Annotated in this window: 199 protein-coding genes, 1 tRNA gene, 1 pseudogene and 2 riboswitches (1 of these 203 only partly in view); of the genes and pseudogenes, 78 read left to right on the top strand and 123 right to left on the bottom strand. The window is 53.4% G+C overall.

Annotation, left to right across the window (positions count from 1 at the left end; translation table 11 throughout):
- The 7 genes in view from METLU_RS0115265 to gshB are tightly spaced (at most 40 nt apart) and all read right to left on the bottom strand, a layout consistent with a single transcriptional unit that may run on beyond the window.
- Nucleotides 1-1006, bottom strand: partial view of a dihydroorotase gene (locus METLU_RS0115265; RefSeq protein ID WP_027158972.1) — the 5' portion only. The gene continues 296 nt to the left of window position 1, outside the view; only the first 1006 of its 1302 coding nucleotides appear in the window; it begins with the start codon at nt 1004-1006; its stop codon lies beyond the left edge, outside the window.
- Nucleotides 1003-1968: an aspartate carbamoyltransferase catalytic subunit gene (locus METLU_RS0115260; RefSeq protein WP_027158971.1), complete on the bottom strand. Its 966-nt coding sequence runs from the start codon at nt 1966-1968 to the stop codon at nt 1003-1005. The genes METLU_RS0115265 and METLU_RS0115260 overlap by 4 nt, the downstream gene beginning before the upstream one ends.
- A 5-nt stretch (nt 1969-1973) precedes the next feature.
- Entirely contained in the window at nt 1974-2492 is a 519-nt protein-coding gene (pyrR, locus tag METLU_RS0115255) for a bifunctional pyr operon transcriptional regulator/uracil phosphoribosyltransferase PyrR (protein ID WP_027158970.1), read from the bottom strand.
- A gap of 6 nt (nt 2493-2498) precedes the next feature.
- The gene (gene ruvX / locus METLU_RS0115250; protein ID WP_027158969.1) at nt 2499-2951 is read right to left on the bottom strand and encodes a Holliday junction resolvase RuvX; all 453 of its coding nucleotides are present in this window, start codon (nt 2949-2951) and stop codon (nt 2499-2501) included.
- The gene (locus METLU_RS0115245; protein ID WP_027158968.1) at nt 2944-3507 is read right to left on the bottom strand and encodes a YqgE/AlgH family protein; all 564 of its coding nucleotides are present in this window, start codon (nt 3505-3507) and stop codon (nt 2944-2946) included. Before METLU_RS0115245 ends, ruvX begins: the two co-directional genes overlap by 8 nt.
- Before the next feature lie 40 nt (nt 3508-3547).
- Complete coding sequence (locus METLU_RS0115240) at nt 3548-4414, bottom strand: energy transducer TonB (RefSeq protein WP_231383623.1); 867 nt, start codon at nt 4412-4414, stop codon at nt 3548-3550.
- Between the two features lie 11 nt (nt 4415-4425).
- Complete coding sequence (gene gshB / locus METLU_RS0115235; protein ID WP_027158966.1) at nt 4426-5376, bottom strand: glutathione synthase; 951 nt, start codon at nt 5374-5376, stop codon at nt 4426-4428.
- 144 nt (nt 5377-5520) lie between these two features.
- Here gshB and rpmB point away from each other — a divergent pair, with 144 nt between their 5' ends.
- Together rpmB and rpmG are read left to right on the top strand one after the other, a co-directional pair.
- A complete protein-coding gene (gene rpmB / locus METLU_RS0115230) occupies nt 5521-5757 on the top strand; it encodes a 50S ribosomal protein L28 (RefSeq protein WP_027158965.1) in 237 nt (78 codons plus the stop codon).
- 11 nt (nt 5758-5768) lie between these two features.
- On the top strand, nt 5769-5924 hold the full coding sequence (gene rpmG, locus METLU_RS0115225) for a 50S ribosomal protein L33 (RefSeq protein WP_005370539.1): 156 nt from the start codon (nt 5769-5771) through the stop codon (nt 5922-5924).
- Nucleotides 5925-5997: 73 nt separating this feature from the next.
- Here rpmG and METLU_RS0115220 read toward each other — a convergent pair whose 3' ends face one another.
- Nucleotides 5998-7395, bottom strand: a complete 1398-nt coding sequence (locus tag METLU_RS0115220) for a cyclic nucleotide-binding domain-containing protein (RefSeq protein WP_036243184.1) — start codon at nt 7393-7395, stop codon at nt 5998-6000.
- 252 nt (nt 7396-7647) lie between these two features.
- Between METLU_RS0115220 and METLU_RS0115215 the strand changes: the two genes are divergently transcribed.
- The 7 genes from METLU_RS0115215 to METLU_RS0115185 all read left to right on the top strand — a co-directional run bounded on the left by METLU_RS0115215 (nt 7648) and on the right by METLU_RS0115185 (nt 16981).
- The gene (locus METLU_RS0115215; protein ID WP_027158963.1) at nt 7648-9012 is read left to right on the top strand and encodes a DegQ family serine endoprotease; all 1365 of its coding nucleotides are present in this window, start codon (nt 7648-7650) and stop codon (nt 9010-9012) included.
- Nucleotides 9013-9124: 112 nt separating this feature from the next.
- Entirely contained in the window at nt 9125-9646 is a 522-nt protein-coding gene (moaB, locus tag METLU_RS0115210) for a molybdenum cofactor biosynthesis protein B (RefSeq protein ID WP_027158962.1), read from the top strand.
- A gap of 1 nt (nt 9647) precedes the next feature.
- Nucleotides 9648-10022: a DUF423 domain-containing protein gene (locus METLU_RS0115205; RefSeq protein ID WP_027158961.1), complete on the top strand. Its 375-nt coding sequence runs from the start codon at nt 9648-9650 to the stop codon at nt 10020-10022.
- 31 nt (nt 10023-10053) lie between these two features.
- Complete coding sequence (pepN, locus tag METLU_RS0115200) at nt 10054-12705, top strand: aminopeptidase N (protein WP_027158960.1); 2652 nt, start codon at nt 10054-10056, stop codon at nt 12703-12705.
- Nucleotides 12706-12781: 76 nt separating this feature from the next.
- A complete protein-coding gene (locus METLU_RS0115195) occupies nt 12782-13273 on the top strand; it encodes a PaaI family thioesterase (RefSeq protein ID WP_027158959.1) in 492 nt (163 codons plus the stop codon).
- A gap of 128 nt (nt 13274-13401) precedes the next feature.
- Complete coding sequence (locus METLU_RS0115190; RefSeq protein ID WP_036243858.1) at nt 13402-16059, top strand: UPF0182 family protein; 2658 nt, start codon at nt 13402-13404, stop codon at nt 16057-16059.
- A gap of 97 nt (nt 16060-16156) precedes the next feature.
- Complete coding sequence (locus METLU_RS0115185) at nt 16157-16981, top strand: nucleoside phosphorylase-I family protein (protein WP_027158957.1); 825 nt, start codon at nt 16157-16159, stop codon at nt 16979-16981.
- A gap of 72 nt (nt 16982-17053) precedes the next feature.
- Here METLU_RS0115185 and METLU_RS0115180 read toward each other — a convergent pair whose 3' ends face one another.
- The 7 genes from METLU_RS0115180 to METLU_RS0115150 all read right to left on the bottom strand — a co-directional run bounded on the left by METLU_RS0115180 (nt 17054) and on the right by METLU_RS0115150 (nt 22980).
- Nucleotides 17054-17413 (bottom strand): SirB2 family protein, encoded by a 360-nt coding sequence (locus METLU_RS0115180; RefSeq protein WP_331271273.1) that lies wholly within the window; start codon nt 17411-17413, stop codon nt 17054-17056.
- 151 nt (nt 17414-17564) lie between these two features.
- Nucleotides 17565-17978, bottom strand: coding sequence for a c-type cytochrome (locus METLU_RS0115175; protein ID WP_027158955.1), 414 nt, complete (start codon nt 17976-17978; stop codon nt 17565-17567).
- Between the two features lie 21 nt (nt 17979-17999).
- The gene (locus METLU_RS0115170) at nt 18000-19076 is read right to left on the bottom strand and encodes a metallophosphoesterase (protein ID WP_027158954.1); all 1077 of its coding nucleotides are present in this window, start codon (nt 19074-19076) and stop codon (nt 18000-18002) included.
- Between the two features lie 12 nt (nt 19077-19088).
- Nucleotides 19089-20216: a cytochrome-c peroxidase gene (locus METLU_RS0115165; protein WP_027158953.1), complete on the bottom strand. Its 1128-nt coding sequence runs from the start codon at nt 20214-20216 to the stop codon at nt 19089-19091.
- 182 nt (nt 20217-20398) lie between these two features.
- Nucleotides 20399-20734 carry a Spy/CpxP family protein refolding chaperone gene (locus METLU_RS0115160; RefSeq protein WP_027158952.1) on the bottom strand — a complete coding sequence of 112 codons (336 nt, stop codon included), beginning with the start codon at nt 20732-20734 and terminating at the stop codon, nt 20399-20401.
- A gap of 120 nt (nt 20735-20854) precedes the next feature.
- Nucleotides 20855-21541, bottom strand: coding sequence for a response regulator (locus METLU_RS0115155; protein WP_036243183.1), 687 nt, complete (start codon nt 21539-21541; stop codon nt 20855-20857).
- Nucleotides 21538-22980, bottom strand: coding sequence for an ATP-binding protein (locus METLU_RS0115150; protein ID WP_027158950.1), 1443 nt, complete (start codon nt 22978-22980; stop codon nt 21538-21540). The genes METLU_RS0115155 and METLU_RS0115150 overlap by 4 nt, the downstream gene beginning before the upstream one ends.
- Before the next feature lie 77 nt (nt 22981-23057).
- Between METLU_RS0115150 and METLU_RS0115145 the strand changes: the two genes are divergently transcribed.
- The 4 genes from METLU_RS0115145 (at nt 23058) to METLU_RS26830 (ending at nt 26241) form a co-directional block, all read left to right on the top strand.
- The gene (locus METLU_RS0115145; RefSeq protein ID WP_027158949.1) at nt 23058-23645 is read left to right on the top strand and encodes a DUF4405 domain-containing protein; all 588 of its coding nucleotides are present in this window, start codon (nt 23058-23060) and stop codon (nt 23643-23645) included.
- 132 nt (nt 23646-23777) lie between these two features.
- A complete protein-coding gene (locus METLU_RS0115140; RefSeq protein WP_027158948.1) occupies nt 23778-24953 on the top strand; it encodes a M20 aminoacylase family protein in 1176 nt (391 codons plus the stop codon).
- Nucleotides 24954-25133: 180 nt separating this feature from the next.
- Nucleotides 25134-25625 (top strand): hypothetical protein, encoded by a 492-nt coding sequence (locus METLU_RS0115135; protein ID WP_027158947.1) that lies wholly within the window; start codon nt 25134-25136, stop codon nt 25623-25625.
- Between the two features lie 103 nt (nt 25626-25728).
- The gene (locus tag METLU_RS26830) at nt 25729-26241 is read left to right on the top strand and encodes a DUF6680 family protein (protein WP_051299937.1); all 513 of its coding nucleotides are present in this window, start codon (nt 25729-25731) and stop codon (nt 26239-26241) included.
- Nucleotides 26242-26446: 205 nt separating this feature from the next.
- On the opposite strand, the gene ribA is transcribed toward METLU_RS26830, so the two are convergent.
- Entirely contained in the window at nt 26447-27064 is a 618-nt protein-coding gene (gene ribA / locus METLU_RS25520; protein ID WP_081679231.1) for a GTP cyclohydrolase II, read from the bottom strand.
- Between the two features lie 284 nt (nt 27065-27348).
- On the opposite strand from ribA, the gene METLU_RS0115120 reads away from it, so the two are divergent.
- On the top strand, nt 27349-27879 hold the full coding sequence (locus tag METLU_RS0115120; protein WP_027158946.1) for a gamma-glutamylcyclotransferase family protein: 531 nt from the start codon (nt 27349-27351) through the stop codon (nt 27877-27879).
- A gap of 116 nt (nt 27880-27995) precedes the next feature.
- Here the strand turns inward: METLU_RS0115120 and METLU_RS0115115 are convergent, their stop codons facing one another.
- The 10 genes from METLU_RS0115115 to can all read right to left on the bottom strand — a co-directional run bounded on the left by METLU_RS0115115 (nt 27996) and on the right by can (nt 42807).
- Nucleotides 27996-28613, bottom strand: coding sequence for a class I SAM-dependent methyltransferase (locus METLU_RS0115115; RefSeq protein WP_027158945.1), 618 nt, complete (start codon nt 28611-28613; stop codon nt 27996-27998).
- A gap of 43 nt (nt 28614-28656) precedes the next feature.
- Nucleotides 28657-30234 carry a complex I subunit 4 family protein gene (locus METLU_RS25515; protein ID WP_036243181.1) on the bottom strand — a complete coding sequence of 526 codons (1578 nt, stop codon included), beginning with the start codon at nt 30232-30234 and terminating at the stop codon, nt 28657-28659.
- Entirely contained in the window at nt 30227-31816 is a 1590-nt protein-coding gene (locus METLU_RS0115105) for a complex I subunit 4 family protein (RefSeq protein WP_027158944.1), read from the bottom strand. Before METLU_RS0115105 ends, METLU_RS25515 begins: the two co-directional genes overlap by 8 nt.
- 7 nt (nt 31817-31823) lie before the next feature.
- Nucleotides 31824-33386, bottom strand: coding sequence for an NADH-quinone oxidoreductase subunit 5 family protein (locus METLU_RS0115100; protein ID WP_027158943.1), 1563 nt, complete (start codon nt 33384-33386; stop codon nt 31824-31826).
- Nucleotides 33387-33390: 4 nt separating this feature from the next.
- On the bottom strand, nt 33391-36669 hold the full coding sequence (locus tag METLU_RS0115095; RefSeq protein ID WP_027158942.1) for a DUF2309 domain-containing protein: 3279 nt from the start codon (nt 36667-36669) through the stop codon (nt 33391-33393).
- 23 nt (nt 36670-36692) lie between these two features.
- Entirely contained in the window at nt 36693-38159 is a 1467-nt protein-coding gene (locus METLU_RS0115090) for a complex I subunit 4 family protein (RefSeq protein WP_027158941.1), read from the bottom strand.
- Between the two features lie 245 nt (nt 38160-38404).
- Nucleotides 38405-38917: a hypothetical protein gene (locus METLU_RS26825; RefSeq protein ID WP_051299935.1), complete on the bottom strand. Its 513-nt coding sequence runs from the start codon at nt 38915-38917 to the stop codon at nt 38405-38407.
- A 250-nt stretch (nt 38918-39167) separates the two neighbouring features.
- Nucleotides 39168-40853 (bottom strand): SulP family inorganic anion transporter, encoded by a 1686-nt coding sequence (locus tag METLU_RS0115080; RefSeq protein ID WP_027158940.1) that lies wholly within the window; start codon nt 40851-40853, stop codon nt 39168-39170.
- 95 nt (nt 40854-40948) lie between these two features.
- A complete protein-coding gene (locus METLU_RS0115075; RefSeq protein ID WP_027158939.1) occupies nt 40949-41827 on the bottom strand; it encodes a universal stress protein in 879 nt (292 codons plus the stop codon).
- Nucleotides 41828-42120: 293 nt separating this feature from the next.
- Nucleotides 42121-42807 (bottom strand): carbonate dehydratase, encoded by a 687-nt coding sequence (gene can, locus METLU_RS0115070; RefSeq protein ID WP_027158938.1) that lies wholly within the window; start codon nt 42805-42807, stop codon nt 42121-42123.
- A gap of 163 nt (nt 42808-42970) precedes the next feature.
- Between can and METLU_RS0115065 the strand changes: the two genes are divergently transcribed.
- The 3 genes from METLU_RS0115065 (at nt 42971) to METLU_RS0115050 (ending at nt 45546) form a co-directional block, all read left to right on the top strand.
- On the top strand, nt 42971-43642 hold the full coding sequence (locus METLU_RS0115065) for a response regulator (protein ID WP_027158937.1): 672 nt from the start codon (nt 42971-42973) through the stop codon (nt 43640-43642).
- Nucleotides 43635-45008 carry a sensor histidine kinase N-terminal domain-containing protein gene (locus METLU_RS0115060; protein ID WP_027158936.1) on the top strand — a complete coding sequence of 458 codons (1374 nt, stop codon included), beginning with the start codon at nt 43635-43637 and terminating at the stop codon, nt 45006-45008. The genes METLU_RS0115065 and METLU_RS0115060 overlap by 8 nt, the downstream gene beginning before the upstream one ends.
- Before the next feature lie 133 nt (nt 45009-45141).
- Entirely contained in the window at nt 45142-45546 is a 405-nt protein-coding gene (locus METLU_RS0115050) for a hypothetical protein (protein ID WP_027158935.1), read from the top strand.
- Between the two features lie 24 nt (nt 45547-45570).
- On the opposite strand, the gene METLU_RS0115045 is transcribed toward METLU_RS0115050, so the two are convergent.
- The 3 genes from METLU_RS0115045 to METLU_RS0115035 form a co-directional block, all read right to left on the bottom strand.
- On the bottom strand, nt 45571-46857 hold the full coding sequence (locus METLU_RS0115045; RefSeq protein ID WP_027158934.1) for a lipopolysaccharide biosynthesis protein: 1287 nt from the start codon (nt 46855-46857) through the stop codon (nt 45571-45573).
- 81 nt (nt 46858-46938) lie between these two features.
- Nucleotides 46939-48402 (bottom strand): hypothetical protein, encoded by a 1464-nt coding sequence (locus tag METLU_RS0115040; protein WP_231383622.1) that lies wholly within the window; start codon nt 48400-48402, stop codon nt 46939-46941.
- Between the two features lie 233 nt (nt 48403-48635).
- Entirely contained in the window at nt 48636-50099 is a 1464-nt protein-coding gene (locus METLU_RS0115035) for an OprO/OprP family phosphate-selective porin (RefSeq protein WP_027158932.1), read from the bottom strand.
- A 370-nt stretch (nt 50100-50469) separates the two neighbouring features.
- Between METLU_RS0115035 and METLU_RS0115030 the strand changes: the two genes are divergently transcribed.
- From METLU_RS0115030 to zwf, 5 genes are all read left to right on the top strand, one after another.
- Nucleotides 50470-51858, top strand: coding sequence for a hypothetical protein (locus METLU_RS0115030; RefSeq protein WP_051299934.1), 1389 nt, complete (start codon nt 50470-50472; stop codon nt 51856-51858).
- Nucleotides 51859-51976: 118 nt separating this feature from the next.
- Entirely contained in the window at nt 51977-52531 is a 555-nt protein-coding gene (locus METLU_RS0115025) for an FMN-binding protein (protein WP_027158930.1), read from the top strand.
- The gene (locus METLU_RS0115020; RefSeq protein ID WP_027158929.1) at nt 52531-53043 is read left to right on the top strand and encodes a hypothetical protein; all 513 of its coding nucleotides are present in this window, start codon (nt 52531-52533) and stop codon (nt 53041-53043) included. Before METLU_RS0115025 ends, METLU_RS0115020 begins: the two co-directional genes overlap by 1 nt.
- 116 nt (nt 53044-53159) lie before the next feature.
- Nucleotides 53160-54605 (top strand): decarboxylating NADP(+)-dependent phosphogluconate dehydrogenase, encoded by a 1446-nt coding sequence (gene gnd, locus METLU_RS0115015; RefSeq protein WP_027158928.1) that lies wholly within the window; start codon nt 53160-53162, stop codon nt 54603-54605.
- 18 nt (nt 54606-54623) lie between these two features.
- Nucleotides 54624-56108, top strand: coding sequence for a glucose-6-phosphate dehydrogenase (gene zwf / locus METLU_RS0115010; protein ID WP_027158927.1), 1485 nt, complete (start codon nt 54624-54626; stop codon nt 56106-56108).
- Between the two features lie 125 nt (nt 56109-56233).
- On the opposite strand, the gene METLU_RS0115005 is transcribed toward zwf, so the two are convergent.
- From METLU_RS0115005 to METLU_RS0114990, 4 genes are all read right to left on the bottom strand, one after another.
- Nucleotides 56234-56677, bottom strand: a complete 444-nt coding sequence (locus METLU_RS0115005; RefSeq protein ID WP_036243174.1) for a DUF4383 domain-containing protein — start codon at nt 56675-56677, stop codon at nt 56234-56236.
- A 210-nt stretch (nt 56678-56887) separates the two neighbouring features.
- On the bottom strand, nt 56888-57562 hold the full coding sequence (gene mtnC / locus METLU_RS0115000) for an acireductone synthase (protein WP_027158925.1): 675 nt from the start codon (nt 57560-57562) through the stop codon (nt 56888-56890).
- Nucleotides 57559-58122, bottom strand: a complete 564-nt coding sequence (locus tag METLU_RS0114995; protein ID WP_027158924.1) for a 1,2-dihydroxy-3-keto-5-methylthiopentene dioxygenase — start codon at nt 58120-58122, stop codon at nt 57559-57561. The genes mtnC and METLU_RS0114995 overlap by 4 nt, the downstream gene beginning before the upstream one ends.
- Nucleotides 58119-58739, bottom strand: a complete 621-nt coding sequence (locus METLU_RS0114990; RefSeq protein WP_027158923.1) for a methylthioribulose 1-phosphate dehydratase — start codon at nt 58737-58739, stop codon at nt 58119-58121. Before METLU_RS0114990 ends, METLU_RS0114995 begins: the two co-directional genes overlap by 4 nt.
- 273 nt (nt 58740-59012) lie before the next feature.
- Here METLU_RS0114990 and METLU_RS0114985 point away from each other — a divergent pair, with 273 nt between their 5' ends.
- The 4 genes from METLU_RS0114985 to METLU_RS25505 all read left to right on the top strand — a co-directional run bounded on the left by METLU_RS0114985 (nt 59013) and on the right by METLU_RS25505 (nt 64754).
- Complete coding sequence (locus tag METLU_RS0114985) at nt 59013-60242, top strand: NADP-dependent isocitrate dehydrogenase (protein ID WP_027158922.1); 1230 nt, start codon at nt 59013-59015, stop codon at nt 60240-60242.
- A gap of 85 nt (nt 60243-60327) precedes the next feature.
- Nucleotides 60328-61467, top strand: a complete 1140-nt coding sequence (locus METLU_RS0114980) for an efflux RND transporter periplasmic adaptor subunit (protein ID WP_027158921.1) — start codon at nt 60328-60330, stop codon at nt 61465-61467.
- A complete protein-coding gene (locus METLU_RS0114975; protein WP_027158920.1) occupies nt 61464-62126 on the top strand; it encodes an ABC transporter ATP-binding protein in 663 nt (220 codons plus the stop codon). Before METLU_RS0114980 ends, METLU_RS0114975 begins: the two co-directional genes overlap by 4 nt.
- A 375-nt stretch (nt 62127-62501) precedes the next feature.
- On the top strand, nt 62502-64754 hold the full coding sequence (locus METLU_RS25505; protein WP_051299931.1) for an autotransporter outer membrane beta-barrel domain-containing protein: 2253 nt from the start codon (nt 62502-62504) through the stop codon (nt 64752-64754).
- A gap of 610 nt (nt 64755-65364) precedes the next feature.
- On the opposite strand, the gene METLU_RS0114965 is transcribed toward METLU_RS25505, so the two are convergent.
- From METLU_RS0114965 to METLU_RS26820, 4 genes are read right to left on the bottom strand one after another with little or no spacing between them, the layout of a single operon-like run.
- The gene (locus tag METLU_RS0114965) at nt 65365-67656 is read right to left on the bottom strand and encodes a hypothetical protein (RefSeq protein ID WP_155920579.1); all 2292 of its coding nucleotides are present in this window, start codon (nt 67654-67656) and stop codon (nt 65365-65367) included.
- A gap of 5 nt (nt 67657-67661) precedes the next feature.
- A complete protein-coding gene (locus tag METLU_RS0114960) occupies nt 67662-68900 on the bottom strand; it encodes a hypothetical protein (RefSeq protein ID WP_027158918.1) in 1239 nt (412 codons plus the stop codon).
- Between the two features lie 27 nt (nt 68901-68927).
- Nucleotides 68928-69653: a PilW family protein gene (locus METLU_RS0114955; protein WP_027158917.1), complete on the bottom strand. Its 726-nt coding sequence runs from the start codon at nt 69651-69653 to the stop codon at nt 68928-68930.
- A gap of 19 nt (nt 69654-69672) precedes the next feature.
- On the bottom strand, nt 69673-70140 hold the full coding sequence (locus METLU_RS26820; RefSeq protein ID WP_155920577.1) for a GspH/FimT family pseudopilin: 468 nt from the start codon (nt 70138-70140) through the stop codon (nt 69673-69675).
- Between the two features lie 177 nt (nt 70141-70317).
- Here METLU_RS26820 and METLU_RS0114945 point away from each other — a divergent pair, with 177 nt between their 5' ends.
- Together METLU_RS0114945 and METLU_RS0114940 are read left to right on the top strand one after the other, a co-directional pair.
- Nucleotides 70318-70722: a type IV pilin protein gene (locus METLU_RS0114945; protein WP_027158916.1), complete on the top strand. Its 405-nt coding sequence runs from the start codon at nt 70318-70320 to the stop codon at nt 70720-70722.
- Nucleotides 70694-71194: a YchJ family protein gene (locus tag METLU_RS0114940; RefSeq protein ID WP_027158915.1), complete on the top strand. Its 501-nt coding sequence runs from the start codon at nt 70694-70696 to the stop codon at nt 71192-71194. The genes METLU_RS0114945 and METLU_RS0114940 overlap by 29 nt, the downstream gene beginning before the upstream one ends.
- Before the next feature lie 92 nt (nt 71195-71286).
- Here the strand turns inward: METLU_RS0114940 and METLU_RS0114935 are convergent, their stop codons facing one another.
- On the bottom strand, nt 71287-72144 hold the full coding sequence (locus METLU_RS0114935; protein WP_027158914.1) for an NAD(P)-dependent oxidoreductase: 858 nt from the start codon (nt 72142-72144) through the stop codon (nt 71287-71289).
- A gap of 1 nt (nt 72145) precedes the next feature.
- Complete coding sequence (gene speA, locus METLU_RS0114930) at nt 72146-73984, bottom strand: biosynthetic arginine decarboxylase (protein ID WP_027158913.1); 1839 nt, start codon at nt 73982-73984, stop codon at nt 72146-72148.
- A gap of 78 nt (nt 73985-74062) precedes the next feature.
- On the opposite strand from speA, the gene speE reads away from it, so the two are divergent.
- From speE to METLU_RS0114890, 7 genes are all read left to right on the top strand, one after another.
- A complete protein-coding gene (gene speE, locus METLU_RS0114925; protein ID WP_407939115.1) occupies nt 74063-74917 on the top strand; it encodes a polyamine aminopropyltransferase in 855 nt (284 codons plus the stop codon).
- Nucleotides 74918-74922: 5 nt separating this feature from the next.
- Nucleotides 74923-75501, top strand: a complete 579-nt coding sequence (locus METLU_RS0114920; protein WP_027158911.1) for a MarR family winged helix-turn-helix transcriptional regulator — start codon at nt 74923-74925, stop codon at nt 75499-75501.
- A gap of 58 nt (nt 75502-75559) precedes the next feature.
- Nucleotides 75560-75820 carry a ubiquinone biosynthesis accessory factor UbiK gene (gene ubiK / locus METLU_RS0114915; RefSeq protein WP_027158910.1) on the top strand — a complete coding sequence of 87 codons (261 nt, stop codon included), beginning with the start codon at nt 75560-75562 and terminating at the stop codon, nt 75818-75820.
- Between the two features lie 65 nt (nt 75821-75885).
- Nucleotides 75886-77397 carry a YifB family Mg chelatase-like AAA ATPase gene (locus METLU_RS0114910; RefSeq protein WP_027158909.1) on the top strand — a complete coding sequence of 504 codons (1512 nt, stop codon included), beginning with the start codon at nt 75886-75888 and terminating at the stop codon, nt 77395-77397.
- A gap of 187 nt (nt 77398-77584) precedes the next feature.
- On the top strand, nt 77585-78154 hold the full coding sequence (locus METLU_RS0114905) for a retropepsin-like aspartic protease family protein (protein ID WP_027158908.1): 570 nt from the start codon (nt 77585-77587) through the stop codon (nt 78152-78154).
- Nucleotides 78155-78320: 166 nt separating this feature from the next.
- Complete coding sequence (gene rep / locus METLU_RS0114895) at nt 78321-80372, top strand: DNA helicase Rep (RefSeq protein WP_027158907.1); 2052 nt, start codon at nt 78321-78323, stop codon at nt 80370-80372.
- 33 nt (nt 80373-80405) lie between these two features.
- Nucleotides 80406-80482, top strand: a tRNA-Arg gene (locus METLU_RS0114890).
- Nucleotides 80483-80637: 155 nt separating this feature from the next.
- On the opposite strand, the gene METLU_RS0114885 is transcribed toward METLU_RS0114890, so the two are convergent.
- From METLU_RS0114885 to METLU_RS0114850, 8 genes are all read right to left on the bottom strand, one after another.
- Nucleotides 80638-82596, bottom strand: a complete 1959-nt coding sequence (locus tag METLU_RS0114885) for a CHAT domain-containing protein (protein WP_027158906.1) — start codon at nt 82594-82596, stop codon at nt 80638-80640.
- 1 nt (nt 82597) lies between these two features.
- A complete protein-coding gene (locus METLU_RS0114880; protein WP_027158905.1) occupies nt 82598-84085 on the bottom strand; it encodes a metallophosphoesterase in 1488 nt (495 codons plus the stop codon).
- 163 nt (nt 84086-84248) lie between these two features.
- The gene (locus tag METLU_RS0114875) at nt 84249-85973 is read right to left on the bottom strand and encodes a GMC oxidoreductase (RefSeq protein WP_027158904.1); all 1725 of its coding nucleotides are present in this window, start codon (nt 85971-85973) and stop codon (nt 84249-84251) included.
- A gap of 163 nt (nt 85974-86136) precedes the next feature.
- Nucleotides 86137-87717, bottom strand: coding sequence for a patatin-like phospholipase family protein (locus METLU_RS25495; RefSeq protein WP_036243166.1), 1581 nt, complete (start codon nt 87715-87717; stop codon nt 86137-86139).
- A gap of 37 nt (nt 87718-87754) precedes the next feature.
- Nucleotides 87755-88618 (bottom strand): acetoacetate decarboxylase family protein, encoded by an 864-nt coding sequence (locus METLU_RS0114865; RefSeq protein ID WP_196806549.1) that lies wholly within the window; start codon nt 88616-88618, stop codon nt 87755-87757.
- Nucleotides 88619-88689: 71 nt separating this feature from the next.
- A complete protein-coding gene (locus tag METLU_RS0114860) occupies nt 88690-89742 on the bottom strand; it encodes an alpha/beta hydrolase family protein (protein ID WP_027158902.1) in 1053 nt (350 codons plus the stop codon).
- Nucleotides 89743-90713: 971 nt separating this feature from the next.
- Complete coding sequence (locus tag METLU_RS0114855) at nt 90714-92303, bottom strand: Ig-like domain-containing protein (RefSeq protein ID WP_027158901.1); 1590 nt, start codon at nt 92301-92303, stop codon at nt 90714-90716.
- 185 nt (nt 92304-92488) lie between these two features.
- On the bottom strand, nt 92489-93004 hold the full coding sequence (locus METLU_RS0114850; protein WP_027158900.1) for a DUF2380 domain-containing protein: 516 nt from the start codon (nt 93002-93004) through the stop codon (nt 92489-92491).
- A gap of 224 nt (nt 93005-93228) precedes the next feature.
- On the opposite strand from METLU_RS0114850, the gene METLU_RS0114845 reads away from it, so the two are divergent.
- Together METLU_RS0114845 and METLU_RS0114840 are read left to right on the top strand one after the other, a co-directional pair.
- Entirely contained in the window at nt 93229-94590 is a 1362-nt protein-coding gene (locus METLU_RS0114845) for an ATP-binding protein (RefSeq protein ID WP_027158899.1), read from the top strand.
- Entirely contained in the window at nt 94587-95276 is a 690-nt protein-coding gene (locus METLU_RS0114840; protein WP_027158898.1) for a response regulator, read from the top strand. The genes METLU_RS0114845 and METLU_RS0114840 overlap by 4 nt, the downstream gene beginning before the upstream one ends.
- Nucleotides 95277-95345: 69 nt before the next feature.
- On the opposite strand, the gene METLU_RS0114835 is transcribed toward METLU_RS0114840, so the two are convergent.
- From METLU_RS0114835 to METLU_RS28705, 3 genes are all read right to left on the bottom strand, one after another.
- Nucleotides 95346-95906 carry a VPLPA-CTERM sorting domain-containing protein gene (locus tag METLU_RS0114835; protein ID WP_155920573.1) on the bottom strand — a complete coding sequence of 187 codons (561 nt, stop codon included), beginning with the start codon at nt 95904-95906 and terminating at the stop codon, nt 95346-95348.
- A gap of 833 nt (nt 95907-96739) precedes the next feature.
- Nucleotides 96740-97315 (bottom strand): VPLPA-CTERM sorting domain-containing protein, encoded by a 576-nt coding sequence (locus METLU_RS28710; RefSeq protein ID WP_027158896.1) that lies wholly within the window; start codon nt 97313-97315, stop codon nt 96740-96742.
- A 535-nt stretch (nt 97316-97850) separates the two neighbouring features.
- Entirely contained in the window at nt 97851-98423 is a 573-nt protein-coding gene (locus tag METLU_RS28705; RefSeq protein WP_027158895.1) for a hypothetical protein, read from the bottom strand.
- A gap of 32 nt (nt 98424-98455) precedes the next feature.
- Nucleotides 98456-98537, bottom strand: a riboswitch (cyclic di-GMP riboswitch).
- A gap of 91 nt (nt 98538-98628) precedes the next feature.
- A riboswitch (cyclic di-GMP riboswitch) is annotated at nt 98629-98712 on the bottom strand.
- Between the two features lie 269 nt (nt 98713-98981).
- Between METLU_RS28705 and METLU_RS0114815 the strand changes: the two genes are divergently transcribed.
- Entirely contained in the window at nt 98982-100040 is a 1059-nt protein-coding gene (locus tag METLU_RS0114815; RefSeq protein WP_027158894.1) for a winged helix-turn-helix domain-containing protein, read from the top strand.
- A gap of 1 nt (nt 100041) precedes the next feature.
- On the opposite strand, the gene METLU_RS25490 is transcribed toward METLU_RS0114815, so the two are convergent.
- Nucleotides 100042-100608, bottom strand: coding sequence for a hypothetical protein (locus METLU_RS25490; RefSeq protein WP_196806548.1), 567 nt, complete (start codon nt 100606-100608; stop codon nt 100042-100044).
- A 283-nt stretch (nt 100609-100891) separates the two neighbouring features.
- On the opposite strand from METLU_RS25490, the gene METLU_RS25485 reads away from it, so the two are divergent.
- Complete coding sequence (locus tag METLU_RS25485) at nt 100892-101791, top strand: helix-turn-helix domain-containing protein (protein ID WP_196806547.1); 900 nt, start codon at nt 100892-100894, stop codon at nt 101789-101791.
- Between the two features lie 12 nt (nt 101792-101803).
- On the opposite strand, the gene leuA is transcribed toward METLU_RS25485, so the two are convergent.
- Entirely contained in the window at nt 101804-103456 is a 1653-nt protein-coding gene (leuA, locus tag METLU_RS0114800; RefSeq protein ID WP_027158893.1) for a 2-isopropylmalate synthase, read from the bottom strand.
- A gap of 181 nt (nt 103457-103637) precedes the next feature.
- Between leuA and METLU_RS0114795 the strand changes: the two genes are divergently transcribed.
- The 3 genes from METLU_RS0114795 (at nt 103638) to METLU_RS0114785 (ending at nt 105413) form a co-directional block, all read left to right on the top strand.
- The gene (locus METLU_RS0114795) at nt 103638-104108 is read left to right on the top strand and encodes an Lrp/AsnC family transcriptional regulator (protein ID WP_027158892.1); all 471 of its coding nucleotides are present in this window, start codon (nt 103638-103640) and stop codon (nt 104106-104108) included.
- Between the two features lie 151 nt (nt 104109-104259).
- Nucleotides 104260-104730: a VOC family protein gene (locus METLU_RS0114790; RefSeq protein WP_027158891.1), complete on the top strand. Its 471-nt coding sequence runs from the start codon at nt 104260-104262 to the stop codon at nt 104728-104730.
- A 125-nt stretch (nt 104731-104855) separates the two neighbouring features.
- Nucleotides 104856-105413, top strand: a complete 558-nt coding sequence (locus tag METLU_RS0114785) for a hypothetical protein (RefSeq protein WP_036243162.1) — start codon at nt 104856-104858, stop codon at nt 105411-105413.
- 691 nt (nt 105414-106104) lie between these two features.
- Here the strand turns inward: METLU_RS0114785 and METLU_RS0114780 are convergent.
- From METLU_RS0114780 to METLU_RS0114735, 10 genes are all read right to left on the bottom strand, one after another.
- Nucleotides 106105-107304, bottom strand: a complete 1200-nt coding sequence (locus METLU_RS0114780) for a PepSY-associated TM helix domain-containing protein (protein ID WP_036243160.1) — start codon at nt 107302-107304, stop codon at nt 106105-106107.
- A gap of 133 nt (nt 107305-107437) precedes the next feature.
- Entirely contained in the window at nt 107438-109909 is a 2472-nt protein-coding gene (locus METLU_RS0114775; RefSeq protein WP_051299929.1) for a TonB-dependent siderophore receptor, read from the bottom strand.
- A 263-nt stretch (nt 109910-110172) separates the two neighbouring features.
- The gene (locus METLU_RS0114770; protein ID WP_027158887.1) at nt 110173-111135 is read right to left on the bottom strand and encodes a FecR family protein; all 963 of its coding nucleotides are present in this window, start codon (nt 111133-111135) and stop codon (nt 110173-110175) included.
- A gap of 72 nt (nt 111136-111207) precedes the next feature.
- Complete coding sequence (locus METLU_RS0114765; RefSeq protein WP_027158886.1) at nt 111208-111741, bottom strand: RNA polymerase sigma factor; 534 nt, start codon at nt 111739-111741, stop codon at nt 111208-111210.
- A 293-nt stretch (nt 111742-112034) separates the two neighbouring features.
- Complete coding sequence (locus METLU_RS0114760) at nt 112035-112445, bottom strand: ExbD/TolR family protein (protein ID WP_027158885.1); 411 nt, start codon at nt 112443-112445, stop codon at nt 112035-112037.
- Between the two features lie 2 nt (nt 112446-112447).
- Nucleotides 112448-113113 carry a MotA/TolQ/ExbB proton channel family protein gene (locus METLU_RS0114755; protein WP_027158884.1) on the bottom strand — a complete coding sequence of 222 codons (666 nt, stop codon included), beginning with the start codon at nt 113111-113113 and terminating at the stop codon, nt 112448-112450.
- Nucleotides 113114-113128: 15 nt separating this feature from the next.
- Nucleotides 113129-113947 carry an energy transducer TonB gene (locus METLU_RS25480; protein WP_051299928.1) on the bottom strand — a complete coding sequence of 273 codons (819 nt, stop codon included), beginning with the start codon at nt 113945-113947 and terminating at the stop codon, nt 113129-113131.
- Between the two features lie 272 nt (nt 113948-114219).
- Nucleotides 114220-114492, bottom strand: coding sequence for a hypothetical protein (locus METLU_RS0114745; RefSeq protein WP_027158883.1), 273 nt, complete (start codon nt 114490-114492; stop codon nt 114220-114222).
- Nucleotides 114493-114834: 342 nt separating this feature from the next.
- Nucleotides 114835-115812: a FecR family protein gene (locus METLU_RS0114740; RefSeq protein ID WP_027158882.1), complete on the bottom strand. Its 978-nt coding sequence runs from the start codon at nt 115810-115812 to the stop codon at nt 114835-114837.
- Nucleotides 115813-115994: 182 nt separating this feature from the next.
- Nucleotides 115995-118388, bottom strand: a complete 2394-nt coding sequence (locus METLU_RS0114735) for a penicillin acylase family protein (protein WP_027158881.1) — start codon at nt 118386-118388, stop codon at nt 115995-115997.
- Nucleotides 118389-119039: 651 nt separating this feature from the next.
- Between METLU_RS0114735 and METLU_RS0114730 the strand changes: the two genes are divergently transcribed.
- Entirely contained in the window at nt 119040-119816 is a 777-nt protein-coding gene (locus METLU_RS0114730) for an RNA polymerase sigma factor (protein WP_331271272.1), read from the top strand.
- Nucleotides 119817-119893: 77 nt separating this feature from the next.
- On the opposite strand, the gene METLU_RS0114725 is transcribed toward METLU_RS0114730, so the two are convergent.
- The 7 genes from METLU_RS0114725 to METLU_RS0114695 form a co-directional block, all read right to left on the bottom strand.
- Nucleotides 119894-120727, bottom strand: coding sequence for a DJ-1/PfpI family protein (locus METLU_RS0114725; protein WP_036243156.1), 834 nt, complete (start codon nt 120725-120727; stop codon nt 119894-119896).
- Between the two features lie 80 nt (nt 120728-120807).
- On the bottom strand, nt 120808-123216 hold the full coding sequence (locus METLU_RS25475; RefSeq protein WP_196806546.1) for a TonB-dependent siderophore receptor: 2409 nt from the start codon (nt 123214-123216) through the stop codon (nt 120808-120810).
- Nucleotides 123217-123492: 276 nt separating this feature from the next.
- Nucleotides 123493-124476 (bottom strand): FecR family protein, encoded by a 984-nt coding sequence (locus METLU_RS0114715; protein WP_027158878.1) that lies wholly within the window; start codon nt 124474-124476, stop codon nt 123493-123495.
- 119 nt (nt 124477-124595) lie between these two features.
- On the bottom strand, nt 124596-125096 hold the full coding sequence (locus METLU_RS0114710; protein WP_036243153.1) for an RNA polymerase sigma factor: 501 nt from the start codon (nt 125094-125096) through the stop codon (nt 124596-124598).
- Between the two features lie 714 nt (nt 125097-125810).
- Entirely contained in the window at nt 125811-126506 is a 696-nt protein-coding gene (locus METLU_RS0114705) for a 4'-phosphopantetheinyl transferase family protein (protein WP_027158876.1), read from the bottom strand.
- Nucleotides 126496-126726, bottom strand: coding sequence for a hypothetical protein (locus METLU_RS0114700; protein WP_027158875.1), 231 nt, complete (start codon nt 126724-126726; stop codon nt 126496-126498). The genes METLU_RS0114705 and METLU_RS0114700 overlap by 11 nt, the downstream gene beginning before the upstream one ends.
- Before the next feature lie 47 nt (nt 126727-126773).
- Nucleotides 126774-128021 (bottom strand): PepSY-associated TM helix domain-containing protein, encoded by a 1248-nt coding sequence (locus tag METLU_RS0114695; RefSeq protein WP_081679112.1) that lies wholly within the window; start codon nt 128019-128021, stop codon nt 126774-126776.
- Between the two features lie 320 nt (nt 128022-128341).
- Here METLU_RS0114695 and METLU_RS0114690 point away from each other — a divergent pair, with 320 nt between their 5' ends.
- Nucleotides 128342-128800 carry a hypothetical protein gene (locus METLU_RS0114690; RefSeq protein ID WP_027158873.1) on the top strand — a complete coding sequence of 153 codons (459 nt, stop codon included), beginning with the start codon at nt 128342-128344 and terminating at the stop codon, nt 128798-128800.
- A gap of 202 nt (nt 128801-129002) precedes the next feature.
- Here the strand turns inward: METLU_RS0114690 and METLU_RS25470 are convergent, their stop codons facing one another.
- Nucleotides 129003-131510, bottom strand: a complete 2508-nt coding sequence (locus METLU_RS25470) for a TonB-dependent siderophore receptor (RefSeq protein ID WP_027158872.1) — start codon at nt 131508-131510, stop codon at nt 129003-129005.
- A 365-nt stretch (nt 131511-131875) separates the two neighbouring features.
- On the opposite strand from METLU_RS25470, the gene METLU_RS0114680 reads away from it, so the two are divergent.
- Together METLU_RS0114680 and METLU_RS0114675 are read left to right on the top strand one after the other, a co-directional pair.
- Entirely contained in the window at nt 131876-134065 is a 2190-nt protein-coding gene (locus METLU_RS0114680; protein WP_231383621.1) for a glycoside hydrolase family 3 N-terminal domain-containing protein, read from the top strand.
- A 74-nt stretch (nt 134066-134139) separates the two neighbouring features.
- A complete protein-coding gene (locus METLU_RS0114675) occupies nt 134140-135441 on the top strand; it encodes a sugar MFS transporter (RefSeq protein WP_081679111.1) in 1302 nt (433 codons plus the stop codon).
- Between the two features lie 78 nt (nt 135442-135519).
- Here the strand turns inward: METLU_RS0114675 and METLU_RS0114670 are convergent, their stop codons facing one another.
- Nucleotides 135520-136158 (bottom strand): hypothetical protein, encoded by a 639-nt coding sequence (locus tag METLU_RS0114670; protein ID WP_155920571.1) that lies wholly within the window; start codon nt 136156-136158, stop codon nt 135520-135522.
- Between the two features lie 58 nt (nt 136159-136216).
- Nucleotides 136217-137497: a S8 family serine peptidase gene (locus tag METLU_RS26815; protein WP_051299926.1), complete on the bottom strand. Its 1281-nt coding sequence runs from the start codon at nt 137495-137497 to the stop codon at nt 136217-136219.
- Between the two features lie 628 nt (nt 137498-138125).
- On the opposite strand from METLU_RS26815, the gene METLU_RS0114660 reads away from it, so the two are divergent.
- The 4 genes from METLU_RS0114660 to METLU_RS0114635 all read left to right on the top strand — a co-directional run bounded on the left by METLU_RS0114660 (nt 138126) and on the right by METLU_RS0114635 (nt 141640).
- Complete coding sequence (locus METLU_RS0114660) at nt 138126-139178, top strand: acyltransferase family protein (protein WP_027158868.1); 1053 nt, start codon at nt 138126-138128, stop codon at nt 139176-139178.
- Between the two features lie 263 nt (nt 139179-139441).
- Nucleotides 139442-139969, top strand: coding sequence for a hypothetical protein (locus METLU_RS25460; protein ID WP_051299925.1), 528 nt, complete (start codon nt 139442-139444; stop codon nt 139967-139969).
- Between the two features lie 238 nt (nt 139970-140207).
- A complete protein-coding gene (locus METLU_RS0114640) occupies nt 140208-140879 on the top strand; it encodes a class I SAM-dependent methyltransferase (protein WP_231383620.1) in 672 nt (223 codons plus the stop codon).
- Nucleotides 140880-140956: 77 nt separating this feature from the next.
- Nucleotides 140957-141640 (top strand): type 1 glutamine amidotransferase domain-containing protein, encoded by a 684-nt coding sequence (locus METLU_RS0114635; RefSeq protein WP_027158865.1) that lies wholly within the window; start codon nt 140957-140959, stop codon nt 141638-141640.
- Nucleotides 141641-141648: 8 nt separating this feature from the next.
- Here the strand turns inward: METLU_RS0114635 and METLU_RS0114630 are convergent, their stop codons facing one another.
- The 3 genes from METLU_RS0114630 to METLU_RS29000 all read right to left on the bottom strand — a co-directional run bounded on the left by METLU_RS0114630 (nt 141649) and on the right by METLU_RS29000 (nt 145471).
- Entirely contained in the window at nt 141649-143382 is a 1734-nt protein-coding gene (locus METLU_RS0114630; RefSeq protein WP_231383619.1) for a hypothetical protein, read from the bottom strand.
- A gap of 45 nt (nt 143383-143427) precedes the next feature.
- Nucleotides 143428-145002: an alkaline phosphatase gene (locus METLU_RS0114625; RefSeq protein ID WP_027158863.1), complete on the bottom strand. Its 1575-nt coding sequence runs from the start codon at nt 145000-145002 to the stop codon at nt 143428-143430.
- A 346-nt stretch (nt 145003-145348) separates the two neighbouring features.
- Nucleotides 145349-145471, bottom strand: coding sequence for a hypothetical protein (locus tag METLU_RS29000; RefSeq protein ID WP_269209266.1), 123 nt, complete (start codon nt 145469-145471; stop codon nt 145349-145351).
- A 394-nt stretch (nt 145472-145865) separates the two neighbouring features.
- On the opposite strand from METLU_RS29000, the gene METLU_RS0114615 reads away from it, so the two are divergent.
- Complete coding sequence (locus METLU_RS0114615; RefSeq protein WP_027158862.1) at nt 145866-146471, top strand: VPLPA-CTERM sorting domain-containing protein; 606 nt, start codon at nt 145866-145868, stop codon at nt 146469-146471.
- A 111-nt stretch (nt 146472-146582) separates the two neighbouring features.
- Here the strand turns inward: METLU_RS0114615 and METLU_RS0114610 are convergent, their stop codons facing one another.
- The 6 genes from METLU_RS0114610 to METLU_RS0114585 all read right to left on the bottom strand — a co-directional run bounded on the left by METLU_RS0114610 (nt 146583) and on the right by METLU_RS0114585 (nt 151362).
- Entirely contained in the window at nt 146583-147347 is a 765-nt protein-coding gene (locus tag METLU_RS0114610) for an alpha/beta fold hydrolase (RefSeq protein ID WP_027158861.1), read from the bottom strand.
- Entirely contained in the window at nt 147340-148356 is a 1017-nt protein-coding gene (locus METLU_RS0114605; protein WP_027158860.1) for a M14 family zinc carboxypeptidase, read from the bottom strand. The genes METLU_RS0114610 and METLU_RS0114605 overlap by 8 nt, the downstream gene beginning before the upstream one ends.
- Nucleotides 148356-149156: a lysophospholipid acyltransferase family protein gene (locus METLU_RS0114600; RefSeq protein WP_027158859.1), complete on the bottom strand. Its 801-nt coding sequence runs from the start codon at nt 149154-149156 to the stop codon at nt 148356-148358. Before METLU_RS0114600 ends, METLU_RS0114605 begins: the two co-directional genes overlap by 1 nt.
- Entirely contained in the window at nt 149128-149919 is a 792-nt protein-coding gene (locus tag METLU_RS0114595) for a GNAT family N-acetyltransferase (protein WP_027158858.1), read from the bottom strand. Before METLU_RS0114595 ends, METLU_RS0114600 begins: the two co-directional genes overlap by 29 nt.
- 388 nt (nt 149920-150307) lie before the next feature.
- Nucleotides 150308-150562, bottom strand: a complete 255-nt coding sequence (locus METLU_RS25455) for a hypothetical protein (RefSeq protein ID WP_231383617.1) — start codon at nt 150560-150562, stop codon at nt 150308-150310.
- 2 nt (nt 150563-150564) lie between these two features.
- Nucleotides 150565-151362: a UDP-2,3-diacylglucosamine diphosphatase gene (locus METLU_RS0114585; RefSeq protein WP_036243833.1), complete on the bottom strand. Its 798-nt coding sequence runs from the start codon at nt 151360-151362 to the stop codon at nt 150565-150567.
- Nucleotides 151363-151841: 479 nt separating this feature from the next.
- Between METLU_RS0114585 and METLU_RS0114575 the strand changes: the two genes are divergently transcribed.
- On the top strand, nt 151842-152876 hold the full coding sequence (locus METLU_RS0114575; RefSeq protein ID WP_027158856.1) for a cytochrome-c peroxidase: 1035 nt from the start codon (nt 151842-151844) through the stop codon (nt 152874-152876).
- Between the two features lie 246 nt (nt 152877-153122).
- A complete protein-coding gene (locus tag METLU_RS0114565; protein ID WP_081679110.1) occupies nt 153123-153908 on the top strand; it encodes a GIN domain-containing protein in 786 nt (261 codons plus the stop codon).
- A gap of 21 nt (nt 153909-153929) precedes the next feature.
- Here the strand turns inward: METLU_RS0114565 and METLU_RS0114560 are convergent, their stop codons facing one another.
- On the bottom strand, nt 153930-154118 hold the full coding sequence (locus METLU_RS0114560; RefSeq protein ID WP_036243828.1) for a (2Fe-2S)-binding protein: 189 nt from the start codon (nt 154116-154118) through the stop codon (nt 153930-153932).
- 330 nt (nt 154119-154448) lie between these two features.
- Here METLU_RS0114560 and METLU_RS0114555 point away from each other — a divergent pair, with 330 nt between their 5' ends.
- On the top strand, nt 154449-155087 hold the full coding sequence (locus METLU_RS0114555) for a hypothetical protein (protein ID WP_155920569.1): 639 nt from the start codon (nt 154449-154451) through the stop codon (nt 155085-155087).
- 261 nt (nt 155088-155348) lie between these two features.
- On the opposite strand, the gene METLU_RS0114550 is transcribed toward METLU_RS0114555, so the two are convergent.
- The 5 genes from METLU_RS0114550 to METLU_RS25445 all read right to left on the bottom strand — a co-directional run bounded on the left by METLU_RS0114550 (nt 155349) and on the right by METLU_RS25445 (nt 158608).
- Nucleotides 155349-155936, bottom strand: coding sequence for a Tll0287-like domain-containing protein (locus METLU_RS0114550; protein ID WP_027158852.1), 588 nt, complete (start codon nt 155934-155936; stop codon nt 155349-155351).
- 81 nt (nt 155937-156017) lie between these two features.
- Nucleotides 156018-157028 carry a bile acid:sodium symporter family protein gene (locus tag METLU_RS25450; RefSeq protein ID WP_231383616.1) on the bottom strand — a complete coding sequence of 337 codons (1011 nt, stop codon included), beginning with the start codon at nt 157026-157028 and terminating at the stop codon, nt 156018-156020.
- 40 nt (nt 157029-157068) lie between these two features.
- Nucleotides 157069-157464: a GFA family protein gene (locus METLU_RS0114540; RefSeq protein WP_027158851.1), complete on the bottom strand. Its 396-nt coding sequence runs from the start codon at nt 157462-157464 to the stop codon at nt 157069-157071.
- Nucleotides 157465-157520: 56 nt separating this feature from the next.
- The gene (locus METLU_RS0114535) at nt 157521-157979 is read right to left on the bottom strand and encodes a GNAT family N-acetyltransferase (protein WP_027158850.1); all 459 of its coding nucleotides are present in this window, start codon (nt 157977-157979) and stop codon (nt 157521-157523) included.
- A gap of 47 nt (nt 157980-158026) precedes the next feature.
- Nucleotides 158027-158608, bottom strand: a complete 582-nt coding sequence (locus METLU_RS25445; RefSeq protein ID WP_051299924.1) for an NADPH-dependent FMN reductase — start codon at nt 158606-158608, stop codon at nt 158027-158029.
- A 421-nt stretch (nt 158609-159029) separates the two neighbouring features.
- Here METLU_RS25445 and METLU_RS27410 point away from each other — a divergent pair, with 421 nt between their 5' ends.
- Together METLU_RS27410 and METLU_RS0114525 are read left to right on the top strand one after the other, a co-directional pair.
- Nucleotides 159030-159431, top strand: coding sequence for a GFA family protein (locus METLU_RS27410; RefSeq protein ID WP_081679109.1), 402 nt, complete (start codon nt 159030-159032; stop codon nt 159429-159431).
- Nucleotides 159432-160149: 718 nt separating this feature from the next.
- A complete protein-coding gene (locus METLU_RS0114525; protein ID WP_196806544.1) occupies nt 160150-161442 on the top strand; it encodes a GNAT family N-acetyltransferase in 1293 nt (430 codons plus the stop codon).
- 266 nt (nt 161443-161708) lie between these two features.
- On the opposite strand, the gene METLU_RS0114520 is transcribed toward METLU_RS0114525, so the two are convergent.
- From METLU_RS0114520 to METLU_RS26805, 5 genes are read right to left on the bottom strand one after another with little or no spacing between them, the layout of a single operon-like run.
- Nucleotides 161709-165074 (bottom strand): hybrid sensor histidine kinase/response regulator, encoded by a 3366-nt coding sequence (locus METLU_RS0114520; protein WP_027158848.1) that lies wholly within the window; start codon nt 165072-165074, stop codon nt 161709-161711.
- Between the two features lie 16 nt (nt 165075-165090).
- Nucleotides 165091-166899: a methyl-accepting chemotaxis protein gene (locus tag METLU_RS25440; RefSeq protein ID WP_081679108.1), complete on the bottom strand. Its 1809-nt coding sequence runs from the start codon at nt 166897-166899 to the stop codon at nt 165091-165093.
- A 29-nt stretch (nt 166900-166928) separates the two neighbouring features.
- Nucleotides 166929-167444 carry a chemotaxis protein CheW gene (locus METLU_RS26810; protein WP_051299922.1) on the bottom strand — a complete coding sequence of 172 codons (516 nt, stop codon included), beginning with the start codon at nt 167442-167444 and terminating at the stop codon, nt 166929-166931.
- On the bottom strand, nt 167441-167812 hold the full coding sequence (locus tag METLU_RS0114505) for a response regulator (protein WP_027158847.1): 372 nt from the start codon (nt 167810-167812) through the stop codon (nt 167441-167443). The genes METLU_RS26810 and METLU_RS0114505 overlap by 4 nt, the downstream gene beginning before the upstream one ends.
- 12 nt (nt 167813-167824) lie before the next feature.
- Nucleotides 167825-168628, bottom strand: a complete 804-nt coding sequence (locus METLU_RS26805; RefSeq protein ID WP_051299921.1) for a response regulator — start codon at nt 168626-168628, stop codon at nt 167825-167827.
- A gap of 498 nt (nt 168629-169126) precedes the next feature.
- Here METLU_RS26805 and METLU_RS0114495 point away from each other — a divergent pair, with 498 nt between their 5' ends.
- Complete coding sequence (locus tag METLU_RS0114495; protein ID WP_027158846.1) at nt 169127-170359, top strand: MFS transporter; 1233 nt, start codon at nt 169127-169129, stop codon at nt 170357-170359.
- On the opposite strand, the gene METLU_RS0114490 is transcribed toward METLU_RS0114495, so the two are convergent.
- Nucleotides 170360-170752 carry a diacylglycerol kinase gene (locus METLU_RS0114490; protein WP_036243148.1) on the bottom strand — a complete coding sequence of 131 codons (393 nt, stop codon included), beginning with the start codon at nt 170750-170752 and terminating at the stop codon, nt 170360-170362. It abuts the gene before it with no gap.
- 3 nt (nt 170753-170755) lie between these two features.
- The gene (locus METLU_RS26800; protein WP_051299920.1) at nt 170756-171382 is read right to left on the bottom strand and encodes a phosphatase PAP2 family protein; all 627 of its coding nucleotides are present in this window, start codon (nt 171380-171382) and stop codon (nt 170756-170758) included.
- Between the two features lie 505 nt (nt 171383-171887).
- Between METLU_RS26800 and METLU_RS0114480 the strand changes: the two genes are divergently transcribed.
- From METLU_RS0114480 to METLU_RS0114445, 6 genes are all read left to right on the top strand, one after another.
- On the top strand, nt 171888-172340 hold the full coding sequence (locus tag METLU_RS0114480; protein WP_027158844.1) for a DUF4112 domain-containing protein: 453 nt from the start codon (nt 171888-171890) through the stop codon (nt 172338-172340).
- 178 nt (nt 172341-172518) lie between these two features.
- The gene (locus METLU_RS0114475) at nt 172519-173421 is read left to right on the top strand and encodes a cation diffusion facilitator family transporter (protein ID WP_027158843.1); all 903 of its coding nucleotides are present in this window, start codon (nt 172519-172521) and stop codon (nt 173419-173421) included.
- Nucleotides 173422-173707: 286 nt separating this feature from the next.
- Complete coding sequence (wecB, locus tag METLU_RS0114465; protein WP_027158841.1) at nt 173708-174919, top strand: non-hydrolyzing UDP-N-acetylglucosamine 2-epimerase; 1212 nt, start codon at nt 173708-173710, stop codon at nt 174917-174919.
- A gap of 21 nt (nt 174920-174940) precedes the next feature.
- On the top strand, nt 174941-176407 hold the full coding sequence (locus tag METLU_RS25420) for a glycosyl transferase family protein (protein ID WP_036243815.1): 1467 nt from the start codon (nt 174941-174943) through the stop codon (nt 176405-176407).
- A 394-nt stretch (nt 176408-176801) separates the two neighbouring features.
- A complete protein-coding gene (locus METLU_RS0114450) occupies nt 176802-180197 on the top strand; it encodes a tetratricopeptide repeat protein (protein ID WP_027158839.1) in 3396 nt (1131 codons plus the stop codon).
- A gap of 54 nt (nt 180198-180251) precedes the next feature.
- Nucleotides 180252-181277, top strand: coding sequence for a DUF4434 domain-containing protein (locus METLU_RS0114445; protein ID WP_196806543.1), 1026 nt, complete (start codon nt 180252-180254; stop codon nt 181275-181277).
- Nucleotides 181278-181292: 15 nt separating this feature from the next.
- Here METLU_RS0114445 and glmM read toward each other — a convergent pair whose 3' ends face one another.
- Entirely contained in the window at nt 181293-182669 is a 1377-nt protein-coding gene (glmM, locus tag METLU_RS0114440) for a phosphoglucosamine mutase (RefSeq protein ID WP_027158837.1), read from the bottom strand.
- Nucleotides 182670-183518: 849 nt separating this feature from the next.
- Between glmM and METLU_RS0114430 the strand changes: the two genes are divergently transcribed.
- Together METLU_RS0114430 and METLU_RS26795 are read left to right on the top strand one after the other, a co-directional pair.
- Complete coding sequence (locus METLU_RS0114430; protein ID WP_027158835.1) at nt 183519-184673, top strand: SIS domain-containing protein; 1155 nt, start codon at nt 183519-183521, stop codon at nt 184671-184673.
- A gap of 125 nt (nt 184674-184798) precedes the next feature.
- Nucleotides 184799-185632, top strand: coding sequence for a CBS domain-containing protein (locus tag METLU_RS26795; protein ID WP_051299919.1), 834 nt, complete (start codon nt 184799-184801; stop codon nt 185630-185632).
- A gap of 513 nt (nt 185633-186145) precedes the next feature.
- Here the strand turns inward: METLU_RS26795 and METLU_RS0114410 are convergent.
- The 6 genes and pseudogenes from METLU_RS0114410 to METLU_RS0114390 all read right to left on the bottom strand — a co-directional run bounded on the left by METLU_RS0114410 (nt 186146) and on the right by METLU_RS0114390 (nt 191743).
- Nucleotides 186146-187110: pseudogene (locus METLU_RS0114410) on the bottom strand (IS110 family RNA-guided transposase).
- Between the two features lie 308 nt (nt 187111-187418).
- The gene (locus tag METLU_RS0114405; protein WP_027158831.1) at nt 187419-187823 is read right to left on the bottom strand and encodes a cupin domain-containing protein; all 405 of its coding nucleotides are present in this window, start codon (nt 187821-187823) and stop codon (nt 187419-187421) included.
- Nucleotides 187824-187865: 42 nt separating this feature from the next.
- The gene (locus METLU_RS0114400; protein ID WP_027158830.1) at nt 187866-189449 is read right to left on the bottom strand and encodes a sigma 54-interacting transcriptional regulator; all 1584 of its coding nucleotides are present in this window, start codon (nt 189447-189449) and stop codon (nt 187866-187868) included.
- 57 nt (nt 189450-189506) lie between these two features.
- Nucleotides 189507-189749: an FmdB family zinc ribbon protein gene (locus METLU_RS29185; RefSeq protein WP_081679107.1), complete on the bottom strand. Its 243-nt coding sequence runs from the start codon at nt 189747-189749 to the stop codon at nt 189507-189509.
- A 91-nt stretch (nt 189750-189840) separates the two neighbouring features.
- A complete protein-coding gene (locus METLU_RS0114395; RefSeq protein ID WP_027158829.1) occupies nt 189841-190494 on the bottom strand; it encodes a beta-class carbonic anhydrase in 654 nt (217 codons plus the stop codon).
- Between the two features lie 604 nt (nt 190495-191098).
- Complete coding sequence (locus METLU_RS0114390) at nt 191099-191743, bottom strand: zinc ribbon domain-containing protein (RefSeq protein ID WP_027158828.1); 645 nt, start codon at nt 191741-191743, stop codon at nt 191099-191101.
- Nucleotides 191744-192350: 607 nt separating this feature from the next.
- On the opposite strand from METLU_RS0114390, the gene METLU_RS0114385 reads away from it, so the two are divergent.
- The gene (locus METLU_RS0114385) at nt 192351-193181 is read left to right on the top strand and encodes a helix-turn-helix domain-containing protein (RefSeq protein WP_027158827.1); all 831 of its coding nucleotides are present in this window, start codon (nt 192351-192353) and stop codon (nt 193179-193181) included.
- A gap of 140 nt (nt 193182-193321) precedes the next feature.
- Nucleotides 193322-193747, top strand: a complete 426-nt coding sequence (locus METLU_RS0114380) for an SRPBCC family protein (protein WP_027158826.1) — start codon at nt 193322-193324, stop codon at nt 193745-193747.
- A 453-nt stretch (nt 193748-194200) separates the two neighbouring features.
- On the opposite strand, the gene METLU_RS0114375 is transcribed toward METLU_RS0114380, so the two are convergent.
- The 15 genes from METLU_RS0114375 to METLU_RS28995 all read right to left on the bottom strand — a co-directional run bounded on the left by METLU_RS0114375 (nt 194201) and on the right by METLU_RS28995 (nt 207451).
- Nucleotides 194201-194656, bottom strand: coding sequence for a tellurite resistance TerB family protein (locus METLU_RS0114375; protein ID WP_027158825.1), 456 nt, complete (start codon nt 194654-194656; stop codon nt 194201-194203).
- Between the two features lie 28 nt (nt 194657-194684).
- Nucleotides 194685-195881 carry a TerD family protein gene (locus METLU_RS0114370; protein ID WP_027158824.1) on the bottom strand — a complete coding sequence of 399 codons (1197 nt, stop codon included), beginning with the start codon at nt 195879-195881 and terminating at the stop codon, nt 194685-194687.
- Nucleotides 195882-195907: 26 nt separating this feature from the next.
- A complete protein-coding gene (locus tag METLU_RS0114365) occupies nt 195908-196876 on the bottom strand; it encodes an HpcH/HpaI aldolase/citrate lyase family protein (protein WP_027158823.1) in 969 nt (322 codons plus the stop codon).
- On the bottom strand, nt 196873-197988 hold the full coding sequence (locus METLU_RS0114360) for a cysteine protease StiP family protein (protein ID WP_027158822.1): 1116 nt from the start codon (nt 197986-197988) through the stop codon (nt 196873-196875). The genes METLU_RS0114365 and METLU_RS0114360 overlap by 4 nt, the downstream gene beginning before the upstream one ends.
- Nucleotides 197978-198733, bottom strand: coding sequence for an HAD family hydrolase (locus METLU_RS0114355; RefSeq protein ID WP_036243143.1), 756 nt, complete (start codon nt 198731-198733; stop codon nt 197978-197980). Before METLU_RS0114355 ends, METLU_RS0114360 begins: the two co-directional genes overlap by 11 nt.
- The gene (locus METLU_RS25415; RefSeq protein WP_231383615.1) at nt 198705-199928 is read right to left on the bottom strand and encodes a phosphoribosyltransferase domain-containing protein; all 1224 of its coding nucleotides are present in this window, start codon (nt 199926-199928) and stop codon (nt 198705-198707) included. The genes METLU_RS0114355 and METLU_RS25415 overlap by 29 nt, the downstream gene beginning before the upstream one ends.
- Nucleotides 199925-200959, bottom strand: coding sequence for an ATP-grasp domain-containing protein (locus tag METLU_RS0114345; RefSeq protein WP_027158820.1), 1035 nt, complete (start codon nt 200957-200959; stop codon nt 199925-199927). Before METLU_RS0114345 ends, METLU_RS25415 begins: the two co-directional genes overlap by 4 nt.
- 11 nt (nt 200960-200970) lie before the next feature.
- Nucleotides 200971-201552: a TerD family protein gene (locus tag METLU_RS0114340; RefSeq protein ID WP_027158819.1), complete on the bottom strand. Its 582-nt coding sequence runs from the start codon at nt 201550-201552 to the stop codon at nt 200971-200973.
- Between the two features lie 171 nt (nt 201553-201723).
- Nucleotides 201724-202299, bottom strand: a complete 576-nt coding sequence (locus METLU_RS0114335) for a TerD family protein (RefSeq protein ID WP_027158818.1) — start codon at nt 202297-202299, stop codon at nt 201724-201726.
- Between the two features lie 62 nt (nt 202300-202361).
- Complete coding sequence (locus METLU_RS0114330; protein ID WP_027158817.1) at nt 202362-202937, bottom strand: TerD family protein; 576 nt, start codon at nt 202935-202937, stop codon at nt 202362-202364.
- Nucleotides 202938-202958: 21 nt separating this feature from the next.
- On the bottom strand, nt 202959-203984 hold the full coding sequence (locus tag METLU_RS0114325; protein ID WP_027158816.1) for a DUF475 domain-containing protein: 1026 nt from the start codon (nt 203982-203984) through the stop codon (nt 202959-202961).
- 36 nt (nt 203985-204020) lie between these two features.
- Nucleotides 204021-204215, bottom strand: coding sequence for a phosphatidylglycerophosphatase A (locus METLU_RS29180; protein WP_407939114.1), 195 nt, complete (start codon nt 204213-204215; stop codon nt 204021-204023).
- Nucleotides 204216-204710: 495 nt separating this feature from the next.
- Nucleotides 204711-205799, bottom strand: coding sequence for an alkene reductase (locus METLU_RS0114315; RefSeq protein ID WP_027158815.1), 1089 nt, complete (start codon nt 205797-205799; stop codon nt 204711-204713).
- Between the two features lie 137 nt (nt 205800-205936).
- On the bottom strand, nt 205937-206290 hold the full coding sequence (locus METLU_RS0114310) for a hypothetical protein (RefSeq protein ID WP_027158814.1): 354 nt from the start codon (nt 206288-206290) through the stop codon (nt 205937-205939).
- 654 nt (nt 206291-206944) lie between these two features.
- On the bottom strand, nt 206945-207451 hold the full coding sequence (locus tag METLU_RS28995) for a septal ring lytic transglycosylase RlpA family protein (RefSeq protein WP_027158812.1): 507 nt from the start codon (nt 207449-207451) through the stop codon (nt 206945-206947).
- A 378-nt stretch (nt 207452-207829) separates the two neighbouring features.
- Between METLU_RS28995 and METLU_RS0114295 the strand changes: the two genes are divergently transcribed.
- Nucleotides 207830-208504 carry a fructose-6-phosphate aldolase gene (locus METLU_RS0114295; protein ID WP_027158811.1) on the top strand — a complete coding sequence of 225 codons (675 nt, stop codon included), beginning with the start codon at nt 207830-207832 and terminating at the stop codon, nt 208502-208504.
- Nucleotides 208505-208598: 94 nt separating this feature from the next.
- A complete protein-coding gene (locus tag METLU_RS0114290; RefSeq protein WP_027158810.1) occupies nt 208599-209465 on the top strand; it encodes an aldo/keto reductase family protein in 867 nt (288 codons plus the stop codon).
- A gap of 61 nt (nt 209466-209526) precedes the next feature.
- On the opposite strand, the gene METLU_RS0114285 is transcribed toward METLU_RS0114290, so the two are convergent.
- On the bottom strand, nt 209527-209814 hold the full coding sequence (locus tag METLU_RS0114285) for a Rho-binding antiterminator (protein ID WP_027158809.1): 288 nt from the start codon (nt 209812-209814) through the stop codon (nt 209527-209529).
- Between the two features lie 298 nt (nt 209815-210112).
- Here METLU_RS0114285 and METLU_RS0114280 point away from each other — a divergent pair, with 298 nt between their 5' ends.
- Genes METLU_RS0114280 through METLU_RS0114270 form a run of 3 tightly spaced genes read left to right on the top strand, consistent with a single transcriptional unit; the run spans nt 210113 to nt 215617 of the window.
- The gene (locus tag METLU_RS0114280) at nt 210113-213775 is read left to right on the top strand and encodes an ATP-binding protein (RefSeq protein ID WP_027158808.1); all 3663 of its coding nucleotides are present in this window, start codon (nt 210113-210115) and stop codon (nt 213773-213775) included.
- A complete protein-coding gene (locus METLU_RS0114275) occupies nt 213768-214394 on the top strand; it encodes a condensin complex protein MksE (protein WP_027158807.1) in 627 nt (208 codons plus the stop codon). Before METLU_RS0114280 ends, METLU_RS0114275 begins: the two co-directional genes overlap by 8 nt.
- Nucleotides 214391-215617 (top strand): hypothetical protein, encoded by a 1227-nt coding sequence (locus tag METLU_RS0114270; protein ID WP_027158806.1) that lies wholly within the window; start codon nt 214391-214393, stop codon nt 215615-215617. The genes METLU_RS0114275 and METLU_RS0114270 overlap by 4 nt, the downstream gene beginning before the upstream one ends.
- A 100-nt stretch (nt 215618-215717) precedes the next feature.
- Here the strand turns inward: METLU_RS0114270 and METLU_RS0114265 are convergent, their stop codons facing one another.
- On the bottom strand, nt 215718-216617 hold the full coding sequence (locus tag METLU_RS0114265) for a LysR substrate-binding domain-containing protein (protein WP_027158805.1): 900 nt from the start codon (nt 216615-216617) through the stop codon (nt 215718-215720).
- A gap of 290 nt (nt 216618-216907) precedes the next feature.
- On the opposite strand from METLU_RS0114265, the gene METLU_RS0114260 reads away from it, so the two are divergent.
- The 5 genes from METLU_RS0114260 (at nt 216908) to METLU_RS27980 (ending at nt 220330) form a co-directional block, all read left to right on the top strand.
- A complete protein-coding gene (locus tag METLU_RS0114260; protein ID WP_027158804.1) occupies nt 216908-217786 on the top strand; it encodes an EAL domain-containing protein in 879 nt (292 codons plus the stop codon).
- Between the two features lie 102 nt (nt 217787-217888).
- The gene (locus tag METLU_RS27985; protein WP_155920567.1) at nt 217889-218110 is read left to right on the top strand and encodes a hypothetical protein; all 222 of its coding nucleotides are present in this window, start codon (nt 217889-217891) and stop codon (nt 218108-218110) included.
- A 63-nt stretch (nt 218111-218173) separates the two neighbouring features.
- Nucleotides 218174-218308 (top strand): class II glutamine amidotransferase, encoded by a 135-nt coding sequence (locus METLU_RS28695; protein ID WP_231383614.1) that lies wholly within the window; start codon nt 218174-218176, stop codon nt 218306-218308.
- A gap of 418 nt (nt 218309-218726) precedes the next feature.
- The gene (locus tag METLU_RS0114245) at nt 218727-219833 is read left to right on the top strand and encodes a sigma-54 interaction domain-containing protein (RefSeq protein WP_051299918.1); all 1107 of its coding nucleotides are present in this window, start codon (nt 218727-218729) and stop codon (nt 219831-219833) included.
- A gap of 320 nt (nt 219834-220153) precedes the next feature.
- Nucleotides 220154-220330 (top strand): hypothetical protein, encoded by a 177-nt coding sequence (locus METLU_RS27980; RefSeq protein WP_155920565.1) that lies wholly within the window; start codon nt 220154-220156, stop codon nt 220328-220330.
- 170 nt (nt 220331-220500) lie between these two features.
- Here the strand turns inward: METLU_RS27980 and METLU_RS25410 are convergent, their stop codons facing one another.
- Complete coding sequence (locus METLU_RS25410; protein ID WP_036243139.1) at nt 220501-221289, bottom strand: YsnF/AvaK domain-containing protein; 789 nt, start codon at nt 221287-221289, stop codon at nt 220501-220503.
- Between the two features lie 39 nt (nt 221290-221328).
- Nucleotides 221329-221817, bottom strand: coding sequence for a YsnF/AvaK domain-containing protein (locus tag METLU_RS0114230; RefSeq protein ID WP_027158801.1), 489 nt, complete (start codon nt 221815-221817; stop codon nt 221329-221331).
- A 1125-nt stretch (nt 221818-222942) separates the two neighbouring features.
- Between METLU_RS0114230 and METLU_RS0114220 the strand changes: the two genes are divergently transcribed.
- The gene (locus METLU_RS0114220) at nt 222943-225642 is read left to right on the top strand and encodes a cation-transporting P-type ATPase (protein WP_027158799.1); all 2700 of its coding nucleotides are present in this window, start codon (nt 222943-222945) and stop codon (nt 225640-225642) included.
- Here the strand turns inward: METLU_RS0114220 and METLU_RS26790 are convergent.
- The 3 genes from METLU_RS26790 to METLU_RS0114205 are packed head-to-tail and all read right to left on the bottom strand — an operon-like array spanning nt 225623 to nt 230546.
- Nucleotides 225623-226180: a transposase gene (locus METLU_RS26790; protein WP_051299917.1), complete on the bottom strand. Its 558-nt coding sequence runs from the start codon at nt 226178-226180 to the stop codon at nt 225623-225625. The genes METLU_RS0114220 and METLU_RS26790 overlap by 20 nt on opposite strands.
- A gap of 2 nt (nt 226181-226182) precedes the next feature.
- A complete protein-coding gene (locus METLU_RS0114210) occupies nt 226183-227274 on the bottom strand; it encodes an efflux RND transporter periplasmic adaptor subunit (RefSeq protein ID WP_027158798.1) in 1092 nt (363 codons plus the stop codon).
- The gene (locus METLU_RS0114205) at nt 227271-230546 is read right to left on the bottom strand and encodes an efflux RND transporter permease subunit (RefSeq protein ID WP_231383613.1); all 3276 of its coding nucleotides are present in this window, start codon (nt 230544-230546) and stop codon (nt 227271-227273) included. Before METLU_RS0114205 ends, METLU_RS0114210 begins: the two co-directional genes overlap by 4 nt.
- Nucleotides 230547-230686: the final 140 nt, after the last annotated feature.

Genomic DNA, 230686 nt, shown 5'->3' with positions numbered 1-230686 from the left:
AAGGCAGCAGCGTTTCCAGCGTCGACATGCCCGGCTCGGTTTCCGGAAACGCGCCGAGCTTGGCGTCGATATCATGCGGCTGGTGGTCGGAGCAGATGCTGTTGATCGTGCCGCCGGCCAGGCCTTGCCGCAGATACTCCTTATCCTCTTCGGTGCGCAGCGGCGGCAGGACATGATAGGCGCTGTCGAACGGCGCGATGTCGTTTTCGGTCAGATGCAGCTGATGCATGGCCACGTCGGCGCTAACATCGAGACCGTATTTCTTCGCCTGATGGATTCTGATGACCGAACGCTTGCCGCTGAGCTGACCGAAATGCACGCGGCAGCCGGTCAGTTCGGCCAGCTCCAGGCATTGCGCCAGGGCGATGGTTTCGGCCGCTTCCGGTATGCTCGGCAACCCGTAACGTGTCGCGAACGCGCCCTCATGTGCGCAACCATTATTGCCCAGCCAATAATCGTTGGGCCGGAACATCAGCAGCAGGTCATGACTGGCTGCGTATTCCATGGCGCGGCGCAGAATCAGCAGATTCCTGACTGGCTGATTGGCATTGCCGACCGCGATGCAGCCGGACTGTTTCAGCGCCAGCATGTTGCTCAGTTCGGTGCCCTCCAGTTTCTGGCTCAGCGCTGCAATCGGATAGATTTGCGCATAGCCGGCTTTTTCGGCGATGTCCTTGACCAGTTCGGCGACGGCCGGCGTATCGATGACCGGCACGGTATCGGGCTGAAGGCATAGGGTCGTCACACCGGCACTGGCAGCGGCCACCGTTTCGCTGGCGAAAGTCGCCTTGCGGCTTTGCCCCGGCTCGCGCAGGCGCGTGCTCAGGTCTATGAAGCCAGGGCAAATGATCTGATTGCGAGCATCAATAATCCGGTCGGGCTTGAAGCCGTCCGGTTCGTTGAGCACGGAGACGATCTTGCCGTTAGCGATATAGACGGAACCGATATGGTCAATTTTGTTGGCGGGATCGATGATGCGTCCCTGACTGATTTGTATGCGGCTCATGATAAGCCCCCCTGTCTTTGCATGGCCATGGACATGACCGCCATGCGCACGGCGATGCCGTTGCTGACCTGCTTCAGAATCACGGACTGCGGGCCGTCGGCCACTTTGGAATCAATTTCAACGCCGCGATTGATCGGCCCGGGATGCATGACGATAGCGTCGGGCTTGGCGATTTTCAGCTTGTCTTCGGTCAGTCCGAAGCATTTGAAATACTCGCTTTCGCTGGGCAACAGCGCCGAGGTCATGCGTTCTTTCTGCAGGCGCAGCATGATGATGACATCGATATCTTTCAGGCCTTCGTTTAAGTTATGCGACACGGTCACGCCGAGCGTCTCCACATGCGCGGGCAGCAGCGTTTTGGGGGCGATGACGCGGACTTCGGCCGCGCCCAGGGTGTTCAATGCCAGAATCTGCGAGCGCGCGACCCGTGAATGCAGAATATCGCCGATAATCGCCACGCGCAGATGTGAGAAATCCTGTTTGATCTGGCGTATCGTGAACATGTCCAGCATGGCCTGGGTCGGATGCGCGTGCTGGCCGTCGCCGGCATTGATCACGCTGATGTGCGGCGCCGTGTGCTGGGCGATAAAGTGGGCCGCGCCGCTGATGGCATGGCGCACGACAAACATATCCACGAACATCGATTCCAGGTTGCGAATGGTGTCGAGCAGGCTTTCGCCTTTCGAGGTCGCTGATGTGGCGATGTTCATGCTCAGAACGTCGGCGGACAGGCGCGTGGCAGCCAGTTCGAATGTCGTGCGCGTGCGCGTGCTGTTTTCAAAGAACAGATTGACGATGGTCTTGCCGCGCAGCAGCGGGACTTTTTTGACTTGTTGCTCGGACATGCCGGCAAAGGACTCGGCGGTGTCGAGAATTTCCGTCAGCAGGCTTTTGTCCAGCCCTTCAATGGTCAGGAAGTGCTTGAGCTTTCCTTCCGAGTTTAACTGTAGATTATCAGCCATAAATATTATGCGGCTTCCTCAATCGTTTGCACATGAATCGCCAGAGGTTCGGGGCCGGTCAGTTTGATGCGCTCATTGGCATTGAGCGTAATAACGGCGCCGGCGCAATCGGGGCTGAGCGGAATCTGCCGGCCGTCGCGCTCTATCAGCACGGCCAGAACCACCTGGTTAGGCCGGCCGTAGTCGAAAATTTCATTCAGCGCGGCGCGGATCGTGCGTCCGGTATAAAACACATCATCGACCAGGATAATATCGCGGCCTTCGATATTGGGCGGAAGCTGGCTGGGCTTGATGTTCGGGTTGACGCCGATTTGCGAAAAATCATCGCGATAAAACGAGATGTCCAGCAGCCCCAGCGGCTCGCTCAACTGCAGGCGCTGGTGCATGTGTTCGGCAACCCAAACGCCGCCGGTACGAATACCGATCATCAAGGGATTCTCAAGCCGACGTTCGACAATAACGCTTTTCAGCTCGGCTTCCAGTTTATTCAGTAATGTGGGAATTTCCAGATTGTGCGTAGTCATGTTTTACTATTTATGGTCATTAAGCCAGGTTTGCAGGATAAGCTGGGCGGCCAGTTGATCCTGCACTTCCCAGAGCTTGGCCGCATTGACGCCGACTTCATCGAACAGCATCTGTTTGGCTTCGAATGTCGACAAGCTTTCATCCTGTTGGTAAACAGGCAGGTGGTAACGCCCTTCCAACTGCCGGCAAAATTTTAGCATGCGCGGCGTGACAGGATTATCTGAGCCATCGGCCTGCCTGGAAACGCCGACCACGAGCCCGGCGGGCCGCCATTGCTGTATCAGTTTGCCGATGACATCCCAATTGGGCGTTTGGTTGATGGAGCGGATGGTTTGCAGTGGACTTGCCGTCCCTGTGGTCGTTTGCCCGACGGCGACTCCGATCTTCTTATTGCCGAAATCAAAGCCCAGATAGGTGTCGGACGCCGCTTTCGCTAACAGCGGGTCTTGTTTAGCCATGCCCAGCCGGTGTCGTCAACAAATTGATATTGATGCCGATCTGGCTGGCTGCGGCGCTCCAGCGCTGCTCAATCGGCGTATCGAATAAAACGGCTTTGCCGCAAGGCGTATTCAGCCAGGCGTTGTTTATCATTTCGCTTTCCAGCTGGCCTTCCCCCCAGCCTGCATAGCCTAAAGCGACCAGGTACTGTTCAGGGCCTTCGCCAACTGCGATGGCTTCCAGTATGTCGCGCGAAGTTGTCAGGGAAATGGAGTCGGACACCGCCATGCTCGAATCCCAGTCGCCACAGGGGCTATGGATCACAAAACCGCGCTCCAGCTGTACCGGACCTCCGATGAAAACAGGTGCATCAACCGCTGCCTCGGACGTGACGCGGATTTGCATCTGCTTAAAAATCTCGTCCAGTTTCATATCCGCTGGCCGGTTGATGACGATCCCCAAAGCGCCCTCTTCATTATGCTGACACAAGTAGGTCACGGTATGAAAAAAGTTGGGATCCGCCAAATTGGGCATGGCGATAATGAATTGATTGGTTAAATAAGTTACTCCGTTCATGAACCGTAGTATCAGGGGTTATGGTTGGCTCTGCAAATATTTATTGCGAAGTCATGCCGGATTCATCGGAAAACTTCCAGACTCTGGGAATCACCAATACTTTGGTCTCTTTGAGCACTTCCGCCGGCAATGGCGGAAAAGGCGCACTCATTTTGACAATGTTTTTGGCAGCCTCATCAAGTGCGGGATTGCCCGAGGATCTGTTGATGCGTATGCTGAAGATACTGCCGTCGGCGCTGATACCGACATCCATCGTCAATGTCGCCGAGAAGTTTTTCTTGGCCGCGACTTCCGGGTAGTTGAGATTGCCGGTCCGTTCCACTTTGCTTTCCCAGTCCTTCATGTATTGCATGCCGATCGCTTTGTGGGCGCTCAATTGGTTGACAAATTTTATCCCTGCATTATCTGCGCTTTCCTGTTTAAGCCTTATTTCGGCGCCTAATTGAGCAATCTGTTGTTGCAGGGCTTCGGCCGACAAATGCGGACGCGGTTGCTGTTCATGTTTGCCATCCTCCGGTTTGCTGACTGCAACCACTTTTTGTTCGGCGATCTTTTGCACGACGACTTTTTCCACCGCCTTGGGCTTGCTTTTGACCTCTGTTGTCTTTTTGGCGACCGGCTGGGCTTCGTTCGCCCCCTGGCTGGGCAATTGCTGCTTGGGCGGCTCCGGCTTCCGGGTTTCTTCACCGGCACCTATCTGATTTTCCTGCGCCAGAAACTTTGCCTCTTTGGGAGCCTTTTTCGCCGGCGCGTTGACCAGAACGATATCGATGGACCGGTGGACTTTCTCCGGTTTCGGCATGCTGAAGTTAATCCCTAAAATAAGCACGATATGCACGACAGACGCCGAAAACAGCGTAATCAATAATGAATCATTATTCGACAGGGATGGAGGAGGATCGAACATGGCTACAGCATTCATCGTTGAATATTACTTTCAATATGGTCCATCAACAGACCGGAAATATTAAGCCCAAACTGCCGGTCCAGTTCCTGCACGCAAGTTGGGCTGGTGACATTGATTTCAGTCAGCGTATCGCCGATCACATCGATGCCGGCAAAAACGAGGCCTTTTTCCCGCAGGGTCGGCCCGACCTGGTTGGCAATCCACAAGTCCCTGTCCGTCAATTTGCGCCCTTCGGCAGTGCCGCCGGCCGCCAGATTGCCGCGCGTCTCGCCCTGGGCGGGGATGCGCGCCAGCGCGTAAGGCACGGCCTCGCCGTTAACCAGCAGAATACGCTTATCGCCGTCTTTGATTTCCGGCAGATATTTCTGCGCCATCACATAGCGGCTGTTGTATTGTGTCATGGTTTCCAGAATCACGCTGAGATTGGGGTCATTCTGACGCAAATGAAAAATTGAAGTCCCGCCCATACCGTCCAGCGGCTTTAGAATGATTTCTCCGTGTTCCTGCAGGAAATGCCGGATTCTGGCAGGCTCCCTCGCCACCAAGGTCGGCGCGCAGCATTGCGGAAACCAGGCCGTAAACAGCTTCTCATTGGCATCGCGCAGCGACTGCGGCTTGTTGACGACATAAACCCCCATGCTTTCCGCGCGTTCCAGGAGATAAGTCGCATAGATGTATTCCTGATCGAAAGGCGGATCTTTGCGCATCAGGATCACGTCCAGCATATCCAGAGCAATATCCTGCTCCGCCAGGAACTGATACCACTGTTTTTCGTCGCGCTGAACGGTCAGCGTCCGCGTCCTGGCATAGGCTCTGCCGTCTCTCAGGTACAGATCGTTGAGTTCCATATAATGCAGTTCCCAGCCTCTAGACTGGGCTTCAAGCAACATGGCAAAACTGGTGTCTTTTTTTATGTTGATATGGCCGATGGAATCCATGACCATGCCGAGCTTAATAGGCATGAGGGTCCTGTTGTGATTACTTGAAAAACGAATAGTGGATGGTTTTATGGGTGTCATTTTATCGATTGTTGTTTACCTTGAAAAGATTTTTTGGTATAAAGCTCGGCTAACTTTTGAATTTAAAGGCACACTAAGAGGTTAATCATGTCCAGAGTATGTCAAGTAACAGGCAAACGCCCCGTTACCGGAAATAACGTATCGCACGCCAACAATAAAACCAAAAGACGCTTCAGCCCGAACTTGCAACACCACAGATTCTGGGTGGAAAGCGAAAACCGCTGGGTTCGTCTCAGAGTTTCTGCTAAAGGCATGCGTGTCATCGATAAAAAAGGCATTGACGCTGTTCTGGCTGATTTGCGTAAACGCGGCGAAAATTCTTAAGGGGATAGAAAATGCGCGATAAAATCAAACTGGTTTCTACTGAAGGCACTGGCCACTTCTATACCACGACTAAAAACAAACGTACAATGCCTGAAAAAATGGAGATCAAAAAATTTGATCCCGTTGTTCGCAAGCACGTTATCTACAAAGAAGCCAAAATCAAGTAATAGTTGGTTTGCCAACTTCTTTTAAGTCGCCTGGCTGACCACAGTTGGCTCCAACTGTGGTTTTGCTAGCTTCCTAGAGGACGCCCTGATCACCTTTAGCTTTATCCAGCATCTGCGTCAGCTTTTCCATCTGCTTTTGCAGGATACGGTATTGCCTTAAAACCTCCTCCTTCCCAACCTCCAGTTTCAGGCATTTATCGTTGAGCTGAAGATTTGCTCTTCTGAGCGCTTCATTCTCCGACTTCATAAGCCTGAGTTGATCTTCCAGAGCACCACTGTCTGCCGCGGATAATATCTGATCAGACTGTTCCTGCTTATCTTGCGGATGAGGCTCGTCTACGGAACTGATCAGCGTCTCAATACCATCATCTATAACGAAATGTGCTGTTTCATGTTCCGATTCCGGCACTTTTTTCACTTCGGGCTTCGCTGCAGCGCCATTCATGCCGCCTTTCAAAATCAGGGCATTAAACCTGTGCCTGAGCAATAAAAAAGCAGCCGCCTCACTGACCTTGCCATTGTCGCAAACCACAACGACAGGCTGTTCGCGGTTGAGGGTTTTAAGCTGCATTCTTAATGAGAAAAAGGGGGCATTGATGGTGCCAGGCAAATGTCCGGCTTTATAGTCATCCTGGGAACGAACATCCAGCAGGATTGCGCCCTGGCTCAAGACTTCCTGCATCTGCGCCTGATCAATAAATTTCAGCGAAGGCTCTTTGATCAAGGACGAAAAGTGCTGCTCATCCAGACGCAGCAAAACCATATTCGTCAGTGCTGTTATGGTAACGTTTCTTGGCGCGCCGGAAAGCAGCGCATCTTCTCCGAAAGCCTCGCCTTTGCCTAGTTGCGCCAGTTTAATATCTCTCGCATTGGGCGAAGGCTTGCGCGATACCAGGCAGTAACCGCTTTTTATCAGATAATAGTAATCACCAACATCACCCTGACTGATAATGGTTTCGCCTTCGTCAACACAGACCTCTTCCAGCGTGATCAGGATTTTTTGCAGATTGGCAGGCGGCAGGCGCTGAAAAACAGGTGATTTCAATAATGCTGTCATCCAATCATTTGGATCATCTTCAGGTTCTTCAATGACCATATAACTATTGTCCTCTTTGTAGTCCAAGGGCGTCGGATTATTAACGGTATCGGCATCCAGTCGCAGAAAACGCACGACGCCATTCGCGACGGCATCGATTTTCCTCGGGATCTGGTGAGCCAACGCGAATCTGGCGGCTTCGCTCTCGGCGGCAATCACTTCTATGATGAGCCCTTCCGCCTGAAGCGTAACTTCACCGCTTAATAGATAAATGAGACGCGGATCCGTGTCTCCTTTTTTAAATAATGTCCCGCCCCGAGTTCCTTCGATGACCGTATTTTCGCATAAGGCATTGAATTGAGCGCCCGGCAATGTGCCCAATGGAATCAGCTTGCGAATAATCAGTCCATCTTCGGAATTGACATCTATAGCCATCAGAATATCTTTAAGCGGGATTCATATTGAAGAATAGTCCATTTTTCACGTTTGACTTGCCAGTCCTGATTCTAACAGGTACACGCTTTCCAAAAAATGAACCGATTCTCAAAATCAGAAAAAGCACTTCCCATTTTTCGCCAAAACATTCATCAGTTAATTTATTATGAATGAACAACTCAGCCTTGTATTAAACATTTTTGAACCCATATTGTCTATGGCACACGATTAACCCATTCCCGGAAATTCATGATGAATAATAAATTAGTAAAACAGTTGTTATTAATGACTCTTTTGCCCGTTTACCTTACAGCACCCTCGGTCACGCATGCCGTATTGCCGGCTTACGCGGAAGGACAAGCATTGCCGTCATTGGCGCCGATGCTTGAGCGCAGCATGCCGGCCGTGGTCAATATCTCTACGTCGACCAATATCCAGATCAGGGAAAACCCGCTAATGCAGGATCCGTTTTTCCGCCATTTTTTTCAATTGCCCAATCAGCCACCACGGCAGCAGCAAAAGAACAGCCTGGGTTCCGGCGTTATCATCGACAGCGAACACGGCTTCGTGCTCACCAATAATCACGTCATCGACAAAGCCGATAAAATCATGGTGACCCTGAACGACGGCCGTCAACTCAATGCCGAACTAATAGGCACCGACCCGGAGGCCGATGTCGCCGTTATCCAGATTCCGGCCGATAATCTAACCGAGCTGCCCATTGCCGATTCCAGCCTGCTCAAAGTCGGCGATTTCGTCGTGGCTATCGGCAATCCGTTCGGCCTGGGACAAACCGTCACGTCAGGCATTATCAGCGCCTTGGGCCGATCAGGCCTGGGCATAGAAGGTTATGAGGACTTCATCCAGACCGATGCTTCCATCAACCCCGGCAATTCAGGCGGCGCACTGGTTAATCTGCGCGGCGAATTTGTCGGCATGAATACAGCCATTCTGGCGCCCACTGGCGGCAACGTCGGCATCGGCTTTGCCATCCCGGCCAATATGGTCATGACGATCAAGGAATCTCTGGTCAAACACGGCGAAGTCAGACGCGGCTTGCTGGGCGTGACAACCCAGGATCTTAGCGCCGAACTGGTCAAGGCGTTTAATCTTGAAAGCAAAAACGGCGCCGTGATCAGCCGGGTCGAAAACAACTCACCGGCCGCCAGAGCCGGCCTGGAACCGGGTGACATTATCGTGTCCGTGAACGACCGAGCTGTTAAAAACAGCCATGACATTCGCAATATCATAGGCCTGATGCAGATCGGCGACAAAGTGGACATACAATACTTCCGCGGCAGTGAGAAAAGGGAAACGACAGCCACGATCGGCAAGCCGCAACGGCCGCAACTGGCCGGCAACAAGCTGCATCCGACACTGCAGGGCACTGTGTTAAGCGCCACGCAAAAAGATCAGGTTGAAGGGGTTTTAATCGAAAAAATCGACACGTCATCAAAAGCGTGGCGCGCAGGCTTGCGCCCCGGCGATGTGATTGTGACGGCAAACCGCTATCGCATTCATAATCTTGACGAATTGGCCCAAGTGGTCAGCCCGAACGGTCCTCTGCTGATCAATATTCAGCGCGGAGCGGAAGCTTTCTTTCTTGTATTGCAGTAATATAAGGTTAAACCCTCATCGAGGGCGGCCGGTTGGCCGCCCTTTTTTGCCATGCACAAAATGAATCGTGCATTGCCTGAGCGATCGACTGGTCGCCCTTATTTTCTAGATTATGACGACTGAAAAACAATTTATCCCGTTAAATATTGCCGTACTGGTGGTTTCGGACACCCGTACCGATAGCAACGATATTTCCGGCAAAACCCTGGTGGAACGTGCTCAGGATGCAGGACACCAGGTCATCGAAAAGAAAATAGTGCCCGATAATATTTACCAGATCCGGGCCGCTGTTTCGGCATGGATTGCCGACGAAGGCATTAACGCCATCCTGACCACGGGCGGCACCGGCGTGACGGGCCGGGACGGCACCCCGGAAGCGGTCGGGCCTTTACTGGACAAGGTGCTGGACGGTTTCGGCGAAATCTTCAGGATGCTGTCGTATAAGGATATTAAAACCTCGACGATTCAATCCAGGGCAATCGCCGGCGTCGCCAATGCGACCTATGTTTTTTGCCTGCCGGGCTCATCAGGCGCATGCCGCACAGCCTGGGATGACTTAATCAAGGAGCAGCTCGATTACCGGACCCGTCCGTGCAATCTCGTCCAGCTCATGCCCAGACTGATGGAAAAATAATATGAACTCGCTATTTTTATGTCTTGGCGCAATCAGCGCCTTTTTAGGCGTCAGCATGGGCGCGTTTGGCGCGCACGCCTTAAAAACCGTCCTGAGCTCCGACATGCTCGAGGTCTACAAAACCGCAGTCAGCTACCAGATGTGGCACGCGCTGGGGCTGATCGCTATCGCCTTCATACCGCAGGCGTCCGAGTCGGCACTGGTGCACTGGGCCGGCTGGCTCATGTTCGCCGGCACACTGCTGTTTTCCGGCAGCCTTTACCTGCTGACCATCTTCAATCTGAAATGGTTGGGCATGATTACGCCGATAGGCGGCGTTGCTTTTTTAAGCGCATGGTTACTTATCGCCATTTTTGCTGTCAAAACCCAATCCTGACTTTAATCAACAAATATTCCCGAATAACACTATGCGTGATGCCAATCCACAAACCATCTATTTAAAAGATTACACTGCTCCTGAATATCTGATCCACAGCGTTGAATTAAACTTCACGCTCGACGACGAAAACACCCAGGTCATCTCCCGGCTTACCATGAGCCGTAACCCGGCTAGCCAGTCCTCCGCCAAATCCCTGACTTTATCGGGTGAAAACCTGAGACTGCTGCGCGTCAATCTGAATGACGGTGATAATTTAACCGCGGCCGACTACCAGCAGACAGCCGACGCCCTGATCATCAATGAAGTACCACAGCATCAACGCTTTGTGCTGACCATCGAGAACCTGATTAATCCCAAAGCCAATACTGCGCTGGAAGGCCTATACCTTTCCAACGGCATGCTGTGCACGCAATGCGAAGCGGAAGGCTTCAGGAAAATCACCTACTATCTCGACCGTCCCGATGTCATGGCGCGGTTCACAACCACCATCATCGCCGACAAAAGCCGTTATCCGGTGCTGTTGTCGAACGGCAATAGGGTCGGCCATGGGGAATTATCCGAAAATCGCCATTGGGTCACCTGGGAAGATCCGTTCGACAAACCCTGCTATTTGTTCGCGCTGGTCGCAGGCCGGCTGCATTGCGTCGAAGGCCGCTTTACCACGCAATCGGGCCGGGACATCAGCCTGCAAGTCTTTGTCGAACAGCATGACCTGGATAAATGCGATCACGCGCTGGAATCGCTGAAAAACGCGATGCGCTGGGACGAAGAAGTCTACGGCCGCGAGTACGATCTGGACTTATACATGATCGTCGCGGTCAGCCACTTCAACATGGGCGCGATGGAAAACAAGGGTCTCAACGTGTTCAACACCAAATATGTGCTGGCGCGCCCCGACACGGCCACCGACGCCGATTACGAGCATATCGAAGGCGTCATCGGCCATGAATATTTTCACAACTGGACCGGCAACCGCATCACCTGCAGGGACTGGTTCCAGCTCAGCCTGAAGGAAGGCTTCACGGTGTTCCGCGACCAGGAATTTACCGGCGACCGGACCTCCAAGGCCGTCAAGCGCATCGAGGATGTCAACATGCTGCGCACGCGCCAGTTTGCCGAGGATGCGGGCCCGTTGGCGCATCCGATTCGTCCTGACTCCTATATAGAAATCAACAATTTCTATACCCTGACCGTGTATGAAAAAGGCGCCGAAGTCGTGCGTATGATTCACACCCTCCTGGGTGCGGAAGGTTTCAGAAAAGGCAGCGATTTGTATTTTGAACGCCATGACGGCCAGGCCGTGACCTGCGATGATTTCGTCAGCGCCATGGAGGATGCCAATGGCATTGATCTGGCCCAGTTCCGGCGCTGGTATTCCCAGGCCGGCACGCCGGTATTGTCGGTACGGCAGCACTATGAGCCGGCCGAGCAAAAGCTGACGTTGACTATCGCTCAAAGCTCTCCGCCGACACCGGGCCAGCCGGTAAAAAAACCACTGCATATTCCTGTCAAAGTCGGTCTGATCAATCGGGATGGCTCTGTTGCGCCGTGCCGACTGAAAGGCAGCGATCAAAGCAGCGATGAACTGATTTTATCTGTTACCGAAGCAGAACAGTCGTTCACATTCGAGGGTCTGGCGCAGCAACCTGTCGTCTCGATGCTGAGAGGTTTCTCAGCGCCCGTCAAGCTGGCTATGGACTATAGCCTTGAAGAGCTGGCATTTTTATTAAGCCACGACAGCGACACCTTCAACCGCTGGGAAGCCGGGCAGCAACTGGCAGGCATCACTATTGCCAGACTCATTGAAGACAGCCAAAACGGCCGTGACCTGCGCCTTGACCCGATTATCGTCGAGGCTTTCAGACGGGTGCTGGAGCAGCCCTGGGATGATTTGTCCTATTTTTCCCTGTTGCTGGACCTTCCGTCGGAAACTTATCTGGCCGAACAAATGCAAGTGGTCGATGTGGAGACCATCCACAAGGCGCGGGAATTTGTCAAGCGGACGCTGGCGCAGCAGTTGCAGGCACAGTTCCAGACGCTATACCAGGCCAATCATCGCGACGAGTCGGGCCAATTCGATGCCGGCGCCATAGGCCGCCGACGCATCAAAAACACCTGCCTGGGCTATTTGAGCAAGCTTGAAAATGCCGACATTCAAAACTGGACCGAGCAGCAGTTCAAGACCGCCCGTAACATGACCGACCAGATGGCCGCGTTAGCAGCCATTGTTAACAACCCGCATCCGGCCACTGAACAGTGTCTCGCGGATTTTTACCGGCAATGGCAGGACGAGGCGCTGGTGATCGATAAATGGTTCGCGCTGCAGGCATCCAGCCCCATGCCCGGCACCTTTGCCACGGTTCAGGCCTTGATGGCCCATGACGCCTTCGATCTGAAAAATCCGAACCGCGTCAGGTCCCTGATCGGCGCCTTCAGCCAGGCCAATCCTCTGCATTTCCATGCCGCCAACGGCCAGGGCTATCGATTCCTTGCCGATCAGATCATCGCGCTAAATACAATAAACCCGCAGGTGGCATCACGCATGCTAGGCGCCTTAACGCAATGGCGGCGCTTTGACGGAAGCCGTCAGGCGCTCATGAAAGCCCAGATCGAAAGAATCATGAGCACCGAAGCCATTTCCAAGGATGTTTATGAAGTAGCCAGCAAAAGCCTGGCTTAAACGCTTCCACGGCAAAGACGCGAGTTGTCTGACTCGTGTCTTTGCCGACTAGCACATCCTTTCCAAAACTCCCGTCATGAACCTGCGCCGCCTCATCTGGAACAGCCGCTGGCTGACCGACAAGCAACGCATAGAATGGTATCCGGGCTTCTGGCTGATGCGCCTGAAAGTGCTGGAAATCTCGCCGTGCTGGCGTACGGTGAGAATTCTGCTGCGGCACAGCTGGATCGCCACCAATGCAGGCGGCAGTCTGTTTGGCGGCTTTCAGGCCTGCCTGGCCGATCCGATTGCCGCCATGTCCTGCGCCAAGCTGTTTCCCGGCTATTCCGTCTGGACCCGTTCCCTGCATCTGGACTTCAGACATGAAGGCCGCACCGACCTGGAACTGCGCTTCAGCCTGTCAGCCGATCAGGAGCATCAAATCCGCCAGGAACTCGAACGCAAAGGCCGCAGCACGCCTGAATTTACTTACGCTTTTTATCAGAGCGACGGGGCTTTATGCACCGAAATCAGAGCCCGCATCGCCATCAGACCCAAAGGCTACAAGGCGCCGAAAAGCAGGCAATAAATACACGCCTGAATCGCTACGAACCCGTATTGGGTGCTAGAATAAAGCCATTCATGCAGGCATGGATACTATCCAATGTCTGCAAATCAAGCATCGTCAAAAGCATAATCAATAAAAAAGAGGACACTATGCGGAACTGGAAGCTTTTACTCGCCTCACTAGGAGTGGCATTGGTCGTCATCGGCATTCTGTATGCCGCCTTTTATTTCATCTTTCTCGATCTGATCGTCGATTTCTGGTGGTTCCGGGAATTAAAATTCGAGGCCTACTTCTGGTTAAGACTGCTCTACAGGTTCTTTTTGTCCGGCGGCGTCACGCTGGCTTTCTTTTCAATTTTCTTTTTCCACTTCTGGATTGCTTCGCGCTATCTGGGCCTGAATCCGCCCGATGATATCTTTAACAACATAGACAAAAGCCGGCGCTTCCAGCGCTTTGCGGATATGTTCATGAGCGGTTCGTTAAGAATCTATACGCTGATCTCACTGCTGTTGGCTATTCTTATCGCGATACCGTTCTATCAGCAGTGGGAAACCGCGCTGCTGTATTTTTTCGGCAGCGATTCAGGCGTGAACGAACCGGTCTACGGCAATGACGTCAGCTTTTACATGCTGTCCTATCCGATTTATATTCTGATTCAGAAGGAACTGCTGCTAACGGCTGCTTTACTGTTCATCTCGGTGGGAGTGCTGTATTGGCTGGAGAACGTTTTTGTGCCGCATCAGAGTAAGGAATTTCCGTTGGGCGCCAAGATTCATTTAGGCGTTCTGATGGGTTTCATCGTGCTGTTCGTTATCTGGGGCTTCCTACTGGAGCGATTCTCGCTGCTTTATACCGACACGCACGAACCGGTGTTTTATGGCCCCGGCTTTGTGGAAATCCGCTATAGGCTGCCGTTTATCTGGCTCGGCATCATAACCTTCCTGGCCACCGCCATTACGGCCAGCCTGTTTATTTTCTCGGAAAAGCACCGCATCAAAACACCGTTTTTCATCTCGGCGGGCGCTTTTCTGCTGGTTATATTGTTTCCGAAAATTGAAGCGATTCCGGCTGCCTTGCAAAAATTCATTGTCAATCCGAATCCGGTCAGGACTGAAAGAACGTTCATGCAGAACAATATCGATGCAACGCTGGACGCCTATGATTTAAAACACATCGATGTTGTTGAGCTGCCGATCAAACTCGATGCGACTGAAGACATTCAGACCTGGAGCACGCAGAAATTCTTCGAGAACATTCCGGTCTGGGACCGCGAACTGCTGATAGACGCCTACCGTCAATTGCAGGGCATCAGACCTTATTACAGCTTTCCGTACGTCGATGAAGACCGCTATTTCATCCTTGACCACACCCGGCAGGTCAATCTCGGCGCGCGCGAGATCAATACCTCAAAGCTGCCCCCTGAAGCACAGAGCTGGGAAAACATTCATTTGCGCTACACGCACGGCTACGGCGCCGTCGTTTCGCCGGCCGCACAGGATGCCGCCAAACCGTTGGTCTGGTATATGCGTGATTTGAATATGCATTCGCCGGTCGGCTTAAGCGTTGCATACCCGGATATTTATTATGGACAGGAAGACTATACCTATGCCATCGTGCCTAACAGGTTGAATATCGTCGGCATTTCTGGCTCCCTGACTGACCCGGGCGTGGAAGCGGAATATAGAGGTAAAGGCGGCATCCCGATTCCGTCACTGTTCAGAAAGGCATTATTTGCCTTTTATTTCAAAGACGAAAAAATATTTTTCTCCACCAATATCACCAATCAGAGCAAAATTCTGATGCGCCGCAATGTGCCAGAGCGTATCACCAAGCTGACGCCGTTCCTGCATCTGGACAAAGACCCTTATCTGGTTATAGGCAAGGACCGGTTTTTCTGGATACAGGATGCCTATACCTTATCCAATCGATATCCGGTTTCCAAACCGGCAGCCGAAGATTTTCTCGACGGTGCGCAGAACTTCAACTATATCCGCAATTCGGTCAAAGTCGTTGTCGACGCCTTTGACGGCGAGGTGACGTATTATATTTCCGACCCGTCGGATGCCCTCATTAGGGCATACAACAGCGCCTATCCGAGCCTGTTTAAAAACATCGACGAAATGCCAACCGTATTACGCACCCATTTGCGTTATCCGCGCGATCTCTACTATGCGCAGATGAAAATTTTTGCCAAATATCACCAGCGCAGTCCCGAGCTGTTCTACGAGCAAGCCGAGACCTGGCAGTTCGCCAATGTCCGTGAAGAGCAGGTATTGCCGTACTATCAGACCATGGATTTCGGTCACTGCAATCATAAGGAAGAATTTGTCATGATCAATCCGATGACGCCTATCAACAGAACCAATCTGAGCATGATCGGCGTTGCCAGCATACTCGATACAATCGGTTGCGGTCTGGACTATAAACCCAGCATTACCGTCTACAGATTTCTGAAGGACGTCCAGGTCAACGGTCCGGCACAGGTTGAGGCCTTGATTAGCCAAAACCCTGAAATTGCCGCTCAATTCACGTTATGGGATCAGCGTGGCTCAAGGATTGCCTTGGGCCGCATGGTGATCCTGCCAATGGGCAACACCGTGCTGTATGTACAGCCCGTGTACATGCTGTCCACCAGAAACCACATACCCGAACTGGCCCGCGTCATCGTTTCAATCGGTAACCATACCGTCATGGATACGACCTTATGGGGCGCCTTCAGCCGTCTGAAGAATCTCTACTATAAGGAAGCCAGCGAAGTCGGCGGAACCGGCACGGCCAAACCTTCGGAAGCGCCGGAAAAACAGTAGAAGCTCAAGCCAACTCTCAATCCAGGAAGGGCTTTGGCTAAAGCCCTTCCTGACCTGACGGCCATCCGTCGTTAGCCGCTCAAAGACCTTCCGTTGTATGAATCAAGCCAACGAATACAAAACTTTCATCTATACCGCTCTGCCCTGCGAGGCTAAACCGCTGGTCGCTCACTTCAAGCTGAAGAAAGATACAACTGTTGAGCCGTTTGCCGTTTATTTAAACCGGAACATCTGCCTGACCGTGACCGGCCCCGGCAAAAGCGCCATGTCAGCCGGCATCGCTTATACGCAAGCCCTGTTTGCTTCGGTAGAACACCCGGTTATGCTCAATGTCGGGATCGCCGGACATAAAGACCACGACTTGGGCATGTTGTTCTTAATCGATAAAATCATCGATCTCGACAGCGGGAGGAACCATTATCCGTCGTTGGTCTGCCATCCGCCTTGCGCCACCGACAGCCTTCAAACCGCCTCAATACCTCAAGTTCAATACGATCAGCCGCACCTGTACGACATGGAAGCCTCGGCCTTTTATGAAACGGCGGCACGCTTTTCCTGCGGCGAATTGATCCAGTGCCTGAAAGTGATATCGGACAACCGACAGACACCGGCGGAAAATATTGAGGCCAAACAGGTTTCGGCCCTGATCGCGGCCCATGTTCCGGCGATCGAAGCCTTGCTGGCCGAAATGGCTGCCCTGGCCAAGCTGATCACGCCGCCCGAGCCGCGCCAGTTCAAACAACTGGTTCAACAATACCACTTTACCGCCAGCGAACGCGTCCAGTTAAAAAATCTGTTATGCCGCTGGGACGTATTGACGGATCATCGGGAACCGGCATTTGACGAGTCCGGCCTAAAACGCGGCAAGGATGTTTTACGCTGGCTGGATCAGCAGATCAGTCAAATAGATTTTTGTTTATAACCGATGCCATGCAGCCAATTTACACATTCGTCAAACGCGCTGTAGGGTCGAACCCTCCGTGCACAACATCAGTTATAAAAAGAACCACGCATCCTTAGTCACCGCGACCACGCCAATATAGGCAAAGCAGGCCAGCGCCCCGGCAAAAGCCAGCCAGCGGGTAGTGCCCTGATTGTGCATCACCACGATGCCTAATCCGATATAACCCAGCAGGCCTATTATTTTGCCGATAATCCAGCCGTGCTCCGCCGACAGCCATGATCCCTGAAAAACCAGCGCGATACCGCTGAACAGCAATAGCGTATCGATGACATGCGGCGCGATCTTGAAAGCTTTCTGCTTCAGCATTTCATGCTTGAATTCCGACAGCGCGACTCTGCCGACAAAACTGAAAAGCGACAGCGCCACAAAGGCAAGGTGAATAGTTTTCATTATAATGTCCTCGGGTAATGGGAGCTGCCGCTCCGCTTGAATCTGTGCAATAGGACATTGTAAGCGATGAGGTCCAGACAAAATAGCCGAATTTTGCTAGGGAATTTCCCCCGACGGCAGCAACCGGACAACGCTGCCGCCGCAGGATGAATCAATGCTTGCCAGGTTCCAGCTTGACGCCGCGCCGCTCATGCGTCATATACGCCTGCAGGGCCGTCATTTTCGGGTCGTCGGCAGCGAGCGGCTGACCTTCCAGCGGGTTCCTGATGCACCAGTTGATCATTTCCCAAACCGGCACGACTTTGCCGAGCTGTTGCTGAAATTTCGGATAGGTTTCAGGATGCGTATTGGCGGCGTTGGGATGACACTGCACACAGGCCACGCCGTTGTTGCCCAGCCCGGAATCGGTCCACAATGCGCGTCCTTTATTTACAACGCTCATAAACTGCTTCTGCCAGCGCTGCAGGTCGGCATCGGTGAATTCATCGGCGCGTGATGATCCCGTCGCGGCCAGAACCAGCAAAGCAAAACCTAATAGCCTTGTTTTTTTCTGATCATGAGACATAGTTCGCTCCTGTGCTCGGGGTTAATAGTGACTTTGTGGCGGAATGCGCATGGTTTCATGCGGGTAATCGATATCCTCGGGGCGATTGGCTTCCCTGTGATAGCGCACGCTGCGGCCGCGGTTGCTATAGAGCAGATACTCCATGTCCACATTGCCGTTGACTAAATTGATCAATTGCCAGCCGGTGCCGTCGCGTTCGAAGAACGGATCGGCACGGTTCATCGGCACGATCAGCTTCGGCAGGTATTGCTCGGCATGGGCATAGGATGGCGGATACGGCCAGGGCCAGGCCGTCGCCATGACCGAGTTGAAACTGATATGGCCGATTTGATTGTACTGGACTTGATGAACGTGGCCGTAGATCACGGACACCTTGTTGAACGACTGCAGCAGCGCCTGGACTTGCTCGGCATCTTCGGTCCAGAAATTCCAGCCTCTGAAAATTTTCTGCAGCGGCGAATGTGAGAACACCACGATCGGCGTATTATTATCGATCATGGACAGATCTTTTTTCAGCCACAGCAACTGTTCGGCGCCGACCATGAATGGCGAGCCCTTCGGGTTGTCGAGCATGGCCATTTCAAGCATGCGCTGTTCGTTGGTCGGCCAGCGGTTATGCGTCCATTCGTCATAGGTCAGGATGCTGTTGAGCACGATGAAGTGCACGCCTTTATGGTCGAAGCTGTAGTATTGCGGCCCGAACAGTTTCTCCCAGTATTCGCCCAGATCCAGGTAATAATCATGCTCGCCCATGACGTAATGGACCTTGTACTGCAGCGCCGACATAATTTCGGCGCCGTGGTCCAGTTCAGGCTTGTTGCCAAGCTGGGCCAGATCGCCGCCGAAAACCACAAAATCCGGCTTGGGCACTAACAGATTGGTTTCGGCAACGGCGCGGATCAGGCCGCGATCCCAGTTTCTGACGAAGCGGTTGTCCTTGATATGCTGGATATGGGCATCGGAAATATAGGCGAAACTGAAGTTCTGGCTGCTTTCGGCGAAAGCCAGCTCGACCAGACTGACAGGCAGCATACTTCCCAGGGCTAAAGCGCCGGCGCCTTTCATAAACTGCCGGCGGCTGCGATTGATCGTATTCATAAAAGCTCTCCTTCAGTTAGCCGCTTGAGCCGGGGCGGATTTGGCGAATTTCGAACTGGTCAGCGCCTCCATGAAAGCCACCAGGTCGTCCATTTGCTCGTCGGTCAGATTCAACGGCCGTATGCCGCCGCTCAGAAAATCATTGACCCGTTCGCGAGGCTGTGACGCACCACCATTGTTGTAGTGAATGACCACGTCTTTCAGCGTTTTGAGGCTGCCGTCGTGCATGTAGGGCGCCGTCAGATCGACATTGCGCAACGTCGGGGTCTTGAACGCGCCGATTTGATCAAGTGCGTCAGTCACGGCGAATCGGCCCAGTTCGGACGATTTCTTATCGCTGAGCACCATTTTATCGACATCGCCGCCTTTGTATTTGGCCTCCAGAAAAGCTTTAGTCAAACGCGGCACATCCTCCTGGATATGATTGATGCCGACGCCGATATTGTGAAAGCGGTTGTCCGTGAACAGCGCGTGATCCTGTTCGATGGTGTGGCACGATACACAGCGTGCTTGTCCGATAAACAGGTTGAATCCTCGCACCTGGGCTTCGTTCATAGCGCCGGTTTCATCTTTGAACCAGTAGCGGTCGAAAGCCGAGTTTCCAGCCACCAGCGTGCGCTCGAAACTAGCGATCGCCTTGGCGACATGCTGCAGGTTGAGCTGTTCAGGACTGACACCGAAGACGGACTGAAAGGCCGACCGGTACTCAGGATCGGTGCGAACCACTTCGAGGATGGGCTCATGATTGGCGAGGCCGCCTTCCACCGGATTGACCGGCGGCTGCTTGGACTGGTTTTCCAGATCCGGCTCGCGGCCGTCCCAGAACTGCTCTTTATAATAGGCGGCATTCAATACGGTCGGCGCATTGCGTGTGCCGACCAGACCATGATGGCCAACCGAGAATTGCAAACCATCGGTAAACGCCAGATTATCATTGTGGCAGTTGGCGCAACTGACGGTACCGTCGATAGAAAAGCGCTTGTCGTGAAACAGCTTGTCGCCGAGCTGAATTTTGGCCGGAGTCTGTGGATTATCGGCCGGAATAGGCACTGGCGGCAAACCCAGCATATTGTCGTCGGCGGACTGCGCGTGGATGAGCGATGCCGTCATACTCAACACGAGCAATAATAAATATTGCATAAGAGCCTCCTGTTATGTCATGGAAAAGATCTGTCTACAGACCAAAATGAAATAACTGGTTGAGAATATAGGCCGTTTGCGATGATTAGTAAAACAAGACTTGCCGGCAATGAGCAGTTTTTGAGATCGGGCAGCCTGATCCATCCCTGGATCAGGACAGGGTTATCGTATCCGTGCGGACATTAATCCTGTTTTTCGGTTCCTTTCTTGCCTTTCCATTTTTCGTGATGGCGCTTTTTCATTTCATCCATCTTTGTCATTTGCTCAGGCGTCAGGATTTCCTTCAGACGCGTACGGGTTTCTTCATGAATGGTTTTATATTTCTCGTGCTGTTCCTTGAATAACGCATCCATTTTAGTTTTTTGCTCTTCATTTAAATTCAGTTCCTTGGTCATGCGCTCCATTTTTTTGCCATGGCGATACTCTCCTTCACCACCCTCTGTATCGGTGCCCGGCAGCGCCGCCGCTGTCAAGGGAAGAGCCAATGCCATTGCAATCAGGATGATTTTCTTGTTCATAGTTATTCTCTCATTGTTGTAGGGTTGTGGTGTCCGAACAGTTTCTTGCTGTTCTTGGGTATTACTTTAGCGATAAAAAGCGCAAACAATTCGCAGCGATTGTGTAAAAAATAAGGAAGTTTAATCGCCGTTTCTATTGGGCGCCTCATAGCGATAGCCGGCGCCGTAAACCGAATGGATCAATTCCTGCCCGGGCAGCAGATCGGCCAGCTTTTTGCGCAATTTTTTAATATGACTATCAATGGTCCGGTCGGAGACAATGCGCTGATCCTGATACATAAGATCCATGAGCCTGGAGCGAGAAAAGATGCGTCCCGGTTGCTGATACAACGTTTGCAGCAACTGGAATTCGACTGCCGTCAATTCGGTTTCCAGTTTGCCGACAGAGATTCTGAAACTCTGTGGGTCCAGCTTCAACATACTAGAGACCGGCTCTGTCGCCAAAGGTTGCATCCTTCGCAATACGGCTTTGACGCGCGCAGTCATCTCGCGCGGGCTGAACGGCTTGCAGATATAATCATCGGCCCCGAGTTCCAGCCCCAGCAGGCGGTCGACTTCCTCTATGCGCGCGGTCACCATGATGATCGGCACAGTGCTGAAGCGGCGGATATCCCGGCACAGATCCAGACCGTCCCGGCCCGGCAACATCAGATCCAGCAGTATCAAATCCGCCGGGTTTTCTTCCAGCCACGGCACGACATCCAGCCCATCGGCCAGGCAAACCGTTTCAAAGCCGGCGCTATGCAGATAATCGGCTTCCAGGCGCGCCAGTTTTTCTTCGTCTTCTACAATCAGGATGCGTTTCATGATTCAATCGGTAATTCAATATGAATGGCGAGACCGCCGAGATGCGAGACTTGCGCCGTTATCGTACCGTTATGCGCCTGCACGATATTACTGCAAATAGCCAGCCCCAGCCCCGCGCCGCCATGATGACGGCTGCGCGAGCTTTCCACTCGATAGAAACGGTCAAACAAGTGCGGCAGTTCCTGTGCCGGCACACCCGGTGCGCTATCGGCAAAAACCATGATCAGCCTGTTCGTCTGCTGGAACACAGCAATATCCAGCTGACCGCCGCGGTCGGTATAATTGAGGCTGTTGTTCAGCAGATTCCGGTAGAGCTGCGACAGGCGGTCCGGGTCAGCATGAATCTTAATGGCCGTTGCCAGCTTGTTCGTCAGTTGAACGCTGAACTGCTTGCTGGCGAATTCAGGCGCCAGCGCGGCAAGATCCTGTTTTAAAACGACGACCGGATCAATCTGGATTTTACGGTAACTTAACGCGCCCTGATCGGACAGCGATAATTGATACAGGTCGTCAGTCAGACGATGCAGCCGCATGACGTCGTTCATCAGCGAATCGACAGCGGCTTGCGTCAACGGTCGTATGCCGTCCTGCAATGCTTCCAGCTCACCGCGCAAAACCGCCAGCGGCGTGCGCAACTCGTGCGAAATATCGGCCACCCAGCGCCGCCGCGTCTGCTCCGATTGCTCCAGCGCCGCCGCCATTTCGTTAAAGTCCCGCGCCAACTGGCCCAGTTCATCACCGGACTCGACTGGCAGACGCGTATCGTAGCTGCCCACGGCCAGCGCCTTGGCTGCGGCCGTAATACGCTTGAGCGGGCGTCCCAAGGTGTAAGCCAACAGCAAGGCCAAGCCTGCCGATAACAGGACCATGAATACGGCGATCCAGATGAATGACTGGGACTGGCGCTCCATAAACTGGAGTTCAAGCGGTTGATTGACCGGCTTGCCCGGCAGCACTCCCAGAAAACCGACTGTTTGTGCCTGATGACGAATCGGATGCAAAGTCAGTTGCCGCAACGATTCCCGGCGGCCAAAGATGATCGACTTATCGGCACGCAACAGCATCACACTCAATTCCAGCGGCTTGAAGCGCCAGTTGGCATGGGATTCGGGCAACGCAGGCGGCCAGACGTCTGGCGGCTCAGTCAGCGCCTGCTTGAACCACGGCGTCGGCCGATAGTGCCGATGCTCGTGGGCCTGCCACAACAGGTCCATCCATTTTCGCTTGTTGCCGGTCAGTGCGTGCCAGCCCTGATCCCCGGCATAGTATTCGCTCAGGCCCTCGATCAGCGTGCTGATGCGTTCCTGCTGACGTGTTTCAATGAAATCGTTAAACCCGCGATCCAGCGACCAGCGCATGAACAGATACATGCCCGAAACGACAAAGCTCGTCGTCAGCAAAAATGTCAAAAAGAGTTTGAACCGGATTGATTTATGCACAAAGATACCCGTTAAGCCGTTACGGTATTATTGTCACCGAATGTGCAAGAATTATGAACCGCCACACAGAGGTCTCAATGAAAGCCACGTTAAATTTTATAGTTGATGTCATTGCGTTTACAGGGTTTCTTTTTCTGACCACGACCGGCGTGTTGATGCGCTATCTCCTGCCGCCGGGCAGCGGCCGTTTTGCCAGCCTGTGGGGCTTGAACCGGCATGAATGGGGAACGATACATTTCTGGATATCCGTGGCTTTCTTGAGCGTGCTTGCCGTTCACCTGCTGCTGCACTGGCGCTGGATTGTTCATACGCTTACCGGCCGCCCGAGCGAAAACTCAGGGCTTAGAGCCGGTCTCGGCATCGTTGGCCTGCTGGCGTTGATTGCACTGTCTCTGGCGCCGGTCATAACCCCTGTCGAAGTGTCCGAAAGCGCCCTGACCAGAGGCAAGGACATCCAGATCAGAGGGTCCATGACGCTGGCGGAACTGGAGCAGGAAACGGGAGTACCGGCCGCGCATATTCTTGAGATGCTGAATCTGCCGAGTTCGATTAGTAAAGACCAACGCATCGGCGTGCTAAAAAGAACTTACGGTTTTGAAATGGGCGATATCCGGCGCATCATACGCGACTATGGAAGCAAGCCCGCCAGTCCTCCTGAACAGTAGGCCCGACCTTGCAGGTTACCGAATTTATTAGGCTCTCAGGCAACTTTCTGGATATGATGGATTCAATACGGCAAGGGGCTATCCGGCCGGCCACAGACTTGTATGAACAACATTTTTAGATAAGCCGATATTATGTCCATACCCAGCGAGATACAACAACTCCACGCCGAAATGCGCCAATGGCGCCGGCATCTGCACCAGTTTCCGGAAACCGCGTTTGAAGAAACCGCAACGGCCGAGTTCATCGCCGGCAAACTGTCCGGTTTCGGCCTGGACGTGCACCAGGGCCTGGGCAAAACCGGCGTGGTCGCCACCTTGTCGACCGGCGACGGCGCCGGGAAAATCGCCCTGCGTGCCGACATGGACGCGCTGTTCATACAGGAGCGGAACACGTTTGATCACAAGTCCCGTCATGACGGCAAAATGCATGCCTGCGGCCATGACGGGCATAGTGCCATGCTATTGGGGGCGGCCAGTTATTTAGCCCGCCATCGCGATTTTGACGGCACCGTGTATTTCATCTTCCAGCCGGCCGAAGAAGGTCGCGCCGGCGCCAAACAAATGATTCTGGATGGCCTGTTCGAAAAATTTCCGGCTGATTGCGTGTTCGGCCTGCATAATTTCCCCGATATACCGCTCGGCCATTTTGCCGTCAAATCAGGGCCGATGATGGCTTCGTTCGATTGTTTCGAGATCATTCTGACGGGCCAGGCCACCCATGCCGCGATGCCTCATCTAGGCAACGATGCCATCGTCGCGGCTGCCCAACTGATCACTGCCTTGCAGACGATCGTCAGCAGAACCGTCGATCCGGCTGAACAGGCCGTCGTCAGCATTACCCAGATTCACGCCGGCCAGACCTGGAACGCGTTGCCGGAATCAGTCGTGCTGCGCGGCACGTTCCGTTGTTTCAGCGACAGCGCGCAAAAAACCATTGCCGACAAAATCAGTCAACTGACCCATGCCCTCTGCCAGGGCTTCAATGTAACGGCTGAGATTAAACTCAATCCGGAAAATCCAGGCTATCCGATCACGTTCAACACGGAAGAAGAAACACGGATGGCGTTAAACGCCGCCATTGCGATAGTCGGCGAGGATTGCATCAACCGACAACCGACTCCGAGCATGGGCTCTGAAGACTTTGCCTTTATGCTGCAGGAAAAGCCAGGCTGTTATCTGTGGCTAGGCAACGGCTCGTCCGAAAACGGCTGTCTGCTGCATAATCCGCACTATGATTTTAACGATGCGATCCTGCCGATAGGCGCGGCTTATTGGGTCAAACTGGTCGAAACGGCATTGCCGAAATAGTGTTGGGCGGCCTGGAAGGCCGATCAGATAGCTAACATTAATATCCAGTCGATCAGTTCGCGATCGATGCGCATCACTGCGTTCAGCGCATCCTACGAGCTATTCTTGACAGTCAAGCAGGAAAAGATGTAATTTGGCCGGCCTGTTTAATGGCTTATTAGCAACCTTGGAGACAGTACCTTGCTCGAAGACATGAAAAGGATCAAGCAGAACGCCAAAGGCGTCCTCGATCTCGACGAGCGACTAATGCGAGCTGTGTTTGAACCTGCCGGTGTTTTTGAGGAATCAGCGTTGCCTTGGGAAAGCCTAGATAGATCGTGTTCCGCCGATGATCTTATTGCGCTGCTCTTGCCCTTGTCAGAGTATTACCAAGAGATCAACCCGCCTTTGTCCGCGGCTCTCTGGGGAATCTGGAACGCGAGCCGGTCCTTTCGTCGCCAACGATCACTGCTATCAATGCTCTTCCAACGGAAGAGCATTGACGCAAGTGTTTTCGTGGAGATCAGGGGGCTGGTGGCAACTGCGGCACTTCAGTTCTCGGATGGAACTGCATCAACAGTTGTCACTTCCGATGCCTTCACGAACTACTCCGAGTACCAAAAGAGAGCAGAGGCGGCGCTTGAGACTTTGACATTGCTGGCCAAGCAGACACCTAATGGCAGTTGCTCCTAACACGATGCTCAAGCCGCTGCCCAAAAGCGGCGCGGCTCTTTCCAGCTTCTGGAGAGGGTTCAGCTTAGTTAAGCGTTAGCGTTCAATGATTCCGGAGAAAACAATGACAATTGCTGACTGGCTGATGATTTCAGCCGTTTTGCTAGGCCCAATCATCGCGGTTCAGCTTACGCGCTACCTCGACAATAAAAAGGAGGAACGCGAGCGCAAGTTGCAAGTGTTCAAGACGCTAATGGCAACACGTGCGTATACCGTCTCATGGGACCACGTAGTTGCGCTAAATCGGATTGATCTCGAGTTCGACAAAAACAACAAGAAGGAAAAAGCCGTCATTGAAGCCTGGAAGGCATATCTCGATTTGCTCGGTGATAAATCCATAGCTCCTGATCAGTGGACTTTGAAGCGCGTTGATCTCCTCGTAGAGTTGTTGCACAAAATGGCGCAAGTACTCGACTACGATTTTGACAAAACACACATTAAGAACTCATCGTATTCTCCCATGGCACACGGGAATATCGAGGACGAACAAAAAGCACTCCGCACGAGTTTACTACAGGTTCTTGATGGAAAACGCACGATTCCAATGGCAGTAGTAAGTTGGCCACAGGAAAAATGAACGCTAACAACATTAAGCGAACAATTTGTGACCCATAACAGCCGCTCGAAAATGTACTATGACCGGCAGAAGGTGGCACATAGCAGATATTTCTTTCTATTTTTTAAATAATGCCAGTATATGCCTGAAATTGATTTCACTTATATCAGACCAAATCCCAGACTTCTACAAATTGATTAACTAACATTAATATCCAGTCGATCAGTTACTTCTTACCGTCATGTTTCGACATGGACAGCATATGTGCCATTTTTTTTACTTTGGTTTTCAGATACTCCAGATTGTCATCATGCGCTGCGACTTCAATCGGAACGCGACCTGCAACGTTAATGCCGAGCTTCTTTAGCTCATTAATCTTTTTTGGATTATTGGTGATCAGCTCGATCGATTTTACCTTCAGCTCATTCAGCATGAGTGCCGCGATGCTGTATTCCCGTTCATCGGCAAGATGGCCCAGGTGTATGTTGGCATCGACCGTATCCATGCCCTGATCCTGCAGGTTGTAAGCCTGCAGTTTTTTCAGCAAGCCGATGCCGCGGCCTTCCTGGCGCAGATAAATCAAGACACCAAAACCGGCTTTATCAATCAACTCCAGCGCCATATCGAGCTGTTCACCGCAATCACAGCGCCGTGAACCCAGGACATCGCCGGTAAAACACTCGGAATGAATACGAACGAGTACGTTTTCCTTATCCGCAACGCTGCCTTTAACGAGGGCGACATGCTCTTTTTTATCGATATTATTACTGTAATAATGCAGGATAAATTCGCCGTGCCGGGTCGGAATACGGGTTTGTACTAAGTTGTCTAGTTTTAATTTCACGTAGATAGCTAATTTAGATAACAATTTATATTTTACCCAATTCAGTTGCTATTGAGCTAAAAAGTTTTGCCGGCTATCATGCCTTGCCGTATTTTTCAGCCTTTAATACAGCGCATTTAAAGGATTTCATCTGCACAACCAGGGTTACAGTCCTGTTCAATATATTACAATATTATAAAACTCTTAATTTTAATTTTGAATTTGCCCATAAAAAGCCAATGCTTTTTCCCGATTTGATCTCTGGCGCTAACTTTAACAATATTTAATCCGATCAGCTCAGCAATATGTCCAAAGTTTATAAAATATTCGCTTACGGCAGTTTAATTAACCAACAGTCATTGACGCGAACCGTACCCGAGGCGCGCAAGATCATGCCCGTAAAAACGCGTGGCTTGAAACGGGTTTTCAACCTGGCTTCAACTTACCGCTATGATGACCAACACCAGGCCGCCGTCTGCGTCCTGAATGCCGAAACCGCTGAGCCGGAACAGGCCATGAACGGCACGTGCTTTGAAATGGATGAGCACTCATTGGATCGGTTGCTGGAACGTGAAAAAGGTTACGATTTCTGCCGGATTACCGCCTGGCATTATCATGATGAAAGCGATAGCTTTGACGCCTATTACTTTAAGGCCCGCGACTTCGAGCCTTACCGTTATTTATCGGCGTCAAAGGCTCAGGCCCATTATCTAAACCTGTGCCTTAGCGGCTGTGCTGTTTTCGGACAATCTTTTGTCGATGATTTTATCAGCAGCACATCGTTCTGGGATATCGATGAAGCCGGACAAAAGGCCATCTGGCAGGGACATTTCTGATGCGCTCGGCCCTGGGATCGTCTCTAAAACGACCATTATCCTGAGAGGCTGGGGCGGAAATATTTACTGACTTAAAATCCTGAAGCATCAATTCAAGGGCGGCCGCGTCCTGACCGTTACTTTCTGGCTTCAATCAATTTAATGATATCGCTGCTGTCCTCATCGACCCGCACAGAACTAAAAGGGCAGGCTTGCACGTTTTTAACGGTCTGCCTGTTGATATTGGCTCCGACCAGACCGACCACGATCGGGTTAAGCAGATTCATGGCATCGGCTATCATGGGCTTTGAACTCAGGACGTGCTCCAGCAATAAAACCTGACCGCCCGGTTTACAGACGCGGTAAAGTTCTCTCAAACCCTTTATCGGCGACGGCACCGAGCAAAAAACGAACGAGGCGATAACGGTATCGAAACTGTTATTGGCAAAGGACAAGCACTGGACATCCATCAAGTCCAATTCCACCTTGACCTGCTTTCTATCGCGTTTGCGCCTTGCCTCGTTCAGCATTTTTTCACTGAAATCGATACCGGTTATGCGAGCATCCTTCGGGTAGTAATCAAAGTTCTTGCCCGTGCCTACGCCCACTTCCAGAACATGATGGCCATTCACCTTGTCCCATAGCCTTTTGCGCCAGCTTTTGAAAAACAGGCCCTCCATGACTGCCTCCATACCGTCAAAATACGGAGCGATCCGGTTATAACGTCTTTTAATATCGGCACTGTTCGGCTTCATGGCAGGCTCATTTAAGATAAATTAAAGATTGTAACCGATTCTGCTATTTCATAGGCCCGGATATAAGCGCTGTTTTATGCGGTTCTTGATTTTGCAGGATATAGTCATCGTTAATGTTGAACGATGAACTGGTCAGCCGGCTCAACCAAGCCTCCGCGGTCGACTTATTGGTATTCAATATCAGATTAGGGAAGAATCCGAACAGCAATACCAACAGGGCCGGCACGCATAATAAGCCCAGTTCGCGTTTTCGCAAATCCTGCAACTGGCTGACGCTGACATGCACTACGGGGCCGTAAAACGCGCGGCGTATAAAAGACAACATATAGGACGCGCCCAGGATCGCACCCATCAAGGCGGCAATGCCAAGGCTGGGATGCGCATTCAGCGCGCCAATGATCAACAGCAATTCCGCGGGAAAACCGCTGGCTCCGGGCACGCCGATGCTGGCGATGGCAAATAAAAAGAAAAAAGCGGTCAATCGCGGCATGACCTTCGCCAAACCGCCCAGATGAATGACTTCAGTAGTCCCCAGGCGATGCTGGATAAAGCCCGCTATCAGCATCAAGCAGCTGGCAATCAGGGTAAAATTAAGCAATTGAAAAACCGCGCCTTGAATCCCCTGCATGTTCAGCGTAGCGATTCCGACGATCACGAGGCCGACATGACTGACACTGGCGTACGCCAGCAAACGGCGCAGATTGGTCTGCTGCAAAGCGATCATGGCGCCGTAAACCAGCGTGATGGCGCCCAAAATGCCCAATACCCAGGCGTATTCAACCGAAGCGGCAGGCGTCAGCGGCATGGTATAGCGCAGCAGACCGAACGCGCCCAGTTTCAGGCCGGTCAGCAAGGCAGTCATGTGCGCAGGCGCTTCCATGGCCGTCGTCGGCAGCCAGGTATGAAAAGGCACTAACGGCGCCTTAACGGCAAAGCCTGTCAGCAGCAATAGAAAAATAATGGTCTGCCAATTGCCAGGAATCGGCGTATCCAGCAGGATAGGCAGGCTGAAAATTAAATTCTGCGGCACGCTGCCGTGCATTTGAGCCGCATGGTTAACCGCCAGCATGATAATGGCAAACAATAACGGCACGCCTCCAAACAGCATGAACAGCGTGTATTTCATCGCTGCGCCGCGTCGTTGAGGGCCTATGCCCCACAAACCGATCAGAAAGAAAATGGGCGGCAATGTCAGTTCCCAGAACAAAAAGAACAACACCATGTCCAGCGCCACAAACACACCCATCGTGACGCCTTCCAAAGCCAGCAATAATGCAAAGTGGAAACGCGGCAAATATTGCACCGAATTCCATGAAGCGGCAATCGCCACCAGCGTCAGCAGCGCCGACATCGGTAAAAACAACACGGAAATGCCATCGATGCCGACCAGATACTCAATATTCAGACTCGGCAGCCAGGTATGGCGCTCGATCAGCTGAAAACCGCTGTCGTCCGCATTAAACAGGTACACGACGAATAGCGTTGCAACCAGCTCAAGCCCTGCAGCCGATAGCGCGATTTTCTTCGCCAGATTGCTATCGTTGGCAGTACCGGTAGCAAGCGCGCCCAGCAAAGGCAGCGCCATCACCAGACTTAATAGGGGGAAACCGGTTTCACTCATGTTGCTCACTCTTTGTATTGGCATTGCCGCTTTCGGCTGGCTCTATCAGCACCTCGGCCGCTTGTTGCTCACTGTGCATGGGATAAGATTGGCTCATAACGGCCACATCGTCGTCTATAAAATTCAGAATAGGCGTCGTATCAAAACCGGTGCCGATCAGCAGTGCACAGATCGTGATCGTGATAATGCGTTCCTTAGTGACCGGGTGATGGATGCTGCGGTAGGGCTGTATAGAACGTTTAGTGCTGGTCATGAACATGCGTTGAAACGTCCAGAGCAGGAAAGCCGCAGCCAGCACGTTACCGCTCAAAATGGCAACAGCCACCAGCCAGCCGCGTTCCTGAATCGTGCCTTCAATGAGCAAATGCGCCGCATCGAAGCCAGGCGTGCCGGGCATGACCATCGTACTCAAAGCGGCAATCAAAAACAGCAGAGCGATCGTGGCATTGGTATCGAACAGCCCGCCCAGGCGAGGAATAAAGGCTGTGCGCGTCCGCTCGTAAATCAGGCCGACGCTGAACAGCATGCCGGCCGTCGCCAAACCGTAAGCCAGCGACAACAGGATGCTGCCTTCCAGTCCCTGCGTATTGAAGCAGAAGATGCCGATCACCAGCATGCCGGTATGGCTGATAACGGCAAAGGCCAATAACCGGCGGATATTGATTTGCATAAGCGCCAGCAATGCGCCGTAAAAAATGCTGATCAGGCCCAGCGTGACGACGAAATCGGACCATTCTTCGGCGACGCCCGGAACCAGCGGCAGGATAAAGCGGATGACGGCATAAATCCCCAGCTTCAGCCCGACTACAAAAATAGCGACGCTGGCCACAGTGCCCTGTTCGGCCAGCGCCGGCAGCCAGCCGTGAAACGGAAACAGCGGCATGCGAATGGCAAAACCGTAGAACAGCAGAATGAAAATCAGAATTTCATCGTGTAAATAGGCGTTATTCTGCTTGATCGTGAGCCAGTCGAAAGTCAGCGGGTGCTCCGAATCGATCAGGCCAAATCCCAGCAGCAAAAAGCCGACCAGCGTCATCAGCAAACCGCAGCCCCAATACTGGAGCAAACTGGCAACAATCCACGGCCGTTTATGTCCCGTGCCGGCATGCATCGTCAATAACGACACAGGCAGCAGTTCCAGCAGTGTCCACAGCCAGAACTGCATCGCATTCAGCGCCGAAAAGGCGCCTATCAATATGGCTTCATAACCCAGCAGGCAAGCGATGAACTGCCGGTCAATGACATGCCGATTAATGACCGAATAGATCAGTGTCAGCAGCGTTAATACGGCTGTCAACGGAATAAACAGTACGTTCATGCCATCAACGCCGACGCTATAGCTGAAGCCGAACAGCCGCACCTGCTCGACCAGCTGAATCCCTGCTCTTTCAGCATCATAGAGTATCAGCAGATAGATGCTCAGCAATAAATTCAGGACTGTGCCGGCAAAGCCAAAGCGCAGAGCAATAACGGTTGAACGCGAAAGCGCGGCCGCGGCCATGGCCGACAACGGCACTAAAGTCAGTGTGCTTAATAACGGGAATGCTGCCGATTCCGACCAGAAAGTTACATTGATATCCATCGGGTCCTCAAAATGCAATCAGCAAAGTTATAAAGATGAACAACACCAGATAGCGCGGGCTGAATAACAGCTGCTCAACCTTATTGGCCGCATAGCCCAACTGGCGACCGTATCTGATGGCATTTTTGCCGATACCGCGCAGTACGAAGCTGTCTTCGAACCAGTGCGTGACGGCGGCGGCCCACTCGGTGATCTTGCCGGCCAGGCCACTGCCTTGCGCGAAACTGTCGACGTCATTATCGAGCCGGGCGCCGATTTTTTGCTCTTCCAGTTGCGCCAGCGTCGATATCGCGCGAATGGCCGGAGCGGATACGCCGAATGTACGGTCAACGATATGATCGTCAAAATAAGTCAGATCGTGAGCCAGACGGCGTATCGGCTTTACCAGGGTCCAGTCGGTAATCTGATCCAGCCAGAAGCGCTGCAACGAGACAACATAGGCCCAGCGCAGCCTGGCAATAGCCGGAGCAACCGGCCTGATCGGGTTGCCCTGTACATTGTGCATGAGCGATGGCGAGGTCAGGAACTGATAGCCGCGAACCACGGCATGGGCGCAAAGATGCCAGCTGGCCAGCTGCCAAAAGCCCAGGCCGCATTCCAGAAACATCAAACCTAATTGACCCGTTGTGGCAAAAATCAGTGAACTCTTGACGTCGGTTTGCGTCAGGCCGACGACAAAACCATAAACCGCCGTCAACAAACCCACGACCGCGACCAACGCCATAGCCAACGGCGCCTGTTCGAAAACCGGCTGCAGCAGAATCATAAGATAGACACCGGCATGCACCATCACTGCCCCATAAAACACGGCGCTGGACGGCGTAGGCCCTTCCATCGCGCGCGCCAGCCAGGGCGCAAACGGCAGCTGTGCCGATTTTGCAAAAGCCGCGATAGCAAAACATAGTGCGATCGAAGTGGCCTGTCCGGAAGATAACTGAGTCGGCAAGGACGTCAATTTGGCCCAGTTAACGCTGTCGGTCCAGGCATAACAAAGGGTGATGCCCAATATAAACGCGGCATCGCCGATACGGTTAGTCACGAAGACCCGCGTCGCATTCTGGGCGGCAACGGGCCGATCATAAAAATAGGCAATCAAAAAATAGGAACAGAGCCCCGCAATTTCCCAACCGATAAACGTGCCGACTGCATTGCCCGATAACACCAGCAACAGCATGCCTGCGGAAAACAGACTCAGGATAAAGAAGAACCGGTGAAAACCCGCCTCCCTGTGCATGTAATTGACCGAAAAGCGCATGATGATGAACAACAGCACAGCAAACAGCGCCGCCACCACGACGCTAAAGCCCGTGGTGATAAAATTCACGCGGATATTCAGCGTGTCACTGCCCAGCCATTGTCCGACACTGAATGAGCCGGTATTTTTGCCCGTCATATCGCCGGTCAGCAGCGCCAAAGCCAGCAGGACCGACAGAATAATGGCCCAATTCGCGATATCGGCCGTCGTGTTTTCACTGGCTTCGCCTTCCAGCCAGCCGAACAGGTGACCGACACCAATCACTGCCGCGGCAATGAACGGCAGTAAAGGAATTAAAATAACGATTAAATCCACGCGCTTAAACTCCCCACAGTTCAGGCTGTTTGATCAAGACGGGCGCTACCGGCTCGGTTTGATCCCGGTAACAATCCGGCGAGCTCGCGCAAACCGGCAGTTCTATGGCTTCGGCCTGCCACGGCACAAACCCGGTCCCGCGCTCGAAGATGAAAATATCGCCGCTATCCGGATCTTTCGCGCTCAGGAGCACCCAACCGCCGCCTATCAATTCGCGCAGGCTCTCCTGACGGGCATAGATTTGCTCCAGAATCGCTGTTTTAGCTTCTACCAGAAGCTGCAGGCGCATCGGCTCGTGAATTTCTATCATCTGCCGAGGCAGTCCTGTGCGCAAGTCACTGGCCGCACCTTCCATGACGCCGAAAAAGCCGGTGACATTATGCGGCACTTTGGAACCGCAGCCAAAACGCTCGTTATTGACGGTGGAAAAATAGTATTCCAGATTAATGCCTGCCCCGACCGGGCCGACGGCCAGCAAGATGCCTTCCAGCACTTTCCCGTCCGGGTCCTGGGTCGGATCGTAGGAAATCAGAAACACCCGCCGGTCGAAGAATGCCCCTTGCGTCAGCGACCTGCGTCCGACCACGGCCGCGGCATTGGTGGCATGTCCCAGCTCTGGCCGGGCCTGAGAAAAATCCGCCGAGCGCCCGACCATATGCGCCAGAGCCTCTTCCGGCGTCGGATTGCGCGGCGCGGAAGCCAATCTCCGACAGCGCTCATGCGCCGACAGCTGCTGTGCATGGCGGAGCTCCCTCTGAAGTTTTTTCAACGCGGGTTGTCGCTCCGCCGGCACGTCTTTGAGGTCATACCAAATGATATCTTCATTGCCGGTGTTGTGTTCTGCCCCGATAAACCAGGTATCGACCGGAATATCGATGCCGCGTTCGGCCAGCAGTTTGCGTATCTCGGGGCGATTGGCCATGGCCGCGAACACGCGCGCGTTAGGTCCGCCGTGACGGCCGCTGCAGGCGCCGCAGTCATAAGCGGCCAGATGCGGGTTGTTCTGGCTGATAGAACCGTGCCCCATCATTACCACCAACTCCGAGAAACCGTAAGTCAAGCCGGTATTGCGCAAAAAAGCCGTGATGCGGTCGGTCTGTTCATTATCGGTAAAACCCAGCTTGGGCTGCTCTGGCGTTGCCGCCGTCGCATTATCCGTTGACGTAAACAACAGCTCGGTTTCGACATCGGACGATAATAGCCGGCCGATTCCGGCAACCAGGTTTTGCTGCTGCTTGGGCAACAGCGATTTAGCGACTAGGCCTGCGAAAGTAACCGGCGCGACTGCATCAATAATCGGCTGCGACACCAGCAGATTGCGGCGCAGCCCCTGATGCAGCAGATTAGTCGCCCGCAGAACCCACCGCCGGCCTTTGTTATATCTCGACAACGCTTTTTCGCTGCCGGCTCTGGGCACTTCCCGAACTTCATGGGCAGGCGTAACCACTACCGGGCATAGCGGCGAGACCTTGATATCATCCAGGCCTTTATAGTTCATCGGCACGCCGAAAAATCCGGCGGCGCCCAGCGTTTCAATGGCGGGGTTAAATTCTTCCAGATGCCTGCGGAAGCCTTCCTCGCGATCATCCATGCAGAAGATCACTTGCGAGTCGGGGCGCTTATTGCGCCAGGCCCAGCGGCCGCGGTTATGGTTCGCATTCAAGGCATGGAAAAAGCTTTCCCGATAGTGACGTTCATAAGCCTGAAGCCAGACTTTACCTCGCTTGGTCACGTTAAACTCATCCAGCACGGACAGCATCAGCCGCAGATCTTTCTTTTTCAACGCTTGTATGTCGGCCGCATTGAGCCCCAGGTGCTGGCATAGGCGGAACAAGCGCCAGCCGCTGCAATAAATGGTATGGTTGCGCTCCGCCTGCTGCATCGCAAGAGGACTGCTGCGCCAGATACCGATCATGTCGGCAAGCTGCTGCCAGTCGCCGCGCGAATAGCGTTCCGAACCGGCAAGAAACATTAATGACTCAGCCTGATCTGTCAGATATTCCGGCAAATCACCCCGGTATACCTGGCTGCGCACGATAAACTCGGACAGGTTTTTACTGAAATAGGATTTGATGCTGCTCAATTTGGCTTCGATCAGCCACGTTTCGCGGCAGATCTGGTTCAGCCAGAGTCTGTCCAGCGTCAGCCGGATCGCCAGATAATCGGCGAGTCTGGGCTTGGCGTCATTCAAGGCATGGTAATGCGGATGGTGCTGGCGCCAGTTGATCAATCCCGACCAGCCGGGGATTTCCAGCGACAGCCGGCGCAGATAGCCGTTCCATTTCGCTTGCGGAATTTCCAGATGCGTCAGCTGCACGATGATCGCATCAACGGCATCCTCCGGCAGCTCGGCCATAATCTGCTGCCAATCGGGCAACTCGTGCAAAAACGGATTGGCGTCATAGGCGGCCGTTGCGCGCCAGGCGCCATACAGACCCAGTTGACTACGTTCTGGAATGGTCCATGGCGCCAGTCCTTCATCCAGACCGGAAGCGCAAATGCGGATCAGTTGCGGGCGCACGGAATCGAGGACGTCTCTGCCGGTCAAGGTCATGATGAAGCCGCGCAGGCTCATGCTATCGCCCAGCTGCGCCAACAGATCATCCAGAGACTGGCGCGCCAGTAGCTGCATTTGTTGATGCAATGAGGCGTGATTATCGCCTTTTCTGCTGTAGCGGACCTGCGCCAGCCAATCCTCGGCCTGTTCCATGGATAATTCGAGCAAGTCCTCGGGATGCAGGCTTGCCTGTTCCATATCGAGCCTGGCCAGAATGCTTTCCCACAATGGCCTGATGCCGCTCGCCGATAACTGGCTGCGCACCGGCTCGGGCACATCGGCCTGCACAGCCTCCAAGGCGGCCATTTCCTCTATCTGCCAGTTCAATTGGCTGACCGTGATGGACGGCAAATCAAACAACAACGCAATGCGATAGATGTCCTTGCGCTTGATGATTTTATCTTCCGTATGACAGATGATCTGCTCGGACTGTAATCCGTAATCGGCATCCAGCGCAGCCGTGATCTCGCTGTCGTCTATACGCCCTGCCCTGTAATAATCCCGGCTGCGCGCTTCGGGCAGGTAACCGCTAGTTCCGGTCAGGGCTTCGAAGGCGGCCAGCGCCTCTTCAAACGGCAGGTGCTGGAAACCGTGCAGCGTATTGTGATGCACGAAATCAAGAATGGGCGCCTGTCCGGGCAGCACATGATCAAAATGATCCAGAGCTGCCGTTATTTGCGCGCGCAACTGGTCTATATCGCGGGACTTTAATGGTGATACTTGCATGCTTAAAAAACTCGCTTTATGCCCTAATGGCTATGACTGATCTGGCTGTTCATTTCAAAGAGGGTTGCCGATGACAGATCGATCAGCGGCTCAGGCAGCAGACCGAACACCACGATACAGGTTACCAGTATGCCGGCAGCAACTAATTCCGAAGGACGCAAGTCTTCGATCTGCTGCATCTGTGGTTTTACCGGTCCGGTGAACAGCATGCCGATGGTGCGCGTCGCGTAAGCGGCGCTGATCAGTATACTCAGACTGAAAAACACCATTAATGCGCCCCATTGCTGAAAGCCGCCGATCAAGGTATGCAATTCGGCCACAAAGCCGACCGAGCCGGGCAGTCCCATCGCCGCCAGCAAGGTAATCGTCGTAAACAACGCGAAACGCGGCATCACCTGAACCAGAGAGCTGTAATCCTGTATGTTGCGGGTATGCGTGCGCTCATATAACAGCCCCACCAGCAGGAACATGGACCCGGCGATCAGGCCATGCGCGGTCATTTGCATGATGGCGCCGAGAAATCCCGCTTCGTTCAGGGTGGCAATGCCCAATAACACAACACCCATATGACTGACCGATGAATAAGCGACCATCGCTTTCAGGTCGCGTTGCCGCCAGGCCAGCAATCCGCCGTACAGCATGCCGAACACCGCCAGGAAAACCAGCAGCGGTTGCAGTGCCTGCGCGGCTGTCGGCAGCATGACAACCGCCCGCAGCAAGCCGTAGGCACCCATTTTCAGCAAAATGCCGGACAACAGGATACTGACCGGGCTGGGCGCCTCGACATGGGCCAGCGGCAGCCAGCCGTGCAGCGGAAAAATAGGCATCTTGACGCCGAAGCCGATCAAAAAGCCGAGCAAAACCCAGACCTGCTGATCTTTCGGCATGTTTTCCGATACATGCACCATCGCACTCATCAAGGACGCGTGTTCCGGCACATACTCATAAACCGCGATCAGGCTGATCAGCATGAAAATTGAACCGCCCATCGTATACAGTACAAAATTCAGGCTGGCTGCGTGGCGCCGTTTGCCGCCCCAGCGATCGATCAGGAAAAACAACGGAATCAAAGTCACTTCCCAGAAGATATAAAAGATCGCCCAGTCCTGAGCCAGAAACACGCCCAGCATGCCGAACTCAAGCAGCAGCATGCAGATATAATAACCTTTGACGCGACTGGTAATATTGAAAGAAGCCAGCAGTGCGATGGACGTCAGCAAGGTCGCCAACACCAGCATCGGCATGGAAAGTCCGTCCAGACCTAACGCATAAGCGCTGCCCAGCTTGGGATTCAGAGGAAAATATTCGTAAAACTGCAAACCGGCATCATGCCCGTCATACTGAACGGCCAGCCAGCAACTCAGCAGCAAAACGAAAGTGGTGAACAAATTACCGAGACCACGGATGATCCGAGTGTTCTGACCCGGCGTCAATGCCAGCAAAAATGCGCCAATGGCCGGTGTCCAGAGCAGTATGCTGAGAATCCCCATGTTTATTACTTATCCTGTGTGGAGTATCGGATACTCTGATGTTATCTCTATTACAAATGAACAATTATATGTTCAAGCCATCTCTATCTAAAAACACTATGCTCTTGCTTTTACTAATAAAAATACATATGCGCTTATAGATCTTGATGTTATGAAACCTTAACTGAAGTTTTATGCCAATTTTATGCCAATATGGTTAATATTGAATCAAAATAATTTCGATAGCATTGTTTTTTCCTTAAGCCTCAAATAAACATCCAGAAGCACAGACCGGCAACACCAGCCGAGCAAGTCGTTATCAATTTTGCTTTCTGAACGGAAGAGCACTCCCGCCAGTAACAGCTCATGTACGTCATGTAATGCGTCCGCGTAGCCTGCAGATAGTTGTAAAACCGAGGCAACACGCGCCACAGACGATAGAGTCCGAACAGAACAACGGACAAGAGCAGATAAAACACGATAATCTGGCTCTGATGGCGCGTCGTATGGAAAACATGCTCAATCAGCTCTTCAAGCCCAAGCTCGATCCATTCGAAAGCGATATGGAGGAACGTAAGCAGTGAGTGCAGCAACACATCATAAGTACTGATCACGATGACGATCAGGACAGCCTGCACGATAATTTTTCGATGAGCTTTTAACGTCATGCGCATCCTCAGGATTTCGTAAACATCGGAATAAATCCGCATTTTGCCGGCTTCGATGTCGCACATGCCGAAACGATGCCCAAAATAGCCTGACAGTCGATTCGCCGCCATCTTTACAGCCTTTCCTGTTTAACCCCTGTTCGAGGACCGCCCTTAATCAGGGGTCTGCATAACACTCTCGATACCGGGTCATTGTATTTTTGCAACCTTTCAGGAACCTTTCAGAGCCTGGGCCGGATTTAATCCTGCTTGAGATCGGGCCAGATCCGGAACGGGCAATGGCCGTGCATTCCTGATCAATACAAGACAGCCTTTTCCATGCTATGCGACAGGCTTATTTTCAAGCCTGTCGCAGTCCCGGTTAACCGGCCGCTTTTGAATCCATCACGGCTCGCAGTTGCCCTTTTTTCAAGGCATCGGGGGCTTTTGAATCAAGCTTGGTTTGATTTTTTTCCTTACTCTTGGCCTTGATCGGAACCGCATTCGAATCGGACGCAGTTTGAATTTTCCCTTTGCCTTCCAGATTCCTGGCTTCTACCGTGATATTGCTGTCCTGGGCGCTCAGCATGAAATCATGAATGGTTTCGAGAATATCATGATCGATAAATTGCGTTTTAGAGCCATCAATCAGAACCGTGCTGTTCTCCTCGATCTGATTGAAATACTGTCTGAGCCGGGCACGATTCAGGAACGTAACGTCCTTGTTCAAGCTCAGGACATAATGATCATCGGTCTGGACCATTGAAATGGCGGCATGGTAATTCGCCCGGATCACATAATACAGGCCGACCGCGATACCGACCCCGATGCCTTTTAACAGATCGGTCAGCAAAATCGCCACGATCGTCACGACGAACGGTATCAACTGACTCCAGCCTTTATGGAAAAACTCGACAAAGATTTTCGGCTTGGCAAGCTTATAACCGGTTTGCAGCAATATCGCCGCCAGGCAGGATAACGGAATATTGTTGAGGAAGCGCGCGAGAAACATCACGCTGAGCAGCAGGAACAAGCCATGCACGAAACTGGCTACCTTGGTGTGGCCGCCGGCATTGATGTTGGCGGCGCTGCGTACGATCACGGCCGTGATGGGGATGCCGCCAATCAATCCGCTGACCATATTGCCGATACCCTGGGCTTTCAATTCACGGTTGGTCGGCGCTACACGCTTGAGCGGGTCCATTTTGTCGGCCGCTTCGAGACTTAGCAGAGTTTCCAGGCTGGCGATGATGGCTATCGTGAGGGCAACCGTATAAACTTCCGGCTTAGCCAGAAAACTGAAATCGGGGAAGGTAAAGAGTTGAAGAAAATCCGCCGGCTTGTCAGTGACCGGCAGCGCGACCAGATGTTGGCTGGAGATCGCCCATTCCGGCGCCATGCGCAAGGTTGCCAGATTGTAGGCAATGCCCCAGGCAACGACAAGCAATGCACCGGGAACCAGCCGGAATAAAGCAATGCGTTTTATAAAGCTGCTTTCCCATATCATCAATATCAGCAACGACACCGTACTGACGATGGCAGCGCCGGGCGAAATCGCCTTTAACGCGCCCCTTAATGCTTCGACAGTAGCCGCGGCGGTTTCCCGCATATAACTTTCGTCGCCTTCAAAATTGAAATCATAGCCGACGGCATGGGGAATTTGCTTCATGATCAGGATCAAGCCGATCGCGGCCAGCATGCCTTCGATCACCGCCGAGGGAAAATAAGCGCCGATCGCTCCGGCCCGGAGGAACCCCAGTACGAGTTGCAGCACGCCCGCCAGCACCACCGCGACCAGGAAGCCCTGAAAACTGCCCAGATGATCAATGGCATTGAGCACGATCACGGTCAAACCGGCGGCCGGCCCGGAAACGCTGAGCTGCGAACCGCTCATCCAGGCAACGATCAGCCCGCCGACCATGCCTGCGATCAACCCGGAGAACAACGGCGCGCCGGAGGCCAGCGCCACACCCAGACACAGCGGCAAGGCAACCAGAAACACGACCAATCCGGACGGAATATCGTGATGCAGATGCCTTATATAGTAACTAAAATGTTTGTGGATCATATGCCCGTCCTATTTTGGATATACAGTAGTTATATTGAATCCTGTCAGCAGTAGCCTGGTTTATCCAAATCAACCCGCCGTTGCGTTCGTGATCCTTATGCATCAGGCCTTATCACCATAAAGGTCGTGTGCACAGCCCTGATCAAGGTTGCCGTCGTACTGCCGATGGGCTGGTGATCGAGTCCGGTCCGCCCTATCGCCGCCATAACGATCAGGTTGTAATGCTGTTCGGTAACATGCTTGCGAATCGCGTTATGAGCCGAATCGGCGCCATGGACGACAAAGTATTTCAGGTTGACGGTCATACCGGGCAGATGTTGTTCGGCGATTTCATGCAGTTTTGCCAACCGTTCCTGCTTCTGTTGCTCGAATTGCTCAGGATTGTTGAAGTCGCCGCACAACGCATGGAACAGATGCACTTCCGCGCCGGTTGCCAGCGCTATATCCTGGGCATAGGGCAATGCCGCCAAGGAGTTCGAAGAGAAATCGGTAGGCACCAGAATTTTACGGAAAGGGGTAAAAGCGGACGCGTCCTCTACGATGACAATGGGACGGTTGCCGAGACGCAGCACTTTTTCGGCGACAGAACCCATTAATATGCGCATGAAACCGGTCCTGCCGTGGCTGCTCATGACGACCATGTCAAACCGGCCGGATGCCTCGACGATAGCCTGGGCCGTATTATTATCCTGCGCCGTGACACTTTCATCCAGGACATCGCTTTCCACCGCACCCGAGGCAAACTGCCGGAGTTTTTTCTTTATGGCCTGATCGATAGCGGCCGGATCGCCATCGGCGTGAAAGCTATCGACATCATAGTGAAAACCCTCCATGTCCGAATACAAATCATAGGCGTGAAACGGTGAGATCCGGCCCTTATAGACACGGGCCAATTCCTGAGCGACCGGCAACGCTTTACGGCTAAAATCGGAAAAATCGACGGGGACAAGAATTTTATTGAGTGCTTTGTTCATGTATGAACTCCAAAGCTATTGTTAAAAAATCGACTTCAGCAGTCCGCGCCTGCCTGCAAAACTGTCTCTCGAACCACATCCGCCACAAGCGAAAAAATACTACCAACGCCATATAATTCATAACATATAGGCCAGACCGATATCTCTGGGCCGCCTGTGCAGAGTAAGCGGCCGTCGGTAGTTTGAGGGGGCAATGACTGAGGATCACGATTTTTCCATAGCGCACATAACGCTACCGCTTAAACAAGTTGCGAGCAGTGTCAAATTAAAGTTTACACAACCCAGACCGTCAATCATCTTCGGCCGAAAGCAAGCTTCTTTTCCGGTAACGCCATTTCCGCCTCGTGATAATCGTATTTGAAGATCGGATCAATTTCGGTATCGGGGTAAAGCGTAACCAGCGGTTTCAGCAAGCCGTCGTCCAGGCCATAGACCCAGCCGTGCAATGTGGGTCGATTATCTTCATGCCATGCTTGCTGAATGATCGAGGTATGAGCCAGCGTCTGCACCTGTTCCAGAATATTCAACTCAACCAGTCGATTGACGCGATCTTCTTCAGTCGGCAGCGCATCGATTTCAGCCTTGTTCATGCGATAAATATCCTTGATATGCATCAGCCATTTATTGGTAATGACCAGCTGTGAGCTTTGCCTGCTTAAAGCTGCCTTGATGCCGCCGCAGCCATAATGCCCGCAAACGATGATATGTTTGACTTCCAGCACGGTAACGGCATACTGCAGTACGCTCAGGCAATTGAAATCGGTCGCAACCATTTGGTTGGCGATATTGCGGTGAATAAACATTTCGCCGGGTTCGGCATTGACGATAATTTCCGCCGGCACCCGGCTGTCCGAACAGCCGATCCAGAGAAACTCCGGTTTTTGCGTTTTCGCCAACTGGGTAAAAAACTCCGGGTTACTGGCTTTCTTCTTTCTAGCCCAGGTTTTATTGTCACTTAGTAATTTTTCAAACGATTTCATAGCATTCCCCATTTTCTTAATAAATTGACCATGAGAACTCGATCAAAAATTAATGTTATGCTTTTCAGATTCATGGCAAAGGCTTTTACGGCCTAAACACTTTCGATTCGAAACAATTGTATGTGCTTAACCTTTCAAGAACCTTTCACATAAATTTGAATGTATGAATATTTTATTGATAGAAGACGATGCGGTATTGGCGGACGGATTGATGCATATGCTGAGCGCCAATGGCTATTCGGTCACCTGTGCCACCACGGGCAGCTACGCCGAGCAGCTGTTATTATCGCAAGGCTTCGATTTGATCGTACTGGACCTGGGCCTGCCGGATGTGGACGGGCTGCAACTGCTGCGTAGATTCAGGCTGCGCAAGGTCCCTTTGCCGATTTTGATCCTGACCGCCCGCGACGGCATCAACGACAGGATCGACGGCATCGAACAAGGCGCCGACGATTACATGACCAAACCGTTTGAACTGCGGGAGTTTGAAGCGCGCGTTCGTGCCCTGATACGGCGCTGCTACGGTGGTTTCCGCAATGATATCGTCATCGGCAGACTGGCGCTGGACACGCAGAACCATCTGGTGCTGGCTGACGGCCAGCAGATACAGCTGTCGGCGCGCGAATACGGCGTCCTGGAAATATTGCTGATCCAGGCCGGCAAGGTCGTCAGCAAGGACCGCATCGCCCAGCGCCTGTCGGCTGACGGCGAGGCGCTCGCCGATAATGCCATCGAAGTCTATATCCATCGCGTCAGGAAGCGCATAGAACCGTACGATGCCGTGATCCGGACGGTGCGCGGTCTGGGCTATTTGCTGGAAACGACCGATGGCTAAAATCAGAAGTCTCAAAACCGAAATCCTGTTCCGCCTGATCATCCCGCTCATTTGTTTTGTCGCGATCGAGAGCGTGCTTTCCTACTTTGTCACCCTGCATTATGTCAATGAAACCTACGACCGCTGGCTGCTGGATTCGGCCCGGTCTTTGACTCAGGATATCAAGGTCAAGGACGGCAAGATAGCGGTGGAACTGCCGCCCGCCGCGCTGGAAATCTTCAAATGGGACGAGTTCGACAAAACCTTCTTCAAAATCATATCCTCCGAGCAAGGCATGATCGTCGGGGACAGTTTCGTGCCGGAATCATTCGACCCGGGCGTGGACTGGTCGCATCCGGTCTTTTTTGAGGACGAGATCCGCGGAGAACCGGTCCGGGTCGTGTCCATGCTGGTCATTCGAGAAGAAACGCCGGAAAGGATTTTTGTCCATGTCGCCGAAACGGTGAACAAGCGGCGGTACATGATGATCGATATTTTACTGGCCGACCTGGTTCCGCAGATTATTTTGACCCTGTTCATCGGCATTTACCTGCTGGGCGCTCTAAAACGGGGCTTGAAGCCTTTGCATGTGCTGGCCGATGAAATTGCCCAGCGCTCGCCGCGTGACTTGAGCCCCATCGCCGAAACGCATATTTTCCTTGAAGTCCGCACGCTGACCGATACCATCAATGACTTGCTGGCGCGATTGGGAGCGGCCATCGCCACCCAGCAGCGGTTTGTCGCCAATGCCGCCCACCAATTGCGCACGCCGTTGGCCGGCCTGAAGCTGCAGGCTGAGCGGGCTCTGCGCGAAAAGGATCTGTCGGCCATGAAGCCGGCGCTGCAGCAAATGCAGAACTCCGCCGACCGCGCCTCCCATACGATTACGCAATTGCTGGTGCTGGCAAAATCGGGCCCCATCGACGGCATGAGTAATTTGAAACCGGTCAATCTGGACGCACTGGTCAAGGAAATCTGTATGGACTGGGCGCCCAAAGCCCTGCAGAAAAAAATAGAGCTCAGTTTCGAAGGCCCTAAACAGGCCGTGTACGTGCGCGGCGATGAGATATTGCTGCGGGAATTGCTGGGCAATCTGCTCGATAATGCCATTGTCTATGGCAAGGAGCAGGGCAATATTATGGTCAAGCTAAAACACACTCCCACGCCCAGCCTGATTGTCGAGGACGACGGACCCGGCATTCCCGACCTTGAGCGGGAGAAAATCTTCGAGCGCTTTTACCGCATACCGGGCAGTTCAGGCAACGGTTGCGGACTGGGGCTCGCGATCGTCAAGGAAATTGCCGACCTGCATAAAGCCCGTCTCGAACTTAGCCGTATCAGCGCTGCCGGGGGGACGCGCGTAACTGTTGCGTTTGGCAATCTTTAACCCGGACAAAAATCGATGAAGTCAGGATAATCGGCTTGACGTATAATATCGAAACCGAAACAGAACAGTTTCATCAGGTCATTTAAACTTAATAAAAACAAAAAACATGAAGTGACTAACGCATGGATTCCAGATGATTTCACCTCATAATCTAAAAATCATCGCCATCTCGGTCGCTATCGGCTTTGTCGTTTTGATCCCTGATACCGTGTTCGGATTACTGTATGAAATATCCCATGGCCTGTTCGAAGTGCTTGAAGAAGGATTCGATCTGCTGGTCGAGCATCTCTTTCATACCGGCACCCATGAAACGCAGATCATTGTCTTTTATTTGCTACTGTCGCTGATCTTATATGGTCTTTACAGGCTGTGGCGCCTTTCGCTGCGTTGGTACAGCGCATTCAAAATCACCTGGGCGCAGCAAAAATCCAATGCCAGGCTTTACTGGCAGGAATCATCTTCACTGAGGAAAATCGAAATAGTGGCAATAAGCCTGGCCGTCGTCAGCTTCCTGATCTTCTGGCACACAATGATGTGAGCCTGTCCGTGCCATGCAGAAAGCTTATCCCTCCATTCGACGGAAATGAAGATTCGCCACGATGCGTAAGCTGACAAATAACAGCATGACCGCAGTCATATAAGCCGCAGCCACGCCGAGAGAGCCAAAGCCGGTGCCAAGCACGAAACTCAATGTCACCATGGTTATCATAGCGACCAGAGTCAGGCTTAATACGATACGGTGCAAGCCCATGAATTGCAGATAATAAGGCACATCGGCAAACAGGGCGCTGAAACAGGCGCCTGAGGCAATAAGCAGCATGGAATGATAGCCGGCGCTGAAATGCTCGCCGAACAGGTCCAGTATGGACTGGCCCGCGAAGATAAGAATGACCAGCAAGGTCAGGATCAGGCCGCCGACCGCCAAAGTTCTCTGCTTCATAAGCGCCTGTATCGCCTGTCTGTCACCCCGTCCTATCATTACGACCATCATGGGCAGATAATAACGGTTGGTCGAAGTCCCTATCAGCGAAATAAAGCCGCCTGTCTGGGCGGCAACGGCATAGATACCCACTTCTACGCCCGAAGGAAACAATATTTCCAGGATGATGACGCCGCCGCTGGTCATGACGGTTAGCATCAGACTGCTCAAAACCAGAGGCAAGGAGCCTTTAAGCCATTTTCTGCCCTGCATGACCGGCGCCGTCTTTTTAATGCCTGACGGCATCAGTAGTTTGGCAATGGTCCACATCATGGACAGTGTAATCGTCCATGCGCCGCCGAAACAGAGCACCGCGGCTAAAGCGGATACGTTGACAGGGCTGGCCGACAAGCCAATCAGCAGCACAAGATAAATCGCCGGCAGAAACAATCTGTAGATCGTGACGCTAAGCAACTGCGCGCCATGCGCGGCAATAACTTCAACCAGGAACAAGGTCACGGCTATGACCGGCAAAAAAGCCGCAAAAACGACGATAGCGGTATGCGCCTCAGCCCGATTCAGCAGCCAAAAGGCTTCAAGGCTACTGCTCAGCATCACTACCAATAGCAGGCTGAAAGCGCCGATACTGCGCAAGGCAAACAGCCAGAAACCCCGGAATCGCTGCCAGTCCTCGCGGTCGCGCAGCAGCGCGACCGCCCGCAATGCATATTTTTCTAAACCTAGTGTCGCCAGCGTTGACAGCATCGTTATCATCGACACGGCCACGTTGTAATCGTCAAACTCTCCGACGCTCAGCCATCGTGCCAGCAAGATATTGGCTGAATACATCAGCCCGTAATTGGCCAGCGCCAGCGCGAACAATCCCAGTGAGCGAAAACTGTTCGAGTGCAGATCCAGGTGATAATCCATTAACGCTAATCTTCAAGTAACGCCACGCTTGGCGGTTTAAGGCGCCGTTCAACCATCAGGCTGAAGGCGCCTGATGGTTGATCAGTGTTGAGCGCCTGACGCTTTCCTGACTATTTTAAAAGCGGCAACCGTGCCGTTCGTTTCATTGGCTGTAAGCAAGTAATGGTCCTCGCCCAGCATGAAATGAGCTATACCTTCAGGCGACTTGACGTCTTCTCCGGGAATCTTGCCTAACGCTTCGACTTTCGGATGTTCGGGATCGGCTAACGAAATCAGCATAACCGCGCCCGCTCTCTCCATGCCGACGGCAACCCAGGGCGTACCCTCCAGATCACAGGAAACCAGCATTTCCGGTTCGGCGCCTTTTTTGCCGCTTCGGCTGTCCAGGTAGAGATTATGCGCAAAAGCCACCTCATCAAGCTGATTGCCTGTATCGCCGACAAACTTGCCTGTCTTCGCATCGAACACGCTGATGGTCCGGCCGCCGCTCAATGTCTGGCCTGCGGCATCGGCTGATGTTTCCGTATCGCCTTCATCAGCTGTCATAAAATAGCGCCCGTCCGCTGTCAAGGCGATGCCGTCGGGCTCCCGCAAGGCGGCAATGGATTGGTCGAAATGCACCCAGCCGTCATCAGTCAAATCAGCCTTGTGCTCCGTGACGCCCATGTTGTAGTACCCCATGACCTTCTCGTTGATTAAATTGACAACGGCGACTTCATTGGTTTCCTGCAACGTTACATAAGCCTTGGTTGCATCGGGTGAAATGGCGATATATTCAGGCTCCAGTAAATTAGGCGAATGGCTACTTATCGGAATCATTATTTTGCGCTCGCCTTTGGTCTCGGAGCCAAAAACCTCGGACTCTTCAAAGTGGCCCAGACTGATTTTTTTATCCTCAATCAGGCCATTGCCGTCAAAATCCATCTGCTTGCTGATTTTTCCATCGCCATTCCAGTCGACTTCCACCTCCAGAAAATGGCCTTTCTCTTCGATGACAAAGCCTTCCCGAGTGGTCACATCGGCCAATTTCAGATTATTATTGGCTTCGACCTGCCCGTTCTGGTCCAGGTGAACGATCGAAATGCTGCCCCTGGCTTTGAAAAATTGTTTCTTTTGCTGATCAAACCAGAAATCCTCGCCTTCATTGGCGACCAGAACCAGACGCCCGTCTGAGGAAATAACCACCGCATCCGATCCAAAGCCGGTTTCAACGTGATCAACCAACTCGCCTGTTGAGGCCGAACGGATTTCCAGCCGGCCGCGCTGGATACCTGCATCAACGACCGCCGCAAACAGATCAAGCGATGGGTGAAAAGCCACGGACGTGAACTCCTCGCCCTGGCCAAGCCCTAATGAAAAACGGGCTATCCGGCGCAACTTCTCGGGCTGGCTGACATCAAGCACATCGGCTTCGCCGGTGCCGAAATTGCTGAGCACTGCACGCAGTGTAGACTGTTGAACACTGATGATTTCCGTGCCTTTTTCGTAGCCGGAATAATAGAGGGAGACGGGTTCCAGATCCCATTTGGCCTGCTCAACTGGCATTGATATACCAACCGACAGTAAAAGAGTCGAAACCAGGATAATAATGCTAAAAATCTTCAACGATAACCTCATGGAAAAAACCGGACTAAAACAGCGGCTATTTTAACCGCTAGCCAAACTTGTTCCTAAACAGATGAATTTTTTGTATAAAAAAAAGCTGCCTCTATAAAGAGGCAGCTTCGTAAGGAGCCTAATTTTACAATAATTTAGAAGGAAACTGACTTTACAAATTTTTAGAATGCCAACTGTCCACGCATCATGAACGTGTCCAAGTTATCAGGCTGTCCGCCGCCGACCTTGGTCAGAGGCGAGTTCTGGATTTCCAGCACTCTGTTGTAGTCCGCCATGAAGCGGATGTTGCTGTTGACATACCAGTTCAGCGCAACAGTAATGTTGGACATCTGTCCACCATTTGTATAATCGGTCAAATCCGCTTCCGCATAACGGGCGGCCAATTCCCATGCGCCCCATCCGCCGTTTGCAAGGCTGAATGGTTTTTTCGGCTCAACTTTATAGAACTTACCGTGCTTGTACTTGCGCGATTCGCCGGTCAGAGTCCATGATGTTTCGCCATACCAGCCTTCAAATTCCAGATCGCCTGAACCATCTTTTCTATCCAGCCACATCTTGGTGTATTCACCGCCGATGGTGAAAGGCCCATACAGAGCGTTCGCTTCCAGTCCCACCATTTTGATGTTGTCAATATCTTCGACAACTTTCGTATCAATCAGATTAAGATTGGACATATGGGAGGTCTCATAAGAAAATCTCAAGTCCTTATCATTGACCTGATCTTTGGCATCCGGCACTCGATAGTTGCCGGCAACCCCCAAGTGAATCACCTTGGTCTTTTCATTAATCGGCGCATAAGTCCAGCGCGAGTTAATCGCCCAGCCTTCATCAGCCAGATTGTGTTCTTTATTAGGTGTGACTGTATCGCCAAAAATACCGAGTTGCCCGGTCCAGTTTTTGTTCATGCTGGCAATGTTAAGGCCGATGGCGCGATCTACGGTCGGCGCATTCAGCACGTCCATTAATGAACGTTCCATGAACATCAGGTCGTTTGAACTTTCCTGCAACTCACGGCTAAAGTTCTGCTTTTGTTGCCCTACAGTGATTGATAAAGGCACATATAAGGACTCTAGCCCGTTATACTGTACAAACATGTCTTTGACTGCGACGCTGTTATCGGCAAAATCAACTTGGCTCTTGAATTCCCAGTCTTTGAAGAAAGTACCCAGGAACTCCATACGGGCACGGCGGATTTCCGTACCGTCATTGGCTTCAACATGATCGCCTTCGCTATCGAGATAATCATCACCGCTGCTGTACGAGGCATCGGCATGGATACGGCCGCCCAGTCTGAATTTGAAGTCTTTATCGGCCGTCTCAAACTGTACGCCTTTTTTATCCAGCTTGACTTTGACCTGCTCGGCTTCCTTCATATGCTCATCCAGAGCCTTGAGCTCGTTGGTCTTTAATGCCAGATCATTACGAATCTCTTCGAGCTCGGCCTTTTGCTTGGAAGCAGTCTCTTCCACTTTTTCGAAAGACCCTAATTTAACCCGGTTAGGACCAGGTTCAGCGAAAATCTGTTGTGTATCGCTATCGACATAAAGATCAATAGCAAAAGCGGCAGATGACAAGCTCGCCCCCAGAACGGCCGTCACTGCCAAGGTAAGTCTAGAGAATTTCATTATTGCTCTCGTTGTTATTAGAAATTAAAGGCGCAAAGAATAAGGCAGCAACGTGACATCTTCGTGACGGTTTTATTACAGTTTTGTTACAACGTGTCTTGTACGGTTTATCTGACAGCCACTCGATAATCAATAGCGCTGATATTCGACAATTAATCAGTGCTTTCCGGATCAACTCCCGCAGCTTCATATCCGTTATCGCTGTCAGCTGATCACTAAAAATCAATCCGATAGGTGTTCAATTAACAGTCATTTAATTCGTACAAAAAAGCAGAGCAGGAAAAACCCCTTTTTCTAAATAAGAATGATTTGCAATAGCATAAATATTTACCCTATACTTTAATCATTAATAAATCAGCGAGGGGATGGTATGACAATTAATAACAAAGCATTTTTAAAAGGCGGCGCCTTAACAACGATGATTGCGTTAAGCACATCGGCCGGCGCGCTGGAAAAACCGCAGACGATGGAAGACATGTGGAAAATCATTCAGGAACAGCAGAAACAGATTGATTCGATGAAGGCGCAGATGACTGCCACGCCGCCGGCCAAAACCGCGAACGCGGACGGCGGCAACGTCAAGAATCTGGAACGCAAAACCGATGTGCTAAGCCAGGAAGTCGAGAAACTGCGCACCGAACTGGTGATTCCGGAGGAGCCGAAATATAAGAGCGCCTATGGCCTGGGCCCTGCGGCATCAAAGGTTTACCAAGTCGGCAAAGGCTTATCGATCGGCGGCTACGGCGAAGCCAATTACCAGGCCATAGTCGGCGATGAAAAAGGCAAAAAAGACAATGCCGATTTCGAACGCCTCGTGTTGTATGCCGGTTACAAGTTTACCGACAGCATTCTGTTCAACAGTGAAATCGAATTTGAGCATGGCTCTACTGACGATGGCGGTTCAGTCTCAGTAGAATTCGCGGCGCTGGATTTCTTCATCGACCCGATGGCCAATATCCGTGCCGGTATGGTGCTCCTGCCGATGGGCTTCATCAACACAATACACGAGCCGCCCTTTTATTTCGGCAACAACCGTCCTGAGGTTGAAAGACAAATCATTCCAAGCACCTGGCGCGAAATCGGTGTCGGCCTGTTCGGCGAAATATTGCCTAACCTGACCTATACGGCTTATGTCGTCAATGGCTTGAATGCGGCCGATTTCAACTCGGACGGCATCCGTTCCGGCCGGCAGAAAGGCAGTCAGGCCAAGGCCGAGGATCTGGCATTTGTCGGACGCGTGGATTATGCGCCCGACGCTTTGCCGGGGCTGTCAGTCGGCGGCTCGGCCTATGCCGGCAATTCCGGCCAGAACCAGGACTTTGGCGGCCAGCAGGTCGATGCCTTCACGCAACTGTATGAAGCGCACGTGCAGTGGAAATACCGCGGCCTCGAATTCCGCACTTTAGGCTCATGGGGTCATATCGATGATGCGAATGTGCTCAGCGCCGCCAAAGGCCAGACGATCGGATCATCGAACTACGGCTGGTATACCGAAGTCGGCTATGACATCTTGCCGCTATTGGTCAAGGATACGGCCCAGTATCTGGCGCCGTTCTTCCGCTATGAGCAATTCGATACGATCGCTGGCACGCCAACTGGATTTGCTGACGATGAAACCAAAGACCGTCAGATCTATCAGTTCGGTCTGAACTACAAGCCGATTCCGAACGTCGTGATCAAGGCCGATTACCGCAATTTCACAGCCAAAAAAGGCAACCTGCCTGATGACTTCAACTTAGGGTTGGGTTTCATTTTCTAAAGCGGAATCAATGGCGGGGCGATCGGATTCGCCTCGCCATGCCGTCCGGCCGGAATTTTGTTAAGATACCCGTCCTTTAACCTATTCAACGACTTTCGGCCCGATACTGGAGAACTCAATGAAAGTAATCAGAAAAGGAATGTGGTGCATGCTCTTGTTAATGCTGGTCGCGGCCACCACTCCTGGTTTCGCCAAAATCTTCTACAGCAAGAACGAAGCCATGGAACTGGCATTCGGCAAGAATGGCCAGGTGGAACAGTTATCGCTGTTCCCCGATGAACAGGAAATGGCCAAAATTGAGCAGCTTTCACGCGTCAAACTGGAATCGGGCTTATTCACTTTTTATGTCGGCAAGGATCAGGGCAAGATACTGGGCTATGCGGCAATTGAGACGGGCACCGTCAGAACCAAGCCTGAAACTTTAATGGTCGTGTTGACGCCCGACGGCGCCGTCAGCAATATCGTTACGCTGGCTTTTCACGAACCACCCGAGTATCAGCCGCCCGAACGCTGGTATGAACAGTTGAAAAATCGCCTGCTGTCCGAAATGGACTTCAACAAAGGTGTGCAGGGTATATCCGGCGCGACACTAAGCACAAGAGCCGGACTTGATAAGGTCCGTAAAGTGCTGGCGGTCTATCAGGTCATGATCAAAGACAAGGGTAAAAACTGATGCGTTATTTCGTGACCGGCGAACAACAGCGCAAAGCCTTATTGAATGCGCTGGTTCTGATGTTTCTGGGCTACATCGCCCTGCTGTGGGTCAGCAACGGCCTGATGTACTTTCACCGCATGAACCTGACGCCCGATTCAGTCATTGCCTATTATCTGGGTTCGGAGGAACAGTTCACGCAGCCGAGAAGCTATGAAGGCATGCTGGAAGTATCACATTTCCATCTGTTTTCGATGGGCATGCTGGTGCTGACTCTGACGCATCTGATGCTGATGACCGATTTTTCGGTACGGCTGAAAATCTGGCTCAGCGGACTGGTCTACGCGTCGGCGCTGGCCGATGAGGCCGGCGGTTGGCTGGTCCGGTTCGGCCACCCTTTGTTCGCCTATTTCAAGATCGGCGCCTTCCTGCTGCTGGAATTTTCCCTGGCGGCGCTGCTGTTTGTCGTCATTACGGCCATGATACGCGCCCGGTCCCGCATAAAACAGAGCAGTTCCGGCCAGCTGGACTAGCGCCCGCCTTCACGATAAAAACCCGTGAACCCTCGCCGCCGTCTCAAGTCACAGAACAAAGCGGAGCGTTAAGCTCGCAGGTTACTCCTCAAGTACTGATATTTAACGGGGGCTATATGAAAGCAGATATCGGTTTAATCGGCCTGGCGGTCATGGGCCAGAATCTGGTCCTCAACATGAACGACCATGGTTTCAGAGTGGCAGTCCATAACCGCACGACCAGTAAAGTGGATGAGTTTCTGGCAGGCCCCGCCAAGGGCACCGCGGTCATCGGCGCGCACTCGCTCGAGGAATTGATCAACAGTCTCGAGACGCCGCGCATCGTCATGCTGATGGTCAAGGCCGGCAGCGTGGTCGACCAGTACATCAACGACCTGCTGCCGTTATTATCACACGACGACATTATCATCGACGGCGGCAACTCGCTGTTCACGGACACGCACCGCCGCACGCAAGCCCTGAAAGAAAAAGGCATCCTTTATATCGGCACGGGCGTGTCCGGCGGCGAGGAAGGCGCCCGGCACGGCCCGTCCATCATGCCCGGCGGCAACAAGGCCGCCTGGCCCAAAGTCAAGCCGATCCTGCAGGCCATCAGCGCTCAGGTGGAAGGACAGCCCTGTTGCGAGTGGGTCGGCGACAACGGCGCCGGCCATTATGTCAAAATGGTGCATAACGGCATCGAATACGGCGACATGCAATTGATCGGCGAAGCCTATCAATTGCTGTCAGAAGGGCTGGGACTGACGGCCGACGAGCTGCACACACTGTTTGCCATATGGAACCAGGGCGAGCTCAGTTCCTATCTGATTGAAATTACAGCTGACATTTTCGCTTTCAAGGATGAAGACGGTCAGCCGCTAGTGAACAATATTCTTGACGCGGCCGGCCAGAAAGGCACCGGCAAATGGACCGGCATCAATGCCCTGGAACTCGGCATTCCGCTGACCCTGATCGTCGAATCGGTGTTCGCGCGCTCACTGTCGGCGCAAAAGGAGGAGCGCGTCAACGCTGCGCGGCGGCTGCCCAAACACGCACACACCTTCAGCGGCGACCGGCATGCCATGATCAACGCCATCCGTCAGGCCCTGTATGCCTCCAAGATCATATCCTACGCGCAGGGCTTTCGCCTGATGCGCGAAGCCTCGAACGAGTACCGGATGGCGCTGAACTATGGCGAGATTGCCCTGATGTGGCGCGGCGGCTGCATTATCCGCAGCCGGTTCCTGAATGACATTAAGCACGCCTTCGATACCGATCCTGACCTGGTAAACCTGCTGCTGGATGATTTCTTTGTCGATGCCATCCAGCAGGCCGATCAGGGCTGGCGCCAGGCCATCATGCTGGGCATAGAACTGGGCATTCCGACTCCGGCGTTTTCGGCCGCGCTGGCCTATTACGACGGTTATCGCACGGAAAGGCTGCCGGCCAATCTGCTACAGGCGCAGCGCGACTATTTCGGCGCGCATACCTATGAGCGCGTGGATCAGCCGCGCGGGCAGTTCTTTCATACCGACTGGACCGGGCGCGGCGGCAAAACCTCGGCGTCAACCTATACAGTTTAATACCGCCTGGACTTCGCCATGAGCGCCGACCCCTGCACTTACGTCATTTTCGGAGCGACCGGCAATCTGTCGCGAACCAAGCTGATGCCGGCTTTGTATCATCTTGATGCCGATCAGCGCCTGCCTGAAGGCACGCGCATTCTGGCCGTCGGGCGCCGACCCTGGGATCAGTCCCAATGGCAATCCGAAGCCAGAGCCATGATTCAGGCCAAAGCCCGCGAGGGCATCGACGAAACCGTGTTCCAGCGCTTCAGCGCGCGCCTGTATTTTCATGAAGGCGATATCGAACAGGAAGCCTGCTATGCGGGGCTGGCCGCAGCGCTCGAATCCGGCCAGTTTCCACGCAACGTGGCGTTTTACCTGGCCGTCAGTCCGTCCGATTTCGGCCCCGTCATGGAGCTGTTGAGCCGCCACCGCCTGTTCGACGAGGAAGACGGCTGGCGGCGCGTGATCATCGAAAAGCCGTTCGGCTACGATCTGGACAGCGCCCAGTCCCTGCAAAAACGTATCAGCCACTACCTGAGCGAAGAGCAGGTCTACCGCATCGATCACTACCTGGGCAAAGGCACCGTGCAGAACGTGCTCGTGTTCCGGTTCGCCAATGTGCTGCTGGAACCGCTATGGAACCGCAACTATATCGACCATGTCCAGATCACGCACGCCGAGGAGATCGGCATCGGCGGCCGCGGCGACTATTACGATGGGGCCGGTGCCATGCGCGACATGATCCAGAGCCATCTGCTGCAACTGCTGACGCTGGTTGCGATGGAACCGCCCGCGACCATGGAAGCCGAGGCCCTGCGCGATGAAAAAGTCAAAGTGCTGAAGTCGATCCGGCCGATACCTAAAGAAGCCGTGCATGCGCATGCGTTCCGCGCCCAGTATGCCAAGGGCAGCATCAACGGCGAAAAAGTCGCGGCTTACCTGCAGGAAGAACACATCCGGCCCGACAGCGTCACCGAGACTTTCGCCGCCATGAAGCTGTATATCGACAACTGGCGCTGGCGCGGCGTGCCTTTTTATTTGCGCACCGGCAAACGCATGGCCAGGGCGCAATCGGTCATCTCGATCTGCTTCCGCCGCCCGCCGCTACAGTTTTTCCGCGGCACCGGGGTAAGCTGCAAGAATCCGAACTGGATATTGCTGGGGATACAGCCGGAAGAACGCATCCGCATCGAAATGACCGTCAAGGAGCCTGGGCTGGAAATGCACACACGCATGAGCACGCTCGATGCCGGTTTTCGGCAAGAGCATGAAACAAGTCATGACGCCTATGAAGACCTGCTACTGGACGTACTGATCGGCGACCGATCGTTGTTCCTGCGCTTTGATGAAGTCGAATACGCCTGGCGCATCATCGACCCGATTCTGCAAACCTGGGCCATCGAGCGTGAGTATATTGCCACTTACCCGGCCGGCTCCTGGGGCCCCGCTGAGAGCCGCCGCCTGTTTGATAAGGAAAGTCAGTTCTGGCGCAGTTCGCTGACGCCTGAATGCAATTAGGCCGCTTCGAAGCCTCAGTTCCGAAGCGGCCATCGTAGGGTACGCACCGCGTACCATTTTCAAAACGTTGCAAGTGGATTAACTCCGGGGAAGGTACGCATTGCGTACCCTACACTCTCCGGCCATTAATGCTGCATTTCCGGATGATAAACGTGAGCGGGCGGACCGTAACCGAAATAACCCGCTACCAGCGCTGATAACGCATGCAGCCATACGTCATGACCGAATATCGGCGCCAGCCCAAACAGGGTACTGGTAGCCGGAATCATTCCGAGAACGGTCAGCAAGCCATAGAAAATTGTCACGCCGCGCGCAAATATCAGTGCTTTGTGAGTGTCTTTCGCACTGATAATACCCCAGACACCAATAGCAAGATGCACAAGATTGTGCATCACGTTAACGGCAAACAAGCCCATCAACCAGCCATATCCGGTATCGACGGCAATTTTCGGCGCATTGATCGGCGGCGTCTGCACAAGGCCCGGTACAAAGCCAAGTATGCCGACAAGAACAAAGAGAATACCGTAATACAGTGCAAATTTGTCAAGCCTCAGATCCCGTGTGTGCATTTTTCACCTCCCATGATGGTTAAAAAATAAACAAGCATCAGAGTTACTTCTTGCTTTCTGTTGCTAGAAAATCCACTGTCGTCATGAAGAACATCACAATGGACTAACTTAGTACATTAGACACTGCGCTCAATAAAAATTCATATGTTTTTCAATAAAAATCAGCCAGATAGGATGAACTGGAGCTTGGCGTCAACCCGGCATTTCCACTCAAAAATCGATCTGATCGAAGCTGCCGACCTGCCGATGCTCGGCCTGTGCGTCGGGCATGCTGTCGCGCGTCAGCCAGATTGTCTTGAAGCCGGCTCCGCGCGCGGCATCGAGCTCTTCCTTGATATCGGACAGAAACAGCACATTCCCGGCCGGCAGTCCCAGTTGCGCGGCGATCTTCTCGTAAGCGGCCTGTTCGCGCTTGCCGCCGATATGCGTATCGAAATAGCCGGAGAATAGCGGCGTCAGATCGCCGAAATCGCTATGCCCGAACAGCAGCTTCTGCGCATAGACCGAGCCGGATGAATAAACATACAAGGCCATGCCGTCGGCGTGCCATTTCTTCAGGTTCTCGGCCGCATCGCGGTACACATGACCGGTAAAGTCGCCCTGCCGGTAGCCGGCTTCCCAGATCAAGCCCTGCAGCGACTTTAGCGGTGTGATTTTCCTGTCTTCGTCTATCCACCGGATAAACTGCTCGATCAACTGCTCGGTATCGAGATCGGCTCCGACCTCGGCGCGCGAGTCATTCAACAGAGCCTTAACGTCGGCATCATCGGCATGACTGCGCACAAACTCGGCCAGATGCGCGCGCGCATACGGAAACAGCACGTCCTTGACGAAGGACAGCGACGAGGTCGTGCCCTCGATATCGGTAACAATGGCCTTGATCATGACCGCACCACCGCCACATATTGGTCATAGGTCGGAAAATTCCTGGCGATGTCGCTGCCGGTGAACTCGGCCACCCAGCCTTCCGCCGTCGTGAATAGCCGGATGCATTTGAAATTCGGGTTTTCGCCCATGTCGAACCAGTGCGTGGTATGGGCCGGCACGCTGATCAAGTCGCCCTGCTCGCACAGGATGGCATAGACTTTACCGTCTACATGCAGATAAAAAAGCCCGCAGCCCTCGATAAAGAAGCGCACTTCAAAATCGCTGTGCGTGTGCTCGGCCAGGAATTTCTGCCGGAACGCGGCTTTCTCGGGGTGATCGGGTTTTAAGCTGATCACGTCGACGGACTGGAAACCATACTGCTGTTTCAGGCGCTCGATGGAATCTTCATAGGCCGCAATCACATCATCGGTACTGGCATTGGCGGCCAGTTCGCAGCTGGCAGTCCAGCGCTCGAACTGCACGCCTATCGCGGTTAACTGGTCTTTGATGTCCTCGAAATCGATATAAAGCAAGCCTTGTTCGGGGGCATTATCGGCATAGATGGTTAATGCGCTCATGGTTTTTTAACTCCGTGCAGTCGTAGTTCACAATCAAATAAAAATTCCAGGGCCTCCAGATGGCGCAACGCTTCAGCCACGCTGCTGCCCCAGGTATAAAACCCATGCCCGGCGATGACATAGGCGTGGATGGCGCCGTGCGTATCGAGATACTGCTCCACCTTGCCGGCCAGGCGCGCGATGTCCTGGTCATTGGCGAACACCGGAATCACAACTCGGGTCTCATGCGTATCAATGCCGCTGAAGGCTTTCAGCAGTTCGTAATCCTCCAGCACGATTTCCTGGCCGAAAATGCGCGAGGCCAGCGTCGCATTGACCGAATGCGGATGCAGCACGACCCGTGCATCGGGGAAGCGCCGGTATAAAGAAGTATGCAGCAAGGTTTCGGCCGACGGTTTCTTGCCGTCCAATGCCTGGCCTTCGGCGTCGACCAGCATAATATCGTCGAGCCGCAACTGGCCCTTGTGCTTGCCGGAGACGGTCACGGCGACCGTGCCGTCGGACAGGCGCGCGGAAAAGTTGCCGCTGGTGGCCGGCACCCAGCCTTTGTTGTCGATAAAGCGCCCGGCGTCAATCAGCTCGTTGGCCCTGGCGAAAAATTCTTCGGTATAAGTCATGTCGGTCAGTTAAAAGACAGGATAGTGAAAGCGGAAAACTCGGATTTTAACATTTTTGCGCGGCAATAATCTTATGGATACAAATTCATCGAGCGGGATAGAGTTTGCAGCCCTGCCCATTTGTGAAGCATGTGTAGGCTGGGTTGGTAAACCCAGCAAAGGCAATTTCGAAATGCTGGGTTTACCAACCCGGCCTGCCATGCTTATAGATACAAATTCCCAGGGATGGATTATATTGATCAGGTCATTACTTCCCAGTGCGAGGACAGTCCGATGAAAAAAATAACCGTAGACCATGCCATAGTAGAACTGGACGGCGATGAAATGACGCGCATCATCTGGCATTTCATTAAAGAACAGCTGATTCTGCCGTACCTGGATGTGCCGATTGAGTATTACGATCTGGGCATCGAAAACCGCGACAGAACCGATGACCAGGTCACCATCGATGCCGCGCAGGCGATCAAAAAGCACGGTGTCGGCGTCAAATGCGCGACAATCACGCCCGACGAGGCGCGCGTCAAGGAATTCAACCTCAAGAAAATGTACAAATCGCCTAACGGCACGATCCGCAACATCCTGGACGGCACCGTTTTCCGCGAGCCGATCATCTGCAGGAACGTGCCGCGCCTAGTGCCGAACTGGACCCAGCCCATCTGCATCGGCCGTCACGCCTTCGGCGACCAGTACCGCGCCACCGACTTCGTCACGCACGGCCCTGGCAAATTGACCATCACATTCACGCCCGATGACGGCGGCGCGGAACAATCTTATGACGTCTACCGCTTCGAAGGCGATGGCGTGGCGCTGGCCATGTTCAACACCGACGAGTCAATTGCCGGTTTCGCTCGCAGCTGCTTCAATGTCGCGCTCGACCGCGGCTGGCCGCTATACCTGTCGACCAAGAACACGATCCTGAAAAAATACGACGGCCGTTTCAAGGACATCTTCGAGGCCATCTACCAGGCCGAATACCGGGACCGCTTTGCCGGGCAAGGCATTACCTACGAGCACAAACTGATCGACGACATGGTCGCCTCGGCGCTGAAATGGAGCGGCGCCTTTGTCTGGGCCTGCAAGAATTACGATGGCGACGTGCAGTCCGACACCGTGGCTCAGGGCTTCGGCTCATTGGGCCTGATGACCTCGACGCTGGTCACGCCGGACGGCAAAACCATGGAAGCCGAGGCCGCGCACGGCACCGTCACGCGCCATTACCGCCTGCACCAGCAGGGCCTGCCGACCTCGACCAATCCTATCGCGTCGATCTACGCCTGGGCGCGCGGCCTGGCTTTCCGGGGCAAGCTCGACGGCAACCAGGCGCTGATCGATTTTTGCCGGACGCTGGAAAAAGTCTGCGTCGAGACGGTCGAGTCGGGGCAGATGACCAAGGATCTGGCGCTGTGCATCCACGGCGACCGGCTTAATGAATCACATTATCTGAATACCGAGGCTTTTCTCGACACGGTGCGGCGCAATCTGGAAAACAGCTTAGGTCAATGAATACCGCTATACTCTTGTGGGGCGACTGAAGTCGCCCATGGGCGGATAAATCCGCCCCCACATTTTTACTATCTGCCACCCATTAATGAACAAAAAAACCCTCATCATCGTGCTCGCCGTCATCGCCATCGGCATCGCCTATTTCGCCCTGCGCAAGCCCGAACCCGTCACCGTTAAAACGGCGACTGTCGAGCAAGGCGAAGTCAGCGCCACGGTCTCCAATACGCGCGTCGGCACGATCAAGGCCTGCCGGCGCGCCTATCTGGCGCCCGCGACCGGCGGCCAGGTCGCCGAACTGCATGTCCAGGAAGGCGATAGAGTCAAGCGGGATCAATTGCTGATGGAAGTCTGGAACAAGGACCTGAAGGAGCAGATGAAATTGCAGGAAGCCCAGATCAAGGCCAACCGGGCTACGGCCGAGCAGACCTGCCTGATGGCGGACAGCGCCCAGCGTGAAGCCGATCGATTGGTCCGTCTGCGGCAAAAAAACCAGTTTGTTTCCGAAGAGCAGGTCGACATCAAATCCACCGAAGCCAAAGCCAAGCGGGCCGCCTGCGGCGCCGCCCATGACACCATTACCGTCAGCCGGGCCAATCTCGATCTCACACGCGCCTCCATTGAGCGCACGCTCGTGCTGGCGCCTTTCGACGGCACCGTCGCCGAAATCAATGTCGAACTGGGCGAGTTCGTCACGCCCTCGCCGCCCGGCATTCCGACCCTGCCGGCCATCGATCTGCTCGATGTCAGCTGTCTCTATGTCTCGGCGCCGATCGATGAAGTCGATGCGCCGCAGATCAAGACCGGCATGAAAGCCTGCGTATCGCTCGATGCCTTCGGCAGTGAAAAACGCTGCTCGGGCACTGTAAGCCGCATCGCGCCCTATGTGCAGGAAAAGGAAAAGCAGGCGCGCACGGTCGAAGTCGAAGTGAAACTGACCGACCCGCAAGACCTCAAGGATCTGCTGCCCGGCTATAGCGCCGACATCGAAGTGCTGCTGTCCGACAAGCGCCAGGCGCTCCGGGTCCCGGCCGAAGCGGTGCTCGATAACAACCGGGTTTTGCTGATGCGGGATGACGGCGTGCTCGAAGAACGAACCTTCGAGCCCGGCCTGTCCAACTGGAATTACGTCGAAGTGCTGTCGGGGCTTAAGGCCGGCGACAAAGTCGTGCTGTCGGTAGGCCAGGAGGGCGTCGCTGCCGGGGCTCATGTACGCGAACAGCCATGATTGAACTGGAAAACATTCACCGCTACTTCAAGGTCGGCGAGCAGACGGTCCATGCCCTCAATGACATCAATCTCACTATCGACAAGGGCGAATATGTGTCCGTCATGGGCCCGTCGGGCTCCGGCAAGTCGACGCTGTTGAATGTCATCGCACTGCTCGACCAGCCGTCATCGGGCCGCTATCGCCTGAACGGCCGCGATGTTACCCAGATCAGTGATGATGAGCTGGCTAAGGTCCGGCGCGAAAACATCGGCTTCGTGTTTCAGTTTTTTCACCTGATTCCGCGCCTGACAGCCGCTGAAAATGTTGAAATGCCGATGATCCTAGCCGGCATCGCGGCCAAGGAGCGCAAACAGCGCGTGGCCGAGGCGCTGGCCGACGTCAACCTTCGGGATAGAGCCAGCCACCGGCCGGACCAGCTCTCAGGCGGGCAACTCCAGCGCATCGCCATCGCCCGCGCCATGATCATGCGCCCTGAAATCCTGCTCGCTGACGAACCCACCGGCAACCTCGACAGCAAATCCGGCAGCGAAATCATCGATCTGCTGGAAAGCCTGAACCGGCAAGGCGTGACGCTGATGATCATCACACACGACCAGCATATAGGCGATCGGGCGCGACGAAAGATCCGCATTGTCGACGGGCAGATCCGGCCATGATTCAAGCTGTGCAGACCGTCTTGGATCTGTGTAGGCAAGGCTGAAGCTGTGTAGGCTGGGTTGGAGCTTTAGCGGAAACCCGGCATGGACGACTCCGAATGCTGGGTTTATCAACCCAGCCTACCTGGCTTGGCTACCTGGCTTGGCTACCTGGCTAACTGCGTCATATGCCACACCCGCTGCGGCATATGACGCAGTTATATTAACGATGACTAATTAAAAGCGCTATAAATCAATAATGTATAAATGGCATATTTATTGCCCTGCTAGCACTTGTGTTTGGAAGCAGCAAGCAACCGTGCGATTCGCAGGAAGCTTGCCAACGACAACAATAATCCGGCAATGGCCGGCTTTCCATCTGTCTCGTGAGTATTTATGCAGCGCTACTATTACTTTTTCATTTATTTACTATGGCTGGTCATGGCTCTGAGTATCCATGACGCTCAAGCGGCCAAAAAAGACACCACGCCCGATCCCTTTTTCTTTACCGACCAGACCAACGTCGCCCTTAACACGGTCGTGACATCGAACACGATCACGGTCAGCGGCATCAACGCCTCGACTTCCATCAGCGTCACCGGCGGCCAGTATTCGCGCAACGGCGGCGCCTTCACGTCCGCCAGCGGCAGCGTCTATAACGGCGACACGGTGCGCGTGCAGCAGACGTCTTCTTCGTCGTACAGCATGACCACGAACACCGCCCTGACCATAGGCGGCGTAAAGGACACCTTCAGCGTCACCACGCAGACGGGCAGCGCCGATATAACGCCTGATACCTTCGGCTTCACGGCGCAAACCGGCGTCGCGCTCAATACCGCCGTCGCGTCGAACGCGGCCACCATCACCGGCATCAACGCGCCGGCATCGGTCACCGTCAGCGGCGGCAGTTACTCCATCAACGGCGGCGCCTTTACCAGCGCGGCCGGCAGCCTCAATAACGGCGACAGCGTGCGCGTACAACTGACCTCGTCATCGCAGTACAGCACGCAAACGACCGCCACGCTGACGATAGGCGGCGTGCAGGGCGTATTTCAAGTCACCACGCTGGCCGATGCCGGCGGCTTCCTGTTGGAACCGGCCTCGGGCGGCGACCCCAACTTTACCTCCACGCATTTTTCAGGCTCGGGCAACTGTCTGATGTGCCATAACAACCTGACCGATGCGCAGGGCAAGGATGTTTCGATTGAAACTGACTGGTCATCGACCATGATGGCCAACTCGGCGCGCGACCCGCTCTGGCGAGCCAAAGTGCGCAGTGAACTGAACCGCAATCCGCAACTGGCCGATGTGATCAGCGACAAATGCACGCGCTGCCATGCGCCCATGGCCAATTTCGAGGCCAAAAAGAGCGGTGAGCCGATGCAGATTCTCGACGGCGGTTTCCTCGATGCCAGCCACAGCCGGCATGACAGCGCGCTGAACGGCGTCAGTTGCACGCTGTGCCATCAGATCCAGGACGCGCCTAATCTGGGCACCCTGAGCGGCTTTACCGGCAAATATGAAATCGGCAGCAACAAGCTGATTTACGGACCGTATGACAATCTGACCCCCAACCCGATGGTCATGAACACGGGCTATACGCCGACCTACAGCGCGCATGTCAAGGAATCGAAACTGTGCGCCTCCTGCCACAACCTGAAAACGCCTTATGTGGACTCGTTCGGCAACGTGCTCAGCACTACGCCCGAAAGCGAATTCCCCGAGCAGATGCCGTACAGCGAATGGGAGCACAGCAGCTACGCGACCAGCAATCCGCAAAGCTGCCAGCAGTGCCACATGAGCCGCGCCAACGGCGTAGCGATCTCGAACCGGCCGATGTGGCTGCAGACGCGCGACAATTTCGCCGTGCATGATCTGGTGGGTGCAAACCGGCTGATGCTGAACATCTTCAAAGACAACAAAACCCAGCTGGGCGTATTATCGAACAACTTCCCGGAGACCATCGCCAAGACCGAAGCCATGCTGCAAAGCGCCGCGGCCGTGACGCCGGCCAGCCAGTCGCTGATCAACGACACACTGGACTTCACCCTGCGCGTGAACAGCAATACCGGCCACAAGCTGCCCAGCGCCTATCCTTCGCGGCGCGTGATACTTCATGTCACAGTCAAGGATAACTTAGGTAATGTCGTGTTCGAATCGGGCAAGGTGAACGCCGACGGCAGCGTGACCGGCGTCGATGCCGATACCGATCCGGCCGCGTTTGAGCCGCATCATGAACTGATCACCTCGCCGGATCAGGTTCAGGTTTATGAAGCGATCATGGGCGATGACATGAATCAGGTCACTTATACGCTGCTGCGCGGCATGACCTATCTGAAGGACAACCGTATTCTGCCGCAGGGCTTCGACAAGGCGACCGCCTCATCGGATATCCGCGTCGCCGGCGATGCGCTCAATGACGATAACTTCATCGGCGGCAGCGATGAGATCGGCTACCGGATTGCAGGACTGAATGGCGCCAGCTACCAGGTGACGGCCGAACTGATCCATCAGCCGCTCGCCTACGGCTTCGCGCAGGACCTGTTCAGCGATTCCGGCGCGGAAATCCAGGACTTCCAGAAAATGTTCCAGGCTTCCAACGCCAAATCCACCACGATCACCACTCACGCATTCAGCGTTTCACGCTAGGCAATTTTCGGACGCAAGGACGCGCCTCCCTCCCCTATTGCCGGAACAGGTTAAGGATAATGTGTTCCGGTTTTCCAAAATCCTCAAAACGCTGTTTGCAATCAAAGCATATGCGCAACGCTGATCTATGGAGTAGATTTGCACCTATATTATCGCTGTAGGGCCGAATTCATTCGGCCCGAAATACTTTCCCATAGCCGGGCGGGGCATGTTGCCCCGTTCGAAATGTTGGGCATTAGTTAACTGTAGCCTTTTAACCCAAACATTGCAGAAACGTTACAGAGAGGATTGCATCCCGTCTAGCTTGAGATTAGCGGCACATAAAACAGGCATTCATAAAAAAACCGCCACATGCTCTTGGTTGGCATGTGGCGGTTAATGATATTGCACCGTTACTCGGCAATCAGAGGCGCATCATCGCATGGACCTGCCCATGCCGGGTTTGCAGGCCGTACGGGGCATATTGCCCCGTACGAAATGTCTGGCATTGGTTAAGCCCGTCACTTGGCTCAGATATTGTCGAAACGTCAGGGGCGGGGTTGCAAATCCCTCCCCGCTTGATGGGTCGGGTTGCGAAAAACATGCAACCCGATTTTACATGGCTGACGGATCAATTAGTGGTCGTCAACTTTGGTCCAGTGGTAATGCTTATGCTGTTGGCTGTACAGTCAACAGTTACTGGATTCCCCACCCCCGCGGAAACATGGGTGCCGCCAATGGTTACGCTGGCGCCATCTGTCACGGTTCCGGCATCGCAGCTATAAGTAGTGCTTCCGCTGGCTTTCGTTATTTCGCATGTATTGGTTGCCGAAGGCGTTGATGTCACAGTGACATCGTCAACCTTAAAGGTATTACCTGTGCCTTTTTCAATAATGCCAGATACTGTCACTGCACAAGAAGCAGCGCTTGTAGTAAAAGCCGGCCCAGTAACGGCCGCCACGCCTGCAAGTGTAGCTGCGCCACTCGCTTGCTGCACATTAGCGCCTGTAGCGTTAATGATCACATCGCCAGGCAACGCGTAAATTGTACAGGTATAAGTATTATCGTTGTTATTCGTGCAACTGCCGCCGTTAAGGCTGAAATTGACGGAATTAGCGTTATTGCCTGTAACCGCACCGGTAATGACATAATTCATGTAAGCAGGTGTTGCCGCGATAAATTCCGGCCCCGCTACGTCAGGTTCAACTCCAAGCGTGACATTAGCACTGGCAGGACTTACATCACCGCCGGTTGCATTAATAGTTACTGCGCCAGGCGTCGAAGTAATGGTGCAGGTGTAGCTGCCATCATTATTATTGGTACAACTGCCGTCGTTGCTCATCGTCAATGTCACTGAATTAGCCTGATTGCCACCAATATGACCAGTAACGGTGTAGCTTACAGGTGTGGATGTACCGGCTTGGAGACTTGGCCCGGCCATGCTTGTTTGGTCTGTTGAAACGGCAAGCGTAGTGGACACGGGCGTTACATTGCCGCCGGTTGCGGTAATGGTGACGGATGCCGTAGTATCGACAACGGTAATCGTACACTGATAAGTATGAATATTGTTATTGGAAGTAATGGTACAGCCGTTGCCGTTGACAAACACTTGCACCAAATTAGCCTGATCGCCAGAAATACCACCGGCAATAGTGTAGGTAACGATTGAGCCACAGCTCGATACGTTTTCCGCCAGTGAAACATTGTTGTCATTGGGCCCCAGCGGCGGATCGCGATATACAGTGGAACTGGGCACACTCAAGCCCGCGAAATTCCGGAAGTGATTACAATCATTGCTATGTCCGGTTGCTTCCACGACTAGAAAATCCTGACAAGCAAAAGACTGGTTAATGCCTTCCGAACCGACCACATTGTTATTGGCATCCAGGCGCTGGGACAAGTACAAGCGGGCTGTAGTAGTGGCGGTTTCTATGCCGTTTCCGGCGATATCTTCCGCAAAACAGACTTTTTTATTATGTAAATTGGCTTCGCTGGTTTCTATTAAACCCACCTTGCCATACCATCCTCCTGAAACGGCCGTAAACGTCACTGAATCTTCTTGGGCTAAACAACCTGTGCCATCATGCGTGCAATCGCCGCCGAAATAACAGATATAATCGGACTGACCTTCATGAACGGGAAACACGCAATAGGCCAGATCGGAAAAGGTCACCGGATAGCTGGTCAATGGCTGTAACTCTATAGAAGGGTTCTGACCATTTCCAACAATTCCCGCGTAAACGTTACCTTTAATGGTATGAATTGACCCGCCATTAAATTTGATCACGGCCTTGCCGGTTGAATCCAACAAATAAATGCGTCCCTCATCATCGGTGTATTTATATAGACCGGAGCCATCGTCTAATGACGTTTCGCCGTCAATTTCATCAAGATCGAATTGTTCGCCCGGCGTTGACGACGAGTTGTTGTTAGGGCTGGGCGCGCGCGCTGAAAGACCATTACCGTCCGTTGCGTAATCGGTGGCTTTTCCCGGATCGGCCCAAATCACCTGGCTGACCATATTGACCGTTTCATCAGCGCTGGCGCCGCCCCACGTCACTGTTACACTGATGTTCTTCCTGTCAGGACCGGCAGCGTCTGTTAAAGTCCAGCTTCTGGCAAAAGTAGCGTTGCTACCATTGATGCTATCATCGCCAGCCCCTATTGCGAGATCAACGTCGAAGTCGCTCTTGTTGATATTATTCCTAAATTCTTCAAGTTTTTCTTCTGCCAGCTTGACAGCTTCGGAGCGGGCTTTGCTCTCACCGCTGCTGTGCATTATCGTGCCTTGCAGGGATGCCAACGACAGCAGCCCGACGGCCACCACGACAGCGGCAATCAAGACTTCTATTACTCCAATACCCCGTTGTGCTTTTATTTTGTTTGTATAACTGGTCATAAAAATCGCCTGTCTGATTGCCAAAAGCGTTACCAATCGCGCCACGAGCCGCTGATAACCGTTGTTGTTCCAATAATCGGGTTGGCCGATCTATCCAAGGTGTAGGGCGAGTAAATCAAGTCAACGCCGCCATGTCCGACAACTGGCTCTTCCCCGGCCGGCACCAAAGCCGGATCGCCTTCGACAATGACGGAGCCTAGAACCTTCACTGTGCCTGCTGCATCAAGCTGGCCTGTTACATAGAGCAATCCATAGATTTGAGGATTACCGGCTACATCCAGATTACCGTTAATGATGAGGATGACCGGGTTATCTGAGGTGCCATAGGTATCGCCATTTAAATCGGCGTTACCTTCAATCCAGACCACGCCCGATTTGCCTGCTGCCGCACCGATATCGGCAGCGTCATAGACCTGATCCAGGCTCTCCGCCAGTTCTTTCATCGCTGTTCTGTCACCATAGAAGAAGTTGTTAAAAAACTCGTCGCCGGTCAGCGAGCCTAATCTCGGATCACTGGCGATTGTATCCACGCCATTGCCTTTATTGCGGTCGGAAACGGCTTCTGATGTGTAGGCGTTGCCAGTATCATCATCCTCAAGCTGCGCTCGGGTATAGTCGCCTTCCTCGGTGCCCATCGGCCTCAGGTATGTTGATGCGCTGGCTGACTCGCCGATATTGACCGCGTCCCCCGACCATGCCGTGGTATTGTTATAGCGGTTAATGATCTGATAATTGCCGGTTAAGCCTACGCTGCCCCGTGCTATCAAGGGCTGCTTAGGGCCATTGCCGCCAAAAACATCAATGGTGCCGACGCATTGGGATAATGTCCTTACCGCCAGGTCGTCGTCACTGCGGCCTATCGCTATAATCAAGCCACTTTTCATGCTGGGCGTTTCGCCAGCGGCAACACAGCGCGTACCGGCGGCATTGTTGAAGGTGAGGCTTGCCGTGGTGGTTTGAGTACCATCGGCGGAAGTATAGGTTCTATCCGCAATGGTATCGATGATGCCATCACTGCCAGCCACACCCGTAGCATTGATGACATGGTCGAATCCGCCCTGATCAAAGTAGCCAACACCAAAATCCATCGCGGCATTGGCAGCCGCAACGGCCTGGGCCATGCGATAGTTATCGGCGGAAATCTGGGTTTCCGTTACCACCGTTTTTGAGGAAAGCAATGTCACTAAAGTAATACAGATCAATAAAACCAGCGCCGTTAATAATGTGGCGGCGCCGTTTTGATTTTTACGGGTATTTAGGCTTTTCATATTTTTTGCCCTGGGTTTTTCTCTATACTATTGCGTAAAGATACGGTCGTTTCTTATTTTTACGCGGCCTGCAAGACTTTTAGTAACCGCCTGATCGCTGTTGACTCGTCCCGCCAGTGCAATGGAAATTTCGCGAGTCTCAATCACACGGTCATCGGCAACAATATTGCCTGCCGCGATAGCAGCAGCACAGGTAGTGTCATAACTTTGGTCGGCAACGCCTAGCCGTTTTCTTAAACATTTAAAGGATTCGGTAAACGTTAAGTTAGTCACATCGATCCGCTCGCTGCCCTCGCTGACATTAAGTGTTGCCCATCCATTGTCATCACAGCCGATGTTTGTAGAGCGCATTTGGATATTGCCTTCATTGAGCCTGAAGCCGTAATACTCATCTGCGTCAACATCGTCGGTTGTATCATTCAATGTATTGGCGCCGCTGGCATTGTCATCATAGGTATACAAAATGCAACTGGCCGACGGAATTTGTAAATCGGTGGTGTCTGGTACTGTGAAAGGGTTATCACGACTGTCCGAGCCAATCATTGCCCCGCCCCAGTAACCTGCCCGGCGAATATCGTTAACCATTAAAGCCAAGGCTGAGTCCAGATCATGATTCAAACGAGCGGACTTGATAACATCAGAGCTGCCTTTAACCGTAGTGATATAAATAGTAATGGTTGCCGCTACAACGATTAGCCCCAGCAACAGGGCAATCATAATTTCGATAAGTGTATAGCCGGATTGTTTTTTCATGTTGATCCTCTGCATTGGTTTAGTCGCAATCCGGATAACTTGGCAGTCCTGTCGCATCATCAGGCGTACAGATTCTTACCCGGCCTACATCAGCAACAATAACTCTTGCATCATAATGTGCTGAACTCAATGTCGACCCCATGGCACTAGCCGTCCCACGTTTAAAAGAAAACGTCACGCTATCAGCTGCATCTAATGAAATGCCTTGAAATTGACTGCCTTGCACGGTTTTCAGCGTATTGCCTGCACTAGTGATGGTATAAGACCAGCCCGCCGCTAGAGTTAACGTCACATTGGCACTGCGTTTTATGGCTTCTGTTCTGGCAAATTTCAGATCGTCCGCCAACGACTCCACGGCCTGCTTTAACCGATTCCGTTCAAGTATGTCCTGATAAGAAGGCACCGCCAGCGCTGCTATAATGCCGATGATGGCGATGACTATCATTAGCTCGGGCAGCGAGAAACCCGAACTCCTTAATTTTTTCATGTCTGATCCCCATTTTTGTTTCAAATTAAGTATAGATTGAGTATCGGTTCCTGACAGGCGTGCCGGACGCCGTTTATCGGCTGAATCGGAACGCTAATCGGTTTGCCTGCATCACGCGGATAAAGATAGAGGGTTATGCTATTCTTAAGCGGACAAACAACTTGAAAAGGTGAATCAATGAATACGTTTAAACGACTTGCCGGATTTACTCTGCTGGAACTGATGATTGTAGTAGCTATTGTTGGTATTCTTGCGTCGATTGCTTATCCTTCCTATACCGAATATGTAAAGCGGGCTAAACGCGCCGACGCTAAGGCGGCCTTGTTGAACGCTCAATTGGCGCAGGAAAAATACCGCGCTAACCATACGGACTATGGCACCCTTGCTGAGGCAGGTATATCCGGCACATCAGCCGATGGCTACTATACGATTGCTGTGGCAAGTGCTGATGCTACAACTTACACAATGACCGCGACACCAACCGGTTCACAGACAGGCGACAGTTGCGGCACATTTGCGGTCAATCAAGCTGGAAAACTGACTACGGGAAGCTATGCAAATGCCGATTGCTGGGGCAAATAAGCCTTGCCTTTGCGGCTCCGGCCTCGATTATGCTGAATGCTGCGGCCAATATCACAGCGGAGAAAAAGCCGCGCCTACGGCCGAAACCCTGATGCGTTCGCGTTTCACCGCTTATGCCCGGCAGGATGAAGCCTATTTGCTGGCCACCTGGGATGCGACCACGCGGCCTGCGGCGATCGACTTTTCCAGGGAAAAAGCCGAGTGGCAGAAGCTGGAGATCGTCGGTACTAAGAAAGGCGGCATCAAGGACAACAAGGGGCTCGTGGAATTTAAAGCGTATTTTCTACAGGATGGCGAGGAGCATGTGATGAATGAGGCCAGCCGCTTTACCCGAATCAACGGCCGCTGGTTTTACTTGGACGGTATCGTCAAATCGATAGGCAAGATTGGATTACAGACCAACCAGGGCAAGAATGCACCATGCCCCTGTGGCAGCGGCAAGAAGTTCAAGCGCTGCTGCGGGGCTAACTGATCCGGCCAATTTCGTAGGGTACGCATTGCGTACCTTTCCTGAGTTTTATCCACTTGCAACATTTTGAATGTGGTACGCGGTGCGTACCCTACTCATAGCTTTTTCTTCAACCGGTACAGCGCCGAAATATCCTCATCGCCAAATCCTGCCGCCATTAACTGCTCGTAATCGGCCAGCGTCATATCGATCAGCGTCGTCGATGCGCCGATTTGCCAAGCCATGGCCTGGCAGATTTTCAGATCCTTATGATGCAGCGCCAGCTTGAAGCCTGGTGCGAAGGTATCGCGCGTCATGGTCGGGCCACGATGCTGGAGAAACCAGTTGCCGGCAGCGCCGCCGGAAATGACGTCGATAACCTTATCCATGGGCAGGCCCTGCGCCTGCCCGAAGGCGAGCGCTTCGGTCACGGCCTGATTGATGCCGGCGGCCATGATCTGATTGACGGCTTTCGTATTCTGACCCGCGCCGGTCGGACCCATGTGCATGATACGGCTCGCCATAGCCTCCAGTACCGGCCGGACTTTTTCCAGAGCATCGGCATCGCCGCCTACCATCATGGCCAGCGTGCCTTTGTTGGCGCCTTCGACGCCGCCCGATACCGGCGCATCGAGAAAGACGACCTGTTTTTCGGCCAGTATCGTGGCGGCTTTTTTGGCCGTCTCGCTGCTGACCGTCGACATGTCGATGACGACCGATCCGGGCTTGATGGTTAGGACTATGGCATTCACGACATCCAGCACATCCTGATCTGCAGAAACGCAGATCAGGACGATATCGACTTCAGCGGCCAATGCTTCAGGTTGTGCATAAGCGGTCACGCCTAGCCCTTCGGCCAGGCTCTGCGCCGTTGCCGCCGTACGGTTGTATATGCCCGTCAAATAACCCGCGCTGGCAAGGTTTCTAGCCATGCCGGTGCCCATCGCGCCGAGTCCGATCATGCCCGCGTTCATATTACCGCTCCAGATAGGTATAGGCTGTCAAGCCGGCAACCAGCTCTTTTTCGTAATCCTGCCGCTCCTGTTCGCTGATAGGGCTCTTGGCCAGTTTTTCACGGTAGGCGGTCTTCAACTCCTCAGTGCAGATATGGACGTAGTCGAGCAGATCGCCGACATGCTCGCCTTCGAGCAGATCGTAGAAATGATAACCGCTGTCGTCGAGTTCGATATTGATCGAATGCGTATCGCCGAACAGGTTGTGCATGTCGCCGAGGATTTCCTGGTAGGCGCCCAGCATGAAAAAGCCGATCAGATACGGTTCCTTGCAGTCGATTTCATGCAGCGCCAGCGTCGTTTCGATGTTCTGGCCGTCGATGTACTGGTCGATGCGGCCGTCCGAATCGCAGGTCAGGTCCTGGATCACGGCGCGCCGCGCGGGCCGTTCGTCCAACCGGTGTATGGGCATGATCGGGAAGATCTGTTCGATGCCCCAGATGTCGGGCATGGACTGGAACAGCGAGAAGTTGCAGAACACCTTGTCGGCCAGCTTTTCGTTCAGCTCCTGCAATATCGTGGCCTCGTTCTGGCTGTTCGGGTTCAGGCTGTTTTTGATCTGCTGACAGATGATCGCATAGTCGTTCTCGGCCTGCGCGAGCTCGGTAATGCTCAGCTTATCCTGATTGAACTGCGCGCGGGCTTCCGACAGCGCAAATTGCGCGTCATGGTAACGCTCGACGATGTTCTGTCCGTTGCTCAGGGGCTGTCTGGCCGAATCATTGGTATAGACCGATTCGATATCGGTCACGTTGGTGATCAGGATGGCATGATGCGCGGTGATCGCGCGGCCCGATTCGGTAATGATGTCGGGCTGCGGCACCTGTTTTTCGGCGCAGATTTCGGCGAAGCTGCGCACGATGTTCTGCGCGTATTCGTCCATGCTGTAATTGATCGACGATTCGCGCCGCGATTTGCTGCCGTCGTAATCGACGCCGAGGCCGCCACCGGCATCGATGATTTTTATAGGGGCGCCCTGGCGGTGCAGTTCGACGTAGAATTGCCCGGCTTCCTTCAGCGCGACCTTGATGTCGTGGATATTGGCGATCTGCGAGCCCATGTGAAAATGCATGAGCTTGAGGGTATCGAGCAGGTTCGCCTGTTTGAGGCGCTCGATCAGCCCCAGCACTTCATTGGCATGAAAGCCGAACTTGGATTTCTCGCCGCCGCTGTTCTGCCATTTGCCGGCGCTGATGCTGGCCAGCCGGATGCGCACGCCCAGTTGCGGCCTGACGTTCAGGCGGGCGGCTTCTTCGATGATCAGTTCCAGCTCGGAGGGCTTCTCAATGACCAGATACAGATTCAGCCCCATCTTCAGTCCAATCAGCGCCAGGCGGATATAGGCTCGGTCCTTGTAGCCGTTGCAGATCACGACGGATTGGGTCGATAAAGCCATAATGGCCAGCAGCTCGGGCTTGCTGCCCGCTTCCAGCCCGACATTGTCGCTGGCCAGAATGCCCTCGACGACTTTGCGCTGCTGGTTGACCTTGATCGGGTAGACGGGCGTGTAGCGGCCCTGGTAGTCATTGTGGAGACAGGCTTTCTGGAAGGCGGCCTGCAGGCGTTTGACGCGGTCTTTCAGGATGTCGGTAAAGCGCACCAGGACCGGCAGGGACAGGTTCTTGTCCTTGAGCGATCCGGCTATCTCGTACAGATCGATTTCGACGGCTTTGTCGGAGCTCGGCCTTACGCAGACGTGCCCGTCGGTATTGATCGCAAAGTAACCGTCGCCCCAGTTTTCTATGCCGTAGGTTTGCGCCGAATGCTCGATGGTCCACGTCTTTGAATCATTTAAATACAACTTTTTAACTCCATTCCGCCTAAATACGCGAGAATTCTAATATAATATCGATTTGTTTATTCGTTTTTAGGAACACAGATAATGAATCCGTCTCAGTGGTTTACCGAGCAAGTCCCAGGTGCTGAATCCGCCTTTTCGTTAAAATTTAAACAAAAGTTGCACGAGGAGCAATCGGAATATCAATTTATTGAAATATATGAAACCGAGGGCTTCGGCAATCTGATGGTTATCGACGGCTGCACGATGGTATCGACGCGCGATAATTTCCTCTATCATGAGATGATGAGTCATCCGGTTTTATTCACGCACCCCGATCCGAAAAGAGTCTGGATCATCGGCGGCGGCGACTGCGGCACCTTGAGGGAAGTCCTGAAGCACCCATCCGTCGAACAGGCCGTGCAAATCGATATCGACGAGCGCGTCACGCGCCTGGCCGAAATCTACTTCCCTGAGCTGTGCGAGTCCAATAACGATCCTCGGGCCGACCTGAAATTCATCGACGGCATCAAATGGGTGAAAGATGCGGAGCCCAACTCCGTGGACATTATCATCGTCGACAGCACCGACCCGGTAGGACCTGCCGAAGGCCTGTTCAGCAAGGCGTTCTATCGCGACTGCTTCAACTGCTTGTCCGAGCACGGCATGGTCGTGCAGCAAAGCGAATCTCCCCTGTATCACATGAAGCTGATCGGCGAGATGCGCGATGCCATGAGTTCGGCCGGTTTCGAGCACCTGCAAACGCTGTTCTTCCCGCAAACCATCTATCCATCCGGCTGGTGGAGCGCCACGATCGCCAGCAAGGCCAGTCTGGCAAAATTCAGGGAACTGGACTCCGCCAACAAAAACTTTGACACAACTTATTATAACGTCGACATTCATAAGGCTTCATTGGCCCAGCCCGAGTTCTTTAAAAAAGCTATTGCCTTGAAGTAAGTTGAATGCAGGAATTAAAAGACACGTTTAAATTGATCGAGCGCATCAGCACCCTGGTGCGTTCGGAAGAGCGAAAGAAATATGCCGCGATTGGCTTGCAACCGATCCATATCCAGGTGCTGAATTATCTGTCCCGCTGTAACTGGTGCAGCGACACACCCGTAGCCGTGGCTGAATATCTGGGCCTGACCAAGGGCACTGTTTCGCAAACGATACAGGTCCTTGAGCGCAAAGGCTATATCGAACGCAGCAATGATGCCGAGGACGGGCGCGTCGTGCATCTGGCCTTGTCCAGATCCGGCGCGCGACTGCTGGACGAACTGGCTGCGCTCGATGTGTTCGCGCAGGCAGAAAACGCCCTGGCGATTAAAAAATATTCGACGCTCGGCGATGCATTGAATTCAATGCTGCGGACGTTGCAGATGACCAATAATGCCAGAACTTTTGGCGTCTGCAACTCGTGTACCCATTTCGACGAGATCGACAACCACTACCAATGCGACCTGGCCCAGGTGCCGTTAAGCCGCCTGGATACTGAAAAAATCTGCCGCGAGCATAAGCCTGCTGACATAGCGGCCGCTTAACTGAAACAGGCCGATATTCGACCTGTAGCCTTTTACCTTATTAAAAAGAGAGAGACCCATGTTTGATCCCAAAGCCCTAGATGATCTTGCCAGCCGCCTGGCCGGCGCCATCCCGCCCGGTCTGAGCAACCTGAAAGATGACCTGGAAAAAAGCTTCCACGCCATTTTGCAGGGCGCCTTAGGCAAGCTGGATCTGGTCACGCGTGAAGAGTTTGAAGTGCAGAAAGCGGTTCTGGCCAAAACCCGCTCCAAGCTCGAAGACCTGGAAAAACGCGTCGCGGCCATGGAAGCGCAAATCCTTGATAAAGCCGACCTCTAAACGCCGATTTTCTTCTGTGGGGACGATTTCAGTCGCCATCCGGAAATAGCCTGAGACTCTGCTCAGTGGCATTAGCCGTTATCTACAGCCGGGGCCGTTCCGGCATTAATGCACCGTTGGTCACGGTCGAAGTGCACGTGTCCAACGGCCTGCCGGCGCTGTCCATCGTCGGCCTGCCCGAGGCTGCCGTCAAGGAAAGCAAGGACCGCGTGCGCGGCGCAATCCTGAACTCGCGTTTCGAGTTTCCGGCCCAGCGCATCACGATCAACCTGGCACCGGCCGATCTGCCCAAAGAGGGCGGCCGCTTCGATCTGGCCATCGCGCTGGGCATTCTGGCCGCATCAAACCAGCTCCCGACCGCCAGCCTGGATCAGTATGAATGCATTGGCGAACTGTCTCTGGGCGGCGAGCTGCGGCCGATCAATGGCGTGTTGCCGGTCGCGATACAGGCTCGGAATAACGGCAGAAAACTGCTGCTGCCCAGAGAAAATATTGCAGAAGCCGCGTTAGTTAAAGGCATAGAGATCATGCCGGCCGGCCATCTGCTGGAAGTCTGCGCGCATCTGAGCGGACAAAGCCTGATACAACCGGAACCTCCGCAACCCGTACAAAGCGTACAGAGCGACCCTATCGACTTTGCCGATGTGCATGGCCAGTACCATGTCAAACGCGCGTTTGAAATCGCCGCGGCCGGCTCGCATAATCTATTGATGCTGGGCCCGCCCGGCACCGGCAAGTCTATGCTGGCCGCGCGCCTGCCGACCATTCTGCCGCTGCTGTCCGAACAGCAGGCTCAGGAAAGCGCCGCCATCGCCTCGATCAGCGACCAGGGGCTCGATGTGGCGAACTGGCTGAAGCCGCCCTACCGCGCCCCTCACCATACGGCCTCGGCGGCGGCACTGGTCGGCGGCGGAGGCAATCCCCGGCCCGGCGAGATTTCGCTCGCGCATAACGGCGCCTTGTTCCTTGATGAACTGCCCGAATTTGACAGAAAGGTGCTGGAAGTGCTGCGCGAGCCCCTGGAAACGGGCCACATCACAATTTCACGCGCCAGCCGGCAAGCCGATTTCCCGGCTCGCTTTCAATTGATCGCGGCCATGAACCCGTGCCCTTGCGGTTATCTGGGCGATGTCTCGGGCCGATGCCACTGCACTTCGGAGCAGGTCATGCGCTACAGGGCCAGAGTCTCCGGCCCGCTGCTCGACCGCATCGACATGCACCTGGAAGTGCCTCGGGTTCCGCATGAGGTTCTGCGCAAAGGTTCGCCGGATGGCGAGGAAAGCAGCGCGACGATCAGGGCGCGCGTCGAAGAAGCACGCAACCTCGCCGTCGCGCGCAGCGGCAAGGCCAACGCGGCATTGACGGCCAAGGAAGTCAAACAGTTCTGCCCGTTATCCGAGCAAGGACACCGGCTGCTGGAGCAGGCCATGGACAAATTCGGCCTGTCGAATCGCGCCTATCATCGCATTCTCAAGCTCGCACGGACCATTGCCGATCTGGCCCATTCGGAACAGATAGAAATCACGCATTTGAGCGAAGCGATCAGTTACCGCAAACTGGATAGAAGCGTTAAATGAATCTTACAGCCGTAAATACACTGTAGGGTCGAATTCGCCTAGAACGCCTGCTTTTGACATTCGATCACAAACGTCTGCTATTCTTTAAATAGTTGTAGGCTGGGTTGATAAACCCAGCATTCCAACGCTGCCTATGCTGGGTTTATCAACCCAGCCTACAAGTTGCCCCAATCAACAAAGGGAAATCATGAAAAAAAATAACTTATTGTTGTTATCCATAGGACTGGCCACGCTCGGCACGAATGCCTGGAGCAATGACACGATCCATAAATGCAAGAACCAGCAAGGCCGCATCATTTACCAGAAATCGGCCTGCTCAGATAGTGTCAAGACGGTTTCTTCATGGACGTCCGTGATCAAAGAAAAGCCGCCCGAAAAAAAATCGGAGAATAAGAATCACCAGGAACTCGTCATTAAGCAGGCCGCCAACGGGCATTATTTCCTGGGAGGCTCCATTAACGACAAGCCACTGACATTCGTAATCGATACCGGCGCCTCTGCCGTCTCATTGCCGGGCTCACTCGCTTCTGATGCCGGGATTGCCTGCAAGAACCAGGTAGTCATGGAGACCGCCAACGGACGAACCGGCGCCTGCACGGCCGTCATATCCGAACTCAAGTTTGGACATTTCGTGATTAAGAATGCACAGACGATGATTGTGCCGAACTTAAGCCAGCCCTTGCTCGGCATGAATATCCTGCAGCATTTCAACATGAAGCAGGAAAATGGCGAAATGCATATCTCGGCGCGAGACTGATGCCCGATAAAATGTATGACAAACCCGTTTCAGCTGAAGCTTGTAGGCTGGTTTGGAGCTTTGCGGAAACCCGGCATTGGCTGCATCGAAATGCTGGGTTTATCAACCCGGCCTGCCTGGTAAAATGTATGACAAATCCGTTTCAGCCTAAGTTTTCAGAGTAGTGATGGCCAAACTAAACCCGCAACAGCAAGCCGCCGTTAAGGCGATCGATCATCCTTTGTTAGTGCTGGCCGGCGCCGGCAGCGGCAAAACGCGCGTGATCACCGAAAAAATCGCCTACCTGATCACCCAGGGCGGCATACCGGCGCGCAATATCGCCGCGGTGACGTTTACCAACAAGGCCGCACGCGAAATGAAAAGCCGCGTCTCCAAACTGCTGGACGATAAGCAACTGCGCGGCCTCAGGGTCTCGACGTTTCACTCGCTGGGTCTGGATATACTGCGGTCCGAGCATAAAACGCTGGGCTACAAGGCCGGCCTGACGCTGTTCGACGAGCAGGACAAGCTCACGCTGCTGCGCAACCTGATCAGCCACGACAGCAAGAAGTGCGATATCGACAACGTCGACCGCTATTCCTGGCAGATCGGGCAATGGAAAAACGCTTTCGTCACGCCGGAGCTGGCCGTATCGACAGCAACGGCGGAGCAATATCCTGCGGCCGTGCTTTACAACGACTTTATCCGCAGCCTGAAAGCCTACAACGCCGTCGATTTCGACGACCTGATCCTGCTGCCCGTGCTGCTGTTCCAGGATCAGCCGGCCGTGCTGGAGAAATGGCAGAACAAGATCCGTTACCTGCTCGTCGATGAATACCAGGACACCAATATCACTCAATACCAGCTCGTCAAACTGATCGCCGGTAACCTGGGGCGGTTCACCGTGGTCGGCGATGATGACCAGTCCATCTATGCCTGGCGCGGCGCGCAGCCCGAAAACCTGGCGCAGCTGCAAAAAGATTACGCGCGCCTGAAAGTCATCAAGCTGGAGCAGAATTACCGCTCGACCGGCCGCATTCTGAAAGTCGCCAATCATCTGATCGCGAACAATCCGCACGCGTTCGAGAAAAAGCTCTGGAGCGAACTGGGCTACGGCGATCCGCTGCGCGTGCTGAGCCACAGGGACGAATTGATCGAAGCGCAGCAGATCGTGTCCGAAATCATCCACCATAAATTCAAAACCGGCAGCAGCTACCAGGATTACGCGATTCTATACCGCGGCAATCACCAGTCCCGGCTGTTCGAGCGCAGCCTGCGCGAAAACAACATCCCCTATTTCATCAGCGGCAGCACATCATTCTTCGCCTATTCAGAAATCAAGGACGTGCTCAGCTACTTGCGCCTGTTCGTCAATCAGGACGATGATGCCGCGTTCCTGCGCATCATCAACACGCCGCGCCGCGAGATCGGCCCGACCACGCTGGAAAAGCTCGGCGCCTATGCCAACGAACGCCATATCAGCCTGTTCGCGGCCAGCTCCGAGCTGGGCCTGACCCAGAAACTGCCCGAAAAAGCCATGCAGCGGCTGGCGAAATTCCGCGACTGGGTCGTCGATACGGCCGACCGCATCGAGCGCGGCGACACCTTTGCCGTGATCGAAGCCATGCTGGACCAGATCGGTTACGAGCAATGGCTGCGCGAGAACAGCAAAACGCCGGCAGCGGCCGAGCGCAAGATGAAGAACGTCTACGAACTGATCGACTGGCTCAAGCGCATCAATGACGACTACAGGGATGCAGGAGGTAGAGCAACGCAGGGAGCAGTTGCCGAAAAAGATAGCGGGGGAAAATCGCTGTCGGAGATAGTCGCCAAAATCATGCTATTGGACATCATGGAACGCAATCAGGAGGAAGAAGCCAGCGACCAGGTCAGCCTGATGACCCTGCATGCCGCCAAGGGTCTGGAGTTTCCGCACGTGTTCCTGATCGGCATGGAGGAAAACCTGCTGCCGCATCAGAACAGCATCGAAACCGACAATATCGAGGAAGAACGCCGCCTGGCCTATGTCGGCATCACGCGCGCCCAGCGCACCTGCACATTCAGCTATTGCACGCACAGAAAACGCTACGGCGAGATCACTGAATGTGAACCCAGCCGGTTTCTGAACGAATTGCCGCCGGACGATCTGGAATGGACCAACAAAAAACAGCTGGCGCCGGAAGTCATCAAGGAGCGCGGCAAGGCCAGTCTTGCACATTTAAAAACAATGCTATCGTAATTCTGCGCGCAATCGGTTAAAATACGCGCTTACGCGCCCGTAGCTCAGCTGGATAGAGCGCAGCCCTCCGGAGGCTGAGGCCAGAGGTTCGAATCCTCTCGGGCGCGCCATTCTTAATAACCCTCCAAAAAAGCCGTTTTTATCCTGGCCATCATTCAGCACTTTCGGCAATCCGGCGCAACCTCGCCTCAATACAACTATACGGAATCCGCCGCATTGAATCGGGACATCCTTTTCCCGTTATCCGGCATCATAGGCTCAGTGCCTAATACTCGTCCCCCAACGCGTCCAATGCTGCCTGCGCCAGGCTTGACCATAGCGGGGTGCTCCAATCCTTCAGATACCGCCTGAACTGGCGCCGCGTTGAAAAAAGAGGAAACGCATCGGAGCAAAGCTCGTTCAGCATCTCTCGGCAGTGCTGCTTAATCTCGGTTTCCAGCGATTTAGGATCGCTGTCTTGCCCGCCGTATACTGCTCCCAGCAAGCTGAGTTCCGCCAACGTACTCAACGCATAAGCCCGGTCCTCGCCTGATGATTTGCGTATCTGCCATTGCACAATCTGTCTGGCCGCACTCCACAATATGCCGTATTTATGCGCCAGCTCTTTTAGTACGGGGCCGTCGTCTCCCCGGTTCAGGATGGCGATAATCGACAGGTATTGCGTAATGACCCAGTAATTACAAGGGTCGATTTCCCAGGCGTCACGGTAGAAATCGCGGCAGGCTTCATAGGCTTTCTGGGCCAATGACAGATCTTCCGCCAGGGCATAGGCGATGCCGATGCGTTTCTCGCTGGCAGCGCTGATGCCCAGGCGTTGCGCCCTATCCTTGGCCGAAACGATGGCATGCGATTCCTCGCGCCAGTTTTTCAGATCCTCGCGCACCGATGCGCACAGCGTTGCCAATTCCACGTTTTGGGCATCACCAAGGACTATCGCCGCACTGCCGCCGTGGTCCAGATTGGCTCCCACCAGCTCGTCGATCCGGTCAAACTTCACTTCGATTTTGCGCTGCGTCTGCTGGTCGCGGAACAGGTTGACCTGCCGTTCAAAATTCCACGGCACTGTGGCGTAGGCGACGATGCTGGCCCAGTCGTGCGTCTCCGGCGAATCCGTGCGCAGCCGCTGGCGCAGTTCGTAGAGCACCCAGCGCGGGTCGCCGCCGTTCAATAATCCGCGATAGAGCACTTTGGCCGCGATGGCCGATGCCTTCATCCACAGCGGAAACTGGGAAGCGACGACCCACGGAATGCCGGCCGCGTTCAGTTCGTGGGCGATGCTGCCGCCGGGCGTCAGTACCGATTCGATATTGCCGGAATCGCAGGTCGCCAGCGTCACGAGCGTCGGCCGAAACCGCGTGTTGCCGGCCGAGTCGCTCGAGGTCAGGGCAATGGCGAGTCGCTCGCCGTCGACGATGTCGGCGCTGTCGCCGGTCTCGCTGCACAAAGCCAGGCCGTAGCGCTCATCGCCGGAATATTTGAACGGCGCGCCATGGGCCAGGATGTGGACATGGGTGAACTCGGTCGAGGCGCAAAGCGAGCGGATCTGCTCCAGCGTGGCATTGGGCAGTACGGTCAGCAGCTTTTTGACTTCCTCGATACGATTCTCATCCTTGATCTTGACCCAGGGCTCGATGGCCTCGCGCAGGGCCTGCAAATGGGTTTGCGCGGGCACGTAAAGCCCGTCCGGCGCCGCGAACGCGAACAGAATGCGCGGCGGACGCGTCCAGTCGACCGGCAGCGGACGGCCCCGGCGGATTTCCCGCGTGATCGTGATCGGCGTGCGCATCTGCAGGAACAGCGGCGAGCCCGAGCCGGGGAAACCGTCCGGCGCCACGGCCGCCTCGAAGGGCATCAGGCCCAGCTCAAACGCGGACATTGCCAATCGCAGATGCACAAGTTTGCCGTTCTCGGCGCCGGCATTGCCGAGCTCGGAAAGCAGGGCCGGCACCTGGCCGAGCACGCGGCCGATGGCCTCGCCTATGTCGCGGACTTCCGATTGCCGCTGATCATCGGTGGCGGGGTCCTTATCCTGGGGGTATCTGAGCCGCCGCAAGCGCATCAGAAGCTGACGATGCTCGAACGGCATTTGCAGCGTCACGGGCCCGTCGGAGCCGCACAAGGCAATGTAATTGGTCAGCGGCGACAATAGTTGATTGTGGGCGGGCCCGGATCTTAACAGCTCGAGCTTGACGTTGCGGATTTCCGAAGTGTGGGTCTCGACCATGTCACTTCCTCACGAACTGCTGGATGACCTGGGGCGCGCCGGTGCCATCCCCAATAATATGGCTCAGGCGGCCGACGACGCCGCCGTTTTCCGGCTTGATGGACACGGCGCTGGTCTGGTTCATCACGAAACTCTGGCCGCCGAATTTCGCTTCGTCGATCAACTCCATGCGGCCGTCGATCAGTACGTCGTAAACTGGCTTGAACGAGTTCTGGTCCTTCAGCATGGCATCGGTGAAGCGCAGCAGCCGAATCCAGGTGCCGCAATTGAAGTAGAAGCGCCCGCCGCCCATGTCGATGGCGCGCTCCAGATGGGTGTGTCCGGTGACGATGAAATCGATCGAAGGCCCAACCGCCGCCGTGACATCCTTGAAGGTATCGTCCCGGTCGGTATGATCGAACGTCTTGTCATCGGCCAGCCAGTCTTTCAGCGCCCGGCGCAATGCCTCATCCTTGGGCACCCCCGTCAGCCGATCAATGAGGTATTGACCGGCGCCCAGCGGTGCTTCCGGCTCGACGATCTGGGCATTCGGTCTGCCGAGATTGGCCTCGGCCAGCGCCAGCATCTCGTCAACACTCTGCGAGTCCTGTTGCACCTGGCCTCGGATGCCCTCGCTGAGATGGGGGCCCAATAATTGGTTAACCGTCACGGACGAGGTATCCACCTGTTCGCGTGGCTGGAAACCCTCGGCGGACAGGCGCTGATTCACTTCCTTGCCGTCTCGCACTTTTTCGCCGACGATGGAGACCAGGTTGGTGATTTTCTTGGCTTGGGACGGATCGAGCACGACCAGCGTACCGACCGCGGCCTGGGTTTCCGGTTTCAGCAAATCGATCCATTTGTATTTTTCCTTGACCTCGTTCATGACCTCCTTGACCATGCGCGTGCCGGCGTTCGGATACCATTCCTTGGCATCGAGCGAGCGGCCGGCATTCAGGCGCCGCCCGACCTTGGCCAGATCCTCGTAGCGGTTGTAGTTCCAGGCGTCCACTTCGTTGCCGTGCGTGCAGTAGACGCGGGCACCGCCGACCGTACAGGTATAACCGGCACCGGTGGTCGAGAACTCGATCCGGGCGCGCTTGACCAGGTCGTCTCCCGCCAGCCGCGCCATGATCAAGCGCTGGACCGTCGGGAACGACATTTCGATATCATGGTTGCCGATGATGAAGATCAGCGTGCGCCGCTCGGCCGCCACGAAGGCCGCCAGGGCATCCCAGATGCAAGCGAAGGACGCGTCTTTCATAATCCGGCCCACGACAGTCACAGCCTGCTCAACAGCGATATAGCCCGGCAGTTCCTCGGCCAATGTGTCGAAGACATCTCCATTCAGCACCAGCGCGACATGGCCCGCCGGACACTGCTGGCTCACCCAGCCGATGTAGCCCGCCAGCCTTTTGGTCTCTTTCAGGATCTGGAAATTGGGCCTGTTGCCGCCCATGTGAATGTCCGAGATTACGTGAATCTCGTCATAAGCAGGAAAATCGCTCATACGTCTACCTCTCGTTGGAATAAAACCGAGGGATAAATGCCGGGCAAATTCGGCGTGCCGGTATTTAATGCCTCGATATATATAATTTGTTGTGCTGATTATCGCCTGTTGATCCGGGCCAAAGTTTTAATCAACAGGCGGTTGGTATAAACAGAAAAAGACGTTATAAATCCGCGCTCGGCTTGATGCCGGTAATGCCTTCCGCGACACGCTCCGATAATGCGCAGATCGTCGCGACCGGATTGGCGCCTACGGCCGTCGGCAATAATGCGCCATCGGCAACATATAAGCCGGCATAACCGAAAACCTGACCGAAAGTATCGACGGCCGCGCTGGTGACGCCTTCGGCGGGATCATTCGCCAAGCGGCAGCCGCCCAGGGAATGCACGGTAATATTATTTTTCATGGGCCACAGCCAGTTCGGCAGCGGAATGAATGCTTTCCCGCCGCTCCACTCCTTGAACCGGTTGCCGGTATCGAGAATCGCCTGATACAGGGACATGCTGTCCTTGTAAGGCCATTTCACATGCAGAAAGCCATCATTGTTCAATTCCATGACGCCGTTGCTTTTGTCTATGCCCATGCACAGCAAGACGCTGCTGGTATAGGAAAGATCGCCTTTCAGCAATTCATTGAAGGCGTAGCCGATATGGCCATTGGTTATGCCCTGCATGAAGCGGGCAATGGCCATCTTGGCAGTCCGGATAAAGGCATTGAAATGCGAAAAGCCGGGTCTGAGCCCCTCTGAGTACCAGGCGGCAAAATTGGGATAGCTGGCGTCTTCCAGTATGAAGGCGTTATCCCGATTGAAATTTTTGAACAGATTGTAATCAGTGCCCTGGGTAATGACCGGGCCGTAATTGGGATTGGCGGGCTTGTCGCCGTCGATGACAAAAGAGAGAAAATCGCCGTTACCGGAAAAATGCTGGCCGAGCTTTTGGCTGATATTGGGCAGGGTTTTGTAGACATCCCGGCAGCGCATCAGAAGCTCGTTCGAGCCCAGCGTGCCGGCCGAAACCACCACGCGGCGGGTCACGGCGCTGTGCTCCGTGTGGCCGTCATTCAAATCCTGCCAATAGACCCGGTAACCGAACTCGCCGCTGGCAGCAGAGTTTTCATTGCCTTGGGCATCCAGGGGCACGATTTTCTGGCCGAGAACTTCGGTTTTAATCGCGGCCTGATAGCGCGTTTCGGCGACATGCAGGTAATTCAAATCCAGCGAGTTTTTCGATTGCGTGTTGCAACCCAGATCGCATTCGGCGCAATAGACGCAGGAAGTCTGCAGCGCGCCGTAACGGTTTTTTTCCTGTACGCCGATGTCGGTCGGATTGTCGAAGTCATTTCCGAAAAATACATTGATATCGAGCATTTGCGACTCGTGGCCGTCCGCCTTGGCGAATTCCTGGAATAAGCCCGTGCGGATGACCTGCCGGCGCGGATCGTCGTTTTGCGGCATCGGTCTTGCGCCCAGAACTTCCTTGCTGACCGCGTAATAAGGCTGCAAAGCGTCTTTCTTGCTGGTTTCGGGCCAGGTGTGGTCAAACACTTCATCGGGCGGCTGAAGGAAGACATTGGCATAGATCAGCGAGCCGCCGCCCAAACCCGCGCCGACCACGGCATCGATATGGTCAAAATTGCGTATATCGAACATGCCGTGCGTTTCCTTGCTGGCGATGTTTTTCGGCCTGCTGCGCTTTTCCGGCAGAAGATTCCAGAAGTTGTTGGCCATGTCATGCGGCGAACGCGGGAAAGCCCCCAAGGGGTAGCGTTTGCCGCGCTCCAGCAGCATGACCTTGCCGGGCCATTTTTTCGATAAGCGGCAGGTATTGATTGATCCGCCAAAACCACTGCCGATGACAATAGCTTCGTAGTCGTATTCGGTATTCATCGTATTTCCCCGATATTGTTTTTTTTATTGTTAGGATTTGATTTATAGCTTCCTGGCTTGCGCATGAAGCCGCTCATGTAGGCTGGGTTGGAGCTTTAGCGTAAACCCGGCATTTCGAAGCCGGCCATGCCAGGTTCACAGCCTACAACTGTTCTTAAAAAACTCAGGATTGAATCTGGGCGCCCGCACCGTTTTTGTGGACGTGCGTGACATACGTGTCCCAAAGCTCGCGCATGAAAAAGCCGCCGAAAGCGCCGATCGTCCCGGCTTTTGCCGCGAAGCCATCAGCCTGCGTGACCGTCACGGTCGACACCAGCTTCATCAGATCGACTACGCCCAATGTCAGGATGCCCGCGCCGATGACCGGACCCGATTTGTCGGTACCCTTGTGCAGCTGCGTGTACAGGGTTGTAGTCTCAGGCCAGAGCTTGAGCAGCGAGCCGTCGCGTACTTCCTTCCTGCCCGCCAGGTAATAGGCTTCGCCTTGATGCTCAAAGCCCAGCTCATAAACCATCAAGGTCAATTTCGGATCGGCCGTGGGTTTGAACAAATTGAACACCCCGGTCTTGGCGACCATGCCCATGCCCAACGGGGCAAAATCGATGGTGCCGGTCAAGTGGCCCGGATGCTCGGCATCCTTGACGAAGGCATCCATGTCGTCGATGCTGACCATCGCGTGCATGGCCAGTTGCGTACCCGCCTGTTTGCCTTTCGCCTTGCCGTCCTGGGGATCGCTGGCATCGAGCGCAAAGCCGCCCGTCATCGTTTCTTTAAATTGCAAACCTGTTTTTTGTGCTGTCATTTTCAGTATGTAAGGTTCAAACGGAACCCCCTCCGGTTTCATGCTGTTGAAATAAGCTCTCGCATCGGCCCGTCCCATTTCGATCAGGGTGGCGTGGCTGATCGCGCCCGTGTACAGCGCCGAGTCCAGTGGCAGCGGATGCGCGGGTTTGATCAGGTGGAGAGTGATGGGTTGTTGATGTCCGTATGGTTGTTCGCCGTTGGCTATCCGGGTATTGATGTCCTTGATTTGTTGAAGCTCTTTGATCAGTGCGCCGTTGGCGCTCATTTCCAGCATTTGCACATAGGCGTCCAGCGGGCCGCTTCGGTAGCTGGGAATATTGCCCATGATCCAGATCAGCCATAATTCATTGGCGCCGCGCTTGACGGCCTCCAGCAAATTGGCATCCTGGATAAACCCTGAATCCAGATAAACCGTATCCTTGATCGTGACGGGCGGCAGCGTGCCAGGCAATGACATGCCGGCCACCAGGAAATCCTCGGTCATATCCTGGTGTCGGATGACTTCGTTCATTTTCCTGCCGAAATTGCAGACGTTGAACGTGCCCTGCACGCCTTCCGCGGCGCGGATTTTTTCAAAATCGATGCCCAGATGCGGATAGACTTTTTCGCGGAACGCCTTTGCTGAACCGGCGGCGACAAACTTGGGCGGCCAGAGATAATTGCCCAATGGCATAAAAGAGATCGTATCGCGCATTTTCAAGGTGCGCCAGCGTTCGCAGATGTCGTCAATCTGCAAACCGGAAAACAGCATGGCCAGATTCAGCGAGCCTCCGGACGTACCGTCCATGTGCTGAAACTTGAGGTCATGCGCGAAAATCTCGGTCAGCGCGCCGGCGGCATAGGACAAACGCATGCCGCCTCCCGGAAGAATGAGCGCCCTTTTGGGCAATCGACTGTCGTTAGCCGCCGCGCCTTGAGGAATATGGGCTTGTGCCGTCATAACTATTACTCCTGCCTGTTGATTGTTACCATCATGATCATGCCGGTGGAATCGGCGCATCAGGCGGAGACAGCCATTCTTCGCTCAAACCCAGATTGATCACGGACTCAAAGCCTTCCGGAGCTTTCTCGGGCAGTTGGTCGAAATCGAGAAACCAGCTCTCGATGTGATCATCGAGCGTGCCGGTAATGGACGGCAGGAAAACCGTGGCAATGGCATCGCCGATTTCCAGTTCCTTCATGGCTTGCAGGCGGGGATGGTCGCCGATGACAAAGCGGGCTTTGGCGTTCTTGAACAGGCGAACGCCGCATTTGGTGTCGAGCAGGATGTCCGACTTCATCAGCATGCCGCGGAATGAACAGTAATTGGAGGCGCGCATCTTGACCGGCAGGCAGGTTTTTTTCGGGGGCTCTATTTCGACATAAGTCACCAGTTTGCCATCCAGGTCATACTGGCTGCTGACCTTGTCCTCGGTGATTTTAAAATTCAGATGTCCCTGGTGCTTCGGCATGCCCCAGATGCCTTTGCCGCCTTTGACCGATATTTCGGACGATACCGGCAGGTCAACGACATACTGGCCGGTCTTGAAGAAATTCATGAACAGGGCCGGCAGCAGTCTTGGCGCCGGTTTTGCGCCATGGGTGCAGGCGATGGCGATGCTGTATTCGACGTATTTGCCAATAGGCGTTTCGCGATAATCAATAACGGTCACGATCAGCAACCCGGTGTTCCACAAGCGGAAGGGATGGACGCCTTTGGGCAAAAAGGCTTTGGCTTTTTCCGGATTAATCGGGAATACCGCCATCAAGGCTGGCGAATTCGTTGCGGCAACGGGTAGCTTGAACGGAATGCCGTCGACCAATGAAAACCGACCCGCGTATTCTTTAATGCGTTTTGGCATGCAAAACATGATTTTTACTCCCTCTTGGCGCCGTTGATTTTATGGCGCGGTTTTATTGTTGTTGTTATGAATTAATCTTTATCGAGTTCGTCGAGGATCAAGGGAAACGTGTCCCGAGCCGCATGCTTGCCCATGAACACATCCAGGTGGCCGTAGCCGGGCAGCACATGCAGCGAATGGTAATTCGGGCGCAATCCGGAAAAATAGTTATAGGAATTGATTTGGCTGATGGGCAGAAAACAAAGGTTGTTTTCCCCGGCAAAGAAGGCGAACCGGGCGTCAGTCTTGGGGGCGGCCTTGAGAAAATCGTCCGGCAGTTCCTTGAAGCCTTCGACGGAAACCAAATGGCCCTGCTGCGTGCAGCGGGTGATCTGCTCGAAAAAGCGCAGCGGCACGGCGCCGAATTCTTCCTTCAACCATTCATGGGTTTCTTCATTGAGGTTTTCATGGCTCCACAAAGCCGGAAAGCCGCTGCCGTAAGTAAAACTGACCTGTTTGCAAACGGCGTTATGGCATTCGTGATGGGTCATATTGACCAGCAGGGTAATCAACTTTGCAGCCAGACCGGGCGCCTCGACGCCCCAGTGCGGATTCAGGTAGGGCGTGAGCAGCTTGACCAGCGGCACCAGGTATTGAAGCTTGAACGTGGACCAGCGCGGCACGACCGGGTGCAGGGAAACGGCATTGCTGACGATGGTCGTGACTTCGGGCACGAGCCCCGCGAGGGCCGACATGGTGAAACTGGTCGAGCCTTGGCAATGGATGATGGCCTTGAGATTTTTCGCGCCGGTCTCGGCGATAATGGTCTTGACGGCCTTGGGATGATCGTAGAGGGCCGCCTGATCCAGCGTCCATAAATTCGGCGGAAAAGCGATGCTGCCCCGCCAGTTTTCCAGCCATACATCATAGCCCTGTTCAATCAGCGCATCGACTATCGTTGTCGCTACCGGCGCCCGGTATATGGAGGCACGCACCCCGGCGCCATGCACCAGAATGACCGGGCCTTTGTCCGGCGCTTTCCGCCCCCGGACATTGATCAGGTTAAGTTCGACGCCATCATCGGCAGTAAAGGGGATGATCCGCTCATCATAAGGCGATTGGCCGCCCGGCGTTTGCGAAAGCATAAAGAGTCTCCTTTTGGCATTTATTAGTATTTATTATTGGCCCTTAAGGTTTCAAGGAGACGGAAGGCTTCCGTTCCCAAGAAAATTTGGCATTGCGTTGCCATTTTTTAGTTATATATGAATTCAATTCCCCCCAAACAGATCGGCAATGGCTATGGCTATGGGAAAGCCTCTGAAGCCGCAATCCGCACTCTAAATTAGAGACTAGGCGCCATACCTATCAAGCAGTTCCGCCGCCTGATCATCCGACCTTTTTATCTGTGCTCCAGCCGCCAGAATCACGCGTCCTGGTTCGGTTAAGCCGAGGGACAGAAAAATAGTCGTGCTATTACCTTGATATATCTCTATTTTTTATGTTTAAAAGGCAGAGAATAAATCGGCGTTACGCAAAAAATAGCATTATAGTTTATATAACCAATGTTTCAAGAAATGCCTGTTCTTTTAGCGCGGGCATTCATCCATGAAATACTTATCACGGTTGAAAACATGCCAAAGGTACAAGCAAAACGACGTTAACCACAACCGGCATTGGGATATCAATTGCCAATTGTAATGATGGACATATAAAACATGAGGACAGCATTACCGAAAAATCAAATTTCTCGAAGAAGCGACTGTGCTTCACAATCACCTTGCTTTACTACCCGCTTTCGAGATATTTAATCGCGTAAGGGCATAGATCTCGGAGACGCTTAAAAAGCCCCTTAAAAATATCAACATATAAAAACCACCGCTATCCGTTTATAAACCGGATAAAGAGCAGATTCATTTGCAGATAAAAGATAAGCCCTGCTTTCTGATGTTTTTATAAATCAAGATTGAAAAACAGGAAAGAACATGACTTATCTTTCCTGTTCGAGGTAATGGATTGCCTCAAGCAGCCAAATAAAATAGTCTCAATCGAGCCTGACTCCGAGATATCTTATGCAACTGCCGAGGCGGGGAAAAAACCTATATCACCAGTCTACGAACTATTTGATAGCTGTAATAGCAATCGCTTCCAGCCATTGAGCATTACCGTTAGCCGCCGGATGATACTGCATAATCACAGAATAGGCGTTGCCATTGGCGGCATCAGTCACGCGAGGCATTAACACCTGCCCGTTAGCCGGATTATACGTGGCCTGGAACGGATCGACAGTTTCCCCGGAGCCGAGTTCGTTGAGGTCTATCAGAGCAAATTTATAAGTATTGCCCGAGAATGGAGCTTGCCGTACCAGGCGGGCCGCGTATAGCTTGCCTTCAACCTTGACCTTAGGGATATTCAGTTCACCGCTGAAGCCATTGAATGTTGCCGATTTTTCAATTGCGGATGGCGATAATAACGGATGGATTGTTGGCAATAACGGATCGAGGCCAGTGCTGGTAATGTTGATCGTATACTGGTCATCGCTATAGAAAGATGAGATATATTCCTGTGTAGTTGGAAGAGATTGATACCAAGTTCCTAAAGAGTCTGTCCACGAGGTGGTTACAGGGAGCCCAGGTTCACTCAAAAGAACTGATCCTTGACCACATTCGTCATCCCCTTGGTCCGCATCTCCATGTAGAGGCGAGGAAATAGCAATGTAGTAATCTCTTTCGCCTGGAGGAACACCGATTTCAAGAGAATTAGCCGTATCAAAACAAGGATCAACTATACCGATGAGAGCCCCATCGAATAACCCCGCCCTATAAGCCAGATACAGGTTATCTGAAGCGCCTATGATCGCAGGCTCATCCACCTTTTCTTCCCCTGGATACTTGGGATCATTATGTATAACTATCTTATTCCGTATGTCCGATCTACTGCCGGTTTCCTTCACCCAACGGTGGAGCGGATAATAGGCAGATTCTTCCCACTCAGGCGTGAACTGAGCACTGTCAAACACATACAGTACCCATCTGCTTTTTTTACCGAAGCAACTGCTGCCCTGCGGACAAACGTCAAGCTTGATGATTTCGTTACCGGCACTGTGCAAGAAAAACCAATCCTTATCAGCCGCGTGGAGCAAATGCCCTTTAATATTTCTGCCGGAATTCAAAGGTGTTGCATCGGTAGAATGATCATTAAATTCAACGTCCACATTATCGTAAAGTTCATCCTTCGGCTGTTCAAAAACAGTATTGCCGTCAGCATCAACCGGGTTACCAATAATAGTTACATTTAGGTTCGCGGTAGCGCTTTGTCCGAACTGGTCGACAAGGGTGTAGGAAAAAGAGTCTTTGACGACTTCGCCAGCCGCTAGCTTATTAACGCTGGGAGCGCTTTTATACAAGGTATAGGTAAAGCTGCCGTCGGAATTGAAAAGCAGAGTGCCATATTCACTCGCTGGCGAGCTGTTAAGGTAAGCACTCGTCCCATTCAGGTCATTTGCTGTCACATTGCCAGTCACGGAAACAACATCATTTGGCCTCACGGTGATCCCGTCATCGTACGCCACAACCTGCGACGCTGTGGGTGCTGTCGGGTCTGTGGGGTCTGTGGGGCTTGTGGGTTGCTCGGGTCCCTTTAGAGGACCAGGTTCGGCGCATAGGCCAAATGAACAGAGCAGTAATAAAGGGGAAATTTTTTTTAACATGGGGGATACACTCCTGTGAGCCTACGGACAATTTAATCGGGTCATGCCTGAGAATAGTTCAGTTTTGCTTATAGTCAAGCTGAGCCCTGAAAATGCCCATTGGATATAGCTTCCTGCTATTTATTTAGGAATGCGGCCAGAATCTGCCTAACCTTGTGTCCGGGAAAGTGTTGGCACATCAGCATTCACATCCGCTTGATCGCGGCATGAATCTTTTTCGCCAGCGTATTGATTCCGCGTTTTGTTACCTTTTCATGCGTGCCTTTCAGTTCAATATCATATCTTGCGGAAAGATCAGGCGTTTTCACATTGACCAAATACACCATCAGATAAGAAAACAGAAAACTGGGTTTGCTGTGCTGTCCGACTACGACCCAATCGGCGCCAGACTGGCTGGCCAACTCAGCCGCCGCATCATGAAATTTGAAAAGATAACCGAACCCGGCATTCGCGGCCGCTTGTTCATCGACATTGATGCGAATGATTTCGTAATCGCCGGCTTGACCGATCGCCTGTTCAAGCAACGGCTTGATTGTAGCCGTGCGCGTGAGTTCATCCGGCGTATTGGGCATTGACGTGATGTCGTTCAGCTCGAAGTTTAAAACCGCTATGCGAGTACCTGCATGAACGGCACCATTAAAAATCAGCCCCATAGCCAGTATGATCCAGGCAGGAATTATTCTTGCATTTATTAATTTCATCCTCTGTTCTCCTTATTTTTAAGAAACGTTGCTTGCGTAACAGTTGCCAGATTAGCGTGGCGGCCTGCGTCCGTAACCTGATCATTGCCCATTGAATACGGGCAATTTGCCCGACTTTATCGAGGCTGCTTTCCATGCCGGTCACAGGCGCATAGAATGCGCTCAAGGGCGCGCCGAGCCTCAAAGCGTCTGATCGTCAGCAAAAAATCTCATCCGGCATTACTATGAATCTGAAAATTTACTTGCTCTCGCGCATCATCCTGATCGGCTTCGCCTGCCTGGCTGCAACGGCTATCTGGGTGCTGTATCAGGCCGACCGGGAATTCCGGCGCGAGGCCCGTTCAACGGCCGACTCGATAGGCCGGCAACTGGAAGTGCAACTGCTACGCATCAATGCGGGCTTCGACCATGTGGCGAGGTTCCCGGATCTGGGATTATGGCAACAGATCAGCACCGTATCCGGCACTTGCGTGCGGTTCATGCCGACAGACGGAGATCAGGTCCGCAGCGTATGCAGCGGCGGCAACGTAATCGCCCGGAGCGTGCCGGACTGGTTCGAAGGCATATACCGATGGGCTTTCAAACCCGGCCTTGAGGCCATGCGGCCGATTGCCTTTCGTGATCGCGTTCATGGCACCGTCATTGTCGCACCCAGCGCCGAAATCGAGATTGCCAGCGCCTGGCAACAGCTTCGCGGCCTGATGGGGCTGTCCGCAACAACCGTGCTGGCTCTTTGCCTGCTGGTTTATGTCACGGTGAGTCGCGCATTGCGTCCGGCACAAGTGATCGTTGCCGGCCTGGAAAACATGAGCAATGGCGACTTATCTACCCGTCTGCCCGCTTTCGAGCTGATCGAATGGCAGCGCACCGGCCAGGCCATTAACCTACTGGCGGCCAGTCAGCAGCAGTTGCTTGCCGAACGCCGAAAACTGGCCCTAAAGCTGATGACTGTCCAGGAGGAAGAGCGCCGCTATCTGGCGCGCGAGCTACACGACGAGTTCGGCCAATGCCTGGCCGCCATCAACGCCGTCGCGGCATCCATGACGCAAACGGCGGAACAGGGCTGCCCTGCGCTGGTGCCCGAAGGCAAAAACATCGCTCGCATTACCGGCCACATGATGGATTTGTTGCGCGGACTGCTGCTGCGATTGCGGCCCATGGATATCGATGAACTGGGATTGTCGGCCTCGCTGAGCAGCCTGGTGGCCGGCTGGAATGCCCGAAGCGGCGGCAAGATTCATTATCAGCTGACCATCGACGGCGATCTTAACCGGCTGCCCGAGCCGGTGCCCGTCAATATTTTTCGCATCGTTCAGGAATGCCTGACCAATATCGCCAAGCATTCATCCGCCGCCAACGCGAAAGTCACGCTCATACTATCCGACGGACTTGTCGAATTGCGGGTCGAGGACGACGGCATCGCCGATAAACTGCCGTTTGAAGAAGCGTCCGGCATTGGACTGCTTGGTATGCGCGAGCGCGTGGCGGCGCTGGGTGGTCAACTAACGCTGGCGCCGGCCCAAGCCGGCGGTCTGATGGTCCGGGCATGGCTGCCGGTACAACCCGCTACAGGCGCGCCGACATGACGACTTCTGCACACATCAGGATTTTACTGGTCGACGACCATGCCATCGTCCGCGAAGGTTATCGCTCGCTGCTGGAAAAGCAACCCAGGCTGGAGATCGTCGCGGAGGCCGCGGACGGAGCCGAGGCGTATGCCCGCTTCAAGGATTGCAACCCCGATCTGGTCATCATGGATCTGTCGCTGCCCGGCCAGGGCGGACTGGAGGTTATCGCTCATATCAGACAGAGCCGCCCCGATGCCAGAGTTCTGGTTTTCAGCATGCACCTGCATCCGGTTTTTGCGATTCAGGCCGCGCGGGCCGGCGCTTTAGGTTACGTAACCAAGAGCAGTGCGCCCGATGTCCTGATCCGGGCCGTCTATGACGTCCATGCCGGTCGCCACACGCTGAGCGCCGATATCGCCCAGGCGCTTGCCCTGGAAAAGCTGGGCGCCTATCGCATCGCGCTGGAAGAACTGACCGTACGCGAATTCGAGATCTTGCGGCTGCTGGCCGAAGCGCGATCGACCGAAGACATTGCCCGCCTGCTCCATATCAGCCCGAAAACCGTGCTGAACTGCCATTACCTGATCAAGCGGAAACTGGGCGTCGCCAACGATATCGAGCTGACCCGCCTGGCTATCAGGATGAATGTGATCAATCTGTTGGAACTGTCAGGCCCGCCGCAGGAAGAATATAGGCCCTCATAAAGCCTATTTGAAACTGACTGTAAAAGACATAAAAAAGGGGCCGAAGCCCCTTTCATGTAAAACCGGATTTTAAGCTTGAACGGCTGTTGATTTTCTGCGCGCTGCTGCGCCGATCAAACCTGCCAAACCTGATCCGAACAACCAGACTGCTGCTGGTAATGGAACCGAATTAACGTCAACATCAGTAGCGGTAACATGAAGCGTTGCTGCTTCAAATATGAAATCTCCGCTAGTAGCTGTTAAAACTATCAATAACTTGCCTATATCGCTCAATCTCAACAAGGCATTGCCGTTATCAAATAAATTAAAGCTTAAGTCATGATTTGCATTTGCATTACCAGCTAAGCTAGTACTCTCAGCGGAGAAGGATAATTTTTCAGCACCATCCTGAGGTCCTTTATCATCACGTAGTTGTAAATTCACTAACGCATTAGTGACATCCTGAGTGAGTGGATTAAATCCAGAATCCGTTATATCAAACTCCCAGGAATAGCTCGATGTTTGATCATCACCGGTTCCCAACAGCATATCAGTTGGATTATAAGTGTCCGTATAAGATGCAGCTTCTGCTGCCGTTACTGTTATTGATATACTTATTATCATTAAGATAACGCAATATATTTTTTTCATTTTTTAATCCCTATATAAATTAACCAATAAATATAAATTGCACTCCAAATACTTTTTAAAACAGTATAAGATCCTGGAGCTTTCAGCAGCTGCTTCACAGCAGATATGGCTTGTTTTGTGGCTTTAATTCCAATAACCACCTTTCAAAAATCAATGGAATAAAACTCGGTTGAAAAGTTATTCAATTATGTTTATTTCCCATTGTGTTCCTTTTTCAATTTTTAACAATTTCGTTTAGTTTTCAATATTTTCATTAAATCAATCTTAATTACTGGTTAATTATTGATTAATTACTGGTTAATTAATTGATAAGCTGCCATATACTTAAGTCATCAATTTAGATTATTAGTAACTATTAGTATTAGGCTTAATCCGGCATCTCTAATTCAGAGTCTGGTATGCTGTTTTGGAAACAACGCCCTATCTGTTGTTGGAGAATGAAAGGCATCTCAGTCACCGCCCAAGATGTATCGCCTGTCGCATCATTTCCAGCATTAAGCGGACCCGATGGATATGGTTAGAAGAATTGTTCGGTGCAGCACCGGATGCGGTCGGCCTGACGATAAGCCGACATTGATGCTGGCCTTTAATTCCTTATGGAATTTTGCGGATGATAGCAAGATGCCGCGCTTTATTTCCTGGCAGCCGGCGAATCTATCGCTTCCGTCCGTGTTCGATCTTAAAGGATATGAAAACGCCCAAGGCCGGGCTTGAAAAAACGCTAAGAATTCATGCCATACTGTCTTAACAGTTGCATAGGCATTCGCCGGCGTATTGACTTAGCCGACATAAAAAAGGGGCCGAAAAGCCCCTTTTAGCATTAAGACAGAAAGTTAAGCTTGATTTGGTGATTTTCTACGTCCTGCGCCAATCAGGCCTAACAAACCTGATCCGAACAGCCAGACTGCCGCTGGCACAGGCACAGGGCTTCCATAAACTGTCATATGACTCAAATTCCTGAAATCATTGGTGCCGATTATGTTCATTTCCCAAGTACCGGATGTTGCGCCTGGATCCAGCAACCAAGCCGTCCAAAAGACACCGTTAGATGCTCTGCCATCGTTAAGAACCAGAGTAATCGCTTTATAACTTTGCCATACGGAAGGATCAAGCGACCAGGTTCCACTTACCAAGTCACCGTTTTGTCTAATACCATTATCGATACTCAACGGACCATTGGTATATGAATTATCGGTGTCATTCGTATCTATTTTAGTTATTTCCTGCCAATCATTAAGGCCAAAGAAATTGCCCGCATTCAGATCGGCCGCAGTATCGTTTGAATCATTAACAGATCCATCTCGGGAGTCCTGGGAAGGCGTTACAGGTCCAAATGTAGCAGCGTTTGCCACATTCATTCCTAACATAACAAAAACTAGCATCAGGCCAAATAAACCATGTTTTCTCATTTCATTTCTCCACAATTAATTTAAAAAAATTTGGAACAAACTACTTAACCGAAAAACCTATTTATTTTGCCCCCATCACTGGATTCCTTTTTTATTCTTAATAATTCCATTAAAGTTTCAGTGATTCCATTAAATAAAACTGAATTTTCATTAAATTAATATGAATTTTTAGTTAAATTTTCGGACATTTGAAGTATACCTTGGCCGCTTATTCTTGTTGTTAGTGTTTTGTTATTTTTGCGTTAGAGTCTGAGCTTAAATTGTTATATTTGTTAGGATCTGTAGCTGATATTCAATTTTTCGCCTTGAAACAGCCCCCATTTATTGCAGAAAAAATGAAATATTAATCAGTTTGCCACTCGGGATTGACCGCTTTAATACCCACTGCAACGGGGGGCAGTTAATTATCACGGAAAAAATTGTTCTATGCGGTATATAGCAGCCTTATCCAATACAGTATCCATCGGACTACCTCATCTTGGCAGGCACAAAAAAGGGGGCCAAAGCCCCCTTTGATTGCAACCGGATGTTAAGCTTACGCAGCGGCTGATTTTCTACGCGCTGCGCCGATCAAACCTAACAGGCCTGATCCGAACAGCCAGACAGCCGCCGGGACGGGTACTGGATCAGGCGCAGGACCAGGATCGCCGCCAAAAGCAATATAGTGCGAAAGCCCTGTTCCGCCTCCAGGAGCTGTCTTCCAAGTACCTGAAAATACGGCCTCTGTCAGGAGAAAAAGTCCATACGCATTGCCTTGCTTCAGGCCGATATATATTGAATCCCAGCTATCCCAAATACTGGCATCGATACTAAAAGTTCCGAATCCATTTGCATCTTGGGGAGCATTTGGGGTTATACCGGTAATACTGCCGGTAAGATCTGTCACATTGGTAAATAATGTATCTTGACCAGGATTTGTCACTACATTGTTTCCCCCCTGGATTTCGATATTTTTATCTTCAGTAGTGCAAGACAGTACAGTTCCCGATCCCGAAGCCGCGTTCATTTCAAAGTTACCACAGGTAGCTGCCTGAACGTTAGCTAAAGGACCAGCCGATACGGCAACGAGCATTAAAGCCGCACAAGTTTTTTTATTTAGTGTTTTCATGAGATTTTCCACAAATACAAATTATTAAAATAATTTGCAACCCAGCCATCTTCCGCCCTTGAAAGATCTGTGGCTTTCCGTCCTCGCTTCGCAACGAGTTTGGCATGTCTCATCATTTGAGTTTTAAAAGCTGATAAGTGCTATCGACCCTTAGCTCTCAGTGATTTTTCCGTTCTAGCCCCCCTTCAGCAATAATTTTAAAAAAAATTGCAATCCAGCCATCTTCTAAACTTCTAGAAGACCTTGGACTTTCCGGCCCTGCTTCGCAGCAGGTGTGGCGTGTTTTATGACGTCGATTTGGTTAAGCCGCCCTTTGAAATCAATGGGATCAAACTCGATCGAAAAGCCATTCAACTTTATATCCGATTGTGCTCCCAGTTTTAATTCTCAAAAATTCCATTTAAGCTTCAGCACTTCCATTGAATACACCTTAATTTTTAGTTAAATCTTTGGCTGAGAGCCAGTATACTTAAGCCGCTTCTGTAAGTTGTTAGTAATTTGTTATTTTTGTGTTAGAGTTTGGCATTATTCTAATTCAGGCTTTTTATGCTTGTGTCAATGGATCAAAATTCTATTTACGAGTTTGAAACATTTCGCCTGGAAGTGACGACCCATTTATTGTGGGAAGGTGAAACCCATGTCAATCTACCGCCCAAGATTTACCGCTTATTGCTTTATTTCCTGCAGCATGCGGGTCAGCTGATATCGCGGGAAGAGTTGTTTGAGGCGGTGTGGGATGGCCGGCTTGTCGACGATTCGGCATTGAGGCTGGCTGTCAATTCCTTGCGCAATATTTTGCACGACGATCGCAAAACCCCCCGCTTTGTTGCCACAGTCAGCAGACGAGGCTATCGTTTTCTGGCTGATGTCACCGTCAAGCGGTCTGGCGATGATCGCATTCCTTTGTATTACCAGCCTAAAATTGAGCCATCATCTGCCTGGTTCGAGCGGCCTTCGGAATTGGCCCTGCTTCAAAAAGCCTTTCTTCAGGCGGCCGATGGGGAGCGGTGCGTGGTTTTTCTGAGTGGTGAACGCGGTACGGGCAAAACGACCTTGCTCGACATGTTCCTGTCCGGAATCAAATACCCCGATCTGGCAGTGCTCCGTTCCCGATGCGTGCAAATGCACGGAAGCACAGAACCGTTTCTGCCCTTGTTGGAGGCGCTCGAACGCCGTTGCCGCGAACCGTCCGGAAGAACCTTGATCGAGCGTCTGGATCAGATTGCCCCAACCTGGCTCTTTCAAATGTCGAATCTGTTGAGCGCCGATGAACTCGCCGACCTGATTCCGAAAGTCTCCCAAAACAGTACGCGACGTATGCTCAGAGAAGCCGCCGAATTTTTTGAGAATTTAAGCACCGGTTCGTTCTTTATCCTGATAGTCGATAACGCGCACTGGATTGATGAAGCGACTTTGGATTTAATTGCCTTGCTGGCGTTTCGGCGCTCTGAAGCGAGATTGCTGATTATCGTCAGTTATCGTCCTTGCGAAAACAGCGCGGGCGTCCAGCGCATTGAAAAACTACGCGAGGAACTGCTTCATCGCGGCGTGTGCCGGGAACTGTCCCTGCAACACCTGGCTCAGCTTGATCAGGTTGAGTTCCCGGAGGCTGAATAATTTAAAAAGAATTGTTGTTTTCCGATCTTATCGGCAGCCTTTCTTCCATGCCTTCGCCTGGCATTTCCCGAAACCCAAAAACGCTATCCGAGCTTTCCAGACCAGTCGTCTTCAAGCTGAAGATATCCTTATTGAAGGTCGACAATAGAATAATCACAGCGCCCTTGCCAAACCCGTAACTCGTGATGGTAATGCTTGCCATCTGAAACAGGCGAAAGATCGCCGGCAACAAACCTTCGGCCGGTGTCGGCGTATCCAGTACCGGAAATATGGCCTGCAATAGAAACAGGCTCGAATTGGTGAATGCGCCAACAACCATGGCCCAGCGCACATGCCACGGCAACGGCACCTTGGCCGCGTAAAACCCGAACAGCAGCGCACTCATTAACAGGAAATCGAGATGCGCCTGCAACAGGCGCGTGAACTTGCCCTGGAAAACCAGCTTGATCGGTGCAATGTCGATGCTCATGCCCACCATGCACCACGCCAGAACCAAAGCCGCCAGCAGCCATAAAACGGCGCCTCTGATTAAAAGCACATTTCCCGCATGTCTTGAATCCTGATTCATAACCAATCGCCTCATGTTCTTTTCAATTTAAATTGATACTGCCTTTTTAAGTATAAAGACATCGGCTTGTCACGCGCGTGCTCAGGACGGAACAACTGCTTGACTGAAAAGGCAATACGCCATTTACATGCGCCACTGTTGTCTCTAACATTGGCAACAGCCAATCTCTGAAAATAGGAGTTTTGATCATGGATATTCACGGCTCGACATCCTCAACAGACTCAGGCACGACGCAGGGCATCAGGTTATCGACGGACGACCGTCCGCCACGCGAGCGGCATGAATGGCTGCGCGAAGTCATAGGACGGAATATGCCAATGTTGAAGTCACGCCACCGGCCGACGGCAGCCTGTTCAACGAAATGACAATTTACCCGTGGCAGGCTCTGCGCCTGTCCGCCATCCGCTCCAGCGCCGTTTGCCTGGAGCGGCTGCCTCGCGAGCCCCATTTGATCAGTCACGATGCCTACTTTGCGGTCGTCCTGCTATCAGGCGGTTACCAGCTTGAGCAGAACGGCAAAGCCGTTTTTCTACAGCCTGGGGATATGACGCTCTACGACGCCACGCTGCCCCATCGCATACACTGCCCGCGGAACTTCTCGAAACTGATCGTTTCGATCCCGAGACCGCTGCTGAGAGACAGAATAGCCGGCATCGAACACTGCACGGCGTTGCGCATCCCCGGCAATCAAGGCATAGGCGCCGTGGCAGCCAATCTCTTACGCACTTCTGCGAGCCAGACCGATCAATTAAGTGCGCAGGAATTTTCCGCGCTTGCAGACCATTCTCTCGACCTGTTGACTCTGGCGCTGGCCTCCGTACGCCCTGCTAACTTCAACTTGTCCAGAAGCCGTTCCTTCGCGCTGAACCGGATCAAGGATTTCATCGACCGGCATCTTGCCAATCCGGCTATGGATTCCGCGATGGTCTCCTACGGTGCCGGTTTGTCGTCGCGCTATGTCAACGATCTGTTTAAGGACGAAAACACTTCCCTGATGCGCTATATCTGGCAGCGCCGGCTTGAAAACTGCCGGAAAGACCTGCTTGACCCGATTCATGCCGGCCATCGGCTTTCCGACATCGCATTCCGCTGGGGATTTAACGACTTATCGCACTTCAGCCGGGCGTTCAAACAGCGCTTCGGCTGCTCGCCCAAAGCCTATCGGCAACAGATGAAAGTTTAGCCCCGCGCCTGCTTAACGAATATGCCTTAAAACGGCATTCAGCGAGGCACTGACGATATCGTCATGGCAGGCTATGCCGGTATGTGTCTCACCATTGTATTTCAGCCGGATATAACACGCAGCTTTGGCATTGCTGCCGGCCGACAGGGCGTGCTCATGATAGTCGGTGATTTCGATAGTTTGGCCGAACTGCCTTTCCAGCGCATTGACAAACGCATCCAGCGCGCCATTGCCGGACCCTGTTACCGTAATCTCGCCCGACGCCGAAACCAGGCGCGCCGACAGCGTCTCCTGCCGGTCGTGATCGAGATGAAATCCGGCCAGTCGATAAGTCGCCTCAGCGGTGAAATAGGTCTGCTCGAATAATGCCACAAGCTGCTGCGCGCTTATTTCCCCCGCCTCCTCTTCGGTCCGGCGCTGCACGATCCGGCTGAATTCAATCTGCAGCCAGCGCGGCAGTTGCAGGCCCAGTTCCTGCTCGATGACATACGCGGCGCCGCCCTTGCCGGACTGGCTGTTGATGCGGATGACCGCCTGGTAATCGCGGCCGACATCGGCCGGATCGATGGGCAGATAGGCGATGTTCCACGGCTGTCCCGGCTGGCGGGCTTCCAGGCATTTCTTGATCGCATCCTGATGGCTGCCCGAGAAAGCCGTGAACACCAGGTCGCCCGCATAAGGATGGCGCGGATGCACGGCGATCTGGTTGAACCGGCTGACCTGACGGCTGATCGCGTCCAGATCGGAAAAATCCAGCCCGGGATCGATGCCCTGGCTGTACAAATTCATGGCCATGACCATGATATCGGCATTGCCGGTACGCTCGCCGTTGCCGAACAAGGTGCCTTCGACACGCTGGGCGCCGGCCATGAGCGCCAGTTCGGCGGCGGCAACGGCACAGCCCCGGTCATTGTGCGTATGCACGCTGACGATGACCGCCTCGCGATGCCGGATGTGCGTGCTGAACCATTCGATCTGGTCGGCGTAGACATTCGGCGTCGAAATCTCAACCGTCGACGGCAGATTAAAGATAATCGGCCGCTCGGCCGTCGGCTGCCAGACATCGGCGACGGCGTTGCAGATTTCCAGCGCATAGTCCGGTTCCGTCGCCGTAAAACTCTCCGGCGAGTACTGAAACTGCCACACGGTCTCCGGCTGCGCCGCGGCGCATTCCTTCATCACTCGCGCGCCGTCCACAGCCAGCGCGGTAATGCCGTCCTTGCCCATTTTGAAGACCTGCTCGCGCTGCACCCTGGACGTGGAATTGTACAGATGCATGATGGCCCGCCTGGCGCCTTTCAAGGCCTCGAAACTGCGCCGGACCAACCCTTCGCGCGCCGGCATCAGGACCGACACCGTCACATCGTCCGGTATCAGCCGCTCATCGATCAGCAAGCGGATAAAGTCATAATCGGTCTGGGACGCGGAAGGAAAGCCGACGGCGATCTCCTTGAAGCCGATCCTGACCAGAAGCTTGAAGAAAGCCGTTTTTTGCTCGATGGTCAAGGGATTGATCAGCGCCTGATTGCCGTCGCGCAGATCCTCGCTGCACCAGATCGGCGCCTGGTCAATCCGCCGGTCGGGCCATTGCCGCCGCGGCAGACTGATGACAGGGCTTGGCCTGTATTTATGATGATCGAAAACCGCTCGCTGTGCTGTATTCATAGTGTCTCCTCGCTCCATGGTCGTTGAATGAAGCCACAGTATAGGAAAAAGGCTTGAGCGAATGATTGCCAATACGCGGGTAAAAACGGCTTTTTGAGCAATTATTGCCTACTGATTATCATCTGTTTGTATAATCATTTCCGTGATTGCCTGAAGCCGACAACAACCCTGTTGAATTGCCATGAAAATAGACCGAACAGACCGACGCATCCTGGATGAAATGCAAAGGAATGCACGCATTTCCAATCTGGAACTGGCCGACAAGATAGGACTATCGCCCTCACCCTGCTCAAGAAGAGTCAAACAGCTCGAAGACAGCGGCTTCATCGACCGCCATGTGACTTTGCTGAACCAAGCCAAGCTGCAGCTGAAACTGACCGCTATCGTTCAAGTCAGCATGGACCGGCACACGCCGGACCGGTTCGAGAATTTCGAAGCCCACGCCAGCACCTGGCCGGAAGTGCTCGAATGTTACCTGATCACCGGCCAGACCGCGGATTATCTGCTGAAAGTGATCGTGCCAGACATGGACCATTATCAGGACTTCCTGCTCGGAAAACTGACCCGCATCGACGGCGTCACCGGCGTTCAGTCCAGTTTTGTGCTGCGCAAGGCCGTCGATACGAGTGTTTTGCCGCTGGATCACTTGTAGCCTTTTCTATGAGTTTAACGGCAACAAAATGCAGAAACAGGGTCTAACAAAAGCGTTCAATTGACGAGTTGGCGTGCCGTTCGCGCTGCCGACCGTCCGCTTCCGGCCATATCAAGCGGTCCGGTATGTTCATTTCGGAAGGAGAATAGTCATGACAGTTAGACCCATCCCCGACGGTTACCACAACATCACTCCCTACCTATGTATTAAAGGCGCGACTGAAGCCATTGAATTTTACAAGCGCGCGTTCGACGCGGCCGAAGTGTTCCGGCTGGTGACGCCGGGTGGCGAAATCGGACACGCCGAAATCAGGATCGGCGACTCATCCCTCATGTTGTCCGACGCCTGTGATCAAAGCCCGTTACGCAATCCCCAATCGCAGGGTGGCTCATCCATCGGCCTGTATCTCTATGTAGCGGATGTCGATGCCCAGTTTGCCAAGGCCGTCGGCGCCGGCGCGAAAGTCATCAGCCCATTGCTGGATCAGTTTTACGGCGACCGCACCGGCACGCTGGAAGATCCTTTCGGACATATCTGGTATTTGGCTTCCCACATAGAAGACCTGTCGCATGAAGAGATCAGCAGACGCGCCGAGACGCTTTTCAGTGCCCAATGCGGATAAGTTCGTGCCCGGCCGATGAGGGAGGGGCGGAGACTGCCTCTGCTTACCGGACCCTGTTTCCGTATGGATGGCATGTAATTGCTATACAATGAAAAGCCGACAATGAGCGTTATGGAAATCGTGTTATGTTGAAAAAAATCATCGCCAAAATCGCCGATATCTTTTTGGGATTATTGGTGACCATTTATATCGTTTTGGAAGAGCTGGTCTGGGACAAAATCGCCGAACCGATTTATGCTTTTATTCACAGCCTCAAAATTTTACAGAAAATCGAGACGCTGATTTACAGGTTCGATCGCCATGCGCTGCTGGTGCTTTTTCTAGCGCTGTTTGCCCTGGTGGAAGTGCAAGGCATCGTCGCACTGAAGCTCATGGCCACAGGCCAGGTCATCGCCGGCACGGCATTGTATGCGGGTAAATTCCCCATTGCGGCCTTTACCTTCTGGCTCTTTAACATCTCGAAGGAAAAACTCATGACCTTCGGCTGGTTCAGGCGGCTTTACGAACTGTTGATACTGGCTATTCACAAGATCAAGTCCAGCGCCATTCACCAGCACATCGTCGCCCGGCTTAAATCCGTGAAGGAATGGCTGAAAAACCGGCTGTCCGGGCCGCGCCTGTTCGTACGCAAGCTGACGGAAAAATTCAGGATTTCGAAATATTATAAAAATTCAAGGAGTTAGCCGCGTAGGTTGGGGTGACGATAGGAACCCCAACAAGCAAAGTACCCGGGGTAATCGAATTGTTGGGGTTCGCACGCTCACCCTAACCTACGCGCTGGTTTCCAGCAGCATGGGCAGAAAGCCCGCAAAGTTGGTCAGGAACGCCAGCAGAATCGGTCGGAACCGTGACTTTGATATTTTAGGATTCGGCTAGAAATAACATCCTGATGTCGATTTTTATGAGCCCTGTGGGAGCGATGCCTACATCGCGACTAAAGACCGCCACAAGTCGCGATGTAGGCATCGCTCCCACAGTTGCTGCCCGGATTTAAAACTGGTTGCCGGAGTCGCCCAAGGCAAATACCCAGAGGGCATAAGTATAAGTACTCCAAGGGCATAAATGAATTCACCCTACATAAGCGCTAATTTCATCGACAAATCGGAAAGTTATTTTTAACCGAATCCTTACGCGGGTGCGTTGCGGCCTGCGCCCGGCGGCAAGTCCATGATCAATTCAGAGAAAAAGTGATATTCTCCGCTTAAGATTTATATGGGCTTGCCCTGATGATCGCCCAGCCTGACAGACTCTGCGAAAGAACCGGTTGGGATTGCTTGGCTTGTCTTAAACCCTGCAAACGGGGCAACATGCCTCGTCCGGCTCAGGGACAAGTCAAGTTAGACCTTCCAGGTTTTTAAAACCTGGAAGGTCTAACTATATCCTGCGTGTCTTTCCTGCCCGCCGTTTTTGCAACCAGCGAATCACGCCGGTAACAAATATCAGCGGACAAGCCAAGCCGGTCAAAAACACCAGTATCCGGCCAGTCATGCCGAACGCCCGCCCGGAATGCAACGGCCACTGCCAATGCGTGAACACTTCGCCGGCGCTGCCGGTGGTCGGATCGTCCGCATCCAGTATTTTGCCGCTATAGCGATCTATCACCACGCAACGCCGCTGCAACAGGCTGCCGGGCGCATCGACACCATCCTGACAGACGGTATAGGCTTTAGTCGGCGTAGGCGCTCCGTAAATAAAATGCGGTCGCCCGGTCGGGTAGCGTTGTAAAGCTATCGTGACAGCTTCGTCCATACCAATCGCCTGACCGCCGCCCGCCGGCGGCGTCGAACGGAACCAATAGCGATAGGTCACCGGCGAGAACAGTTCCAGCACTGGCACCACGTTATGCGGCAACACCATGTAAACGCCGGAAAACAAGACCGGCAGCATCACCAACGCCGTATAGAATCCGGCGGTTTTATGCAGGTCGTAGTGCAGCCGCTCGGCGCTGGCCTTGCATTTGACTGTCAAGGCTTGCCACCAGCGCCCGGTCAACGGCCACCAAACGATCAAGCCGGTCAGCACCGAGATTATCAATAAAGCCCCGGACAACCCTACCACTACAGTGCTGACATCATGCGACTTAATCAACAGCGCGTAATGCAGTTTAAACATGAAGTCGATAAAAGTTTTGGGAATAACACTATCCGAGCGATCCTGCAAACGCTTGCCGGTTACCTTGGCCGTATAGGGGTCGATGGCCACCTGCCATGTTTCAGCGGCTCCGTCCACCGTAGCGACAGTGTATCTGAGCTTAAAAGCCGCCTCCGCATTGTGCGGATAAGTGGCGAAAGTATGTTTGGCCTGTGCCGGCACGGCCCGGCGCCCGGCCTCGAAAATCGCCGCCAAGGGCTGGTAAGCCGCCTGAGACTCCGGCGGTTGGACGATTAACAGCTCGTTATTTAGCCATTCGTCGATTTCTTCATAAAACACAAGGATGCTGCCGGTGATGCCGTAAATCGACAGCAGAAATCCAAGTGCCAAGCCTAGCCATAAATGTACACCGAGCCACAACTTGCGGCGGGTCTTAAGCCTCGATAAACGCTGACGATTGTTCTTTGCAGGGAACGAGATCATGTTCTTGTGTTCTTTGACGAAAAGAGAAATTCGGCCGCTTCGTAGAATAATCCAGGCTCATGTTGCCAGACGGCACCTTCGCCAAGGTCGCCGGCATCATGAGGCCCAAATTACACCCCGAACCCACCAGACATTAAAATTCCAAGCGGATCGAGCCCATGAAATTGCGCGGCGCGCCCGGCTGAGTCAAATAGCCGTTGAATGCGGACGTTTCATAAATCGTCTTATCCAACAGATTATTGACGTTCAACTGAGCGGTCACTTTGGACTTTCCCAATTCCAAGGAATAACCGATCAGCGCGTCGACTCTGACGTAGCCCGGCATTTGCCAGTCATTCGCGTTATTGCCCTCCCGTTCACCGACAACATAGGCACCGGCGCCGAAATTCAGACCTCGCAACACTGGATCTTGAACCGAGTATTTGGCCCAGAAACTACCCGAATTTCTGGGGACGTTCCAAAGCTTGTGCCCTTGATTACCTTGATTGTCCTTGGTGATTTCCGCATCGGTGTAGGCATAAGAGGCGATCAGGCTCAACCCGTCCGTGACTTGGCCAGAAACATCCACTTCTATGCCGCGGCTGCGTGCTTCTCCGGTCGATACGGAAAACCTCGAATTGATCGGATCGGGTGTGGCAATGTTTTGCTTGGTCAATTCGTAAAAGGCCACCGTGGTCAGCAACTTTTTATCGAACAATTCGGTTTTGAATCCGACCTCGTGCTGCTGCGCCGTTTCGGCAGAGAGAGGTTGACCGTTGGATGCCAGTGCGGTATTCGCTCCGCCAAGCGATTCGACATAGTTCCCGTACAGGGAAAGCCAAGGCCAGGGTTGATACACCATGCCCACACGCGGACTGAAAGCCTCGTCTTTGACTTCCGTTTCATTGTTTCTGGCAGTTTCGATGGCAGTCGAAGCCGAACCGTTGCTGCGGGCCGCCCAGTCGTAACGCCCGCCCCCCATGATATGCAGCTTGTCGAATAAGGTGATCTGATCCTGAAAATACGTGCCGTACCAAGATTGGTTGAAGGTGGTGAACTGGTTGAAGTCCTTGGCCGAGGCTAACGGAACCTGTCCATAGACCGGATTGAAAATATCAACCACAGGTCGATAGACTGCCGGCGCCGGAGCGCCGAAGAATCCTTGGCTTTCAGCCGTTTCCCAGAAGTAATCGAAACCCGCCAATACCCGATGCCGGGTGCCGAATAATTCGAATTTACCGGTCAGATCGATACTAGTCGCGACTGTATCGGTATCGTCAATCGGCCGGGTGCTGACATTACGAACAGCCGTGCGTTGATTCAGAGGGTTCACCGGCCTTGGAAAAAACGACGAATTGTTGATCTGATAATCCAGGTTGTAATAGTGAAAACGGTGCTGGATTTTCCAGTCGTCATTGAATTGGTGCGACCAATCGAAGCCCACCAACACCTTTTCGAACACGGAGGTCTCGTTATCGGTTCCGAAACCATAAAAGCGCGTAACGGGAACATTCACCGGACGGTTGCCCAGTACCGGAAGCCCCGTATAGCTGGTACGGGTGTCGTACTGGTATTCCAGATTCAGATTGACTTCGGTTCGGTCGCTGGGCTTCCAGCTCAGCGATGGCGCAACAAATACACGCTCCTGGTCCATTTTGTCGATGAACAGATCGTTGTTTTGGTAAGCCAAATCGAAGCGGTACAACAGCGAACGATCGTCATTGATCGGGCCTGTCGCATCTATGGTCGTCCGATACAAATCATAGGAACCAAACTGCTGCTCCAACGCGTAATAGGGCTTATCCAACGGCTTTTTGGTCACAACATTGATCAAGCCGCCGGGCTCGATGCGCCCATAGATGGCGGCGGCCGGCCCTTTCAGCACTTCGAGCTGTTCCAAGTTGACGACCTCGTGCTGCGCGCGCCGGATACGCAAACCATTACGATAAACGGTCGTTGTGCCGTCGGTTTGAAAGCCGCGCAACTGGAAGCCTTCGTACATCGGATCGGTCGCCCAGAATACGCCGCTGACGTTTTTCAGCGCATCTTTTATTCGAATCGCCTGTTGGTCTTTCAGTATTTGTTTAGGTATCACTTGCACCGACATCGGCGTTTCCATAATCGGCGTATCGGTTTTGGTCGCGGTAGAGGTGTTGCTGATGTAATAGTCTTCGTTATAGGGATCATTCACGTCCTTAACCGCCTCGCCAACTACAGTCATCGTTGTCAAGACAGGCGTGTCTGCCTGTGATTGAGGCGCGTTCTCCAGCGTGGCCGTATTGGCGCCGGTCAATCGATAACGTAACCCGCTGCCGGTCAGTAGCTGCTGCAACGCCTGCTGCGGGGTGTAGCGGCCATGGACGGCACTGGAGCGTATATCTTTCGCCATGCCGGCCGGAAAGCCGACTTGCCAGTCGCTGACGGCGATGAAGGCGTTGAGGGCGTCCACTAAAGGCTGGGCCGGAATGTTGAAGTTGAGCGCCGCGCTTTGCGGCTTCGCGGTATTTTGCTCGCCTGTGTCGGCGGCCGATACCGGCAGCGGCGAGCCGAAAGCGGGTAATGTTAAAGCCATGGCGATGGCCAGCTGGCGCAGTGTCCCTGGTGCGTTAGGTTGAACCTGAGGCATGAATTCTCCTGATTTGTCATGTGGTTAGTCGGCGCGTTTGCAGGCGCATAGCTAACAAGACGTATCAGCATGGCTGACGACACACTTGCAGAGAATTTTTTTTCGTGCAGCTTGAGGCGGCAGTTTTGGGGGCGTGGCTTTCCCGGCACAATCAGGTCCAAAGTCGCCCAGGGCGAATAAATTCGCCCCCACATGATTTCATCGATAAATCGGAAAGTTATTTTTAGCCGAATCCTTAGCAATACGGCAACCACAATGGAAATTCAGCCTTTCAACACCGTCAGATACGCCGACAGGTTGATAACGCGCGCGCCGGCGATGCCGGCCAAGGCGCGAACAATGGCATCGGTATCTTTAAGCTTGTAGTTGCCGGTGATGCGGGTTTTGGCGAGTTTGGCATCGGTAATGACGATGATGCCGGGATGGTAGCGGTCGAGTTCGGCGATCACTTCTCCCAGCGGCTGATCCTGAAAGATCAACCGGCCGTCAAGCCAGGCGAAAGCCCGGCTGGCGTCAATGCCGGTGACGGCGCCGACGCCCTCGCTGACTATGCGGGTGTGCTGCCCGGCAGTGAGTTGCCGGCTGTCGCCCTGCTGTCCGGCGCAAACGACAATGCCGCTTTCGACATCGACCAGAGTGGCGTCGCCGGTTTTGACGTTAAAGCGGGTGCCGACCACGCGTACCGTGCCTTGCGCTGTCTCGACGATAAAGGGCCGGGTTTTGTCCGGCTGTACTTCAAAGTAAGCTTCTCCGCTGAGTATTTTCACTCCGCGCCGCTCGCCTTCGTCATTAAACGCCAGCGCGGTGTCGGTGTTCATCGTTACCGCCGAGCCATCGGCCAGCACCAGGCGGCGTTGCTCTCCGGCCGCCGTCACCGCGTCGGCTTGCCAGCGTTCGATCAAGCCCGAACCCAGCAGCAGCCAGCCGCTCGCCAATACCATGCAGGCTGCGGTGGCCCAGCGTTGCGGGCGTAATTTTCGCTGCGCTGGCGGCGACGGTATCGCCGCGCATTGGCTCAAGGCGACATTCAGCGCCTGCGATTGCCATAATTGAGCGACCCTGTCGTAAGCGGCTCGATGCGCCAGACTGGCGGCCAGCCAATCGGCAAATTCGGCGCGGTCGCGTTGACTGGCTTTACTGTCCTGCAAACGGGCGAACCAGGCTAACGCCTGGTCTTGCGTTTTGCCCAAGGTAGGGATCGAGTTTGGTTCGGCATGTAAAGACATAGGGGGTACACCTGAGTGATTTGGCAAAATTCTATCATTAATTAGACGTGCGCAATGCGCAATATCCATACTTTAAATGGGTGATTTGCCTTGTGCGGACAGCAAGTGGGCAAGCGCGGCATACACGTTTTTTTCCACCGCGCTGCGGGAAATGCCGTAATGTCGGGCGATGCGCTCATAAGTCCAGTGATGGAATTTATGCAGCACCAGAATTTGGCGACGACGTTCCGACAAGCCGTTCAGCGCTTCAAGCATGAGCGCGACCTGCTGCCGTTCGTCAATTTGCTGTTCCGGTGCGGGTGCGTTTGAAGGAATGCGTTCCAGCAGATTATCGGCATCTTCATCGTCTGTTGAGTGGTTATCGCTGTGTTGACGTACCCTTTCCTTGCGAAGATGATCCAGCGCCAGATTGCGGGCAATTTGGTAAAGGAAGGGACGCGGCTGGTGGATGTCCTGGGTTGTTGAAGCATGCAGCATTTTCAAGTATGCCTCGTGCGCCAGATCTTCCGCCGTTTGCGGACAGCCGACAATGCGATAGATGGTTTGAATTAACGATTGCCGATGATGCAAAAACAAATCGTTGATAGCGAGAGTAAGACTGGTCATGGCGATGGTTTTTAGTTTTGCTGAAAAACTGGAGCCTGCCTTTTCGACAGGCTCAAACAGGCCAGCAAAAACCGAGCCAATATGTATGCGATTGATATTTAAAAGAACTTGTTGCTTATGGACGCAAAAGTGCGGCATATGCCGTATTGACTGGGTGAAATGGCATAGTTTCAGAGTTTCGTAAGGCGGGTTGGGCATTAGCCGTAAACCAACACATCCGGGCGGAAAAGTCGGGTTACGCTATCGCTAACCCGACCTACTTGTCTTTATAGGTCTTCCATAAGCCCCGCCAACTACTGCTCCACCGTTACAAAGGCTATTTTTGTGATGCCCGCATGCTGAACGGCCGCCATTATTTCAGCCACTTTGGCATACACCACGGCTTGGTCGGCGTATAAGTGCACGCCAGCCTCAGAGTCTTGCGCAAGCTTATCCTTTAAAGCGGTTTCCAGGGAGGCGAGATCGGCGACAGGCAGCTTATTGAGTGTGATGATCCCTTGCGCGTCAATACCCAACTGTAACGGCTGCTCTTTCACGTCCGCCGTGGTTTCGGCGGTTTTTGGCAAAGCCACATGCACGGATTGAGTCAGCAACGGCGCGGTCACCAATAAAATGATCACCAGCACCAGCATCACATCGACCAGCGGAGTGACATTGATTTCGCTCATTGTGTCTTCGTTGTCTGACTGCGGTTTAAAGGCCATGGTTATCCCCTGACTTGTCGGTCAGCGCTGAAAACGATGTGCATGAAACCGGCGACAAAGTTTTCCAGATCGGCACGGTGTTGTTTGACCCCGCGCAGGAAGAAATTGTAGGCCAATACCGCTGGCACGGCGACGGCAATGCCGATGGCGGTGGCGACCAGGGCATCGCCAATGGGGCCGGCGACCACATCCAGGCTGGTTGATCCGCTTTGGGTAATCTCATGCATGGCATGCATGATGCCCAGGACCGTACCGAATAATCCGACAAAGGGCGCGGTGCTGCCGATACTGGCGAGCATGGTCAGGCCGGTTTCCATCGCGCGCTGTTCCTGCTGCATGTGAATAAGCAGCGATTGTTCCAGTTGCTCAGTCGGCGAACCTTGATATTTAAGATGTTTGCCTGACGCCTGCTGGCTGCCGTCCAGCCAGGTGAAGCCTTTTGTCGCGATGCGGGCTTGCGGGCCGCGGGCCAGGGTTTCAGGCAAGGCCCTGGCGGTAGCAAGATTCGGCGCCTCCCAAAAGGCGCTGTTAAAACGGCGGTTGTAATAGCCGTTCTTGCTGAATTGCCAGAGCTTGAACAGAATCAGCGTCCAGGTGATCACTGAAAAAGCCAGCAAGGCGTACAAAGTCCCGTCGATAATCAATTGGGGGGCAATATGATAGGGCATTCCCTCTTTCCTCCGTTAATGGTCTAGTTTAAAAATAATGGGCACGATCACCGAGCTGGCTATTGCCGTATCGCCCCGTTTGGCGGGAATAAACCGCCATTTCTTGACCGCCTCGATGGCCGCTTCATCCAGTTCCTCGTGGCCACTGCTGCTTTGTATGGCGACAGCCTCGCTATGCCCTTCAGCGGACACGCTTACCCGTAGCCGCACGGTACCCTGCCAGCCTCGCCTACGGTAAGTTGCCGGATATTTGGGTGGGGGATTAAAACCGTAGTTGGCGTTAACACTGGCTTCGGTATAGGGCTCCGCATTACTCTGTGTTTTGCTTGCCGAGGCTGAAGTACTGGAGGCGGGGCTTGAGTCCTTTAAAGTTGACGATTCCGCTGTCGATTCCGCGGGGGAAGGCGTGAGCGGTATTTCCTCGGCAATCGCCTCAGTTTTTGGCGGTTGCGCTGGTTTATGTTTCACCGGCGTTTTTTTCTTCAGCGGCTTTTTGACCGGTGTTTTTTTCGGTTTGGGCGGCTCGACCGGTTTGGGCTGCACGGGCGGCGCGGTTGAGGCTTGTTGGCCCGGTACCGAAACCAATGACACAGCCATCATCAATGGCTGTGCCAATGTGACAGGCTCCCGCGGTTGCAACAACCATTGACCAGCCCGGATGTGCAACAGCAGCACTAAAATCAGCAGTAAACTACCAATAGAGCGAGGCTGTTCTTCTCCGGTTAAAACTTCAAGCAAGGTTCGCTTTTTGCGCCTGACAAAGGGTGCCGCACCGCCCAGAGGCGATAAACTCTGTCCGACCAGGCCCTGTTCGTGGTTGTTGAATAAATACATGGAAAATAGGTCTTCCTCAATTTGCACCAATGCCGGAGATTGCCTGTTGTCTGTCAACCCGACATTTTGTCATCTGTGTCAGATTGGCAGATAGCGTCAATCCAACCCATGGTGCTTTATTATTATTTAGTTAGCCAAGGTAACGAAGGTGCAAACAGCATCGTTATAGATTGTCGTAACCGGCGCCCTCAAAGCATGTCATGAATTTATAACCTTTTTTATTGATGATGATTTTTGCTGTAGGCGTAACTGAAGCCGGATGGCTTTTTTGTTTACTCTTCCAGACACTTGCCGGAAAGCGTATTTAAAAGCGCCGTGAGCCGGTCCAGTTTCACATCCACTTGCCTGACATATTCTTTGAGCTGAACCATTTGCGCCTGAATATCCCTGGAGTTCTCATGGACATGCTGGAAATGAATCTGGAAATACCGAGGCAACGGAAACAGGTCCAGCAAGTCATCACCCTCGTGAACACTGCGCTCCTCGGGCATCTTGGGAGGCATGGCGCCTCTTTTGCGTTCTTGAACCAGCTTTGATGTTGGCATGCGTCCTTCCTCGCTGCGATGGTTGATCGGTCTTACCGGTTTTTCTTCATTAAAACGAAACGGGTACTCTAAATTCATATCAGCATAACAATAAGTTGTCTTCACAAATCACGGACAGCCGATATGTCTATGATTCAGTTAATCCATCCCTGGATTCCGGACGTCATGCCTGACGATTTTTTTAGGGGTGCGAAGCTCCGAATAGCCATTATATTGGGAGGGAATAGCGGTTATTTCGGCGCTTCATTATGTAAGACGTTTCAGCCATAAAAATCCCTCACTCTGGAAATAAAAAATTATTTTTAAGCGGGTTGCAGGGTTTGGCGGCCCGATGTTTTGGCGTTAACCGATGATGACGAACCAGTCGCTCAGGCGCGTAATCTTGACTGACAAGGTTTTTTCCAGTGTTTGCAGTATGTGCGCCGAATCGCGCAGATTGATGCGGCCGTTGATTTTCAGCTCGCGCAGGCTGTTGTCCTTGAAAATAACCAGGCCGTTTCTATAGCGCTGCACCTGCTCGATGACGTCGCCCAGGGCCATGTCTTCAAAGACCAGGTAGCCGTCCAGCCAGGACGTGGTCAGCTTCGTATCGAGCCTGCCGGTTTCGCCGTGCCCGTCCCGGTCGACCGATACGGCATCGCCGTCCCGCAGAACGACAGACTGGCGCCAGCGCTGACCGTCCGTCACTTCCACGCGGCCGGACAGCACTTTGACCTCATCGCTGCGGCCTTTTTTGTGCACGAAAAACCGGGTGCCCAGCACGCGCGTGATTGAATATTCGCCATGGACTATAAAAGGCCGGCCGGCATCGGGCTGCACATCGAAAAAGGCTTCGCCCTTCAGCAATTCGATAGTCCGCTGATCGCCCTGCATCGTAACAGCCAGCGCACTGTCCGTGTTAAGCGTGACAGAGGATCCATCCTCCAGGCGCACGGTTTTCTGTTCGCCGACTTTCGTGGCATAGTCGGCCTGAAGCAGCACGGCCAGTTCAATGCGAAAGACGAACAGCAGGGCCAGGCTGGCAGCCACGGCCAGCAACAACCGCGGACCAGGGCGCGTTTTCTTTGTCAGGCGGGAAAATTCGGTCGACTTCGTTTCGGCCTCGCTTAATACCTGCTTCAAACGGGCATCGCCCCATAACATGCTGATTTCATCAAATGCTTGCCGATGCGCAAAGTCCTGAGCCAGCCAGCGCGCGAACGCGGCTTTTTCTTCTCCGGTGACATTCTCCGAGCGCAGCCGCGCAAACCAGGCGGCGGCCTGTTCATCAATCAAATCCTCGCCCCCTGATTCGCCGTTAAAATCGTTATCGTGCTTCATATCGGTATTTCACCTGCCCCACCCTATATTAGTAGACGATTATAATGAAATCCGACCTCACTTCTATCGTCTAATTTTTTTGGCCACCTCATGCATGGATCTCATGCGCATCATCTTAAGGAAGCCTTTGTGGTCAAGTCGATGCCAGGGAGGATCATGTGAAGATCCCGCCAGCTACCGTATCAATCGACATCAGGTTTCAGTATCAGACTGTGCTCGGGCTTGCCCGCCAGCAGCGCCAGTGGCAGGCCTTTCACCCAGTAGCGGTGCTGATCACGGTAATGGGGCGACAGCGGATGTCCCGACTGGCCTCCGGGCATGTGCATGATGCCTTCGTCGAGGCGCGCTGGCGAAACGACCAATCGCTCGCTGGCACCGAACTCCGAGCCGAGCGCACGCACGCAGTTGGCGCAGCCGGCCAGGGCATCGGCCGGCATGTCCAGCAAAATCCCGAGCAGCGGCACAGCCCTGGAGAAAGGATGACCGATACGCGCCTTGTTGACCTGGCCCCAGGTCAGTTCGGACAGCGCCGTATCGGGATAGTCCGCGCTCAGTTGCTGCGCGCTGCGCTTCAGCTGGCCCCGGATGAAGTCGTCCCAGTTTCGGTAATTGACCGGGTCCGGCAGCAGTTGCGGCACTTTCCCGGTCAGCATGGCCTGCAGCGGCGTATCGATATAGGTCCAGGCATAGCTGAAATGCGCATCGAGGCTTCGGCTGGCTTCCAGGAACGGGCTGAACACGCTTGTCGCCAGCTGCTGCCGAAACCGCACCAGCAAGGCAAATCCGAGGCTGTCCGTATCGGCCCGGCCGTTCCAGGCGAGCAGGGTGTCGCGCAGCTCCTGCAGTTCCGGTTGCCGTTCAATATTCCTGGGCGACAGCACGCTCAGCGCCAGTTGCTGATAAAACCCGTAAAATTCGTTTTCGGTATCGAGCTGCAACCCGAACATCGCCCATTCGTTAATGACCGGCATCTCCTTGAGCCGCTGGGTGATGCGGTAGGCGCGATAACCGCTTGCGAACTGGTGCCCGATCACATGCGGGTATTCTCTGCCGAGACGGCGGTCATTGGCCGACACCAGCCAGCCCGCGGCCGGATCGATCTCGCGCGGCAACTGTCGCGCATCGACGTAGCCGTCCCAACCGACCGAACCGTCGGCCCAGGAGCGGCTGACCGAGCCGTCGAAACCGACACGTTTGGGAATCTGGCCCATGACCGTCCAGCCGATACGGCCATGATTATCGGCCAGCAAGAAGTTCAACTGCGGGCCGCCGGTATGGTTGACGATCGCCATGGCCTGTTCCAGTGTTTCGGCCTGATCCAGATCCAGCAATCCGAGATTGACGATGTTGTCATCGAGCGCGCTCCAGTGCACGGCGGCCGGCTTGCCCAGCAACGGCTCCAGGGCTACCGGCCCCCAGATGCTGCGCCTGACGGTAATCTGCAATGGCTCGGCCTCCTTGATGCGAATGATTTCGTTGGTCCGTTCAAAGCGTTGCCACTTGTCGCCGACGCGGTACTGATCCGGATTCTCCGGATTGATCTCCAGGCTCACCAGGTCCAGGAAATCGCCCGTCAGATTGGTGCCGCCCCAGGCCAGCCGGTCGTTGCCGCCGGCGATGAACACGGGCGCGCCGGGCAAGGTCACGCCTGCCGTGCGGCCGGTGCCGTAGTCCATTTCGGCGCGGTACCAGATATTGGGCACTGAAATGCCCAGATGCATGTCGTTGGCCAGGATGGCCCGCCCATCGTGCGTTTTAGCGCCGCTGACGACCCAGGCATTGGAGCCGGCCATCAGATCGTTCAACTGCACGGCTTCGGCCAGTTTCAGCGCATCCGGCGCATGCCGGGCAAGAGCGGTCTCCAGCGAGGCCACCGGAATCGGTCGAACGGGCCGATAAGGTTCAGCGGCGCCATACAGGCTGTCGGTGAACCGGTCGGTGTCCGGCGTCAGGAAAGACACGACCTCGGCCGGCAGGCTTTTCTCCATGACCGTCAGCATGCGCTCCTCACGCTCTGCCGAGGCCGTCAGGTTGTCGAACATGCCCAAAACCACCAATAGGCTGTCTTCCGGCTTCCAGCGTTCGGGACGGTAAGCCAGGACCGTGAATTCGAAAGGCAGAGCCGGCGCACTACCGATGTAGCTGTTGATGCCTTCGGCGTAGGCCTCGAGATAGCGGCGATGAGCCTGCGGCAGTTTCGCCACGACCGCTTTCGCGACGCGCGGGAATCCGTAAGTTCGCGCCCTGATGTCGCTATTGACGGCGGCCTGACCGAATAGCTCGGCCAGGCGGCCGGCATTCTTGCGGCGCATCAGATCCATCTGAAACAGGCGGTCGCGCGCTGTGACATAGCCCAGCGCGCGCAGGGCGTCGGCCCGATTGCCGGCCTTGATCACGGGAATACCGTGGCTGTCGGATATGACCACGACAGGAGCGGATAGCCCTTCCACCATGAATTCGCCGTCTTGCGGCGGCAGCGACCGTTGCAGGAACAACATCCCTGCGCCGGTGACAAGCATGCTGAGGCCGAGGAGAGTGAGCAGGGCATATAAAAATAATTTTCGAATTCGTTGCATGAATATTCCGGTTTTTGTGCCCTTCTTAAGGTTGCGCAGGAATTACCACAAAGGTCACGAAGAAGCAGGCCTATAAAATTTGAGGCGCTGGTTATTACGGTTTGCGAAGTGTCAATCATCCTATAGACCGGCATAAAGCCTGCGTAATTCCAACCCATCATTAGAAAATGCGGTCATTTTTCCACTTGTTCAGGTCCCGCTGCCTGGCGTTTCCGGGCCTGCGGGTATTCGATAATCTTGATGCGTCCTTCCTCCGGTTTGATGCAGCGGTCAGAGCCAGGCGATTGCGGTATTTATTATAGACGCATGGGCGAGCGAGTCACCTCACCCCTAAATGAAGGCGAAAAACACGGAATGGAAGATTTCTGGCCGGGTTGGCAACCCCTTTAATTAATTGATGTTACGCCCGGGCAGCTTTTTTATGCCGTTTGCCGCTCCCGAGCACTACAGCTCTTGAGTCCCTTTTACCGAAAGCGACCAAATGTTCGCGTAGGTGCGAATTAATTCGCACTCAACAAGAGCCATATCGATTCCTGGAAAGCTTGGGCGGGCGTCTCGGGTCGAATACCCTATAGGGCACAAGTTAATTCGACCCTACAGGCGCATTCGACGTATGGACCAATTGTCTGCGTAACATCAGTTAATTAAGCTATGTTATTTACCGCATGCCGGTACGGGAAATCACTTAATGCTCAGTATCAGCTTGATTTGCTCGATGGCTTTTTGTCCGATAAACGCAAAATCAAAACCTCATGCTGTCCTGAAATTAAGAGCCCGCGCCATAAAAGCCTTGCTGTGCCACGTGCTTTCATCATTTCAGGCATAAAAAATGCTTTTCCGCATTCAGGCGAAGACTTGAACTCGCGCATCCAACCGCTCATTTTTCCGGATGATCTTTATCACGCTATTACGACCAAGGAAGAGAAGTTGAACATAGAAGCCCTGTACCAGCAACATCAAAACGAATTGATCTACCATGTCTTCGGCATACTGCATTGCCGGGATATCGCTGCGGATATTGTTCAGGAAAGTTACATCAGATTGTCACACGAAGCCGAGAGGCAAAAGATCGAACATCCCCGTAGCCTGCTGTTCCGCATCGCCCACAATCTGGCGCTCGATCATCTGAAGCACAGAAAGGTGATGGAACACTACGCTCAGTCACTGGATCCGACCCTGATGCCGGCGACCGAATCGCCATCGGCCGAACAACTGGCATCGGAAGCCCAGAGGCAGCATATTTTAAGGCAGGCCATAGACGAACTGCCGCCCCGCTGCCGCCAGGCTTTCATCCTGCATAACATCCACGGCATGAGTTATCGCGACATAGCCTTGGAACTAGGCATCTCCGAAAGCGGCGTCGAAAAGCACATCATGAAAGGCCTGCTGCACTGCCGCAAACAGATGAAAAAACGGCTGCCGGAATAGAGGCGGGGAAGACAGGGTGGTTTGCGCTTCCCGTCCCATAGGGTGCGTTTCCACGAAGAGCGCAGAAACGCGGCACATTAGATTTCCAGTTCCATATCCAGCACTAACGGCGCAAACATTCCCCTGACGCTATCCCGGACAAAAGCCGGCGCTTTTTCAGGTGAGCCGGCGTTAAAGGGCGGCGCCGGATCATATTCGGCTTGCAGTTGAATCGCTTCCGCATATTCCTTGCCGCGTAAAGCGGCCACGATTTGCAGGCCCAAATCGATCCCGGCCGTAACGCCGCCGCCGGTCACCAGATTGCCATCCCAGACCACGCGTTCGTTCATGGGCGTCGCGCCGAACTTTTTTAATAATTCCAGCGTCGACCAATGCGAAGTGGCCTTTTTGCCTTTCAACAGACCGGCCTTGCCGAGCAGTAAACTGCCGGTGCAGACGCTGGTGATGTATCTGGCATTAGCCGCCCTGGTTTTAATGAAGTCGATAAACGGCTTGTTTTTCATGGCTTCCAGTGTCCCGCTTGCACCACCGGGGACAAACAGAATATCCAATTTTTCCGGACATTCGCTCTGCCTGTGCGTGGGAACAATTGAAAAATTACCGCAGGACACCGGCGTCAAGTCATCCGTGGGAGATATCAAACACACTTCAGCGCCCATCATGGCGGTAAACAAAAACTGCGGGTTAATCAGATCCGGTGCATAAAAGCCGGGGTATAAAAGCATCGCAATTTTTTCATTCCCCATCATTTTTACGTCCGGATCGCTCATAAAAGCTTTATGCGCTTGCCGGGAGACCGCTTTGGCTCCGAGTTTCCGCTGTTCATCACTTTCAGCGGCTCTAATGCTATTTCCTAAAGGCGCCAGGAAAGCGGAAAATAATGCCAGCTTGGTAAATTGTCGACGATCCATAAAATAGTCCTGATGATAATCGTGGTATTAATGTGAATCCCGATGACGCGAGTGATGGCCATCAGGAATTGCCGAAAACGTCAAAAAGTCACCGATCCGCTGAAATAGACGGTTGTCCCCTGAGCAGGCGTCACGCGCGTGTCGAAGTAATTCAGCCGTTGAAAATAGTCGTTGTCGGTCAGGTTCTTGATCGAGACCCCAAGTTTGTAAGCTTTTGTTCTGTATGCGATGTCCGCGTCTATGGTGTAAAAGCTATCGCTTTTGTAGAGGTTCGCTTTGTCCAAATAGGCGCTTGATTGCGCATAGATGCCCGAGCCTACGCTCCATCCTTCCAGCATCGGGTCATGAAAAGCATAATTCGCCCAGAAACGGCCGGAATGTTTCGGAACGCCCGGCAAATGGTTCCCGTCAGGCACGCCCGCCAAATTATCGGTGAATTCCGCCTCGGTAAAGGCATAATTACCCAACAAGCTCAAACTTTCGGTTACCTGCCAGGTCATATCCGTCTCGATACCCGTCGAGCGCTGCTGCCCTTTGGTTGCCGACCGGAACAGAGGATCTGTAAAATCCGTGACTTTGACGTTTTCCCGTTCAATTTGATAAACCGCAAGTTGTCCTGTCAGTTGATCGGCTATATCAAACTTCACGCCGGCCTCGATCTGATTGGAGAGTTCAGGCTCGGGCGTCGAAGCATAATTGGCTCCGCCTTGGCCGCGCATGCCTTCGCTATAGTCGGCAAACAGCGAAAACTCATCCGTTATGTCGATAAGCCCGCCGACATTGGGCAGGAAACGGCCGGAATCGGAGTTGAATTCCGCCCCGGAAACCGTATTGACAAAATCCGTCGTCACATTGCTTCTACGCACGCTTGCCAGCAGGTGCAGGCGGTCATAGATCGTGCTCTGCAACTGAACATAGCCGCCGTAAGTCGTGTTTCTGGTCAATTGATTTTGTTCACGCGCGCCCGGAGTACTGAACGGAGCCGTAAAAACCGGAGCAGCCAGGTTGACGGTGTCCGCGAGCATGGCGAAATCCATGAAGCCGTCATCATCCAGTTCGCTGAAATCAGCGCCCAGCAGCACGGTATTCTTGGTCGGGCCCAGATCGAATTTAGCCGTGGCATAAACTTGAACACTCTTTTCTTCCTGCTCTTGTGCCAGCTCTGTATTGATCAAGCCCCACGTTGAAGGCGCAAAGAACGGTTGATCGGCGCCAAAGCCATCGGCGCCAAACAAGTTTTGCGCCAAAGTATCGAATTTGGAATGGGAATAGCGTCCTTTAGCAGTTAACGACCAGATATCGTTCAACTGGTGATCCAACGTAGCCCAGACGCCGTAAAATTCCGAGTTGCTTTTGTCGATATCCTGCGGGCCAATGAACAATTCCGGCCGAATCCTGAAATTGCCCGTGACTGTGCCGGTCGCCGGCAATCCTTGGTAATCCTGCTGCTCCCATCTCGAAAACTTGCCTTGCAGGGTGAAGTTGGTGTCATCATTGTTAGTGAAGGTCAGGGTTGGATTGAGATTAAACCGGTCTGTATCAAGCACGTCGATATTGCTTTTATTGGTCGTGTATTCACCCGTGAACCGAAACAGGATGTTGTCGTTGATCGGCTGGTTCAAGTCCACGAACGGCTGGGCAAAATCATACAGGCCGGCTTTGACCCCTATTTCATAAAACGCTTCCTTTTTCGGCAGCTTGGAAACCAGATTGATCATCCCGCCTACCGGAGAACCGTTGCCGCCGCTGTAAAGCACTGCATTCGCGCCTTTCAGCACTTCAATCCGCTCGATATTGACCATGCTGCCCTGGTCTCCCGCATTTAAATACTGGGTGAAACCGTCGATAAACTGCCGCGATGCAAACCCGCGAATCAGGGTCGGTTCAAAATTGGGCGTGATAGCCGAAAGGCGCGGAACAACACCGCTCACGTTGCGCAAGCTTTCTTCCACCGTAATGGTTTGCTGGTCATCCGTCACGGCCTTTGGGATGACATGAATGGACATCGGCGTTTCCAAAATCGGCGTATCGGTTCTGGTGGCGGTAGCCGCATGGGTGACGGCGTAAGCCGTCGGGTCGTCATCTTCGGTTGCACCTACTACCGTCATCGCTGCCAATGTAGGCGCATTGCCTGTTTGCTGCTGACTTTGACGGCTCGGTTCTAAAGTGATGGTTTTGTCATTGCTGTATCGGTAGTTAAGCCCGGAGCCTTTCAGCAATTTTTCCAGCGCCTGCTCCGGCGTATAAGTGCCGTTAAGTGCGGGCGCTTGCAGGTGTTCGGCAATATCGCTGTCATAAAGCACTTGCAGCCGCGTGTCGGTGGAAAAGCGAGTTAATGCGCTCGATAAAGATTGCGCCGGCATGTTGAATTGCACCGGCTTGCCGGTATCGGCAGCATAACCGCTTTGTCCTGTGACCAGCAGGACAGTCAGAATCCCCGCTGCTTTGATGGTTTTTTGTCTCTGTTTATGTTTTTTTGATAATTTCATGCTGTATTTCTCATTGATCATAAAGCGTTGCCTTCTTGAGAAAGACGAAGCACAATAAATTTACCCTTAGTCTGGGAAGAAAAAATGCAGGCGCTGTCGAAGACAGGCAAATTTATCTGCGGTGATTTCCGGCCGTGCGTCTGTGTAGGCTGAGTTGGAGCTTTAGCGGAAACCCGGCATGGGCGACTGATTCATGGCTGGGCGTCTGTAGGGGCGAATTCATTCGCCCTTGGGTGGACCTTCCAGAGATCGAATGAATTCGCCCCTACAACGCTTCTAATAAAACAGAACCAGACGCTCCGACAGATTCAGGGATTTTATCTTCAACGTTGCCTTGATCCCGTCGACTGCGGCGCCAGGGTCTGTGGTATCGAACACGCCGCTGACGATGCGTTCTTTCAGCGCGGGATTGATGAGCAGGATCTGGCCGCGCCGGTAGCGATTGACTTCATCGATCACCTGCGACAACGGCTGACGGCTGAAAACCAGCTGCCTGCGCTGCCAGGCGAGCGCTTCAAAAATATCAGCGGACAGGACCGGCCCGATCCGGCCCTGTTGATAAGCAACCTGCTGATTCAGATGCACCAGAACGGCTTCATGGGTATTGTTGGCCGAGACTTCCACCGTGCCTTCGCTGACGATCACGCGCATGGCGTCGCCGGAACCCCTGACGCTGAATGCCGTGCCGACAGCGCGCGCGCTGGCTGTCCCGTTAGTCACGGTAAACGGACGGCTTTTATTCGGCGCCACATCGAAATACCCTTCGCCGCGCAGCAGCCTGATCCGTCGTTGATCCGCCGAGAAATCCACATTCAGGGCGGTATTGGTATTCAGGGTGATACGTGAGCCGTCATCGAGCGCAACGGTTAATTGCTCGCCCGGCGCCGTATGATAGTCGCTTTGCCAATTCTGGTAGAGTGTCGCCAATTGACTGGACAGCAATACGGCAACCATCAAAAGCGACGAGGAGGCAGTCATGAATCGCCGAGAATAAGGGCGTTTATTTGTGAAAGGCAGCGATGTGTCCGCCACTTGTTCGGCCCCGACTCTTGCCTGAACCCGTTGAGCGGGGGCTTCAAGCATTGCCCAGAGCCCCCGCACCTTGTCATATGCCCTGGCATGTTCCTGACTGGCCTGATACCAGCTTTTGAACTGGACCCGTTCCTCGGCCGTCACGTCATCCGCCTGCAGACGCACAAACCAGGCGGACGCCTGTTCGGAAACGGATGGGGGCGGTACGGAAGGTTTCTTGATGGGCATGGCAGGGTATTTGCAGTACCAAGGTTTTTAATAAACAGAAAAGGAGTTGTTAATAAGACGTTTGACAGTCTCCTTACCCTTATAAAGGGGAGTAATTTTTGTCTGTTATCTGAAGCGAGTCAATCGAACTGTTTGCGAATCTGTTCCATCGCCTTGCGCATATGGCTTTCCACGGTACGCGGAGAAATGGTAAGTGCATCGCCGATCTCGGCATAGCTTTTGCCTTCCACGCGGCACATCAGGAAAACCTCGCGGCATTTCGGCGGCAGATCGTAAATGATCCGTTCAAGCATTTCCAATTGCTGGCGGTCGGCCAATACGGCCTCCGGTTCGGGCGCCTCGCACATCAAATCGTCCGTCACCTGCCCACCATCGCGCTGAAGCTGCCGGGTTCGACTGCGAAGATGGTCAAGGGCAAGATTATTGGCAATACGAAACAAATAGGCGCGCATATTTTCAATAGTGTCCACCTTCCGATGACGGACAAGACGTAAATACGTTTCCTGGGTTAAATCCGTTGCAGTTTCGGCACACTGTACCTTGTAGGTCAAAAATTGCATCAAATCCTTTTGATGCTGAAGAAAGAACGATGACAAACTTTGCTCGGGAAATAGACTCATCGTCAAACCAAATCCTTTGATGTTCAAGTAATGATGTTGCTATGGAAATTAAGAAGGGGAAATCCCCTTAACATAATAAGCAAATACAATGCCATTCACGACTAAGCCTTGTAATTAAACGACCTGACACTCATTTCTTCAGTTAGAACGCGCTCTTAACAAGTCAAAAAAGCATGCCATATCACCTACTGAGTGCGTCATATAACACAGTTTTTTTAACTGATGTTACGGCACAGGTAGCTTTTTATGCCATTTGCCGCTCCCGGGCACTACAACTCTTGAGCCTCCTTTACCGAAAGCGGCCCAATGCGCTTGTAGGTGCGAATTCACTTGTGCCCCATGGGTATTCGCACTAAATGACTAACAAGGCGTCTCGGGTCGAATTAATTCAACCCTACAGGCGCATTTGACGTATGGACCAATTGTCTGCGTAACATCTGTTTTTTAATTTGATTTTTACAATGCCTGCCAAGCCGTTGATGAAAGGTCTGACGCAAGCAAAACAGCTGTCGGGCCGTAAGCCAACCGCAAGGAACCCTGCCCCATCCGGCCTGAGGACAAAGAATCCCGGAGGCTGGAGCGGACATGCTGCTGAGTTTAGGCAAGCTGATGGAGCCAATCGGCAGTCAGCCAGGCTGATCGCTGATTTTTTAAGGCAACGGGGTAGAGTACGCATCGCGTACCTTTTCGGAATCGGCAAAAGCCGATATTCAATTAAGGCAAAAGACTCTTGAAATTCAGGCGTTCCATGTGGCCGGCTCTGACCGTCAAGGCGCCGCTGATGCCCGGCCCCAAATCCAGATCCACGAGTTGCCATTGTCCGGCCGCATAGCGGGCGGGCAGCGACATGAATCGGGTCGCTCCGTCCACCGAGGTCACGACTTGCGAGACATCAAGCGACAGACCTGCGCCGACCGCCTTCACAAAGCTCTCCTTGCGGGTCCAGAACCGGTAAAACGCGCCGACTGTTTCATGCGCCGGCAATGCCCGCCAGAACGCCGCCTCGGTTTCGGCAAAACATTCTTCGGCGACAGCGGCAAAATCGATGCCGTTGTTCCATGCCTCGATGTCCACCCCGACAGGCACATCACGGCCGACCGCCAGGATCATGGTATTGTCCGTATGCGACAGATTAAACTTGACCTCGTGGAGCCTGCCGTCAATGACAAGACCGGGTTTGCCGCCAACTCTTTCGGTAAAGAGGAGGCTTGCCGGCGGCCTGTCTATATACGACGCCAGTATCGTTCTCAGCTTGCCGTGGCTGACGACATACTGAATGCGGTGTTTTTTCTGAATAAACCGCATCGTCTTGGCTTTCTCTTTTTCATCCAGCAGCGTCCAGTACTGTTGGTATTCATCATCGGTTGCGGCTAGTGGTTCGATCCATAGATCAATATTTTTATCGTCCAATTGCTGGCCTCCGTCTAAAGGGTCCGGCGGTTATTGCCCGGTCATAAGCCGCGCTATGTCGGCTTGGTTGCATTTTGTTAAGCCGTTCTATCTCAATCTCGGCAATAAGCTTGCCGTCTTTCATCAACACCGCAAAGGCATCGCGCCTCAAACCGGTATGCTCCATGCCGAACGATTCTAAAATGGGATCGATAACCCCCGTCAACTCTAAAACCAGCATTTTTCAAGCCCTCTTTGCCTTTTATCATTTTTTATCGGCCGGTTCTTTCAAATCCCGCGGCCCGTGGACAGCAGTCGGTTTGCCCTGCCTGCTTTTAACTGTCTTGCCTTGCGTTTCTGCAGCCAGCGGATCAGACCCGTAACATACAAAATCAGCGGCACGAATCCCACGATGCTCCATAAAACCCGGCCGGCAAACCCGAATGCTTCGCCGCTGTGCAGCGGCCACATCACGTTTAAAAAGGTTTCGCCGGCCGTGAACCGGTTGGGGTCTTCGACCGCCAGCACCTTGCCGCTGTACTGGTCGACCCAGACTTTGCTGCGCGGCCTTCTGCGGCTGGCTTCGCCATCCTGCCGTTTTTCGATGGCATAAACGCCTTCCCTGCCGTCTGGCGTTGCCAGCCAGCGCAGTGGCGCGCCGGGAAAGATCTGGTCGGCTATCGCGACGGCGCGATCAATGGAAATCGTTTCGGTCTGCCCTTGATAGTCGGATTTAACCGCTGCCGGCGTTTTGAAGCGTTCCGCTTTGACCTCTGAAAAACAACTGACCACCGATTTGATCTGCTCGCGGTAACCGAACGCGAAACCGCTGAACGCCAGAATGAGCAATATGACAGCGCTGTAAAAACCGGCCGTTTTGTGCAGATCGAAACAGAACCGCTCGGGACTCGCGCCGCGCTTGACGGTGACGGCCTGCCTGAAGTTGCCGGACCTGGGCCACCACAAGTAAAGCCCGGACAAGGCCGATATGAACATAAAAACGCCGAGAAAACAGATGATTTTAAAAATCACCTTCGCAATGTCCGCATCCACCTTGCCTATCAGGAAAGTGGCATGCACTTCGTAAACCAGGCTCCATACGGTGCGTCCCCAGAAGGTTTCACTGGCAATCCTGCCGGTGTACGGATCGATCATGATTCGCAGCGGCGCAAAGAGCTCACCGGCGGTTTCCTCGGGTTTTGCATACGTCGCCCATAAATAGTCGCGGTTCTCGCCGGGCATATGCAGGTTCCATACGCCCTGCCTTTGCGGATGAGCGGCCCTGACGATCCGCATGATGTCATTCAGCGGGAGCGGCTGCGCGCGGGCTTCTTTATGCACGTCGGGCAAACCCAGCTCTTCCAGTTCGAAATAAAACACATTAAAGGCGCCCGTCAGACCGAGTATGACAAAGATAAAGCCCAGCGACAGGGCGATATAGACATGCACGTCCAGCCAGAATTTGCGTCCGGTGTTGAGCCATGCCAGGCGTATCGGCTTGCTACGGCCAGGAATGGATTGGATGTTTTCAGTCATCGTATTTTCCTGCAGGCTGTTGTCTCTATCATGGACTCCCCTTTTTAGTTAACCGATGCATTTATCCTGCATCATTGAAGAGATAGACGAACAAACGAGGCAATATCCTCACCCCTTAAAAAAATTTATTTTCTTTGATCTAATACTTTAGGTGTCCAAGGCTCTGCGGCATCGACGCATCATTAAAGCCATCAGCAGGATCAACAGGACAGCCGGTATTGTGAAAAATCATCTCGAATTCAGCACACTTATCCAAAAAGTTTTAACGTCATATTCAGAATGCTAAAATTTTAATTTTCTGCGTTAGGGAAAATCAGTTCATGAAGGCTATTCTCATTATTTCGCTGGTCGCTTTGTCTTTTCCTGCCCAAGCCGATTTATTCAAATGCACGGATCCTCAAACCAAGCGCCCCCTGTATCAGACGGAACCGTGCGCTGGCGCTGCAGTCGAGCAACGGCTTGAGGTGGAACGCCGCAGCGCAGAGGAAGAAGCAGCGGCGGCCGAAAGACTGCGAGTCTGGCAAGCCAGACTCGCGGAGGAAGAAGCGCTGAAAGCGGAAATAGCGAAAGAGCAATGGGAAGCGCAATTAAAAGCCGCTGAAGTTGAAGCCGCTCGGCGCAATGCAGCCGCCCCAAATGAACGGGTGCGGGCGCAACACAGACAGGCCGACGAAATGAGCCGGCCGCCTTTAGTGGTTACGGTTCCGGCACCCGACGCAATGCAGCAACTGCCCAGCATGAACGGGGACAGGCGCAACACAGACAGGACGCTGAGATAAGCGGACAACCTGCGGTGGTTCCGGTACCGCTCGCCGCTTCGATAGCGGCCTATTTCCCCGCAGGCATCCCGGCGAAGAAGGACAACATGCGCCAATCCTGTCTTTCCGGTTTTGCGCAGGCTATGGTCTGCCGTAAACAACCATAACCCGCACTGCCATCGGGACGCCGGATTGCGAAAAGCATGCAAGCCGGCCTGCGTGATTAAAACTTCAGTGATACCCGGCCGAAAATAGCCCTCGGGTCGCCGGGGAACACGGCCGGGCCAAAATCGGCCGAGACGAAATAGCGCTTGTCCAGCACATTGTTCGCGAACAGTTCCAGTTTTATGTTCTTCCAGGTATAGGAAGTGGCCAGATCCAGTGTCGTATAGTTGGGAAGCACGGCGGTATTGGCATTGTCTAATGGGCGATTGCCGACATAATTGGCGCCTGCGGACAGGGTCAGGTTTTTCAGGACGCCGCTGTCGAATCTGTAATGGGTCCAGATATTGGCCTGGTGCTCCGGAATTTTTTCCGGCCGGTTGCCGACATCGTTCGCGTTGCTTTGGGTGATTTCCGCGTCAATGAAGGCATAGCCGCCCTGGATGTACCATTGTTCGGTCACCTGATAAGCCAGCTCCACCTCCGCGCCCCGGGATTGAATTTCGCCGGTAGCCACCTGAAAGCCCGGATTGAATCTATCCGGCGTAGTCACGTTGCTGCGCGTAATATCAAAAAACGAGGCCGTTCCGCTCAGGCCGGAAGGAAAGTTAATCTTGACGCCGGCTTCCACTTGTTCCGATTCGCCCGGTTCAAGCGAGGCGCCGTTGGCCATCGCAATCGCAGGGAGAGGCGAAAATCCCTCGCCGTATCCCGCGAAAAAGTGGATGGAATCGGTGGCGTGAAAAGTGCCTCCGACCTGATAGGACGTGTTGTCGGTATCTATTTCCGACGTTACGCCGCTGGCGATATTGAGCCGCTTTGCGCTGTAGGTGGATTGGCGCAGGCCTCCCGTCAAGTCAAATTCCGGAGTGATCGAAATGATATCCTGAAACGCAAACGAGCCCAGTTCCGAAGTGCCGTGACTGCCGATCAGTACCGGCCCTGCCGCAGGTTGTGCAGCCAGATAAACGGGATTGAGGGCGTCAATGGCGGGCACGCCGGCCAGATTCACCGAGCTCGTTCCAAAATGCGACTTGGTGTAATCACCGCCCAGGAAGATCTGATGCGTCAGGAAGCCTGTTTCCACTGTACCGGTAATGTCGATTTGCCCGATGTAGGCTCTATCCCTTTCCTTGAAGCCGGTTCTGCCCGTGCGCGCTACATTGATACGCCCGGTTGCGGCATCGAGTGTTGTCGGACCAAGAAATACCTGATCCTGGTCGCCATTGAATTCGTCATATTGAAAGCGCGGCGATATTTTCCAGTTTTCCCCCACATCAATGTCCAGCCAGGCCTGAACCAAAGGTGTTTCGATTTCAAGATTGTCGAAATTAGGCTCGCCCAGATAAGTGTCGCGGGATATGTTTCCGAAACCGCTGCCGCGCACGGTGCCGAATACCGGCAATCCGGGATTCGGCGCCGTACTGCGATGCTGATATTCGGCATTGATGAAACCGCGCACCGGACCGCCGTCATCCCAGGCGAGCGCCAGGCCGAAATTTTCCCTGTCCAGGTTCTGGAAGTTAATGAAGCTTTCGGAGCCTTCTATTTCTCCGGTAAAGCGCGCTTTCAGCGCGCCATCCGCCAATAAAGGGCCGTTAAGATCCCATTGTCCGCTGGTGATATCGCCGTCGAATTCATCATATCCGCCTCGAGTAAAGCTGAACTCGGAGGCAAATTCGTCGAACGGGCGCTTGGTGATGACGTTGATCACCCCGCCGCCGTCATTGGTTTGCTGCCCGTACACGGTGCTGCCCGGCCCTTTCAATACTTCCACGTTCTCAATATGGCTCAGCGCGGACCAATCGACATCTCCTCCAAAAATCTGCCTGATTCCGTTGCGGTTCTGGTCGGCTCTGAATCCGCGAATGCTTATTTTGGGAAACCGGCTGAATCGCGTTCCGATCACGGTGGCCGAAGGCACCTGTTTCAGAATATTGCCGATACTGAGAGCGCCCTGGTCCTTGAGCGCCTCGCCGGTAATGACCTGTATGCTTTGAGGGATTCGGGTCGTTTCGATTGGAATTTTTGAGCCCGCCGTTGATTCGGACTTGATATAAGGGCTGCTGTCATCAGGACCGAAACTGTCGCCCTTTACCGTCATAGCCGACAACTCCACCGTTTTGCCAGGAGCAGGATTATCCGGATAATTTTTTTTCGGAGCCTGAGCCAGGGCGACAACCTTGTCGTCGGCAAACCGATAGCCGATGTCGGAGTCGCCCAACAGCTTTGCCAGCGCCTGCTCGGGTGTATAGCTACCGGATAGTGCGTTGGATTTGACGTCCCTGACCAGGACGGAGGGGTAGCTCAATTGCGTGCCGGTCGTTTCCGAGAAAGCCTCCAACGCAGAGGCCATGTTCCCGGCCGGAATGCTGAAGCGGTAAACCCGGGCTTTGTCCCGTTCTACGGGCTGGCCCGATGCCGCATGACACAGCGTCAGCATCAAAGCCAGGCCCGCCGCCTGCTTTTTAGTCAGACATGGTGAATGGAACGCCGGTTTGCCGGCCGGTAAATGGTCGCGTTTCCGCATAGCCGACGCTCCATCGGCCCTCGTTGCAGTGTCTATCATGGACTCTCCTTTATTATTAATTAACTGATGCGTTTATCCTGCACCATTGACAGATAGACGAGCAGGCAGGGCATGTCCTCACCTGTTGAGAAAAACTACTTTATTTGCGGCAAGTTCTTTAAAATTCTGTTTCCATGCCCTGCATGAGCGCAAGCATCGATGCCGTGCAACCAATTCAGGCTTGTTAACCTTTGCCCGCTGCACCCCGGGCAAGTTAAAAAACCTTGAGCATTTATGCAGGAATTTATTAATCCCCACTAAGCCACAGTCGATAAAGGCCGGCTTAAACAATTGAATAAGCGAAAAAATTGAAAGCAAAAAACATTGTTCTAATCCTGTCCATTTCTCTCTTACTGGAGTGTTCCATGAATGCACAAGCCGCAAGCGAAGCCGTAGAAGATAGAGTTGAAGAACTGCTGTCCGAAATGACGCTGGAAGAAAAAGTCGGGCAGATGACGCAGATTGACTTCAGCGTCGTGGGCGTGCCTGTGGCGCCGGGCGAAGAGCCGCCGATTGATCGGGCCAGGCTCGAAGATGCCGTGATAAATCGCCATGTCGGGTCCATTCTGAATACGCCCTTCACACCCTTTAACAAAGCGATCCCCATTGAAACCTGGCGGAAAATAACGGCCGCCATACAAGAGACGTCTTCAAGGACGCGCCTGAAAATTCCTGTCATCTACGGCATTGACGCCATTCATGGAGCGACTTATACGCAAGGTTCAGTGCTGTTTCCGCAGGCCATCAGCATGGCGGCCACTTTCAATCCGGAGCTGAGCTTCAAGGAAGGCGAGATTACGGCCCGCGAAGTGCGGGCATCGGGGCTGCACTGGAATTTCTCGCCGGTCATGGATATCGGCCGGCAACCGCTCTGGCCGCGCTTGTGGGAAACCTATGGCGAGGATGTGCATCTGGCGTCCGTCATGGGCACGGCCTATATCAAAGGCCATCAGGGCGATGATTTCTCGGCGCCCGACAAAGTGCCGACCTGTCTGAAGCATTACGTCGGCTACAGCTTTCCGATCAACGGCAAGGACCGGACCCCGGCCTGGATCGGCGAGCGCATGCTGCGCGAGTATTTCCTGCCGACGTTCGAAGCCGGCGTGCAGGCCGGATCACCGACGATCATGGTCAACTCGGCCGAAGTCGACGGCATTCCGGGCCATGCCAACTATCAGTATCTGACCACGATTCTGCGCGGCGAACTGGGCTTCAAGGGCATTGCCGTATCCGACTGGGAAGACATCAAGCGCCTTTACACGCGAGACAGGCTGGCCGCCTCCCCGAAAGAAGCGGTCAAGATCGCCGTGATGGCCGGCGTGGATATGAGCATGGTGCCGTTCGATTTTACCTTTTACGACCTGCTGGTTGAGCTGGCCCAGGCGGGCGAAGTGCCGATGTCGCGCATAGACGAGGCCGTGTCGAGGATTCTGACCGTCAAGTTCCAGACCGGGCTGTTCGATCCCGAGAGGCCCGTTTTGCCCGTCGAGGGCCATTTCGCCACGCCCGAGGCCCTGGAGACGAACCGTCAGGCGGCGCGCGAATCCATTATTCTGGCTAAAAACGACAACCATATCCTGCCTTTAAAAAAAGACGCCAGGATTCTGGTCACGGGGCCTACCGCCAATCTGCTCAGCGTCATGAACGGCGGCTGGACCATTACTTGGCAAGGGGACAATGAAAGCCTGTATCCGCAGGATAAATTGACCGTTTTTGAAGCCCTGCAAAAAAAATCGGCCGGCAAGGTCACGTATGTTGGCGGCCAGGCGTTTAACGACCCGATCGATATCGGCAAAGTCGTCGCCGAGGCCAAAAACCACGATTATGTCCTGTTGGCGCTGGGCGAGAAACCTTATACGGAAACGCTGGGCAATATCGACTCGTTGATGCTCGATCAGGCGCAAATCGATCTGGCCAATGCCGTGATCGCGTCCGGCAAGCCGGTCATTCTGCTGACCCTGGGCGGCCGGCCGCGCATCATCACGGCCATCGCCGATAAAGTGCCCGGCGTGATCCTGGGCTTCCTGCCGGGCATGGAGGGCGGCGAAGCCATCGCCGATATCCTCTATGGCGACTACAATCCCAACGGCAAGCTGCCCATCAGCTATCCGAGAAACACCAACGACATCGTACTGTACGACCACAAGCCAATCGAAACCTTTGAATCCAACACTTACAAGCCACTCTATCCGTTCGGCCATGGCCTGAGCTATACGACGTTCGAGACCCGCGGCCTGAGCGTGGACAAGGCGCGGATCCGCGGCGACGAGAATATTGCCGTCCATGTCACCGTCAAGAACACCGGCATGCTGAAAGGCAAGGAAACCGTGCTGCTTTACCTCAACGATGTCGCGGCTTCCGTAACGCGGCCCGTCAAGCAGCTCAAAGCCTTCAGAAAAGTGGAGCTGGAGCCGGGGCAAGAGCAAAGCCTGAGCTTTACTCTGACGCCGCGCGATCTGTCGTTTATCGGCGTCGATATGAAGCGCATCGTCGAGCCGGGGGAGTTTAAGGTGATGGTCGGCAATGAAACGGCCGGTTTTTTCGTAACGGAATAATCAATAATCGCAGGGTACGCATTGCGTACCCTACCGCTTACATAACCAATACTATTAACAGGCAGGATACAGGCATGGCCAATATGCCCCATACCACAATGACATCCGACAAACCGGCGGATAACGCCAAAAATTCTTATTTCGGCTCGCTGGCCGCGCTGACTTCGCTGTTTTTCATCTGGGGCTTTATCACCAGCCTGAACGATATATTGATTCCGCATCTGAAAGCGGTTTTCACCTTGAACTACGCGCAGGCCATGCTGATCCAGTTCTGCTTCTTTACAGCTTATTTCGTGGTTTCGATGCCCAGCGGCTATCTGGTTGAAAGGATCGGTTTCAAGGGCGGTATCATTACCGGTTTGTCCATAGCGGGACTCGGCTGCCTGTTTTTTTATCCGGCTGCCGGCCGGCATTCCTACCCGTTGTTTCTCGCGGCCTTCTTCGTGCTGGCCTCCGGCATCACTTTGTTGCAGGTCGCCGCCAATCCTTATGTGACGATTCTGGGCAGGCCGGAAACCGCCTCCAGCCGATTGACTATGACGCAGGCCTTCAATTCGCTGGGCACGACGATCGCGCCTTATTTCGGCGCCTTGTTTATTCTGTCCGCCGCCGTTAAAACTGCCGATGAAATCAAATTGCTGAGTGCCGGGGAGTTGTCTGCCTATCAAGCGGCGCAGGCGGCCGTCGTGCAAAACCCTTATCTGGGGCTGGCCGCGGTTTTGTTTTTGATCGCGGGCATCTTTGCCGCGATCAAATTGCCCGAGGTGAAGGCTGCGGACCCGCACGTTCAGCAGGTTGCCGATGGGGCGGTCCATAAGAGCGCCTGGCATTACCGGCACCTGGTCTTGGGCGCGGTCGGCATCTTTGTCTATGTCGGCGCGGAGGTCTCGATTGGCAGTTTTCTGGTCAATTATCTGGCCCAGCCGGCCATCTCGGGACTGGCCGAACACGAGGCCGCGAAATATGTGTCGCTGTACTGGGGCGGCGCCATGGTCGGCCGGTTCGTCGGCGCGATCGTCATGCGCAATATCCGGCCCGGCAAAGTCCTGGCGTTCAATGCCCTGGCGGCGTCCGTTCTGGTGGTAGCGAGCATGGCCGGCAGCGGTCCCGTGGCCATGTGGGCCATTCTGGCCGTGGGGCTGTGCAACTCCGTCATGTTCCCGACGCTGTTTTCTCTGGCCGTTAACGGTTTGGGAAAAAACACCGGCCAGGGCTCCGGGATTTTATGCGCGGCCATCGTCGGCGGCGCGATCGTTCCGGTTGTACAGGGTCTGCTCGCGGACCGGTTCGGCATCCAGCCGGCCTTCTTTATCCCCGTACTCTGCTATTTGTATATTGTTTATTACGGCTGGAAAGGCCATAGGTTTGTGTCTTGAAGAGAGTAGCCAGGGATATCGTAGTGATGATAGCCCCGGCCACATTAAGATTTTATCCTTGTTTGACGAGCTCGTTTCTCATTGGCCGGGTTCGGAAACCGGCTGCAGAGCACCACGATGGGCCAGCCCAGACCGGTTATCCCAGGTCAGCTCAAACCGGTTATCCCGGGTCAACGCAAATGTGCCGGTATAGTCACCGCCATTCACGCTGTACTCATAGTTGCCCGCATTCAAATCATAAACGGGCAAGGGAATGTTCTTCTCAAAAGGTACCAAGCTCATCGTACACGAAATCGTGCCAGGCGGTAAGTCGGGAAATTCGGCTTGCACCGTGACTTCGAAACGATTGTCGACCCGGCGGCGATTGATTGGCCTTAAATTACCGCAGCCATCGTTAAACGTACCTTGAATGTTTAAAAACACCTGCACAGGGAAAGTATCGGTGACAACCAGCTTGACTTGCTCGACCGGGGCCTTTTCCAACGGATATTCATTAACCGTTTTATAACCCTGCAATTCCCAAAGATCATCGGCGACCTGTTTAAACGTTGCATCCAGATAATTGCCGACCTGATCGGGCGTATCGACGCGCGGAATTGTCAGGATTCCATCCTGATAAGTCGGGTAACCGTCCGCACGGGGATTTGCCGCAAAAGCGGACCCTATGGACAATAGACTGACCGACACTCCCATACTCAAAAAATGACTTAAACGCATAAATATTTTTCCTTGTTAAAAAAATCCAAAAAACAAACTATAGTGCAGAATGAAAAACTCACCAAGCCTGCCTGATCATTAAAGACGTTGCGCCAGTCAAGGGCGTACCGTTTGTGTTGGTGACCGTGCCGGGTGTCATGGCACTTTTCAGCCCGTCAAAAGCGGCCTGCGGTTTCGCACACTCGGCAGGGTACCTCTGACAACCAATAGCAAACAACCCGCTAACATAAGGCGCGGCAAGCGATGTGCCGTTCCAGGCATAGAGTATGCCGTCATTCCCATATAAAGGAACGCCTTGCCCTGGCGCGAATAAGTCGATCTGCCAGCCTGTGCGCGAGAATGACGCTTTTGCATCCTTGCCGGATGATAGCAAGGCATTGCTGGTAGCGCCGACGACAAAGACCTCGCCTATCCGGGTCGGTGAATAATTAGCCGTGTTACAACCATCGTTGCCCGCGGAAACCACAATGATTACGCCATGCGCATAGGCTGCCCGCATGGCGTTTTCCAGCGCGGTTGAGATAGCCGGAACACTGCAATTTCCGGGCTCAAACCCGAAGCTCCAGTTCACAATGGTGCCGGGAGGCGCGTTAGTAGCCAACCAATCGAAAGCCGTAATATGCGTGGACAAATAAGATTGCTTCGTGCAGCCATTGGTTACCTTCGCTGAGATAATTGATACGCCTTTGGCCACCCCGAAGATCTTGCCTCCGACCGCATCGGCCACAGCAGTGCCATGATTGAAGCAATCCTGGCCCCATGTCGGTGTTGTGTGATTGGGATCGTTGACATCCCAGAACGTGACGGCTCGCCCGCCGAATTCGGACAGGCTGGTATTGACGCCGGTATCCAGGACATAGACAGTCCGTCCGGCGCCGTTAGCGTTCCAATGATAGGTGTTATCAAGCACCGTGGTAGCGCCGTCAGACCGGTCTAACGCCCATCCGGGGTTGGTTTGTGCCCCCTGGATGGTCAGCGTCATATCGGGCTCAATGCTGAGCACCCGCTTGTCACTGTTCAGCAAGTGTGCTTCAAAGGAGTTCATTTTGATGTGGACGGCATGGATGGACGGATAAATATTTTCCACTGTCCCGTCTATATTCAGATTATCCGCAAAGTCTTCCTTAATCTTGGCCGGTTGCCCCATGTGCGCCGACTTTTTCTGAGCCGCGATGAATAAGCCCGGTACTTCCGGCTCGTCCGGGTCCATGGTTACAATGTAAGATCCTTTTATGATCTCACTGCGCGCCTTGCCTGCTCGTTCACTGACAGGCGGAATGTCTTGGGCAACGGCTATCTGACACACAGTAAGTAAACAAAAATATAAATACTTTTTCATTTGTCTCTTTGTTTTTTTAATTAAAATTATGGTACTGATTAGGCTCTCCAAGCCAGTGTCTTTGAATAAGGCTACGGACTCTCCTTCGTGGTTACCCCATCTCAGCGGCTGTTATCCTTACTTATGCAGTTGTAAGTTCGAATTAAAATGCCACCGGATTAAGAGGAAGAGAGCATGAATTTGCCTGATTTGAAGGTTAGGACATCCAACACTCATCAGGCGAGAAAAGCAAAACGATCATAGCATTCGTCAGTAAGCTTATGGTTATTTTTTTTCATGATAATTGAGAGAATCCCTCAATACTGGTTTTAAAAGTCAGGCAGGTTCAGCCGGTATCGGACAAAAATAAAAGACTAAGGAGTCAAGTTTTGCAAAAAACAAAATGAAGGATGATTACCTTGAAATCTGATCCCATCCGCATCTTACTTGAACCCTGACAATCCGCTCCGGGATGCCCGATATAGCGGAGAACCCGGGCTTCCTTAAATCACCAACCAATACTGCATGTTAGATAAATAACTAGTTTACATCTTAAACTGACCTTAACCGTAATACTGTTGAATAATTAAAACTTGCAGAGATTACACGAATTTAGATAATAGCCCGCTAAACAAAAAAGGAGCATGTAATGAGTGAGCGGAGTATATGGGGAGATTATGCCAAAGCCATTGGCGTGTTTCTGCTCGTCTATGGCCATGTCGCCAGAGGCGTGTTCAAGGCGGGGCTTCAGATCGATGAAAAACTGTACGGGCTGACCGATAGCGTCATTTACAGTTTTCACATGCCTTTGTTCTTTTTTCTGTCGGGCCTGTTTTTTTACGGTTCCCTGAAGAAAAGAGGCGCCAAAGGTTTATTCGCCAACAAGATCGATACGATCGTCTATCCCTACCTGTTATGGTCTATTTTGCAGGGAACCATAGAAGCGAACCTGTCCGTCTATACAAACAATAGTATCGGCTATTCGGACGTGTTTGCCTTGTTATGGCAGCCCAGGGCGCAGTTCTGGTTTCTTTATGCCTTATTCATGGTATTTACCCTGGCGACGCTCATTTTCAGCAAGGCTTCGGAGAAATTTATCCTGCCGGTGTTTGCCGCATCCGTATTCGCTTACATTTTTCAAACTGAGATTTCGTCAACATTTCATCTCGATTTCATCACCAACAATTTTGTATTCTTCGCTTTCGGCATGTTGCTGAGCAGAGGGTCCGGAATAGAACTGCTGGCCTCAAAATTCCTGCTGCTGATCACGTTTGCGGGATTCATTGCGTCCCAATACCTGTTCCACGGGGTGCTCGGGCTATCCTATATCAATAAAGGCGTGCTGTCGCTAGTGGTGGCGTTGGTGTCCATATTGTTCATAGTGGCGTTATCTCAGACCCTGTCGAAAAAGCCGGTTGGCTGGTTCAGACTGATCGGTTCGTCATCGATGGCCATATACCTGATTCATATACTGGCCGGCAGCGGAGCCCGAATTTTCCTGATGAATATTTTCGATATAACCTCGATTCCAGTCCACTTGATAGCCGGTTGTATTACAGGCATAGCAGCGCCTCTGCTGGTTGTGCATTTAATCCACAGCTACAGGATTCCTTTCGTGTTTTCCATGCCAGTCAGTCGGTTCATTCATGGCGCGTACAGTCGAGTGCTCGGGAAAAACACAGGACCATCAGTGCAGGACTGATCCGGTGCATAATGATCGCCAGACTGATCGGGATCGGCGCCTGAACTGAAAAGCCAGGCAAATCTCCGCAACGCTATAAAAGCGTTGAGATGCAGGATGCGCGCTTAACCACCATGGCAGGCATCCTACCCTCCGATCTGTTGCGATTTGACTTCCATTCCTTATTTGCTAACATTCAAAATAAGTTGACTTTGTTCATCGTCGACTTTTCAAGCCAAAACCCATTCAACCTGTTGTTTTTCAATCGTTAGAAGGAAAATAAAATGAAGAAGTATGCTTGTCTGCTTTTGCTTGGGCCAGTATTGGCGATCAGTGCATCAGCCTTTGCCGGAAACCGCGCGGTTAATATCTCCATCGGCAGCATTGGCGGTGCCTTGGATGAGGCCGCTGTGCAAACAGTCCGTCAAATCGTCGGCCATGCGGTCGCCAGCCAGACTGTCGATAAATTTATTGTCAATGGCCCCGGAATCGTCAACAACCCCAGAATCGGCTTGCCTATGCCGATGCCTGTTGAGGGAAATTTATCAATGTGCGCTGAAGCGGGCGCCAGCACAGTTGACGCGGAATTTGATGCTTTCATCGAACAATTGCATTCAGTCAGCCCCAAGGAAGGCACTTTCTACAATATAGAACCCTCCGCAAGCTGCGGCACGAATGATAGCGGCGACGATAGTGGCGATAACGGTGACGTTTTCTGCACTATGGACGCAAAAATATGTCCTGACGGCTCTTATGTCAGTCGCCAACCGCCCTCATGCGAATTCGCGCCTTGCCCGGGAATGGTGAAATAGTACCCCTACGAGTTCCTCTTGCGGCAAAAGGCATCGAGCCTGTTATCATTATGTTTTTTGCCGCGACTTATTTTATCCGCTGGAAATTAACTACAGTGAAGATCGTGATGACGGAATATATATCGGAGCTTCTCGCCGCTCTTAAGACCCAGGATCCCTGCAAGTTCGTCAGTATTTCTTTGCGAACAACACCCTTTAACCAATTTTAACCTGATAAATCACAGCAATGAGTTTGGCATTGGAAAATATCGTACCGTGGGGACGTTCTTATGAAGAATATATCGCCATGTTTGATCTTACGGACTCCGAGCTGAAGCTGGACATTCTCGGTTGCGGCGACGGCCCGGCCGGATTCAACGCGGAATTGACCCGGCGCGGCGGCCACATCATTTCAGCCGATCCGATTTATGCATTTGGTGCTGCGCAAATCAAAAGCCGCATTCTGACGACTTATGAAACGGTGATGACGCAAATGCGCAAGAACCAGGCCGACTATATCTGGGAAGCTATCCCTTCAGTTGAGGAACTCGGACGCGTTCGCATGTCCGCTATGGACGCGTTCCTGTCGGATTATGAGACCGGCAAGAGCGAAGGCCGGTATATTGCCGCGGAATTACCTTCTCTGCCTTTTGAAAGCGGCAAATTTGATATTGCTCTGTCTTCGCATTTTCTGTTTCTGTACAGCAACCATTTATCTGCCGAGTTCCATCTTCAGGCTTTGAAGGAAATGCTGCGCGTAGCCCGTCAGGTGAGAGTATTTCCATTGCTTACCCTGGCCGGAACCCGGTCGCCCCACGTGAGCTTCATAATGCAACTTATTGAAAAACTTGGTTTTAGTACAGAAATCAAGCGCGTCCCCTATGAATTTCAGCGGGGCGGCAATGAAATGTTGCTTATCCAGTCGGTCTAATAATTTAATAATGTGGACAGCCAGGCAACGCAACCCTGGCGTTCCAGAACCGATCCACTAACTTCAGGAGGTCTGCTATGAAGATTCTGATTGTGCTTACGTCCCATGACCGGCTCGGCGACACGGGCGAAAAAACGGGGTTCTGGCTGGAGGAGTTCGCCGCGCCCTATTACGTGCTGAAGGATGCCGGTGCAGCGGTCACGCTGGCATCACCCAAAGGCGGTCAGCCGCCGGTCGATCCGAAAAGCGATCTGCCCGAAAACCAGACAGAAGCCACTAAGCGCTTCCGGAGCGATCCTGCCGCGCAAGCCGAGCTTGCCAATACGAAGAAGCTGGCCGACGTGTCGGCGGACGATTTCGACGCCGTCTTCTTCCCCGGCGGGCACGGCCCGATGTGGGACCTGTACGACAACGCCGATGCCATCGCCCTGATCGAGAATTTCGTGAAGGCCGGCAAGCCCGTCGCCGCGGTCTGTCATGCGCCGGCCGCGCTGGCCAATGTGCGTAATAAGGACGGCGAGTATCTCGTCAAAGGCAGGCGTGTGGCCGGGTTTACCAATACCGAAGAAGACGCGGTAGGCTTGACATCCGTCATCCCTTTCCTGCTGGAGGACAAGCTGAAGGAACGGGGCGGCATTTACGGCCGGGCCGCCGACTGGGCGCCTTATGTCGAGATAGACGGCAAACTCGTGACCGGCCAGAACCCGGCTTCTTCGGAACCCGCGGCGGAAGCATTGCTGAAGCTGCTTCGCACTGTTTGAGCTGCCGCCTAATCGGCCGGCTCGATCCGATAGGCCTCCATCATGGACTTGTTCGTGCCCGGCTCGTTTGACGCGATATAAATCTTGTTATCATGAATGACGGGCGCGGATAAAGGACGCCCCGCGCCCTGCATGAAGCCTTTGGCCCCCAGTGCGCCATCTTTCAGACGCACGCCGTAAATGACGCCGCGCTGCTCAATGTCGACCACCCAGACATAAGGCTCGCCTTTTTTACCGGGTGATGCAATAACCGGCAAGCTGGGGTGGCTCCGGAAAGCGCGCACGGCTTCCGGACTTTTCGGGTCAGGAAACCGCCAGAGCCGCTTGAATTGCGGCCGGCCATTCTCGATCACGATTTTCAGGGCAACCAAACCTGCCGGATGCGTTTTATCGGAGACAAACGTGGCGATAACGACGACTGGCGTCCGGTCAATATAAGCCATGACCGGCTGCGTGACGATCATACCCCGCCAGACTAATGCGCATCCGTCATCTGCCGCGCCGCATAGATCGACGATCTGCAAACGATCGTACTGCGTACCCAGATGGCCCGCATCAATCAGGTAAACGCCGCCTTCCTTGCCCGGTTGCACCAGCACCGAAGAGCCGTTTTCCAGTTCTGCCTTTATCGGCGCATTTGCACCCAGATCATAATCCATGCGCGCCAGGCATTCCCAAAAGGTTTTATCGTCGCACTCGCCGCCGTGCGGCCGCAACGGCGCACTGTTGTCCGGCAGGCGAGGAATGAACAGATTCTTGCAGGACGCGATACAGTCCGTAGCGGGATTGCCCGGATTGAAATTGGCGCACAACCGGGCGTCGCAGCCGGGGTCGAATTGCAGCCCCGGTTTCAAGCGCATCACGGCATTGGCATAGTCGCGCCGGGCCAGATCCACCTGCCCGTTGCCTGTCGGCGCAAACAGTTCGAAATCATCCCCCGCTTGGTAAATCTGCGGTCCGGCCGGCGTCCAGACGCCGCCGCCGCAGATCATCTCGGTTGTTCCGCCATAAACCGTTGTGGTCGGGCATTTGTCCTCCGGCGTGGTCACCAGCACACTGCTGACAGCCGGCTTCAAGCCTTGTTGCTGCCAGGCATCCATGTCGATCTCGAAAATCCAGCCGTGAAAGGGTTGCTCATCGCCTGCGTTGCCGAAGGATGCATAAACATAACCCAGCTCGGTCCCCGCTTTATCCGCATGCTTGACGGCCGCGTGCGAATAAGCCGTGGGTGGATTGAATTTTACGGTGGCAACGCCATCGGCGGCGGGCTGTTCAGCCGATAAAGTCAGCACCGGAAAATTTTTGTGCACCTGTCTCCGGGTCAGATCAATAACGGCGATACGGTGTTTAGTGCGCCGGCCTTGTTCAAGGCATTGATAGAGTACGATCAGCTTATCGCCGACCAGTGCCGGCGTTGAAGCGATCTCCGCCTGCTGGCCGTCGGGAACAGGCACTGCAATCTGCCACTCCAGCGCGCCTGTGTCGGCATCCTGAACCGCAATAATGCCGTTCGACGCCGCCACAATCAGCAAAGGCCGGCCTTGAGACATGTCCAGTAAAGGCGATGCGAGGATGCTCCCGTCAAAAGTCACGGCGGCCCGGGTTTCGGATGGGAAGATGCTGACTAGCTTAAAGGATTCCGGCTTATCCGCGCCAGCCCGGAATACAGCACTATAACCTATCGTTATCAGGCTCAGGGCTGTCGCGGCAACGGCAAAAAAACGATAAGAATTTGCTATCAAAACTATACCTCTATAGTTGACGAGGACATGAAACAGCGGCTCGGCTCAATGCAATGCGTCGCTGATTAACCGGCCTATTTGCGTGTGATGCAGAATTCCAGCGAAGGGTTTCGCGCTGGCTTCCGGGCCCTGCGCGAACACATAGACCGGGGTGCTGGTGTGCGTGCCGGTCGCCCAGACCACCTGCTGACTGGCCGCGACGGCACGCGCTAACAAGTTTTCGCGATTGTCTTGCTGATAAACAAAAAATGCCCCGTTGACATCCATCCTGGGCACACGCCTGGTGCCCAGCGTGCCATGGCCGGCATGGAAGAATGGATTGATCTCGGTCGTCAGAATGTCCACGGCCTGCGCCTCGGTAATCTTGAATTCGGTGTAGCGGTTGACTAGTTCGACCAGTTTCGACGGCGTTTGTTGCGGTAAAGGCAAGGCGTCGAACCGGTTGAAAATATCGCGATAGCTGAGCTGTTGCGCGTACAGCTTGTCGAGTACGTCGGGACTGCCGAAATTAAAGCCAGGCTGGAACAGACTGTTTGCAAAAACGGCGCCGGGTAATTTGCGCGGCTGCGGGATGTTCTCGGCCGAATAGCTGAAGCCGAAACCGCCTGTTTCGTGATCGGCCGTAACGATGATCAGCGTGTCCTGCCGATTGGCCGCCCAGTCCAGCACGGCATTCAGCATGTCATTGAAGCGCAGCATTTCGTGCAGCAGCAACCCCGTGTCGTTGCGGTGCGAGGCCCAGTCGATCTGGCCGGCTTCAATCATGAGAAAGAAGCCACGCTCATTGTCGTCCAGAATGTCCAGCGCTTTGGCCGACATTTCGCGCAGCGTGGGCCGCGAGTGACTAACATCTTCTCTAAGCCGTGTCTCAGCGATGCCGTCGGGCATGGCGGCATCGGCGAATAAGCCCAAGGTTTTGCCTTTGGCCTTTTGCAGCTGAGCTTTATTGAAAGCCAGAGCATAACCTTGCTGCTGGGCTAGTCTCAACAGGTCTTTGTTGTCCTTGCGTTTCGACTTGACGGCAAAGCCGTTGCCTGTCAGTTGCAGCAACGGGGTAGCGGCCTGCTGCGGAATCCAGTAGTCCAGGCCGCCAGACAGCATGACATCGGCCTGCGAGGCCAGCAAGTCCTCGGCAATGTCATTCTCCTGGCTGCGGTGCGCCTGATGCGCGGCAAACGCGGCAGGCGTCGCATGCGTCATGCGCGTGTCCGAAACCAGCCCGGTCGCCTTGCCCATGCGCCGCGCTTTTTCGATGATGTTTTCCTGGCGGTTGCCGTCCTGGTCCAATCCCAGCATTTCCGGTCCGGCCGGCAGTCCCGTGGCCAGTTGGGTGCCGGATGCGGCCGAATCGGCCACCAGGGCACCGGCCGTATAGGTCATGGCGATGCCCAGCCGGCCGTGTTCCATCATGCGGTCCAGCGCCGTCATGCGGTTGGCGATCACGCTGTGGGGCGCCTGCCGCGCATAAGACAGCAACAAGCCGACCTGCTGCGGGCCCATGCCGTCGCCGATAATCAAAATGACGTTTTTGACTGCAGCCGTTTCCGGCCTGATGTTTTCCGCAGGCGTACAGCCCAACAGGACAAAGGTTAAAAAACAATAAATCCAGAGTTTCAGCATGTGATGTTTGAAATGTTAATTGCTGCTACGTAATGGGCAAGGTCTTTTTCCTGCAAATAGCATGAAAAGAGGAATATAAAAACTCCCGTTAATGGCCTTTTGCGCAGTTGCCGGGGAGCAGTTTTCTACCTACCTCCTGCATGAGCCCCATGGATGGGGTGAATGCAGATATTGCATAACGCCATGGATGGCGTGTAGTAGAGCAACGCAGGAGCAGTTGCCGAGGAGCAAATATCTGTCCAGTCATGCCTGTTACATCCGTACAGTCATTCGTAGCCTTAATAATGTTTTGAGGATTATGTAACATCAGCGGTTAATTCTGACAGGTCTCTTTAAAAGTGATGGTCTAGTTGTGCGCCATAAAATGCTGGGCGATGCCCATAAAGGCAATCAATTGACCGTAAATCAAACCGAAAGCGGCGGCAACTACAAGCAGACCGGTAACAATGTCTTTTTGTAACTTACTCATCTGGCTATCCTCGCTTGTTGGGAATCCGATAAGCATAACCAATTTACGAGTAAATTCCGTGACAATTCAGTGACAGTTTCATGACAACATCAACTTAAGATTCACCACGAAATTCACGAAGCGTTGCTTGGTTTTTCATGGAATATGATGCAATCCCTACAGCTCTTAGTCAGAAGGTTTCATCCGTTAATTAAGCTTGTGTAGGCTGGACTGATAAACCCGGCATGGGTGGCCCAGAAATGCCGGGTTTATCAGTCCAGCCTACTTCTCTTTTTTCAGGTTTATCACCCAAATGGGTGATGACGGAAGAATACAATAAAACATATTATCTTCTTTAACCTGCTAGGACTAGGCAGTAGGAAATTCAAGTTTTTTTATTTAGGGGGGGTTATTCATGAAGAAAATATTTTGTTCTGTTGTACTTTGTTCTGCTCTGTTCGGCGTAAATGCCGCGCAGTCAGCTGTTTTGACTTTTGATGATTTGCCGGGTGATGAATCTGCTGTAACTAATGGTTATGGCGGTTTTAATTGGAATGGCGCTACACAAATTGGTTCTATCAGCAACTCTTTTCATCCTGGTTCCGGGTATGACCTTGGTACTGTGTCGCCTAACAATACTGTCTTCAATTATTTTGGTTCTACACCGACCTATATCGACTGGGCTGGCGCAGGTACTTTTGATTTTAACGGCGCTTACTGGACTTCAGCCTGGGACAGCGTTCAGACTTTAACTTTTGAAGGCTGGAATGACGGTTCATTGTTATATTCATCTAACGCTTTTGCTATCAATAACCAAAGCCCTCTATGGATTGCATTGAATTGGACAGGTATTGATCACCTGGTGATCAATAACTCAGGAAGTCATTGGGCAATGGATAACTTTACTTTCAACGGAAATGTTAACGCCGTTCCCGTTCCTGCCGCGGTCTGGCTATTTGCTTCCGGCTTAATGGGACTGATGGGCTTCAACCGCAAGCGCGCTCGGTCATTAGCGGCATAAATATAGCCTGCTATTGCCCAACAAAAACCGCCTCTCGGGCAATCCGAAGGCGGTTTTTTTATTATCCTTATTATTCCCGGTATGCGAATCAGTACCCAATCGACAAGCTTGTCAATTCTGCGCCACCCACTCCCGCAATTGAGACGCCACCCATGCGCCGTCATCCAGCGTCAGGTCATGGCCTGCCCAGGGGTGGCTGCGATAGTGCCAATGCCATTTTCTGTAGATATCGACCGAACATTCCGGCGCTACGAGACGGTCGCCCCTGGCATTCAACAATAACACAGATTGCTCGGGCCGCCGGTCGCAAGGCCTATAGCTTGCCGCCGCCCTGATCTGACGCCAGCTGTTTTTAAAGCTGACCGGCCGCTCTTGCTGTATTTTTTCCCATGCCCTGACAATCTGCTCATCCCGATTACGGTTGCTGACCAAAGCCAAAATCGCCGATTCGCGCTCGTGCAGGTTCCGCTTCAGCACCAGCGAAGGCAGCCAGCCTAAACTCTGCCAGCGCAGTCTCCGATAAAAAGGGCTTAAGCCGGCGAAGCTGGTATTGATCAGCGTTGCGCCGCAGATATCGCCCGGGTACGTCAGCATCCACTCGAAGGCGACCATCGCACCCAATGACAGCCCCAGCACCGTTACCGACTGTTGCAGTAAGCCTGCCTGCTGCGCCTGCGCGCGCACTTTGTGCGTGATCTGGCTGATCGTGTTCGGGCTGGCTTCCCGGTAGTAGCGTCCGGTGCCGGGCAGATCCAGCGCCGTTATTCTGGCTTCGGGGAAAGCCGCCTGCAGCAGCGGCACAAAATCGCCCCAATGCGCCGATTCGCGGCTCAATCCGCGCAACAGTATCCAATTGCGCCCTAAATGCTTATTCATACCACAGACTTACCGCCTTGTTTTGATACAGGACTTTTTCCCGCGCATCCAGATGCGCCCAGGACTTTGGATAGAGCAGGCTGCGATGCAGAAAATCGAACAGTATGAAATGCCGGCGGAAAATGCGTTGCTGCCGGTGCGGCAGCAGCGGATGAAACCAGCCCAGCCGCGAGAACAGATTGAGCGGGCTTTTGCGCAGCCAGAGCCACGAGCCCATTTCCAGCGTCAATGGCATGAAGATGTGCTGATCGGCATGGCTCTGCCTGAAGCTGTCGAACAGATAATCCCACAAATCGCCGTTGATCAGGTACTCCAGGCACATCGGCTCGATTCTGTAAACATGATGCCGATAACAGCGATCGAACAGTTCCTTTAAAGCCAGGGCTTCGGCGATGAATGCGAACGGCGCTCTGCGGCCGGCATAGGGAAACCATAGGCGATCCCGGATGCCGAAGCCCGAGTGCAAGTCTAGCGCCATGGACAACGGCGAGCTGAACAGTTGCCGGTCCACAACACGGCAGACCGCCTGCGCCTCCTTCTCCATGTTCAGCACATCGCCGCGATACCAGGGCAGCCTGGGCGTCAGCTGGTGGCCGCTGTATATGCGCGTAGCGCCCTCGCCTTGCACGGGCGAATTGCGCATCAGATCGACGCCGTTGCCGTTGCTGCGCATGCCGAAACAGACGCCGACCGGATTCACGACGGGCACGAATACCAGCCGCGATTTTTCAAGACGCGCCAGAAACTCCTCATCCCAGTCCATGAGCTGGCTGATGCTCTGCATATACGACAGGATAATCTCGGAACCGATTTTTTCCAGGCCATGCACGCCACCGAACAAAGCCAGCGCGGGCGCATCGGGCCGGGTCGAACCGAGTGTGATGCAATGAATCGGGAATTCGTAATCCCGATACTGAATCCGTTCCACCACCTCGACCCTGGCCCGGTCGCCCAGCTGCTCGATGATGCGGTTGATCTGTTCGAGCTCCGGAAAATTAATAATTCCCATCAGACGACAGTTTGCGGCTTTTCATCGACAGCCAACGGCTCAAGCGCCTGCGCGACGGCAATCTTTCGCGCTATGCGGTCTCTAGCCTCGATGCCGACGGCATGGCGCGCGTTGCCGCTACCTGCAATAACGGGCAGAAAATTGAGCCGGACCTCGATTTTATCCAGCGCCAGCATCCTGATCAAATGCGGCACGAACGCATCGTCGCCGACGAAAGGTGCCTTCGCCCTGGCCTCGCCATGATATTGCAGCGCCACCGGCTGAATGATCGACTGCGTCAGCAGGGCCGGCTCGAATAGTGACGAATGAAAGTGCAACACCCCGTCGCCGCAGGTCGTGGTGCCTTCGGGGAAAGCGATGATGTTGCGGCCGTCCTTTAAAAGCCCGGCCATGGCTTCGGCGGTCGCCTGAATATGGCGTCTGTCGCCGCGCCGGATAAAGATCGTGCCGGCCTGCCTGGCCAGATAACCCACCACAGGCCAGCCAGAAATGTCGCTTTTAGCGACGAAACAACCCGGCAGATGGCGGCCGATCACGATAATGTCGAGCCAGGAGATATGATTGCAGACCAGTAAAGCGCCGCGCCTGGGCAACTCGCCTTCAACCATGATATCCAGGCATAAAATATCGCTGAACAGCTTGAGCCAATGTATTTTCAGCATATCGCGCCTGCCTCTGGCGTCTCCGGACGAGCACAGCCCATTAACAACCGGAAAGATGCCAGCGGCAATGATCAATCCATAGCCGAACAGCAAAATGATCAGAAAAAGCCTAAAGCACAGCCGCACAACGATCGCCATGAGTTCCTTGATAATCTCTCATATAATGTTTGCTGTAACGGGCCTGCAACTGATCCAGCGGCAACAGCATGAACAAGTCCATGCAGTTGAAGTCCTCATCCCAGCAAGGCTCGCCGCAGACCAGCGCGCCGAAGCGCAGGTAAGCCTTCAGCAATGGAGGAATGCCCGACTCATCGCGCTGGCATCGCAAGCGCTCGGGCACCGGCACGCTGGGTCGGACCTGCATCGCGGCCGGCGCCCGGTTTTTGGCGTCAATGCTGCGATAAACCGCATCGACGGCAAAACCGCTAGGGCCGGGTGTGATGCTGGCGCAGCCCAGCAAATAGTTAAATCCGCCTTCCAGCGCGTATTGCACCAGCCCCGTCCACAAGGTGGTCAATACCGCACCGCCGCGATAATCCGGATCGACGCAGGTTCGTCCGATTTCCAGAAAACGGCCGGGCAACGTCAATACCCGCTCCAGATCGAATTCGCTTTCCGAGTAAAACCGGCCCAGGCGCTGAGCCTGATATTGATTCAGCAGGCGCGTGTAACCGACGATTTTGTTATTGACGTTATCAAATACGACCAGATGCTCGCAATAGTCGTCCACTTCATCATAATCCAGTCCTTCCGATGCTGACTTGAGTTTGGCGCCCATTTCCCCGGCGAACACCCGGTAGCGTAGCGCCTGGGCTTGTCTTATCAGGTCCTCTGAATCGGCCATGAAACATTCCAATCGCCTGACCGGTTTGATTTGTACTGCTGCATCTATATTCTTCATGTGTAGTCAACGGGTGAAATAAAAGACAGCGTTACAATAAGCGCTCAAGATGTCAGTTGTGTGTCCGATCCATGAACATTGCATGACAGGAAAATGACATTTTGATGAAAGCATTTTCGAGCTGACCTGTCTCTTATTTAAGAATGCAGGGTCGAATTTACTTGTGCCCTATGGGCATTCGATGCCGAGCCGAAACGCCCGCTTAGCATCAACATCGTATTGCCGCCGTTGAGTGCGAATTAATGGCTTTAGCCGTCGTGGAGGCTAGCCAGATTACGCACACCCGCCCTCCGGAAGGAGCGACTGCTGATTTGCACGGAAAGGCAGCAGCGCTCCTGAAGAAAATAAACGCCGGCAATGACTTCTGGCTTTTGTGCGCAAGCTGTATTCAGAATTTATTGCCGATCGATTTCAGAGGCGACAACCGGCGCAATGCGCGGACATTGCGCCATAGTTTTTCTGTTCGCGGATGAAGTTTAAACAGCCGAATGATCAATCGCTTCACATCATTGGAGGCTTTGAGCATGATAGAAAGACCGACTATCATGGTCGGCAAGCCGAACGGAACCGGCAGCGGGAACAGGATCATTCCAACCACAAAGACGACACTGCCGGTCGTCATCAGGAGAGATTTTTTCAGCACGATCAGGCCGCCCGCGGATAAGCCGGCGCTTGCGCTTCTTCCCGGTCAAGCAGCGCCTGGCCTTCTTCCTGCCAGCTGATCAGCGCGAGCCGGCCGCTTTCATCCTCAACCAGAGCCGTGCAGTTCTCCACCCAGTCGCCGCAATTGCAATAGGTCTTGCCGAACTCCATTTGCGTGATATCGGCATGATGGATGTGGCCGCAAATGATGCCGTCGACATGCCTTTTCTGCGCTTCCAGGCTCAGGACGTGCTGATAGTTATCCATAAAGCTGACGATATTTTTGACCTTATTTTTCAAAAACAGCGACAGCGACCAATGATTGTAGCCCAGCATCGTGCGGATGTTGTTGAGCCAGCGATTGATGACGAGCAGCACCTCATACGCCTCGCCGCCGATATAAGACAGGCTCTTGTTGTGGCAGACGATGCTGTCGAATTCATCGCCATGCAAAACCAGAAACTGACGCCCGTCCCGTGTCTCATGCATGGCATTGAGCCGGATATCGACGCCGTTGAAATGCATGCCGGCATGCTTGCGGAATTGTTCGTCATGGTTGCCGGGAATATAAATCACGCGCGTGCCCTGCTGGGCTTTGTTAAGAATCCGCTGCACGATGTCGCTGTGCAGGGTCGGCCAGTAAAAGCCACTCCTGAATTTCCACAAATCGATGATATCGCCGACCAGGTACAGCGTTTCGCAGTCGACATGATCGAGAAAATCCCGCAATTGCTCGGCTTTACAGCCTCTAGTTCCCAAGTGCGTATCTGAAATCCAGACTGATCGGTAGTGTAGTGACATAGCAGCGGCCATAATAGAGTTGTGATGGCGCTACCATACACTTTCATTATTACAGGAAGTTAACGGTTTGATGACGGGTTGGTTACAGCAACAATCGGTCGGCGGAGACCGTTAATGGCGGCTTCCACTTTCAATAAACACTCAAAAATGTCTCAACAAACACTCAAATTACGTTACTCAGCCTTACTGTTTTCAATAAAATGAACCGGGTACAATCAATACGCCGTTTGTGTCCAATTGACGGATAAAGCCGGGCTTAAAATCAACCGACCGCAATGCGTCTGATTTACGCGCTGTGCTTCACTATTTTGGAGTGGCGCGCCATGCGTATCCAAGCGTAATCATCATCACCATGGGCAGTCAGGAAATCATCATTCAGCTTGGCGAAGCGGATCGGCTTCATCGGGCTTTGCCTCCTGAAACTCGTCGCCCCAAGAATTGATCCGACACAGTTTAGGCTCAACACAAGGAAAAGCACCATGAAACTACTCAACAGCGCCGCCTTAATCCTTTTAGGACTCAGCGTCAATGCCGTAGCGGCAGAGGATCTGGTTAAGAAAGCAAGTGACGCGGGTCTTAAGCCCATCCCCGAGAACCATGCCGAACTCTTCAAGCTGATAGACAATCCCAACAACCCGATCACCAGGGAGAAGCTCGAGCTGGGAAAAAAGCTCTATTTCGACCCCAGACTCTCCAAAAGCAGTCTGATCAGCTGCAACACCTGTCACAACCTGGCCCTGGGCGGTATTGACGGTATCTCTACGGCCATCGGACACAAATGGGAGCACAACCCCCATCACCTCAATTCGCCTACCGTCTATAACTCGGTCTTCAACATCAAGCAGTTCTGGGACGGGCGAAGCCCCGATCTCGAAGCGCAGGCTACAGGCCCTATTGAGGCCGGTCCGGAGATGGCCATGCCCGCAGGACTGGCCGTGGAACGCATTTCCTCTATTCCGGAGTATGTAAATAACTTCCGGAGGATCTTTCCGGGGCAGGAAAACCCGGTGACACTGGAGAATATCGGTAAAATGATCGGCGCCTTTGAACGCATGCTGGTCACGCCTTCCCGGTTTGACGACTTCATGCACGGTGATCATGCGGCATTGAACGCCAAAGAGAAAGAGGGGCTTACGACCTTCATCGATAAAGGCTGCTCCGCTTGCCACAACGGTGTGGGCATAGGCGGCGGCTCCATGCAGGCATTCCCTGCCGTCAAGCCTTACAAATACGCCAGTCTGGGTGATTTCAAAGGAGATGCCAAAGGGATGGTCAAGGTCCCGTTACTGAGAAACATCGCCGAAACCGCCCCCTATTTTCATAACGGTGCGGTATGGGATCTGGATGAAGCGGTCAAAATCATGGGAGAAACCCAGCTTGGCGTCACCCTTACCGGCCAGGAGACGAACAGTATCATCGCTTTCCTGAACAGTCTCACCGGCAAGAAGCCTGAAGTGCATTACCCGCTGCTTCCCGCTTCCACCGCCAAGACGCCCAAGCCCCAGGCAGACTAGTGCCGGAAAACGCTCGTCTGTCGTGTGTGATTTTATAAATAGCACTTGATAATCGGGTGGTCTTTATACACCACCCGATTAATCAAGCGGTGCCGGGCGGCATGCCGCACCTGGATAGCCTGGATGAAAGCACTGTTATCACAGCCCTTCGTTGAACACATCTATCGTGCTGTAGCCAAGCCGGCAGATACGGCATCGGGTACAGCCAGCCGGCTGAGCAACACCGGCAAAGCGAAACTCTAAAGCATGAGAGCGAAAACAATGGCGTTTATCCATAAATCCGTAAGCTATTCACTTTACTGCCTTCTGATGTTCGCCGGCATTGTGCATGCCGAGGTATATGTCAATACTGCCGGCGGCCATAGTACGGTGACTTATTCGAACGGCACTGTTTCCGTTTCAGGAAACGGGGTTGTTATTGTCAACGGCAAAGTGGTTTCCGGCGATGCGGTAACTGCCGGCGGCCCGATCAAGACGGAGGAAAGAGCGCTTCCTCTTTACGATAGTCTCCAGATCGACGCGCCTGTAAAGATGACCTATGCGGTGTCAGGTAGAAACTCGCTGAAGGTGACCGCGCCGGCGGACGTTTTGCCGCTGCTTTCCACAAGCGTTGTTAATGGACGTTTGAATGTGGAGCTTAAAGGGACAGTCGTTAACCTACATGCCCCCATCCGCATTGATGCCTCAGGACCAAGCCTGCAGTCGGTAACAATCTCAGGCGCCGGCGCTGCCAATCTCATGAACCTGGCCGGCGCATCCATCAATATGAATGCCAGCGGCTCGAGCGAGATTATGGCGACCGGTAGCGTTACCCGACTGACAGCCACTGTAAGCGGATCTGGCCGAGTCAATGCGTCATTGCTTCAGGCAGAGGAAATCAGTCTTGATGCGTCAGGGGCCGGCAACATTTCTGCATTCGCCTCCCGCTCTGTTGTTGGCGATTTTTCGGGTGCAAGCCATGCCACCATCGCTGGCAATCCCTCTCGACGAAAGCTGGATATTTCCGGAGCGGCGAACATTGCATACCGCTAAAAACCGAGCCCACAAGATGCGCTAGCTATATTCAGCTATCAACTCCGATACCGCCGTCTCACATCCCCCGCAGCCCGCGCAAGCGCCTGTCAGCCTCGATATGCTGTCCAGATCGTCGATGCCGTTATCAATAAGCTCCCTGATTTTCTCTTTGGTTGTGCCGCTGCAGTAACAAATAAAGTCTTTGTCGTTTAAGTCAGTATCATTCATATCGTGTATTAAGCGCATGGGATGGGGCAAGCAGTGAGGCTCCATCAATGGTGGCGTTGCAAATTCCGCCTATTCTATCATGCCTGCCCGCAAGCCACTCGCTATCATAGCCGCCCGCAATCGATGCCGGCGCGCATCAGCTATCCCATCCACATTCTCAATAAATACTCAAACTGCATTACTCAGGCTGGTCCTTTTCAATAAAATGGCTCTGAATAACGAACAACATACGATCAGGTTTCCCGCATAGCTGAAGAACAATCCCGGACAGCCATGAGCCGGCAGGTTCATAAGCCGTGCTTCACCCTAGAGAAGAGGTCTGCCATGTCTATGAAGAGAATATGCTTGTACCTTGCAGTCATCATGATGTTCAGTCCGTTTTCCGGTTCCGCCTGGGCGACTGAGCCAGATTGGCGGGACGATCATGCGTCGGCATTCTCCTTTCTGTTCGGCAACCATATCGATAGCCACCAGCAGAGCCAATTATTGAATAACGGTGAAATCCATGGCTTCCTGTACATTGTTTTCACCGGCGAGGTCACGCCCGAAGGCTATCCCGTGGCGCATCATTGCAGTGAGGATACGCCGCCCCGCAAGTGCGTAATCGGCTGGTTCCTGCGCGGCAAACCCGGAGAAGCCACTTTTCTCTACCATAACGCGGACCACCCGGTCTGGCTGGCAGGCAGCCGCAACGATATCCCGCAGCCCGGCAGCTATGCGCATTTTCACTGGATCACGGACCAGAGCACCGATCCTCGGCCTGTCACGGACCCTCGCTGCAATGCGGCAACGCCTGAGGAACTCGAGTCCGGAACCACCTGCCCCGGCTATTTTCTTGAACTCAGAGCCTTAAAAAGGTTTGCCTTTCAACATGGCGGCGAGCGCATTCTGGTCGATCCGGGCGTCGATATTGCCACCCATCTGAATATCGTCGCCAGTGTGCCGGGGGATAGCGGTCACGGGCATTAGCCGGCATAAGGAGGCGCATCGATCGCGATTGATGCGCTGCTCTGCGTTCATCCGGTTGCCGATGGCGGGGTGGAGAAAGAGAATCCACAACTGTAGTACTAAGTCATGAGCATGAAATAAATCAGGGAATTGTAGGTGCGGATTCGCCTAAAGCGCCTACTGTTGGTATCCGCACAGTGCGAATGAATTCGCACCTACATCGGAAAATCATCCGCACACATGAGGTGCGTTATTTTATGCACATTTTAAAGCAGCATATGGCTACATGCGCCGCTTGATCGATATCGCGCCGCGTATTTCGCCGGCATGATAACCGGTCGCCTTGTCTTCCGGATATTCCTTCGCCAATAAGGCCTTGACGCCTTCCGGCATATCGTCCGGTGTGCCGTGGCATTGCAGGCACATCGGTTGGGTCGGTATCGCTTTCATATAGCGAAACCAGCGCCCATCGGGATCTTGAACAATGGCAATTTTTTCTATCTCGGCAGCAGGCTTGCCATCGTGGTAGTCCCTGTCGAAATCTTCCAGAACTTGTCGTTCCCACTCATCCGGCAAACCTATTAACGGATTGCGGTTTTTCAGGGATACACGCTTGACCACGCGGCCGTCTTTCGAGTATTCGGCCGCCATCGCCGGCGCGATATGCTTGCAGATACTGATCGCGCTTTCCGCTCCGCCGGCTTTCAATTGTTTTTTCAACGTGCCGCCCAATGCCTGCATGAACTCCTTTGCAAGGCTGCGGCTTTCCTCCAGATACCGCAATTGATCCGTACCGCTATCCGCTGGCCCGGCGAGTGAAGATGCTGAAGCGATGAAAAGCAAAAGACTTTTTGCAATGAATTTTGTCATTTTTCTTCTCCTGATAGTGAATGATTCATCATAGCTCAACGGAGTTCAGCACCCTATGCGCACTGAATCGTTCAGCATTATTCAACGATGCCGTTTATGGTCAGTTCCGGCCGATTTAAAACACGCCGGAGCCGGAATTTGATCGGCTATCGGCGCATGCCCGTTTCCGGCAGGCTTCAGGCGCCACCAGGCGGCAAACAGGCTGCCGATGATCGAATGAAAACTGGCCGAAATAGCCGCTGGCACCGGTGCCAGCGCCATTTGCGCGAAGCTGGTTTGTGCGAGTACCGCGCCCAATCCGGAATTCTGCATGCCGACCTCGATGGAAATCGTGCGGCAGGCGCTTTCTTCGAGCTTCAACATCCTCGCCATCATGTAACCGAGCGTAAAGCCGCCGAGATGCAGCAATGCAACCGCGCTCAACAACGATAAAGCGGAATCCTTGATCATGCCGGCATTCGCGCCGATTATGCTCGCGCAGATCAGCGCGATGACGATCACCGAAGCAAGAGGCGCGACAGGCATCACGGCCTGTACCAGGCGGGGCGTATATCGATTCAGCAGCATCCCCAGCGTAACCGGCAAAATCACCACTTGCAGCGTATTGAAAAACAGGCTCCAGGCATCCACCGGCACATAGGCGCCAGCCAGCCATTGAGTCAGCAGAGGCGTCATGACGACAGCCGCAAAAGTGGAGCACATAGTCATGAGCACCGATAACGCCACATCGGCGCGGGCAATGTAGCTGACCACGTTGGATGCGGTTCCGCCGGGGCAGCAAGCCACCAGAATCAAACCGACCGCCAGTTGAGTCTCGAGCGAAAAGCCCGAGGCTATCGTCCAGCCCAGCAAAGGCATCACGGCAAATTGAGCGGCAACTCCGATTAAAACCGGCCGGGGAGTGCGCGTTACCCTGCGAAAATCCTCGAAGCTAAGCGTTATGCCCATGCCGATCATAATCACCGCCAGGCCCCAGACGATCATCGGTCCGCTAAACCAGGTAAACCACCCGGGAAAAAACAACGCCAGGCCGCTAAAGATCAGCACCCAAAACGGAAAAAGATTGGCAAGCAAATTGAACAAACGAATCACGATATTTCCATCTACCAGAAATCAAAAGACAGCGATTGTATCACCGCCCCGGCTGCCATTCCGCATAAGCTGGAATATCCTCGTATTCAAGCCACGAAACGTCGTGTGATGTCCAGATGTGCATCGCGGGTTTGACGCCCGGGTCTTCATCAAGGGTCGCAACACGCACAATCACATGAGGCTGCCCGAAACGTTCGGCGACCAGATGAGAGCCGCACACGGAACAGAAATGCCGCAGCTTTCCCGGAGACGACATGAAGGATGAAAGCTTGTTCTCGCCCTGCAACCAGCGGAAGTGCTCGCGCATTACGCCGGCGGTGGAGGCAAACGGCGCCGCATGCGCCTTTCTGCAAGTCTGGCAATGGCAGTGGCCGACAGGCATGTCAATGCTGTCGATTTCGTACTGAATGGCCCCGCATAAACAACTACCCTTCATTTTTTCTCCTTGCTGCCGATCGCGGCAGCCTCTGGCGTTTACTGCCGGTTACGGCATTATTGGGCAGGGATGGCATAGTGATAGACGAAAAATTGTTCGTCGCGCTGCCAGCCGGCCGATCGATACAGCGCTTGCGCTTCCTCGTTGCTGACTGCCGTCGACAGCGAAAGGCGCACCGCATCCAGTGATTTGCCGAACTCTACGGCTGCTGCCAGCAGCAGTGAACCGATTCCTTTCCGGCGACCGCTCTCGTGCACAAAAAGGTCGTTGAGCACGAAGGTTCTGGCGAGCGAAACCGATGAAAAGCTCGGATAAAGCTGTGCGAAGCCGACGGGAACGTTCGCGTCATGGGCAATAAACACGACCGACTCACCATGATTGAAGCGGGCCGATAGAAACTCGCGCGCGGCGCGAAGATCGCTCCCGCGGCCATAGAATTGCCGATAGCCGTCAAACAAGGGCGCAAGCGCGTCAATGTCTGACAGAACAGCCTGACGGATTGTAATGTTGTTCATAATTCTCCTGATTTAGTAATTGTCCAATGAAAACGCTGGCGCGCGCTTCAGAGCGCCGGGCGCGGTAAATTTGCTTCATCGGTGCCACCTTCGGCCCGATGAAGCGCTATTGCGCGCCGAAAGGCCAGGATGGCCTCATACAGCGCGGCTGAAATTTCGGGATCGGAGACAATGTCCGGCTCGTCAAGTTTAGAGCCGAGAATCGGTACGGTAATAGACGCCTCATCAACAATTCTGGCGGACATCATCGTGATGGTTTCCTTCAGGGCGGCCTGTGCATGAGTGGCCCGCGGCGAGGTGTTGAGCAACGCAACCGGCTTATCTACGAAGGCTTCGCAACCCACCATCCAGTCCAGAGCGTTTTTCACGACACCGGTAACGCCATGGGCATATTCCGGGCTCGCAATGAATACGCCGTCTGCGCCGAGCAAACGGTTGCGCAAATCCGCTACCGCCGGCGGATCAGTCGCTTCGATATCCGGGTTGAACAAAGGCAGTTGCGCCATGCCGCTGTAAAGATCAATCCGGACATCTGCCGGCGCCAGCTTCGAAACGGCGCGCAACAGGGCGGTATTCAGCGATGCCTTGCGGAGACTGCCGCTGATGGCCAATATTCTTGTTATTCGCAACGATTACTCCTGGGTGTTATTTCGTGCATGATTTTTATGCCTGACGATAAGGATGACGCACCGCCAACGGTTGGCATCGTCAACCGCCATGCTAAAAATACGGGCATTCGGTTCTCCGAGCCAATAACCAACCGCTCATGCCAGCAAGAGGCTGACTGATCATATATCGTCCAGCCAGAATCAATGGGTTGGTTAAATTGATATAAATCACGGATATCCATAGCACTGAACCTTCAGATCCTGAATGGCATTATTGACGCAATTATTCTAACATTCAAACTGTGCAACAATACCTGTTTCGAGTATTAAGTCAGTGTCAGAGCCTGCCCCTGATTGTACCTCGGACAGATATACCGCATGGCGCTCTTTTCAGAGTGTTTGGTTATTAAATAAAGCATCAACATAAGGTATCAAATAATATATGGATTCGCTAAAAGGACACTGCCTTTGTGGCTCAGTGCAATACGAAATTAAAGGTAAGCCGCAATTCTCCTTTCTATGCCAGTGCAGGCAGTGCCAGAGAATTACCGGCTCTGGTCATTCTGCTGAATTTGCAGTTCCCGATGAAATAACCTCGATAACGGGCGAGCTAAAATGCTATGACATGACATCAGATAATGGCAATACTATTAGCAGCGGGTTTTGTTCCAATTGTGGAAATCCTGTTTTAAAAAGGTCTTCCGGTTATCCTGGTTTACTCTTTTTTCATGCGGCGACATTAGAAAACCCGGCATTATTTAAACCTCAAAAAGTATTCTGGGCATCAAGCAGTCAACCTTGGGATTTTGTAGATCCCGAACTTGAAATAAAGCAAAATGCATGATCAGGCGCTCCACTTGGCTGCAACAAGCGCTACGCCCATTCCCGTTATTTATCTCCAGTGGGCTTGCCATTCATCCGCACGGAATGAATTATTGGCAATAAGTCTGAATTTAATCCGGTATAAATTACATTGAATTCAGACTTACGCGGATATTATCTGACATGAATATCCGCTATCGGCTAAAACCGGCCAGTGAAAAGTCTCTATGCATTATTTACATATTTAAAAGCATGGATGGGCTTTGAAATACCAAAGCCCATTATTTTTCGTGTTAGTTTTCATGGGTATTCTTACTTATTGTGTATTTAGTCCGGAATATGTACTGTTAATCATCGTTGCCGGAGATAAATTAACAATGCTTGATCTGATAATGTATGGGCGTTTCAGGTTTTATATTAACTCTGAACGACCGCCAGCGACCCCGACCGTGTCAGAACGCAGTTCTTGATATAGTCAGGCTCTGCTTGCTGATGGATCAATCCAATGATGAAGCTGAAATCACTGCCTTCGTCCCCAAATGCAAAACCTGAAGAGCTTCATCTGCGTCGGGTGTTTTCAACGTCGAAAGATGACTTTGTTTCTCCGGCTCATGTGATCAATGAAGAGAGGGTAATAAGTTAACTGAAGTCGTCATGAACAGGGAATATCGACGTTACATGATACATCGACCCAATCAGGCTTCAATATGACTACTTCAAAGTTCGGGGGAGAATTCAAAATGGCTATCACTAAACTCGATGAAATATTCAAAGTGATTGATAAAAAAAATGATCTTTATTTGAATGAGGGGTGTAAGTCACTTATTTTAAGAGGGCGTGATCAACTTTCTGATTACGCCGCACAAATTGACTTGTTGTTCGCCGAAACTTTCGCGCCATCAGCAGTAAGATGGCCTCTGCTGGAATCCTGGCTGCTTTATAACCCGGAAGTAGAGCCGATAGGCGTATTGATATGGAATGATCAAGCCTTGGTTGCGGCCGGCCTTTTTGCGCTCCATAATAAGAATCTATTCTGCAAGATCACCAAAATCGGCGTGCAAGGAGAGCCATACTGGTTCTCGGCCCGAGACCAGTTCTCCGGCGATCTCCTTGGACAAACATTGATAAAAGCTTTCCAGGCAATTAAAAAACCATGGTTTCTCTGCCTGACTGATCTGCCTGACACTGATCCTGTAGTCAGCGCAATAAGGAACCGGCTTAAACCGAGTGAGATATCGACTTTCACCTATTCACCGCAGCTACGGTTTGACAGGCAAAGCGGGCTGAATCAGTATCTATCCCTAAACACCAGATCAGCCGTCGCAAAAGCAAAAAACAGAATTAAACGCGATGGCCTGACGCTGGATATGCAATGGGCGTCTGAAGTTTACGAAATTGAAAGGTCTCTGGATGAGATAGTTCTGGTTCACCGCGAAAGAAATCGGCTAAAACGGGGGCTGGCCATTCTGGACGATCCATTGGAAGCCGCTTTTTTTAGGGAAACGGTGCTTACCTATGCCAAGGCTAAAAAAATTCGACTTCTCACTTTACGTCTCGATGGTTCTCTTGCAGCGTTTGCAATGGGCATTTTGGACAGAGACATGTTGTGGATCTACGCCAATCTGGTATCGCCGAATTGGCTCCGCTACAGCGCAGGGACAATTATCAATGCGGAGGTTGTAAGGTCGGTCTACAGCGATCCATCAATCAAAGGCGTGAATTGGGGCGCGGGCTTGCAGCGGTACAAGATGAGCGGAGATGTCAAGTTGATCCCCGCAGTAAAACTGATGGGCTGGTCTTCCTGGCCGACGCGCCTGGCGTGGCTGGTTCGCGAAAAAATAAGAGAAGGGCGCAATAAAGCAAGACAAGTCCTGTTATCTTCAAAAAATTTTATCAGCGCCGACAAGAATCAGAAGAAAAATACCGAAAACAGTCAATCACGGCACTGGGTGCTGTGCCTGTTCAGCTATGAATATACGGCAGGAATAGGGGATGCAATTTTATCTCTGGATTCAATTTTATCTGTGTTGTAAATATCCGGGGCTGACTGGCGCGGGTCGATTTGAAACAATTAATGTCCCGATGCAGATGCGGCAAATTTGTAACCCGCCAGACCGAGTCTGAACCGCTACAAATAAATCGTCACCGACATGGACTCTGGTTGGTGACTTTTCCCTTATTTACAGCCGGAAAAGAGAACCGCCCCATCGACTCGCTGGCTGCTTTCGCGGCAAATTTCTCGATCGGGTCAGTTCTGTTTCTCCTCGTCTTCAGAAACAAACACGAGGATACGCTTCCATCAAGCCGCCTGCGTCAATCTTTGCTCCAACAGGTCGTTTAGCCTGATGATCAGATCGTCTTCACTGAATGGTTTGGTCAAGTACAGCGTCACGCCGGCATTATCGGCCTGGGTTCGATGTTTTTCGCTGGACCGGGAAGTAATCATGATCAGCGGAATTGCCTGCAGGTCCGGCATCGATCTCAGGTAGCGGGTCAGCTCGATGCCGTTCATTCTCGGCATTTCCAGGTCCGATAGAATGATGTCGGGCTTTCGGGCCTCGATTTTTTCGATCGCGTCGAGCCCGTCGATCGCGGTCAGCACCTCGAATCCGGCATCTTTCAATAACTGCACGGTAGCCTTTCTGGCCGACAGGGAATCGTCGACGACCAGCGCCAGCGTTTTCGCCACGCGCTGCGTGACCGGAGCCAGTTCTATGGCGTGATCGGCCTGCGCACGCCTTTCGGCGTCGGAAATAAGCTCGAACAGATCAATGACCGGCGCGATCTGGCCGCTGCCCAGCATCACGCCGCCCAGGACGCCGTAAACGCCTTTCAGGTAATCGCCGAAAGGCCGGATCATCAGATTTCTGTAGCCGATGACCTGATCGACCAGTACGACTTGTTCGGCGCCGCTCAGGGCCTTGAAAAGCAGGCCGGCCGCCTTGTCGGGCATCCCGTTTTTGCGCTCCAGTCCGAGCAGATCGCTCAGCGTATCGGCCGGATAGCGGTGTTCCTCGACCTGATAATGGAGAGTACCGTCCGTCTCGGCTATCAGCTTGCCATCCAGCGCGCAGAAAATATGCCCGATGCCGTGTTCCGACACCGCGAAGGTTTGCCCGTCCAGTTTGACCAGAATCATCGGCGCATCATACCGGTTCGAAGGCACGTTCATGGTCACGATCAGACCGTGACCCGGCTTCGATGCCAGATCCATGACACCGTTCATGCTGGCGATCCGCGCCTGGATGGCATCCATGCCGATTCCGCGTCCGGACACATGGCTGGCCTGCTCCTTGGTCGAAAAGCCGGGACGGAAAATCAACCTTTGTATCTGATCCTCCGATAGCGCCTGCTGATCCGTGACCCAACCCTTGCCCTGCGCAGCCGCCCATATCCTGACCGTGTCCAGGCCGCTGCCGTCGTCTTCGCAAGTGATACTGAGCGCGTTGCGGTCATTCGTAAAACTCAGGCGTATCATGCCCTGCCTGGGCTTTCCGGCTTGTACGCGGCTTTCCGGCGCTTCGATGCCATGATCGACGGCATTGCGCAACAGATGCATCAGGGCATCGGACAGGCCGTTCAGGATTTCACTGTCGATCAGGGTAGTTCCGCCGCTGATTTGCAACCCGACTTCCTTGCCGGTCATTCTGGCGGTCTGCCTGACGATGCGCTGACAGCGCGGAACGATCTTCTGTACGGGCACCAATCGAAGGCCCTGAACGCGTTCCAGATGCTCTTTCTGCAGGGTGCGCTGTTCGATCAGGAGGTTCCGGCCGTCGAGCAACTGCCGGTGCATCTGCGCGTTCTGCTCGCGCACGTCGGCCGCGGCTTCGGCCAGGCGGCTGAGGCAGGTATGCACTTCGCCATACTGCTCCATTTCCAGCGTGTCGAAGCCCTGGTTGCCGCGGCTGTCCCTGGCCATTACGCTCTGGATGTTGACCAGCCGGTCCATCTCGGCAACCAGCTCACTGAGCCGCCAGGTCAGTTCACGGACTTCGTCGCTGTCGTTCAGCAGCCCTCCGATTTTGTCGTGAACGCGCTCGCCGATGCTGCCCGCTTCGGCGGCCACTTCGATAATCTGATCGATCATGAACGACGGAATGGCCGTCATGGCCTTGGCCCGATCGTCATCATGGTCGGGATTTTCCGGTTCCGACGGCACACTCATTACCTTGGATTCATCCGCAATCTCAATGCCGGCCACGCCTTCTTTCTTGATCCGGTAATCCCAGTCCAGCACTCGTTGCAGCATGGACAGGGCCTGTTCCGGCGCCGCGCCCTGCCCTTGCAGGCAATCGGACATGGCGGCCAGGCAATCGGCCGCATCGATCAGCACGTTCCCGAGCTCCCGGCCGGGCAACGCCTGCTCCATGTTGAGCGCTTCCAGAATCGCTTCGAGGCTGTGCGTCAGATTGGCGATGCCGTGAACGCCGATCGTGTTGCAGGCGCCTTTCAGGGTATGGGCGATGCGCTGCGCCTCCAATAGACGCGCCTGTGATGCGTCGGCGCCGATGATATCTTGTATGGCCGCCAGGAAACTTTCCGTCAGCAGCGGCAATTCTTGCAACAAGGTCTGCACCAGTTCGCCGTCAACATCGTCGGGTATCGCCAGCGACACGTCTTCCGGCCGGGCGATCGTTCTTTCCAGATTGGCACGTTGCGCATCGGGATCGGTGACGGACACGTTAAGCGCCTCGAATAACCGGCCTTGCATCGCCTCCGGCAACGGCCTGCGCCAGCCCGGCTCATGCAGATGCCTGACCAGAGCGCTACAGTGACTGTCATTGCTGATATCGGTCAGATATTCCTGGATCAGGATCAGCGCTATGCCGAAGAGATTGCATTCTTCGTCATAGTTATGATCCTCGGCGGCCTTGGCGACGACATTCAGCCAGAGCCTTCTGAACACGTAGCTCAGGCCGAACAAGCCTACCGTTTCGCAGGCCTTATTGATATTTTCCAGCAAAAAATCGTTGGCGCTGAGAGACTGCTGGTATTCGGCCAGCGATGTGCAATTGAGCTTGGCCAGCGTATGGGTCAGGTCATCGGCGACTTTGTCGAATACATCGCTGATCATATGCACCAGAGCCAGGTCGACCGGCACGAGCGGCCTGTCAGCCAGCTGGTCTATGAGTGGCTCGTCGTCAGTCCGGGGCTCGATTTCATCATGAGCGGTTTCTTCCGACAGTAAAGCCGGACTTTCAATCATCAGAACGCTGTCTTTCGCCATAGAGCCCGCAAATTCGATCACACCATCAATCAACTCGGCCGCGTCGTCCTCGTCCAACGGCTCTTGCCACACCGGGTCTTGCAACAGCGAAACCCAGGCGGCAATGACTTTTTCATCGGCCGGCGACTGGAGATAGCCGCGACAGGCTTCATGCCAATGCTGTAACAAAGCCTGCTCCGGTCCGGACAGTCCGTTTTCACGGCTCGCGAGCAGCAGGTCCAGGTTTTCGGCGTACAAAGCGATCAGGTCCATCAGGGCCGGCGTGCCGGCTTCGGCCAATTGTTCGGCCAGGGCTTGCCAGCCTTCGCTGAGCTGCTCGGCCAGTTCCAGCCGGCCTTCTTCATTGCTGGCGGCCAGCAGTTCCTCCAGATGAAGATCAAGCTGATCCAGTGCCAATCCGAAAGGTTTTAACGCGATCATCGAATCTTGCGACATACAGTAGGCTCAATCATCAGGCGGGCAGTTTGAACACGCGGACTTTTTTCAGCAGCGTTTCAGCGTCATTGACGAGGCCTTCCGACAACTGCGACTGCGCCTGTAGCTGGATATGGGTTTTTTCGGTGCTTTGCTGAATGACCAGGGCGCGCTCCTTCAGGATCTGCCCCAGTTTGACCTGCTTCATGGCCTTGTCGGCAATATCATGTACATATTCGACCAGCTTCAAGGTCACGTTACGCGTGTCTTTCATGCGGTCGCCCGCTTCTTCGGCCAGGCGCGTGCCTTCGACCACCTGCGTGATCACGTCGTTCATAGTGTTGACGGCGTCGGCCGTGTCGACCTGGATGTTTTTCACCAGCAGCGAGATCTGGCCGGTCGCTTCGCGCGAGCTTTCCGCCAGCCGTTGCACCTCGTTCGCGACGACCATGAAGCCCCGGCCCGCTTCACCGGCCTGCGCGGCCTGCATGCCGGCATTCAAGGCCAGTACGTGCGTGCGCTCGGCGATTTCGTTGATGATGTTGACGGCGCCGGTGATTTCCTGCGAGCGCTCGCCGAGTCGCTTGATTCGCTTTTCAATCTCGCGGATGATCTCGCGGATCTTGTTAATGCTCTGCACGGTGTCGGTCACGGCCTGCAGCGCTGTATTGGTTGCCTGCATGGCGTCCCTGGACGAACTGTTCGTGGTCTGTGAAATTTTTGCGACATTCAGCATCACCATAACCGCCGAATTCAGCTCCTCAAGCATTTTTTCCGTTTCCATTCTTTCCTGCTCGGCGAAAACCATAACCGCATCGGACTGGCTTTTAACCTTGCTGGAAGACAGGTTGACGCGCTCGGATACATGGTTAACATCTTTTAATGTCGATGCCGTTTCCTGAGCCAGCAGGTTGATCGCATCCGACAGCGTGCCGGTGATGTCCTCGGAAACCGGGATGTTGACGGTCAGATCCCTCTGGCTCAGACGGGCGACCGACTGCAGCAAGGCAATGACCGAATTGTTCAGTTCGGTTCTGGCCTGCTCCGAAGCGGCCAGTTTTTCGGCCCGCTCGTCCAGCAGCGCATCGAAGCTGCGGGCCAGGATGCCGATTTCGTCCCGGGCATTGGTTTTGGCGCGCGCCTCGTAATCCCCTTGGGAAATCCGGTTTACCAACCTAGTCAGGAACCTGACCGGTTTCAGGACGCTGAACTCGACGACCGCCACATACAGACTGATCAGCAGCAAAAGCAAGGCCAAGCCGATAGCTGCCGTTTCTTGTTTGAACTGCGCTATCGATTGCTCCGTATTTTGACCGGTCTTGATTTTCAATCGCTGGGCCTGTTCGGCGATATGCTGAATCGCATCCGTCGGGGCACGGTCGATGCCGCGCACTTTGACATCAACATCGCGATAACCGAGGCCGGCCTCGTTCCTAAATAATAGCGGAATCGCCGCGTGATAAACCTCGGTCAAACGATCATGCTCGACCAGAAACTGGTCAGCGGCCTTGACGATTTCGGGATGCCCCTCGGCTAGCGCGCGCAGTTGCCTGACGGTGCTTTGGGTTTGCTGGCGCATGTCCTCGAACTGGCTGCTGTATTTGTCATAGTCTTTTTGCACATGGCCGCGGATCAGCATGTTTTTCCATTCCTGCACCTGTATCTTGAACAGGACTGTAGCCTCCAGGGACAGATTCGCGATTTTATTGGCCTGCTCGTTACTTCTGGACATTTCTTCGGAATAAGAATCCATGCGTTCGAAGGCGTAATAACCTAGCACGGCCAGTACGGCCAACATCAACAGAAAAGCGCCGTGAAGCTTGAGTCGTATACTTAGATTTTTCATGCTTTTTTATATTGTTCTATCAGATGGTTTCAGCAGGACTTCGCGCTTTCAGCGAGAAACGTGAAAAAATGCGTTTTGTTGAAGGCCAGCCAGGCCGTCTCTTGTTGCAGGTAGACTTTGCTGACCTGCGCGGCGATCAGATCGGGCACCGGCACGGCTGCTGCCGGCGCTTCGACAAGTCCCGTCAGCCACTGCGGCGGGTCTTTCAGCACAAAGCCCAGCGCCTGCTTGCCTTGGTCCAGAACCAGTACCGTCGGCTTGAGGAGATCGGCCGGCGCGTCGAGCAACAGCGCATACAGATCGAAAACCGGAATCAGATTGCCGCGCAACGTCATGACGCCCGGCATCCAGTTCCGGGTATGCGGGACCGGGCGGATTTCCGGGTTAATGACGATCTCGCCGGGGCAATGCTCGGGAAACAGGAAGCCTAAAGGACCTATCCTGAAACCGTAGCGTTGCATGCCCTGAACCTCGTCGGGCGAGACAACGCGCTCGATGAATAGGTCCGACGGCGCGGACTCAATCGCTGAGAGCAACGTATTCACCGCTCGAACACCTTGATCTGGTCCAGAATCTCATTCTTCTGGAAGGGTTTGGTGATGTAGGCCTTGCCGCCCTGCAGTTGCGCCCATACTTTATCCGCCTGCTCGCCCTTGCTGGACAGGAAGATCACCGGAATATCTTTAGTGGCCTCGTCATTGGCCAGTTTGCGGCAGGCCGTGAAACCATCGACTTCCGGCATGACAATATCCATGAAGATCAGGTCGGGATTGCCGCTGGCGGCGATAGTCTCGATCGCGGCCTTGCCGGAATGCGCCGTCGTGACTTCGTAACCGGCTTCCGTCAGAATGTTTTTCAGATTGCTCAGTTCGACAAGCATGTCGTCGACACATAAAATTTTTCTAATCGCCATCGCGACTCCTTGTTATGGTTTTTTATAATTGCTCAACCAGTTCATGATGCGGTCCAGCATGTTCTGGAATTCATCGGACTTGATTGGCTTGGTGATGTAATTCGTGCAGCCGGCCATGACGCCTTTGACTTCATCCAATGGGGAGGTCTTGGCCGATAGCATGATGATCGGCGTTTTCTTCATCTCGGCGATCTTCCTGATCTGGCCGCAGACTTCATAACCATCCATGCCCGGCATCATGACATCGAGAAAAATGAAATCGTAGGTTTTTGCCGCGACCTTGGCCAAGGATTGTTCGCCGCTCTCGGCGAAATCGATGCTCAACGGCAGCGAGGCTTTGTCCAGTTCCAGCGCAATGGTCTTCCGCATCAGTTCGCTGTCATCGACGACCAGAACGGCATAGGCGTAGGCCTTGCCCTGATCGCTACCATTGCCTGCCTCATAGTGACCGGCTTCAGGCGTCTGTTCGCCAGGGATAAAGTCCTGTTTGTTCCTGGCCGGGATTTTGACCTGATCGAGCACGCGAATGACCCGGGTCGCCAGCAACAATCCCTTGATATGATAATCGGAACCTTCCGGCTTGTCGGACTGGCCGACCGTCACAACCGGCGTTTCAGGATGCATGGCATCGATATGATTTTTACTGTCGAAAAAGGTTTTCGCATCGATGTCGACGATCAGCAGATCGGTTTGATCGGTCAGTTTTGCAATAGAGTAAGTGCGTTCCCGGTTCCCCGTCGCTTGAAAAATTTTCTCGAGTTTTTCGGCATTCTTTTCTGAAACCCCCCGTAACCCCACTTTCAAGTTTTTTATCATTATTGTCTTGCCTCAACATGGTTAGTCCTGAACAGCCCCGCTCCATGGGAGCCAAGAGACTACCAGCGCCATATGACAATTTTGTTACGGAAGAGCTTCAGTTAAGACCAAATTTCAATAATGTGAACTGTGCACTCTTTTTCCGGATTAGTTTTGAATCAGGCACGGATTTTTCTAAATTAATCTTGTAGGTCCTGATGGAAAGGGCGCTGAAGCAACCTGATCACTCAGGGCTAAACTGGCGGCCGTGTTCGAGGGACGTGGCCATCCGGCGGTATGGTGGTAAACTTACGCGTCCTTGCGCCTGGGGTTCAGGCATCGGATTTGCCCCTCGCTGCATTCACGCAATGTCCAAGCCAAGTAGGGTACGCATCGCGTACCTTTTCAGCTAGCCAATGCCGAACGTTTCGGATGGGCCCCGGATATAAAGTTTTGCAGTTTTTCTTTGTGGTAAAAATTCCTTAGCCATTACGTCATAGCCATCGATAAGGTATCTTCATGTCAAAATCCCTGAACGGGTTCGGCGCGCTGCGCCATCGTAATTTCGCCCTGTATCTGAGCGCGCGATTGCTCGCCACGATCGCCGTGCAAATGCAGACCGTCGCCGTGGGCTGGCAGATTTATGCGCTCAGCGGCGATGTCATGGATCTGGGTCTGGTCGGCCTGTCCCAGTTCGCGCCCTTCATGGTACTGATCCTGATCGCGGGACAAGCCGCGGATCAATGGGACCGGCACCGGATTATCATGCTGTGTTTTGTCGTGGAAATGCTGTGCGGCGTGCTGTTGCTGGGATTTTCGCTGGCGGGTCTGCAAGCCGTCTGGCCGGTGTTTGCGGTCATGGCGTTGTACGGCTCGGCACGCGCGTTCATGATGCCGGCCGGCCAGGCCATCGTGATCAATCTGGTGCCGCCCGAGCGTTTCGGCAACGCCGTGGCGCTGAATTCCTCGCTCTATCATGCCGCCGTGATCGCCGGACCCATGCTGGGCGGACTGCTGTATCTGACTGGACCGGAGACAGTCTACGCCAGCGTTGCAGGACTCTTGGCAACAGCGGCACTGCTGATGCTGCTGATCCGCACCGACAGAAAAGCGGCCACAAGTCGCCAGCCGGTTTCCTGGCATACGCTGCTGGAAGGGCTGCGCTTCGTGCGCGCCAAGCCGATCATACTGGGCGCGATTTCACTGGATCTGTTTGCCGTGCTGTTCGGCGGCGCGGTCGCGCTGTTGCCGGTCTACGCCAGCGACATCCTGCATATCGGCCCGCAAGGCCTGGGTCTGCTGCGCACGGCGCCGGCCATCGGCGCGGCGGCGACGGCCGTGCTGCTGGCCTGGCTGCCGATCACCCGACGGGTCGGGCGCTGGATGTTCGGCGGTGTCGCGCTGTTCGGCGCGGCGACGGTTGTGTTCGGCCTGTCCGGAGACTTTTACCTGTCGCTGCTGATGCTGTTTTTGATGGGCGCCGGCGATATGGTCAGCGTCTACATCCGTCACATGCTCGTGCAACTGGAAACGCCGGATGCGATCCGTGGCCGCGTCAGCGCCGTCAATTCGGTGTTTATCGGCGCCTCCAACGAACTGGGCGAATTCGAATCCGGCATTACCGCCGCCTGGTTCGGGCTGGTGCCGGCCGTAGTCATCGGCGGCGGCGCGACATTGGCCATCACGCTGTTGTGGATCGGCCTGTTTCCGCCGCTGCGCCGTATCGACCGCTTTCCACCCGCGCAGCGCTGATTAACCCGGCCCGAGCATGAACCATAGCCGGCCCAGTTCCGACACGATCATCACGATCCAGATCAGAATGCTGATGCCGGCCGCGGCCGCCGCGATGTCCTTGATGACTTTGATTTTCTGGTTCTCCTGATTTTCGACGAAATCGCACAGGGTTTCGATAGTCGTATTGAACATTTCGGCTATAAGCATGAGGCCGGTCGCCGAGAACACCGACAGGAAATCGATCCATTGACGGAAATGGAAGCACACAACCAGGACCGCGATTGAAAGCAGGACTTTGTAGGCGACGCTGAAATCATACAGAATGGCGTAACGCAGTCCCGAGAGAATGACTTTGAATTTTTGCAGGGGATGATAGCCACTCTGACCCGTGCCCAGAAATTTATTGCGCATAATTCAAGTGACCCTGATGCCGAGTGTACCCAAAAGATGCGCGACGCCCAGAATCCATAGCAGCGCCAGCACCAGGCCTGCCAGAACATCCGAGGGATAGTGCACCTGCAGGTAAAGACGCGACAACGCGACCATGACGGCAACCGGCGCCGCAACGGCGAGGAACCAGTATGCGCCCTGCATATCGAGCCGTCTGAGAATTAAGTAAAGCGCGATCACGAAAGCCATGATCTGTGCGGTGTGGGCACTCGGAAACGAGGCATTTAAAGGCATCGTGCCAATAAACGGAAATGCATCCGGCCGCACGCGCTGAAACAGGTATTTGGCCAAGTGCGCAATAAGACTTGCACCGCCCAGACTCAAAGCCAGAAACCAGGCATCACTCATATGATCGTTTTTGACCAGAAACCACAGGATAAGCACTGTCGTCGGCGCCAGGAAATAAAGCGATCCGAAATGGGTAACAAACAGAAACAGCCGATCCAGCCAGAGATTGCGAAGCTGCGAGACATGAGTAAGAATGACCTTGTCCCATAGGGAAGGCGGCGCGCTGAAGCGCTCGATGATGAGCAGCAGCACAACCATGCCCAGCCACAGAACCAGGGTTGTCGTCAGTTTCGATAAAGTCATAAAGCCGCCTTATAAAGCCGTTTGTGCCATTGTCAGCATTTGATTATCAGGTGGAAAGAGTGGAGTAAGGCTGTCTGCTTACTTTTGATGTCGGCGCGCAACAATTGTTCCGATGCCTTCTGGCGCCCCGGAATCGGTTCTTAAGGCGGCTGTTTATGTATGCCATCGCACAGACTGATCCTTGCTTGATGTGTATTCTCAACAGCTAATGTTGCATAGGGCATCTTTCATCCCGTTTGCTGTGCCGGGCACTGAAGTTTCTATCAGCGGTAGGCTTGAGTTGATAAACCCGGCCTTTCTGGGCCGCCCATGCCGGGTTTCCGCTAAAGCTCCAACCCAGCCTACATAGGCTGTTAAAAATGACAAATGCCTGAAGCCGGTTTGCACGGCATGGCCGCTTGTCAGAGCGAAAAACGGGGATGTTTTTCGTAAAACACGATTCAAATAAGCGTTGCGCTGGCGGCACTTTAAAAAACCAGCCCATCACAAACCGAGACATAAACAAATGGACCAACTGAAGAAACTGGAAAACCTGGCCAGACTGCTGGACAATTCATTCCGCATCCCGGGCACCTCCTTTAAAATGGGGCTCGACAGCCTGATCGGCTTGATTCCCGGCATTGGCGATACGACGGGCGGAATTTTATCCACTTATATCATCTGGCAAGCCGCCAGAATGGGCGTCCCTCGGGTCGTGCTGATGCGCATGGGCGTCAATGCCGTGTTTGACGCGATCCTGGGCGCAATTCCGGTCGTCGGCGACATTTTCGATATTACGTTTAAAGCCAATCAGAAAAACGTTCAATTGCTGAGCAATTACTATCAGTCCCCGCGGGCGGCCGTCGAAAGAGATACCGTTTCAATCGCGCTCATAGCGATATCCATCATTGTTGTCATCGGGCTCGTCATCTGGCTGACGGTCAAACTGCTTGCCTGGCTGATCCACGCCATCGGTTAAAGAGTCTGCCGGCATGTCCTGGACATTAAGGCCAGAGCCAATACGGTTGCCTTACTATTTGCGGCCTGTCAGTTTCATTTGCTACGATCCGTCCTATACTTGTTGATCCATTAAGCGCCGAGAAGCATCGGCGGCTCTACGACCCTGTATTTGTAACCCAACCCGGCCGGCAACATTCATGTCACACTCCAATTCAATCACCGCCATTTTGTATGCATTGGCAGCCAATCTCGGTATCACGATAGCCAAGACGGCAGCGGCTTTCTGGACAGGATCGGGCTCGCTGATGGCCGAGGCGATTCATTCACTGGCCGATTCCGGCAATCAGGTACTGCTGCTGATCGGCATGCGGCGGTCGAAAAAACAGGCAACCCGGCGCCATCCCATGGGATACGAGCGCGAAGCCTATATCTGGTCGATGATGGTCGCGATTACCTTATTCTCGGTCGGCGGCGTGTTTTCTGTCTATGAAGGCTGGCTGCGCTATACGAATCCGCACGAAGTCGAAAATGCCGGTGTCGCGTTTCTTATCCTGCTGGTTGCGGCCGGCTTGGAATTTTTTTCCTTGAAAGGCGCGCTGGCGGCCCTGGAAGAAGAAAAAGGCGAGCGCACGCTGTGGCAGTGGTTTCAGGAGACATCCTCCAGCGAACTGATGGTCGTGACCGGCGAGGATATGGCGGCGTTGGTAGGGCTCGTCATTGCGATGGTCATGCTGGGCCTGACGATGATTACCGGCAATACCGCGTTCGATGCCATAGGCTCCATGCTGATCGGCCTGTTATTGATCGGCGTCGCGGCAGTCGTCGGCCGGGAAGTGCACTCGCTGATTCTGGGCGAGAGCGCCGAAGGCATCCGCGACAGCATCGAACACTATCTGGAAAGCCAGCCCTGCGTGCGGCAGGTCCTGAACCTGTGGGCGATCAACCACGGCAACAGCGTCATGGTCACGATTAAGGCCGAGCTGACGCCCGACATGGCCGTCATCGATGCGGTTGATGCAATCAACACCATGGAGAGGCTGATCAAGGCCGCTCATCCGCGCGTGAAATGGATATTTTTCGAGATCGATAACACGGATTAAACGCCGGATCGCCCCGGCATGGATTCCGGAAGGGCGTCAATGCTATTCATCCACCATAGCAGCAATCGTCTGTTTCAGCGCCTTCGGTGCGTACATCATGGCATGCCTGCAGATTCGTAGCCGTTATTTCGGTGATGGCGTTGCTTAAAATAACAAGCGCCGTCTGACCGATCCAATGAACAGGCGTTGCTGAATCAGAGGCTGAGTTGCAACTTTTGCCGACGTCGTTGCTCGAATTGAAATACAGAAAATTCGAGCATTCGTTGAAATAATGAAGGGGGATGGCATGATTCCTCATAAAAAACGCATAGCCGTCATCATGGGCACCCGACCCGAAGCCATCAAAATGTCGCCGGTCGTCCATGCCTTGAAGAAGCGCTCCGGCGCACTGGAAACCCTGGTGATTTCCACGGGACAGCATCGGCAAATGCTGGATCAGGTCCTGTCGCTTTTTCATATCACGCCTGACGTGGACATGCATATCATGCAGCCCGATCAGACGCTGGCCGACCTGACCGCCCGCGTGCTGGTCGACAGCCGCAAGGTGTTTGCCGAGATAAAACCGGATCTCCTGCTGGTGCAGGGCGATACGACCACGGTGTTCGCGGCGGCGTTGGCGGCCTTTTACTTCAGGATTCGCGTCGGCCATGTGGAAGCCGGCCTGCGCAGCCATGATCTCTACAATCCTTTTCCCGAGGAACTGAACAGGCGGCTGACCAGCACAGTGACCGACTTGTACTTTCCGCCGACGCTGCTGGCGCGCAACAATCTCCTGCAGGAAGGCATGCGCCTGGAACAGGCCGTCGTCACCGGCAATACCGTCATCGATGCGCTCTACTCGCTGCTCAACCGCCCTTACTCATTGGCCGACTCGCCGCTGAAAGACATTCCCTTCGAAGGCCACCGCGTGCTGCTGGTTACTTCGCACCGACGCGAGTCGCTGGGCGAGGACCTGGCCCATACCTGCGAGGCGATCAAGGATCTGGTCGGCCGTTTTCCTGATCTGTTGGTGGTTTACCCGGTGCATCTGAATCCGAACGTGCGCGGCACGGTCTACGAGCTGCTGGCGAATGTGCCGCGCGTGCATCTGCTGGACCCATTGGATTATCTGAATTTCATTAACCTGATGCAGCGGTCCTATGTCATTTTGACCGACTCCGGCGGCGTTCAGGAAGAAGCGCCCAGCCTCCATAAACCGCTGCTGGTGATCCGCCGCGTCACCGAGCGCCCCGAAGCCTTCGAAGCGGGGCTGTCCAGGGTCATCGGCAATGCCCGGGAAAACATTGTTTCCGAAGTCAGCCGGCTGCTGACGGATAAAGAGGCCTATCAGGCTATGAGCACCGGCGCCAATCCATACGGCGACGGCCATGCTTCCGAGCGCATTGCGAAAGCGGTCGTGAACTGGGCCCGGAAAAAACCGGCGCTGCTCTCCGAGGACGCGCAATTCAAGCCCCGCTATATACCCAAGAGATTACATGCGGGCAGACCTTTGATCTGAAAAACAGGGAGGAAGCCGAATATGACCCCGCTGGACCTGAACGAATGGGTTGCGTACCTGCTGGTGCTGATGAAGGGCTTGCTGGCTTTTGCCAGTACCGTCTTTTTAATCAGCGGTCTGGATGACCTGTTTATCGACATCTGGTACGTGCTCAGGAGCCTGTATCGCCGTTTTTTCATACCCTCGTATAATCCGTTGACCACGGAGCAGTTGCTGTCGATCCCCGAGCAGCCGCTCGCGATCATGCTGCCGGCCTGGGACGAGTCGGCGGTGATCAGGCCGATGCTGATCAACACCTTGCGGACGCTGAATTACAAAAACTACCATATCTTCGTCGGCGTTTACCCCAATGATCCCGCGACACGCAAGGAAGTCGAGCGCGTCATGGAACAATACGCCAACGTGCACATTGCGACCTGCGGCAGCGATGGTCCCACCAACAAGGCCGACTGCCTGAACTGGATATGCCAGGAGATCCGCCGGCTCGAAAAAAAAGAGGGCATTCGGTTTGTGGCGTTCATCATGCAGGATTCAGAGGATGTCATCCATCCGCTCTGCTACAAGCTGGTCAATTACATGTTTCCCCAATTCGACATGGTCCAGCTGCCCGTGCTTTCGCTGCCGAGAAAACCCTGGCAATTGACCGGCGGTCATTACCTGGATGAGTTTGCGCAGCTGCATCAAAAGGATCTTATCGTCCGCGAGTCGATCAGCCATTCGCTGCCTGCCGCGGGCGTGGGCTGCGCGTTCAGTCACCGGGCGCTGGAAACGGTTGCCCGATACAATAACAATGAAATCTTCAGCGTCAATTCCCTGACGGAAGATTACGACTTCGGGCTGCGGCTGCGAAAATACGGGCTGAAGCAAATATTCGCCAAATTTTTCACGACCCGCACGGAGATCCGGCGCAGTTTCTGGACACGCAGCCCCAAAGAAGTTCAGGTGCCGGAGCTGGTCTGTATCCGCGAATATTTCCCCGACCGTTTCTGGGCTTCTGTCCGGCAAAAATCCCGCTGGGTGCTGGGCATCTGCCTACAGGGCTGGAAGAACCTCGGCTGGGAAGGCGACCTGGCGACCAAGTACATGCTCTACCGGGACCGGAAAGCCCTGCTGGCTAATCTGGTCAATATGCTTGGCTATGTGATTGTGCTGGTAGTCGTGCCTATCTGGATCAACAGCCTGATCGATCCGGAGGCCTATCGTTATCCGCCGCTGGTCGTTCCCGGCTCCTGGGTATGGTATGTGCTGCTGGTCAATGCCGTTCTGTTTGTGATACGGATTGTGGTAAGGGCCTACTTTACGGGTCGACTTTATGGATTCGGTCAGGCGATTCTGTCTTTTCCTCGCATGATCTGGGGGAATTTCATTAATTTTCTCGCAACCATGCGGGCGATTTTTCAATATCTGAAGTATTTGCGTACCGGCAAAACCATAGCCTGGGATAAAACGGCACACGTTTATCCTGAAATTGATGACATTTCTCACTAATTAAGGATTCGGTTAAAAATAACTTTCCGGTTTGTTGATGAAATCGGCCTTGTGTAAGGGCGAATTCATTCGCCCTTACAGGAGCTAAATACAGCTGACGGCATTGATATCGGCACCCGCCGGGAAATTCAGAACACCCTTTTTTGCAAACTTGCAAAAAAAGGGTGATAGCATTACCGTACTAGCTTCGCACTATAACGCTAACTCACTGGTCAACCCGCAAGACCTGATAGTCAAAAAACCTCAGAAACAAGGCGCACAACAATTGGCGGCTGATGATTTATTGTAGAGTCTTTTGCTGCGTTTCCCGAGGGGATTAACCGGCAAAGCGCTTCATCAGAATGCGGCATGTCCCGTGCATTTTCATATAACAATAAGAAGAGATAAACCGACCATGGCAGACAAGGATTCGAGCAGTTTATTTCAACTGTACCGACGAGCGCTTTTAGGCCTGGGGTATTGCCTTTTTTCCGGGATGACCTTTGCCGCAAAACCGCCCCCCGAAGCCGATGTCAATCGTTATCTCGACAAAATCCGGATAGAGCGGAATGAGAATTTTATCCAGAAGGAAATGCGGGAATTCAGCGGTTTTCCGCATCTGGATAAAGCGGAAAGGCTGGCCGCGGCCGGCAAAACCGAAGAAGCCGTTGCCGAATTCGAACGCTATCTCAGCATCGATCCCCTGGATGTCAAGGCGCGCATGGCCTATGGCATGTTCTTGTACAAGAACCGAAAATTTCCGCAAGTCATCGAACAGATGGACATCATTATCAAGAGCCACCCGGAACTCATTCCGGCCTGGTCATACCGGGGCCTTGCCAAACAGGCGCTGGGCGATTACCAGGGCGCCAACAGGGATTTTGACGCCGTACTGGCCAATCCCGATGCCCAGGCCGGCGACTGGCGCTTCGCGCTCAATTCCAGAATCGATATCAGCATTCAACACAAGCAGTACCAACAGGCGCATGACCTGCTGGAAAAACTGGCCGAGGTGTCCCCCGGCTTTGCCGCCTATTACCGGAAAGGCGTGGTGCTGGAAGAGCTTTCCCGCACGACCGATGCCGTTTCAGCCTATCAATCCGCAGTGAAGCTGGCGCGCCTCGATGCCGACCGGCTCAGGGGACTTCGTGCGCTGGCCGAAACGTACGCCAAACTGAACAACTGGACGGAAGCCAAACGCACCAATGAACGGATTCTGCAACTGGCCCCGAATGACCTGAAGGCGATGCGCGGTCTGGCTTATGCGGCGTACAATCTAAAAGACCGGAACAACGCCATCAAATGGATTAAAAATGCGCTGGCCAGAGAGGACAACAGCCGGGACAGGGAATTTCTGGCCAATCTGCTCAATGAAACCCGCCAGTTCGATGAGGCTTGCGCCGAATACGCCAGGCTGTCCGAAACCATCAAGGAACCCGATGACCGGCGCCGGACGCTGATGTCACTGGGTTACTGTTATCAACAGTTGAACCGCCAGAAAGAGTCGGCGGACGCTTTCCGGCAAGCGGCCGCCATCGGCGGGGACCGGCGCAGCCTCGAGGCGCTGGCGGCGCTGCAGGAAGCGGAAAAGGACACGGCCGCCGCGCTTGAGACTTACCGGCGTCTGCTGAAAATCATCCCGACGGCGCAAGTTCACCTGAAGCTGGCCAATCTTTATCGGTCTGGTCACGACAACCGGCAGGCGCTGGCGCACTATGAAAGCGCTTTAAAGCTCGGGCTGGATGAGCCGCAAAAAGCCTCGGTGCTGGCGCAGATGGGCATGATCCATTATGAGCAGGGCCAATATCCTGAAGCTCGTTCCGCTCTGGAGCGCGCCGCCGCGCTCACGCAGAATGATCCGGCCTTGCTGTACACATTAGGCGAAACGGCCGTCAAGACCGGCGAACCCGAAAAGGCGTTGGGCTACTTTCAGAAAGCCGTCGCGATCAGCCCCACGGCGCGCGGCTTGAAAAGCCTGGCCAATCTGAATGTAAAGCTCGGCCGTTGGCAGGCGGCGGAACAAAACTACCGGCAGCTGCTCGCCGGCCATAAACTCGCTGCACGCGATAGGGCTAAAATTTATGAGAGCCTGTCCTTTGTTTACACTCAGTTAGGGCAGAACGACGTCGCGGCCGACTATCTGGATAAAGCCATTGTAACCGGCAGGGACTATGAAGACGCGCATGTGAATCTGGGTTATATATTATTCAGGCAGCAGCGCTGGCAGGAAGCGCTCGAACAGTTTTCCGAAGCGCTGGAACACAACCGGGACCCTGCCACGCTGCTGATCATGGGCCAGATTTACCGCAAGCTGAACAGGCCCAAGGAAGCGATAGCGCATCTTGAGGAAGCCCGGCTTTTCAGGCAGCAGCTGGATAAGAAAGACAGCAAAGCGTTGCTGGATGAACTGGGCTATCTCTACGCCGAACAGAACGATTACGATAAGGCGGTCAGGGTCTGGCGGGAGTCGCTGTCGGTGACCCCGGACCTTTTGATTTCAGTCAGCTATGCGCACGGGCTCAGGCTGTTGAACCGCAATGCGGAAGCCAAGGCCGTGCTGCAAGGCATCGATGAAAAATCGTTGCCCGATGACGCGGTCAAAGCGCAGCGCTGGGACGATCTAGCCTTGCTGTATGAAGCGGACCAAGCGCTTAATGACGCCATCGGGGCGCAAAAACGCGCCTTGGATCTTGAAAAAACGCCGGGCCGTCATTATCAGCTGGGATTGCTTTACCAGAAAGCCAATCAGCCGGATGCGGCGCTGGCAGAACTCCGGCAGGCCGCAGCGCTGGAACCGTCGAATCCGGCCTTTAAGGAAACGCTGGCTTATGCGTATGCCAATGCCGGCAAACCGGCCGAGGCGAGCAGGCTGCTTGAACAGGTCGCCGCTGAAGAACCCAAGCGGGTCGATTTGCTCAAGAACCTGGGCTATTTCAACTCGCGCATACCCGACAATGAAAAGGCCGCGCATTGGTTCAGGCAGGCGATCGATGTTTCCGCGCAGTATCCGGATTCAACGAAAACCCTCACTGAACAAGAAATTGAAAATTACCGTTTGCGCCGGGAAGTGGAGAAACTGACCAATTACTTTGATTTTACGGCATACCAGACCTTGCGTATCCCGGACAGTAAAGGCGATTTCCGCAACACGACCCAAGGCGGCATTCTGGGCGGCGTCATTCCTTCCCAGGGCGGCGTGGAACTGGCCTTTCAGCCGCCGGTCATTGGCTTGAGGAATGAAAGAATATTCCAGGTGTTCACCCGCTTTTTGTGGAATGCGCCGCCCGGCGGCTTGAACGTGGATTCCGACTCGGTTCAGGGCGGCGTCGGCCTGCGCTACAAGCCGTTCCGCAAGCTGGACTTTTATGTCTCCGCCGAGCACCTGTTCAAAGTGGGAGGCGATGCGGTCAATGACTGGCTGCTGCGCGCTTCCTACGGATGGAACAATGGCGATGAGATGAAGCCGGGGCAGTCGTCATGGAATTATTCAACGGTCTATGCCGATCTCGGTTATTTCGTCAACGATCCCGGCATAGTGGCTTTTTATGGCGAAATGCGCCAGGGTTACAGCTTCAATTTTTACGATGCGTTGCTGGTTACGCCGCATCTGGTGCTGGACGGAAGAACTCAGGATCATGATGACGCCAACATTTCTTATCTTGAAGGCGGCGGCGGATTTTCTTTCCGTTATTTCTTCAACGAGTCGCGTTATACGTCGGCCCGCTCAAGCATTGAATTGCTGGCCCAGTATAAGACGGGGCTTTCAAACATCGATGGGGGGTTTATCTTAACCGGCGTCTTAAGATACTGATGACTGAGGATACGTATGGTGCGCAGGTTTTACAGAATCACCGCAATTTTCATAATGATTTTTCTCGCAAGTGCATGCGATTGGGCGAACGAGCGACAACGCCACCCGGCCCCGCCCCATGCCAAACCCTTGCATTTTTCAGGCACTTTCCTGCAGCTTGTGGAATCCCGTTCTCAATGGACGCTGACCCAATGGGCAAGGCTGTTTTGCTATTTCAGAACACTGGGCGTTAAAAAACTGATCATTCAGTGGTCCGCCTTTAATGATCAAAATTCCACTTTTCCGTATGGGCCGGGCTTGCCCGCCATTCGGCCTGAACTGAAAACAATTCTCGAGTTGGCCGATCAATACAAAATAAAGCTTTATGTGGGACTGAATTATGATGCCGGATACTGGAAAAGAATCGGCCTGGATGCGCAGTCGGTTAAAACCTACCTGCAAAATCTGAATGAAAAGAATGTGCAACTTGCCAGAATATCGGCTCCTTTTCTACAAAGTCACCGCTCTTTTTCCGGTTGGTACTTAACCGACGAAATTGATGACGTTAACTGGAATACAAAAGAGAAACGTGAACTGCTGGTCAATTATTTGCAATCTCTGTCCAGCCAGTTGCACCAATTGACGCCGGACAAGAAGGTCGTCCTGTCGGGCTTTTCCAATGCGGCACTTTCGCCTGAGCGGTTGACGGAATTCTGGTATGAAATACTGACCCGAGCCCCCGTCGATATCGTGCTTTTTCAGGATGGCGTAGGCGTTAACAAATTGACGCTGGAGCAACTGCCGGCCTACGTGGATGCGGTTCACTGGGCTGCGGAGTTCGCCCATAGAAAATTCGATGTGATTGTCGAAGTGTTTCAGCAGATTGCCGGCACGCCAATTAATAACCAGCCCTTCAAGGCGGTTCCGGCTCCGCTGGAACGAATTTTGAAACAGATGAAAATCGCCTCGCTTTATTCACCTGAATTGTGGGCGTTCAGCATTCCTGACTATATGACGCCCGATGCGGGGGACGATGCCCGACAGCTTTTCGGGTATTTCCATGCACAGCGCAATTTAGCGCGGCCTGTCAGCCGCCGATAATCGGAACAGGCAAAATCAGCACAGCTCTTTCCGCAGCAGGTCGGCTATTTCTTCGGCAAACTGATCAATTTGATATTGATCATTGCCTTCAACCAGAATACGGACCAGTGGCTCGGTTCCGGAATACCGGACAAGGACGCGTCCTTGTCCGCTCAGCTCGCTTTCAATCCGCTGAATCAGCTCCGGATAGCCCTTGATTTGATCAAAGCCGGTTTTATTTCCGACTCTGACATTGATCTGCTTCTGGGGAACATCCTCCACCAGCCGATTGAGTTCGCTCATCTTCTGGCCGGTTTCTATCATGAGCCCCAGTGTGCAAAGGGCGGCGATGCAGCCATCGCCGGTGGTCGTATGGTCCAGATGAATGATATGACCGGACTGCTCGCCGCCCAGGTTGGCGTTCAGCCGGCGCATTTCTTCGACCACGACTCTGTCGCCGACGTCCACCCTGACGACATTGATATCGTTTTCCAGCATTTTCTTTTCAAGGCCGTAATTGCTCATGTGCGTGACGACCAGCGTATTATTGCGCAATCGGCCTTTCTTTTTCATATGAAAGGCGGATATGCCCAGGAGATGATCGCCATTTACCACATCGCCGTTTTCATCGACCATGAGGAGCCGGTCGGCGTCGCCGTCCAGGCTTATGCCCACATCCGCACGATAGGTCCGTACAGCATCGGAGATCACATGCGGAAACAAGGCGCCGCACTCCGCGTTGATATTGGTTCCGTCAGGGGTATTGTCTATCTGGATAACTTCCGCCCCGAGCTCGGAAAATATGGCGGGCGCGACTTTATAGGCGGCGCCGTTGGCCGTGTCGAGTACGATGCGCACGCCATCGAGCTTGTACTCCAGAGGAAAAGTCCTTTTCACATAGACTATATAGCGCCCGTTGGTATCCTCGATGCGACTGCTTTTGCCGATACGCTCCCGCTGCACAAGATAAGGCCGCAAATTCTCTTCCTTGACCATCCGTTCTATTTCGGCTTCTGTCTCGTCGGAGATTTTAAAACCGTTGGAGCCAAAGATTTTAATGCCGTTATCGTAGAAGGGATTGTGGCTGGCTGAAATCACAACGCCGGCGGATGCGCGCATATTGCGGGTGATAAAGCTGATGCCCGGCGTCGGCAATACTCCGATCAATAGCACTTCAACCCCGGTGGCAAGCAGGCCTGCGGTCAGAGCCATTTCGATCATGGCGCCGGACAGGCGGGTGTCCCGGCCGATGACCACTTTAGGAACAGTATGAGGCGGCGCTTGCTGGCTCAAGATGGTCCCCATCGCCTTGCCGAGTTCCACGATGATATGGGGCTGCATTGGATATTGATTGGCCACGCCGCGAATGCCGTCAGTGCCGAATAACTTAAAATTGTTTGTCTGTTTGTACATAATCGACCTCGCCAATGCCTAACGAACATGATTTTTGCCGGTGCATGCTGCAGAAACCGCCTGATCTGTTTTGATCGATCTGAACTTTCTTTCCGCAAAGAAACAATCATTAACATACGAGTTAAGAGCTAATGAGACGGTACACAGGTTCCGTTAAATTATTGAGAAAAACGCGACGCTATCAATAAGACGGAATTAGCCGCGCTTCATCTCCCGCTGATGAAGCAGTCATGTTCAGCGCATAATCCCGTAATGCCTAATAGTGTCTCAAGACCGTCTCATGAGACAGATGCGAGACACTGATCTGTCTCATGCCCACAAGCATCTCTCGAATCACTTCATGAATAAATCCAGTCAAGCCACTGATATAACGGAGGCTTTTCATAATTTCAAAGTTGGCACGGATATTGTTATAGGTTAACAACCATCCATCGGCATCCATTGACTTAGTACTTTTAGAAAACAACATGAAAGCTTTATTTTCCTTCAATCGCCGCCATAACTCGCTCTATTTCCCATTCGCATCCTTTCGTATGCAACGAAGAATTTTTCTAAAGGCTTTTCTCAAACCGGCTCCATTGAAAGGCGAGAACAATCACTGCCGGGGTGAGAAAAAGTAGAAAACTTTTTTCAAAAGCGCTGTCAAATTGATCACAAATTATTTTTGCGGTGAGAGTCGCATCACCTTCAATCTCATTTCGTAATTGACAGCGTTTATGAGTATGGAAGGCCGCAGTGATTTTTGATGCCAATTCCAATATTGGCAATAATCAAATTTGGCACGTCGTCAATCATCATGGCAGAGGTTAAACCCGAACTTTAATCCTATTATTCAGACGGATAATTCATATGAGCACACGCGTATCCAAGAAAATGATAACTTCGTTTGAAAGCCTCAACGCATCGGGGGCTATCCTGATGATCAATGCTTTCGATCCGCAAATTCCCACCACTAAAATTTTTCTTGAAGCCATTCATCAAAACGGTCTGCCTCATGTCGTCATAGGCAACAAAATCGACCTGGTCAATGCCGAAGAACTGGCCGAACTGGAAAAGGAGCTGACTTGCAGCGTATTGCCGATGTCACTGCTGACGAATCAGAATACGCAAGGTTTAAAAGAGCTGATCAAAAACCTCTTTCCGGAAAACTCAAGAATATCGGTCCTGGGCATATTCAACACCGGAAAAACCAGCCTGATCGCCCATTTGACCGGCAAACAGCTTAAAATTTCCAATATGCCCGGGACGACTCTGGAGTTTGAGGAATATGAATGGGAAAATCGGGTTCTTATCGACTCGGTCGGCCAGCTTATTGATGTCAACCGACCCTTCATGGTCGGTTACGACTTCACCGGACTGGATGAGCCGAACCAGATGTTCGAACATGCACTGCGCCAGGAAGCTGAAGGCGTTCTTTCGTCTATCCGCTCCGCAAAAGCCGGTTTTCTTGGCGCGCTCGAACTGCTTGCCAACTGTATCGACAACGGCGGCAAGGTTGTGGTGACAGGGGCCGGTGCATCCGCGCTGGTGGCTGAAGAAATCGCCGGCCAGTTTTATGAGACAGGCGTTACCTGTCTGCCGGTGACCAATAACCTGAGCCAGGCTAATCCCGTCTCGTTTGCCAAGGGCACCGCCGAAGAGGAAGGCGGGCTGTCGCGCTATGTCGTCAGCTTCATAAACCCCCAAGACGTGCTGATCGGCATTTCTGCGTCAGGCGGGACCGGTTTTGTCTATGAAGCGATGCGCCTTGCCCACAAAAAGGGCGCGAAAACAATAGCCATCACCGAAAACAGGCATACACCGCTTGGCGAACATTCCGACGTCATCATCAAGAGCAGCGCCAAACCGGAAGGGCCTTCCAGCACCCGAGTGCAAACCGCTCATCTGTGCATAGGCCATGCTCTAGTCTGTACGCTGGCGGCCATGCGCGGGCTGACCGGGGAAGACTCCATCAATTTCATGATGCCGGAGCGGATTGCAACCAAGAAAATGGGCATTAAATAAAACAAGCGTGCGGCTATCAGCTGACTCAACGATAAAAACTTAAGCTTTTATTAGCATGCAGAGCTAAATCGGAATCCTGCGCTCATCCCTGAATCAGTAATTTTCAATATTTAGAGGGGGAGGAAATGAATATATTCGATGACGCCATTGAGATGCACGTTCAATGGAAAACGGCTTTGAAAAAATATATTGAAGAAGGTATTCCCCCGGACATTAAGAAGGCGGTAGACAGCCATGCCTGCGATTTAGGAAAATGGATTGACAAAGAAGGGTCTCGTTACAACCATCTGTCGTCATTCGAAGCGATATGTATGGCTCATGAGCAATTTCACCGTATTGCGGCTGAAGTAATTGCCCATGGCGACACCAATGACAAGATGAATGCAAAATTGCTGATCGCAACTGATGGGGCTCTGTCTCAAAGTTCCAACAAGCTCATTAAGGCATTGATGGATTGCAGCAGAGAGCTGGCTAATTCAAAAGGTCTGGTTAATCCATTAGTAATCAGCATCAAAAGCCGGCTTAAAGTAAAAGATATATTAAAAAACAAGGAAAATCCCAATATCCTCTCTACCGATGGTCAGACAACAGCCCGGGATGCAATAAAAATGATGGTAGACAATAATATCGGATCAATCGCGGTTTATCAGGATAACAAGTTTTTGGGCATTTTTACCGAACGAGGCTATATGCAACAGCTTGTGTTGAGGAACGAAAGTTGCCTGGAGGCGCCTGTCTCTGAAATGATTGATGCCAATACAATATATGTTGATCCTGATGATTCTATTGAACAGTGCATGGTATTAATGACGTCGATGCATGCACGTCATTTGCCCGTTATGGATCAGGATAAATTAATTGGAATGATCAGCATAGGCGATATAGTAAAAAAAATGATGTCCGACTATAGCAATAAGATCTCGCAATTGGAGGATTATATCCATAGCTATGGAGTTTAGTAGACTAATCATGTAATGGCTTTTCTTAATCAACCACGGCAACAGTGTCATAGTCACGATCAAAGCCGAGCTGACGCCCGACATGGCTGTGATCGATGCGGTCGATGAAATCAACGCCATGGAGAGGCTGATCAAGGCCGCTCATCCGCGCGTGAAGTGGATATTTTTCGAGATTGATAATGCGGATTAGGCCCGGATAATGGCTTCAACAATTAGTTTCGATTGAATCTGGCATTGATTGGCTGGATGTGACCCAGGGTGTGTCAAAACGCAAAAATCGAAAAGGCGGTGGAGCGATCATGCCAAATACCGAGCAAAATACTGAATATTGTGGAGCCATTTACTGAGAATTAACATATCTCGGACCGCTCAGTGGAGTAGTTTTCATATCTGGCTAGTTTGGTAATGAGTTTTGACACACCCTGGACCCTTTGCTGCCAATTAAGATTAATTTGAAAAGACAAGAAAAGGCAAATAAGCTGTCATTCAAAATTGTAGATACTGTTATTCAAGTCAATAGCCATGAAGAGCGGAATCAAACGGTTGACCTGATTTCAGAACGCCGAAAGCCACATGGATAAGTTTACGCATCATGGCGCCAATGATGAGTTTGTTAGGTTTCCCGGAGGCAGCCAAACGAGTTTGAAACTGTTTTCCCCAAACTGTTTTGTAAAGTGTCACCATGGCCGGCATGTAGAGGGCTTTACGAAGAAACGAATGGCCGATTTTGGAAAGTCTGGGCTTGCCCTTGACACTACTACCGGACTCATATTGCCGAGGGTCGAGCCCCGCAAAAGCGGCTGCTTGCCGACTGTTAGCAAAACGTGAGGATCGGCATAGAAGGCCAAAATAATCGCGCTGGTGCGTTCGCCAATACCGGGAATGCTGTCGAGCAAATCCCGTTTTTGTTTGAGATCGGGATGATGATCGATATGGTCGTTAATGGCTTTGATCAGTTGTTTGATGTCGTCATCTAACCAATGCAAATGTTGTTGAATATCCTGGCGTACCGCATCCCGTGCGACCTCCAGACGATTACTCTCCTGGGTGCGCATGGTTTGTAGCGCTTCCAGGCGTAAGACCAGGGCTCTTAAAGTGACTTCAGCCTCACTGCGGGCTTGCCAGGGCGCAGGTTGGCGCTCGGCACAAAAGTCAGCAATCAGTTTGGCATCGACCGTGTCGGTTTTACTGCGCATTAACCGTGAAGCGCCATAGGCTTTGATTTGGGCTGGATTGACGACACTGACGATCAAGCCAGCTGTCGCCAGGAATTGCGCCACCTCTTCCCAGTAGATACCTGTTGCTTCCATGCAGACATGCGGTGACAGGGCTTTTTGAGCATCCAGCCACGAAAGCCACAGCGTAAAGCCAGTGGCGGAATTAGGGACGACTTTGGTGCGAAATTTACCGTTGGGCAGGCGTAACGCACAGTCCAACTTAGCTTTTGCGACATCGATACCGAGATGAAAATGGGACATTGAAAACCTTAAATGATCTACCTTGTGAATGCAGGCTGCCGGAATCCGGGCCGAAGATACTGTCCGATCGTTGATCGAGGACGGGTAACTGCTGCACAGGTCTACGCGACGGATTTAGCATTCCAAGGTGCGATACGGCATCCAGTTACCCACACCTGAGGCGCCCCTCAGGTGTGTTTTTCGAGATTCATTATCCCTTGAAAAACACGGTTGGATAATATAAGGTGTGATTAGCTTGCGTAATCGCACTTTTCGAAGCCAACACTCCTCCGATTACGCTATTGCTAATCGGAGCTACGCGAACTGACTCATTTCATTGAGCCATCGGATTTCACGGGGGCCAGTTCAAAAATCAATATCTCGGCTGTACTGGTACCAACGTTTTCCACCGTCATGGCAGCTCCCGTTTCCCAAAACACCTCGCCCGCACCATAAACTTTGGTTTCGCCGCTATCTTCGACTTTCAATTTGCCTTTAAGGACATAACGCGGCCCTGGCCCTTCGTGGGTATGCACAGGTGTTTTATAGCCTTTTGGAAATTGCACCAGTATGACATGGGTATCCATCGTACTTGATGGTAGCGTCGCTCTTTTTGTATATAAAGATTGACTGGTGAATTTGCCGGCGGATTTCTCAGTAGTTTCCGCTTGTGCGTTGGCTACCATGAGGCCGAGCATTGCAAACAGATACATAATACGCAATTTTTGTCTCATTTTTCGCTCCTATAGCTAAGTATAAAATACGCTACGATTAACTTATTTGGTTCTATATTCGTCCGCATCGATACGATGTTTTTTCAATTTTTGATGAATTGCGCGCGGGGTAATCCCCATTTCTCTTGCAACGGCGCTCACATTTCCAGAACACCTTGCCAAAGCGTCATGTAGCAGTTTTATTTCGACATCGCGGGCAATTTTTTCCTTTGTCGCCTGGAGAAGGCTGTGATGAGCTTGGTCTGCTTCTGAATCAGAAACTTCGACAGCGACGTTCTCAATGACTTCCGTTTTAGCAAACAGAAAGGCGCTCTCCAAGACGTTTTCCAATTCCCGAATATTTCCTGGCCAATCGTAACGCATCATTTTGGGCCACACCTGTTCGCCAAGGTTTTTGGGAGGTTTTTGGTATTTGACCGACAATTGTTTTAGGAAATGATCGGCTAACACGACAATGTCGTCACGCCGTTCCCGTAACGGTGGGATGTCTATAATAACGATATTTAACCGATAAAAGAGATCTTTACGAAACTCGCCTGCCGACACCAGGTCTTTGAGTTTGCGATTGGACGCGACGATAATGCGGACATCGGTTTTAATGAGTTGTCTGCCGCCAACTCTTTCAAATTCACCTTCTTGGAGTACCCGCAGCAATTTCGCCTGGCTAGTTAGGCTTAAGCCGTCAATTTCATCCAAAAACAGCGTTCCGGTACATGCTCTTTCGAAAAAACCCTTGTGAACATTGTAAGCGCCAGTAAATGCCCCCTTTTCATGGCCGAACAAAGCACTTTCTATCAGAGATTCGGCGATTGCTGCGCAATTTACGGCGACAAATTTTTCCGGGTTTCGTCCGCTCGCGGCATGGATGGCTCGTGCGATGATTTCCTTTCCCACCCCGGTTTCACCACCTATCAACACGTTAGCCATGGTCGGGGCGACGATCCCGATCGCATCCGTGACATTGCGTATCGCTTTAGAATGCCCAATGACCAGAGTTTGGTTTTTTTGCACGATAGCCGTTTCAGTGGTCCCGCAACTGCACCAGTACCGGTTTGTTTTGTCGGTAACCTGGACTATCGCATCGGTATCATCCAATTTGGAGATGAGCTCACCATCCTGAAAAAAATATTCGTCCCCATGTCTATGTTGATGGTTTTCCCGGTTTAGATAAATTGCCACGTCGCACACCGGATCGCCGACGGCGATGCGCTTTCGTAATTCGACTTGGGCGTAACCGAAGTTTCGGGCTGCGATTCCGCCAAAAACCGACGAGGTCATCTGGCACAACTCAGGTGTTTCTTTTACCAACGCTCCAAAAGGACAGCGAGTGTTTTCAACGCGAATGACACCTTCACCGCTCGATGCCCTGGTGAATTCTCCTCCAATCTGGTTCTTAATTTCGATGATTACATCCGCATATTGATCATGCGTCAAAGCATCTTGAAACTCCAACTGCTTTCTGACGGTATCCTCAAAACAACTGCTCGCAGACAAGCCGAGATATTGAATTGAGTTATCTTGGTTCGAGAGTTTCAAATTTTGCTTTTTCCACAAATTAACGCTGTGGATTACAAAAGCCTGTAGAAAGGAGACGGGCGTCAAACGGGACAGTAGTCGATTATTCATTTTTCACCTGGATACGTCGTGCCGGTAGTTTGTTTCTTGCGAAATTTGCAGCGGATGCTAGTGATGGCAACAGCTACAACTCGGTCCGTGACGATACGCGTCATTCTTCGGTTGCGGTTGTAACGAACGTATCGCCTGTTCGCGGCCTACGGCCATAGCGCCATGCGTTGCCGGGGCGGTCAGTATGAGCTTTGTGCATGTTCCCCCGCATGTGGGGCAGCACGGTTGAGGGTCGCTGATGCGATGTTTGGCTTCGAACTTCTGCTGGCATTGCCCGCATTGATAATCGTATGTTGGCATAGTGTCCGCCTACTCTGGTTAAGCTGATAGGGAAGGAGAGCGCCTCCATGACGGAACGGCACTCTCAATATTTGGATTTACCGCGTGGTCGTTAACTCCAGCGATCAGGCTGTTTGTTGGTCACACCGAATGCTGACGAAACAACATCGGTGCGCAGCCGTTTTTCCGGATCGAGTGTCGGCGCCCTCAAGCGCCGTGTTTCGACCTCCCAAACCCAGCCACTTACGACGACATCTTTCGGAATTAGCGGATGGTTTCTAAACGCTTCGACGGTTTTCATGCAAGTGACATCGACGTCGTCCATCATGCCAATCCATTTGGCAAACGAACCTTTATTCAGTTTCAATTCGGGCAAGGTTGGATCGAGGGCTATGTTATCAGTGTCGATGCCTCTTTCTCGAAGAACCCTCTCCAGATCGTTAGCATTTGCTGAGAGCATGCCACACTGGGTGTGTTGGACTATGACAATTTCCTTGGTACCAAAAAAGTTACAGGTTAACATCGCAGAACGGATTGCATCGTCCGTCACGATGCCGCCCGCATTGCGGAAACAGTGCGCATCCCCTCCTCCGACAGGGGTATCAACATGGATGCCAAGTGCCTCGTCCACCGGCAAACGCTCGTCCATACAGGCAAGTACCCATAAACTGGCGTCGTTATGTCCTTCGGCACCGTAACGTCGACGCGTCGCCCAGAAATCGTAATCACTGATCCGCTGTTCAAGCTTGTTTTTCAATGTAGTCATGTTTTTCTCCATCATAAAATGAATGCTTAGGTAAAAACCTAATGTGATTGAGTGGCGCCACTACATTTAATTTAGCAAATCACGTGCCAGATAAATAACTATTATAAATCAATTAGTTATAATTTATTTCAGAGAAAACGTTAATACCTTAAACCCATCAAATAGCATCCTAATGAGAAATATTATATTTTAATATCAACAAGTTATAATATGAATAAGGCAAATTTCCCACTGTGAAGTCTTTGTTCTCATAATCGATTTAGGGGCGGCAGGAGGTGATCCGTCAGTAGGCAAGGAAGAAGTAACACAGGAACCAGCTAAATAAGGGTAGTCAATCACTCAATCTGGTGTTGAACGTCAATGTAAAATTACTCTGCTGATCTTAGAGTTGAAAGGCCGCTATCGACTCAACTGCTGTCACTGACGCCTACAACGCGGCGGTCCGGAATTGGCACATAGCGACTATTTATTTTCATTTTTCAAATACATCAGCATAAGTTTGAATTTGATTTCGTTTATGTCAGATCAGATTCTGGCTTCTACATTGCAGTATTCAGGGCACTCTCTCGAGGCAAGGTGGTGCGAGTCTAACAGCTGATTATTTTTATTCGCCCTCCAGTTTTAAATACTTTAGCGTATTGAGCACATAATAACGGTTACTATCGTCTAATGATGCTCCAAAAGCCAGCCAGCTTTTACCGTCCATGACAATTTCATGAACAATTTTAAGAGAAGAATCTGCAGGCGTGGTTAAATGTTCATAAATCCTGTCGATCTCATTCCAATTAAACTTTCTGGTCCAGCCTGTCTTGCCGACACCGGTAAAGACAGTTCCAATGCCATTTCTTATTCTGACTTCTACTTTTCCAAAAGATGTCATTAATGAAGAGATTGCAAGATAAATTGACATAATTGTCAAAATAACTAAAGCAAGTGTCGCATCATGAATAAATTCGTAATCTTTAATTACTTTGAAAATAAATCCTATACATACAAGCATTGATGGAACTAGATAAAAAGCAGCTCCAGAAACTCGCGTTGAAGCCCCAATCACAATTTCGTCATGAGTTTTATTAAACCAAGTTCCGGCTGGCGGACTGTTCGGATTGAAGTCTCGTGGAATGGTGTTACAAGCGAAATCCGATACTTTAAAAACATAATTGCACGGTTTGCACATGGCAGCATCTTGAGCAACATTCATATCTTCGAAACGGATCTTTTTTTGACACTTAGGACAATATATATTCATTGTCATATCATTGTTTACATAACTACATCAAAACCTAACGTCTTAAGTGCTTAATTATAATTATCATGTTTAGATAGCAATAACGGCGCAGAATACATGTTAGATTGTTTGCTATCTATGCATCATCCTGAGCAGACATCAGGTTCAGAGTTTACAAATAATGAAAAACCGCCTTCAGATTACCCGAGTGGTATCTGGTATCCATTTTTTTGCCTCGGATTCTTCTGGCGATAGAGCCAATTAATCCCATGATGAACCAGATCATTTAGGAGAGAAGTAGAAAAAGAAAAAACGTACGATAACATCTATTCTGAGAAACCTCTCCATGTATTTCAGTTAGCGGCTACCTACAATACTTGATAGTGGACACTGGTGATTTTTAATTTGAAACTGATCGATCGGCAAAATCGACCCGAAAGGGACTTTGGCCTGAATTACTGAAATGGCTGGTAACAGCCACATAACAGACTGTTATAATGCTAAAAATAAACTATATATCTGCCAAAATGGGATGATATACAGAAATTTTTAATAATTTGTTAGGCAACCTCAAACTTGGCTTGGCAGGATCGGGCAGTCTACGGTGCTCAATAGATAGGCAGCGAATATGGGTCTAATAATCTTTCAACCATCCCCTTTGCTGAAGCCTTACGTTACGGCGATTTGGGATTATGAGGATTTATTGGGCGATGATGGAGCGATGCTTTCAATTCTGCCCGATACAGCAACGTATCTGTGTTTTTTATATGCAGACTTATTAACGACCGCACACAAGGAACGAGTTTATACAACCCGTAGTGGACTTGCTGGCTTTCAAAGTTTTCGTAGCGATCTGAGCGGATTGGGCAAAGTGTCTGGTGTCTCTGCCCGTCTTACACCTTGGGGATTAAATGTATTCTCTCGCGGCATTGTCAAAGAGTGCGCAGAAAAGCGCGTGGACTGCAGTGATATTTTTCCTAAATATGCCATAGAAGCCATTGAGGATAAATTATCTGTCAAGAAAACAGCAAGCGAACGGGTTCAGTGTGTTGAACAGTTTTTGCTCTCGCTTTTGAATCGTAACCATGAGGATTTATTGATTCAAACAGCTTGCAAAGAGCTCGATAAAAGCATCGGAAATTATCCTATTGCAACGCTCGCTAGAACTCTCGGCTTAAGTGAACGTAGCCTTGAGCGGCGGTTTCAAATTCATATCGGCACTACCCCGAAAAAATATGCGCGTATCGTGCGTTTGCGTAGCACAATTTTCCAACGCGAAAAATTTTCAAGCTGGGCAGAGGTCGCCTACGTAGCCGGCTACTACGATCAAAGCCATATGATTAACGATTTTCAAGAGCTATATGGCATGTCGCCTGACAGTCTCTATCCGCAAATGGAAGCATCTCCAACGCTAAAATTTTCTGGATTGTTAAATTTGCTCCCCTCTTTATCTTGTTAACGTGATGAATTTGTTATTCGTATATCTGTCGGTTTTTTCCAATACCGATGACAAATGCCTTTGTTAAAGTACGTTTACGAGCTGTGAAACTAGATCAACGACACTGCCCGTCAATAAACAGATTGATTGAGAAGATGAAGATGATGACAAAACAACCCATTGTAAAAAAATTAAACGTCCCTGCCGATCTGGTTTGGGCAGCAATCCGCAACATAGGTAGGCTCGACGTTTGGTTTCCAATCATTGAATCCTGCCGGGTTGAAGGTGAGGGGGCAGGCGCGTTGCGATACATGACTATCGCAGACGGCGGCGATATAAAAGACACGATTGAAGAAGTCGATGATTTCAACAAGAGACTGATGTATCTTCGCCCCATATCGCCGTTTCCCGTGACGTATTACAAAGGGACGGTCGAAGTATTTAAATCGTATGATGGTTTAGCTGTTGTCGTGTGGACTATAGATTTCGAGTCTACCCCTGAAAATAACTCATCAGTGGCAGAATTGGTTAAAGGGGCAATAAGTGATGGAATTGATGGCATGGAAAAGGATCTGCAATCTGCCTAAATATGTCCCTCAAAGGGACGGTCACTATCGTGCTCGCCCCTTAGCTCTACGATGAACGGCAGTTTTCTAACTCTCAGCTGTCATTGATCTGATATATTGGCCGACCGGTTTTGGCACATAGCAGCTATTCATTTTTTTAATTTTTAGGAAATACCCGCATCAGTCTGAATTTGATTTCATTGATGTCATCTCAAACCCAGACTTTTGCACATGCAATCATTCCTGGTGTTTTCGGCTTGAGCCACTTTTCTGGTTTAGCGCCGGCCATCGATAAAAACAGCGGCCTTAGTCCTTCAAGAATCGCGCTTTTTCGCGCCATTGAATAATTGGCATACTTGCGCCGCTGCTTTCTTCGTCATTGCGTCCGGCCAGGTAGCTGGGCTGATTTTTTAAATCATAATGCCTTTCAACAGCTACCTGCCGGGCTGGCCTCTTTTATACGTCCTGAAAAGGCTACTTCAATTCAAATTCGGCCGGGTCCAGCGACAGTTCTTTCGCTATCCTGACCGCCATTTTTTTCTCATAGTCATCAAACTCGCCATCCGATCCGGCTATGCTGATCACCATTCGCAGAATCAGTCTTGCCGCCGCCGCGTTGCTTTCCATTTTCTTGAGGGCTTCGAAGGCCTTGGCTTCCCCGATATCCTTGTCAAACTGCAACTGGCTGACATACGTCTGAAAGGCGTTGACGACATCTATCGTGGTGAATATGGAAAGCGCATCATGCGCTTCGATGAATTTGATCATTTTTTGTTTTTCTTCCGGGGTGATCACGCCGTCGGCCATGGCCACTAAAGCGGAGCCGGCCATGGTGGCATTCAAAAAGTCCTTGTTTTTGAATTTAAGCGCCTCGGTTTTCAGTTCCGAGGCCTTGTTTTTGAGTGAGGTTAAAAAACTTTCAAAGCTCATGATATTTTTCCTTCTGTTAAAAATTTAATTATTTGGATCCGGAGGCATAATTCAATCCCCAACCGTAAGCGGCATCCAAAGACCGGTGGCCGTTGAAATAGTCAACCAGTTTGGTGATCACCACCCTGTTTTCGATATTCTCCAGCATGGCGATGGCGCACATCATCTGATCATTCCGGTGGCTGTCCAGCCTGACTTCGATATCCGCCTGCCCGCTGTTTTTTATCGTAATAACGGCATCGGCATGCGACCAGTTCGGAATGCCTTCGTAAATGAAGGCGAAAATCAAAACACGCCGGAATAAATGCCAGTAGTCGCCATTGACGGCAAGGTTTTCGCCGGTTACCGACGTGCCGCTGCGATCATCCTGATCCAACTCGATATAGGGAAACTGGTGAAAATTTCCGAAGCAGTTTCCCAATGCCTGAATGCCGCCAATCGAGCCGTCCTGAAACTCGAACAGGCATCCCAGATCAAGGTCAATACCGGCCGCCTTGGGCCGGGAAAAAAATCCGGGGGATTTAACCGGCATGGCATTCCAATTCAAATTAACGTGGATTTTTCCCAGTTGGCCTTGAGGCTTTTTATCGAGGGAAATGGATTGCCCTTTTTTCTCCAGCGTCACCTTGCTCAGATTGATCGGCTTTGGAGGGGATGCGGGTTGAATCGGCGGTTGAGCGCTACTCTCCCCTTCCCCGACATCGACGCCATAGTGTTTGGCCAGAGGTTCCAGTCCGCCCACAAAGCCCGCGCCTATGGCCCGGAATTTCCAATTCCCCTGATGCCGGTACAGTTCGGCGAATATCAGTGCCGTTTCTGAAAATGACGAGGTATCAAGCGCAAACGAAACCAGTTCAATCCCCGACAGAAAGTCCTTGACCAGCACGGTGATTTTTTTCACATCCCTGAAAGCCAGCCCTTTGAGGCTGCCCTGAAAAATAGTCGAGGTGAAGACGATTTTATTGATCTGATCCCCCACGCGATCCAGGTGCAGCGTCAGCTTATGGCTGTTGCAGTCCAGCTCGACGCCCTGGTCCAGCCTGGATGGCTGGTTGAAAAACACGAAATCCTTGTCCGAGCCCACCTTTTCCTTGTCGTTCAACAGAAAGGCACTGGTATCCAATGCCAGGTCAGGCGGCATTTGAGCGGGAATGATCATGACATGCAGGTCATGATGCGCCAGGGTGATATTTTGTCCAGAGACGAGGTCTTTGCGCGCGTTCATTGCTAATCCATACGTGTTTTTAGAAATCAGGCATAAGAAGAAGTGGGCGACAGGTAACCGATGTCCATGGCCGTCTGATCCTGTCCATAACAATGATAGCGCTGCAGAATTTGCTGCGCCCAGTTCGAATGGGTGGATACCTCGCACATGGCGTCATGCATCCTGAACACCGCCGGCATATCGCGGTTCAGGATGGACAAAGCCATCTCATGGTCCTGGCAGGAAACCGAATAGTGCTTTTCTATCATCGGTATTTGCTCCGGATGAATCGCGGTTTTGCCTACCAGCCCGTGCGCCATGTCCAGACGGATCTCCCGGTCCAGCGTCTCTTTATCGCTCAGGTATTCATACACGGGCGCCGAGAGCGAAAAGCCAAGCGGCTTGTAGGTTGTGACGAGCTGGCTGATAACGCCGGACAGCGGTGTTTCGTACAGGGTGATGCCCCGGGGGCGGCGCAGTCCCAATAAATTCAATAAATCGTTGCCGCCGATCCGGATCAGGATGATTTGGGATTTCATGGCGTCTTCGGCCAGCGACACGGCAAGCTCACGCATGGCGCAGGAATCGAAAACGTCAGCCGTTTCCAGGGTCGGCATGATCAGAAATCTGGAGCCTCGCAGCGCTTCCAGGTACTGGTCGCGGTTAGTCTGATTAAACTTGGGTAAAACGAAGCCATCGATCTTATGGATGCCCGGCAAGTCCAGGATGCGCTTCAGTACGTCCGGATTTCTGGGCCGGATAAACCGGCGTTTGTTGGCAATTGAACTGATAAGCGGCAAAAAATTGCGCAGATTTCGAATCGACAACTCGACATCTCTGTCGGCAACGGCATCCTCGGTACAGATTACCATGGTTCTGATAAACGAAATCTTCTCCGCGTTGGCGATTTTCAGCAGATCAGGATGCATCGCCGGCACATATAACGGCGCCCCCAGCGCCCAGCCCGAAAGCTTTTCCGTCAAATGCTGGTGAAAGGACCTTCTTTTTATTGTCATGTCAGTTCCTTAATTAAAGCGACAGCTCGATAAGGCAGATCCGGGCAGGCCTTTATCGGTATGTTCTTTGTCTCGGCAAGATAAATCAGATGTTTGACGGCGGAATCCTCACGCTCCTTCACCAGCAATAGATCCGCTTCCCGCCTTAGAAAAACCCGGGTCGATTCGCCGATGCCGGGTTTAATCAGATTCTGGTCGGCAACGCCGTAACTGTCGCGAATCCAGCCAAGAAACCGGCGGGATTGTTCCCTCAGGACCTGCTTGGGCACCGCCTCGCCGGGCAGACGCAGCTCGGGATCGAAATGAGGCGACGCCGGCTGCGTCATGATTTCATCGGCAGCGCTCATGATCGAGTTGACAAAATCCTTGGAAAGATCGGCATCGGCATAATCCCGGTAGAAATGACATCCATGATAGTCCGTCTCAAGCAATTGCCTTTTGTCGATCACGGACCGGCTGACCAGGCCCGACACGGTCGCGTTAAGAATACTGGACGGAATCAGATAGTCTTCCGCCGATGCCGACACGAAAGCGGTTCCGGCAAGATCGGACAGCACATAAAGCTCGGGAGGAACAGTAATCCGATGCTTTTCCGCGAAACGTTTCAGACTGATCTCCAGTTGCCTGGAAATAACGCCCTTGCCGGTCCAGCCGTCGACAAACGCGATGGAATTCGGCGCATGATGCGCAAGAATATGATGTAACGCATTTTCATCAATGCCTATGTCGCGGATGATCGAAATCGAATAATGATCGGCATCGACATCAAAATACCGCCCGAGCACGCGCTTCAATAAAACGCCGATAGGGGTTCCCGCACGCACCAGGGAAACCAGGGTAATGCCGTTCCTGCGCGTCTCGCTGATCCTTTTAGCCAGGATCAGCGTGTGTCTGGCCACCAATGCGCGATTGTCGGACAGCGCGCGGCGGAAAAGGTCCAGATAATCCTGAGAAGGCAGTTTTTCATGGGTGAGCATCTGCGAATAATGCTTTTTACCGGCTTGAATCAGGGCTTCCTTAACCTTTACCGGCGTGTTTTCGACGCGAATGGGTTTCAGCAAAAAACGCACATCCTCCGCAGGATAACTACCCGAGAAATAATTAGGCATCATGAAAGAGCATCCCTAACTGTGACTCTTTGGGAATCATGGCATAGTCACAGAGCGACATGAAAGGCAGATCGGTTCTGCTGTCGCCCATGCCGACAGTCAATATCGGCCCATGCAGTCTCACATACCGGGCCTTTAGAAAGCCGACCGCTTTGGCTTTCCCTATCACGTCGGGAATGACGGCCAGATTATTGCCGTTGAGATGACAGTAAAGCCGGCCCGACAAAACGGATTCATGCGGCCTGATCACCGCATTCAGCAGCCTGTCCAAGGCCTCCTCGTTCGCCTCCGCGTGCTTGACGACGCCATACCAGGTGACGCCGAAATCCTTGATTAATCGCGGATTCAGCGCCGGATCATGGCGCGCATGGCATTGAACCTGCTCCCAAAGATCAAAAAGATCGCGCTGATAGCCCGGCAAAACATCGGCCATGCAGCCTTGCCATTCCGGGTCGATTCGGCGGTTTTTATCCAGGATGACCGCCCCATGATTCAGGATCGCTTCTTCGGTAAAAGGCAGATCGACCCTGGAAAACGCGTCAAAATTTCTCGCCGTGACCGGAATCATGCGGCTGGCGCCTGAAAGCCACTGCCATAGCCATTCCTGTTTGGGCGTGGCGTACGATATCGGCGAGCCGTCCTTGAGATAGGCTCGCGGCTGTAGCGTGTTTCGATCAGCCCGTTGCTCGCACTTGCGCAGCGTCTGAAACAGCGTATCGTCAAGGTCGATGAAAATGAAGCTCTGCATTTTTGTCCTGATAGGAAAATTGCGCGCTGACGGCATTCAGTTGTTTCATGAGGCCGGTAAAATCAAGGCCGCGAGGCGTCTTGCCCGGTACTAGCGGGGTTTCATGGCATACCACGATCAAGCGGAAGTCGTCCGCATTGACGTTGTAAAGGAAATTATCGATATCATCCTGATAGTTGTCGGTGAATTGAATTCTTGACGCGATAGCGCCTTCCGGAAAAATGGGCGAGCGCGTCGTGGCCTGGACAATCACGCGATAACCGAGACGCTCAAGCGACCGCCCCAGCAGGTAGGCCGGCGGATTGCATTCGCCCGTGCCGAGCACGAGAATTGGCCGGCTGTCCGGCTCCGCGGGCAAAAAGGCCAGTAAGCCCGCAACATTCAAATCGGAAAAGCTGATTGGCCGGTCCATGCCCAGGCGACCGGGCCAGGCCAGCAGATCGCGCTTGCACAAGCCGTTGCCGGCGACATTAATGGTTTTATCGCGAAATTGTTCCTGATCCGTATCAACCGGATCGAAACGCAATTGCCCGGCCAGCAGGTTGACCCACTGCACCGGGATGCCGGCCGAGGCTTCAAGGCGGTGCCGGTGCTCGGGCGAGGCGAAATTGACCAGACTGACGATGAAGACTTTTTCCAGCCGCGGATTAACGGCACGGTACGCCGCTATCAACCGCGAAAAAGTCGCGCCGGTGCTGATCTCGTCATCGATCAACACCAATTGCCTGGCGTTTAAAAACGTGGCCCGGTCTTGTTCATGCTGTGGGTAATAAAGGAAAAAATCAGTGGCATGGCTGTGCTCTTCAATGAATGCGAGCCGGTCGCCGCCGGCCAGGTGATAGCGCGTCGTTTGCATGAACAGCGCGCCGCGCACGCCCAGATTGTAAGCCGACTCGAAAACGCCATAGCCCAGGCCGGTCGCCGTTTCAGCCATGCCCACCCAGAGCGAGGGTGCCGAAAAATCTGTTTGATCAAGAAGCTTTCTGGCCAGCGCGCGATAAGACCAGGCCATTGTTCTCGGAGAAACAGGATAATGCTTGCCCAGGACCTTGCTGACCAATAAAAATCCGCGTTTGCTGTTAATGCGCGATGAAAACCCCAGCAACCGATGTAAAGGCACCCGGCCTGGCTCGGTCATGATATGAAGCCGGCCGGTTCTGAGGCCGACGACCTCGTGCCGGGATTTGCCTATCACAGCACAGCCTCCACGATGACTGGCGTATTGACTTCGCCCACGCGCAGGCCATAAGCGATAGCCGTGGATGCAAGCTCTCGGGGCGGATTTTCGTTATTGATGGCCTGCAACGCTATTTTTGCCAGGTTAGCGCCGGACAGGCAGGCCATGCCAAAGCCGCCGGAAGGTCTTGCATTGATCTCCAGAAGACGCGGTCCATCGACGCCTTCCTTAAATTGGATATTGAACAATCCATTCAGGCCGTAATGCGCCGTCAGGCGCTCGACCATGCCGGCGATTTCCGGCTGGTTATCAATGATTTGGCCATGGCCGGCGGTCAGCGGTTTTTTCCGCTGCACAGCGCACCAGAGCTTGCCATGAGAAGCCGCGCAATCAACGCTCCATTCATGCCCGGGCAAATATTCCATGACCAGCAACGTATCGAACCGCGGTGACTGCGCCATACCGAAACGCAGTTCATTCGAGGGTATCTGATAGCTCATGCCTTTAAGCAAATGGGCAATACTGGGCCGAGCATCATCGAGCACACGAAAGCCCAGCCCGAATACGGATATGGCGGGCTTGACACAAAGTTTGTCATGTTTGCGGCGCAGCGTAGCAACCGCCCTGTCGAATTCGTCAAACGTGTTCACCGGTACCGAATCGGGCGGCAGCGCGACTTTATGATCGAAATCGGCATAAAACGCCGCCTTGTCATTCAACAGCGCCAGCACGGCGTGATCGGCTACCGAAACGACGCGCGTTCCCCCGGCCACAAACCGTGCCTGGTTTTCAGCGATCAATGCCGCTTCCTTGCCCGGCCAGAATAAATCGATACGCTGCTGCCGGCAAAAATCAACGGCCCAATCCAGATAGTCCGTACCGCTCAAGCCGGCGGGCTCGATGTATATTTCATCAGCCACCGCCATGCCGGGCGCATAACGGTGTTCGTGCGAAAAAACCAGCGTGATAGCGCCTTCCGTGTCGGTCTGGCGAAGGTTTCTTAAAACGGAGTGAATGGAGGAAAAGGTTTTATTAAACCAGATGCGCATGAACGGGCCGATTATAAATAGGGAATAATGGCCGGAACCAATTGTTCAAAAGTGCGGCCGCTGGATGATTCTCCGATGGCGTGCATTTTCCACTCATTATTGTGCCGGTAGACTTTAGCCATGATCTGCGCCGTGTGCGCGCCTTGGGCCGTTAATGTATAACGGGCGATTTCACTTTGATTGGCGGCATTGACCATGCGGCAGTAGGCATTTGCAACCGAGTCAAAAGATTGGCCGGTAAAGGAGTTGACGGTGAAGACCAGGGACTTGATAGAGGCCGGCACTTTCGACAGATCGACGATGATCTGCTCGTCATCGCCGTCGCCCTCGCCGGTTCTGTTGTCGCCGGTATGCACGATGCTGCCGTCGCGGCTTTTCAACTGCCTGAACCAGACGGTATCGGCGACCTTGTTGTCTTCGCCAAACAGGATGCAGGAGGCATCAAGATCGATTGAGCCGCCGCCTGAAAAGCCGCCAAACAAGCCGCCTTTTTTCACGGCATCCCAGCCCAGTCCCATAATCACTTTAGAGAGAGATTGTCCGGATTCTTTATCCAGCGATATTTTTTGACCTTTTTGTAACGAAATTGCCATAGGTAAGCCCTGTGTGATTAGAAAGTCTGAATAATATGATATCAGCATCGGAATGGCGCTATTGAAAACGCTTGCCGTGCGGCATCGCCAGCGAGGGAAATTTCAGCCGGCCATCGGAGATCGTCTCAGTCTCCGTCCTTTACGAGCCGGCATGAATTTCCCCCGGCAAAATCAAACGTTAACGCCGAAAGATGAAGCCAATGGACCCAAGCCACCCGCAAATCCCTGGCCTACCGCCTTGAACTTCCAATCCGCGCCGCTGCGATAGATTTCCCCGAAAATCATGGCCGTTTCGATGGAGGCATCCTCGCTCAAATCGAACCGGGCGATTTCGGTGCCGTTTTCTTCATTAACGATTCGAATGTACGCTTTGGAAACCTGGCCGAAGTTTTGATTGCGCGTGTCGGCTTCGTGAATCGTGACGGAAAAAACCACCTTGTCGATGTCCGCCGGCACTTTTGAAAGCTCGACCTTGACGGTTTCATCATCGCCTGTAGCGTCGCCGGTCTGGTTGTCACCCAGATGAACCACGGCGCCATCGGCTACGTTTTTGTTGTTGTAGAAACAGAAGTCGGCATCGCCCCTGACTTTTCCGTCCGACTTTACCAGAAAACAGCTGGCGTCGAGATCGAATGCCGCGCCATCGGTAACGCGCGCGTCCCAGCCCAGGCCTACTTGTATTTTATTGAGTCCGGGCGCTTCTTTGCTCAGGTTGACGTTGCCGCCTTTGGATAATGATACAGCCATGATAGTCTCCTTTTTTTAATGTTGTTGTAGTTATCTGCTCTTTGGAACACTCTGAAATAGATTTAAAGCTGAATACCGTGTTGGATAGCCAGCGCTTTTAAGCCGCCGGCATAGCCTTGACCGACGGCTCTGAACTTCCATTCGTTGTTGTGCCGGTAAATTTCACCGAAGATCATAGCGGTTTCGATAGAGGCATCCTCGCTCAAATCGAAACGAGTCACTTCATTATTGGTATCCTGATTGACCAGACGGATCGCGGCATTATGTACCTGGCCAAAATTTTGGCGTCTTGAATCGGCGTCATGAATGGTAACGGCCACGACGATTTTGGTAATGTCCTGCGGCACTTTATCCAGGATGACTTTGATCACCTCGTCATCGCCATCGCCCGCGCCGGTACGGTTATCGCCGGTATGCTCGACAGAGCCGCAGGTCGACTTGAGCTGATTGTAAAAAATAAAGTCGTGATCGCCCCGGACCTTGTTATCGTCCTTAACCATGAAGACACTGGCGTCGAGATCGAAATCCGAACCATCGGTTGATCTGATATCCCAACTTAAGCCGACCAGCATGTTTTTCAATTGCGGATCGGTTTTGCTTAAGCTGATGTTGCCGCCTTTGCTCAGTGAAATAGCCATCGCATATTCTCCTGTAGTGCGTTATGAAGAAGAATTCGCCTCTTCTTTTTTCTTGAAGCGAATTGAGGATAAAACGGACAAAGCAATGAATGCCGCGCCGATCAACCCGGTGAAAACCTCCGGAATCGGCGTATGGGTGCTGATTAACATAATGAGCGCCAAAGCCCCTATCGCGTAATGGGCGCCATGCTCCAGAAACACATATTCATCAAGCGTGCCCTTGTTGACCAGAAACACGGTCAATGACCGAACGAACATGGCGCCAATGCCCAGACCCAGCATGATGATCACGATATCGCGGGTAATCGCGAAGGCGCCGATCACGCCGTCAAAGGAAAAAGAGGCATCCAGGAGTTCAAGGTACAGAAACGCCATGACGCCGCCCTGTTTTATGGTATCCATGACCGCCGCATCTTCATCTTCCGACTCGACCTGGAAAAACCGGTCCAGACTGCTGACCAGCCCGTACAGGAAAATGCCCCAGACGCCGCCGAACAAGACATCATGCTTATGCGGTTCTTCAACAAACGTATAGGTAATCAGTAACAGCATCAATGAAAGCGTACTGGCGACTGCATCGATCTTTCCAAGTGCCTGTACCTTTTGCTCAAGCCTGCCCAGCCAGTAAATATCGCGCGCTTCATCAAACAGAAACGAGAAAGCCACCAACAGCAGAAAAGTGCCACCGAAAGCGGCGATAAAGGTGTGCGCCTCCTGTAAATGCTTTGCGTATTGTTCGGGCTCACCAAGCGCCATATCGGTGACCGACGACAAGTCCAGGCCGGTCGCGAATGCGACGATCAGAATCGGGAACAGCAGCCGCATGCCGAACACGGCGACGATAATCCCCCAGGTTAGAAAACGCTGCTGCCAGACAGGCGACATACGTTTCAAAACCGAGGCGTTGACGACGGCATTATCAAAAGACAGGCTGACTTCCAGCACGCCTAGTATCAGCGCTAAAACAGCGCCTTCGAGACCGCCAAAAATAAATGCGGCAATCAGGCAAACGATTGTGAAAAAAATAGAAAGATGAAAATAACGCATAGGTGGCAAATTTTTAAGGTCAATAGAGAAGGATTTTTAATAAAAAACTAAGCAGGGTGCAGCATGGAAGCGGCCGGAAAACATGTCACCGAATCCATTTTTCAACTTCAGATCAAAATAGCCGATGGGCCACCGCTTGAGGATATCAAAGCGTTGAAACAGCAAAAAAGCCATTAAGAAGAATGTCAATGTAACCGGCATGAAGAAAAGGAGTAACCGCATAACGACAATTTCATCCCGTACCGGAATGGTACGGAAAATCAGTGTATGCTCCAGCTTTATTGCATAAACAAACGCTTGAGAGGAAAAAATAAAAATGAATGGAAAAAATCAAGCGGGTAAAGGCCGGCGCATGAAGTACCCGGAGAATAGGGAATGCGGCTAATGTATTAATTGTGCCGGGTGATTTGGGGGCAAGCCAGGAACCCAGTGCGACAAAGCGGCTCGGCGCGACGCCAATAGAAGCACAATTAATCTTCCTAGCATTCAATTTTATGGCCTTCAACTAAAATTATCAGTGGGCTGTTAGACTTTCCCGGATAATATCCAGCGTGTTCCATATTGTCAATGAAAAACGACCTCAAGCTGAGCCTGGTCCGTTGCCGCACCCCGGTAACCATTAATGCCGCGACGCAACCTGATCTCCATTCAAATCCAGGGATAAATACTGATCTATCAATCAGCGTCCTGCTCCACCGCTACTGAGACAACAGCGCGCCACAATCTTTAATCGGCCAGAGCCGGATAGTCGATATAACCTTGCGCCCCGCCCTGATAAAACGTGCTGGCATCGGGTTCGTTCAGCGGCGCGTTTCTGGCGAAGCGCTCAGGCAGATCAGGATTGGCGATGAATAGTTTGCCAAAAGCGATCAAGTCGGCGCGGTTTTCGGCAATCGCCGCCGTCGCCGTCTCGGCCGTGTAACCAGCGTTGGTTATATAGGTGCCGTGATATAACTGTCTTAAATCCTCGATATTAAACGCGGGGCCTGCCGCGCCGGGCATTTCCTTGCCCATCTCCGTGATGTGCAGGTAAGCCAGATTGAAACGGTTGAGCTGCTCGACCACATAGCCGAAAGTGGCTTTGGGGTCACTTTCGCGTATATCGTTGAACGGTTGCAGCGGCGACAGGCGCACGCCGACTTTATCGCTGCCCCAGACCGATGAGACGGCTTCAATCACTTCAAACAACAGGCGCGCGCGGTTGGCGATGGAGCCGCCATAAGTATCGGTGCGCCGGTTCGTGCCGTCGCGCAGGAACTGGTCGAGCAGATAACCGTTGGCGCCATGGATTTCCACGCCGTCGAATCCGGCCTGCCGGGCACAATCGGCGGCATGCCGGTATTGTTCGACAACCATTGGAATCTCCGCCAACTCAAGCGCGCGCGGCGTGACAAAATCACGCATACCCTGCTCGGTAAGGACTTGCCCTGCCGGCTTCAGCGCCGATGGCGCGACAGGTAATGCACCTTCCGGTTGCAATAAGGGATGAGAAATGCGGCCGACATGCCACAGTTGCAAAAAAATGCGCCCGCCCTTCTCATGCACGGCCGAGGTAATGGCCTGCCAGCCCTGAATCTGGGCATCGTTATAAATACCGGGCGTGTACGGGTATCCCTTGCCTTGCGGCGAAACCGGCGTGGCTTCGCTAATGATCAGACCGGCGTCGGCGCGCTGCCGATAATATTCCACCATTAACTCATTGGGAATCCCGTCGCTGCTGGCGCGGCAACGCGTCAACGGCGCCATCGCCAGACGGTTGGGTAACTCATAGGGGCCGAGTTTGACAGGGGACAAAATCGTTAAGGCTTCAGACATGATAATAACCTCGTGAAATGGGCAGGAGAGGTTATTCTAACCGGAACGGAGGTCAGTGAAAGTGCTTGATGAAATAAAATGCCCCCAAACCAGACCTGGCCCTCAGGTATTTCAGTCCAGAGGCATTCTTACTTTTCTTATAATAAGGATTTATACAACTTCAATGCCTTATTTAATAAATCAGCTGATTTTTGGACATTGCCGGATTTGGCTTGTATTTGCCCTTGAATGACGCTTCCATTGGCTTCTTTTACGATAGCTTCATCACCGGTAATGTTCTCGGAAGATAGACGTGCTGCTTTCAAATGCAAATAGGCGGCGGAAAAATCGCTTTTGTTTACCTCGGCTAACCCTTTTTCAACATGCTCAATAGTCTCATTGATGCTTGCCGCAGAGCTATTAGTTGCTTCTTCGGCGAAAGCTATCACGCTATTTGCGCCTAGAAAAATCGTCATGATGAAAGTCAGCGCCATCTTTTTGATGATATTCATTATATTTTAAAACCTTCGATGTGATTGCCGGACAGAGCCCGGAGATAAATAATTGAAAAGTAAATACTTTCCAAACCCTATCATACAGGTTTAATTGATGTCTCACACAGGTTTTATGAATTCTTCGGATGAGAAGCAGGCGCCAGGATGCTTCTCATCCGGGTGTTATAGCCCTGGAAACCTGCCCGCATATTCGCGAAGATTTCATTGGTGATAACTAAGGATGAAGTGTCAGTTGAGCCGTAAGAGGCATATCTGTTGTCACAGCATGGAAAGATATCGGAAGCCAAAGAGTCAGCAAACTTTCCCCCCGTATCCTGTTACGTCTCTATCACTATACCCGTTGAATTGAAAACAGCCATTCTTTCCACAGTTCCATACAGTACCCCAACGTGAAATACAAGGCATCAGCTTTGGTTTGAAAACTATCGGTTGGTGGCTCAAGTCTGATCCGGCAGATAATGTCAGATTCGAACTGTCGCTAACGGCCAAAAACCGGACAGCCGATCTACAGCACAACCGTAAAGCCTGGGGCCGTCAGCTGTGGAATACGGGCTATTCACCTGAAAAAACCCTGTCCGCATATCGGAACTGTTGTTATTGGGACTAACTGAGTATTTTGTGATCTACAGAATTAAATGGAGCCACCAGGCATTAACTGCTTCTGCCTGTTTTCCCGTCATGACCCATTTCCGCCAGGGCTTGAGAACGACTTATCGGCGTAATAACCACAGAGCCTACACCCTGGTTTTGAATGCCGAGCTTTTTGGCGGCGGCATAGGACAGGTCCATTTCTCTTTTGCCTGGGAAAGAGCCTCTGTCATTGATGCGCACGATCACGGTACGATTATTCCTGGGATTGGTGACTTTGGCATAGGATAAAAGAGGCAGCGTCTTGTGAGCGGCGGTCATGGCGTACATATCGAACCGTTGGCCGCTGGCGGTTCTTTTGCCGTGGAAATCGGCGCCATACCACGAAACCATGCTGCGTTTGGCTTTTCTTGAGGGCTCTATAGTGTGCCTCGTCTTGTGAACTTTTGCCGTCTTGTGTTTGGAAACGGCAGTAGTTACGCGGCGTTCAGAGGCCTCAGCGATTGATAATGGCTGAGTAAAATAACTGCATAGAACAAAAATAGAAACAACTCGTATGATTTTATTCATAAAGTAGTGCTTTTTTATTTAGACAATTCGATTCTAACTTCACGAACCTTAAATTAACCTTAAAGATTGTGTTAAGGCAAGCTTAATTGTTGATTTTCATATGTTTACTTATCGACAAGGACTGCCGCAAAGCCAGTTGCCATCAGTTATGAAGCAGCCGGACACTGTCGTTGAAATATTTTGTCAATTTTTGAAGTTACAGGTCATGCTGACCGTTAAAATCGCCTGCCGGAAATCAACTATTAGGTAATTTTCGGATGCTGTGTTTCGGTTTTGCCGGATTTTCAGGGCAAAACAAGAATCTACAGATCAAGAGTTTTCCATTCCGGATTAGCGTCCGTTAGAATTCCCGCCTATTTGAATTAGGATATGAAAAAAATGATTGAGTTATACCTTGATACGGCCGATGTCGAACAAGTGGCGCGCTTTAATGCCTGCCTGCCTGTAAAAGGCATTACCACAAACCCGTCGATCCTGGCCAAGGCGGGCACGGGCCTGAGTCAGCTGTTGCCCGCCGTGTCGGCGATCATCGGCCCCTATGCCCGGTTTCATGTCCAGGTGGTCAGCCAGACGGTTGACGACATGGTCGCGGAAGCCGCACGAATTCATGAGCTGCCCTATGATGTAGTCGTGAAAGTGCCGGCCACGGAGATAGGGCTGGCTGCGATCAGAAAGATGAAAGCCGACAACATCCCCGTGCTGGCGACAGCGATTTACAGCGCGCAGCAAGGCTTTCTGGCGGCCTTGTGCGGGGCCGATTACCTCGCGCCTTATGTCAACCGCATCGATGCGATGGGCGCCGATGGCGCAGGTGCCGTGGCTGATTTGCAACTGCTGCTCGACCGGCATGGCCTGGACAGCAAAATCCTGCCGGCCAGTTTCAAGAACACCCGGCAGGTCGTGGACGTTTTGAAAGCGGGCGTTGCCGCGATTACGCTGCCGGTCGATGTCGCGGCGCAGATGTTTGCCCATCCGGCGGTCCAGCCGGCCGTGGACCAGTTTACGCAGGACTGGCAGGCGGTGTTCGGCAGCAAGTTGTCATTCGAAAGCTAAGTTTTAAGGCCCTGACCAGGAACTCCTGACATGGCCGACGTTCTTTGTTACTATCGAGTCTTTGAATTAGCCCGTAAAACATCAGGAGGCCGGCATGTCAGATACTTCCCGTAAGATCAACCGTGTTGTCAAGCATAGAGGTGTCAGGGTTCCGACTTTTCTGTACGGAACGGCCTGGAAAGAGGCTCAAACCGAGACATTAGTGCAACAGGCCATCGCCTCGGGCTTTTTAGGGATCGATACGGCCAACCAGCGCATGCACTATTACGAAGCCGGCGTGGGCGAAGGTATCCAGCGGGCTCTGCTGGAAAAGGGCCTGGACCGCAGCGATCTGTTCCTGCAATCAAAATTCACCTACGTGAACAGCCAGGACCACCGCCTCCCCTATGATCCGAAAGCGGACTACAGCACGCAGGTCTTGCAATCGTTTGAAAGCTCGCTGGCGCATCTGAACACGACCTATCTGGATTCGTACCTGCTGCACGGACCGTCCGTGAACCAGGGCCTGAGCGCGGCCGACTGGGAAGTGTGGCGGACCATGCAGACGCTACAGAAAGCAGGCTCCGTAAAGCTGATCGGCGTTTCCAATGTCGGCTACGACCAATTGAAGCTGCTCATCGACAAGGCCGAGATCATGCCGGCATTCGTGCAGAACCGGTGCTTTGCGCGCACCAAATGGGATGTCAGGATTCGCGAGCTTTGCCATGCCCATGACATACGCTATCAGGGCTTCTCGCTGCTGACGGCCAACGTGACCGAGTTAAGTCAGCCTACGGTGCATCGGATCGCGGAACGGCTGAGCTGCTCAGTTCCTCAAGTTGTGTTCCGGTTCGCCTTGCAACTGGGCATGATTCCGCTGACCGGATCGACCAGCCAGCGTCACATGGAAGAGGATCTGGAAGTTTATGACTTCGAGCTCAAGGAGGACGATATGGATCTGATCGAGAATATCGCGTTTTGAACTATGGGGCGGCAGGCCTGAGATGCCTTGCTTTTTTGGCTCATTGATGCGCAAAGACGGATCAATGAGCCGTGAATTGGCCGTTTTTTGGCATTTCCACGAATGAGATATCGTGGAATTTGGCATCGGGTGTCAGCACATGCATGTACTCCAGCTGGGTCAGGTCCACTTGTTGCTTCTGCCCGTTATCGATAACCAGATATTCATGTTTGTCCCCGGATGTCACCACATTGATCGCCTTGCCGGTCAGGACCTGATCATCCTTAAGCTTCAGCTTGACCTCATAGCCGTATAGGCAGGCCACTTCGATATAATCATGCAGATCACAGGGTATTATGTTTTCGCTCATGGTGCACTCCTCCAATAAAGCATCGCAATTTTGATCGGCTCGCAGGCATCAGGCCCCCGCCTTTTTTAAGGGCCTATACATCAAAGACTCGCGTCCGGCCCCGCAGTTCCACTCACTCCAATCAACCTCCGCGCTTAAATCCGAGATTCATGTGGGCACCGGAAATGGTAAAATAGCACCACCATTAAGACAACATCCGCTATTGGCCGAAGCCAGACGAGCGCATCTTCTCAGACCCGCGTTGTTTATTTCCTACTTATTTATCGGCCAGCTACACCTCAAGAATTCAAGGAAACCGATGTCGACAACCTATCAATTAAAAAGCATTGTCCTGATAGACAGCTTTTGGGCCGGGCAAACCGTGCTGCTGAACGTGGACGGGCACACCAACCTGAGCGGCACCAACGGCGCCGGCAAAACGACCTTTCTGCGCCTGATGCAGCTGTTCTGGGGCGAGAGGCCCAGCAACATCGTCGGCAGCACGGGTAGCAAAAAAGGCTTCATCGATCATTACCTGCCGCGCGCCAGCAGTTATCTGGTCTACGAATACCAGCGCCCTTTCAGCCAGATCTGCCATGTCATGGTGCAGAGCGACGGGCGCGGCGCACGCTACAAATTCATCGATGCGCCTTACGACCGGGACTGCTATATCGACGAAAACAACCTGCCGCGCGACAGCGCCGCCGTGGAACGGCACTACAAACGCCACCAGCCCGTCGAAACCTCCCGGATCATGGGCGTCGACGACTACTGCAGCATCATCCAGCATCACCATTACTCGGGCAAGAAATGGATTGGCGCGCTGCAGCGGCGGTTTGCGATGGCGTCCTCGCCGGTCACGCACATGGAAAAAGTCATCGGCGCCGTGATCGAGAAAATCGGCGATTTCGAAGTCATCAAGCAGATGCTGGTCGATATCTCGCGCGACAGGCTCAGCCAGAACCTGCTCGATCAGGAGCAGCGCCGCAACCCGTTCCAGCTCAGCAAAACTCATATCGACGGCTGGCTGGCCGACATCAATGCCGCGCGGACGCTGGAAGCCAAGCGGGACTATTTCGATGAACTGCTGCAGGCCGCAGAAAAGCTGAAAGACACGAACAGCGAACTGTCGCACATCCATTTTCTGGCGCGTGAAAATCACAAAACGGCTAGAACCGAACTGGAAAAAGGCAACACGCTGATCAATGAAGCTAAAGCTCAGCTTCAGCAACTTAAACTCGATTTCGACCGGCAACAGGAACCCAAAAAGGAGGCCCTGCGGCAGCTGAACGAGCAGATCAAGGATCTCGATTTCCAGATCAACGCGCTGGAAGACAAAAAGCAGCACTATGAACAGCAGGATGCCGAAACCTTCGCCATCAAAGGTGCGCTGCTTGGACAGTATCTTGAACAGCAGGCGCTCAAAACACAGGAAATCGAGGCGCTGGAAAGTAAAACCCAGGACATCAAGGCGCTTTATGAGCATCAGCTTGGAGAACTGAAGCACCGGCATACCCACCAACTGCAGACATTCGACAACCAGTGCGCCACGGAAGCGCTGGACCGGGAGAAAAAGCTGGCCGAAGCCGAGGCCCAATACCAGCAGCGTAAGGACCAGCTGATCAAAGACAGCGAGGCCCGCGCGCAGCCGCTTAAGGAGCAAAAATCGCAGCTGGCCGTCGATTGCGCCATCAAGCAGAGCGAGCACCCGCATGTGCCGGTGCCCGAAGCGATGGCGCAACAGATCGACAAGACCCGGCAGGAACTCAACATAACCAGACAGGCCATCAGGCAGGCCGTGGACGAACAGCAGGCTGCCGACAAAGCCTATTACGCCGCGCGCGAAGCCTTCCATGACATCGACGCCCGGTTAAAGAACAAAAAGGCGCAGCTGCGGCAATACCAGCAACAGCATGAGACCTGCCTGAAGCGGCTGCAACCGGCCGAAGGCACGCTGCACCACTTCCTGGAACAGGAAGCCGACGGCTGGCAGCAGACGATCGGCCGGGTGATCGCCCCTGACCTGCTGGAGCATAAAGGTCTGAATCCGACCGTCATGCCCGGCATCGAACCCAGCTTTTACGGACTCAACCTGGATCTTGAAGCACTGGCCGGTCGCGAGCTGGAAGCGACCAAAACAGCCCTGCAAGCCGAGGAACAGGCTCTGTTCAAAAAGCTCGAAGAAGCCAAAGCCGACATCGCGCGTACGGAAGCCAGCCTGAGTGCGGCATCCGCCACACTGGAACAAAGCCGGCAGGATCAGCAGAAGGCTGCACACCACACGCAACGCGCGCGCCAACAGGAAGAAACACTGAGCGATCAGGAGCAAGGTCTGAGCCATCAGGCCAGGGCCGAAATCGAAAAAGCGCGCGCAGAACTACAGCACACCATCGACGTCCTGCAGGCAGAGATCAAACGCTGCGACAAGGATTTGCAGGCCATCGCCGAAGAAAGCCGTACAGATCAAAGCCAGCTGCATCAGGAACATCTGGCCCGCCGAGCCATCATCGAGTCCGATGCCCGGAACAGGCTCCAGGCCATACAGACCCTGATCAAACAGGAAAAAAACAGCTGCCAGGCTGAACAGCAGCGCATCAAGTCCCGCCTGCAAGCCGATCTGAAGGAAAGCGGCACCGACGACACGGTCATCGAACTCAGCCGCCAGCTCGATGGCCTGAAAGCCAGGGAGAAAGAAGCCAGAAAGTTTCAGGAACTGGCCGAGCAGTATCAGCTCTGGCTGGACAAACAGTGGCAACGGCACGCCGGGCTGTGCCGGCAACGCAGCGAATACCAGCAGCAACAGGCGCTGCTGAAGGATGAAATCGCGCAAATGGAGCGTGGCTTTAAAAACAGAAAAGATCAGCTCAACAGCCTGATCTACCTGCAGGAGCAGACGCTGCAAAAAACGCAAGGGCTGCTGGCGCAACTCGATAATACGCTCAGCCAGCTCGAAAGCCACGCACCGGCCATCAACGAAGCGCTGCCCGATTACGCGTCCGACACGCTGCAAAAACTGGCCCAAAGCTTCGGCCAGAAACGCCGGAGCCTGGAAAAGACGCTGCTGAACGGCCGGCAGACCATCGTCCAGCTGTTCAACACGCACCAGCGCAGCCAGTTGGCCGAAGCCTGGAACCGGGCGCTGGAAGCCGCCACGGGCCATGCGCATGACGGGCTGGAAATCGAGCAGCCGTTAAAGGACGTGCTGAAAATGGTCGCCAACGTCAAGCAGGCCACCAGCCAGCAGATCGAATTGCACGCCACGGACGTGAACGCATTCTACCAGCATCTGCGTAATTTCGAACGCATCATTAAATCGACTGGCGCCCTGCTGTCGAAACATGTCAGCCAGGAAAAGCATTTCGCAGCCCTTGGCGAGATCACCGTGACCGTGCGTTCCAAAATGAGCGATCTGGACTACTGGCAGGCCCTGAAACAGTTCGGCGACAATTACGGCCGCTACCGCGAGCGCGCCGACCTGACCGGCGACAGCGACATACCGGCTACTCTGATCGAAGCCATGACGGCACTGACAACGCTGCTGCCTGCCGACGGCATCAAGATCAAGCACTTGTCGCTGTTTGATATCGAATTCACGATTTCCGAAAACGGCCATACCAAACAGGCCCGCAACGCCAAAGAGCTGAAAGACGTCAGTTCCACGGGACTGTCCTATCTGGCGCTGGTCACGTTCTTTACCGGCGTGACATCCATGCTGCGCAAGCAGAGCCAGACTGTGGTCTGCTGGCCGATCGATGAACTGGGCGACCTGGCGCCGGAAAACATCGAAGCCATGATGGCCATGCTGACCCGGCAGAACATCCGCATCATCTCGGCCAGCCCGACGGCCGACCGCAACGTGCTGAGCCTGTTCGACCGGCGCTACCTGATCGACAGGCAGAAACTGCATGAAGTCGCGATACCGGCCAGCAAGCTTGACGCGCTGCTGACCCCCATGACCCACCGGGAGACCAGCCATGTTTAAACGCGTCATTGAAGCGCTATTGAGCGGCCAGTTCATCTGCCCGACGGCTTATGCCGATGAATATGGCTACCTGCGCCAGCCCGATAATTTCCGGAAAGTGGCCGATTATCTCGCGCCCTTGGACAGGACCCTGTGCACATTGGACGGCAGTGAAGCGTTCTATGCCGGCTATACGGCCATCGATGAGACCAATCGCGGCCTGATCCGCGAAGCCTTCTCGGAAATCCGCTCGCAATTGAGGCCGGTCGTCGAATGGATGGATCTGGTCATGACGGCCATGGGCTCCGACCGGCCAGTCCGCGCCCGCGACGAGATCCGCCTGCACCAGATGCTCAGGGTTATCGAGCCCGAGCCGTCACTGTGCGAGCAGATGGCGCGCCTGACCCAGATGCCGTTTTTCCGCACGACCAGGACCAACGTCGCCGAACAGCTACTGTGGGTGCTGCAAAAACTCGAGCAAAGCGGTTATCTGGTCAAGCCCAATCCGCAGGGCGCGACCTATCTCGTGACCGGTAAAATGGATTATCTGCATCAGGTCATCGCGTTTCTGAACGACGCCGAAGAGCTGGAACTGGATGAATCTGAAGACAACGGCGACCAGACGGAGCTGTTTCAATGAGTTTTGACCATGAACAAGTCACGGCGCTGATCAGAAAGCTCGGCAGTTCCGATGGCTTGCTGGCCGAGGCCTATATCCAGGGCGCCGTCTTCATCGACGACGAGAACGCCGGCGCCATCGAAAGCCTGAAAAAAACCGGCATCCTGCGTCTGTCCGAGCAGGCCGACGAATACCGGCTCACGACCGACGTCAAGCGCCTGATCGACCGGCTGCTGCTGCGCAATGCGCGCTACCGGCAGAACACCGACATCGCGCGCATGATCCGCAACGTCGAGGAGGACATTGCCGCCTACCGCGCCGCGCTGGACAGCAACGAGCAGGACGAAGCCCGCTATCATCTGGAACAGATCGACGACACGCTTTATGAATCGCTGGAACTGCTCGAAAACAGCATCAGCGTCATGTTCTCGGCCATCACCAGCCAGTTCGGTTTCGTCAGCTCGCTGACCAGCAAGATCCGCGAAAACGAGCGTGCGCTGGCCTATGCGCAGCAACTGGTCGAAGAGCTCAACCATATCAATCCGGAAGCCTGCTACGAATGGCTGAACTGGGCCGCGCCAAGCGAACTGTCGCGCAAAATCATCCGTTTCGTCGACCAGTACAAGAGCATCGTCGAACGCCTGGCCAGCATTGTCGACCGCATGAAGACGCTGCTGTTCACCTTAAGACAACAGGAACAGACCGCGAACCGGACTCGCGCCATGGCGCGCTTCCTGAAACAGCATCCCGAATGGAGCCCTTTGAACTGGGCCGATGAACCTGCTGTGCCGGCCATCCTGAACCGCAGCCTCGGCCTGCCGCTGAAAGCCGGCCTCGATACGGCCCGCGCTGCCCTGCAGGCCGAATTTACCGACATCATCCACGAGCTGAAACGGCAAGCCAGGCCCGCGCCACTGGCCGACACGAACCGCGCATCGGTGCCGGTCAACCAGACCGATGCGGGGCATATCGACTACCTGCGCGATCTTTATGAGGAGCATACCGAATCGCTGTTCGCGCAGGCGTTGCAGGAACAGGGGCGCCAGGTGTCGGCCCTGGGCTACTGGCAGCAGCACGAGCTGGCCATTACGCCGGACCTGTGGCTGAACATCGTGTTCGCGCATTACTGCAGCCTGCGCCAGCAAGTGCGCGCGGCCATTGCGATTGAGATGCAGGGCGATGCGCTGCCGGGTTTTACCGGCAATCAGCTGATCTCGGAAATCCGGCTGCGCAGAGTCCGCTAGCTTCTAACCGTGGTAGGCTGGGTTGATAAACCCAGCATTCGAAGCTGCCCATGCTGGGTTTATCAACCCAGCCTACACCTGCTGATGGAATACAGCCGAATTAATACCTTATTTCCCCCGCCGCCTGCAACAACTCGGCAATAAAATGCTGCGTATAGATCGGCAGATAATTCTGCTTCAGATAGGTAATCTTGGTCGTCGAATGCGGAATCAGGTGCGACAGGTCGCGCGCCACGAGATCCTTGTCCGCCAGCGCGTCATAGGCCATGCCCGCGATAATGCCGATACCCAGCCCTTGACGCACGTAGGTCTTGATCACGTCCGTGTCGGCCGCAGCCAGGATGATATCGAGTTCCAGCCCTACATTTTTGAAGGCGGTCTCAATGTTCGAGCGGCCCGTAAAGCCGAAGCTGTAAGTCAGGATCGGAAAGGATGCCAGCCGTTCCAGCGTGATCTCGCCCGCGCTCAACGGATGACCCTGCGGCATGACAGCCGCATGATGCCATTCGTAGCAGGGCTTCAGCACCAGCTCAGCGTCTTCATCGACTTTTTCCGTACAGATCGCGATGTCGGCCTTGTGCGCGTGCAGCTGATCGATCAACTGTTCGGGCGAGGCCTGAACAATATAAATCCTGACGCCGGGGTATTTTTCGCGGAATCGCCGGATCGGATTGGGCAGAAAATATTTCGCCTGCGTATGCGTGGTGGCAATGTGCAGCGTTCCGCTGTTGCTGTCCAGAAAATCGGCCGCGAGCGCGCGAATGTTCTGTTTCGATTGGTGGATCGTCGACACTTCCTCCATAACCCGGCGGCCGAGCGGCGTCAAACCGATCAGCTTTTTGCCCCGGCGTTCAAACAACGGCGAGCCCAGCTCACCTTCAAAAAGCTGCAGTTGCCGACTGACGGCCGATTGCACGACATGCATCTTTTCGGCCGCCTTGGACAGGTTTAAATCGGTTTCCTGCAGAATTTGCAGCAACTCAATCTGACTTAAATTCATGGTTTTCAAATCCTGAGTGCAATGTCGAACAGTTAGTTTATCAGTTTATTAGATGAATTAATCTAATCTTATCGTTTTATTAAAAATAAATGACGAATTAAGATAAGTCCCAACAGCAGAGAAATGGTTCTCTCAATGTCCATTAATGCTTGTCAGTGTCATTCAACAGTGCTTATGACTTGATACAAAGGAACGTACAAGTCGCTCCTCCTCTTGCCATGGATGTTTCCGGGCGGGCTGCGGCCCGCCTTTTTTTTAGATTAATTGGACCGGTTTAAAGAGAAAAGTTTATGCCTTTACAACAGTTAGTGGAATACTTCAATGACAGGTTCGAACGCGAGCATCGTTCCCGCGTCCGGACTTTTATCCTGGAAGACGGCAAGATCAGCGGCCTTTTCGGGCCGATCCGGATCGGCAGTATTTTCGCGCCGATACGCCATGCTGACCGCCCTGAACAGATTGCAGGCCATGCGGCGTGGATTTCCGTTTCGACCTACGAAAGCCATGAACGACAAACGTTCGAGATTGAAAATCTGCTGACCGACGCGGTCAAACAGCCCGTCGACTTCGAATCCATCATCAGCCTCGATCGTCTATGCCGCACCGTACACATGCTCAACTATCTGCCTGCCTCGCATTTTGACGGCGTGCTGATGCTGGAAGTTGACCCCAGGCATATCTTCGGGATCAAGCGCGATCATGGCGCGTATTTTGAGGAAGTCATCGTCAAGTGCGGACTGGCTACACACAATGTCGTGATTGCAATGACCGTCAACAACTTCTATTCACTGCATCCCGCCCAGCTGCTTGAAGGTCTGAACAATTACCGCAATCGCGGTTACCGCATAGCGCTCAACCTCGTCTCGCTCCATGCGGCCCGCAATGTGCGCGATTTGATCACGCAGCTGGCGCCGGATTACCTGCGCATCAATGCGCCCAGGCCGGATCAGGCGGCTACAGACAGTGCTCTGCTTTCGACCCTGACAAGCCTGAAAGCACTGGCCGATTCGGTAGCAGGACAAACCATCCTGCAACAGGTCGATCGGAAAGAGCAGGCCACGCTGGCCAATCAGTCCGGATTCGATCTGGTCCAGGGCAGTTTTTATGAAGAGGCTTTGGGTGGGCAATCGCCCGTAACAATCCCGGCCGCAAGGGCTCTGACGGTATAATGGCTATTATTAAAAATAAGTTGTATCCCGATTGCAGTTTTTTGAACAACCGCTTATCTAAGCAGTAAAATCAAAAGGGTCAGACTCGATTGGTTTTAAAACATGCCAGCAATATTGCGGAACATGACGGTTTCAAGGCTCCGCTTGTTGGTGGATTGCCAAGGCAAATCCACCCTACGATTCATCCGCCATACGGCCATACCGCGCTACGTTCAGGCCATCAAAGACTGGCCGTATTCATCGTTCCGGCAATGGGTCCAACGCGGCATGTACCCCGAAAACTGGGCCGCCTCCCCGAACATCCAAGATTATTCATGGGAATAAGCTTATGTAATTTATGTAGGCTGGGTTGGAGCTTTAGCGGAAACCCAGCTTTGGCGGCTTCGAATGCTGGGTTTAACAACCCAGCCTACCGCGCTGGCAACGCTGCCTCTGACCGGCGACGAGCAATGGCACGCAATGAGCCCGCATCATTACCGGCTGCTTCATTATGGCGAATGCATGGCCGAAAATGGCGTTTAGCCGAAGCCGGCTTGTTTCCCGGCTATACCATCGAAAAATGAGATAGGGGCATCTAATAATATCGTTTTATTAAACATAAAGATTTCGCTAGGATATATCCGACAGCAGATAAATGGTTATTTCTACAAGGACTACATATTGACTCTCACTTCATGGATGCTCTTCGGCGGGTTTCGACCCGCCTTTTTTTGTCTGGAGAAAATGGGCGTCTGGCGCGCCTGCCGACCGCGGTGAACAAACGAACATGCAACCACTGTGACTTCAGCCTGTTCCTCACGATTTTTAAATCGGGCAGCCTAAACCTGCATATGCCAATAACAGATAATATTATGAAAATTCATCATTTAAATTCATAAACATTAACTGTTAGAGTAATCCTTAAATACCTTTAAGGACTCACCATAACCCGATAGCGAATATGGCCAAATACAGAGATTCTGAAAATTTTTACAATGCCGCGTCCGAGTTTCAGGACGAGCCGCTGATCACGCTGCCCGATCCCAACTCGCATGCCTTGTCCATCCGAGCCACGGCATTGGTGTTTGCCGACCCGGCATCGCGGGATCTATTAGACTATATCCAGCGTATCGCCCCTAGCGAAGCAACCGTGTTGATCATAGGCGAAACCGGGACCGGCAAGGAACTGGCCGCGCGCCAGGTGCATGCGCTCAGCAACCGCAAAAACGGGCCGTTCGTGGCCATAAACTGCGGCGCCTTTTCGGAATCGCTGGTGGAAAGCGAGTTGTTCGGTCATGAGAAAGGCGCCTTTACCGGCGCCTTGAATGCCCGCAGCGGCTGGTTCGAAGCCGCTAACGGCGGCACGCTGTTTCTGGATGAAATCGGCGATCTGCCGCTTGCGGCGCAGGTCAAGATATTGCGCGTCCTTCAGGAGCGCGAGGTGGTGCGCCTGGGCGCGCGCCAGGCCATTCCGATCGATGTGCGCCTGATTGCCGCGACCAACATCGATTTGAGCGGGGCCGTGCAGGCCGGGCGCTTTCGCGAGGATTTGTATTACCGGCTCAATGTCGCGGCGCTGAATCTGTTGCCGCTGCGCGAACGTCCCGGCGACATTCTGCCCCTGGTGAGGCATTTTCTGGAACGCTATGGCAAACGGCTGGAGCTGTCTCATGTCACCTTGAGCGCCGATGCGGAACAGGCGCTGCTCGATTATGCCTGGCCAGGCAATATCCGCGAGCTGGAAAATATCATTCACCACGCCCTGCTGGTCTGCCGGAACGGCAGGGTCGCAGCCGCGGACCTGAATTTAAACGCCAACGTCGGCAGTCCGCGCAATGCTCCCGCGCCGCGTGCGTCCGTGTCTTCCCCGATCAAGCCGCTGGAAACGGTATTGGCCGGTTTGTATGAACAGCCGGCGGCCCATCTGTTCGATACCCTGGAGGAAACCATCATCCGCACCGCCTATGCCTATTGCGAAAACAATCAGGTGCAGACCGCGCGTCTGCTCGGCATCAGCCGCAATATCCTGCGCCATCGGCTTAAACGGTACGGTTTTTTGCTGTCTTGAAACGTGACGGGGATTTGTACATACCAACGCAAACGTTTCAGGCGATGTCGCCGCCCCTTGCCGGCTTGTGAAAGCTCTGAATATTGAAGTAGTACACGCCGGCTCCTTTCTCAGGGTCGCACTATATGGGCGGATTTCGAGAGATATGCAGCGCACGTCCTCCCACAGAAATTATATCTATTTTCAGAATATATAAATCTCATTATATCATTTTATTGAAAATAATATCCCCGCTAAACTGTGCCTCACCAGTACAGTTCGCGCCTGAACCGATCCGGCGTGAACTGAACAAAAGATTCAACAAATAAAAAGGGGCATATATGGATTCACCGGAAAAATATTATTTGCTGGGCATTGCCATAGCCGCTTTGATAGGCGTACCGGGCGTATCGGAAGCGGCGAATGGCTATTTCGCCCACGGCACCGGCGCCCGCGGCAAGGCTTTGGCCGGCGCCATCACGGCTCTGCCTCGGAATGCCATCTCCGCAGCCGTGTAATCCCCTGTCCTGAAAAATGCCGGAGGGTCACCGGAGGAAGTTCATTGTTCGCGATTGATGCGCTTCATTACGTCGTCCCATGGCTCTAAATGGGGCAATAAAAAAAGCGGCAGATAATGTCCGCCGCTTTTCAATATTCACCTCAGGGTGATGCCTTTTTACCACACAAATTATTGCGGTCTTTTTCCGCCGCCTTCTATATTCACCTGAGTTTTCCTTAGTTTTTCCCTGACAATTTCCTCGCGTTCGCCGATATCCTTTTCGACCTGAACTTCCTCCACAACACGCGCCTCTTTATTGACTACCGGCACTTCGGCGTGCTCGACAATTTCTATTTCGCCTTCCTTAAAGCCGCTCATTTCCGCCTCGGTGGCCGGCCGGTCTACGGCATGTCTTTCAACATGCACATGCTCCTCGCGAAGCCTCAGGTGTTCCTCGACCGGCTGCTCAATTATTTTGCTGCGAAGCATTACCCGGCCCGTTTCAATTTCTCTTTTTCCTACGTTTAATTGTTCTTCAATAATCGGAATGGCATTTTCCCCTCTGGCCTGCTCGGCCATGGGCTTTTCCTTGCCAGTGACCCCGGCTTGTTCGCATTCTCCGGCTTGCTCGTACATTCCGGCACGCTCAGAGGCTCCGGCGCCATATTGATAGGCTCGCTCATCCATATCCAAGGCGCCTGCCTCATCGAGAATGTTTGCGGCCTGCGCTGCCTGATTCGCTGAATCGGCATGAACCGTCACGATGGCGCCGCTTTGGCGTGCCACTTCAGCATAGGATTTTGCCTCCTCTTTTCCAAATAAAGAGGTAAAAAAACTACCGAGCTTTTCAGTGCTTTGCTCGGATTTTTGTATGGAGATGTCGATGTCCGCCCTTGAAAAGCCATGAACTAAAAGCTGTTGCACGGCGTCCTGGGCATCGGAAGGATCTTCGAATATACCTACTACTGTTTGACTCATAATTTTTACCTATAAAGCTAATTTGTATAAAAATGATTGTCAGCATCCACTTTGCTCGGCGCCAAAGGCATCAGAGCGGTTGATGTTGATGTGCTCAACGCTCACCGTCTCCGCCCTTAAATTCACTGCGTGGGTTTCCTGCTTTTGATTTTGGCGTTTAATTACGTGTAATTCCTCGACTAACATCAGTCGCTTCTCAACCACAGCCACTTCCTTTATTACCGGAATTATCATCGTTTCACCCTCATATCTGATCGAGGGAAGCGGTGAATCCACCAATCGGTTGATAGCTACCCTTTCCACCTGTATCTCCTCATAAGCCAGCGGCACGGTTACCGTTTCTTCATGCTCTGTTACCTGCTTTGAAATCCGCACAGCTCCGGTTTCCACCGTTTTTTTGTCAACACGAAGCCGCTCTTCAATAACGGGAATGACTGTCGCATGCCCTGCATCCAACTCTGTAGGCCGGTTCTCTAAACCCTGCCCTGGCTGGTGCGATGCTTGTGGAGAGTTATCCTTTTGGCCCATGGCTTTTCAATAGACTGTAAAAGACGACTGCCTGAATTAGGTCTATTTCGCTTCAACTGATTGAAGCCAAATCACAACTCGCGCCGGAATCCACTTGATCTGTACTGAGCTGTTTGTTGAGTCATATCTTCTCCTCAGTTGTTTGAATTGAAAGATGTATGAGTTCTTTCCGGAGCATAACCCGTCAGGCATTTGCTCCCGATAAAGAAAATTAGGCTACAGCAGGAAGAACGAAATTTATGTACGTCACCACACAAAAGCATGGAATTAATTTTCTATTGTCTCTGGTGTTCAACGCTGAATCAGCAACGAAACGCTGATATGAAGTTGCGGATATCCATGGGCTTCCGATGAATTCAGATACAGGAGTTTTCCGGGCAAATACCTGTTAACAGGCTATAGACTTAGCGTTGTTGAGACGCATGCCGGGCCTGCCTCGTCTATAGCGGACAGGCAGGCCCGGCCTTCGCCGATTTCCCGGGCAGGATTCACAGCGCCAGGGAATGGGCTAACGAAGAAAGCTTAACGATCGTGATTGATGCATATCATTGCATCGCCTGCTTTGGGTCAATATATTTTTAGCGCTGAACAGCCCGCCGCTGACTTCATCAACCAGAAGGCTTTGACGCCTCGCGGGACCATCCGGCATTGTTTCCGCAGAATATTCTTGCAATTCCTTGAATTCGGCCGGCGCTACGACGGCAGGCCGCTTATAGTCAGATCCAACCGTACAAGCCGCGAGAGGAAAGCAAATGATAACGGTCAACAGCTGTGATTTCAGCCCATACCTCATGATTTATATTCTCCTGGCATATCCGAGGGCCTGGCTACTGAATGCGTAGCCTTGCGGTCACGCATGCTTAAAAGGCTCCAGATCAAAGTTAATGACGATCATTGTATACAAGGTCGGACTATGGCCGAATGCCGAAGCGCGGCCAGATGCTTGTTTGTATTTTCCAGTACATTTCAACACTAAAAGAAACGTTCAGTAAATCAAACCAGCGCTTTCCTAATTTAGGCATGTATGAGTAGAATCAAATGCTTGAGGCAGCTTAATGAATAAAAGCCTCGCATGGACTCATCCGGGATCCCAAACAATAAAGCCTCAAAAACCACGGAGCTAACATGCGCAAAAATACCAAATCGTTTGAACAGATTAACTGGCACAGCCTGCCGACTCATCAGGTTATGGATCAGCTGAGGACCGATCAGAACGGCCTATCCGACCACGAAGCACAACAGCGCCTGCTGAAGTTCGGCGCCAATCGTCTGCCGCCGCCGAAAACACGCGGACCTTTGCTGCGTTTTCTGGCCCAATTTCATAATCTGCTGATTTATGTGCTGATCGCGGCCGGCGTCGTCACGGCGCTGTTGGACCACTGGGTCGATACCTACGTCATTGCCGCCGTGGTCGTGCTCAATGCCATCATCGGCTTCGTGCAGGAAGGCAAGGCCGAAAAGGCGCTGGATGCGATCCGGCATATGCTGGCGCCGCGCGCGACGATCATACGCAACGGCCATCGCGCCGGCATTCCGGCCGAGAATCTGGTCCCGGGTGATATCGTGATGCTCGAACCGGGCGATAAAGTCCCGGCCGATCTGCGCCTGATCACGGTCAAGGGCCTGCAGATCCAGGAAGCCGTCTTGACCGGCGAATCGGTCGCCGTGGAAAAGGCAGTGGACCCGGTTCAGGAAAAGGCCGACTTGGGCGACCGCTTTTCCATGGCTTATTCCGGCACCCTGGTCGCGGCCGGGCATGGCAAGGCCGTCGTCGTCGAAACGGGCGCCAATACCGAGATCGGCCGCATCAGCGGCATGCTGTCGAGTATCGAGGAGCTGACCACTCCGCTGCTGAAACAGATCGCGGTATTCTCGCGCTGGCTGACCCTGGCGATTTTGCTCATCGCGGGCGGCGTCTTCGCGTTCGGACTGCTCATCAAGGGCGAGGACCCGTCTGCGATGTTCATGACCGTGGTCGGCCTGGCCGTCGCCGCCATTCCCGAGGGCTTGCCGGCCATCCTGACTGTAACCCTGGCCATCGGCGTGCAGCGCATGGCATCGCGCAATGCCATCATCCGCCGCCTGCCCGCAGTCGAAACGCTGGGCGCCGTATCGATCATCTGTTCGGACAAGACCGGCACATTGACGCGCAACGAGATGACCGTACGCTCGATCGTGACATCGACCGAACGGTACGAAACGAGCGGCGTGGGCTACGACCCATCGGGCGAATTTCTCTCGGGCGGCGATCGCGTTACACCAATACAGCGCCCTATTCTCGCTAAAATTCTGCACCTGGGCGCCTTGTGCAACGATTCGGCACTGCGTCAGAAAAACGGTTTATGGGTGACCGACGGCGATCCGATGGAAAGCGCACTGCTGGCTGCCGCGCTCAAGGCCGATATCGACCCGGTCGAGGCGCACCGCAACCATCCGCGCACCGATGTGATCCCGTTCGATGCCCAGCACCGCTTCATGGCGACCTTGAATCATGACCATGAAGGCCACAGTTTTATCAGCGTAAAAGGCGCGCCCGAACGCCTGATCGAACTGTGCCAGCTGCAACGCGAAAACGACGTGGACGTACCGATCAATCCCAAATACTGGACCGGATCGATCGACGAAATCGCCTCGCAGGGGCAGCGCGTGCTGGGCATCGCCTATAAACCGGTCGACCCGGACAAGATCGAACTGAACTTCTCGGATCTCGACGACGGCCTGATCCTGCTGGGCCTGGTCGGCCTGATCGACCCGCCCCGCGAGGAAGCGATTGAAGCCGTCAAGGCCTGCCGGGCGGCTGGCATACGCGTCAAGATGATCACGGGCGACCATGCGGCCACGGCCAGCGCGATTGCCTCGCAGCTGCATCTGGCCAACGACAAGGACGTCATAACCGGCCAGGAACTGACCGCGATCGATGACGAAGCCCTGATCGATGTGGCCGCGCGCGTCGACGTCTTCGCGCGCACTTCCCCGGAACACAAGCTGCGGCTGGTGACGGCGCTGCAAGCCGGCGGCAGCGTTGTGGCCATGACCGGCGACGGCGTCAACGATGCACCGGCCCTGAAACGGGCCGATGTCGGCATCGCCATGGGCCGGACCGGCACCGAGGCCGCCAAGGAAGCCTCGGAAATGGTGCTGGCGGACGACAATTTTGCCTCGATTGCGCAGGCCGTGCGCGAGGGCCGCACCGTCTACGACAACTTGAAAAAGGCCATTCTCTTTTTACTGCCGGTCAACGGCGGCGAATCGCTCAGTATTATAGCGACGGTCCTGGCCGGCCTGACGCTGCCGATCACGCCGCTGCAGATTCTCTGGGTAAACATGGTCAGTTCGGTGGCACTGGCCATGGCGCTGGCGTTTGAGCCGGCCGAGCCGAATGTCATGCAGCGCCCGCCCCGGCCCAGGGATGAAGCCATGCTGTCGGTTTTTCTGATCTGGCGCATCCTATTTGTGTCCGTGCTTTTTCTGATCGGCATCTACGGCATGTTCCTGTGGGCCCAAGAACACGGCTCCACACTGGAAGAAGCGCGCACCTATGCCGTCAACACGCTGGTCATGCTGGAGATATTTTACCTGCTGAACGTGCGCTACCTGAGCGGTTCATCGCTGTCGTTCAGGCGGCTGTTCAGCTCCCGGGCGATATGGATCGCGATCCTGGTCGTGATCACGCTCCAGGCCATCTTCACCTATGCGCCGTTCATGGAACGGTTTTTCGACACGCGCCCGGTCGATTTCGTGCATGGCCTGGAAATATTCGGCGTCAGCCTGGTGCTGTTTTTGATTCTTGAATTGGAAAAATGGGTTAGGCGGTTGTTTGGTTAACACCCCCATTGTTCACCCGAAACAGGGCGGACATGTAGGGGCGGACCTGTGTGTCCGCCCTTGCCCGACGGTTCACCATCGGCCAACGGTTCTCCGGTAATCTGTCGTGCACCGGAAACAGGGCGGTAACGTAGGGCGAACCTGTGTGTTCGCCCCTGCCCAACGGTTCACCATCGGCCATTGGTTCGTCGATAATCCATCGTGCACCGGAAACAGGGCGGACACGCAGGTCCGCCCCTACGATGCGTTCACCCCTGCCCAACGATTCGCCCACGTTGACGATGACAAAATGCAGATGGTTCGGCATGCAGATCAATGCATCGCATTGAATATCCGGATATTTGTTTTCCAATTCCAAATACCAGTGTTGCGTCATCCGCCCCGCATCATTCAATGCCATTACCCCGTCCGCGATCTCCCCGAACAAGCATTCCCGGTTCTGCGTACACAGGATGACGAAATACGCCCCCGCCTGGGCATAATCGTAGCCCTTCAGGCGGATGGAACGGCGGTGATGAATCGCGGGATCGAATGCCATTTTTAATCCGGCTGGCGTCCCACCGCCGATAACGCCTTGTCAGGCGGCACCAGTTGCTCGCCGCCCGCCAAGCCCGAGACGATCCTGATCCGGCCGTCGGGCAGCGGCCGGCCGGTGCGGATAAAGCGGCGCTCGATCTGGCCGTTGTGCAGCACCCAGACGACGTCGAGCTGGCCGACCCTGTGCACATAGCTCTGCGGGATCGCCAGCACCTGTTCCTCGCCCTGTGGAATCCGGAGGCGGACGAACAGGCCCGGATACAGGCCGGGGCTGTTCTCGATGCGCATCTTGATCAGGAAAGTGCGCGCGTCGGGATTGGCGGCCGGCACGATCTCCTCGATGGTCGCCGGTACGGTCAGCTTCAGCGCCTCGACATCGGCTTCCAGCGTCTGCCCGGCCTGCAGGCCGACCGCGACCGATTCGCGGATATAGGCCTCGATGCGCAGCGCGGCCGGATCATACAGGGTCAGCAGTTTCCGGCCCGGATAGGCGATTTCGCCCGGTTCGGCATGGCGGTCGATGACGCGCGCCGGATACGTGGCGCGGATGCGGCCGTAATCCTGCGTAGAGCTGGCTTCGGTCAATTGCGACTGGGCCGCCGCCTTCTGCGATTTCAGGCTTTCATAGTCGCTCCGGGCCGCGTCGAGGTCGGCGCGCGTGGCGCTTTCCTTGGCGTATAAGTATTGCGTCCGCCGGTAATGCGCCTCGGCCCCGGCCAGACGGGCGTTCAGGGCGTTGATGTTGGCCCGCGCCTGGGCCGTGCGCGCCGCGATGGTCTCGTCATCGAGCGTGACCAGCAGATCGCCGGGCTTGACCGTGTCGCCGGCTTTGACATGGATGGCCTTGATGCGGGCCTGGATCTGGGCGCTGATGTCGCCGCCCTGTTTGGCCTCCAGCGTGCCGGTGGCTTTTTCGAAAGCCGGCAGCGTCGCGCGCTCGACGGTCAGCGTCGGGCCCTGGTAGGCCGAACGCTCAGGCAGGATTTCCGGTTCGATCTTGCTCTGGAAGGCGCCGGCCATCCACAGGATCATCAGCAGCAGAAGCAGCAGGGTAACGGCGGACAGCGCCAGCGTTTTCAGATTGGATGTTGTCATACTGGGGACAGCTCGCTTTTCGAATAGATCAGGTAGTAAACGGCCGGGACCACGAACAGCGTGAACAGCGTCGAGGCCAGAATGCCGAAGATGATCGCGATGGCCAGACCGCTGAACACCGGATCGAGCACGATCACGACGTTGCCGAGCAGCGTCGTGCCGGCCGTGAGCATGACCGGGCGCATGCGGATCGTACCGGCCTGGCGCAGGGCGTCCTTCAGCGCCAACCCGTCTTTTCTGGCCTGGGTGATGAATTCGATCAGGATCAGCGAATTCCGGACCACGATGCCGGCCAGCGCGATCATGCCGATCATCGCCGTGGCCGTGAACAGCACCGGATCGGGGCTGTCGTTGATGACGCGCTCGCCGAACTGGTTGAGCAGCCAGAAGCCGGGCATGATGCCGATCACGGTCAGCGGGATAGCCGACATGATGATTAGCGACAGCGTCGTCGATGCGGTCTGCACGCGCAGCACGAAGAAGATGCCGACCAGCGCGAACGCGAACGCCAGGCCCATGTCGCGGAACACGTCGACGGTGATTTTCCATTCGCCTTCGCCGCCCCATTCGAGCGTAATGTCGTCGGGCAGATGCCAGGGCAGGCCGCCGCCGGAATTCAAAAACGTGCGCTCATGCCAGGCCGGCGCCGAATCGTCGGTACTGTTCAGGTCGGCGCTGACGTCGGCGATCACCTCGGCCGGCGTGCGGCCTTCCAGTTCCGCCATGACATAAACGACCGGCTTCAGGTCCTTGTGGAAAACCGGCAGCTCGGTTTCGGATTCGACGAATTCACCCAGCTCGGCCAGCGTGAGCGGCGGCGCGGCGGGATTCATGTCCGGCCGGACCGGCAGCACGCCCAGATCGCGCTGGCTGCTGCGCGCGCTCTGCGGCAGCCGCAGCTTGATCGGCACGGGCCAGATTTCCCGTTCCAGATTCAGAAAGCCCGGCACCTGGCCCTGGTTGGCAAGACCCAGGTTCAGCGCCAGGCTCTCGGTGGAGATGCCGGCCAGCGCGGCTTTTTCCTTGTCGGCTTCAAAACGCCAGCGCGGCTGCGGGTCTTCGGCGCTGGAATCGATATCGACCACGAAGGGCTCCAGCGCCAGCCGGGCCATGACCGCACCAGCCGCCTCGCGCTGCCTTTCATAAGGCGTCAGCGTGCCGCCGTAGATTTCCGTAACCAGCGTGCTGATAACCGGCGGCCCCGGCGGCACCTCGATCACCTTGACCGACACGCCTTCGGCGTTGAGCGGCGCCAGCAGGGCCCGAAGCCGCAGCAGCACGGCATGGGACTGATGCTCGCGCAGTTCCTTGGGCGCCAGCGTCAGGCGGATATCGGCCAGGTGCGGGGCGATGCGGTAATCGTACTGCCGGACCAGGCCGTTGAAATCGATCGGCGACGGCGCGCCGACGAAGGCCGCGATGGCGTTGACTTCGGGCAGGCGCGCCGCCAGCGTCGCGGCCGAGCGGGTCAGGGCGGCGGTCTGCTCCAGCGTGCTGCCCTCGGGCATATCGACCAGAATCTGCAGTTCGTTCTTGTTGTCGAACGGCAGCAGTTTCAGCGGCACCAGGCGCAGCACGGGCAGGATCGCGGTCAGGACGAACAGCACCAGCATCGCGATAATCAGCAGCCAGGCCGCTTTCCGGCTGGCGATGCAGGGCTCGATCATGCGCGCGTAGAAGCTCATTCCGGATGTGGCCGCCGTGGTCTCGCCGGCCGGCTTCAGGGCCTTGCCCGACATCCAGGGCGTCACGATGAAGGCCGTGACCGTCGACAAGGTCACGGCCACGGGCACGTTGAACGCCATCGGCGCCATGTACGGCCCCATCATGCCGGTGATGAAGGCCAGCGGGATGAAGGCCAGGATGATCGTGATGGTCGACATCAATAATGCTGTGCGGATTTCGGCCATGGCCGCGATGATGCGATCGTTTAGGCTACCCTGGCCGGTGCGCATGAAGCGCTCGATGTTGTCGATGCCGGTGATCGGGTCGTCGACCAGCAGGCCCAGCGCCAGAATCAGCGCGAACAGCGTGACGCGGTTGATCGTGTAGCCGAAAAACATGTCCAGCGCCAGCGTCGCGCCGTAGCAGACCGGGATGGCCAGCCCGACCACCAGCGCCGGCCGCCAGCCCAGAAAGATGCCGATGAACAGGACCACCGTGACGATGGCAAACCCCAGGCTGGTGGTCAGGTTGTTGACCTTGTCGTCGGCGGTCTGGCCGTAATCGCGCAGGACTTCGAGCTGCACTTCGGGCGGCAGCAGTTCCCGCTGCAGCTGGGCCAGGCGCGCGTGCACGTTCTCGGCCACCGAGACGGCATTCGAGCCGCGCTTTTTCGCGACCGCGATCGTGACCATCGGGTAGTCACCCTTGTATTTATCAGCCAGCGCGTGCCCTTCGGCGAAATTGATCCAGGTGTAGTTTTCAGGCTCCTCGGGGCCGTCAGTGATGTCGGCCACGTCGCGCAGATAGACCGGGATGCCGTCCACGACGTTAACCACCAGCGCCCGCAGCGGCTCGGCCGAGCGCACGAAGTCGCCGGCCTCCAGCCGGATCGAGCGGTTGTCGGCCGAGACGATGCCGGCGTTGTGCAGCTGGTTGGATTTCTGCACGGCCCGCGCGATGTCCAGGGCCGTGGTCCTGCGCGCGGCCATGCTCTGCGGATTGAGCAGCACGTTGACGGTGCGCTTGCGGCCGCCGACAACGGTGATCTGGTTGGTGTCGGCGATCTGCTGCAGGTGCTCGGTGATTTCGTCGGCGAACCGGCGCAGCTCGAAATCGCTGTACAGGTCCGGCGCGCGGCTCCACAGCGCCGCCAGCACGATCGGCACGTCGTCGACCTCGGCCGGCTTGACCTGCCAGGCCGTGACGCCGGCCGGAATCTGGTCCTGATTGGAATACAGCTTGTTATAGGTGTTGAGCAGCGCATCCTCGCGGTCCTCACCGACGAAAAAGCGCAGCGTGACGATGGCCTGGCCGTTAGACGAGCGCGAATAGACGTGTTCGACGCCGGAGATCTGGGTCAGCAGTTTTTCCAGCCGCAGGGTGATCTGCTTTTCGATCTGCTGCGCCGGCAGGCCCGGCGCCGAGACGATGACGTTCGCCATCGGCACGACGATCTGCGGCTCTTCCTCGCGCGGCGTGAACAGCAGCGCGATAACGCCCAGCGCCAGGGCCAGGGTAAAAAACAGGACCGGCAGGCCGCCTCTTAATCCATAGGCGACCAGGCGGTCGAGCGGGTGGTTTGGTCGAGTTGGGCTAGAGTTTGTCAAATTAAAAATATATTGTTGTTTTTTATGATTTTTAATGGCGCCGCCTGACGTTGCAAGCGACCGTTCTTGTCCAGCTACAGTTTGTTCAGATTATAACGGCAGATGATTATTCAGCGCGCGCTAATACCTCTACGGACAAT

Origin of the sequence: Methylobacter luteus IMV-B-3098, from assembly GCF_000427625.1 — a bacterium.
Lineage (GTDB): Bacteria > Pseudomonadota > Gammaproteobacteria > Methylococcales > Methylomonadaceae > Methylobacter > Methylobacter luteus.
Note: the sequence above shows the minus strand (reverse complement) of the source record. Positions and strands in the feature narration are given on the sequence as shown.

Coding starts and splice junctions, on each gene's coding strand:
- METLU_RS0115260 (WP_027158971.1), bottom strand. CDS start 1,968: ATGGCTGATAATCTACAGTTAAACTCGGAAGGAAAGCTCAAGCACTTC.
- pyrR (WP_027158970.1), bottom strand. CDS start 2,492: ATGACTACGCACAATCTGGAAATTCCCACATTACTGAATAAACTGGAA.
- ruvX (WP_027158969.1), bottom strand. CDS start 2,951: ATGGCTAAACAAGACCCGCTGTTAGCGAAAGCGGCGTCCGACACCTAT.
- METLU_RS0115245 (WP_027158968.1), bottom strand. CDS start 3,507: ATGAACGGAGTAACTTATTTAACCAATCAATTCATTATCGCCATGCCC.
- METLU_RS0115240 (WP_231383623.1), bottom strand. CDS start 4,414: ATGTTCGATCCTCCTCCATCCCTGTCGAATAATGATTCATTATTGATT.
- gshB (WP_027158966.1), bottom strand. CDS start 5,376: ATGCCTATTAAGCTCGGCATGGTCATGGATTCCATCGGCCATATCAAC.
- rpmB (WP_027158965.1), top strand. CDS start 5,521: ATGTCCAGAGTATGTCAAGTAACAGGCAAACGCCCCGTTACCGGAAAT.
- rpmG (WP_005370539.1), top strand. CDS start 5,769: ATGCGCGATAAAATCAAACTGGTTTCTACTGAAGGCACTGGCCACTTC.
- METLU_RS0115220 (WP_036243184.1), bottom strand. CDS start 7,395: ATGGCTATAGATGTCAATTCCGAAGATGGACTGATTATTCGCAAGCTG.
- METLU_RS0115215 (WP_027158963.1), top strand. CDS start 7,648: ATGAATAATAAATTAGTAAAACAGTTGTTATTAATGACTCTTTTGCCC.
- moaB (WP_027158962.1), top strand. CDS start 9,125: ATGACGACTGAAAAACAATTTATCCCGTTAAATATTGCCGTACTGGTG.
- METLU_RS0115205 (WP_027158961.1), top strand. CDS start 9,648: ATGAACTCGCTATTTTTATGTCTTGGCGCAATCAGCGCCTTTTTAGGC.
- pepN (WP_027158960.1), top strand. CDS start 10,054: ATGCGTGATGCCAATCCACAAACCATCTATTTAAAAGATTACACTGCT.
- METLU_RS0115195 (WP_027158959.1), top strand. CDS start 12,782: ATGAACCTGCGCCGCCTCATCTGGAACAGCCGCTGGCTGACCGACAAG.
- METLU_RS0115190 (WP_036243858.1), top strand. CDS start 13,402: ATGCGGAACTGGAAGCTTTTACTCGCCTCACTAGGAGTGGCATTGGTC.
- METLU_RS0115185 (WP_027158957.1), top strand. CDS start 16,157: ATGAATCAAGCCAACGAATACAAAACTTTCATCTATACCGCTCTGCCC.
- METLU_RS0115180 (WP_331271273.1), bottom strand. CDS start 17,413: ATGAAAACTATTCACCTTGCCTTTGTGGCGCTGTCGCTTTTCAGTTTT.
- METLU_RS0115175 (WP_027158955.1), bottom strand. CDS start 17,978: ATGTCTCATGATCAGAAAAAAACAAGGCTATTAGGTTTTGCTTTGCTG.
- METLU_RS0115170 (WP_027158954.1), bottom strand. CDS start 19,076: ATGAATACGATCAATCGCAGCCGCCGGCAGTTTATGAAAGGCGCCGGC.
- METLU_RS0115165 (WP_027158953.1), bottom strand. CDS start 20,216: ATGCAATATTTATTATTGCTCGTGTTGAGTATGACGGCATCGCTCATC.
- METLU_RS0115160 (WP_027158952.1), bottom strand. CDS start 20,734: ATGAACAAGAAAATCATCCTGATTGCAATGGCATTGGCTCTTCCCTTG.
- METLU_RS0115155 (WP_036243183.1), bottom strand. CDS start 21,541: ATGAAACGCATCCTGATTGTAGAAGACGAAGAAAAACTGGCGCGCCTG.
- METLU_RS0115145 (WP_027158949.1), top strand. CDS start 23,058: ATGAAAGCCACGTTAAATTTTATAGTTGATGTCATTGCGTTTACAGGG.
- METLU_RS0115140 (WP_027158948.1), top strand. CDS start 23,778: ATGTCCATACCCAGCGAGATACAACAACTCCACGCCGAAATGCGCCAA.
- METLU_RS26830 (WP_051299937.1), top strand. CDS start 25,729: ATGACAATTGCTGACTGGCTGATGATTTCAGCCGTTTTGCTAGGCCCA.
- METLU_RS0115120 (WP_027158946.1), top strand. CDS start 27,349: ATGTCCAAAGTTTATAAAATATTCGCTTACGGCAGTTTAATTAACCAA.
- METLU_RS0115115 (WP_027158945.1), bottom strand. CDS start 28,613: ATGAAGCCGAACAGTGCCGATATTAAAAGACGTTATAACCGGATCGCT.
- METLU_RS25515 (WP_036243181.1), bottom strand. CDS start 30,234: ATGAGTGAAACCGGTTTCCCCCTATTAAGTCTGGTGATGGCGCTGCCT.
- METLU_RS0115105 (WP_027158944.1), bottom strand. CDS start 31,816: ATGGATATCAATGTAACTTTCTGGTCGGAATCGGCAGCATTCCCGTTA.
- METLU_RS0115095 (WP_027158942.1), bottom strand. CDS start 36,669: ATGCAAGTATCACCATTAAAGTCCCGCGATATAGACCAGTTGCGCGCG.
- METLU_RS0115090 (WP_027158941.1), bottom strand. CDS start 38,159: ATGGGGATTCTCAGCATACTGCTCTGGACACCGGCCATTGGCGCATTT.
- METLU_RS26825 (WP_051299935.1), bottom strand. CDS start 38,917: ATGGCGGCGAATCGACTGTCAGGCTATTTTGGGCATCGTTTCGGCATG.
- METLU_RS0115080 (WP_027158940.1), bottom strand. CDS start 40,853: ATGATCCACAAACATTTTAGTTACTATATAAGGCATCTGCATCACGAT.
- METLU_RS0115075 (WP_027158939.1), bottom strand. CDS start 41,827: ATGAACAAAGCACTCAATAAAATTCTTGTCCCCGTCGATTTTTCCGAT.
- can (WP_027158938.1), bottom strand. CDS start 42,807: ATGAAATCGTTTGAAAAATTACTAAGTGACAATAAAACCTGGGCTAGA.
- METLU_RS0115065 (WP_027158937.1), top strand. CDS start 42,971: ATGAATATTTTATTGATAGAAGACGATGCGGTATTGGCGGACGGATTG.
- METLU_RS0115060 (WP_027158936.1), top strand. CDS start 43,635: ATGGCTAAAATCAGAAGTCTCAAAACCGAAATCCTGTTCCGCCTGATC.
- METLU_RS0115050 (WP_027158935.1), top strand. CDS start 45,142: ATGATTTCACCTCATAATCTAAAAATCATCGCCATCTCGGTCGCTATC.
- METLU_RS0115045 (WP_027158934.1), bottom strand. CDS start 46,857: ATGGATTATCACCTGGATCTGCACTCGAACAGTTTTCGCTCACTGGGA.
- METLU_RS0115040 (WP_231383622.1), bottom strand. CDS start 48,402: ATGCCAGTTGAGCAGGCCAAATGGGATCTGGAACCCGTCTCCCTCTAT.
- METLU_RS0115035 (WP_027158932.1), bottom strand. CDS start 50,099: ATGAAATTCTCTAGACTTACCTTGGCAGTGACGGCCGTTCTGGGGGCG.
- METLU_RS0115030 (WP_051299934.1), top strand. CDS start 50,470: ATGACAATTAATAACAAAGCATTTTTAAAAGGCGGCGCCTTAACAACG.
- METLU_RS0115025 (WP_027158930.1), top strand. CDS start 51,977: ATGAAAGTAATCAGAAAAGGAATGTGGTGCATGCTCTTGTTAATGCTG.
- METLU_RS0115020 (WP_027158929.1), top strand. CDS start 52,531: ATGCGTTATTTCGTGACCGGCGAACAACAGCGCAAAGCCTTATTGAAT.
- gnd (WP_027158928.1), top strand. CDS start 53,160: ATGAAAGCAGATATCGGTTTAATCGGCCTGGCGGTCATGGGCCAGAAT.
- zwf (WP_027158927.1), top strand. CDS start 54,624: ATGAGCGCCGACCCCTGCACTTACGTCATTTTCGGAGCGACCGGCAAT.
- METLU_RS0115005 (WP_036243174.1), bottom strand. CDS start 56,677: ATGCACACACGGGATCTGAGGCTTGACAAATTTGCACTGTATTACGGT.
- mtnC (WP_027158925.1), bottom strand. CDS start 57,562: ATGATCAAGGCCATTGTTACCGATATCGAGGGCACGACCTCGTCGCTG.
- METLU_RS0114995 (WP_027158924.1), bottom strand. CDS start 58,122: ATGAGCGCATTAACCATCTATGCCGATAATGCCCCCGAACAAGGCTTG.
- METLU_RS0114990 (WP_027158923.1), bottom strand. CDS start 58,739: ATGACTTATACCGAAGAATTTTTCGCCAGGGCCAACGAGCTGATTGAC.
- METLU_RS0114985 (WP_027158922.1), top strand. CDS start 59,013: ATGAAAAAAATAACCGTAGACCATGCCATAGTAGAACTGGACGGCGAT.
- METLU_RS0114980 (WP_027158921.1), top strand. CDS start 60,328: ATGAACAAAAAAACCCTCATCATCGTGCTCGCCGTCATCGCCATCGGC.
- METLU_RS0114975 (WP_027158920.1), top strand. CDS start 61,464: ATGATTGAACTGGAAAACATTCACCGCTACTTCAAGGTCGGCGAGCAG.
- METLU_RS25505 (WP_051299931.1), top strand. CDS start 62,502: ATGCAGCGCTACTATTACTTTTTCATTTATTTACTATGGCTGGTCATG.
- METLU_RS0114960 (WP_027158918.1), bottom strand. CDS start 68,900: ATGAAAAGCCTAAATACCCGTAAAAATCAAAACGGCGCCGCCACATTA.
- METLU_RS0114955 (WP_027158917.1), bottom strand. CDS start 69,653: ATGAAAAAACAATCCGGCTATACACTTATCGAAATTATGATTGCCCTG.
- METLU_RS26820 (WP_155920577.1), bottom strand. CDS start 70,140: ATGAAAAAATTAAGGAGTTCGGGTTTCTCGCTGCCCGAGCTAATGATA.
- METLU_RS0114945 (WP_027158916.1), top strand. CDS start 70,318: ATGAATACGTTTAAACGACTTGCCGGATTTACTCTGCTGGAACTGATG.
- METLU_RS0114940 (WP_027158915.1), top strand. CDS start 70,694: ATGCAAATGCCGATTGCTGGGGCAAATAAGCCTTGCCTTTGCGGCTCC.
- METLU_RS0114935 (WP_027158914.1), bottom strand. CDS start 72,144: ATGAACGCGGGCATGATCGGACTCGGCGCGATGGGCACCGGCATGGCT.
- METLU_RS0114920 (WP_027158911.1), top strand. CDS start 74,923: ATGCAGGAATTAAAAGACACGTTTAAATTGATCGAGCGCATCAGCACC.
- ubiK (WP_027158910.1), top strand. CDS start 75,560: ATGTTTGATCCCAAAGCCCTAGATGATCTTGCCAGCCGCCTGGCCGGC.
- METLU_RS0114905 (WP_027158908.1), top strand. CDS start 77,585: ATGAAAAAAAATAACTTATTGTTGTTATCCATAGGACTGGCCACGCTC.
- rep (WP_027158907.1), top strand. CDS start 78,321: ATGGCCAAACTAAACCCGCAACAGCAAGCCGCCGTTAAGGCGATCGAT.
- METLU_RS0114885 (WP_027158906.1), bottom strand. CDS start 82,596: ATGGTCGAGACCCACACTTCGGAAATCCGCAACGTCAAGCTCGAGCTG.
- METLU_RS0114880 (WP_027158905.1), bottom strand. CDS start 84,085: ATGAGCGATTTTCCTGCTTATGACGAGATTCACGTAATCTCGGACATT.
- METLU_RS0114875 (WP_027158904.1), bottom strand. CDS start 85,973: ATGAATACCGAATACGACTACGAAGCTATTGTCATCGGCAGTGGTTTT.
- METLU_RS25495 (WP_036243166.1), bottom strand. CDS start 87,717: ATGACGGCACAAGCCCATATTCCTCAAGGCGCGGCGGCTAACGACAGT.
- METLU_RS0114865 (WP_196806549.1), bottom strand. CDS start 88,618: ATGCCAAAACGCATTAAAGAATACGCGGGTCGGTTTTCATTGGTCGAC.
- METLU_RS0114860 (WP_027158902.1), bottom strand. CDS start 89,742: ATGCTTTCGCAAACGCCGGGCGGCCAATCGCCTTATGATGAGCGGATC.
- METLU_RS0114855 (WP_027158901.1), bottom strand. CDS start 92,303: ATGTTAAAAAAAATTTCCCCTTTATTACTGCTCTGTTCATTTGGCCTA.
- METLU_RS0114850 (WP_027158900.1), bottom strand. CDS start 93,004: ATGAAATTAATAAATGCAAGAATAATTCCTGCCTGGATCATACTGGCT.
- METLU_RS0114845 (WP_027158899.1), top strand. CDS start 93,229: ATGAATCTGAAAATTTACTTGCTCTCGCGCATCATCCTGATCGGCTTC.
- METLU_RS0114840 (WP_027158898.1), top strand. CDS start 94,587: ATGACGACTTCTGCACACATCAGGATTTTACTGGTCGACGACCATGCC.
- METLU_RS0114835 (WP_155920573.1), bottom strand. CDS start 95,906: ATGAAAAAAATATATTGCGTTATCTTAATGATAATAAGTATATCAATA.
- METLU_RS28710 (WP_027158896.1), bottom strand. CDS start 97,315: ATGAGAAAACATGGTTTATTTGGCCTGATGCTAGTTTTTGTTATGTTA.
- METLU_RS28705 (WP_027158895.1), bottom strand. CDS start 98,423: ATGAAAACACTAAATAAAAAAACTTGTGCGGCTTTAATGCTCGTTGCC.
- METLU_RS0114815 (WP_027158894.1), top strand. CDS start 98,982: ATGGATCAAAATTCTATTTACGAGTTTGAAACATTTCGCCTGGAAGTG.
- METLU_RS25490 (WP_196806548.1), bottom strand. CDS start 100,608: ATGAATCAGGATTCAAGACATGCGGGAAATGTGCTTTTAATCAGAGGC.
- METLU_RS25485 (WP_196806547.1), top strand. CDS start 100,892: ATGGCTGCGCGAAGTCATAGGACGGAATATGCCAATGTTGAAGTCACG.
- leuA (WP_027158893.1), bottom strand. CDS start 103,456: ATGAATACAGCACAGCGAGCGGTTTTCGATCATCATAAATACAGGCCA.
- METLU_RS0114795 (WP_027158892.1), top strand. CDS start 103,638: ATGAAAATAGACCGAACAGACCGACGCATCCTGGATGAAATGCAAAGG.
- METLU_RS0114790 (WP_027158891.1), top strand. CDS start 104,260: ATGACAGTTAGACCCATCCCCGACGGTTACCACAACATCACTCCCTAC.
- METLU_RS0114785 (WP_036243162.1), top strand. CDS start 104,856: ATGTTGAAAAAAATCATCGCCAAAATCGCCGATATCTTTTTGGGATTA.
- METLU_RS0114780 (WP_036243160.1), bottom strand. CDS start 107,304: ATGATCTCGTTCCCTGCAAAGAACAATCGTCAGCGTTTATCGAGGCTT.
- METLU_RS0114775 (WP_051299929.1), bottom strand. CDS start 109,909: ATGCCTCAGGTTCAACCTAACGCACCAGGGACACTGCGCCAGCTGGCC.
- METLU_RS0114770 (WP_027158887.1), bottom strand. CDS start 111,135: ATGTCTTTACATGCCGAACCAAACTCGATCCCTACCTTGGGCAAAACG.
- METLU_RS0114765 (WP_027158886.1), bottom strand. CDS start 111,741: ATGACCAGTCTTACTCTCGCTATCAACGATTTGTTTTTGCATCATCGG.
- METLU_RS0114760 (WP_027158885.1), bottom strand. CDS start 112,445: ATGGCCTTTAAACCGCAGTCAGACAACGAAGACACAATGAGCGAAATC.
- METLU_RS0114755 (WP_027158884.1), bottom strand. CDS start 113,113: ATGCCCTATCATATTGCCCCCCAATTGATTATCGACGGGACTTTGTAC.
- METLU_RS25480 (WP_051299928.1), bottom strand. CDS start 113,947: ATGTATTTATTCAACAACCACGAACAGGGCCTGGTCGGACAGAGTTTA.
- METLU_RS0114745 (WP_027158883.1), bottom strand. CDS start 114,492: ATGCCAACATCAAAGCTGGTTCAAGAACGCAAAAGAGGCGCCATGCCT.
- METLU_RS0114740 (WP_027158882.1), bottom strand. CDS start 115,812: ATGAAGCACGATAACGATTTTAACGGCGAATCAGGGGGCGAGGATTTG.
- METLU_RS0114735 (WP_027158881.1), bottom strand. CDS start 118,388: ATGCAACGAATTCGAAAATTATTTTTATATGCCCTGCTCACTCTCCTC.
- METLU_RS0114730 (WP_331271272.1), top strand. CDS start 119,040: ATGTTATTTACCGCATGCCGGTACGGGAAATCACTTAATGCTCAGTAT.
- METLU_RS0114725 (WP_036243156.1), bottom strand. CDS start 120,727: ATGGATCGTCGACAATTTACCAAGCTGGCATTATTTTCCGCTTTCCTG.
- METLU_RS25475 (WP_196806546.1), bottom strand. CDS start 123,216: ATGAAATTATCAAAAAAACATAAACAGAGACAAAAAACCATCAAAGCA.
- METLU_RS0114715 (WP_027158878.1), bottom strand. CDS start 124,476: ATGCCCATCAAGAAACCTTCCGTACCGCCCCCATCCGTTTCCGAACAG.
- METLU_RS0114710 (WP_036243153.1), bottom strand. CDS start 125,096: ATGAGTCTATTTCCCGAGCAAAGTTTGTCATCGTTCTTTCTTCAGCAT.
- METLU_RS0114700 (WP_027158875.1), bottom strand. CDS start 126,726: ATGCTGGTTTTAGAGTTGACGGGGGTTATCGATCCCATTTTAGAATCG.
- METLU_RS0114695 (WP_081679112.1), bottom strand. CDS start 128,021: ATGACTGAAAACATCCAATCCATTCCTGGCCGTAGCAAGCCGATACGC.
- METLU_RS0114690 (WP_027158873.1), top strand. CDS start 128,342: ATGAAGGCTATTCTCATTATTTCGCTGGTCGCTTTGTCTTTTCCTGCC.
- METLU_RS25470 (WP_027158872.1), bottom strand. CDS start 131,510: ATGATAGACACTGCAACGAGGGCCGATGGAGCGTCGGCTATGCGGAAA.
- METLU_RS0114680 (WP_231383621.1), top strand. CDS start 131,876: ATGAATGCACAAGCCGCAAGCGAAGCCGTAGAAGATAGAGTTGAAGAA.
- METLU_RS0114675 (WP_081679111.1), top strand. CDS start 134,140: ATGGCCAATATGCCCCATACCACAATGACATCCGACAAACCGGCGGAT.
- METLU_RS0114670 (WP_155920571.1), bottom strand. CDS start 136,158: ATGCGTTTAAGTCATTTTTTGAGTATGGGAGTGTCGGTCAGTCTATTG.
- METLU_RS26815 (WP_051299926.1), bottom strand. CDS start 137,497: ATGAAAAAGTATTTATATTTTTGTTTACTTACTGTGTGTCAGATAGCC.
- METLU_RS0114660 (WP_027158868.1), top strand. CDS start 138,126: ATGAGTGAGCGGAGTATATGGGGAGATTATGCCAAAGCCATTGGCGTG.
- METLU_RS25460 (WP_051299925.1), top strand. CDS start 139,442: ATGAAGAAGTATGCTTGTCTGCTTTTGCTTGGGCCAGTATTGGCGATC.
- METLU_RS0114635 (WP_027158865.1), top strand. CDS start 140,957: ATGAAGATTCTGATTGTGCTTACGTCCCATGACCGGCTCGGCGACACG.
- METLU_RS0114625 (WP_027158863.1), bottom strand. CDS start 145,002: ATGCTGAAACTCTGGATTTATTGTTTTTTAACCTTTGTCCTGTTGGGC.
- METLU_RS29000 (WP_269209266.1), bottom strand. CDS start 145,471: ATGAGTAAGTTACAAAAAGACATTGTTACCGGTCTGCTTGTAGTTGCC.
- METLU_RS0114615 (WP_027158862.1), top strand. CDS start 145,866: ATGAAGAAAATATTTTGTTCTGTTGTACTTTGTTCTGCTCTGTTCGGC.
- METLU_RS0114610 (WP_027158861.1), bottom strand. CDS start 147,347: ATGAATAAGCATTTAGGGCGCAATTGGATACTGTTGCGCGGATTGAGC.
- METLU_RS0114605 (WP_027158860.1), bottom strand. CDS start 148,356: ATGGGAATTATTAATTTTCCGGAGCTCGAACAGATCAACCGCATCATC.
- METLU_RS0114600 (WP_027158859.1), bottom strand. CDS start 149,156: ATGGCGATCGTTGTGCGGCTGTGCTTTAGGCTTTTTCTGATCATTTTG.
- METLU_RS0114595 (WP_027158858.1), bottom strand. CDS start 149,919: ATGAAGAATATAGATGCAGCAGTACAAATCAAACCGGTCAGGCGATTG.
- METLU_RS0114585 (WP_036243833.1), bottom strand. CDS start 151,362: ATGTCACTACACTACCGATCAGTCTGGATTTCAGATACGCACTTGGGA.
- METLU_RS0114575 (WP_027158856.1), top strand. CDS start 151,842: ATGAAACTACTCAACAGCGCCGCCTTAATCCTTTTAGGACTCAGCGTC.
- METLU_RS0114565 (WP_081679110.1), top strand. CDS start 153,123: ATGAGAGCGAAAACAATGGCGTTTATCCATAAATCCGTAAGCTATTCA.
- METLU_RS0114560 (WP_036243828.1), bottom strand. CDS start 154,118: ATGAATGATACTGACTTAAACGACAAAGACTTTATTTGTTACTGCAGC.
- METLU_RS0114555 (WP_155920569.1), top strand. CDS start 154,449: ATGAAGAGAATATGCTTGTACCTTGCAGTCATCATGATGTTCAGTCCG.
- METLU_RS0114550 (WP_027158852.1), bottom strand. CDS start 155,936: ATGACAAAATTCATTGCAAAAAGTCTTTTGCTTTTCATCGCTTCAGCA.
- METLU_RS0114540 (WP_027158851.1), bottom strand. CDS start 157,464: ATGAAGGGTAGTTGTTTATGCGGGGCCATTCAGTACGAAATCGACAGC.
- METLU_RS0114535 (WP_027158850.1), bottom strand. CDS start 157,979: ATGAACAACATTACAATCCGTCAGGCTGTTCTGTCAGACATTGACGCG.
- METLU_RS27410 (WP_081679109.1), top strand. CDS start 159,030: ATGGATTCGCTAAAAGGACACTGCCTTTGTGGCTCAGTGCAATACGAA.
- METLU_RS0114525 (WP_196806544.1), top strand. CDS start 160,150: ATGGCTATCACTAAACTCGATGAAATATTCAAAGTGATTGATAAAAAA.
- METLU_RS0114520 (WP_027158848.1), bottom strand. CDS start 165,074: ATGTCGCAAGATTCGATGATCGCGTTAAAACCTTTCGGATTGGCACTG.
- METLU_RS25440 (WP_081679108.1), bottom strand. CDS start 166,899: ATGAAAAATCTAAGTATACGACTCAAGCTTCACGGCGCTTTTCTGTTG.
- METLU_RS0114505 (WP_027158847.1), bottom strand. CDS start 167,812: ATGGCGATTAGAAAAATTTTATGTGTCGACGACATGCTTGTCGAACTG.
- METLU_RS26805 (WP_051299921.1), bottom strand. CDS start 168,628: ATGATAAAAAACTTGAAAGTGGGGTTACGGGGGGTTTCAGAAAAGAAT.
- METLU_RS0114495 (WP_027158846.1), top strand. CDS start 169,127: ATGTCAAAATCCCTGAACGGGTTCGGCGCGCTGCGCCATCGTAATTTC.
- METLU_RS0114490 (WP_036243148.1), bottom strand. CDS start 170,752: ATGCGCAATAAATTTCTGGGCACGGGTCAGAGTGGCTATCATCCCCTG.
- METLU_RS26800 (WP_051299920.1), bottom strand. CDS start 171,382: ATGACTTTATCGAAACTGACGACAACCCTGGTTCTGTGGCTGGGCATG.
- METLU_RS0114480 (WP_027158844.1), top strand. CDS start 171,888: ATGGACCAACTGAAGAAACTGGAAAACCTGGCCAGACTGCTGGACAAT.
- METLU_RS0114475 (WP_027158843.1), top strand. CDS start 172,519: ATGTCACACTCCAATTCAATCACCGCCATTTTGTATGCATTGGCAGCC.
- wecB (WP_027158841.1), top strand. CDS start 173,708: ATGATTCCTCATAAAAAACGCATAGCCGTCATCATGGGCACCCGACCC.
- METLU_RS25420 (WP_036243815.1), top strand. CDS start 174,941: ATGACCCCGCTGGACCTGAACGAATGGGTTGCGTACCTGCTGGTGCTG.
- METLU_RS0114450 (WP_027158839.1), top strand. CDS start 176,802: ATGGCAGACAAGGATTCGAGCAGTTTATTTCAACTGTACCGACGAGCG.
- METLU_RS0114445 (WP_196806543.1), top strand. CDS start 180,252: ATGATTTTTCTCGCAAGTGCATGCGATTGGGCGAACGAGCGACAACGC.
- glmM (WP_027158837.1), bottom strand. CDS start 182,669: ATGTACAAACAGACAAACAATTTTAAGTTATTCGGCACTGACGGCATT.
- METLU_RS0114430 (WP_027158835.1), top strand. CDS start 183,519: ATGAGCACACGCGTATCCAAGAAAATGATAACTTCGTTTGAAAGCCTC.
- METLU_RS26795 (WP_051299919.1), top strand. CDS start 184,799: ATGAATATATTCGATGACGCCATTGAGATGCACGTTCAATGGAAAACG.
- METLU_RS0114405 (WP_027158831.1), bottom strand. CDS start 187,823: ATGAGACAAAAATTGCGTATTATGTATCTGTTTGCAATGCTCGGCCTC.
- METLU_RS0114400 (WP_027158830.1), bottom strand. CDS start 189,449: ATGAATAATCGACTACTGTCCCGTTTGACGCCCGTCTCCTTTCTACAG.
- METLU_RS29185 (WP_081679107.1), bottom strand. CDS start 189,749: ATGCCAACATACGATTATCAATGCGGGCAATGCCAGCAGAAGTTCGAA.
- METLU_RS0114395 (WP_027158829.1), bottom strand. CDS start 190,494: ATGACTACATTGAAAAACAAGCTTGAACAGCGGATCAGTGATTACGAT.
- METLU_RS0114390 (WP_027158828.1), bottom strand. CDS start 191,743: ATGAATATATATTGTCCTAAGTGTCAAAAAAAGATCCGTTTCGAAGAT.
- METLU_RS0114385 (WP_027158827.1), top strand. CDS start 192,351: ATGGGTCTAATAATCTTTCAACCATCCCCTTTGCTGAAGCCTTACGTT.
- METLU_RS0114380 (WP_027158826.1), top strand. CDS start 193,322: ATGATGACAAAACAACCCATTGTAAAAAAATTAAACGTCCCTGCCGAT.
- METLU_RS0114375 (WP_027158825.1), bottom strand. CDS start 194,656: ATGAGCTTTGAAAGTTTTTTAACCTCACTCAAAAACAAGGCCTCGGAA.
- METLU_RS0114370 (WP_027158824.1), bottom strand. CDS start 195,881: ATGAACGCGCGCAAAGACCTCGTCTCTGGACAAAATATCACCCTGGCG.
- METLU_RS0114365 (WP_027158823.1), bottom strand. CDS start 196,876: ATGACAATAAAAAGAAGGTCCTTTCACCAGCATTTGACGGAAAAGCTT.
- METLU_RS0114360 (WP_027158822.1), bottom strand. CDS start 197,988: ATGATGCCTAATTATTTCTCGGGTAGTTATCCTGCGGAGGATGTGCGT.
- METLU_RS0114355 (WP_036243143.1), bottom strand. CDS start 198,733: ATGCAGAGCTTCATTTTCATCGACCTTGACGATACGCTGTTTCAGACG.
- METLU_RS0114345 (WP_027158820.1), bottom strand. CDS start 200,959: ATGCGCATCTGGTTTAATAAAACCTTTTCCTCCATTCACTCCGTTTTA.
- METLU_RS0114340 (WP_027158819.1), bottom strand. CDS start 201,552: ATGGCAATTTCGTTACAAAAAGGTCAAAAAATATCGCTGGATAAAGAA.
- METLU_RS0114335 (WP_027158818.1), bottom strand. CDS start 202,299: ATGGCTGTATCATTATCCAAAGGCGGCAACGTCAACCTGAGCAAAGAA.
- METLU_RS0114330 (WP_027158817.1), bottom strand. CDS start 202,937: ATGGCTATTTCACTGAGCAAAGGCGGCAACATCAGCTTAAGCAAAACC.
- METLU_RS0114325 (WP_027158816.1), bottom strand. CDS start 203,984: ATGCGTTATTTTCATCTTTCTATTTTTTTCACAATCGTTTGCCTGATT.
- METLU_RS0114315 (WP_027158815.1), bottom strand. CDS start 205,799: ATGTCTGAAGCCTTAACGATTTTGTCCCCTGTCAAACTCGGCCCCTAT.
- METLU_RS0114310 (WP_027158814.1), bottom strand. CDS start 206,290: ATGAATATCATCAAAAAGATGGCGCTGACTTTCATCATGACGATTTTT.
- METLU_RS28995 (WP_027158812.1), bottom strand. CDS start 207,451: ATGAATAAAATCATACGAGTTGTTTCTATTTTTGTTCTATGCAGTTAT.
- METLU_RS0114295 (WP_027158811.1), top strand. CDS start 207,830: ATGATTGAGTTATACCTTGATACGGCCGATGTCGAACAAGTGGCGCGC.
- METLU_RS0114290 (WP_027158810.1), top strand. CDS start 208,599: ATGTCAGATACTTCCCGTAAGATCAACCGTGTTGTCAAGCATAGAGGT.
- METLU_RS0114285 (WP_027158809.1), bottom strand. CDS start 209,814: ATGAGCGAAAACATAATACCCTGTGATCTGCATGATTATATCGAAGTG.
- METLU_RS0114280 (WP_027158808.1), top strand. CDS start 210,113: ATGTCGACAACCTATCAATTAAAAAGCATTGTCCTGATAGACAGCTTT.
- METLU_RS0114275 (WP_027158807.1), top strand. CDS start 213,768: ATGTTTAAACGCGTCATTGAAGCGCTATTGAGCGGCCAGTTCATCTGC.
- METLU_RS0114270 (WP_027158806.1), top strand. CDS start 214,391: ATGAGTTTTGACCATGAACAAGTCACGGCGCTGATCAGAAAGCTCGGC.
- METLU_RS0114265 (WP_027158805.1), bottom strand. CDS start 216,617: ATGAATTTAAGTCAGATTGAGTTGCTGCAAATTCTGCAGGAAACCGAT.
- METLU_RS0114260 (WP_027158804.1), top strand. CDS start 216,908: ATGCCTTTACAACAGTTAGTGGAATACTTCAATGACAGGTTCGAACGC.
- METLU_RS27985 (WP_155920567.1), top strand. CDS start 217,889: ATGCCAGCAATATTGCGGAACATGACGGTTTCAAGGCTCCGCTTGTTG.
- METLU_RS28695 (WP_231383614.1), top strand. CDS start 218,174: ATGCTGGGTTTAACAACCCAGCCTACCGCGCTGGCAACGCTGCCTCTG.
- METLU_RS0114245 (WP_051299918.1), top strand. CDS start 218,727: ATGGCCAAATACAGAGATTCTGAAAATTTTTACAATGCCGCGTCCGAG.
- METLU_RS27980 (WP_155920565.1), top strand. CDS start 220,154: ATGGATTCACCGGAAAAATATTATTTGCTGGGCATTGCCATAGCCGCT.
- METLU_RS25410 (WP_036243139.1), bottom strand. CDS start 221,289: ATGAGTCAAACAGTAGTAGGTATATTCGAAGATCCTTCCGATGCCCAG.
- METLU_RS0114230 (WP_027158801.1), bottom strand. CDS start 221,817: ATGGGCCAAAAGGATAACTCTCCACAAGCATCGCACCAGCCAGGGCAG.
- METLU_RS0114220 (WP_027158799.1), top strand. CDS start 222,943: ATGCGCAAAAATACCAAATCGTTTGAACAGATTAACTGGCACAGCCTG.
- METLU_RS26790 (WP_051299917.1), bottom strand. CDS start 226,180: ATGGCATTCGATCCCGCGATTCATCACCGCCGTTCCATCCGCCTGAAG.
- METLU_RS0114210 (WP_027158798.1), bottom strand. CDS start 227,274: ATGACAACATCCAATCTGAAAACGCTGGCGCTGTCCGCCGTTACCCTG.